This window comes from Synechococcus elongatus PCC 6301, assembly GCF_000010065.1.
Lineage (GTDB): Bacteria > Cyanobacteriota > Cyanobacteriia > Synechococcales > Synechococcaceae > Synechococcus > Synechococcus elongatus.
In genome coordinates, this window is record NC_006576.1 from 1,270,907 (window position 1) to 1,493,180 (window position 222,274).

Genomic DNA, 222,274 nt, shown 5'->3' on the forward strand with positions numbered 1-222,274 from the left:
CGCTCTGGTGGCTCTGTATTGGAGCGATCGCGAGTTTCTGGCAGCCCCAACCTTCCAAGCAACTCCCTCCAGAAGCCGAGCATTCAGACGAAAAAATGTAGCGGGCTCCCCAACAAATTCCTGTGCACCCGACTGGATCCACCACCTAACCTGGATCCCAAAGGTATCCGGTGGATCTAGGGTCATAACGAACTCCGACCGCGATCGCGTCCGCGAACTGAACCTCCATCGCACCGAAGCGATTCGTTATCGTGAAGAGCCAATGCTAGAGCGGGCTGCCGAAGCAGTTGGGCTGGAAGCAGGCTCAGAAGCCACCCGCATCCAAGGCAAAGTTCAGCCGACCTTCCGCAAAGACTACGATCGCCACGGCGGCTCTGCCAGCTAAGTCAGCGCTGGGTTAGTTGTCATAGCAGTCCGCAGACAAGTTAGGACAACTTCATAGAGGGACTCGCTCAGAGTCAACAGCCGCTGTCCGTGGGGGTGCGCAATCACCCCCACACCCACGCACTGGGGGACTCGACTCCCCCAGGCCCCCCGCAACAAGATTTCGGATAAGGGGCATCGGCTGAATCGCGATCGCTGCGGGTAAAACTAGCCGGTGTTAGCCATGGGTTTGAGACTAATCGGCACGGGGCAAAACGTCCTGATTTATTTGCTCAATGTGATAGGTTACATCGTCAAAAACAAGGCCCAAGAGGTAGGAAAAATCACGACCGCCCAAGTCCGAGGGCTTTGCTGTTGGGAGCGACCTAGGGCAGACTAGACAGAGCATTGCTGTGAGCCAAAGCGCTTCAATTGCTGCGGCTGTGGGTTTTTCGGAGGTTGCCAAATGAAAGACTTTTTCGTCAATGTCCTCCGCTATCCCCGCTACTTCATCACCTTCCTGCTGGGTATTTTTTACTCGATCTACCAGTGGGTGCGGCCGATGGTTCGCAACCCAGTCGCGGCTTGGGCGCTGCTAGGCTTTGGAGTTTCGACATTGGCGTTCTTGAGTTTGACGCTGCGGGCCATGTTGGGACAGGCAATCGGCGAGCCTGGCAGTCTGGGCGGTTAGGCTGGGACAGAGAAGCAATAACTGCAAAGCAGGCAAAGAGGGCGAAGGACGATGGCAACCAATCGTCGGGTAGAACGAGTCGCGTCACTGATTAAGCGCGAAGTCAGTCAGATGTTGATGAGCGGTATTAAGGACGATCGCGTTGGGGCAGGCATGGTCAGCGTCACCGATGTGGTGGTATCGGGCGACCTGCAACACACCAAGATTTTCGTCAGCATCTACGGCACGCCCGAAGCCAAAGCCGAAACGATGGAAGGGCTGAAATCAGCTGCTTCCTATGTGCGCAGTGAGCTAGGGCAACGGGTTCGTCTGCGGCGCACGCCCGAAGTGATCTTTGTGGAAGACAAAGGGTTGGAGCGCGGTACGCAAGTGATTTCGCTACTGGAACAATTGACGCGGGAGCGCGAAGCTCGCGAAGCGGCTCAGGCTGCGGCTGGTGTTGTGGACTCGACTGAAGACGCTTGAGCGATCGCTTCCTACCGGATTGGCAGACACTGAGCCTAGAGCAGCAGATTGCCCAGTTGCTGGTGGTGCGTACTTCTGGCGCGTACTTCGATAGTCAAATCGCCTATCCGCAGTACGAAGCGCTCCGCGATCGCCTCCAGCATTGGATTGGTGAGTTGGGAGTTGGTGGGGTCATTCTGCTGGGTGGCAATGCTGCCGAAGTGGCGCTGCGCTGTCAGCAGTTGCAGGAGTGGTCACGCGTACCGCTGTTGATAGCAGCAGATATTGAGGAAGGAGTTGGTCAGCGCTTTGCTGGTGCAGTCCAGTTTCCGCCACCACTAGCGCTGTCTGCGATCGCTGCACAAGATCCGGAGCGTGCTCAACAACTGGCTCGATCATTTGGTGAAATTACCGCGACAGAAGCGATCGCGATCAGGCTGAACTGGGTTCTCGCCCCGATCGTGGATATCAACAACAATCCCGCGAACCCCGTCATTAACGTCCGCGCCTTTGGGGAAGATCCAGAAACCGTTAGCCAACTAACGACGGCGTTCATCGCTGGTGCGCAGCAATTTCCTGTGTTGACCACCGCCAAGCATTTTCCGGGCCATGGCGACACGGCGACAGATTCGCATCTGGAATTGCCGCAAATTCCCCACGATCGATCGCGGTTAGAGGCGGTAGAGTTGGAACCCTTCCGCCGCGCGATCGCCGCTGGCGTAGATGCGGTGATGACGGCACATCTCTCGATTCCTGCACTCGATCCTGACTATCCGGCGACACTTTCACCTGCTGTTTTACAAGGTTTACTGCGGCGTGAGCTGGGTTTTGAAGGGCTGATTGTCACCGATGCCTTGGTGATGCAAGCGATCGCCGCACATTACGGCCCCGGAGAAGCAGCACGACTGGCCTTTGAAGCGGGCGCGGATATTCTGCTGATGCCGGTTGACCCAGAAGCGGCGATTCAAGAAATTGCCAAAGCTATTCGAGAAGGACAGATTACTTACGATCGCCTGGAACAATCACTCGCACGGATTTGGCGAGCCAAACAGAAGGTCTGCGGAGCACGGCCTGCTTCATTCTTGCCTCATGCCTGGGAACAGGAACCGGCGATCGCAATTGATTTAGAAGCGGTTTCTCAACCCAAACATTGGGCGATCGCGGCAGAAATCCTAACTGCTTCACAAGAGCAACAAGGTCAACCCTTAGCTCCGACAGCAGGAGTCAATCTGATCGTCGGCGATCGCCTTCTACAAGCCCCTTACTTGAGTGGTACAGCAGCAGCGCGACAACTTCCCAGCCAACATGGGTTGCGCTTACAAATTTGGGATACCGAAACCGGCACAACACCAACCCTGACAGAACCAACGTTGGTGCAGTGGTTTATTCGCGGTAATCCATTTCGGGGCAGTGCCGGCGCGGATCAAGTCGTGGAACGATTGTTGCGGCAACTGCTCACACAGGATCAGCTACTGGGCTTAGTGATTTACGGTAGTCCTTACATTTGGCAGCAATGGCGATCGCAACTTCCACACGATCTACCCGCCATCTTTTCCTACGGACAGACTGCTCAGGCGCAAGCGATCGCCCTACAATCAATTGTTCAATCTATAGATTGCTCGCAAGCCAAGGAATTCACAACCTAAACAATCAACGCAATCCCACGCAGAGCTTCCTTCTCTAATACTTCCAATCATTAATAGCCTTAATAATTAACAGATCGACGTGGAAGTTTATTTGCAATTTCATATAGATATTCTTGTGAAAGAGTATCAGAAAGGCCAGCTACTGCAATAAGCGCTATAAAGTTAAAGAAAAAGCCTGCAAGAAACCACGAAGTGGTGTTGTGTCCTTTAGAGCCTGCAACAGTTGAGCAGAACAATCCAAAGATACAGCCAGCGGTTGCCCATGAAATAAAGAAGGTAATCAGTAGTTCTTGCATGGTCTATTTTAATTGCAAATTGATCAATATTTAATGTATCTCAGAAGAACAGAAAATTAAACTCTATAAACGATTATTTAAAGTCTAAAAACAAAACACTACATTACATTGTCAAGCTATTGTGCGGCTGCACTGCTTCCGATTGGCGCTGAGCTTGCGATCGCCAGATCACGGCTAGGAAGCTGCCAACCAGCGAATGCATGACCCCAGAGATCGCACCAATTGCGGCGGCGAGTGGTAACAGCGGAAAGGCTTGCCGAGCCAAGATAATTGCCAAACCGGAGTTTTGCATCCCGACTTCAATCGCGATCGTGCGAGCGATCGCTTGGGAATAGCCAAAGAGTTTGGCAAAACCAAAACCGAGGGCAAACCCGAGGCTATGCAGCAAAAAGACCCCCAGCAGCATCTGCCGTCCCTGCTGCACAATCGCCTCGGCATTGGCCGAGAAAGTGGCAGCACAGATCAGGCAAATTCCCACCACGGATAGCAACGGTGCGATCGGGAGAACCTGCCGTACGAGTCGCGGTGTCCAACGGTTCAAAGCAACCCCGATCGCCACCGGCAGAATCACCACTTGCAAGGTTTGGGCAAACAGGAGCCAGCCATTGACCGGCACATAGGCACCCGCCAGGAACTGAGTCAGCAAGGGCGTCATCACCACGGCAGCTAGGGTTGAAGCCAGCGTCATCACCACCGACAGTGCCACATCAGCCCGCGCGATGTAGGTAATCAAATTCGAGGCCGTGCCACCAGGACAGGTGCCGACCAAAATCAGGCCCACAGCTAGCGCGGTCGGAAGTTGCAATGCAGCCCCGATCGCCCACCCTAGGAACGGCATAATCAAGTACTGGGCGCAAAAGCCCGTCAAGACGGCTCTTGGCAGGCGACTCACTCGTTGAAAGTCGTCGAGGCTGAGGGTCAAACCCATCCCCAGCATCACCAGAGTCAAGATCAAGACCGGCAGATTTCCCTGATTCAGCCCAATGAAAATCTGCGGCCAGCGCAGCGCGATCGCGCCAATCAACAGCAGCCAAAACGGGAACAGATTGGTGAGGCGATCGGCCATAGTTCTCTGCACACTCTGGCTAGAGACTGAGTGAACAGATGGCGATCGTCAAGCATCAGTCCAGGTTTCTCTGCAAAATCGCCACAATAGAGAGCGATCGCTCTTGTTTAATCGCTGCCATGACTGCTGCTGCCCCAACTCTCTCGCGTCGTCGTCTCCTGCTCGGTTTGGTCAGTGCTGGCGCTGGGGCGGGGGGATTTCTGTTCTGGCGTCAGTCGCGATCGCCGCTTTCCAGCACGGATGCTGTCTATCCCATGCAGCTAAGTGAGGCTGAATGGCAGCAACGCTTGTCTCCCGAGGCCTATGCAGTCCTGCGGGAAGCCGCGACAGAACGGCCTTTTACAAGCGATCTTTTGGCAGAAAAACGAGTCGGTCAATACTGCTGCGCTGGCTGCGAGCAGCCTTTGTTTGAGTCCGCCGCCAAGTATGAGAGTGGAACGGGCTGGCCCAGTTTTCGCGAAGCGATCGCGGGCAGTCTCGGTTTCCAAACCGACTACAAACTAGTGGTTCCGCGCACGGAATACCACTGCAGCCGCTGCGGTGGACACCAAGGCCATGTTTTCAACGATGGACCCGCCCCCACCGGCAAACGCTTCTGCAACAACGGCGTGGCGATCGCCTTCGTACCCGCTGCTGATCAGGGCTGATTAGGGCGCCGCACCACGGCTTCACCTGCGGGCGACTCACTGACGGGCAACAGTGGCAAAGATTTGAGATCCGTGACTTGCTCTTGCAGAGCACCAGTCGAAGACAGCAGCCGGCCCAGACTGTTGATCAAGCGCCGAATGTTTTCAATCACCGCAGGGTCGCCGGTCAGACGGTTGAGGTCTGTGGTGATTTTCTGTGCATTTTGAAAGGTAATCCGAGCCGAATCCAAGGTCTGTTGCAAGGTCAACAGATTCTCAGGCGAGTTCAAGGCCGTTGAGACATCGCGGATATTGCGCGAAGCCACCGCTAGGTTGGCGGACAGTTCATTTAAGTTGTCGACCAGCTTGCCGCTATTCGCCTTGTCAATTGCTGGTTCCAGGCTGTTCAGAATGTCTTGCAGTTCCTGACTGGAACTTTCGAGATTAGTCAGAGTCGTGCGCACAGACTGTCGGTTTTCAGCGATTGCGGCTTCCACTTGACTCGCCGCCCCTTGGGCAGCATTTAAGGTCTCACGCAGGGGCGGGATCTGTTGCTGCAGTGAGCTACTGAGTTGGCGAATACTGCGAGCGGCTTCGCTGGCATCGCGACTGGTTTGACTGAGGGTATTGACTAGCTTGGCCTGCTCAATCTCCGAGACCAGCGTGGCGATCGAGGTCAGGATGCTGGCAAAACTAGCGGACTGCGCTCCCTCGACAACGCTGCCATTGCAAAGAATCACGGCGCGATCGCAGTTAGGCGATCGCGGCTGGGTTTTAGCCAGAACCTCAGCAGGAATGTTGCGCTTGGGCTCAATCGTCAGGTTGGGACTACCCAGCAATGACGAGATCTGCGCGGAAATGACAGAATCGCGGGGAATTGCCAGACTGGCTGGCTGAATCTGGATGCGGACCAGAACACTGTTGCTCTGGGCAGTGATGTCTATGACTTGGCCGACCTGAACGCCGCGGTAGATCACTGGCGTCCCAACGGTCAGTCCGGCCGTATCGTTAAATTCCACAATGACGTCATAGCGGTCTTGGCCTAAGCTGACGCCTCGCAGCCAAAAGATGAGACCCGCCAAAGCACCGACTCCGGCCACGAGCATGAGGCCCACACTGCCTTCTCGGACCACCCGCGATCGCATCGTTACTGTTCCTCCGGTTGATCGAGGCTAGGTCGCGACTTGAATGGGCCCGTCGATGCGACCACTCAGGAATTGACGCACGTAGATGTTATCAGTCTCGTCCAGCGCTGCGGCAGTTCCCTGCCAACAGACTTGGCCGCGATAGAGCAGAATCAGGCGATCGGCGGTGCGACGAGTCGTGCTTTCTTGGTGCGTGACCACCACGTAGGAGGCCTGGGGTTGCTGCTGCTTGAGACTGCGCATCAGGTCTTCGACCACAGTGGAGGCGATCGGGTCGAGGCCTGCCGTCGGTTCATCGTAGAGAATCAGCGATCGCCCACCGGACTCTTCCAGCAGGGTACTGATGATCGCTCGGGCAAAACTAACGCGTTTGCGCATGCCTCCCGACAGTTCAGATGGCATCAGATGAGCAATGTTGGGCAGCCCTACACTGTCGAGGCTGCAAGCAACGTAGTGCTCAATTTCAGCAGGGCTGAGGCGGGTGTGCTGGTAAAGATAAAAGCCCACATTTTCACCCACGGTCAACGAATCAAACAGCGCCGCTTGCTGAAAGACCAAGTTGATCGGGAAGGGATTGGGCTGTTCGGTAATCGGAGCGGTACGCTGCTGACCTGCTACCCAGACTTCTCCCGAGTCCGGCAAGATCAAGCCGCTAATAATGCGCAGAATGGTTGACTTACCCGTCCCCGAGGGGCCAAGAATGCCGATCGCCTCTCCGGGATAGATGCTGAGGTCTACCCCGTCTAGCACCATTTGCTTGCCAAAGGCCTTACGGACATTGCGCAGTTCGACTAGCGGCTCAGCATCACGGCTCGACATCAGCGTAGGGGCAAAGATTGCCCATATTTTAGGGAAGGTCGCAGCGATGCGCGGCCACCTGGCTGACTCCCCTGTGCACCAGCCCATTTTTAGTGGAGCGATTAGGAGAATTCGCAACGGGGCAATTTCAATCAATTCCTGTTATCAACAGAGGGGCACTGCCAAGCGCAGGGCGATTACCTGCTCCACAGTGCTGGCAGTGATGTTTCAAAAGTGATCCGTCGCTTCGACAGGTCACGATGCTGCACGTACGATCAAGAGCGTGGGCGGCTGTCTGCCATCCTGCTTTGAGGTGCAGCTGGGGCTATCGGTGCTGGACTGCAGTGCACCCCTCTCTTCTGAGGGCAGGGAGAATCAAACGGCGGCGATCGCTCCGAGTTTCTCTCCCAACGTGCAAGGAGAGACTGTCAATACAAACAAAGGCTAGGCATTGTCTGTGGATAAAGTTGTTCTCCAGCAAATTGCGACCCAGTTTCGGCTCTTGGGCTGGGGGGCTTTTTGGGTCCAGGTCACCCTAGCAGTCGTCACCTTCGGGGTGTTGATGTTCAACAACTTGGGGCGGGCACTCACCCGCGATCGCATCATTGGTCTGGGTCCTGGCCTATCGCTGACATCACTGGCCTTGGTTGTTTTGGCTTACACCACTTACCACGCCTTTCGCTACGTCAAGCTGGGTCAGCGCCTCAATGGGGACCCGTTGCGCCGTCCTGGCCGGGTTGAAACCCGAAATTTTGTAGTGCGGGGCATTTGGGCCAACGTTGCCGGTCTGTTGTTATCCGTGATGGGCTATCAAGCCTTGGCGGGCAGTCTGACGTTCCAGGCATCGATGCAGCAGCCGGGCTTTACAGGCCTGAACAACACCATGGGGAACAACGCGATTACATCGCTGGAAATGTTCTCCATGCTCTCTAACACCCAAGTCCTGACAGGACATGTGGTCTCCCTCCTTGTCAGTCTTTGGCTGCTGCGGATTCTCTCGCCCAGTACCAGTAGCTAAGTCAGCGCGAGCCTTTGAGGACACCCTTCGCTAGTCCTCGAATGGTTGGGCTGCGATCGCCCGTAGTGATCGAAGAGCCGTGTAATAACATAGAGGCCACTCCCCGAGACCCCTATGGCTAGCAAATCTGACGCGATCGCTCCAGAGAAGGAAAAAGCCCTAAATCTCGTGCTCAGTCAGATTGAGCGCAATTTCGGCAAGGGGGCAATCATGCGCCTTGGCGATGCGGCTCGACTGCGGGTCGAAACGATTTCCACGGGTGCGCTGACGCTTGATTTAGCCCTGGGCGGCGGTCTACCCAAGGGGCGGATTATCGAGGTCTACGGCCCTGAAAGCTCGGGTAAAACTACGCTCACGCTCCACGCGATCGCAGAAGTCCAAAAGCAGGGTGGGATCGCCGCTTTTGTAGACGCGGAGCATGCTCTCGACCCGGTTTACGCCACCTCCGTAGGGGTGGACATTGACAATCTGCTGATCTCGCAGCCTGACACCGGCGAGATGGCCCTCGAGATTGTCGACCAGCTCGTGCGATCGGCCGCCGTCGATATCGTCGTGATCGACTCGGTGGCAGCCCTCGTTCCCCGTGCCGAAATTGAAGGGGAAATGGGCGACGCCCAAGTGGGTCTGCAGGCTCGCCTGATGAGCCAAGCGATGCGGAAAATTACAGGCAACATCGGCAAATCGGGTTGCACGGTTATCTTCCTCAACCAATTGCGCCAAAAAATCGGTGTCACCTACGGCAGCCCCGAGACCACCACAGGCGGTCAGGCCCTGAAGTTCTATGCGTCCGTCCGCTTAGATATTCGCCGCATTCAAACCCTGAAGAAGGGCACAGAAGAGTACGGCACCCGTGCCAAGGTCAAGGTCGTCAAGAACAAAGTGGCACCGCCCTTCCGCATTGCTGAGTTCGACATTCTCTTCGGCAAGGGCATTTCTACCCTCGGTTGCCTGGTGGACTTGGCGGAAGAAACCGGCGTCATCCTGCGCAAAGGCGCCTGGTACAGCTACAACGGCGACAACATCGGCCAAGGGCGCGACAACACAATCACCCACTTGGAAGAGCATCCTGACTTCCGGGCAACGGTCGAACAGCAGGTGCGCGAAAAATTGGCCCTCGGGGCTCAAGTTTCGGCCAACACAGTCGGGGCAGCGCCTGCCAAAACCGCTGAAGACACCGACAGCTAAGTTGCTGCAGTCATCGTAACGATTTTTCTCAGCCTCCGGCAGGATTCGTCCGCCTGGGAGTTGAGGAAACTCACGGCAGCTCTAGCAGTCAGCACTGACTCTAGGGCTGCTCAGTAATTCCCATCAGAGAAGCCACAGCTACCTCTCCGTTCCCTGCACAGCAAAAGTCCCCGATCGCTGACCGAGGACTCGACTTTTTGGCAGTAATTAGAGTTCAGGCGTCGGCACTGCGATCGCGGCTGAATCTAGGCTGCTTCGCTGGTTTCGTTGCCTTTTTCTTCGTTGTTTTGGCTGTTGGCGAACGGAGACGGGCGGCGGCCACGGCTGCGCAGGTTCCGCTTACGGAACTTACGGGCGTAGGCTTCGTTACGTAGAGCTTTTTCTTTTTTCAGGTTGCGGCGCTTCGCCATGGTGACCTCTCGCGAAAGAACGGTGCGGACTGTCAAACAAAACCGACAGGGGCAAGGGGCTTAGACAGTGGCGATCGCCCAGCCATGCCCACACGAACGCAGAATGACAATCTTACCACCGTTGTCGACTGACTGCACGGCCTCGAATCGTTCCCGCTAGCGGCGATCGCCCGCTTGGCTGACAATGCCGGACCATTGCACTTGACGTTGATTGCTGCGGCGATAGGAGAAGAAATGGGCTTCGTCCTGGAAGGTGCAGTGCGGCGCGATCGAGATTTGGGCATCGCTGAGCCCTAGTTGCAACAGCTGGTGTCGATTGACTTGGCGCACATCCAAGCGCAGGCGATCGGCTGCGGAATCAGGCAAGACTGCCGGAGTTGATCCTGTCAGAAAGGCTTGGGGATCGGTCAGCTCCGGCGCTAACGACTGCAGGGTCTGGAGAGCGACTTGCGGCTCGACTTGGTAGACCTCACCCGCGATCGCAGGGCCAAGGGCGACACGCAGATCTTCGGGTTGGCTGCCTTGGGCTAGCAACTGCTGAACCGCAATGCGCAGGACGCCCGCCGCCGTGCCTCGCCAGCCCGCATGCACTGCTGCAACACTGCCCTGTTTGAGATCAGCGACGAGTGCTGGTGTGCAATCAGCCGAACAGACCCAGAGAGATTGACCAGCCGCCTCACTGTAGAGGCCATCCGCTTCGGACAGGGGTGAAGCAGAGTGCGGCGCGATCGTTGCCGGCAAAACTTTATTGCCATGGACTTGCTTGACCCGATGCACCGAGGCTTGGGGATTGAGCAACGGTTGCAACTGATGCGGTTCAGCTGGCGCAAAAGTACGAGTAAAAAAACCATGCTCAAAGTCAGCTAGCAGTTGGCAACGGAGATAGGTGCCAGTGGCTGTTGCCTGCCAGAACCAAGGGTTAGCATCTGCGATCATGGCAATTGACTTGAGCCGTCAGAGTCCTGTCGTCCAGCCTAGCGAATGGTTTGTTTGAATCTACAGCAGCAGGCCCAGCAAGCTGGGATTCGCTATCGGCTGCGGACAATCGCGGTCACCGATTCCACCAACGCCCAGCTTTGGCAGCAGGCCGATCGCCACGAGCAGGTTCTGATCGCCGCTCAACAGCGGGCTGGGCGCGGTCAGCAGGGCCGCAGTTGGTTATCCCCTTTGGGTGGGCTTTATCTCTCTTTGGGCCTGGATTTAGATCTGCCCCTCAGCGAGTCGGCTCGCCTGATATTTGGTGCCGCTTGGGGCGTTGCACAGTCGCTGCGATCGCAGGTTCCAGTTCAGTTGAAATGGCCCAATGATCTCGTGCTCGACGATCGCAAGCTGGGCGGCATACTGGTTGAGACTCGGAGTCAGGGCGATCGCCTGCGCGAGGCGGTGATTGGCCTCGGGCTGAATGGATCCAATCCTGTGCCTGAGACTGGCATTGCCCTCCAGTCTGTTTCGACCGCTTGGGCAGACCTACCTGATTTAGCGATCGCGGTACTCCAAGGCCTCCAGACCGGCTTGGATCAATGGTTGGCAGATGATTGGGAAACCTTGATTCCTCTCTACGATCAATGGCTCTACCGCCGTAGCGATCGCTTAACTTGGCAGGGCCAGATTGTGACCTTGCTGGGGATTGATCCCAGTGGCGGGCTTCGACTGCAGGGGCGCGATCGCCCTTGGGTCATCGTTCAGCCCGGAGACCTCAGCCTGTGGCCGTGGCAACATGATCCAAAAACTGATCCAGTGACACACCAATAACGGGATCGAGTTTTTAGACTGGGAAAGCTTGCGAACTTTGGGACTGAGCTCTCAGAAGCAAGTGCTGATTTTGTTGAGGCTCCTGTGAATCGCCCGCTTTCCTTGACACTGGCTGCTTTGCTCAGCACCACCACCGTGCTGATCGGAGTTTCAGCTCCCTCGGGCCAAGCGCAGTCAGTTTCGAACCCAACAGCCACTGAAGCGCTTCCCAGCCTGCCGGAGGATCTGCGGCTCCGTCCCTCGCAGCCATCGAACAACGACCTCGGCGAAGTGCGGTTGCGGCGCGACAACCCGGAGGCTTTTCCCCAAGTAGACCTGCGCGCCCGACTGCGATCGGCCTGTGGCAACCCCGAATTTGCAGGAGCGCTCTCACCTCGCGAATGTCAGCAAGCGGAACGGAACAGTGAAACCGCAATCGCAACCGGTGGGGAATTACAGATCGACCCCATCACCGGCGAAGCCGTACCCAATCTGGGTCGACTCCAGCCACCTTCCACCAATCCGCTCTCTGTGGCGGTGTCTTATTTAGGACAACAACTCGGCAATACCTTGAATGTGGCGCAGTACCTCAATCGCACAGCGCGCCCCAACGGGATTCAAAACAATGGCGATCGCCAATTACTCTTCCCCCTGACAGTTCGGGCAGCAATTAGCTCCACCTTTGGCTGGCGACTCCATCCGGTGTATGGCGAATATCGCATGCACACCGGCACAGATATTGCCGCACCCATGGGCACGCCTGTCGTCGCCGCCTTTTCTGGCACTGTTGCGATCGCAGACTTTTTGGGGGGCTACGGCCTGACGGTGGTGCTCAATCACCAAGATCCCCTCCGCGAAACCCTCTACGGTCACCTCTCAGAGATTTTTGTTCGTCCGGGCGATCGCGTGAAACAGGGCGAAGTCATTGGCCGCGTCGGTATGACTGGCACAGCTACAGGCCCCCACCTGCACTTTGAATTGAGGGAGCCCCAAGGCGGCGGCTGGGTCGCCGTCAATAGCGACAATCAACTCCAGCAGGCCTTGGGGGGAATTTTTGCAACGCTGCAGGGCTCAGAAAACCAAACGGATAATCAACTGGCGCTACTGCTTAGCAAACTCCTACAAGTGCTCGAACAGCCCCAAGGCTAGAGCACCCTGAAATTTGGTGAGGACAATTTAATGCAATCGGATGTGCCTCAAGCCCGTAGACGGCACCGACTAGTTTTACCCGCAGCGATCGCAATTCAGTCGATCAGTCTCACCCGAAATCTCGTAGTGGGAGTCTGGGGGAGTCAAGCCCTCTAGGACGTGGGTGTGGGGTTCGCGATCACCCTCCACGGACAGTCGCTGTTAACCCTAACCAACTACCCCAAATCAAGTTGTCCTAACTAAATTGCAGGATTTTGTAGAACTGGCGCGATCGCCTGCAAAAAAGCGGACGGCTAGATCCCTGGGGTCAGCGTCCGCTCGCAATCTCAATTCAAAGCCAGCGAAAAGAGTCTTAGGCTTCGCGGTTGAGGGCCAACTCCACCATGCGGAACTCTTTCTCCAAGCGTTTTTTCAACTTCTCTGGCACAGGGCGATTGGGATAAGAGCTGTAGTGGCCGGCCAAGCTATTCAAGGCTGTTTGCATCGTCGTGAAGGATGACAGACCCGAAACGCGACTATCACGACGGTAACGCGCAGCAAAGTCATTGATCAGCTGACGCGCCTCAGCTTGAGCGGCGCTTTTTTCTGGGGCATCGTCGGGTAGCGTGATTGCATTGCGCAGGCTGGTCACGACGGCGAGGGTGTCCTGACGATAGTTGCCGCTGATTGCTGAATCACCACCACCAGTACAAGCCGTTAAGCCAATCACGGCAACGAGCACGATCGCAAACAGGCGTGCGAGAGGGCGGGCCATAGGCACTCCAGGAAGAGTCAGGAATTTTTCTTATCCTATCCCGCAGCGGCAAAGGGTCTGGTACTAAGAAGCGGGGGAGTCAGGCGACTGGAGCAAGTGTTCGTGACTGACTTTGAGCTTGTCCCAAAGTCCTCTGATGCGGGCGTAGGCTTGCTCCTGGCTCAGTTTGCCGTTGGACTGTAGGCCCACAATGATTCCGACCTGTTCAGCAAACTCTTCGAGGTTGTTGTGAAAGGCAGCGGCTTGAGGCGTCCAGGGCTCACCGCGATAGCGTTGACGGGGATAGAGCATACGGGCACAACCTTGGCCAGTAAGCTGGCAGTTCGAAGGCTTTTGCCACAGTCTTAGCAAGAGATGCAGCACTTCATTTGTCGCATACACCACTTTTAGCGTGACCATCTGGCACAATCGCCAACTCCAGAAACGCTTCAATGTCTCGAGGTTTTGCTCAAAGTAGACTGGAGTCGGTACGGCAAGCTGGTGAAGCCTTTACTTTTTGCCACAGCGCAACTCCACCGCCACGACCGCGAGCTGCGATTACCGTTGGTGTGACAGAAAAATAGTGAAAAAACGGCAGTTTCGGACGGGGACGCTGCTGTAAGCGATCGCTCAGCCTTGAGATAGCAGCAGCACCTCCCAAGCGACCTTGAACCAGCAGGCGATCGCCCCAAGCCAGTTGCCACTGTTCAAAGTCAAACCAGAGCAAATTCCGGCCAACTTCAAACTGACAAGGCCCCCGAAAACGAAAGCGCATCGCGCCAAGGCAAATCTGATTGGTGATTTGACCGCTTTCGGCCTCGATCCAGCGATATTCCAACGTCGCCGGCAAGAAGGCAGGCCAGCGCCACAGGCGACCCGTTTTGTTGAGTCCGGCTTGCAGTTGCCATAGGCCTTCCAGATCCGCCGAGGTAATCGCGGGGCGTTGCGATCGCGCTTGCCGTTCGCTCGCCAACAGTTGCTCAGCCAAGGCGGCTGCATCGGATTGAAGAAGGGCTTCCCAGTCAGGCGCGATCGCGGTCATGCTCAACTTTCCACCAGAGGGCTGAGCCCCAGTTAATACAGATGTGGGCAGTAATCGGCAGCAGCAGATTGCCGGTTTCGACGGCGGTCCAGCCGAGGATCAGGCCGACCCCTGTGGCCATCAGGGCATAGGGCCATTGGTTGCGGCCGCCCAGATGCAGACTGCCAAACAGCAAACTACTGATCAAAATGCCTTGCCAGTTCAGACCGATCGCCGGTAGAGCAACACCCCGGAACAACAGCTCTTCGCTGAGCCCGGGCAACAAGCCAATCCAGAGCAGATCGGCCCAAGTCAGCGGCTGCAGCACGATCGCCAAGTAAAAATCGCTGCTGTGGCGATAGCCCGGCCAAAGTTGATAGCAGAGCCGACTGAGCAGCACAACGCCCAGTGCAATTCCTAGACCGGCGATCGCCAGCTCCGGTTGCCAACGCCAGGGTAACTGGGGAATGGCACCGACTCGCTGCCAGAGCTTGGCGCCAATCAGCAAAGCGATCGCTGTACAGGCCACTGCCAGCAAAATCTGTTGACGACTCAAAGCATCTTCGGGAGCAGGACTCGTCATCCGCTGGTTGCCTGCTGGACGGAATGGTTTAAGTATGACAAGCGGCGATCGCCCGGCGAAAGGGCTGCTGGATCCAGGCCGGCTTTGTAAGCCGCTAGCCAGCCCACTGCTTCTAAGTGCGTTTGCAGGTGCTGGACGGGCACGCCCAGATCCACCGGTCGCAAATCCAAGGTCGAGCGATTCTCTGCCACGGCCAGAATCGGAATCCCCCGTGCTGCCCAGTGGAGAATGCCGGGGCCGCCGATCGCAGTCTCAGGGGCAATCACGACATCGACGGATTCTGGTCGGATGCTTTCAGCAATCGACTCAGTTGCTGAGCGATAGCGGGGCGCACGACTCAGCCCTGCCAAGACACAGGGTAGAAAGGTATGCCCCAGTTCTTCCGCAGCCGATCGCGGTGAAATGCTGGCATCCAGCGGTAAGGGCTGCAATGCCGGGGCATGAGCGCAGGGTACCTGGAACTCCCGCACGATCAGATGACTAATCACGGCTTCGGCTCCGGCTAGGGGGTCAACCCCTTGACCTTGACGGTAATCCTGCAGGGCAATGGCACCCGGATCATCCGGAAACCGAGCGATGACTGCGATCGCCTCACATCCGGCTTTTAAGAGCTGATCTGCGGCTCGTAGCAAACTATCGGGGCGGTCAATCGTGCCCCAGGTCGAGCCTGAGTCTGCCTGTCGCAGGGTCACGCCCAAGGGGGCATCCGTGATCACCGCTGCCGTCACAGAGAGTCCCAGCGTAGCCTGAGCCGCTTCTGCAACCTGCTGGTGGCGAATTCGTAACTCCGGCTCGATTGCCGCGTCTAGAAGTAGACCAATGCGGTTGCAATGCACCGGCTGTAATTGCCAATCACCCGCCGCAAAGCGATCGAGGGCGTAGCCTTCGACGTAGGCGACGTTCGGCAGTGGCCAGTAGAGACTCGCCCCATTCATCACGTTGGGATGGGTGATCAAGCGATCGCTGACTGAGGCGATCGCCCGCGCCAAAGGCAGGGCGTCCCCAGCATAACCACCCACGGCACAGCCAATCCCCGTCGGCACAATCAGGACAGAGGTTAGCGATCGCCCGAGCATGGGGTCACCACCGCTTCGATACGCACCATTGATCCTTCCCGAGCCGCGATCGCCCAGCGCAACGGTTCACCCTGCTGGCGTAAGGCTGATTCGATCGATCGAATGAGGCAATCAAGCTCGGGTTGCCAGGGCAAAGTCAGACTGACAAATTGGGTCTGCATCAGCCGGGCTGACCAAATTGCAGGGCGTAGAGTTCGTCTTCCTTATGAGTCTCGATCTTCAGGTCCGATCGCGGATAGGCCACACAGAGTAAGGTGTAGCCCTGCTTAGCAGGCTCGGGCCCTACCCCCATGGCATCTGGCTGATCCACTTCACCGCTGAGAATCCGCGCGGCACAGGTTGTACAGACTCCAGTTAAGCAAGAGGCCGGCAGATCAACGCCCGCAGCTTGCGCTGAGTCCAAAACACTTTGATCTGAGTCAGCCGTGAAGGTTTGGGACTGACCCTGATAGATGACTTCGACTTGATAGGTAGCCATGGCGCTTCAGAAGAAAGGATGCGATCGCAACAAGATCTAGTCTGCCGGTTCAGCACCAAGAAACCGCGCCCGAATTCACTCAAGCGCGGCCTCTGTTTCGGGAAGAACCTAGCCGTTCAGCGCTTCGGCGCCAGCCACAACTTCCAGCAGTTCTTGGGTAATGGCAGCCTGACGAGCTTTGTTGTAAACCAGCGTCAGCTGACCCACCAAGGCATTGGCGTTGTCACTCGCGCTGTTCATTGCCGTCATCCGCGCAGCCAATTCACTGGCAGCGGCTTCCTGCAAGGCCCGCAACAACTGGTTGCTGAGGTAGAGCGGCAGCAAAGCGCTGAGGATTTGAGCCGGATCTTGCTCAAAGATCATGTCGCGGGGCAGTGGGGCCACTTCCGAGGTCAGCTTTTCGCGTTCCACCGTAAAGCTACCGCCACGAGTTGTTAGGCGGAAGATTTCGTCATCGCTGCTGGCCAAGCCTTGCGGATCCAAAGGCAAGAGCGTTTGCACCACGGGGTTAGAAGCGACCAAGGAGAGGAACTTGGTGTAGACCAGTTCCACCCGATCGACGGTACCCGACAGGAACAGCGACAACAGCTGGTCGGCGATGTCATTCGCTTCCTGAGCCGTCGGGATTTGCTCCAAACCACTGTAGGTGGCTTCGATTGGCTGTTCGCGGCGCTGGAAGTACTGACCTGCCTTACGGCCAACAATCACGAACTTGTAGTCCAGACCCTGAGCGCTCAGTTCGCGCGCCCGTTGTTCAGCCCGACGAATGACGTTGGAGTTGTAGCCACCGCAAAGACCGCGATCGCCGGAAACAACCAGCAGGGCAACCGTCTTAACCTCCCGACGCTGCAACAAGGGCAGGTCGACATTTTCAAATTGCAGCCGCTGTTGCAAACCGGCTAGCACCTGGGCCAAGCGATCGGCAAAGGGACGAGTACTGAGAACTTGTTCTTGAGCCCGACGCACCTTGGCGGCTGCCACCAGACGCATGGCTTCGGTAATTTTTCGGGTGTTGCGAACCGACTTAATGCGATCGCGAATCGCCTTGAGGTTTGCCATGAGCTTCTCCAAAAAGCGGCGCCGCCCAGTCAATTAGGCAGCGCCAACCAGTGTGTGAACGACTAGACAGCAGCCAAGATGTTTTTCTTCACTTCCGCGATCGCTTCTTTCAGCAATGCTTCAGCGGCGTCATCGAGTTGTTTCGAGCTTTGAACTTTCTCGATGAACTCAGGCTTGCTGGTCTTCAGGTAGGAGCGCAGCTCAGAAACGAAGGCCGTGACTTGGTTGACCGGAATCTCGTCGATCAGACCTTTAACACCGGCGTAGACCACTGCTACTTGTTCCGCCAGAATCAACGGCGAGAACTGAGGCTGTTTCAGCAGCTCACGCAGACGCTGACCGCGAGCCAACTGGTTTTGAGTGGCTTTGTCCAAGTCAGATGCAAACTGAGCAAAGGCCGCCAGCTCATCAAACTGAGCCAATTCCAGCTTCAATGTGCCAGCAATTTTCTTGATCGCCTTGGTTTGAGCAGCGGAACCGACCCGGCTAACCGAGATACCGACGTTAATAGCCGGACGCAGACCCGAGTTGAACAGGTCAGAGGACAGGAAGATTTGACCGTCCGTAATCGAGATCACGTTGGTCGGAATGTAGGCCGAGACGTCACCGGCTTGGGTTTCGATCACCGGCAGGGCAGTCATGCTGCCACCACCAAGAGCGTCCGACAGTTTAGCGGCGCGTTCCAGCAGACGGCTGTGGAGGTAGAAAACATCGCCGGGGTAAGCTTCCCGACCGGGCGGACGACGCAGCAGCAGCGACATCTGGCGGTAAGCCTGCGCTTGCTTGGTCAAGTCATCGTAGATGACCAAGGTGGCTTTGCCTTTGTACATAAAGTACTCGGCGATCGCAGCACCGGCGTAGGGAGCCAGGTATTGCAGCGTTGCCGGTTCTGAAGCGTTGGCCGCAACGACCACGGTGTAATCGAGGGCACCGCGTTCCCGCAGGACTTCAATGATGTTGGCAACCGAAGAGGCTTTCTGACCGATCGCGACGTAGACGCAAATTACGTCTTCGCCTTTCTGGTTCAGAATCGTGTCGATCGCGATTGCGGTTTTGCCGGTCTGACGGTCACCGATGATCAGCTCGCGCTGGCCCCGGCCGATCGGAATCATCGCGTCGATCGCGGTAATACCGGTCTGCATGGGCTCATGCACCGAGCGACGCGCAATGATGCCAGGAGCCGGCGATTCGATCAGGCGATTTTCGGTTGCCGCAATTTCACCTTTGCCGTCCAACGGCGCACCCAAGGGGCTGACCACACGGCCAACCAGTGCATCACCGACCGGAATCTGAGCGATTTTGCCGGTCGCTTTAACCGTGCTGCCCTCTTGGATGTTGCGGCCTTCGCCCATCAACACCGCACCGACGTTGTCTTCTTCCAAGTTGAGCGCGATGCCGGTGGTGCCATCTTCGAACTCCACCAACTCGCCAGACATCACCTGCTGCAGACCATAGATGCGGGCAATGCCGTCACCCACCTGCAGAACGGTACCGACGTTTTCAACTTTGACGTCTTGGCTGTACTGCTCAATCTGCTGACGAATGATGCTGCTAATTTCGTCGGGTCTGATGCTAACCATGGCTGGGTAATTCCGGTGGGGGAAGACTGCGAGAGAACGAAAAAGCCTAGGCGGCCAAACTGATCGAAATCCGTTTCAGCTGGCCCCGCAGACTTGCGTCGAGGACTTGAGAGCCAACTTTGATAATGACGCCGCCCAAAAGATCGGCATCGACTTGGCTCTCAATTTCCACACCCGCTGCGCCGGTGAGTTGTTTCACCTTTTCGGTGATCACTTGCACTTGGGCTTCAGTCAGCGGCACGGCTGAAGAGACGTCTGCTCGTACCACGTTGCGAAGCTTACGCAGCAGAGCCTGGTAGCGATCGGCAATGCCGTCCAAAAAGGCGATGCGATTGCGATCAACTAACAAATTGAGGAAGTTCAAGACCAAGGGATGAACTGAACTTCCAAACACTTGGTTGAGAACCGCTTTTTTCTGGCTGGAAAACAAGGTTGGATTTTCCAACAGGTGGCGCAGATCAGCAGAAGCAGCCAAAGTGCTTCGGAATAGGGCTGCATCCTCGCCAAAGCGATCCTCTAGCCCTTGTTCGCGAGCGATCGCCATCAAGGCTTCCGCGTAGGGATCAAACAGTTGAGAAGTGCTCGTCATGGCAAAGTCCTAGAGCGTAGCCAAGCTGCGATCGATCAAGCGCTGTTGGGCGGCCTCATCCAACTGCTGAGACAGTTGCGTCTCAACCCGGCTCAAGGCTTGGGCAACTGCATAGCGGCGCAGTTCGTCCAGCACACGCTGTTGCTCAGTGCTGACATCTTGAGCAGCAGTGGCTTTCAAGCGTTCAACATCCGCAGCTGCTTTGTCCAAAATTTCTTGGCGTACCGCTGCTGCACGGGCTTTGGCTTCAACCAACAGGCGAGCCGCTTCAGCTTCTGCCTCTTTCAGTTGGGTCTGAGCCTGGCTCAGGGCTTGGGCAGACGATGCCAGCTTCTCTTCAACCTCACGGATTTCTGCTTCGATCGCAGCGCGACGGTTGCTGAGCAAATTGCCGAGGAAACCTCGACCTGCATAGACCAAGAGACCAATGATGATCGCCAGGTTGATCAGGTTCGTTTCAAAGAGATCAAGATTGAGACCGAACCCAGAGGTCTCAGCATGCGCGAGCAAAATCCAAGAGGACATACTATCCACTACCCAAAACAATGCCGAACTCGGACTCAAAAGCCTAAGCTCGGGCCAAGAGCTTATCGAGAATTTGATGGCTCAGGGCATCGACTTGCTGATCGAGCGCTTGCAAAGCAACCGCTTTCTGCTGGTCAATTTCCTGTTGCGCTTGCTCACGCTGGGCTTGAGCTTCACGCTGAGCTTCGGCCAGTTGCTGAGCAGCAATCCGACCAGCCTCAGTCTGGGCTTCAGCAATCAAAGCCTGAGACTGCTTGCGTGTAGCAGCAAGCTCCTGCTCGTATTGTGCCGTCAAAGCCTTGACTTCTGCCAAACGAGCCTTGGCATCCTGCCGCCCGCCGCGAACAAATTGGTCGCGATCGTCGAGGACCTTGCCAAATGGTTTGTAGAAAACAGCGTTGAGTAGGAAGACCAAGACTAAGATTTGCACCGCCATCAAGGGCAGTGTGGCATCGAGGTCAAACAGGCCTCCTTCGGCTTCTTGAACGGCTTCTGCCGCAAGAATCATCCAAGCATTCATGAGTACAGGCTCCGCCGGAAGGTCGGAGAACAGCGGTTAAAACCGCCCAATAACCCGCAGGTCCACAGCAAGGAGCTGTCAGGCAATTGAGCACAGAAGAGGGGGCGGCTCAACCCATGAGACCGCCCCGAAGGATAGCTAAGCTTACGCGAAGGGGTTCGCGAACAGCAGCACCAGCGCCACGACCAAGCCGTAGATGGTCAGCGCTTCCATGAAAGCGAGGGAAAGCAGGAGGGTGCCGCGGATTTTGCCTTCAGCTTCCGGCTGACGAGCAATCCCTTCGACAGCTTGACCAGCTGCGCTACCTTGACCGATACCGGGGCCAATCGCCGCGAGACCCACTGCCAGAGCAGCAGCCAAAACGGAAGCAGCAGAGGTAAGAGAATCCATGACGTGAAAATCCTTGACCGTTAAGACGTTGGGGGACAGGGAGATCCGGGCGATCAGTCCCTCAAAGACTGAACAACGACCGGGAGCAAAGAGTCAAGCAGACTCGGGGGTCAACCGCAAAATAGGCAGCGATCGCACTGCACTACTCGGCGTGTTCCTCACCATGCTCTTCGACGGCTTCGCCGATGTATGACGCAGCCAAGGTTGCAAAGATCAACGCTTGAATCGCACTGGTAAACAAGCCCAGAATCATTGCTGGCAGCGGCACGAAGAGAGGCACCAACAGCACGAGAACCGCCACCACAAGTTCGTCTGCCAAGATGTTTCCAAACAGACGGAAGCTCAGGGATAAGGGTTTGGTGAAGTCCTCCAAAATTTTGAAGGGCAGCATCACCGGCGTGGGATGGACGTAGTTGCCAAAATATCCCAGCCCTTTGCGGCTGAAACCGGCGTAAAAGTACGCCAGCGAGGTCAATAGCGCGAGCGCTACGGTGGTGTTGATGTCACTGGTCGGGGCAGCCAATTCGCCCGAAGGGAGCTTGATCAGCTTCCAAGGGATGAGAGCGCCGGACCAGTTGGACAGGAAAATAAACAGAAACAGGGTACCAATAAACGGAACCCAAGGACGATATTCCTTTTCGCCGATCTGGGTGCGGGCTAGGTTACGGATGAAGTCCAGAACGTACTCCATGAAATTCTGGAGGCCGCTGGGAATGCGCTGAAGATTGCGATTCGCCAGGAGAGACAGCACCACCAAGGCCGCGATCACGAACCAAGAAGTCAAAAAGACCTGGCCGTGAAGCCGATAGTTGCCGATCTGCCAGTAAAAATGCTGGCCGACCTCGAGCTCGGCGAGAGGCAAAACTGACGAGAGTTCGAGTAGAGTCGGCATGGACATGAGGTCGGAAGGAAGGGTTGCGGAGCCCATTTACATCCGCGATCGCGACTGCGTTTCAACTGTTTTCAGCAGTTGGGATCACAGCTCGCAGGGTGTACCAGATCAGGGCTGCTTTGTAGGTCAAAAAACCTAAAAAGACCGGCATCAGTTCCAGATATTGCCATCGTGCTGCTAAAACAATGAGCACCACGAAGAGCGCTAGACGTGATTTCCCAAACTGGCGACGGCGCTCACCAATCCGCTCAACCGCTTTCCCAAGCATCCGGAGGTAGAGAAGCCCACCCATTGCCCCCAGCAAATAGCTAGCAGCAGTGTTAAGGCTATAGGCCCACCAGACCGCTCCGAAAATAACGACTGTGCAAATTAACGTGACCTGCAACAGTTGACGCTGCAGCGCGTAGTACTCTGCCATCGAATCCGATTGAGGTTCAGTGACCGTTTCTGTTTCGGGTTCGGTTGCGGCTGAAGCAATCGCCTCGATCGCAGGATCCTGGACAGAACTTTCAGAGGAACTCACAGGTCGGACAGAACCGAGCGGTTCTGCTGGCAAAATATGGCGCAAGCCAGGGGTAATCCTATCACGCAGCGTTGCACTGTCCTACGTTTGCGCGGGCACGAGCAAAATCAGCTGCTGATCGATCAATTGGCGCACCGCCGCCAAGTCCAAAGAACTGGTTTGTAAGAGTTCGGCAACGGTCAGGGCTGAATCCAGCGGGCGATCGCATTGTTCTAGGAAGGCGTATTCCGCTTCGCTGAGGGTACGGGGCCGGTAGTCCGGGTCGAAGATGTCGCGACTGGGCCAGCCGTAGAGGCATTCGTTGCGCACCGGCTTGGCATGCAGCAGTTGATCGTTGTCCGACCAGTCGTACTGGGGCAGAGGCGATCGCCCCAGGAAAAACTCAAAGTGGGTGATTTCGGGGTCGAGTAATTCGATCAGCCGGTAGCGCTGCCATTTCGAGAGCGACTGAAAGCGATCGCGCAGGGTATCTGAGCTGCCAAATAAGCGATCGGGCTGCCAGCGATCGCGATCGGAAAAGCCAAGGAAGGTGAGACCACTGCCTTCAATCCAGCGCCGCAGGGTTTCGGTGTTGTAGTCAATCTCTTGGGGATGGACATACATGTCGGCGAAGCATTCGTCACGCTGGTTTTCCAGTGCCCAGCGTTCTTCCTCCCGACGCCGTAGTCGATTGTTGGCTGGCAGTTGACTGAAAATTTCCCGCCCGATCGCCACACCATCGCGATAGTCGCCGCGCCGCTCTCCCTGTAATAGGGCGATCGCTTCTTGCATCTGCCGAATTTCAGCCCGACCAATCTCGGCATAGACAAAGATATGGAGGATGCCGCCCGGCGCGAGTTTGCTCGCCAAAGCAGCTAAGCCGCGATCGGGATCTTCGAGATGGTGCAACACCCCGACGCAGTTGATCTGATCAAACTCTCCCGGCAGTTGGGCGACGTCGTAAAGACTGAGCTGCTGGAAGTGGATGCGATCGGCAACGCCCGATCGCTGACAGCGTTCTTGGGCGACAGCGAGAGTACCGGCGCTGATATCGATCGCTGTAATCTCTGCGCTGGGATTGAGGTGTGCGAGGTAGTCAGTACTCACACCGGTGCCACAACCCGCATCTAAAATGCGAGGCCGCCCCAACTGCGGTGCCCGTCCCGTGCAAAAGGCATAGGCCGAGGGGTAATGCCAGCGCCAGTTGTAGCCCGGTGGTGGCCCATCCTGCATTGGTTCCGGTGGAAACGGATAGGCGTCGTAGAGCGCGGAAACAGCTTGGGTGACGGAGTCGGGCATGGCAGCAAAAAATGAGAAACGCGATCGCCCCAGCAGGGTCGAATCCATCAGCTTCATCGCCTGTCAGCTCGCGTCTCGACAAGGCTGGCGACACATTTGTTAACAAAAAAGGGGTGCCGCCACGGCACGCTCTAATCTAAAACAAACCCTTCTCAATCCCGGTTTAATCTCGTCGGGTCGGGGCGTTTTGGGAATCTTCCATCGCTCTTCTCATTGCTCGACGGGTTCATCCTTCATAAGAACCTAGGGAGCTTTAAGGCAAATGACAGTTACGGCCAGTGGCGGCAGCTCACTTGCACGCCCGCAACTCTACCAAACGGTTCCTGGCTCGACGATTGTTCAGGCAGAACAACAAGACCGCTTCCCGCAACAGGGTGAGCTGCGCGAGCTTTCGAGCTACTTCCAGTCCGGCCTCAAACGGCTGGCGATCGCAGAAATCATCACTCGGAATTCCGACACGATTGTCTCGCGAGCAGCCAACCGGATTTTTGTCGGTGGCTCACCCCTTGCTTATATTGAGCGCCCCAAAGTTGACCCTCGCAATCTCCGCAGTGCGGAAGAACAGCGCGCCCGCGAAGCGAAGCTCGGCACCGTCACCTTCGTCGAAAGTAGTGGTGGCGGTGGCTTCTTCAGCGGTTTGACCGCTGCCCTGGGTGGTGCAGGTGCCGTGCGGATTCCTTCGGGGTTCCGACCAATTAACGTGGCGCGCTATGGCCCGCGCAACATGCAGAAATCATTGCGCGACATGAGCTGGTTTCTGCGCTACATCACCTACGCGATCGTGGCGGGCGACCCCAATATCTTGGTTGTCAACGTCCGCGGTCTGCGCGAAATCATTGAGAAAGCTTGCTCCACGCCTGCGACGCTGGTGGCTCTACAGGATATGCGGGCGACCAGTGCCGGCTACTTCCGCAACGATCCTGAAGCCCAGCAACTGGTCAAAGACTACTTTGACGTGCTGATTCGGGAGTTCGAAGCCCCGACTCCATCGCTGAAGCAGCGCCAGCGTTTTGCTGAGGATCAACAGGGACTGGCACTGCCCCAAAGCTATGCCAACGCAGCTGAACGGCGTCCTAAATTTGTGATCAAGTCGACCCTGTCGACCGTTGAGAAGAATGAAGCGATCAAAGCGGCCTATCGCCAAGTCTTTGAACGGGACATCACCCGCGCTTACAGCCAGAAGGTTTCTGACCTAGAATCCAAGGTTAAAAACGGCGAGATCTCAACCAAAGAATTTATCCGCCGCTTGGGTAAATCACCGCTCTACCGTCAGCAATTCCACGATCGCTTCGTCAATAGCCGCGTGATCGAGCTGGCCTTCCGCCACTTCTTGGGTCGCGGCATCAGCTCTGCTGAGGAGTTCACCCGCTACTTCGATCTGCTCAGTGCCAAGGGCTTTGCAGCATTGATCGATGCCTTGGTGGATTCGCAGGAATACGCAGACTACTTCGGCGAAGAAACCGTGCCTTACCTGCGCGGTCTGGGTCAAGAAGCACAAGAGTGCCGCAACTGGGGCGTTCAGCAAGAGCTGTTCAAATACAGCGCACCCTTTGTCAAAGTGCCGCAGTTTGTCACTCTGTTTGGGGAATACAAGCAGCCTCTGCTCGATCAACACCCCTACGGTGCTGGCAACGACCCGCTGGAAATTCAGTTCGGGGCCATCTTCCCCTCACGCACGGTCAACAACCGCACCAATCCAGCCCCCTTCGGCAAAGATACTCGTCGCTTGCTGGTCTCCAAGGGCGGCGTCAACAACCAAGTGGGCAGCGCCGCTTTCCAACAAAGTGGCACCACGCCAACCAAGATTTTCAAACTCACCCAAGTCGCTGCTGGTAGCAGCTCGATACGCAGCAAATCGGTCGGCAATCCCAGTATTCGCCAAACCGAAAGCACCACTCAAGCCGTGATTCGGGCCGCCTATCGGCAAGTCTTTGGCCGCGACCTCTACGAAGGTCAGCGTCTGACGGTACCGGAAATCAAGCTCGAAAACGGTGAAATCACCGTGCGGGAGTTTGTGCGTCAGATCGCCAAGTCTGAAACCTTCCGGAAGCTCTACTGGAACAACCTCTACGTCGTCAAAGCCGTGGAGTACATCCATCGCCGCTTGCTGGGCCGTCCCACGACGGGTCGTGCCGAGATTAACGCCTACTTCGACATCTCAGCGAAGAAAGGCTTCTATGCCCTTGTGGATGCGATTCTCGACAGTCCCGAGTACATTGCTGCCTTCGGGGAAGATACGGTGCCCTACGAGCGCTATATCACCCCCAAAGGCTTGGCTCTGCGTTCTGTGCGTGGCCTAGAGGCCTCTGAGAAGGTCAAAGCGTCGCTCCGACCCGCTGCTGGGGCCCAGGAACGCCGTCCAGAGGTTGGCCGTCGCTAGGCAATCGCCTCTCCTCAGATTCTGGCTGTGAGCGTTTGGGCAAAACCTAGACGCTCACAGCTTTTTGGGCATTTAAAGAAAACTGAATTCCTTTATTACAAACTGTTACGTCAATTTCTGTAGGGTTTCGACGATAGCGCAAAATGATTCCGAAAGGTAATTCGGACGCTGTTGCCGGCTACCTGCGCTCGCCCCCGAGAGGTGTCTCTCCTCCCGGTCAGGCTTCGGGAATTCTGACCGCCTCGGGTTCACGATCGCCTTGACGGTCCGAACGTGAACGGTTTGCCTGACTTCACGGTTTCCTCACTGAGGGCCAGGGTCGGTGGAGGCCAGTCTGGTTTCAAAATGCTTGGAGGAATCCATTAATGAGTATCGTCTCGAAGTCCATCGTCAACGCTGACGCCGAGGCGCGTTACCTAAGCCCTGGCGAACTGGAACGCATCAAAACCTTCGTTGTCGGTGGCGATCGTCGTCTGCGGATTGCGCAGACCATTGCTGAGTCCCGCGAGCGGATCGTCAAGCAAGCTGGCAACCAACTTTTCCAAAAGCGTCCTGACGTGGTTTCGCCCGGTGGCAATGCCTACGGTGAAGACATGACGGCCACCTGCCTGCGTGACCTCGACTACTACCTGCGTCTTGTGACCTACGGTGTAGTTTCGGGCGACATCACCCCGATTGAAGAAATCGGCATTGTCGGTGTCCGCGAAATGTACAAATCGCTAGGAACCCCCATCGAAGCTGTCGCTGAAGGCGTCCGTGAGCTGAAATCGGCTGCAACCGCCCTACTGACTGGTGAAGACGCTGACGAAGCAGGCGCTTACTTTGACTACGTAATTGGCGCTCTCAGCTAATTCAGTCTTTTAAGTCCCTTTGATTCGAACGCGACTTTTTCAAGGATTTTAGAAAGATGCAAGACGCAATTACCGCTGTCATCAATGCTTCTGACGTCCAAGGTAAGTACCTGGACAGCTCAGCCCTCGATCGTCTCAAGAGCTACTTCCAAAGTGGCGAACTGCGCGTCCGTGCTGCAGCCACCATCAGTGCCAACTCGGCTCTGATCGTCAAAGAAGCAGTGGCTAAATCGCTGCTCTACTCAGACATCACCCGTCCCGGCGGCAACATGTACACCACCCGTCGCTATGCTGCTTGCATCCGCGACTTGGAGTACTACCTGCGCTACGCCACCTATGCCATGTTGGCTGGCGATACCTCGATCTTGGATGAGCGCGTGCTCAACGGTCTGAAAGAGACCTACAACAGTCTGGGCGTGCCGATCGGTGCAACCGTCCAAGCGATCCAAGCAATCAAAGAAGTCACTGCTAGCTTGGTCGGCCCCGACGCTGGTCGCGAAATGGGTGTCTACCTCGACTACATCAGCTCCGGCTTGAGCTAAGCATCCAGCTACTGAGTCTAGGGAATGGTGTTGAGCTCTCAGCCTCAGCCCTTTCCCTAGAACGATTAAGGGAACCCGGGAGAAACAAACAATGCGGATGTTCCGAATCACCGCTTGCTTGCCCAGCCCCAGCAAAATCCGGACTCAGCGCGAACTGCAAAACACCTTCTTTACGAAGCTCGTTCCATACGATGCTTGGTTTAGAGAGCAGCAGCGCATCCAAAAGCTGGGTGGCAAGATCATCAAGGTTGAATTGGCGACTGGCCGTCCGAATACCAATACCGGACTGCTCTAGGTCTCAAAATTATTGCAATCGAACCGACTCTCGGTCTGACTCTTATAGTGAGTGTGCCGAGAGTTTTTTTATGGCGATCGCCCTATGAGTCTTGCCCTCCCCCAGTGGCTTACCTTGGTGCCAACGGCAACTTGGAATCGGCCCGCACGACTCTTGCACTGGCTGACTTTTTTTTGGCTCGTCTGCGGGCTCTTGATTTTGTTGTCAGCCTCCTACGACCTGGCGCTGAATGAATCGGGCAATGGCTTTGCCTATTTGATTCGCCAAGGGGTGTGGCTGATTTTGGGCTTGCTGGGGTTTAGCTGGGCGATCGCGACCCCCATTCAGCGTTTTGCCCGCTGGGCACCCTGGGGGATGGGCCTCTGCTTGGTGGGCTTAGCGCTCACTCTCGTTGCCGGTGCGACGATCAACGGGGCTAGCCGGTGGCTCGTGATCGGGCCACTCCAAATCCAGCCTTCAGAACTGATGAAACCCTGCCTAATTTTGCAGGGCGCCGTTGTTTTCGGTAGTTGGTTTCGCCTCAGCTGGGCCCAGCGGGGATTTTGGCTGGCGATGTTCTTGCTGACCCTCGGCATCATTCTCAAGCAACCGAACCTGAGTACAGCAACTCTTTGCGGCAGCCTGCTGTGGATCATTGCGCTTGCTGCCGGTTTACCCCTCGCTCAGCTCCTGTTGACAGTGATTGGCGGCGGCGCAATCGGGGTGGTCAGCGTCTTCCGCAATAGCTACCAAATGGAACGGATTCTCTCCTTCCTCAACCCCTGGCGGGACCCCCTCGACAAGAGCTATCAGCTGGTTCAAAGTCTGCTGGCGATCGGCTCGGGGGGAACTTGGGGTACAGGCTACGGGCTCTCGGTGCAGAAGCTGTCCTACCTGCCAATTCAGAACACCGACTTCATCTTTGCGGTCTATGCCGAAGAGTTTGGCTTGGTTGGCAGCCTGCTGTTCCTGCTCTTTCTTTGCTGCTTCGGAACGGTTGGCTTTTGGGTGGCCCTGCGATCGCGGCGGGTCTTAAATCAGCTTGTGGCCACGGGCTGTACCACGCTGCTAGTCCTGCAATCCTTGCTCAATATCGGGGTAGCTTCGGGTGCTCTGCCAACCACAGGCTTGCCCTTGCCTTTCATCAGCTACGGCGGCAATGCCCTGCTCTCGAGCCTGTTCGTAGCGGGCCTGTTGATCCGTGTGGCACTAGAAATGGATGAGGAAATCGCTAACAGCCCTGGGCCAACCACTCCTCTCAAAACAATACGGCGGCGATCGCCGGCCTAGACCTCGATAAAATCGAGGCATGTTCGACACTTTTGCCAGATGGTTTGAGGGGCTGGAAACCCTGCTCTTCCAGCTCAGCCTTTGGGCCGAAACCCTTGTCAATAGTCAGCTCCAGCATCCGGGACTGCCAACTTTTGCAATCGTCTGGGTGGCAGGTTTGGCGACGAGTTTGACACCCTGCACCCTCTCGATGCTGCCAGTCACCTTTGCCTATTTGGGGGGCTACAGTGAGGGCGATCGCGCCCAGAGTCTGCGCCAATCCGGTCTGTTCTGTCTGGGCTTGGCCACGACGCTGATGGGGCTGGGTCTGAGTGCAGCCGTGCTTGGGCGGATCTATGGCCAGATTGGCTGGGGTCTGACCTTGGCCTCTAGCCTGATTGCGATCGTGATGGGCTTGAATCTGCTGGAGCTGCTGCCCCTAAGGCTACCGGGCCTGAACACCACAAGCTGGCTCCAGGAGGAATGGCCGATTGACCTGCGCGCCTATCTTTTGGGTCTGACCTTTGGCTTGGTAGCGTCTCCCTGCAGTACACCAGTCCTAGCTACTCTACTTGCTTGGGTGGCGGCCAGTGGCCAAGTACAACTCGGGGCTGCTCTTTTGGGTACCTATGCGCTGGGTTCCGTCCTACCGCTCCTCCTAGCCGGTCTCCTCGCCGCTTCCCTGCGTCAGTTGTTGGCCCTGCGACAATGGTCGGCTTGGCTGACGCCCACCAGTGGCGTTGTCCTCATCGGTTTTGGTGTTCTGACGCTGCTCCTTCGTCTGCCAATTAACGCATGACCTCTGATCCTCTGGCCTCACCCTCCTTTGCCGATCGCTGGCGGCGGGGTCAACAGTTGTTTTGGACCTGGCTGGCCGATCTGCGTCTCGCGATCCTGCTGCTGCTAGCGATCGCGATCGCCAGTGCCACAGGTACCGTGATTGAGCAGGGGCAGAGTCTTGCCTTCTATCAAGAGAACTACCCCACCGATCCTGCCCTGTTTGGCTTTCTGTCGTGGCGCTGGATTCTGAGCCTTGGCCTTGACCATGTCTACCGAGCGGGCTGGTTCCTAGGGTTGCTCATTCTCTTTGGTGCCAGCCTCACGGCCTGTACTTTTCGTCGCCAATGGCCCGCCCTGCGGGCTGCCCAGCGTTGGCAGTTCTATCAAGAGCCTCGGCAATTTACCAAGCTTGCACTCAGTGCCAGCCTGCCTCAGGGCAAACTCGACAGTTTGGAACCGCTACTGCTGCAACGCCGCTACCGTCTCTTTCGGGCAGATGATGTCCTCTATGCTCGCCGAGGTCTGGCCGGACGAGTCGGTCCGATCTTGGTGCATGCCGGCATGCTGGTGGTGCTAGGGGGCGCCATCTGGGGCTCCTTGGGGGGATTTTATGCCCAGGAGATGATTCCAAGCGGCGAGACGTTTCAGGTTCGGAATATTGTCGATGCCGGCCCTTGGAGTGGCAGTCGTATTCCTCAGGATTGGGCAGTTAAGGTCAATCGCTTTTGGATTGACTATGCTCCCGACGGTCGCATCGATCAGTTCTACTCGGATCTGTCCGTAGTCGATCGCGAGGGACAAGAGCAAGATCGCCAGACAATTCACGTCAATCAACCCTTGCGCTACGGTGGTCTGACCTTTTATCAGGCCGACTGGGCAATCGCGGCAGCCCAAGTGCGCCTTAACAATAGCCCTGTCCTACAACTACCCATGGCGCAGCTCCCTGCGGCGGGTCGCATCTGGGGGACTTTTGTCCCCACAAAACCTGATCTCAGCAGTGGGGTCTCACTGATCGCCAAGGATCTACAGGGGACAGCGGTTATCTACGGCAGCAATGGCGAACCCCTAGGCACCCTGCGCAAAGGCATGGCGATCGAAGTCGAGGGCATCCGTCTCAGCTTGGTCGACCTAGTCGGCAGTACCGGCCTGCAGATCAAGTCTGATCCGGGGATTCCCTGGGTCTATGCCGGCTTCCTGTTTGTGATGGTGGGCGTGGTTTGCAGCTACGTCTCCCACGCGCAGGTCTGGGCTCTAGAGCAGGACGGTCAGCTGTATATTGGTGGCCGGAGCAATCGCGCCTTGGTGGCGTTCGAGCAGGAAATGCTAGCCGTTCTCGCTCAGCTGGATGCACAAAGTAATCACTCAGCAGAAACTGCGATCGCCTGACGTTTCGTAACAGGTTGCCTGTCTAGCCTAGCTTTTGCCTGATCTTTCAGCAGTGGCTGATTAAAATGTAGACAGCGAATTTTCGATTGCTGTAGCAGTAACTACAACTGTGGTCTAGTCAGCGGTGTTACCAAAGAGTCGCTGACCGGGGCCGTTTGCCCCTCTTAATTGCCCTGGCTTAAGGAGAGTTCCCTTGAAGAAGATTGAGGCGATTATTCGTCCGTTCAAACTGGACGAAGTCAAGATTGCGCTCGTCAATGCTGGCATTGTCGGGATGACGGTTTCAGAAGTGCGCGGTTTTGGTCGCCAAAAAGGCCAAACGGAGCGCTATCGCGGCTCGGAATACACGGTTGAGTTTTTGCAAAAGCTGAAGCTCGAGATCGTGGTGGAAGATGCCCAAGTCGACACCGTCATCGACAAAATCGTTGCAGCAGCCCGCACTGGCGAAATTGGTGACGGCAAGATCTTCGTCTCGCCCGTCGACCAAACCATCCGGATTCGCACCGGCGAGAAAAACGCCGACGCAATCTAAGTCAGCGTCGACAACAGCAGGTGTATTGCTGGAGCAGTTAGAGGCCAGCGATCACAAAACGTTAGCAAGAGAGTTCAGTTGTTTTGAGGTCAGTTAATGCTGACAGGAAACCACTGGGCTCTTTTGTTGTTCTGGGCATCACGAGGGGCGATCGCAGCGTTGCTGCCACTGCCATGCATGCTGAATCATCGTCTCTAAGCTGGGAAATTGCGGCTCCCAACCGAGGATCTGGCGAGCTTTATCGCTGCTACCGACAAGGGCGATCGCATCACCAGGGCGGCGATCGCTCAATTGCACCGGAATCGATCGCTGGGTGACCCGCTCTGCGGTGGCAATCACTTCCTTGACTGAGAAGCCATTGCCGTTGCCCAAGTTAAAGGCGGTGGTAGCTCCCCCGTCCGCTAAGTAAGTCAGGCCCCGTACGTGGGCATCGGCCAAATCACAGACATGGATGTAGTCGCGGATGCAGGTGCCGTCCGATGTCGGGTAGTCCGTGCCATAGACCTGAATGCTGGGACGCTGACCGGCGGCGGCTTGGAGCACCAAGGGAATCAAATGGGTTTCTGGATCGTGGGCCTCGCCCAAATCCCCCTTGGGATCAGCCCCAGCGGCATTGAAGTAGCGGAAGATCACCGATCGCAAGCCGTAGGCAGCCTGAAAATCCTGCAGAAACTGCTCCACCATCCACTTGCTGCGACCGTAGGGATTGATCGGGGCTTGGGGATGATCTTCGGGAATCGGAATCACCTGCGGCAATCCGTAGGTCGCACAGGTCGAAGAAAACACGAGCTGCTGACAGCCTGCTGCCACCATTGCCTGCAGCAAGGTCAAGCTACCGCTGACGTTGTTGGCGTAGAAGTTGCCGGGATCGCGCACCGACTCTCCAACTTCGATCGAGGCAGCAAAGTGAATCACTGCCTGAATCGGATGCTCTGCAAAGAGGCGGTCGAGCAAGAGGCGATCGCGGGTGTCTCCCACAATCAACGGCACCTGTAGGACCTCTGCTGCGATCGCCCGTTGGCCATTGCTGAGGTTGTCGAGCACGATCGGCTGGTAACCCTGGGCTTGCAGTGCCCGCACCGTATGGGAGCCGATATAGCCCGCGCCGCCCGTCACCAGAATGGTTGCCCCTGCCACAGTTTGCCCTAATGACCTTCACTGGAGGATTATCCGGCACGCAGGGTCGCGATCGCCTCAGTTGTGAGGGCCTCGATCGCCGCACGATCGCCAGCCCAAGTCGTTTCTGCTTCACTCAACCAGAGCAGATACTCAACATTGCCCGCCGGCCCCAGTAGCGGCGACCAAGTCAATCCTTGGCCGTGCCAGCCCAACCCCTGAGCCGACTCAAGAACTTGAGCGATCGCCGTCACATGATCCTTGCGATCGCGGACAACCCCGCCTTTACCGACTTTTTCGCGCCCAACCTCGAACTGGGGCTTGACCAGCAAAATCAGCTCGCGGGGCGATCGCAACAACTGCCCCAAGGTCAGCAACACCTTCGTCAGAGAGATGAACGAGAGATCGGCGACGGCTAGATCGGGCCAAACATCATCGGATCCGTAGAGGTCAGTCGGCTGCAGGTTGCGGATGTTGGTTCGCTCCCGCAGAAGGACTCGCGGGTCAGTACGGATCTTCCAGTCAACCTGACCGTAGCCCACATCAATGCCATAGACTTTGCTCGCCCCTGCCTGCAACAAGCAGTCGGTGAAACCGCCGGTGGAGATACCCGCATCCAAACAGATGCGATCGCTGAGCGCGATCGGAAACGTTGCTAAGGCTTTTGCCAGCTTTTCGCCACCTCGCGAAACGTAGGGCGGCTTGGCCGCAACTTCAATCACGGCATCTTCAGCCACCAGGCTCCCCGGTTTATCGACAATCGCTTGGGCGACCCGCACTTCACCAGCACGAATCAGCCGTTGGGCCTGCTGCCGCGAGGGGCAGAGTCCACGTTCCACCAACAGAGCATCTAAACGGTGCTTAGCCACAGGCGCAGGAGAGAGTACATGCCCCAATTATCGGAGCTGACTCCCTCCCAGCTCAGCACTGACCTTAATAGCAGCCTAAAACCGTGAGGATGTAGCTAGAACCAACCGCATCAATGCCCCCCAAGTTGACATTGACCTGGTAGGGCTGGCTGTTGCGGCGAGGTAAGCCAGTCAGCTCTTTCGAGAGATTGCTAGGCAAATAGACACTGCCGCTGAAACTTTCATCGACGGTGCCGTTGCTGTACTTCAAGTTGAGGCCCGCTTGATAGGTGGTGTTGGCACTGGTCGATTGAATCTTGGCAATGTAGCGGCGAAACGTAGCATCAGCGGGCACGGCAAAGTCCGTATTCCAGTTGTCGCGGAAGAACGGACCTGCGCCGCCGGGTGTGACCGTTTTCGTGACTGAGGTGCCGCTCCCTCCCACCACAGGCAGCGGTGTGCAGTTGGCTTGTGCTAGGAGAGTAGACGGACTGGCAAGGCTGCTGGGGAACAACAAAGCAAGAAGCAGAGCGGTCGACATTGGGCCATTCCTCACACAGGAAACCTTGCTCCTTAATTTAAGAGGCTGGTCTATCCAGCGGGGCAGGCAAGGGATCAGTCTGAGAACTGCTACCGCGATCGCCAATCCTGGTGCAGATAACACCGTTCATCAGCGATCCACTCAAGACCTCTGAATCTGCGATCGGGACGGGTCGATGGGGCTGGCAAACGCAGCTAATCAAGGTGTAGCCATCAATCGTTCAGGCCAGACTGAGGGGAAAGCGGTTGCCTCAGGGACTAGGGTTCCTTTCCCAACGTTTCAGCGCTCAATAACAACCAACGACGGTCAAGGTATAGGTGGAACCGACGGCCTTCAGTCCACCGAGATTAACGTTCACCTGAAACGGCTGACTATCCCGACGGGGCTGCCCAACGAGCTCCTGAGAACCATTTCGGGGTAGCGCGAAGCTGCCCTTAAAGGTCTGGTCAGCGGTGCCGTTGCTGTACTTGAGATTGAGACTGGCCTGATAGGTCGTACTGGCACTGAGGGATCGAATGGTTGCGACGTAGCGCCGAAAGGTTGCATCCGTGGGCACAGCAAAGTCGGTATCCCAGTTGTCGCGGAAGAACGGACCTGCACCGCCGGGTGTGACCGTTTTTGTGACTGAGGTACCGGCGCCCCCCACCACTGCCAGCGGCGTGCAATTGGCCCGACTGAGCAGAAGCGGTTGAGTAGTAGACAGCGGACCAGAGACCAGTAAGGCGATCGCCAACAGCGCTGACATGAGACCGTTCCTCAAGTTCGACAAGCTAACTGCTCTCACTGTAGAGGCCGATCGCCGGCGCGGCAGCGGGTAGGGAAATCCACCCTAGTTGCTGTTGAGAACAGCCCTCGACGAAATGAGAAGATTACGAAATGCAAGGAACAAGCTTAGAAAATTCTGGGAGAGATCAGGCCGTAATGCTCTCGCTGGCAAAATACGAAGCAAGTTTCTTGTGGCCAGAGAAAATTTCAGTTCTGGCTCTGTCCCGGTCCTAGCTTCAGTGAGGAGGATCCCATGGAGCAAGCGTTCGGTAACCTCTACGAAATCTTTGGGCGCCAGTTGGTGCGCCTCAAGGATCAGCCCGAAGACATGCCCGACTTTGTCTTGGAATATTGCCACGGCGATCGCTGCTGGGTGCGACAGCAGGCCTGGGGTAGAACCATCAATCTCGGGATTCAGCGATCGCAGATCATCGGTTTGGATTAGATCTCGGCGCTCGGCCAAAGCCGTAAGATAGGAAGGCTGTATCCGTCGACACCGGCTTTGATCGAGCGTTATACGCTGCCTGCCATGGGCGGCCTTTGGACTGACACCTACAAACTCAAAACCTGGCTGCAGGTTGAAATTGCCGTTTGCGAGGCTCAGGCAGAGCTCGGCTATATCCCCGCCGATGCCGTGGAAACGATCAAGGCGAAGGCCAATTTCGATCCGGCGCGGGTGCTGGAGATTGAGCAAGAAGTTCGCCACGACGTCATCGCCTTTTTGACCAACGTCAACGAATATGTTGGCGATGCCGGTCGCTACATTCACCTTGGCATGACCAGCTCGGATGTGCTGGACACTGGTCTGGCGCTGCAGATGGTGGCCAGTGTCGATCTGCTCTTGGCTGAAACCGAGAATTTAATTCAGGCGATTCGCTGGCAGGCGCAGCAACACCGCGAAACGGTGATGATTGGCCGCTCCCACGGCATTCATGCTGAGCCGATCACCTTTGGCTTCAAGCTCGCCGGTTGGCTGGCAGAGATGCTGCGCAACCGCGATCGCTTGGTGCAGGTCCGTCAGTCAGTGGCAGTCGGCAAGATTTCCGGTGCGGTCGGTACCTACGCCAACATCGAGCCGCGCGTCGAAGCTCTGACCTGTCAAAAACTAGGTCTGGAGCCGGATACGGCTTCGACCCAAGTGGTCAGCCGCGATCGCTATGCGGAGTATGTCCAGGTCCTTGCCTTAGTCGCCGCTTCTTTAGAGCGCTTCTCCGTCGAGATCCGCAACCTGCAGCGATCGGATGTGCTGGGGGTTGAAGAATTTTTTGCCAAGGGTCAAAAAGGCTCCTCAGCCATGCCCCACAAGCGCAACCCGATTCGCTCCGAGCGAATCAGCGGTCTAGCGCGGGTGATTCGGGGCTATGCCGTGGCAGCGCTGGAAAACGTGGCACTCTGGCACGAGCGGGATATCTCCCACAGCTCCGTGGAGCGGATGATGCTACCCGACTGCTCAGCGACGCTGCACTTCATGCTGGTGGAAATGACCGAGCTGGTGAAAACCCTGCAGGTCTATCCCGAGAACATGACCCGCAACCTCAACCGCTACGGCGGCGTGGTTTTCAGTCAGCGCGTACTGTTGGCCTTGGTTGACAAGGGACTCAGCCGCGAGGAAGCCTACCGAATTGTCCAAAGCAATGCCCACAGCGCTTGGAATCATGAAGGCGGCAACTTCCGCGCCCTGATTGAAGCCGATCCGACTGTTCAGGCTCACCTCAGCGCCGCCGAGATTGAAGACTGCTTTGCTGCTCAACATCATCTGCGTCATTTGGATGATGTCTATCAGCGCCTCAACATCTAACGCGAGTTAAGGCTGCAATTTCCACAAGGCACAGGGCCACCGTCAGATGTTCTCCAACATGGTTTTAAAGTTGGCAGCAGCACTGAGTGGTCTTGTGCTGATTTTATTTGTGGGCTTTCATCTCACCACAAATCTGTTGCTATGGCGGGGAGCAGAGGCTCTCGATCGCGCGGCGATCGCACTCCATAATCAGGTCTGGCTCCCCGCTGCTGAAGCGATCGTTCTGACAGCGATCGCGGTTCATTTTCTGACCGTCTTGATCCTGGCTTGGCGTAACCGTCAGGCTCGCGGGCCTCAAGCCTACGCCCAATGGCAAAGCAAGCAAACCAGTTGGTTGCGCTGGGCAGCGAATTCCACCGTCATCAGTGGCAGTGGTTTGGCCGTCTTCCTGCTCGTTCATCTGCAGGGGATGCGTTGGCGCGAGCATGATCCGAGCCAGACATCTAGCCTGATTCTTCAAACACTCCAGCAGCCAGCGATCGCCCTGCTGTATGGACTGGGAGCAGCAGTTTTAGCACTGCATCTCAGCCACGGCCTCCGCAGCATGGCGCGTAGCCTAGGCCTGTTCTATCCCCAATGGGCGATCGCGGGGCAACGAGTAGCAATTGCGATCGCGATCGGTTTAGGAATTGGATTTATTAGCATCATTGCTTTAGCAAATCGCACTTTGATCTGAAATCAGAGCAATGATTTCGATTCGTTTAGGCTGTAATCGCCTGCTGATTTTAACTAAAAAAAGCCTTTCATTCGAAAGGCTTGAGAGTTATGAGTTAGGGAGTGATATGGCGCGATCGCCGCTGAAATCTAAGGGCAATCCAAGGTGTCGCGGGTGGCTCGTCCGGTTTTAGAATTGACGCCTTCTGCCACACTGCACAGTAAATCTTGGGCATCTTGGCGCATCAACACATCGGTGAAATCCGCGCCCGTAATCTTGGCACCTTGGAAGAGTGCGTTAAAGGCATAGGCACCTTCCAGAATGGCGTCGGTGAGATCAGTGTTAGTCATCCGCGCCTGATCGAGAATGGTGTTACTGAGGTCAGCTCCGTGAAGATCGACGCTCTCCAAGTTCGCCCCGTAGAATCGAACCCCCACTAGCACCGAGTTACTGAAGTCGCTGCTGCGTAGATTGGCCTTCGTAAAGTTGGCATCGCTGAGATCGCGGTTGGAGAAATTGGACTCAATGAGGATTTCCTTGGTGAAATCGAGAGCGATCGCCGCTGGCGCAATCCAACTCCAAGCTAGACCTGCGATCGCGATGAGAATCAGGCTGCGGCAACAGTGCCGCCAAAGCGTGTGCAAGGACAAAATCACGGGCATTCTGAGCAGAACGCTGCAATCATTCCAGCCTAGCGGTACGGAGGGCAGACCCGACGCAGGTTATCGATCTTCCGCTCGATCGCGCCGGTGAGGCCCTCGTGGCTGCTTGGTGCCGCGATCGCCGGCTGGAAGTTCTGGCAGAGCGCTGGCATTGCCGCTGGGGCGAACTCGACTTGGTGACTCAAGAGGACTCAGCGCTTCGCTTCATCGAGGTCAAAACTCGACGTCAGACCGGTTGGGATCAGTCGGGGTTACTGGCCATCGGCCCAGCCAAGCAACGCTGTCTTAGTCGTGCTGCAGCTTGCTATCTCGCCAGTTTAGGAAACCAGGCAGCTGTTGCCTGTCGCTTTGATGTTGCCTTGGTTCGCTATCGTTCAGAGCCCTCTGCAGCAGCAGTCAAGGTCGCGGCTTGGGGCCAAGGCTATCTAGAACTCTGGTGCTATCTGCCTGATGCCTTTAGCGCCGTCGAGTCAGGCTGGTGGGATTGCGGCTGATTCACTCCTGATCCATGCCTGCTCGCAAACGCTTTGGTCAACATTGGCTCCGTAGCGAAGCCATCCTCGATCGCATTGTGGCGGCCGCTGAGCTGCGGCCCAGCGATCGCGTTTTAGAGATTGGTCCGGGGCGGGGGGCGCTGACTCAACGACTGCTGGCGGCAGTGGACGGGCTGGTTGCCGTTGAACTCGATCGCGACCTAATCGGTCAGCTCCAGCAACGGTTTGGACAAGCCGAGAACTTTTGCCTGCTGGAAGGCGACATCCTCCAGCTTGATTGGACTGCTGCGATCGCCGATCGACCCCGCTTCGCCAACCCCAGCAAAGTCGTCGCCAACATTCCCTACAACATCACTGGCCCGATCCTACAATCGCTATTGGGCACGATCGCCCAGCCACGGCGACCCGCTTTTGAACGCCTCGTCCTGCTCGTGCAGCAAGAAGTCGCCGATCGTCTCTGTGCCACACCGGGACAACGTGCCTACGGCGCTTTGTCGGTGCGAGTGCAGTATCTAGCCAGCTGCGAGCGAGTTTGTGCCGTACCCCCCAAGAGTTTTTCACCACCACCCAAGGTTCAGTCCACGGTCATTTGCCTGAAGCCACGCCCTTGGCCCCAGGTCTGCAACAATCCAGGGCGACTAGAAAAACTGCTGAACCAAGGCTTTAGCGCCAAGCGCAAAATGCTGCGCAATAATCTCAAGTCACTCTATAGCAGCGAGCAAATTGAAGCAGCGTTTGCTGCTCATCAGATTGCGCCCGAAGCCCGCGCCGAAACCCTGAGCATTGATCAGTGGATTGGCCTCTGTACCGATCTGGGCGATCCTACAGACAGCGCCATTAACCCGACTGCATGAAGACGCTGACGCTCGTTGCTCCAGCCAAAATCAATTTCTATCTGGAAATTCTGGGCGATCGCCCCGACGGTTTCCACGAGCTGGCTATGGTGATGCAGAGCATTGCCTTGGGGGATCGTCTTCACCTACGGCAGCGGCAGGGACAGGGGTTTCAGTTGGGCTGCGATCGCGCTGATTTGGAAGTTGATGAGCGCAACTTGATTCTGAAAGCAGCACAGCGGTTGCAGCGATCGTTCCCCCAAATTGGCGGCGTTGACTTTTTTCTCGAGAAGCGGATTCCCATTGGTGCAGGGCTAGCGGGCGGTTCAACCGACGGAGCTGCCGCTCTCGTGGGGCTGGATATTTTCAGTGGGCTGGGTCTGACACAACCAGAACTGGAAGCGATCGCCGCAGAATTAGGGTCCGATATGCCCTTCTGTGTTGCCGGTGGTACCCAGCTTTGCACCAGTCGCGGTGAACAACTGACGCCGTTACCCCCCCTACCCTCTTTATCCTTAGTCCTTGCTAAGTTCGAAAGCTTGTCGGTCTCGACGCCGTGGGCTTACGGTCGCTACCGCGAGCAGTTTGGCGATCGCTATCTACAAACCGAACCAGCGCGGCGCGATCGCCTGCAAGCGCTGCATGCCGGGCCACTTCTGCAAGCGATGAGCGCTGGTGATCCCGTTGCGATCGCGCAACATCTTCGCAACGATCTCGAAGCGGTGGTCTTACCCGAGTACCCCCAGGTGGCGGAACTGAGATCTGTGCTCGGGAACTGCTCTGGCATTCTTGCCGCCCAAATGTCCGGTTCCGGGCCAAGCGTCTTTGGTATTGCTGAGAATCCTACTGCTGCCCAAGCGGCCGTTGAACAAGTCCGGCAAGCGATCGCTGATCCCGACCTGAAGCTCTGGGTGACCCAAACCATCAGCCATGGGATCCAGACGGAAACTCTACTGCGGTAGCAGGGGGATGGATATCAGCGGGACTGGATCAACGTCAGGACAAACAACTCACGATCCTGCAATTCCCTTTTTTCTCGGCTCAGCCGAAGAGGAAAAATGTCTTGATCAACCCTTCAATTGTCTTAATTCACTTGCGATCAGGATTAGAACAATTCGAAGGGATCCCATCCAGCACTAGCTCCGAGGGCTCCGATCGAGCGGTGATTGTAAAGCCCTCTTTGGCTACAGTGCCGGAATTGTAACCATCTTGATCCCAAGAGATCAGGCCTTCGGATGCCTCTGCTAAGGTAGGGGAAATTTCTGGGCTGCCTTAGGGGTAGTTCAGCTTAGGCACGTCTATTCGACTCTTTGACTGCGGCTACTCCTCTGCGATCGCCGCCTAAATGGAAGACGGTATCGTGTCGCCCCTTTCCTCCTAACCGCTGCAGCATGACGGACTTCCTACTCCAAACGAGTTGGTTTATTCCCTTTTATGGGCTGATCGGGGCTCTCCTCACCCTGCCTTGGTCGCTCGGTATCGTCCGTCGGACGGGTCCCCGCCCCGCTGCCTACTTCAACTTTTTACTGACGATCGCCGCCCTCATTCACGGCGGCATTGCTTTTCGTGCCTGCTGGAATCGCGAGCCCCTGGAGCTAGCTTGGCATTGGCTGCAAGCTGCTGATCTCGATCTCACCTTCACCCTCGAGATCTCCTCTCTCAGCCTAGGAGCCATGGAACTGGTAACCGGGTTGAGCTGTCTGGCGCAACTCTTTGCCCTCGGCTACCTCGAACGCGACTGGTCCCTCGCCCGCTTCTTTGCCCTGATGGGCTTTTTTGAAGCAGCGATCAGTGGCATTGCTATTAGCGACTCCCTGTTTTTGAGCTATGGCCTCCTAGAGCTGTTGACGCTCTCCATTTATCTATTAGTTGGGTTCTGGTACGCCCAACCCCTCGTCGTCACTGCCGCCCGCGATGCCTTTCTGACCAAGCGGGTCGGGGATGTGTTTCTGCTAATGGGCGTTGTTGCCCTATCCAGCTACGGTACTGGTCTGACTTTTTCCGAACTGGAGCGCTGGTCGGAAACGGCTTCTTTGCCTCCTCTGCAAGCCACGTTATTAGGATTGGCACTAATTGCCGGCCCGATTGGTAAATGTGCGCAGTTCCCCCTCCACCTCTGGCTGGATGAAGCCATGGAGGGGCCAAACCCAGCCTCGATCATGCGGAACTCGGTCGTGGTCGCAGCGGGCGCTTACATTCTGATCAAGCTGCAGCCCGTCGTCACGCTGTCGCCCATCGTCTCTAATGTGCTAATTGCGATCGGGGTACTGACTGCGATCGGTGGCTCCTTGGTGGCGATCGCCCAGATCGACTTTAAACGTGCCCTCTCCCACTCCACTAGTGCTTTCCTTGGTCTGGTGTTTATCGCCGTCGGCCAGCAAGCAGTCGATATTGCGCTGCTGTTGCTCTTCTGCCATGCGGTCGCCAAGGCACTGCAATTTATGAGCGTCGGCTCAATCATCGCCACCACCAGCAACCAAGATATGCGGGAAATGGGCGGCCTCTGGTCGCGGATGCCGGCCACCACGATCGCCTTTGTGGTCGGATCACTGGGACTAGTTGCCTGCCTACCCCTCGGAAACTTTTGGACCTTCCGACGCTGGGTCAATGGCTTCTGGGAAGCCCCTGTCTGGCTGCCGCTGCTGCTGATCTTCGTCAACCTGCTCAGCGCCATCAACTTTGCCCGAATTTTTAACTGGGTTTTCCTTGGTCAACCCCACGCCAAAACCCGGCGGGCTCCCGAAGTGCCCTGGCCGATGGCAGTGCCGATCGTCTCCTTGGTGATTGTGGTACTCAGTCTGCCGCTGTTCCTCCAGCAATGGCAGCTGTTAGTCACTTGGGCTGCACCGCTCCTCGCTGATGGCAGCTGGCTCAATCACTACGCCATGCCTTTAATTGCAGCCAGCGGTGGGATTGGCTTCTGGCTTGGCTTTCAAATTCCCTGTCCCCCTGTGGGCGACATTCGCGGCAAACTCAATCCGGTGCAAGACCTTCTGGCCTACGACTTCTACATCGATCGCATCTATCGCCTGACGGTTGTCGCCCTCGTCAGTCTGGGTTCCCGCACAGTCTCTTGGATCGATCGCTACATCGTCGATGGTCTGGTTAACGCCGTCGGCTTTGTCGCCCTGATCAGCGGCCAGAGCCTACGCTACAGTGCCTCGGGCCAATCTCAGTTCTACGTAATCACCATCCTGATTGGCGTTGCAACCTTGCTAGCCCTGACCTTCGGACTGGGGGATCTCTGGCAGGAAATCCTCACGCTGCTCCATTCCAGCCCTACCCCTGCGCTCTAGTTCACCCCTGACCCGCGAGGAGACATTGGCATGTCTGCAACCACTGCTCGGCCTTTACCACCCAACCCCGCCAATGCCGTTTTGGAGCGTTTAGAGGCCGGCGGAGCGCTACTGCTCGATACGCCCGACAACCTGCTGGAGGTGGTGCACATCCTCGACAGTTACGGGGTGGTGCTGGATGCCTACTCTCGTAATCTCTGCTACATCGCCGAGAACGAATTTTTAGTGCTGTTCCCGTTCTTCAAGTACTTCAACGGGCAGGTGACTCCGGCTAAACTCTGGCAGCACTGGGTCCACGATCGCATCAATTTTGAGTACGCCGAATACTGCATGAAAGCCATGTTCTGGCACGGCGGTGGCGGATTAGATACCTTTCTCGATGGTCCAGAATTTCGGGAACTGGCCGATCGCGCCATTCGGGCACGCTGGCGATCGAATCCTGTGATGCTGGGACTGCATCAACTCTTTCCAGACTTTTGGCCGGAATTAATTCGCCAATCGGCCTACTACAGCGCCTTGGGTCAGTTCTGGCGGGTGATGAGCGATATGTTCGCCAGCCTTGCCGCTCGCTACGCAGCTGGTGAAATCCGCAAAGTTCCCGATGTGGCAACCCATGTTCGCGACGGGTTGGTGGCAGCGGCGGCGATCCCGATTACTTATAGCGTCGAGATTGACGGCGATCGCTACGACATTCTGCCAGCCTCTGCAGGTTTGACCTTCTTGGCAGACACTGCCATTCCCTACGTCGAAGCCGTCTTCTTCCGGGGAACACCCTTCCCTGGCACAGTGTCCTATAACGCCCAAGCTCATCAAATCCCTGACGAGCAAAATCAATTTGCCTACGGCGCGCTGTTTGCCGATCCTTTGCCAATCGGTGGGGCGGGGATTCCTCCAACGCAGTTGATGCAGGACATGGTGCATTATTTGCCGCCAGAACTGCAGGAGTTTTATGCCCATCGCACACGAGGTAGTCGCGATGTGCGCGTCAAGATTTGCGAGAGCTTCCAAAAGTCGATGTTCTGTGTGACGACGGGTGCCCTGATGGGGCTAGCTCCCCATCCATTGACCACCCAAGTGCCGGAGCAACAGCTTGCCAATCGTCAGTTCCTCCAGCCTTGGCTCGATCGCATTAGTACTACCCGGCTCAGTCGCGTCAACGCCCTTTGCTAACGCTCAATTCGCCCTTTGGCGAGGAGGCGCCCATGCTGTTTGCAGCGATCGCGGTTCCGATTCAAGCTCCCCTGCCTGCCATGGCGCTGTTGTTGATGACAGCGCTCTTTTTGCCACCCTTGTTTCGCGCCCTGAAGCTGCCCGAACTACTGGGGCTGATTTTGGCTGGTGTCTTACTGGGACCCAGCCTGTTCAACATTCTGGAGCCCAAGGCGGATACAGTCGTACTGCTCGCCGGCATTGGCAAGCTCTATCTGATGTTTCTGGCCGGGCTGGAGATCGATCTCAGCCAGTTCCAAGCGGCTCGCGATCGCTCGCTGCGCTTTGGCTTCGCCACCTTCGCCATTCCGCTGTTAGTGGGCCTGCTGATCGGGTTGGGCTTTGGCTTTGGCTGGAATAGTGCCTTTTTGATTGGCTCGCTGCTGGCCTCCCATACCCTGTTGACGTTACCGATCGTGGAGCACTACGGACTGCTGCGCCAGCGAGCTGTAGCGGCAACCCTCGGGGCCACCATCTTCACGGATATTGGGGCGCTGCTGGTGCTGGCAGTTTGCTTAGCAGTGCAATCGGGGGATGGCGGTCTGATCGCGATCGTGCGAGACCTACTGATTTTTTCCGTATTCATCACCTTGGTACTCTACGGCGTGAAGCCGCTGAGTCGCTGGTTTTTCCGCCTGGCTCACAACAACGAGCGCAACCAGTTTCTGTTCATCTTCCTGGTGTTGCTCTTGGTTTCCTTGGGTGCTCAAGCCATTCAGCTCGACATGATCATTGGGGCTTTCTTGGCAGGGCTGGCCGTGAACGAAACCCTGCAGGATGAACCCGTGCGAGAGAAAGTCGACTTCTTTGGCAAGGTGATGTTCCTGCCCTGCTTCTTCATTGACATTGGATTGCTGCTTAACCCCGCAGCCTTCTGGGAAACCCTGACCACTGCGGGCAGCCTCACCTTTGCGATCGTGGGTGGCCTGTTTGGCAGCAAGTTCCTCGCTGCAATCGCAGTCAAACAATGGGAGGGCTACAGCTGGCCCGAAGTACGCCTGATGTGGTCACTGTCTCTCCCTCAAGTGGCAGCAACCTTAGCGGCAGCTCAGGCCGGCTTGCAAGCACAACTCCTTTCACCCGCTGTCTTCGATAGCATCATTGCCTTGGTACTCATTACGGTACTGGTAGGACCATTACTCACTGATCGCTTTGCCCAGCAGATCTGCAGTGTGCCCAAACGAGAAGGCCGGTCAGCACCCGTACCTTCCCTCGATTAAGTGTGAACTTGTGCTGTCTTAGCCCTCTCAAGGCGTGCCACTGATGCACAAGAGGGCAAGCAAGTCAGGCTGGAGTGGGCCAACAGCCTCAAACTTAATGACCTGACAACCATCTCCTGTAAGCAAAGGCAAAACTATGACAAAACGCTGTCACTTCACTGCAGCGCTCGACCCTTACCCGAGGCAGACGGGGATTGAATCAGGAGGTATGGCTCACCCTGCTTTGGGTGGAGGTCTCGCATGGGTTGAACCACTGGGACAATCTGAAGGCACAGCCTAACTGTCTTTAGGAATCATTCTGAGACTGCAAACGCTATTTCCCCTACTGAATAGGGATTGGGAGCAATTGGGCACGAACAACGGTGCGTCATGCGAGGTTATGGACTGAGCCGACCTTTCCAAGCCTCTGGATCGCGACGACAGCTTATGACTGCTGCGATGATGATGCGATCGGAATCTACGCGGTAGAAGATCGCGTAGGAGAACTTGGAAGTCAGGTAGCGTCGAATCTGCCCCTCAACGACTGGCCAACGCTGCGGCGCTGCAAGAATTTGGAAGATAGCTTTCTCGATTGTGTCAATAAAGCTTTGGTGCTGATTGCTCTGACTAAAAAACTGCACCGCTTCCGCATACTCTTGCAGAGCTGTTGGATGAAACTCGTACCTCACTGACCAAACATTTGCCGAATTTGCGCTAGGGCTGCATCACCAGGAATAGTTTGCACAGTCCCATTATCGATTTCAGTAAGACGAGTCTGAGCTTGCTTCACACCCTGGCGCAGAGCGTCATAGTCCATTGCTCCTGTGATGCTTTCGAGAAGCTTATCTAGCAGGACTGCTTTATCGGCCTCGGGGAGCGCTGTCGCCTCCGAAATTAGCTGCTCTAGGGTCAACATATCGCTACCCGCGCTAGGGGAGATTATTCATTGTACTCTGACTCCTAAATAGTGGACGTTTTATTCTTGCTCCTAGACGAGATTTGATTTCACAGACCATCTTGGTGTACATCCCAAACAGTTTTTAGAAATCGCCAATAAATCTCATTTTCTCCTTTTACTTAACTTCTAAATCTCTATAAATTTTATCGATTTCACTGCTTATTTTGACAACTTAAAGCAAGCAGAATTCTGACAAGTAAATACCAGCATTATTTGTATTCCCAAACGGGAAGGCTGGTCAGCACCCGTACCTTCCCTGGATTCAGCGCCAAACGAACTGGTCGCGATCGCCCTAAACCGGCAAATTCAGTACCTGCCGCCATTGCTCCAGGGGCCAATCCCAGTGATCTTCCCAGCGCTGCGCTACCAACAACTCCGCTTTGTCTGCTAGCTCAATTCCCCGCGCCACTTGTCGCAGGATCGGTGCTGGATCTCGCCCTTCCTTGATGGTTTTGAGCAGACCACCGGCGATCAGCAGCACGGCCAAGGGAGTTCGATTTTGCCGGAGGTTGAATGCTTGCAAACCGAGTTCACTGGCGGGATCAGTGCCAAAGCCGGTGATCACGTGGGCGATATCATGGGTGACTCGCAGCCGCTCCACAATGTACTCATCAGCATTGGTTGCCGGTTTCGCGGGCTGAAGGTCATCAGGCGAGAGGTTTTGGCCCAGTAGCAGCGAAGCATAGGCTTGGCCGAGAGTGCCCGTGGGCAGTTGGTTGAGTGCTTCAAGAGCAGGGCGCGCAGGAGCATAATTCTCCGCAGCGAGCTGGGCAACTGCCGGATGCGACAGCATCCAACGCCGGCTCTGAGCAGCAATTTCAGTTTTGTTGAGGGAATCGGCGATCGCAATCACGCGATCGAGGCTTTCGGCACGGGCAGCTTTCAAAAAGCCCACCAGCGTCCGCAAGTTTTCTAGTCGTTGGCCTAAATTGATCAACATGGTAAATCCTCTCAGCCGCCCCCACTCTAAGAGCAGAGGTCTGCACCCCCCAGAGAGTTCCTGCTTGTTTTAAGACAGGCGACTCCAGATCTACTTCTGGTTGATGAGCAACCGTGATTGGAGACGACGGGTGATTCAAGATCGCTGACGCACGCCTCGATATTGAACTTGCCGCTGCAGTGCATAGTGCTTAGCAAACCGAGGCAAATCGCCACTGTGGCCGATCACAATCAGGGTGTCACCTGCATGCAAGAAGAGATCGGAGCCCGGCCGAAGGATCATTTCGCCAGTGGCTCGCCGCAGCGCCACGATAATAAATGCGCCTTTGCCGCTGACTTCGATCGCCCCGAGACGATGGCCGATCAAGGGCGATTGGGGAGCGATCGCCAGCTCATCCATTTGGATATCCAGTTCACCGAGCAGTTCGTTCAGAGTTTGGTGACTATCGCTGCTTTCTAAGAGGTTGAGCGCCGCCGGATGGGTAATTAAGTGCGCCATGCGCAGTGCGCCGATCGTGGCGGGCAGCACCACGCGATCGGCCCCCGCTTGTAGGAGTTTTTTTTCGGTGGCGGGCAGTTCTCCCCGAGCAATGATCGTCAAATTGGGATTCAAGCCGCGAGCCGTCAGGGTGATGAAGACATTGGCTGCATCATCGGGCAGGGCTGTTGCGATCGTTGCCGCTCGTTCTACGCCTGCATCGATCAGGATGGCTTCGTCTGTAGCACTGCCGCGCAAGGCTAAAAATCCTTGTTCTTCCGCTTGGCGAATTCTTGTTTCATCGGTGTCGATCACAATGACTGGCAGACTGGCCTCAGTCACCTTTCGCGCCAAGGTCTGCCCAATGCGACCAAAGCCACAAACAATGACATGCCGCTGCAGGGTGCGAATCTCTCGAGTCATCCGTCGTACGCCCAAGGCGCGTCGAATTTCACCTTCGGTTACCAGCTGCGCCAGTCCACCAATCAGGTACACGGCGGAGGAAGTGCCCGCCAGAATGACAAAGATTGTGAAGATGCGCAGGGCGGGGGTATTGATAGGGCGAACTTCGCCGTAGCCGACCCCAAAGATCGTGATCACGACCATGTAGATCGCGTCGAGTAAACTCCAGCCCGACAGCCAGTAACCCAAGATGGCGATCGCTTGGGTGGCAAGGAAAAACAGTCCCCCAATCACCACCTTGCGGAGAGCAGGCGGTAGCGATCGCCGAGGTGAGCCAGCCGTCATGGCATCGGGACGCGATGGATGTTTGTGTTCTAGTCGGAGTCGGTCAATCGGAACTGTATCCAGCACAGCGATCGTCCCAGGCTGAGCTAAAGCTGGGCTTAAATCTCCTCTCAGGTGCCATTCATCACTGGCCTACTAGAGAGAGTCCTGAACTGTTCAGCATGAAGTCTGGAGTACTCGCCCTTTTGCTGGGGCTACTGACTGCCTGCCAAGCTCCACTGGCACAAATTCAGTCTTCGGGGCAGGGCGCAGCCGATCGCTGGGATGCCAACGCTCCCGTGCAAGTCGCGTTCAATCACAACCCAGATCAGCGATTTACCGATAGCTTGGGCCGCGATCGCGAAGGTGATGATTTGGAAGGACAACTCCTCGCCAGCCTAGAGCAGGCTCAAACATCGATCGATGTCGCGGTTCAGGAAATTCAGGTGCCCCGCTTAGCGACTGCTTTGATCCAAAAACACCAAGCGGGCATTCCCGTTCGCGTCATTGTGGAAAACCAGTATCGCCAACCTTGGAGTCAACGACTGTCAGGCAACCTGAGTGATCGCGAGCGGCAGCGACTAGAGAACTACCGACAGATAGCCGATCGCAATGGTGATGGCCAACTCAGTCCCGCCGAAATTGCTGGCGGGGATGCTGTGTTAATGCTGGAGCGCGCTGGTGTACCGATTCTGGACGACACCGACGACGGCAGCCAAGGCAGCGGGTTGATGCACCATAAGTTCGCGATCATCGATCGCCGCTGGGTTGTCACCGGCTCTGCCAACTGGACAGCCAGCGATTTCTTTGGCGATCCGGGCCGACCTGCCAGTCGTGGCAATGCCAATCATCTGCTCTGGTTCCGCAGCCCAGCGCTCGCAGCGATTTTCCAAGAAGAATTCAACCTGATGTGGGGCGATGGCCCCAGTAAATTGCCGGATAGCCGCTTTGGCCTTGGTAAGCCCTTGCGATCGCCTAAATCGGTCCGTATTGGCAACACGCGCCTGCTGGTTCAGTTTTCGCCCACTAGTCCCCGGCTACCGTGGCAGGAAAGCACCAACGGCACAATCGCCCGTTACCTCACCCAAGCCCAGAAGCAGATCGATCTAGCACTGTTTGTCTTTTCGGAACAAGCGATCGCCGATGTTTTAGAAGCGCGATCGCAGCAAGGTACTCAAGTGCGACTGTTAATTGACCCTGGCTTTGCCTATCGTCCCTACAGCGAACTGCTAGATATGGTCGGCCTAGCGCTTCCCGATCGCGACTGCCGGGTTGAGTCAAACAATCGCCCTTGGAGTAGTCCCCTCACAACAGCAGGAGCGCCACGACTGACGCCCGGCGACACGCTCCACCACAAATTTGCCGTGATTGATCGCCAGCGCGTCCTGACCGGATCTCACAACTGGAGTGCCGCAGCCAACCTCAGAAATGACGAAACATTTTTAGTGATCGAGGACTCTAGTTTGGCCGATCGCTTTCGGGCAGAATTTGAGCGACTCTACGCTGATGCCTTCTTAGGTATTCCGCCAGCCCTGCAGCGCCGCGTCAATGAGGCGAAGCGACGCTGCGGTAGCCGAATCACTCCGAACAGCAATCAGGACTTAACCGAAACTGAGGATTGAGCCTTGGAGTCGAGGGATTAGAACAGATCGCTGTCTGGATCGCGGGGAGCCATGCCGCCCTCTTGATCTCGGCGCGAGCCCAGCAGCTCAAGACGATTGGCCCGGACGACGGGTGTGGTGCGCTGATTGTTGTTGCGATCAGTCCAGCTCTCAATCTTGAGAGCACCACTGATGCCGATCAGACTGCCTTTCTTGACATAGTCGATCGCAACCTGGGCTTCGCGGCCCCACATCTCAACGTTGAACCAATCAGGCTCATCATTGCGGCTGCGGCGATTGACCGCCAGGGAAAACTTACAAACGACCGAACCCGACTCAAAGTAACGAGCTTCGGGGTCACGACCGACGCGCCCCACCAAGTTGACAACATTTAAGCTCATCGTGCAGTCAAACCCCTGCGCATTGCTCAGTCCCATTTTGGCAGTTGTCGGCCAACCCGCCGAGCGAATCGCTGCCTAGACTGAGTTAGCAGGAGGCGCTAGAATCCTCTGGCGTTGCAGGCCACTCCACTGCGTTTCTGGCTTGCTACTCAGCTTAATTACCGCAGCCACGTCATCAAGGCGGATTTATCAGTGAGTATTCTTCGGCGCTTCTCCCTCTCCCGCGACATGGGTATTGACCTAGGGACGGCCAACACACTGGTCTATGTCTCCGGTAAAGGCATTGTTTTACAAGAGCCGTCGGTTGTCGCGATCGACCAAAACCTCAAAAAACCCCTAGCGGTCGGCTCTGAGGCCAAGTTGATGCTAGGTCGCACCCCCGGTAGTGTCGCAGCTCTGCGCCCACTGCGGGATGGTGTCATCGCTGACTTTGATGCCGCTGAGTTGATGCTCAAGCATTTCATCCGCCAAGTCCAAGAAGGGCGATCGGGCGTAGCTCGGGTCGTAATCGGCATTCCCAGCGGTGTCACGGGTGTGGAACGTCGCGCAGTGATGGAAGCGGCTACCCAAGCAGGCGCCCGAGAGGTCTATCTAATCGATGAACCGGTGGCTGCTGCGATCGGGGCAGGATTGCCGGTAGCTGAGCCGACAGGGACGATGATCGTCGATATCGGCGGCGGCACCACGGAAGTTGCCGTGATGAGCTTGCAAGGCATTGTCCTCAGCGACTCGGTGCGCGTGGCGGGCGATGAGCTGAGTGAGGCGATCGCGCAGTACCTCAAGAAAGTCCACAACCTCGTGATTGGGGAGCGGACCTCTGAGGAAATTAAAATCATGGTCGGGTCGGCCTTCCCCGACAACGAATTTGATGAGACAACCATGGAAGTCCGAGGCTTGCACTTGCTGTCTGGCCTACCTCGGACCGTCACGATCAAAGCAGCGGAAGTGCGCGAAAGCATGGCGGAGCCACTGAATGTGATTGTGGAAGCCGTCAAACGCACCCTCGAAAAAACACCGCCGGAGCTGGCTGCTGATATCGTCGATCGCGGCATTGTCCTCGCCGGTGGGGGTGCTTTGGTGCGGGGGCTCGATGAACTGATCAGCCATGAAACCGGCATCATCACCCACATTGCCCCCGACCCCCTGAGCTGTGTAGTGCTGGGCACGGGTCGCGTGCTCGAGAACTTCAAGAGTCTTGAGCGGGTGTTTAGTGCCAGCTCCCGCGCCTAGAGCGGTGCGGAGCAGCAGAACACGATGGCGGATGTGCTGCGTTGGTTCAATCGTTTCGGGCTCCGAGTTGCGATCGCTGGTGGGTTGATCGGGGCTGCATGGATTTTGCGGCAAACCCAAGGGTCACTCTTGGTCGAAGTCTACGCCTTGCTCACCCATCCCTTTTATCCTGGCCCCACTCAGCAAGAGTGGGTCAAGACGGCTACCGTTGCGGGTCTTGAGCAAGCGCTCTTGGAGGCAGAAGCGGAGAACCGTGTGCTCCGCCAGCAGCTAGCCCTGAAGCCGAAGCAACCAGCCGGCGCGATTTTGGCACCAATCATCGGTCGCAGCGTCGATAGCTGGTGGCAGCAGGTCACGCTCGGGCGCGGTAGTCGGGATGGCGTCCAAGTAGGCGACAGCGTCAGCGGTCCTGGCGGTCTGGTGGGGCGCATTGTCAGCGTCTCCCTCAACACCAGCCGCGTATTGTTAATCACAGACCCCAGCAGCGGTGTGGGCGTGATGATTAGCCGATCGCGCAGTCAGGGCTATATTCGCGGCCAAGGGACCAATCAGGTCACCGTGCGTTTCTTCGATCGCGATCCGGTGGTTCGCCCCGGCGATGTCGCTGTCACTTCTAGCGCTAGTACACTCTTTCCTGCTGGCTTACCTGTGGGTGTCGTTCAAAAAATCGATCTACAGGCCACTCCTGCCCCAGAAGCAATCCTGCAGCTGTCAGCGCCGATTGGGCAGCTGGAATGGCTGACAATTCAGCGATCGGTGCCCAGCAGACCATGAGTTTCAGTGCCGAGGAGCTGCGATCGCCCTGGTTAGCCACAGGTTTATCAGCTCTTGGGCTAACCCTCTTAATGTTGTTCCGCTTGCCAGGCTTAGAGCTAGCTGGAGTCGCGCCCCACTGGGTTCTGCTCTGGTTAATCACCTGGGCGCCAGGCCATGCAGTTTGGCAGGGTATTATCGCTGGCATCACCTTGGGGTTCCTGCTCGATGCCCTAAGCACCCCCTACCCTACCCATGCGCTGGGGCTCGCGATCGCAGGTTGGATTCTCACCGCTGGCTATCGCCGCCGTTGGTTTAGCTTGGAACCAATTGCGCTGATCAGCCTCTGCTTTGGGCTAGCGATTCTGCTTGAAGCCACCACCGCGCTCCAGTTTTTGATCCATTTCCGCGATGGCAATAATTGGGCACCAGAAGCGGGTAACACCGCTCAGCGGATCATCGCCGACCTCAATCGTCCTCTGCTGCCCGATCAAGCCGCAGGCATCAACCCTCGTTTTGTGGCACAACCGCTCTACTTCCTGCGGGGAATCGTCTGGGATTTTGCCCACATTGGCCTGGCCTCAGCAGTCATCACTAGCTTGTGCTTGCCACTCGTTTTCATTCCTCTGCGATCGTTCTGGCAACCGAAATGCGATCGTCTGTAAGGTACGACAGCTAGCTAACCACTGCCCATGTTGCTGAGGCATGCAGGATGGATAGACCTCATTCCGTCAGCACCTTTGTCTGTGGGGTGATGGTCTGTTTTTCTAGCCAGGAAGTTGACGAGCCTGACACAATTTCCCTGAGTCGGTGCGGTGACGCCAACAGATTAGTTTGAGTGGGTACTTGCTTGAGCGCTGGAGCCACAGGACAAGCAACAAAAAACGGGAGCCAGTGCGACTCCCGTTAGTGCTGTCAATCAAGCTGAGGTTTAGGCGATCGCGGCCATCCGCACTTCATTGTTGTTGAGCAGATCTTGCAGTTCTTCCGCATCAACGGTTTCTTTCTCAACCAGCATTTTGGCAAGTTGATCAAGAATCGAGCGGTTTTCAATCAACACTTTCTTGGCGCGATCATAGGCAACATCCACCAGCTGACGCACTTCGTCGTCAATCGTGGCGGCAGTCTCTTCCGAGAAGTCACGCTCGGCAGCAATGTCGCGACCGAGGAACATGTTGCCTTGCTGGCGACCGAGGGCCACAGGGCCAAGGCGATCGCTCATCCCGAAGCGGGTCACCATCTGACGAGCCACGCGGGCGACTTGCTGCAAGTCGTTAGAAGCGCCAGTCGTCACTTCTTCCTCACCGAAGACAATTTCTTCCGCCAGACGACCGCCAAGGGCAACCGCCATTTGGTTTTGCAGGTAGGTACGGGAGTAGAGGCCCGACTCCATCCGCTCTTCGCTGGGGGTGAACCAGGTCAGGCCACCCGCACGGCCGCGGGGAATAATGCTGATTTTTTGGACGGGGTCGTAGTCAGGCATCAAGGCACCGACCAAGGCGTGACCAGCTTCGTGGTAAGCCACCAAGACTTTGCGTTTTTCGCTCATGACGCGGTCTTTCTTCTCAGGACCCGCCAAGACGCGATCGATCGCATCGTTGACTTCATCCATCGAGATTTCTGCCAAGCTGCGGCGAGCAGCCAGAATCGCGGCTTCGTTCAGCAGGTTGGACAGATCCGCACCGGTAAAGCCAGGCGTCCGGCGGGCGATTTTGTCGAGGTCGATATCTTTGCTGAGGCTCTTGCCACGAGCGTGAACGCGCAGGATTTCCAGACGACCGTTGTAGTCGGGGCGATCGACCACCACTTGGCGATCGAAACGACCGGGACGCATCAAGGCCGCATCCAAGACATCAGGACGGTTGGTCGCCGCAACGATGATGATGCCGCTGTTGCCCTCAAAGCCATCCATTTCGGTCAGCAACTGGTTGAGGGTTTGCTCACGCTCGTCGTTACCACCGCCGAGGCCAGCACCGCGCTGACGACCAACGGCGTCGATCTCATCGATGAAGACGATGCAAGGCGCACTGGCTTTGGCTTGCTCGAACAGGTCGCGGACGCGGCTAGCGCCGACCCCGACGAACATTTCCACAAACTCGGAGCCAGAGATGCTGAAGAAGGGAACGCCTGCTTCGCCAGCCACGGCTTTCGCCAACAGGGTTTTACCGGTACCGGGAGGACCCACTAGCAGCACGCCTTTGGGAATTTGTGCACCGACGGCGGTGAAGCGATCGGCGTTTTTGAGGAAGTCGACGACTTCGGTCAGTTCCAGTTTGGCCTGATCAATCCCCGCCACATCGTTAAAGGTGACTTGGGTTTGCGGCTCCATTTGGACGCGAGCTTTGCTCTTGCCGAAGTTCATTGCCTGGTTGCCAGGGCCACCTTGGGCACGGCGCAGGATGAAGAACAGACCCACGAGCAAGAGGATCGGGAAGAAGAGGCTGCTCAGAGCCCGCAGCCAAACGCTGTCTTGGTTCTGAGGACGGACGGAGATATCGACGTTGTTATCGGTCAGGATTTTCAGCAGTTGCGGGTCGTTGGGCAGATTGACCTGCACTTTGTCGCCGTCTTCGGCTTGAACCAGTGCCGAGCTGCGATCGGGACTGAGGATAACCTTAGCGACTTGCTTGTTTTCCACGCGCTGGACAAACTCGCTATAGCGCCAGGTCGCCACGGTTTCCGTGCCGCGCTGATCCAGTAAAGCGGTCCCCAAAGCGATCACCACGATCGCGAGTAGTGCGTAGAGGCCGGCGTTTTTCCATCGTTTCTTCACAGGGGCCAATCCTCCTTGGATCGTCTCGGCGGATGTAAAGGGACTAACTCGTCAGTGTAACGAGGGGAAGTGTTAATTAATATTAACCACTTTCAGAAAAGTCGGATCAGCTTTGTTGCCATGCGATCGCCAAAGTGGCCCAAAGCGATAGGGGTAGCAGCGGATCGCCACTGGTCGTCAGGCCCTCATCTGCGCTTGCAGCCTGCAGATCTGCGACCAATGCTTCCAGCACCTGACTGGGATTCGCCAAGGGTTGGAGGAGTCCCCCAGTTGGGGACTGTTGAGCCGCGATCGCCTGACGACACTGCTGGAGTGGCGCAGCGCTGGCGATCGCCCAGACAACACCACTGGTAAGCCCCGGAAGCGGCAGTTCGCTCGTCAGGGTTCGCTCTTGACCAGCTCCCAGTTCGATCGCGGGCAGGAGCGGCAGAGGTTCCGCTTCTGCTTCGCCCTCGTCTGAGACCAGCGGAGTGCCTGTCCAGCCCCAGACCCACCAGCGGCCTTGGCGATCCTCCAGCAGCAGCAGTAATTCGGCGGCCCGATCGCTGTAGCTGCGGAGAGCCCAAGTTTGGGTGGTAGTTACGACCGGAGCGATCGCAACTTCTGAGCCCGGATCAGGGAGCGGCACAGCTGCAGTCTGACGCTGTGCCAGTTGTTTCTTGCGATCGCCCGATCGCCAAGTCCAGCTCACAGGGAAACTTTCGGGACCGTCATTGAGCAGCTGGCTGAGTCGCTGCCGCGCCTGCCACAGGGGTAATTGCTGTTTGAGGGCATGACCGAGATCTTTGAGGGTCTTGCCCATGCACTGCAGACGATCGCGCCGTTGCGCATCCACCAAACGATAGCCATCGCGATCGCTGTGAAGAAGGAGTCCCTGACAAGTCGTTTCGAGAGCAGAAGCTGTTGTCACCGTCGGCAAGGTCGATAGAGCACTGGCCAAATCGACCCGTTCAATTCGCTCAATTTCTGGGGAACAGCCAAGGACGAGCGCAGGCGCTGCGGGCAAATGACGCACCGCCTCCTGCAAAACCATTCCCGACTCCAACCTCAGCCCCGATCGCAGCGATCGCAAACTAATCTGGCGACCACGCTGATCCGTCACCGCTAGCAAGGCTCCTTGAGGACTGCGGAGCTGGCTGCCAAGGGCCTCGGAGGCTTGCAAGCGTCGAGCCAGACTGATGGCTTGCAGCGGTTCACCACTACCGCGTAGTTCTGCCACACCCGCTGCCGCTCGACTCAGTTCGCTATGGCCTTTCCAGACCCCGAGCCGCGCGATCGCCTGACCTCGGTCTACGGCGATCGCATTAGCGAGTCGCTGACTGAGCTGTTGCTGGTCAGTCGTGGGTCGGCTCCAAGCCTGCTCCAACAACTGCTGGGTCAACAGCCCTCTCGGTCCAGTACGACTGGGAATTTCTGGACTGGCGGCCTGTCCGTTGGCCAACAGCACAGGTAAGGGCCAACCCGTTGGCGCTGAACGACTCCACTGATTGACGCGCCGCCGCAGTTGCTCTTGCACCAGCTTTGCTTCCGGTGATAACTGCTCGGCAGTCGCAGTCGGCAAGCCTCGCATGAAAAAGCGATCGCTAGGGCGATCGGGTGGGCCAAAGCCAGCATCAAGACTGACCCAACCGCGTGTTGTCGTCAAACTTTGCAGCAGTAATTGCAGGGTCTGCAAACTCAAATCATTCAGCTCAGGCGCGCTCTCAGACCGACTGTCATGGACCACCAGACTCAACTCGGCGCGATCGCGACCTACTGGCTGCCAGTGCCGACCATGACTGCTGATGTGCAGGAAGACAATATCTTCAGCACCAGCCTGCCCTAAGTGATCCAAAATGGCAGACTCAATACCGTGGCGCGTTGCTTGCTCTTGGGTCAGGATCAGAATGTCATTAGGTGCAAATTGAAAGCCCTCAACGAGGAGTGCCGCTAGCTGCTGGACATCCTGCACTGCACCGTACAGCGGCGGAATGCTATCCGATTGAAATTGATTGATGCCAACCAATAACGCCAAACGACGTTGAGCGGGCGCTGCTAGCAGCGGGAGTGGCTGCCCCAGAATCTGACCGCCCAGCCACAACAGACCACCCGCTTTTAATAGCTGTCGCCGCGTCCATGCCATTCTCTGCCCCCAGCCCTCAACCATCCTAGACCGGCAAGTTGAGTGTTTTCGCGGATTAGATTGTGTCGGTTTCCTCGCCTGAGGGTTGCGATCGGGGCATTTCGACTTCCAACCGAACCCTCAGAGAAGGGGACTGAACCCTGAGGGCTAGACAGCCGCCACTTCGCTGTCGCTACGCATCGCCCGAATCAACTCGGCAGCCACCTCGGGCCGCGAGAATTCTGGCGGCGGTAACTCACCCTTGCGTAGCAGTTCACGGACTTTAGTCCCCGAGAGGTGAATACGCTCCTCAGGGCTGCTGGGGCTGGTTTTCGTCGAGGCCATCGCCTGCGTGCGGGTGCAGTAGAAGGCATGCTCAAACTTCATCGGCAGGATGCCGAGTTCTTCTGGTTTGAACTCATCGAAGAGGTGCTGAGCATCATAGGTACCGTAGTAGTTGCCGACACCCGCATGGTCACGACCCACAATGAAGTGGGTACAGCCATAATTTTTGCGAATCAGGGCATGGAAGATCGCTTCTCGCGGCCCGGCATAGCGCATGGCGGAGGGGTTGATCGCCAGAATGACGCGGTCCTGCGGGAAGTAGTGCTCCAGCATGATTTCGTAGCAGCGCATCCGCACATCTGCCGGAATGTCGTCCGACTTGGTGGCACCGACCAAGGGATGCAGGAACAGGCCATCCACGGTTTCCAACGCACATTTGATGATGTACTCGTGGGCACGGTGAATGGGGTTGCGGGTTTGGAAACCCACCACTGTTTTCCAGCCGCGATCGGCAAACTGCTGGCGTGAGGCGATCGGGTCAATTTGGTAGCTGGGGAAAAGCGGATGAGCGTCCCGCTGCAGCAGCCAAATCGGGCCAGCAAGGTTGATCGGGCCTTGGGCGTAGACCACCGCCACCCCAGGATGCTGCTCTTCGTCAGTGCGGTAGACGTTGGTCGCTTCGTGGACTTTGTTGTAGCGATACTTTTGGGTCAGCTCTAGCACGCCCACAAAGCGGCCCTGGGCATCATCCAAGCGAACCCAGCCGCCCTCTTTAAGCGGCTCCGCTACTTCCTCAGTGACAGAGAGCGTGATCGGCACCGACCAAGGCAGACCATTCGCCAAGCGCATGTCGTCCACCACCGACTCGTAGTCGGTCTGGCCCATGAAGCCGTTGAGGGGGCTGAAGCCACCGATCGCAATCATCACGAGATCGGAGAGCGCCCGCTCATCCAACTGAACCCGTGGCAGGTGATCCGCCTGGGCTAAAAATTCTTGGCGCTCAGCGGCGGTGGCAATCCGCTGAATCAACTGCCCACCGTGGGGGGCAATTCCTGGCACGACTTGCGTCACAACATCTCTCCCAACTATCCATGCACCCAGACATATCCGAGTTGAATGCCTGCAGTACAAGCTTTTGATCCTAGTCCGAAGCGGTCGCTAGACAAAAGGGCATCGAGCGATCGCCCAATGCCCCCAGTCGAGATTTCAGTCTGAATTGACTTGTAACCGCTGGTGTAAACCAGCGACTACACTTGCGCCCTAGGCGTCAGCCGGTTCAATCCGGCCGTAGAACTGACCGACGAGTTTGACGTCGACGGCTTCTTTACCACCCATGTCCGTGTCGGATGGCTGGATCGCGGTGAACACGCCCGCCACTTCACCCGTAGCGCCATCAACTTTCGAGACAGCCAAGGAAATTTCCCCTTGACCAGTCACGAAACGCTTGACGTTTTCTTTCGTCAGGTCTTCTGCATCACCAGCCGAAGGAATTGCTACTGCGCTTTCGTAGCCCGTGGTCAGACCGCGCGCTTTGGGATCGAGGAAGTTCGAGGTGCGATAAGAAGGCACGCGATAGCCACCCCGCAGATCCGTCGAGGTGTTAATGCTGGTTGCCGGCTCACTGGTGCTCGCCACCAAGCCCTTGACCGTGAACAGGAAGGGAACCTCTTCACCACCGGGGAGCAGAACCGTGATGGCTTGGAAATCAATGCCACCTTTTTCGGTAAAGCTGACGGTGCCGTCTGCTTTCAGGGCCAAGTCACCGTAGACCTGATCCAAGCTCGAGGTGTAGCGGGTCAAGACTTTGCCCGGCACGAATTCTGCTTTCTGGCGCTTGTTGCCCGGCTCTTCTTTCACGAAGAACTCTTGCGGCTCTAGGCACAGATCAGTCAGAGCATATTTTTTACCCGCTTCCAAGGGGATGGTGCCCCGAGCGGATTCTTTCAGGGAGAGACACTTGTTGGCCAAGCCAGTGTCTTTGATTTGGTCGTAGGTGAGTGTGCCCAAATCTGCTGCCGTCGGGCCGCTGCTGCAGGCGGTCAGAACTCCGAGGCAGACTGCCAAAAACGCAGCCAGAAACGCGCGATACCGCATATCAGTCCTCAACTGTCCGTATCAAACAACCCCGCCCTGCGCTCAGTTGCACCGACGGTTCGACCGTAGCAGCGGAGCCTCGGGGAATTTTCGCTTGCCATTGTCCACCAGCCTCAGCGATCGCCAAAACGACTCACTGATGCTCCAGAAACAGCTAGAGCGAATGGTATTGATATCCATCAATCAGCATCCAAGGATGCCTCTCAGAATTCTACACGTCAGGGTCGCGACGCTTAAGGTTCTATCTAGACTTAGCGGCAGGGTCCGCTAAAATCGACCCAATTTGGAAGGTCTAGGCATGAATTCGGGTCGTCGCTCCAATGCGCCAGAGACTGTCAGGATTGATCTCCTGCCGCTCAAACAACAGGTGCAGGAACTTACACAACAACTGGAAGGCGACGCCGAAGGGCTGCTGGGCTTACTGCGGCTACTTGAGTATCTCCACCGTGAGATCCAAGATGGCTCCTTTCGCAAGGCTTTACCGACCGATCGCCAAGCTCTCTATGGCCTGTTGCGCGACATGGAAACTGCGGGTGGTTGGCCCTATATTCCCCGTCTCCAAATCCGAACTTTTTTGGAGTTGCTAGAAGCCGATCAGCCTTCTCTGAAATCTGAAAACTCAGACACAAAAGCTTAAAGATTTTTAACAAAATCTAAGATGGCATGAGCCAAGCTAAGTTTGCTGCGGAACCCCAAGGGCTGGGATGAGCCATCAGGACGCAGCGCGATCGCGGCATTAGTGGCACTGCCAAAGCCTTGACCGGGCTGATCGATCGCGTTGGCGATGATGGCGTCGAGTCCCTTGCGCTGCAATTTCGCGATCGCGGGTTCCAAAATCTCGCCAGTTTGGGCAGCAAACCCGATCAACTTCTGGTTTGGATACCGCTGCTGACTGAGCTGCGCCGCAATGTCGGGTAACAGTTGTAGTGGCAGTGAGGCTGGTAGTTCAGCCTTACTCAGCTTCTGGTGGGATCGCAGTTCCGGCCGGACATCGCCCACGGCTGCTGCGAGTAAAACCCAATCTGCAATCGGGGTTGCGGCAATCATCGCTTCAGCCAGTTCTTCGGTACTGACTACCGCTTGGCGATCGAGGCTCGTCAACAGCCCCGGCTCGATGTTGGTCAAAGGCGCGTGAATCAGCTGGACTTGAGCACCGCGATGTTGGGCCGCGATCGCTAGCATCACGCCCATCCGCCCGCTACTGGGATTGCCGATAAAGCGCACCGGATCGAGAAACTCGCGGGTGCCACCCGCATTGACCAGAATCTTCAGCCCTTGCAGATCGGCTTGTCCCTGGGTCCAGAGCAACGATTCCAACCCTGCCAGAATCGCGATCGGTTCTGGCAAGCGACCACTGCCGACGCGATCGCAAGCTAAACGACCGCTCCCCGGTTCTAGGCCCAAGGTCTGAGGGCGCGATCGCAGAACCTGCCAGTTTTCTTGGACGATGGGCTGCAGCCACATATCCGTATTCATGGCGGGGGCGAGCAAGAGTGGGGCAGTCGTCGCGAGGACTGTATTGGTCAGTAGATTATCGGCCTGCCCATAGCGCAACTTCGCGAGGGTATTGGCAGTCAGCGGGGCGATCAGCATCACTTCCGCCCATTCCCCCAACTCGATATGGAGCGGACGACCATGACGAGCTGACCAAAAATCAGCGTCCGTATAGGCGGGATGGCGACAGAGAGTACTGAAACTGAAGGGAGCAATAAACCGCTCCGCCCCCGCTGTCAGAATGACGCGCACCTCTGCACCGGCCTGCACCAACTGGGAGACCACTTCGCAGAGTTTATAGACCGCAATGCCGCCGCAGACACCAATCAGAATCCGACGACCGGCAAAAGAGGCGATCGCAGTCACCGCTTAGGCCTCGTCAAATGCCTCAAGGTCGAGCAAATGGATGTAGTCATCGACTAATTCGGGGCGTTGAAAGGCGATCGCCCGCAGTAAATGCCAGTCTTGGAGTCCTTCGAACGGTGAGCGGTAATCATCCGCTTCAAGCCGTGCTGCTAGGGCCGCTACCTCCGTCGGGGTCAGTTGCTCAATCTGTTCAGGCGAGAAGGATTGCACAGAACCTGTCATGGCACCGCTCCGCAAGGGCTATCTCCAGTGTCCCACAGGGCGATCGAGCCGGGACCAGTGTTATGATTCATTCCGAATCGGGGCTATAGCTCAGTTGGTAGAGCGTACGGATCGCACCCGTAAGGCCAGGGGTTCGAATCCCCTTAGCTCCATAAAATGATCTCTTAAGTTTTCAAGAATCGATCGCTGCTGAGCCAACTGCTGCCGCCAAATTTGGAAGTCCAGCAGAGTCTAATCGCTCCAGCAACCCTTGCTGAATCGTCTTAACGAGCAGCGGCCCTTCATAGACCCAGCCCGTGTAAACCTGCACGAGACTTGCCCCAGCTACAATCTTCTGCCACGCGTCTTCTGCACTGAAAATGCCGCCGACACCAATGATCGGCAACTGTCCTTGGGTGGTGCGATGGAGCAGACGAATCACCTCGGTCGAACGCGATCGCAGGGGAGCACCGCTAATGCCGCCCGCTTCTGTTGCCAGCGGTTCTCGCCGTCCGGGTAGATGCTCGACAGACAACAGGCTCTTATCGATCGTGGTGTTGGTCGCAATAATGCCCGCCAACTGCTGTCGCTGAGCGAGATGAGCGATCGCGACAACCTCTTCGTCTACCAAGTCCGGTGCAATTTTGAGCAGCAGCGGTCGCTGTTCCGTATTCTCCGCCTGAAGTGCCGCCAGAATCGGCTCTAATTCTGTCACCGCTTGCAGCGATCGCAGTCCTGGTGTGTTCGGCGAGGAAACATTGACCACAAAGTAATCCCCAAGCGATCGCAGCGATCGAAAGCTACTGACGTAGTCCGAAACTGCTCCACTCAATGGCGTTAGCTTCGACTTGCCAAGGTTGATCCCGATCGGGATCGATCGCTGCCCCTCGGGGAAGTAGCCACGCAGGGTGTCTGCCAAGGCTTCTGCACTGGCATTGTTGAAACCCATGCGGTTGAAAGCCGCCAAATCCTGGGGAATGCGGAACAGGCGAGGCCGCGGATTTCCCGGTTGTGCCAAGGCCGTGACTGTCCCCAGTTCGGCAAAGCCAAACCCCAGATCCGACCAAAGCGGTGCAGCAATACCATCCTTATCAAAGCCTGCCGCCAAGCCGACGGGCGTCGCGAACGTGAGCCCCCAGAGGGACATGGCTAGACGCGGATCCTGGAAGCCATAGGTTTGGCGGAGATAGCTGCGCAGGTTAGCAGCCAAAGGCGATCGCGATCGCGCCAATGTCGCCAGAAACCCCAGCGCATTGCGCGTCAGCCACTCAGGGTCAACATTCAGTTGCGACAGCAAGAGCGGCCGCAGCAGCGGGCGATAGAAATCCACCGGCGGACCTAAACCACCTCAGCTTGTGGACGGGCTTGAGGCTGCGGATCGAACATGAACATCGAGTAGATCACGTTGCGGCGAATCGCCGTCATCATCTCGAGGAACAGCTCGTAGCCCTCACTCTTATACTCCAGCAGTGGATCTTTTTGCCCATAGCCCCGCAGACCGACGGATTCGCGCAAGGCTTCCATCGCCTGCAAATGCTCACGCCAGAGCGTGTCGATCTGCTGAAGGATGAAGTAGCGTTCGGCCTGCCGCATCAAGCCTGGCTGGATTTGATCGATCTGGGCTTCTTTGAGGTCGTAGGCAATCCGCAATTGCTCGTGCAGGAAGATCTTGATCGCCTCAGGAGACAGGTCTTCCAGTTGCTTGGCCTCTAGGTCTTCAAGCAGATAGACGAACTGCTTGACCTTATTGACCAGCTTTTCCAGATCCCACTCTTCCGACGGCAAATCCACATTGATGTGGGCATCGACGATTTCATCCATCGTCCGTTCGCCGTACTGAATCACTTGTTCTTTTAGCTCTCGTCCTTCGAGAACACGGCGGCGTTCTGCATAGATGGCACGACGCTGGTTGTTCATCACCTCGTCGTACTCAAACACCTGCTTGCGGATGTCGTAGTAGTAGGTCTCGACCTTCTTCTGAGCACCCTCGAGCGATCGCGTCAGCATGCCCGACTCGATCGGCATATCTTCTTCGACGCGGAAGGCATTCATCAGTTTGGCCACGCGATCGCCACCAAAAATCCGCAGCAGGTTATCTTCCAAGCTCAGGAAGAAACGCGTGGATCCTGGGTCCCCTTGCCGACCGGCACGACCGCGCAACTGGTTATCCACTCGGCGTGACTCGTGGCGTTCCGTACCAATCACATGCAGGCCGCCCAGTTCAACGACCTCGGCTTGCTCCTGCTTCGTGACTGCTTCGTATTCTTTGCGGACTTGCTGGTAGGCTTCCCGCAGTTTTTGAATCACCGGATCATCCGTCGGCGCCTTCTCAGCCGCCGTAGCGATCTTGTCTTCCGCTACCAGCTCCGAGAGGCTGTTACCGCCGTAGGTTTTCACCCCGAGGTCTACCGCTGCTTTCAGCAGCTTTTCGGCCTCAGTACTCAGTTCTGCTGGGAAAATATCCGACGACGCTTTCCAAGTCTTGCGTGGCTTCTGGCCGTTGGGCGACCCAAAACCTTGCGCTGCCGGGCGACCGCCCTCTAAACCAGCAACCCCAGCAATGCCAAAGCCATCCTCTTCGAAGCTGACCAGTTGCGGCATCCAATACTCGCGCAGCTTCAGCCGCGCCATGTAGTCCGCATTACCGCCCAAGATGATGTCGGTCCCGCGACCTGCCATGTTGGTCGAAATCGTGACGGCACCCCGACGGCCTGCCTGTGCAACGATTTCCGCCTCGCGTTCTACGTTTTCGGGTTTGGCGTTGAGCAGGTTGTGGGGGATGCCCTGCTCATTCAGCAGTTGTGACAGGAACTCCGACTTCTCAACACTGGTAGTACCGACCAGAACAGGACGACCTTCCGCGTGCAGTTCAGCACAGTCCGCTGCGATCGCACGCCACTTGCCGATCTCAGTTTTGTAGACGACATCAGGCTGATCCCGACGACGGCTGACTCGGTTGGTCGGAACAACGGTTACTTCTAGCTTGTAAGTCTTCTCAAACTCCAACTCTTCTGTCTTCGCCGTACCGGTCATGCCCGACAGTTTGGGGTAGAGCAGGAAGAAGTTTTGGTAAGTAATCGAAGCAAGGGTTTGGGTTTCGGGTTGAATCTCGACGCCTTCCTTCGACTCCACGGCCTGATGCAGACCATCACTCCAGCGACGCCCAGGCATCACGCGCCCTGTGAACTCATCGACGATGACAATCTCGCCACCGCGCACGATGTAGTTCACATCTTTAATGAACAGCTCCTTGGCCTTAATCGCATTAAAGATGTAGTGAGCCCAAGGGTCATTGGAGTCAAACAGATCGCTGACACCTAACAATTGCTCAGCGTTGATAAAGCCTTGATCCGTCAGCAGGACATTACGGCCTTTTTCGTCAACTTCGTAATCGCCATCCGGCTCTTCTTCACTGTCCGTATTCGTCGATCGCTGCAAGAGCGCCGCGACTTCCGATGCCCGCATGTATTTTTCGCTCGGGCGATCGACCTGACCGGAAATGATCAAGGGTGTCCGGGCTTCGTCGATCAGAATCGAGTCCACCTCGTCGATCACGGCGTAGTTGAAGGGACGCTGGACTACCTCTTCAATCACTGCGGCCATGTTGTCGCGCAGGTAATCAAAGCCCAGTTCGCTGTTGGTAGCGTAGGTAATGTCGCAGTTGTAGTTGCGGCGACGCTCTTCCGGCGACATTCCCTGCTGGATTAGGCCAACACTCAAGCCTAGGAAGCGGTGGACTTGTCCCATCCATTCCGCGTCGCGGCGAGCCAAGTAGTCGTTGACGGTGACGACGTGCGCACCTTTACCCGACAGTGCATTGAGATAGGACGGCAGCGTAGCGACGAGGGTTTTCCCTTCACCCGTCTTCATCTCGGCAATCTGACCGTCGTGCAGAATCATGCCGCCGATCATCTGCACATCAAAGTGGCGCAGCCCCAGCACTCGTTTACTGGCTTCGCGCATGACCGCAAAGGCTTCGGGCAGCAACTCCGCCAGCAATTCCTTCTCTGCAGCTGGCGAGTGGGAAACCTTGTCGAGCTTCTGGCGAAACTCAGCCGTTTTGGCAATTAAATCCTTGTCGGACAGTGGCTCAATGTCCTCTTCCAACAGATTGATTTCAGTGACGAGGGGTTTGTACTTTTTGACTTTGCGGACGTTGGGATCGCCCAGCAGCAAATTCAGCATAGTGGCAGCGGTTAGGCGAAAAACAGGCGAGAACCCGCGCCGGAGCAAGTCTCTCGCTTATCCTATCATCGCGATTGAAGTGCTTGGAGACTCGTCAGACGACCGCTCGGCATTCCAGCCGGAGTGATATTCTGCCTCTGGATTCGTCCTGTCCGCAGTGTTTTGTTCGGAGGCTTTGCTGTCGCATGGTTGCTGTTGCCATTTTGGCTGCGGGCAAAGGAACCCGGATGAAATCGCAGCTACCGAAGGTATTGCACCGGCTCGGTAGTCAAACCTTGCTCGATCGCGTACTGGCAAGCCTCACCCCTCTCAACGTCGATCGCTGCTTCGTGATCGTCGGCTATCAGGGCGATCGCGTGCGGGAATCATGGGCGCACCGGACTGACATTGAATTTGTCGAACAGACCCAGCAACTGGGAACCGGTCATGCGGTCCAGCAACTCTTGCCGCACCTCAAGGGTTACCAAGGCGATCTGCTGGTGCTGAATGGTGATGTGCCGCTGCTGCGGGGCGAAACCCTCGAGGCCTTAGTCTCAGGGCATCAACGCAGTGGGGCTGCAGCAACTCTTCTAACAGCGCAACTCAATCAACCTAAAGGCTATGGCCGTGTCTTTTGCGATGCCACCAGCCGGGTTTGCGAAATTATTGAAGATCGCGACTGCACTCCAGCTCAGCGCCAAAATCCCCGCGTCAATGCCGGCGTCTACTGCTTCCGCTGGCCAGATCTGGAAGCTGTGCTGCCAAATCTGAGCACCGCTAACGACCAGCAAGAGTATTACCTAACGGAAGCAATCACCTATCTTGATCCGGTTTCTGCTGTTGAAGTCGCGGATAGTCAGGAGATTTTAGGCATCAACGATCGCCTACAGCTAGCCGACTCCTTCCGTATCTTGCAGGAGCGAATTCGCCAGCAATGGATGTTGGCGGGCGTAACGCTCGTCGATCCAACCAGCATCACGATCGACGAAACCGTCCAACTTGGCACGGATGTAGTGATTGAGCCCCAGACCCATCTGCGTGGCAACACAGTGATTGGCAACAATTGCTCGATCGGCCCCAATAGTCTGATTACGAATAGTCAGATTGGCGACGGTGTCACGGTTCAGATGTCGGTGATTAGCGACAGCACGATCGCAGCCAACAGCAAAATTGGCCCCTTCGCTCACCTGCGCGGAGCCGCCGCGATCGGGGAAGCCTGCCGGATTGGCAACTTTGTCGAAGTCAAGAAATCCACGGTTGGCGATCGCACCAATGTTGCGCACCTGTCCTACTTAGGGGATGCCACCTTAGGACAACGAGTCAACGTCGGTGCGGGCACAATTACAGCCAACTATGACGGCGTTAGCAAGCATCCAACGGTGATCGGCGATCGCAGTAAAACAGGGGCGAATAGCGTCTTGGTTGCCCCCGTCACGATCGGCCAAGATGTCACGATTGCTGCTGGTTCAACCATCAATAAAGATGTGCCCGATGGCGCGTTAGCGATCGCCCGTAGTCGTCAAACCATTCATGAGAATTGGTCGACTCCTACAACAGAGCAGTGATCGATTCACAACTATTCCGACGTTGCTTTGTTCTTATTTTTGCTGATCGTGTAGGCCGCGATCGCAGCAGTGATCGAACTGAAGGTTCCGATCCCGCCCAGCATTAAAGCGATCGCGAGAATCCGCCCCGCTGTCGTCACTGGATAGATGTCACCATAACCAACCGTTGTAATCGTCACAACCGTCCACCAAAAAGCATCCCAAAGGCTACTAACGTTTTCGTTGACATTCACTTCCATGTAGTAGAAGCCAAGGGCTGCTGACATCACGACCACGCCGCCTAGCGTTGCAATGTAGAGAAGGTAAGTTTTCTCAGCAAAACGGGCAGAAGCCTCGAGAATAATGCGGAAGCGGACTAGAAATCGGACAAAGCGCAGTAGCCGTATCAGGCGAAAGAGTCGAACAATCCGGAGCCCGCGCAAGGCTTGAAATACAAAGTCATGATAGGAATTGAAGCGAGTAGCTCCCACCAATATTTACGGAAGAAAAGAACCTTATTCTCTGCGAGGAAGAAGCGGACAAAAAACTCGATGAGAAAAATGCAGGCAATTACCGTATCGGCGACTTGAAGCGCGTAGGTTTGCTCTGGAGTATGAGCACTCAGCACTTCAAAAAAGAGCAGAAAGACATCAACCAACGCCAAAGCCACCATGAGCAAGTCATCGAGGATGCTCTTTTCAAGGGCGGTTTTGAGGTCTGAGGTCATGCCATATCGCGGCTAGGCCGAGGAGTCGCTTGTAGTCGCAGATGTCACTGAAGCCTAGTCTTGTTGCGATCGCCGATAGGCCAAAAGCCAATTGGTCATCGTGGCGCGGCGGGTTTTGCGAGGCACCAATTCATTGATCGAGTAACCCGCAAATCCTAGCTCCTCTTTGAGCAGTTGTTTATAAGGTGCTGGAATCGATCGCGTTAATTTGACCGTGGCAGGCCGACTAGCAATAAAGTCGGGCGGCTCTGGATAATCCTGTCGCCACTCAGGGGCGACTAGGTCCGTTTTCCAACAGGATTGGGCTTCATCCCAGACATAGCCCAAAGCCTGCCAAACCAAAGCATTGGCTTCGGCATCCGACAGCTCATCTTTGAGGATGGCCCAAAGCAACTCATCAGTAATTGTGATGCCCATCCTGATTGAGGTCCTTCCCTATCAAAAAGGCTAAGGAGCGATCGCCCCTCAGCCCAAATCAACCCTTTTAATCAGTCGCTACCCTTAACGGCGGCCACTACCAGTTCCTTCGGCAGAGAGTCGATATTGTTCCACTTCTGGGCCAAAGCCGATCGGGAAGACCGCTTCCACGTTTTCATGCGGGCGAGGGATGATCACCCACGTTTCGAGGGTGCCACCAGGCGTATTTTTCGCGGCTTCAATGCCCGCATCCATCGCCGTTTTGACTTCTGAGACATCCCCCCGAATGTTGACTGCAAAGCGAGCGCTACCGGCCCGCATGTAGCTCACAATCGTGATTCGGCCAGCTTTGACCATGGCATCAGCTGCCGCCAAGATTGGGGGAAAGCCCTTCGTTTCCAGCGAGCCAATTGCCTGCTGAGACATCTCAAACTCCTTCGCGTCGCAGTGTCGATTGTAAAGTCCGTGGCTTAAGACCGAAAGGGCTCGGATTCAGCCGTGAAGTCGATCGGCATCACCGTTTCCACGTTTTCTTGTGGATTCGGGATGACGATGTAATTGATCAGCTCTGCCCCTTCGGTTTCAGCAACTGCTTTCAACCCTGCTTCAACAGCCGTTTCGACTTCCGAAACAGGTCCCCGCACCGAGACAAAGAATTGGGCACTTTCCGCCAATCCATACTGGGTGATGGTGACCCGAGCCGCTTTGACCATCGCATCTGCCGCAGCAATAATCGGCGGAAATCCGAGGGTTTGAATCGTTCCGACAGCAATTGGCATCAGCAAAAACCCCGATCGCAGCGGGATGGAAGAGCCATCAACATATTCTATGGGTAGAGTGTCCTTTCCTCGATGCTGTGGCTGAATTTGCCGTCGTTGACCGAGCGATTCCTGCTCATTTACAAACGCCACTGCAGGTAGGTTCTCTGATTCTGCACAGTCGTGTCTTGCAATCACCGCTGGCGGGCGTCAGCGATCGCAGCTTTCGACAGCTCGTCCGGCGATCGGCTCCGCAGTCGCTGATTTTTGCCGAAATGGCGCATGCAGGCTTGCAATTAGCAGGGCGCGATCGTTGGGAATTTTTGCCCCATGAGCAACCGATTGGCGCGCAGTTATTTGGTGATCAGCCAGCGACTTTAGCAGCAGCAGCGCAACAAGCCGAAGCAGCTGGAGCGGTTTGTATCGACCTGAACATGGGTTGTCCCGTCAGTAAAGTGACGCGCAAACGCGGTGGATCCGCGCTCCTCCGCGAGCCAGAACTGGCGATCGCGATCGTCCAAGCGGTGGCAGCAGCGGTCAGCATTCCCGTCACCGTCAAAACCCGCTTGGGCTGGGAGCAGGTGACCATTCTCGACTTCGCCCAACAGCTTGAAGCAGCAGGGGCACAACTGCTGACACTTCATGGCCGCAGTCGCAGTCAGGGCTATAGCGGTCAGGCAGATTGGAACTGGATTACACGGGTCAAATCACGGCTGTCGATTCCCGTAATCGCCAATGGTGATATCAACTCGCCAGCAGATGCGATCGCCTGTCTCCAGCAAACGGGTGCGGATGGTGTGATGTGTGGGCGCGGTAGCCTCGGTAATCCTGGCTTAGTGGGCGCGATCGATCGCTCTCTCAAAACTGGAGAGCAAACACCGGAATTAGAGCTGCGCGATCGCCTGCAACTGGCGCGGGAACATCTGCTGCTGCTCTGGGAGGACAAAGGAGCAGCGGGACTCTTGCAAGCTCGCAAGCATTTGGGCTGGTATCTCGCGGATCAACCTGACTATCAAGACCTGCGTCAGCACCTCCTCCGCAGTGAGGATCTCAGCCAAAGTCTGGATTTATTGGATGCAGCAATCGCCTCTGTAGTCTGCTGATCACTTGGTAATTTCGACGGGTTTAGACTGCAATTTCCACTGGTTCTGTCAGTCCGGCTAGGGAGTTGCTCCCGTACTTCAAGGAAGCCGATCAACCAAGTTAGGATAGAGATTCCGGCAACATATCGGGGCTGAGGATGGTTTTGTTGCGGCCGCTCCCTCTGACCCGCCCACAAGCTTTCCAAGGAATCTGTCCGTGACTGAGACGAACTTCGACTTCCTCGCCCAAGGTGATCCGGCGATCGCGGCCATCATTGGTCGGGAACTGCAGCGCCAGCAAGAACACCTTGAACTGATCGCCAGCGAAAACTTTGCCTCACCAGCGGTGATGGCAGCTCAAGGCTCGGTGCTGACCAACAAGTATGCAGAAGGTCTGCCCAGCAAACGCTACTACGGCGGCTGTGAGTTCGTTGACCAAGCGGAAGAATTGGCGATCGAGCGGGCTAAAGAACTGTTCGGCGCAGCCCACGCCAACGTTCAGCCCCACAGCGGTGCTCAGGCCAACTTTGCGGTCTTCCTGACCCTGCTGCAACCGGGCGATACTTTCCTAGGCATGGACCTGTCCCACGGCGGGCACCTAACCCACGGCTCACCGGTTAACGTCTCGGGCAAATGGTTCAATGCTGGTCACTACGGCGTCAACCGTGAAACCGAGCGTCTGGATTACGATGCCATCCGCGAGCTCGCTCTGCAGCACCGTCCTAAACTGATCATCTGCGGCTACTCGGCTTATCCCCGCACCATCGACTTTGCCAAATTCCGCGAAATTGCTGATGAAGTCGGCGCATACTTGCTGGCGGACATGGCGCACATCGCCGGTTTAGTCGCTGCGGGCCTGCATCCTAGCCCAATTCCTCACTGCGATGTCGTCACGACAACCACCCACAAAACCCTGCGCGGCCCTCGTGGCGGCTTGATCCTGACGCGCGATGCGGAACTCGGCAAGAAACTCGACAAATCCGTCTTCCCCGGCACCCAAGGGGGCCCGCTGGAGCACGTAATTGCTGCGAAAGCCGTCGCCTTCGGCGAAGCCCTACGCCCTGAGTTCAAGACCTATTCAGCGCAAGTGATTGCCAACGCTCAAGCTTTGGCTCGTCAACTGCAAGCTCGCGGCCTCAAGATCGTCTCGGATGGCACCGACAACCACCTCTTGCTCGTCGACCTGCGATCGATCGGCATGACCGGTAAAGTAGCTGATCTGTTGGTCAGCGATGTGAACATCACCGCCAACAAGAACACGGTGCCCTTCGATCCCGAATCGCCGTTTGTCACCAGTGGCATTCGCCTGGGTACGGCAGCGATGACAACGCGGGGCTTCAAGGAAGCAGAATTTGCGATCGTGGCAGACATTATTGCCGATCGCCTACTCAACCCCGAAGACAGCAGCATGGAAGACAGCTGCCGTCGCCGCGTCCTCGAATTATGCCAGCGCTTCCCGCTGTACCCGCACCTGTCACCCGCAACGCCGGTCGCGGTTTAGGCCCTCCTATCGTCTTGCCATCATGACAGCCCCGGCTGCGCCTACTTCGCTGTATCCGTTGTTGGCCTTTTGTGTCTCGGCCTTGGTGGTCGTCCTGACGACACCAGTGGTGCGTAGTCTTGGCCTGCAGCGGGGGCTAGTCGATCAGCCCGGTGAGCGCAAGGTTCACCATCGACCAATGGTGCGGCTGGGAGGCATTTCGATCTTTCTGGGCTCTTTAGCCGCCCTACTACTGACTTGGTGGCTAGGCGGTTTTGGCGTCCTGCCCTCCGATCGCGAATACGAAATCTGGGGCGTGACGATCGGTGGGCTGGTCTTCTTTTTGATTGGCCTCGCTGATGACTTTTTCTCGCTCTCACCGATCACGCGACTGCTGGCCCAGATGACGGTGGCTGCGGGTGTTTGGTTGGTGGGGGTCCGCATTGATCTCCTGACAATTCCCTTCGTCGGGGGCGTCTATGTACTGCCAGAGTGGCTGAGCCTGCCGGTCACGGTTCTCTGGCTAGTGGGCATGACCAATGCGATCAACTGGATTGATGGGCTCGATGGATTAGCCGCTGGAGTGTCGGGCATTTCCGCCGTTATTTTGCTGATCGTGGCGCTAGCCGTGCAGCAACCGGCTGCTGCGCTAGTTGCTGCTGCCTTAGCTGGGGGGTGCCTTGGCTTTCTGCGCTACAACTTCAACCCCGCGAAGATTTTCATGGGCGATGGCGGCTCCTACTTTATTGGCTTCACCTTGGCTGGGGTCGGGGTGATTGGTCTGGTCAAAAGTCTGACAACGTTTGCGGTGCTACTGCCCTACTTGATTTTGGCAGTGCCGATGTTGGACATGGTGACGGTCATCCTCGATCGCTTGCGCAGCGGTCAATCGCCCTTCAAAGCCGATAAACGCCACCTCCACCATCGCCTGTTGGATGCGGGCTTTTCTCATCGCCGCACGGTCGTCCTAATCTATGGGCTGACCCTCTGTGCCGGGAGCTGGGCCCTCGCCTTCGCCAATATTCCTAGCGGCTACGCCTACGCGATCGCCTCAACCCTATTGGTGATTGTGCTGTTCTGGCGATCGCGGCAGCGATCGCGCCGTTCTCTTCCCTGAGCTTGATCAATGTCTGATCCCCGTTATTGCGCCGAGATTATCAGTGTCGGCACAGAGCTGCTGCTCGGGAACATCCTCAACAGCAATGCTCAGTTTTTGGCCGAAGAACTGGCACAACTGGGAATTCCTCACTACTTCCAAACCGTGGTGGGCGACAACCGCGATCGCCTCCAGTCAGCGGTCAAAATCGCGGCGGAGCGATCGGGGCTGCTGATCTTCACAGGGGGGCTAGGGCCAACCCCCGATGACCTGACGACGGAAACCCTAGCAGCTTGCTTCGAGACGCACTTGGCTGAACGCCCCGAAGTCATCACTGACATTGAGGCAAAATTTACGCGGCGCGGACGGGTCTTGACCGACAACAACCGCAAGCAGGCACTCTTACCGGTTGGAGCCGAATTGCTGCCCAATCCCAGCGGTACCGCCCCCGGCATGATCCGGTCGCCGCGATCGGGCCTAACGCTGATGACCTTCCCCGGCGTACCCGCTGAAATGCGCCGGATGTGGACAGAAACAGCGGTGCCTTGGCTGCACCAAAACGACTGGTGTCGATCGATTCTGGTCAGTCGTTTGCTGCGTTTTTGGGGCATTTCCGAGTCAGCACTGGCTGAAAAAGTGGCGCCCTTCTTCGACCTGCAAAATCCAACGGTTGCACCCTACGCTAACAACGGCGAGGTGAAGTTACGGATCACGGCAGCCGCAGCCTCTGAAGCAGAAGGGGTAGCCCTGATTGCGCCGATCGAGCAAGAACTGCGGGCGATCGCAGGACGAGATTGCTACGGTGCTGACAACGACAGCTTGGCTTCGGTGGTCGGTGCGCTCCTGCACGATCGCGGTCAGACTTTGGCCGTCGCAGAATCCTGTACCGGCGGTGGTTTGGGTCAGTTGATCACGACAATTCCCGGCAGCTCCCAATGGTTTTGGGGCGGTGTGATCGCCTACGACAACCGTGTGAAACAATCGCTCCTCAATGTCTCAGCGGAAACTTTGGCTGAAGCAGGGGCGGTCAGCGCAGTCGTCGCAGAACAGATGGCGATCGGCATCCAGCAGCGCCTAGGGACGACCTGGGGCGTTTCCATCACCGGCATTGCGGGGCCGGATGGTGGCACGGAAACGAAGCCGGTGGGATTGGTCTACATCGGTATTGCAGGCCCAACAGGTTGCTTCGGCGTTGAACGGCGCTGGGGCGCTGAGCGCGGGCGTGACTGGGTCCGGCGCCTGAGTGCGGGTGAAGCACTCGATCAACTGCGGCGATCGCTGCTGAATTTGACCTAAATCGATCGCCTAATGAGTCAGTGCGATCGCCCGTTCTGGAATCAGGCGTGACTCGTACTCCTGACGGAACCAGCGCAGCGTACTAAGAATTGGGTTGGGAGCAGACATTCCCAAGCCACAGAGACTGGTGTCTTTGACCAAATAGCAAAGGTCTTCGAGCTGTTGGAGATCGATCGCGGTGCCTTGACCGCTAGATAACTTCCCGAGGAGCTCATGCAGTTGCACTGTGCCTGCCCGACAGGGAATGCATTTGCCACAGCTTTCGGAGCGGCAAAATTCCATGTAGAAGCGGGCGATCGCCACCATATCGGTGTTCTCGTCCATGACTACCATGCCGCCGGAACCCATCATTGATCCCAGTTGTATGAGTGAGTCGTAGTCGACCGGTGTATCCAATTGCGCTAAAGGAATGCAGCCGCCGGAAGGCCCGCCGGTTTGCACCGCTTTCACAGGGCTTTCGGGAATACCCATGCCATCGACGATCGATCGCAGCGGAATGCCCATCGGCACTTCAATCAGGCCGTTGTTGCGCAGCTTACCAGTCAATGCAAAAACTTTCGTCCCCTTGCTGGTCGGCGTGCCGATCGCCGCAAACCAGTCAGCGCTTTGCTCCACAATCGGGGCAATATTGGCAAAGGTTTCGACGTTATTGATCAGCGTTGGATGACCCCAGAGGCCCGACTCTGCCGGATAAGGCGGACGCACCCGAGGCACACCGCGCTCCCCTTGAATTGAGTGAATCAGCGCCGTTTCTTCGCCGCAGACAAAGGCACCCGCACCGATCCGCACCTCGAGATCAAAGCTGAAGCGGCTATCCAAGACACTGTTGCCCAGCAGCCCACGGCGGCGGGCTTGGCGAATGGCTTGATTGAGTCGTGCGATCGCTAGTGGATATTCCGCCCGCACGTAAAGGTAGCCAAAGTTCGCACCCACCGCATAGGCCGCGATCGCCATGCCCTCGATGACTTGATGGGGGTCGCTCTCTAGGACGCTGCGATCCATAAAAGCGCCGGGGTCGCCCTCATCGCCGTTGCAAACCACAAACTTGCGATCGCTGGGCATTTTGGCGACGGTCGCCCATTTCAAGCCGGTGGGATAGCCGCCACCGCCGCGCCCGCGCAGCCCACTAAGGCGAATAATCTCGGCGACTTCTGTTGGTGTTAAGTCAAAGATGGTGTGCATCAAAGCCCGATAGCCGCCCGCTGCCAGATAGCTTTCGAGGCGATCGGGATTGATCAAGCCGCTGTGGCGATTGACGATTTTCAGTTGTTGGCTAAAGAAGGGCTGAGCCTGATCAACTTCGGGTAGATCCATCGCTGCACCTTGAGCCGCCGCAACGAGATCCGCTGCCTGATCAGGACGGATGTCACTGTAGAGGCGATCGCTGGGATCACACTGCACCAGTGGCCCCGCACCACAGAGTCCCAAGCAACCGACGCTGACAGCCTCGCAGCGATCGCCCAAATTTTGATCGGCGATCGTCTGCTGTACTGCTTTAAAAACGGCCTCAGCACCGTTGGCACGACAACCCGTGGCTGTACAACAGCGCAGACGAATCGGCTTCTGGCAAGTCAGTTCCTCGTTAGCCAAACGCCCCAAATCTTCCCAATCCATCAGTGCGCCTCCTGCTGCCAAGCTTGGACTTGTTGCCAGACCGCTTCAGATTCTTGGCGGCCTTGAATATCACCGTCATAGACCACGACGGGGGCAATTCCGCAGGCACCCACACAGCGCACGGTTCCGAGGGAAACCGATCCATCATTGGTGGTTTCGCCTTCGCGAATGCCTAGCTCCGCTATTAGGCAGTCGAGAATGGCTTGCGACCCTTTGACATAGCAGGCCGTGCCTAGGCAGACATGGCAGCGGTGGCGACCGGAAGGATTGAGCTGGAACAGGTGATAGAAGCTAGCCACGCCGTAGACCTTGCTGCGGGGTAAGGCGAGTTGCTCAGCTACCCATTGCAGGAGCTCGCGATCGAGATAACCGTAGAGCGACTGGGCTTCATGCAGAATTTCAATCAGGGCATCTGCTTGGGCCGCTTGCCGCTTGATAGCTAGCTCTAGGCGACGACGACGAGGATCGACACTGGGTGTCGTTTCAGAAGTAGCCATAGTCTGAACTCAGCGCCCTTCTCTCTGTGCTTAGCCTTGCGATCGCGGATTTGAGCCAGCCTTTAGAGATTTCCCCGTTTTCAAGGGGGACGAGATACTGAACGAGGGACAACGACAGCACGCCATGACCGCTTCTCAGACGGGCCCGACCACCACCGCGATCGCCCAGCGCGCCAGCGAATTGCGACAGCTGTTGCAGCAGGCCAGCTATGCCTACTACGTCCTCGATCAGCCGGTGATGGAAGATGCGGTCTACGATCGCCTCTATCGGGAGTTGCAAGATCTAGAGCAGCAACACCCCAGCCTGATTACGCCCGACAGCCCCACGCAGCGCGTGGGTGAGCAACCGGCAACTGGTTTCGAGAGTGTCCAGCATCGGATTCCGCTCTACAGTCTCGAAAATGCTTTTGATGCTGAAGAGTTACGGTCTTGGGATCAGCGCTGGCGTAAACTCGCGCCCGATGTTCCGGCTGATGCAGGCTACGTCTGTGAACTGAAAATTGATGGAGCCGCGATCGCTCTCAGCTACGAAAACGGTCTGCTGGTGCGGGGTGCAACTCGGGGCGACGGCACCCGTGGCGAAGAAATCACAGCGAATCTACGCACGATTAAAAGCATTCCACTGCGGCTCCAAACCGACCAACCGCCCGAGTGGTTAGAAGTGCGGGGCGAAGCTTTTCTGTCTCTGACTCGCTTTAAGCAACTCAACACCGAACGGGAGAAGCATGGTGAGGCTCTTTTTGCCAACCCGCGTAACGCCGCCGCCGGAACCTTACGCCAACTGGATCCTCGCATTGTCGCCGAACGTCAGCTCGACTTTTTTGCCTACTCGATTCAAGGGCCTAATGACTGGGCAAACCTTGACCAAGCCGCCAGCCTCGATTGTCTTCAGAGTCTGGGCTTTCGAGTCGAACCGCACCGCCAAACCTGCCCAACGCTAGCAGAAGTGGAGCAGTACTTCAGCGATTGGGATGCCCGCCGCCGCGACCTGCCCTATCTCACCGATGGCGTGGTTGTGAAACTGCAATCACGCCGCCTGCAAGACGAGCTGGGCTTCACCCAGAAATTTCCACGCTGGGCGATCGCCCTCAAATATCCAGCCGACGAAGCGCCGACCCAACTGCAGCACGTCACTGTCCAAGTTGGGCGAACGGGAGCACTGACGCCTGTGGCTGAATTTTCTCCCGTTGCATTGGCGGGAACCACCGTCAGCCGCGCCACCCTCCACAACGCCGATCGCTTGCGGGAACTCGACTTACACATTGGCGACACGATCGTGGTGCGCAAGGCGGGCGAAATCATTCCCGAAGTCGTGCGCGTCCTCACTGACCTGCGGCCGGCCGATGCTAAACCTGTCGTGCTGCCGGAGAAGTGTCCTGAATGTGGCCAGCCGGTGCAACGGCCTGAAGAAGAAGCCGTCACCCGCTGCGTTAACTCAACCTGTCCTGCGATCGTGCGGGGGGCACTGACCCATTGGGCCAGCCGGGATGCCCTCGACATCGAAGGTCTAGGCGAAAAGCTCGTCGATCAACTGGTCAGCAAAGGACTCGTCAACGCGATCGCCGACCTCTATCGACTGGATGCTCCGCTCCTCGCCAGTCTGGAGCGCTTTGGTGAAAAGTCGGCACAGAATTTGGTTCAGGCGATCGCAAAGTCACGCCAGCAACCTTGGTCGCGAGTGCTCTACGGTCTCGGGATTCGTCATGTGGGATCCGTCAACGCCAAAAATCTGGCAGCCACTTTCACCTCAGCTGAGGCTCTCGCGCAAGCAACACCGGACGAACTGGCCGCTGTCTATGGCATTGGCAGCGAAATCGCCGACGCGGTTCACCAGTGGTTCACCGTTGCCACGAATCAAAATCTGATTGCAGCGCTAGAGCAAGCTGGGCTGCAACTACATGGGGAAGCAGCGAGCCCGCGATCGCAAGCTTTGGCCGGTCAAACCTTTGTCCTGACTGGCACGCTGCCGACCCTGAGCCGAAACGAAGCCAAAGCCTTGATTGAAGCGGCGGGCGGCAAAGTCTCGGGCTCCGTCAGCAAGAAAACCAGCTATGTTGTCGCCGGCGAAGAAGCGGGAAGCAAGCTGGAAAAAGCGATCGCCCTCAACATTCCCCAACTCAACGAAACACAACTGCTGGACTTGCTTGCCCAAGCAGAGGGGTAGCATAGGCAACAGTTCGTCTGTGTCCCAGCCCATGACCGCCGTTGCTGCCCCCAATTGGACTGCGATCGCCCAAGCTTTTCGGGAAGTCCTGGGTCGAGAGCAAGTCGTTGAGCGGCGCGAAGAATTACTGGTTTATGAATGTGATGGACTGACCAATCATCGCCAAATTCCACCGCTTGTTGTTCTGCCACGTAGCACCGAAGAAGTTGCCGCTGCTGTCCGTCTTTGCAATCAGTTTGATCTCTCATTCGTGGCGCGGGGCGCAGGGACTGGCCTCTCAGGTGGTGCACTACCGGTTGAAGATTCGGTGCTGATTGTCACTGCACGGATGCGTCAGATTTTAGAGATTGACTACGACAACCTGCGCGTTCGCGTTCAACCCGGTGTGATCAATAGCTGGGTGACGCAGGCAACGACGGGGGCTGGTTTTTTCTATGCACCTGATCCCTCCAGCCAAAGCGTTTGCTCCATTGGCGGCAATGTCGCTGAAAATTCTGGCGGAGTACATTGCCTCAAGCACGGTGTCACCAATAACCACGTCCTAGGGCTGACACTGGTGCTGCCGGATGCCTCCGTGATTCAAGTCGGCGGCGCGATCGCAGATCTACCCGGCTACGACCTCTGCGGCATTTTTGTCGGTTCAGAGGGCACGCTCGGAATCGCCACCGAAGTGACGCTACGACTACAACCACTCCCGCAATCCGTTCAGGTACTGCTTGCCGATTTCAGCAGCATTGAAGCAGCCGGGGCTGCTGTCTCGGGCATCATCGCAGCGGGAATTTTGCCGGCGGGTTTAGAGCTGATGGATAACTTCAGCATCAATGCCGTTGAAGATGTGGTGAAAAGTGATTGTTATCCCCGCGATGCGGCTGCCATTCTGCTAGCAGAGTTAGATGGTCGCGCTTCGGAAGTTGCGCAGCAAATTCGCGATGTGGAAGCAGTTTGCCGACAACATGGAGCCCGATCGATCGCGATCGCAACGGATGCTGAAGATCGGCTACGACTTTGGAAAGGACGTAAGGCTGCATTCGCTGCTGTCGGACGGATTAGCCCGAGTTACTACGTGCAAGACGGTGTAATTCCGCGATCGACACTGCCCTTTGTTCTGCATGAAATTGAGCAGTTAGGCCAAAAACATGGCTACCGTGTCGCCAACGTTTTCCATGCAGGTGATGGTAATTTACATCCGCTAATTCTCTACGATCGCAATGATCCAGGTGCTTTAGAGCGTGTTGAAGCCCTTGGGGGTGAAATCCTCAAGCTCTGTGTCAACGTTGGCGGCAGTATCTCGGGTGAGCATGGCATTGGTGCCGATAAGCGCTGCTATATGCCCGCCATGTTCAGCTCCGAAGATCTTGAAACGATGCAATGGCTACGTCATGCCTTCGATCCGCTGGAACGCGCCAATCCCACTAAGGTTTTCCCAACTCCCCGCACTTGTGGTGAACGAGGATCAGTTAATAGTATTCCAGTCGGAGTTGAGCTTTATTAAGAGCTGGAATTTCAGTCACGGTAGTCCATCACAATCAATGCCAAAAGCTGGGGAATATTAGACTTCACAACCTCCCAGATCAAAGCAAGATCAACTTGATTATAGTCATGAATTAGCTTGTCGCGCATCCCAGCTATCTGTTTCCAAGGAGTTTCAGGATTACTCTCCCGAAACTCGCGGGAGAGCCGCTTCACGACTTCTCCGATCACAGTGAGTTCATATAAAGTAGCGAGATGAGTACGCTTATCTGCTAAAAATTCAGCTTGATCCATATCTTGAGTTAATTCAAGAATGGTTTGACAGGCATTAGCAATATCTAACAAGTAAGCTTGATCACGACTCATAAATAACTTGAGCTGTGCTCAAGATAGCTTCTCGACGAATCCAGTTCAAACTATTCTCAATCGCTTTCTTAGTGGTCAAGTCAACTTTGCGATGACATAAGTCTTCCAACTCATTTTCCATGCCAATAAGATCAAGCAGACTAACTCTAGCATCAGGCTGAAAAGCAACTAAGAGATCAATGTCACTGCCAGCATGAAAGTCATCACGCAATATAGAACCAAAAAGCGCGAGTTCACGGATAGCATAACGCTGACAAAACTCCGAGAGCTGATCAAAAGTAATTGCCAAGCGTTCTTGATGCTGAGGACTGAATGTCGTCGTTGTCATTGATAATTCACTTGATGCTTAGATAGAAACTTTTGCTTCAGTTTTCTGCAACAACCACCTTCTCTATTGCCTGATCTACTTGCTGAAAAGTGAAGGTGCGATCGCGGCTGTTATCAATCACGATATCGGCATGCTCACACTTTTGGGCAATCGGCCATTGTGCTGCAAGGCGTTGTTCCGCGGCTGCAGGGGTGAGGCGATCGCGATGGATCAAGCGATCGCGTTGTTGCTCCAGCGGGCAAGCGACTACCCAAATTTGCTCGACCCAGTCCTGTAGACCGGCTTCAAACAGCAGTGGAATGACGAGGACAACGATCGGATCTGATTCAAGCTGTGCCAGGTCCCGCTCAAAGCAAGCGCGGATCGCCGGATGGGTTTGCTGTTCTAACCACTGCCGTTCAGCTGGATCCGCAAAGATGATTGACCCGAGTTTTTGGCGATCGAGCTGACCATCTGCCAGCAGGATAGATGCCCCATAGCGATCGCGAATCACTTGTAGAACCGGTGAACCGACAGCTACAACCTCACGGGCATAGCGATCGGCATCCAGAATCGGTAACTGGTAGCGATCGCGCAGATAGTCCGCCACAGTCGATTTGCCAGTGGCAATTCCGCCCGTCAGGCCAATCCGTCGCCGGACAAAATTTACGTGGTTTGGCGCGCCCATTGTTCGATCGCCAACAATAGGCCGTCCAAAGTGTACTCCTGTGCCTCAACTTCGACGCGACCCAAGAGTTCCTGACAGGTGATCGAAGTCTGGGGACCGATGGAAGCGATCGCCACACCCGAGATGCGGGCTGACCAGTCCACGCCGAGATTCGACGCCATCAACTGACAGAAGTTGCGCACCGTTTTGGAACTGGTGAAGCTAATCAAGTTCAAATGCGCCTGCCGCAAGGCAATCAAGGCATCATCGGGAATCTGACTGGGACATCGCGACTCGTAGGCGGGCACTTCCACCACGATCGCACCTTGCGACTGCAGGGCTTGAGTAATCTGCTCACGGCCGCCGGTTTCAACGCGTGGGAAAAGCAATCGTTGACCGGCAACAGGCTGAGGAAAATGTTCAACCAACGACTCAGCAATAAATTCCGGCGGGATGTAATCTGCCTTACCACCTTGAGCAGCGAGAACTTGAGCGGTTTTCTGACCGACAACCGCGATCGCGCAGGGAACATCGCTCCAGCTTTTTTGCTGTGCAGCTAACCGCTGTTGCACGGCTTCAACGGCATTGGCGGAGGCCAAAATCAGCCAATCAAAGTCTGCGATCGCCGCGATCGCCTCATCTAGAGGCAGCCAAGAGCTAGGCGGCCCGATTTCTAGGGTCGGCATCTCGATCACGGCTGCGCCAGCGGCCCGCAGTTGTGCGGCAAAGGGCGAAGATTGCCCCGCGGCTCGCGTCGTCAAAATGGTTTTACCGATCAGCGGCTGCTCAGCCATCGTAACGGTAGTGCGCCCAGTACTTTCGCAACCGTACCACCTCGCCAATCACAATTACGCAGGGCGATAACGGCTGATCGCCCCACTGCTGCGCCATGCGGCTGAGGCTACTTTCCAAAACGGTCTGCTGTGGATGTCCGGCCCACTGAATCAGCGCCACAGGACTATCCGGCGATCGCCCATGCCGAATCAGCTCGTGGCCAATCGTCAGCAAGTGGCGACTACCCATCAGCAGAATCAGCGTTTCCAGTTGCGCCAGCGCTTCCCAATTCAACGCGTCTGGCTCATGGACGGTGTAAACCGCAAAGCCACGGCTCAGCACCGGATCGGTAATCGGAATGCCCGCCAACAGTGGAGCCGCTAAAGCGGTCGAAAGCCCGGGCAGGACAGCATAATCACAGCCCGATCGCTCCAGCGCATCCAATTCACTGGCAGCGCGACCAAAGACAAAGGGATCGCCACTTTTGAGGCGGATGACTTTGCGCCCTTGCTGGCAGTGCTCGACCAGTAGTTGATTGATAGTGGCTTGCGGCGTACTCTCCGCGCCACCGCGTTTACCCACGGCAATGCGATCGCAATTAGCTGGCACTAAGTCGAGAATTCGGGGGTCGATCAGCGCGTCGTAGATCAACACCTCTGCTGACTGCAAACATTGCTGTGCCTGCAGCGTCAGATATTCAGGGTCGCCCGGCCCAGCGCCGACGAGATAGACTTTGCCCGTCATAGCCGAATTCCCATGGCTTGCAGCCGCAGTTCTAGCCGTTGCGCCTCTGGTGAGCCCTGCTGCTCATAGCCCGCGATCGCCTGTCGAAAGGCTGCGTAACTGGCTTCCAGTTGTCCGACCTGGAAGAGGACAGCACCCAAATTTTGGTAGAGGCTGGGATCGTTGGGATCGAGCTGGAGTGCCTGCTGATAGGCAGCGATCGCCTCCGGATAGTTACCGATTGCGCGAGCTGCGAGTCCCAAAGCGGTTAAGGCAACCGTGGCTTGCGGAGCAGCGGCCACAGCCTGACGTGCTGCATCATAGGCCAGCCCCAGCTGCCCACGATCGCGGTAGAGATGCGAAAGGTTAACCCAAGCGCCAAGCTTGTGAATTGCGTCCACTGGCTCTTGCAGAGCCGCTTGATAGCGATCGATCGCCGCATCCAAATCACCCTGCCGCCGTTCCAACAGCGCCAAGTGATAGAGCAACTCATAGCGAACGGCCGGTTCTGGACGCCCCTGCTTCAGTCCTTGTTTAAGCCAGCGTTGTGCTGCTTTCAAATCTCCTTCTTGAACAAGCAACCCGCCCAGCTTGCTGCAGAGGTAGGCATCTTCGGGATGATCGGCCAGCCATGTTTCGAGACTTTGCCGCATCCGTTCTGCCGTACCCCGCTGTTGCAGGCGATCGCGGCCATAGCCGTAGTGCCGAATCACCGGTGTCGGCCAAGCCGTAATCCGCCAGTTGGGTTCCTGTTGTTGCAGGGCAAGGAGGCTGTCATCGACCAACTCGTGATAAGGCCGCTGGAAACGAATGTCGGGTCGATTGCGAAACAATCGCGACAGCCGCGAGTAGGGCACTTGTCCTGCTTGGGTTTCTTCGCGCAGAACCGTAAAGGCGAGGGCTTCGGGTTGATCCAGTTGCGATCGCAATTCTGTCCAAGCTTCTAGGATCAGTTCCTCATCAGCATCCAGCACTAAAATCCAGTCGCCCGTTGCTGCAGCAATCGCCTGATTCCGCGCTGCGGAGAAGTCGTCAGCCCAATCGGTGTGGAGCAACTTGGCACCGGCTTCCGTGGCAATTGCTGGCGTGCGATCGCGGGAACCCGTATCCAGCACAATCAGCTCATCGACCTGGTCTTTCACCGAAGCCAGACAGCGGGGCAGCAATTCCGCCTCATCGCGAACGATCATGCAAAGGCTGACTTGGGCCATTGCCGCTCCGAGGAACATCTAGGATTACCTTACGGTGAGATGCTCAGTGACTCCAGCCCTAGACAGGTTGCGATCGCGAACTCACAGGAATCTCGTAGTGAAGGAGTCCCCAAGCGAATGGCAGTCTGGCAGTGGCGAGGACAGGCGATTCGCTATCAGCAATTTGGCAGCGCAGGAGCGCCAGTTCTGCTGATTCATGGCTTTGGTGCCAGCAGTGACCATTGGCGGCAGAACAGTCCGGTTTTGGCGGAGCAACAGCGGGTCTTTGCAATTGACCTACTCGGTTTTGGAGGTTCCGCCAAGCCCCAGCCCAGTCAGGACTTGCCCTATCGGTTTGAAACTTGGTCGGCCCAGGTTCGCGACTTTATCCGCGAGGTAATTGGGGAACCAGCCGATTTGGTAGGCAATTCGATCGGCTGTGTGGTGGCGCTGCAAGCCGCTGTCGATGAACCTGCGCTCGTGCGATCGCTCGCGCTCTTGGATTGCTCCCTGCGTCTCCTACACGAGCGTTATCTGGCGCAGTCCGCCTGGCCGCGCCGTTTTGGGGTGCCAATTTTCCAGCAACTCCTCGCTTGGAAGCCGTTCGGAGGCTTCTTCTTCCAACGCTTGGCTCAACCGCGATCGCTGCGTCGGATTTTGCAGCAGGCCTACGCCGACAAAACCGCCGTCACTGATGAGTTGATTGAGCTGTTACTCGCTCCCGCCCGTGATCCGGGTGCGGTGGATGTTTTCCTAGCGTTTGTCACCTATTCCCAAGGGCCGCTACCGCAGGATTTGCTGCCGTTGGTCACTTGCCCAACGTTGATTCTCTGGGGAGAAGCGGACCCGTGGGAGCCGATCGCCCAAGGACGGGAGCTGGCAAACTATCCTGCCGTGCGTGAATTTATTGCGCTACCGGGCGTTGGGCATTGCCCGATGGATGAAGCCCCCGATCAGGTCAATCCGATCCTGCAACGCTGGTTGCAAACCGCAGCCAACCCGGCCCCTGCAATTCCCTAACTCAACTCCCAATGGATGCTGCAATGAGTCTTCAGCCTTGGCAAATGCCTGAGATTCAAGACTGGACCCAGATTCTGCTGGATAGCTATGAGCAGGGTCTAGGGCGATCGCTGATTCCTCGCAATACTGATCGCCTAGAAGAGGCAGAAGCCCTGTTCAAGGTGCCTTTCGTGGTGGTATCGCACAACGGCGCGGCCGATCCGCTGCTCAACTATGGCAACCAGACCGCGTTGGATCTCTGGGAGCTGGAATGGTCACAATTTTGTGGGCTGCCCTCGCGCTTGACAGCCGAACCCGATCAACGAGAAACGCGATCGCAAATGCTGAGTGACGCGCTAGCTAAGGGCTATATCGACAACTACAGTGGCATCCGCATCAGTAGCCAAGGCCGCCGCTTCCGTATCGATCGCGCCACTATCTGGACGCTCCGTCAGCCCGATGGACAACCCTGCGGTCAAGCTGCAACGTTTACGGAGTGGTATTTCCTCGACTAGCCGAGAGGCTTCTGGCTGGGCAACCCCACCATGCGCGGATAGGCTGCCGGCGTCTGCGCCGTTTTCTGGAGGGTGATGCAGTGTCGCTCGGCACCGCTCTCCGGCAGGAAGGTAGCCGACACATCCACTACTTCACCACCAAGGATGGTAACCGCCCGATCGAGGGCGATCGCTTCTTCCTCCGTCCATTGCCCACGATAGAGCACGGCTTTGCCGCCGATCTTGAGCAAGGGAAGACAGTATTCAGCGCAAACCGTCGCAGGGCCCACAGCTCGAATCGTGGCCCAGTCGTAGCGCGCCCGTTGCCGACGATCGCGCCCCCACTCTTCTGCTCGTCCTACCGCTACTGTCACATTCGACAACCCCAGCTCTTGCGCCAAGGTTTGCAAAAACTGAATCTTTTTACGGGTGGAATCGAGCAGCATCACCCGACTCTTGGTCAAAGCGATCGCAGCAGGCAGTCCTGGGAAACCTCCACCGGTACCGATGTCGATGATCTCGCCGCTCCAATCATCGGTGAGCAAAGGACGCAGGCCATACAGCGAGTCCCAGAGATGCTTTTCAGTAAACTCAGCCGGATCAGTGATGCGCGTTAAATTCAGCCGCTGATTGCCTGCAATGATGCCGTGGTAGAGCGCTTCAAACTGCTGCTGTTGCTGTGGTGAGGGCTGCCACCCCAAGGTCTCAGTCCAATTTCGAACATCCAGGGCAAATCCAGAGGTCACAAGCAGGAGCCACGCAATGCCTTCACTCTACGGCGATCGCTCATTCCCTTCCAAGCCAGCGATCGTTCGCATGAGTGATGGATCGCCGGCTGGAGGGGGGTTCTGGTCCCAGTCTTAAGATTAGGCAGAGTGGGTTGGAGGCTCACTGTAGGGCTGTACGCCAATCTCTGGAATTTCTTCAGCTGGAGTAAAAAATCTGCCTGCAGCTTCCGACAGGAAGTGAATGACAGACTTGAGGGCCGCTTTGACTTTACGCATAACCGCTCACCTCCGAGAGTGAGAGTGATTTGAGCCAGAACTAACAGGTTTACCCCAAGATCCCCGCTCACTTTACAAATCGGAGATGATCCGTGATCAGAGGGGGATAGAGGCTCACTTCCAGATTAGATTCTGTCTCTCAATCTCGTGGGGATCGCCTATCTTTCTTCATAGAAATCTTTATCGACAGCCCTGACTGCAAGGCGCGATCGCCCGACATTTAGGGCAGAAGCCGTTAAAATACAGGCTGTTTCATTGCAGCACTACCCCTGCGTGTCTGCCTCTCCTTCTGCTGACTCTGCAATGGTAACCAGTCCAGACTATTACGCACGTCTTCGCATTCCTTCCAGTGCCAGCGATCGCGATATTCGGCAGGCCTATCGTGAGCTGAGTAAGCAGTACCATCCCGACACGACCACACTGCCTTTGCCAGCAGCACTGCAAGAATTCCAAAAGCTGCAAGAGGCCTACGCCGTCCTTAGTGATCCCGAGCGCCGCCGACTCTACGACTTTCAGCTCGAGCAACACCGCTGGACGACATCCCGTGCTGCTGCCCTGCCCAACCCCAGTCCTCGCCAGCCACGGGTGGCCACAGTCACTAGTGATCGTGAGCGCACCCTCTCAGCAGGAGAAATTTTCGCTCTGTTTTTGCTGTCGCTGACCGTTGTCGGCTGTCTCGTGCTCACCATTGGCTTAGGACTCCTGCGGGGTGAGCAGCTACTGCAAACGCCCAGTTGGTTCCAAGTCACCACTCCCGCAGCCGATGTTCAGGCGATCGCCCTGCCCGACTCCGAGCCTGCCGCGATCGAAACGCCCGCTCTTCTCGCCCCCACTAGCAATGACAACCCTGCCGCTTCCTGAAACACCGCTCTACAATCACAGCCTGCCTGCGATCGAAACTTGGTTGCGGGATTTGGGCAGCATTCAGGATTTGGAAGCTCTCAACTGCTGGAGTCTTCGGCACACTGACTGGTCTGCCGAGATTGAGCTGGGGACGGATCAAATCGTGGTGTGTTACCGATCGGCGGGCGAAGCAGGGCAGGATCTCACTCGCGCCTACAAATATTCCCTCAGCCGCGCTGATCTCGAAGCTGTGATCCTCGGTGGCCCCTAGTCAGGTCTGGCACTAGGTCAAGCGACCAAAGCGGCGTTGGCGACTTTGGAAATCGCGCAGGGCTAGGTAAAACTCGTAGCGATCGAAATCAGGCCAGAGTGTATCGGTCACGTAGATTTCGGCATAGGCCAGTTGCCAGAGCAAGAAATTGCTCAGCCGTTTTTCGCCACTGGTTCGAATCAGGAGATCGGGATCGGTGACGCCGGCAGTGTAGAGATGACTGGAGAGGAGCGACTCGTCAATGGCATCGATCGCCAACTGGCCTTGCTGCACTTGGGCCGCAATCTCACGACAGGCTTTGAGGAGTTCTTGACGGCCGCCGTAGTTTGTCGCGACCGTGAAGCGAATTCCGTCATTTTGGGCTGTCGCTGAGGTCGCGCGATCGATTTCTCGTTGCAGCGATGTCGGTAGATTCTCGAGGTCACCGACAAACCGAATGCGAACGTTTTCAGCCATTAACTCTTGAAGTTCGCGGCGCAAGACCCGCTCAAACAGAGTCATGAGAAAGTCAACCTCTTCGTGAGGTCTACCCCAGTTTTCTGTTGAGAATGCGTAGGCAGTCAGGGCGCCAATACCCCAGTCATCGCAACAGCGCAACAGCTGCTTGAGGGAGTCAACCCCGCGCCGGTGACCCATAATTCGTGGCAAGCCACGCTGCTTGGCCCAACGACCATTGCCGTCCATAATCACCGCGACGTGGCTAGGCAGGCGATCGGGGAGTAGGTCGGGCGGGCGCTGACGTAAATCGCAATTAGAGACAGAGGTCATGGACGACCTCGGCGGGAACCCAAGAGATTGAGGTGTCGTAGAACCGAACGACTAGAGCTGTAAAGGTAGCGAGAGAGCGATCGCAAATCAGGAGCAATGACCTCCCGCTGGGCAGCAAGCGACATGCGCTCTTCCAACAATGCCTTGAGTTTACTACTAGTCAGCGGGCGATTCAGGATTCCTTGTTCTGCCAGCGAAATTGAACCCGTTTCTTCAGAAACCACGATGCAAATACATTGATTCAGCCGCTCGGTAATTCCTAAAGCTGCACGGTGTCGCGTGCCCAGTCGTCGTGAAATAACCTGTTCTGACAAGGGCAGAATCACTCCTGCTGCAACCACCCGATTCTCGGAAATCAAGACTGCACCGTCATGGAGCTGTGTGCTGGTTTGAAAAATGGACTGGAGCAGCTCACTTGACACTTCGGCGTTGAGGCGCACCCCCAGAGAATTCACATCGCGATCATCGATGCTGGAGCCAGTCTCAATGACGATCAGGGCGCCAGTACGATTCTGGGAGAGTTCTTTGACAGCTTCAATAATCTCCTCAGCTACACCGCCAGCCCGAGGTTGCGATCGCGCATTCGGGCGGAATAACGCCGCAACTTCCCCCCGTCCTAACTGCTCCAAAAAGCGCCGGAATTCTGACTGCAGCAAGACTGCCATGGCTACAGCCGAGCCAATGACTAAGTTGTTGAGAACAAAGTTGAGCAGGGTGAGGTTGAGTCGACTGCTGATAGCCGCTGCCAACATTAGTACGATGAAGCCCCGCACCATCCAAAGGGTACGCCGCTCTCCGATCAACACCAAGATGACGTAGAAGAGGATGAGGACGAGGCTGATATCCAAGGCATTGCGCAGCAGCAGGCCGGAGCCGCTGCTAAGCCATGTTCCTGTCTGCGTCAGCCAGTCTCCCATGCCCTTGCACCGTGAATCTGCCCACCTGGGAGCTTGGCCCAGGGGTGATCGAAGTCAGCTGCGGCGCCAAATCTGTCGCCTAGGCTTGCAGCCCTACTGGTAACCGATCCTGTCGCAACAAGTCTTGCAGAGACTCCCGCGCCAGAATGATTTGGGCTTCGCCATTGTTCACCAAAACTGCAGCGGGTCGCGCAATGCGGTTGTAATTCGAAGCCATGCTGTAGTTGTAAGCCCCCGTCGCCAGCACGACGAGAATATCGCCGGGTTGACTGGGAGCCAACTCTGCGTCCTTGAGCAGGACATCACCAGACTCACAATGCTTGCCAGCCACCGTCACGGTTTCGCGATCGCTCACGTTGAGGCGGTTGGCGATCACCGCTCGGTAAGTCGACTGGTAGGTGATTGGTCGAGGGTTGTCGGACATGCCGCCATCGACAGCCAGGTAAGTGCGGATTCCTGGTACTTCTTTGCGGCTGCCAATTTGGTAGGCCGTAACGCAGGCGGTACCAATTAGCGATCGCCCTGGCTCACAGATCAACTTGGGCAACGGCAGGTCTGCGGCTTGGCAAGCTGCGACCAGACTTTCGCTCACCTGCCGCACCCATTCATCAATGCTTGGGGGATCATCCGACTCGGTGTAGCGAATTCCCAGACCCCCGCCCACGTTTAACTCAGCGATCGGCAAGCCCAAAGCCAGCGCTTTGGCATAGGCCCCGACCAACACACCCGCCAAATCGGCATGGGGCTGGAGTTCAAAAATTTGCGAGCCGATGTGGGCATGCAGGCCAATGCAGCGGAGATAGGGCTGATCGACCAAGGCGGCTAGCAGCGCATCCAGCTGATCGGGATCGAAGCCAAACTTACTGTCAAGGTGCCCCGTCCGAATGTATTCGTGGGTGTGGCACTCAATGCCCGGCGTGAAGCGGATCATCACCCGCACTTCCCGCTGCTGCTCAGCGGCGATCGCCTCAAGGTTGCGCAGTTCTTGCCAGTTATCAACGACGATCGTGCAACCCGCTTCTACACCCATCGCCAATTCGCTCAGGGATTTGTTGTTGCCGTGGAAGTAGAGGCGATCGCTCGGGACACCTGCTTGCAGGGCCGTGTAGAGTTCACCTGCCGACACTACATCAATGCCCAGACCTTCCTGAGCAACCAAAGCGCAAACCGCTAGGCAATTCCAGGCCTTCGAGGCGTAGATCGGCAGGGCAGCACCGGGATAATGGTGCGCCAGCGCAGAACGATAGGATTGACAAGCGGCACGCAGCGTTTGCTCATCGAGGATATAGAGCGGAGAGCCATAGCGTTCCACCAAATCTGAGACGCGGCAGCCACCCACTTCGAGCTGACCGTCTGCCGTCACACTCGCTGTCAACGGAAACAGATTTTGGTTGGGGGAGTTGGAGGGGCGATCGGTCCCAAACAAAGCCGGATACTGAGGATTTAACGAGGGCGCAGCTGGAGTGGAAACCATCGGACGCGTCCAAGACCTATATATATGTAAGTTGCCTGTCTTTATCAGTGTACGATCCTGCGCCGCTCTGCCTCAGCCCGCTGGCCCTCGATCAGGTCGAGGCGGCCCGTCACTTGGATGAGCAGACCCTTGGCGGCTTTTGGGCGATCGAAGCTGACCGGCGGGAGGTTGAGAGCGACCCCAGTGATCTCTTGGGGCTCTGGCAGGGAGCCCACTTGATCGGCTTGGGTTGTAGCTGGACGATCGTCGATGAAGCTCACATCACCTTGCTGGCGATCGCCCCCTCCCACCAGCAGCAAGGGCTGGGCGGTTTCTTATTGTTGGCGTTACTGCAAGCGGCGATTCGTCGAGATATGGCTTGGGCGACATTGGAAGTGCGAGTCTCTAATCAAGTCGCGATCGCGCTTTACCAAAGCTTGGGTTTTCAAGAGGTCGGTCAGCGCCCCAGCTATTACGCCGATACTGGCGAAGCTGCTCGGATTCTCTGGTTGAAAGGCCTGAGAGAAAACTCCGTGCAAGAGGCGATCGCCCAGCAGTGGAAAGCACGGCAACAGCGTCTGAATCGGCAGGGTTGGCAGCTACAACTACCGATGCAGTTGGCTACAGCTTGCACCGAAGATCCCGACCCTTTAGCCACCACTGGCTAACCCTAGAAACAAGAGGTGTGGATCACCGACCCAAACCGAAGAGCGATCGCGCCAAACCCCTATGCTGGAGCGGGTTTTGAGCATTCCGGCCCAATCAAATGCCTGTGCTAGAATCGGCCTACCGGCACGCAGGCAGGGAAGCTATGTTTGAACGCTTTACCGAGAAAGCCATTAAGGTCATCATGCTGGCTCAGGAGGAAGCGCGTCGCCTGGGTCATAACTTCGTCGGCACCGAGCAAATTTTGCTAGGCCTCATCGGTGAAGGCACCGGCGTTGCCGCCAAAGTTTTGAAATCGATGGGTGTCAACCTTAAGGATGCTCGCATCGAGGTTGAAAAAATCATTGGCCGTGGCTCGGGTTTTGTCGCCGCTGAGATTCCGTTTACTCCTCGCGCCAAGCGAGTCCTGGAACTCTCACTGGAAGAAGCGCGGCAACTGGGCCACAACTACATCGGCACTGAGCACCTCTTGCTTGGACTGATTCGGGAAGGTGAAGGCGTTGCGGCCCGTGTTCTCGAAAACTTGGGCGTTGATCTTTCAAAAGTACGGACCCAAGTCATCCGCATGCTCGGCGAGACGGCTGAAGTCTCAACGGGTGGCGGTCAAGGTCGCACCAAAACGCCAACCTTGGATGAATTTGGCTCCAATCTGACCCAGCAGGCTGCCGACGGCAAGCTGGATCCGGTGGTGGGTCGCCAAAAAGAAATTGAGCGGGTGATCCAAATTCTCGGCCGCCGCACCAAGAATAACCCTGTGCTGATTGGGGAACCGGGCGTCGGTAAAACTGCGATCGCGGAAGGCTTGGCCCAGCGCATTGCCACCGGCGATATTCCCGACATTCTGGAAGACAAGCGCGTTGTCACCCTTGATATTGGTCTGCTGGTTGCGGGCACCAAGTATCGCGGTGAGTTCGAAGAACGCCTCAAGAAAATCATGGACGAGATCCGCTCGGCGGGGGACGTCATCTTGGTGATTGACGAGGTTCACACCCTGATTGGTGCCGGCGCCGCTGAAGGTGCGATTGATGCGGCCAACATCCTCAAGCCAGCTTTGGCACGGGGTGAGCTGCAGTGCATCGGTGCAACCACACTGGATGAATACCGCAAGCACATCGAGCGCGATGCCGCCCTAGAACGCCGCTTCCAGCCGGTGATGGTCGGTGAGCCCAGCGTCGATGACACGATCGAAATCCTGCGCGGTCTGCGTGAGCGCTACGAGCAGCACCACAAGCTAAAAATTGCCGATGAAGCGTTGGAAGCAGCTGCCAAGCTGGCCGATCGCTACATCAGCGATCGCTTCCTACCCGACAAGGCGATCGACTTAATCGACGAAGCGGGTTCGCGGGTTCGCCTGATGAACTCGCAACTGCCTCCGGCTGCTAAAGAGTTGGATAAAGAGCTGCGTCAAGTCCTTAAGGACAAAGATGACGCCGTTCGCTCCCAGGACTTTGATAAGGCTGGGGAACTGCGCGATCGCGAAATGGAAATCAAAACCCAAATTCGCTCGATCGCTCAAAGCAAGAAGGCCGACGGTACCAGCAGCACGGATGATTCACCGATCGTCACCGAAGAGGACATCGCTCACATCGTTGCCTCTTGGACGGGCGTGCCGGTCAACAAGCTGACCGAGTCGGAATCGACCAAGCTGCTGAACATGGAGGAAACCCTCCACAGCCGCTTGATTGGTCAGGACGAAGCCGTGAAAGCGGTGTCGCGGGCCATCCGTCGTGCACGTGTCGGCCTGAAAAATCCCAACCGTCCGATCGCCAGCTTCATCTTTAGTGGTCCCACCGGCGTCGGTAAGACTGAGCTGACCAAAGCCTTGGCGGCCTACTTCTTCGGCAGCGAAGAAGCCATGATCCGGCTTGATATGTCGGAGTACATGGAGCGCCACACGGTCAGCAAGCTGATCGGTTCGCCTCCAGGCTACGTTGGCTACAACGAAGGCGGCCAACTAACCGAGGCCGTGCGTCGTCGTCCCTATACTGTCGTCTTGCTGGACGAGATCGAGAAAGCCCATCCCGATGTCCTCAACCTGCTCTTGCAGTTGCTCGAGGACGGTCGTCTGACTGATGCCAAAGGTCGGACCGTGGACTTCAAAAACACCCTGATCATTCTGACTTCGAACATTGGCTCGAAGGTGATTGAGAAAGGCGGCGGCGGTCTCGGGTTTGAATTCTCTGGTGTCGATGAGGCTGAAAACCAGTACAACCGCATTCGCTCCCTAGTGAATGAGGAACTGAAGCAATACTTCCGTCCTGAGTTTCTGAACCGTCTCGACGAAATCATCGTCTTCTGTCAGCTCAACAAGGAAGAAGTCAAAGAAATCGCCGACATCATGTTGCGCGAAGTCTTCGGTCGGATGCTCGAGAAAGGCATCAGCCTCTCAGTTACCGAGAAGTTCAAAGACCGCTTGGTGGAAGAGGGCTACAACCCCAGCTACGGGGCTCGTCCCCTCCGTCGGGCAATCATGCGCCTGCTCGAAGATTCCTTGGCGGAGGAGTTCCTCTCCGGCAAACTGCGGGAAGGTGACACCGCCGTCGTTGACATTGGTGAAGAGGGCAAGGTTCAAGTTCTTGCGCAAGAGAAGCGTGAGCTACTGCCTCAAGCCGTTGACTAAGTCTGTGAAGTTGATCAGTTGTTGATTCACTAAGGTCTATCCAAAGTTCTGGATAGACCTTTTTTCTGTGCGCAATCAGCGATCGCAAAAAACAACCTCTCCAAGCCGAGAGGTTGTTTGAGCTTCAATTGTTAGCAACACTCAGAGAATTGCTTTAGCGACGAACAACTTCACTGGCGATTTGGACAAAGGGATCAAGGCTTGGCCCCGGCAGACGACGACCCGTATTGATCGTTGGCACGCTGAGGTCAGCAGCAAAGGTGACGTTAGGAATTTCTTTGGCTGGCGTCTCCTCTGCCACAGGTTCGGGGGCAGGAGTAGCAGCGGGTTCAGGCGTCGCTACTCCTGCTGCTGCAGTCGGTGTTTCTACAGCTGCTGCAACCGGAGTAACGGCGGTTTCCACAGCAGCAGTTTCGGTGCTGGCAGCACTTGAATCAATTTCAAGAAAGAATTTTTCTTTTTTGCCGAATAGTTTGTCGAGGACCATAGAACTTTCTGCTCCTGTCAATTGATCACTGCCACGCAGCCTGATTATCGAACCCGCGATCGCGTCGCTTCAAGACTCTTATCAGTTTCGTTACATCTGTTTACATCTAGACTAAAGAGCTATCAAGGGAGTTAAACACCTAAGCGCCAGTGGAATCCCCAACTAGGGCAAAGTCTTGAGCGCCAAAAATTGCCTCCGGGTGCCGATAGAACTTAAATTCCAGCAAGTTGTGGAAGGGATCTTCAAGGAAAAAAGTCCGGTGTTCTAACAAGCTGTCAGGGAAGCGCAACCGTGCCGGTTGATAAAAGCTGAGATTCTGCTGCTGGGCGCGATCGAGCAAGGCATCCCAATCCACTTCATCAGTAAAAACCAGCCCAAAGTGACGCGGATAAATGCCATTCTGTGGCGTCAGGGGCGATCGGCTCAGGTGAGCGACAATTTGGTGGCCTGCTAGATCCAAAATGAGCGAGGTCGGCGACCCTCGTCCGGCACGACAGCCCAAACCCTGCACATAAAATTGCTTAGTCAGGGCAAGATCACTGACCGGAAATGCCAAGTGAAAAAGAGCGGCAGCCATCATCGGTTGCTGTCAAAGTTTTGCCCTTCATCCTAGCGATCGCCCCTAACCATGACACTGCTTGAGACGGAACTCGACTGGCTGACTGCGATCGCAATCAACGGAGTATTACTGGCCTTCGGGCTGCGATCGCGGGCAAAATTACTGACCCGTGAAGGTTACCTCCATGCGGCATTTCTGGGCGTATTGATTTGGGGCAGCTTGCAGGCAGCGGGCTACATTTTGGTCCTGCTCTACCTAGGGATTGGCTCACTCTTGACCCGCTGGGGCAAAGCTCGCAAAGAGGCGGCCGGCATTGCGGAAGCAAGGGAAGGTAAGCGTGGCCCTGAAAATGTCTGGGGCTCTGCGTTGATCGGCACAGCAGCCGCACTTGCAGCTTGGTACTGGCAGGATTGGCCAGCGATCGCCGACTTAGCAAAACTCGCTTTCGTCGCTAGCTTCGCCACCAAGTTGGCGGATACAGCAGGGAGTGAAGTCGGCAAAGCCTTCGGCAAACGCACATTTTTGATCACAACCCTACGACCAGTGCCAGCTGGAACCGAAGGCGCAGTCAGCTTAGAAGGAACTGTTGCAGGTTTGGTTGCAGCCCTAGTGATGGCTAGTTTTGGCTGGCTGTTTGGCCTGATCTCTACCACTGCGATTGCAATTTGTGTCCTCGCCGCCTTGATTGGCACCACGGCTGAAAGCTGGATTGGTGCGACCTTCCAAACCCGTTGGCAGTGGCTTAGTAATGAACTGGTCAACGTCATCAATACGCTGATTGGTGCGATCGCAGCCATGCTGCTGGACCTGCTGATTTAGCGACAGAAACGCTCAACGCAACGGAGAAACAGCTCAACGCCCAGTGCTAGTGCCGTCTCGTCGAAGTTAAAGCGGGGATGGTGATGCGGAAAATTCAAGCCGCGATCGAGGTTGGCGCTGCCCAAAAAGAAGTAGCAACCGGGCCACCTTTTGCAGGAAGTAGGACATGTCCTCTGCGCCCATCGTTTGGCAGTCGGGCACCACACCAAGAGGCGGTTCTAGGACTTCTTCCGCCACGCTACGAACTAGAACGGCGATCGCTGAATCATTGATCACTGCTGGATAGAGCTTGCGATAGTTCAGCTCGTAGGTGGCACCGTGACTATTGTAAACACCCGCCACGATCTGCTCAATTCGCTCCTGCAAAAAGCCCTGATAGCGATCGTCGAAGTAGCGAACAGTGCCTTTCAGTTGGGCGCGATCGGCGATGACGTTATAGGTCGTGCCTGCATGGAGTGAGCCGATCGTCACCACCGCTGAGTGGAGTGGGTCAACATTACGAGACACAATGCTCTGCAACAGCGTCACGATCTGCGAAGCCACCAACACGGCATCAATACAATTTTGGGGAATGGCGGCATGGCCACCGCGCCCTTGAATCGTCAGATCAAACAACTCCACTGCTGCCATCAGTGGGCCACTGCGTACGCCGACTTTCCCGAGTGGCAAGTAATTCCAGAGATGGAGACCAATGATCGCATCTACAGCCGGATTCTCCAGAACCCCTTCGGCAATCATTGGCGCGGCACCGCCGGGACCTTCTTCTGCTGGCTGAAAAATGATTTTGACGCGACCAGCAAAGTCGGAATTGGCCTGCAGACAAGCTGCTGTTCCTAGCGCGATCGCCACGTGGCCGTCGTGACCACAGGCATGCATCCGCCCATCAATTTCCGAGCGATAGGGAATCTCATTTGCTTCCAGAATTGGCAGCGCATCCATATCGGCTCGAATCGCCAGCGTCGGTCCCGATCGCTGCCCTGCAATTTCTGCAACGATGCCCGTGCCAGCAACTCCAGCTTGAAAGGAAACGCCCAGTTCCGTCAGTCGAGCAGCAATAAATGCTGCGGTCTCTTGCTCTTGAAACCCCAGCTCTGGCCGGCGATGCAATTGCTGTCGCCAGGCCACAATTTGCGCATGGCGATCGCGCACTGCGGGGCGAACCGTTTCCGGTAACTCCTGACTAAGCAGCAGCATGATGGTGAGCAGGCAAGGGCTTTGCCCCACGCTAGCACGGCAATCCCAAGGCTTTTCGAGTGTCTGACAGTGCGATCGGGGTTGGGTATGCTGCAGATAATCCCGGATGGCTAATTGGCATGAGCGAGACTCAGGAGCGCTTACAACGATTGCGAGCTCAAGCGGCAAGTCTCGTTTTTTATGCCGGGATTTTAGAGTCTGCGACTGGACGTGCTTTTTTAGAACTGCTTGACGCACTGAGTCACCAACAACCACTCGCTGCAGTCACGGCCTACAGCACTTGGCTAGGTCACCTCTTGGCTAGCCGACAAAGTTGGCCACAGTGGCTAATGCACCACATTCGCAGCGATGACAATCCGTTTAGCCGACAGGCGCAATTTGCGATCGCCAGCAGCTTACCTGAGGTCTGGCAGCAAAGTGCCTGCCAAGATCTGCAAACGTTGCAGCAACTAGCCAGTGCTCCCCCCAGACTGTTAGCTCCGATGGTGCAGGCACTCGCAGATCTGCCCACCCCCCCGCCACATTGGCTAGAAGAAACCCGCGATCGCGAAGCGCAATGGGCGGAAACTGAAGACTGGGCCATGCTGTTGCCAGACTTGATCCAGCATTATCAGCAGCGGGGGGTCGGGTTCTTCAATCGCTATTGGGCCTTGCGCTGGCAGCAAGGACAACTGCACGGCATTGAGCATCCCGATCCAATCCCCTTATCCGATTTAGCGGGCTACGAGCTCCAAAAAGAGACGCTCAAACGTAATACGGAATTTTTGCTGGCAGGGCTGCCCGCCCAAAATGTCTTGCTTTACGGCAGCTGTGGTGCTGGGAAATCCTCAATGGTCAAAGCTCTGATTAATGCCTATGGCGATCGTGGCCTCCGACTGATTGAAGTGGGTAAAGCCGATCTCAGGGAGCTGCCTCAAATTTTGGATCAGCTGCGGGAATCTGCTCTCAGTTTTATTGTTTTTGTCGATGACCTGTCCTTTGAAGAAGATGACGAAACCTTCAAAGCACTCAAGGTTGTCCTAGAAGGCGGCTTAACAGCACGGCCACCTAATGTCGTAGTTTATGCCACCTCCAACCGTCGCCATCTGGTACGGGAATATTTTGATGAGCGCCCCAACCCAACAGAAGCCAATGAGGTTCACGCCTGGGATTCGGTACAAGAGAAACTCTCCTTCAGCGATCGCTTTGGCTTGACGCTCACGTTTGAGCCCGCTGATCAAGACACTTACTTGGCGATTGTTCGCCATTTAGCTAGCGAAGTCGGCTTGACAATGCCGCTCGAAACGCTGGAATTTCGCGCCCGTCAATGGGCAACTCGCCACAATGGGCGATCGGGCCGTACCGCTCGGCAGTTCATGGACTGGCTGATTGCCGAACAGAGCCTGCCCAACCCTCTCTGAGGGGCTGGCAATACTCTGCTCTGATGTACAAAAAAGGGGCCGTAAAGCCCCTGAATCCATCGAAATCAGTAGATTAGTTAGGTTCGTCGCTCGCGATCGCATCCTCACTAGTCTCATCCAGCTCTTCCTCGCCGGGTGGCACGAGGGCAACTGCTGCGAGTACGTCATCGGCATCCAAGCGTTGAACACGAACGCCTGTGGCAGCGCGGGATTGCTGCGGAATCGCATCGCTGGCTTGGCGAATGATCACGCTGCGTTGACTGATCATCACCAGTTCGTCACCACTTTCGACAATCCGTAATGAAACCAGCTCATCTTGCTTGCTGCGGAATTTAATCGCCCGCAAACCCAGACCTGCTCGTTTCTGCAGGCGGAACTGATGCACAGGCACCCGTTTCCCTAACCCTTGCGCTGTCACCACCAGCACCCAAGGTCCGGGACTTGCAACAACTTCTACGGCATCATCCGCTTCATCCTCATCGCCTGTTTCGGTCATGTTGGCCGTCAGAGAAGCAGGCAACACATCCATCGAGATCAAGGTGTCGCCCGACCGCAAGGACATTGCCCGTACACCGCGCGTGGCCCGCCCCAAGGGTCGCAGATCATCATGGCTGGCGCGGAAGTGGATGGTCATCCCCTTGCGGGAACCAATCAGAATGCTGTCTTCCGGTTTCGCCAGTCGCACCCAGCGCAGTTGGTCACCTTCGGACAGGGCGATCGCAATCAGACCGTTGGAACGAATGTTGGCAAAAGCGGAGAGCGCCGTTTTCTTGATGTAGCCGCCCTGAGTCAGCATCACCAGATATTCATCGTCACTGAAGGCGCTGACCGGCACGATCGAAGTGATTCGTTCTTCGCGGGGAATCGGCAGCAATTGCACGATCGGCACACCCCGCGCATTGCGAGAGGCCGCCGGAATCCGGTAGGCCGGCAGATTGTAGACCACCCCGCGATCGCTGAAGAAGAGGATGTTGTCGTGGTCACAGCAAGTCAAGAAATGCTCGACACTATCGTCATCCTTCGTCTTCGCCCCTGCTTTACCCCGTGTTCCGCGACTTTGCGCCGTGAACTCGTTGACCGGCATCCGCTTGATATAGCCCTGCTGAGTCAACAGCAGGATCGACTTCTCGTTGGCAATCAGGTCGATCGTTTCTAGTTCACCGTCTGCTTCCAGCAAGGTGGTGCGGCGCGGCTCTTGGAAGCGCTGCTGCAACTGCTCCAGCTCGGTTTCGATGATTTCCAGCACCCGCTCGCGGCGGGCCAAGATATCGCGATAGTCTTCGATGCGGCGCTGCAGATCCTGGTGTTCCTGCTCGATCTTCTCGGCTTCCAGCGCCGTTAGTCGCCGCAACTGCATCTGCAGAATGGCGTCGGACTGGACTTCCGATAGACCGTAAACGTCGATCAGTTCCTGTTTGGCTCGTGGGGCATCCGCCGATCGCCGAATCAGTTCGATGATCGCATCGAGATTCCCCAGCGCAATCAGCAACCCTTGCAGCAGGTGGTCGCGCTCTTCAGCCTTACGAAGTTCGTAGCGCGTCCGTCGTTCGATCGTCTCGATCCGGAAATCAAGGAAGACTTCTAGCGATCGCTTCAGGGTCAGTAGGACCGGCTCGCCATCCACCAACGCCAGCATGTTGGCGCTGAAGTTACTTTGCAGTGGTGTCTGTTTGTAGAGGTTGTTGAGCACCACCTGCGGGTAGGCGTCGCGCTTCAGTTCAATGACAATGCGCATGCCATCGCGATCGCTTTCGTCGCGAATGTCGGAAATACCCTCCAAGCGCTTCTCGTTGACCATCTCAGCAATGCGCTCAATCAGCGCTGCCTTGTTGGTCTGGTAAGGCAACTCCGTAATGATGATCGCGTCGCGCACCGGACGTCCTGGGGCTTCGATCGTGTCGATCGTCGCCACACCCCGCATCGTGATCGAGCCTTTGCCAGTCAGGTAGGCATCACGAATGCCCGCCGAACCCAAGACTTGGCCGCCAGTAGGGAAGTCTGGCCCCGGGATGTGGCGCATCAGCTCGCGATCGCTGATCTCGGGGTTGTGGATCAGCGCAATCACGCCGGCGATCAGTTCCGTTGGATTATGGGGCGGAATGTTGGTCGCCATGCCGACCGCAATGCCGGAGGAACCGTTCAGCAGCAGTTGCGGCAGCCGCGCCGGCAGAACTGTTGGTTCCTGTTGCGAGCCGTCAAAGTTATCGCTGAAATCGACAGTTTCGGCTTCGATATCCTGAAGCAAACCATCAGTTGTCAGCGGCTTCAGGCGCGACTCGGTGTACCGCATCGCCGCCGGCGGATCGTTGTCGATCGATCCGAAGTTGCCGTGGCCATCGATCAAGGGCGATCGCATCGAGAAGTCTTGGGCCATGCGAACCAAGGCGTCATAGACCGCCGTGTCGCCGTGGGGGTGATACTTACCGAGCACTTCCCCGACCACCCGTGCACATTTTCGGAAGGGGCGATCGGGCGTCAGGCCCAGCTCATACATCGCGTAAAGAATGCGCCGGTGCACCGGCTTGAGGCCATCCCGAGCATCGGGCAGCGCGCGCCCGACAATCACGCTCATCGCGTACTCGAGATAGGAGCGCGACATTTCGTTGCGCAGGTCAGTCTGGATGATGCGCTCCTGGGCACTCATGGGCGGATAGTCTCCAGTACTGAAGTCGGGAAAAGCGGCGAAAAAAGCGGCCTAAACTGCCGCAAAATCAAGCTATTGCAAGGCTTCTTCGCAATCTCATTCTATCATGCGACCCCTCTTTTCTAAGGCGATCGCTGAGCGGTAACCCCCTCCGGGTGCGCTTCGGTTTCCCGCCCCCCCATTGCCGATCTGCCAGGGAATGATCGAAGTGTTCTCCAGTGGAGACCTCATGATGTTGCGATTGCTGCACTGGCGATCTGCCGTCCCCGATCCAGCCCTTGCTTGGACTCCGATTGTGATGGGCACAGCGCTGCAGATGGAGGAAACCCCGACCACCCTGCGGCTCAGCTTGCCGCTCAATCAGTGGGATCCCAAAACTATTCGGGTTCAAATTGAGGACAACTGCCTGCGCCTGCAAGGCTACAACCAGCTCTGCAGCCCCTACGGCTCGCGCTGGCAAGTGGCACAACAATTGTTGACTTTGCCCTGTCCAGTGCGCGCAGACCAGTACCTGACTGCAGTGGAGAGCGATCGCTTGGTGCTGACCTTGATCAAAGTGCAGCCGCAAGCCTCCCTAGCCGCACAACCCTTCCAGATCTGGGAACTCTGGAAACAGGCCTGGCAACGAGGCCGGCACCGTTTGGGTCAGCAACTCAGACAGTGGAGCGATCGCCTACTCACGCCCTGAATCAATGACTTTCAGCCCTTGAGGACTTTGAATCATGACTCTCACCCTTCAAGACCGCATCACCGAAGCTCGCAGCGAAGCGCACCAAACCTGCGCCACCTTCGGCAAAGATGATCCGCAATGCCGCGTCGCTTGGGACATCCTCGAAGAACTGCAAGCTGAAGCAGCCCACCACCCCGAAAAAACGCTGCGGGAGAAAGCCTATCGCAACTACTGCGATGAATTCCCCAATGCCGACGAATGCCGGATGTACGACGTTTAGGCTCGCACTGAAACCGCAATGATCGCGGCTAAGTGTTGGGCAGTAGCGCCTCCACCCAAACCCGCCGATACAGAGGCGTACTATTGCGGCTAGAGTACCGCGGCTCAACCGATGCCAAGGTCTCTAGCTGTTTTTGTGCTTGGCTTCGGGAGCAATCCAGCAGTTGTGCAGCCAGCGGCAGCGGTAGCCATTCCTGCCCGAGTCGCTCCAGGATTACCTGATCCTCACTGTCTTGGATTTGCTGCAAGAGCAGAGCCAAGAGTTGCCAGCAGGCTTCAACATCAGCGGCCGCCCGATGGCTTTGCCCCACCGGAAAACCAAAGTGCTGAACCAATTGGGGCAGACTCCGCGACGGTAGGTCAGCTAAGAGTTGGCGTGACATTTGCACGGTGCAAAGTTGTTCTGTAGGCGATCGCTCGAAGTCCAAGCCCAGCTGCTGATATTCCGCTGTCAGGAAGCGGTAGTCAAAGGGCAGATTGTGCGCCACCAAGATTCCGGTCTGAAGCCGTGGTAGCAAGGGGGGCAGCACAGATTCTGGCGGATCAGCGGTCGCAATCAAATCCGTTGTGATGCCGGTGAACTGGGCGATCGCCTCGGGGATCGGGATGCCCGGATTGAGTAGTTCCGCCTGTTGAAACTGGATGCCTTCAGCAAGGGTCGCTTGCAGAATCCCCAGCTCAATTACCCGCGCCTGCGGCGGCTTAAACCCCGTCGTCTCGACATCCACGACCGTGAAAGTCGCCGCAGCAAGGCTGCGGTAGTAAGTCAGCCAATCGTGACTTCGCCAATGACTGCGCATCGGCTAGCGTCCACTGGGCGGTGGTAGTTGGCAGAACGGTCCAAATTGACCGTTGGGCAGGGTGGCTTCGCAGAGTTGCGCCTGTCGCAGATCGGGGCCGATCGCATCCAACAGATAGGCTTCGCGGAAATTTGCGCCCGCCAGTTGAGCGCCCGTCAGCTGAGCCCGCGTCAGAATCGCTCGGCTGAGATTCGCACCCCGCAGATCAGCACCATTCAGATTGGCGCCTGTGAGATCCGCGCCAGCGAGACTACTGCCCTGCAGATTGGCATTGCTCAAGTCGGTGAATGAGAGGTCGGCCTGCGCCAGCATAGCCCCAGCTAACTGGGCATTGGGCAGGCGACGAAACCGCAGATCGACAGCGTAAAAATTACAGCCCGAACACTGGTTGGTTGCAATCAAGGCCTGAATCGCCTCTGGCCCGCGTAGGGGTGAGGCGATCGCCATTGCCAAAAACCACAGTCCAGTCATGGTTAGAGGATCTGCGCCAGAAACTGCTTGGCCCGATCGCTCTGGGGTGCTGTGAAGAAGCGATCGGGCGGGGCTTCCTCGACAATTTGCCCATCGGCCATTAGGACGACGCGATCAGCAACTTCGCGGGCAAAGCCGACTTCATGGGTCGCCACCAGCATCGTCATGCCTTCGCTGGCGAGATCCCGCATCACGTCCAGGACTTCGCGCACCATCTCTGGATCGAGGGCAGACGTGGGTTCGTCAAATAGGAGGATGCGCGGCTGCATTGCCAAGGCCCGTGCGATCGCGACCCGCTGTTGTTGGCCGCCGGATAGCTGCCCCGGATATTTATCGGCCTGCTCAGCAATGCGCACCCGTTCCAAGAGTTGGCGGGCAGTCGCTTCCGCTTGAGCGACGGGCCAACGGCGCACTTGCACCGGCGCCAGCATCAAGTTCTGGAGCACCGTCAAATGGGGGAAGAGGTTGAACTGCTGAAACACCATGCCGACCTCTTGGCGGATGGTGGCAATGTCACGGCGATCGTGGCTGAGACGATGTCCCTCAATCCAAATCTCGCCACGCTGGTGCGACTCAAGGGCATTGAGGGTGCGCAAAAAGGTCGATTTACCAGACCCTGATGGCCCCATCATCACAACCACCTCGCCCCGCTGAACCGTGAGGCTAACGCCGCACAGAGCTTGAAATTGGTTGCCGTACCATTTTTCGACCCCCTCGGCATAAATCATGGTCTCTGGGGCTGAAGCGATCGCAGTCACAGGTTCGGGTTGCCGTCCTAAGGGAGTCATTCGATCGAATTACCGGGGCTAGCGCTGGGGGGTTAGCCGTTGTTCCAAGCGGCGGCTGAGTTGGGCGAGGCCATAGCAGCACAGCCAGTAAAGCACACCCAAGAACAGATAGACCTCGGCATAGCGACCGAGATAGGCCGGATTGGCCAAAATTGAGCGACTGATGCCCAGCAATTCCAGGAGGCCGACAATCGACAGCAAGGTGGTGTCTTGCAACAGGTTGAGGAAGAGGCCCACGATCGCGGGAATCGAGATCCGCAGGGCTTGGGGCAGAACGATAAATCGATAGGTCTGAAACAGATCTAGACCCAAGGCCGCAGCCGCTTCAAACTGACCTTGGGGAATCGCTTGCAAGCCTCCCCGCACGGTTTCAGCTAAGTAGGCAGACAGGAAAATCGTCAGCCCCACGATCGCCCGCAGAATGCGATCGATCCGCCATTCAGAATCCAACATCAGTGGCACCATTACCTGCCCGAAGAAAAGGATGGTGACTAGCGGCAGGCCTCGGAACAGCTCAATATAAGTGACTGAGAGCCAGCGAATGGCGGGTAGCGAACTCTGACGCCCCAAGGCCAGCAAGATGCCCAGCGGCAATGAGCAGACCATGCTGATCAAAGCGGTCGCTAAGGTCAGCAGCAAACCGCTCCAGTCATTACTTGAGACTGGTCGCAGACCGAGTCCCCCTTGGAGCAGCCAAAGTCCTACCAGGAAGAGAACTCCCCAGAGCGTCGGCAGAAAGCGCAACCAAGCTTGTCCCCGACAGCGTTGAGCCAGCCAACTGGCCGCTGGCACAGTGGCTGCGATCGCAGCTAATCCCAGCTTGTGCGGGAACCAAGGCAAAGGAATCCCGGCGATCGCGGCAGCCAGACCGGCCCAGCCCCAGAGCGATCGCCGTTGCCAACGATGAGAGCCCGTCGCCAGACAGCCCCAGGTCAATCCTAAGGTCGGACTGAGTAGCCCCAGCCAAAGCCAAAGGCGCCACTGTTCTGCGGCGGGATAGCGACCTACAAAAAAGAGCGTCCAGTTATCGACCAGTACCGTCCATCGGGCTTCTGTCGTGATCCAAAGCCCTAGCCGCCCCACAACCGTGACAATAATCACCACCAAGAGGAGCGTGATGGCACTGTTCAGCCAGGAGCTAAACAGGTTTTGTCGGAGCCAGGCGATCGGGGTTTGTTGAGGCGTGATCCCCTGGGGCGATCGCATCATCTCAGCGCACTCCCCAGCGTTGGAGACGCTGTTGCAGCCCATTCATGCCTGCCGAGATCACAGCGTTGATCGCGAGATAGGTCAGCATCAGAATCAAGAACACTTCCACCGGTCGCCCAGTTTGATTGAGGGTGGTCTGCGCCGTGGCATAGAGATCGGGATAGCCGACTGCGATCGCCAAGCTCGAGTTTTTAGCAAAACCTACGTACTGACTATTGAGCGAGGGCACAATCACCCGCAGGGCCTGGGGCACCACGATCTGCCAAAGCGTTTGGCTACGGGTCAAGCCCAGAGCGGCGGCCGCTTCCCATTGACCAGCCGGCACCGAGAGAATACCGCCACGAATGATTTCCGTAATAAAAGCGCCGGTATAGGCGACCAGCCCTAGCAGCAGCGCGGTGAACTCCAGCGAGAGCCGTAGACCCCCGCGAATTTGGCCTGGTTGCAGTTGCTGCGGCCAGCTTAGTTGGGTCAGCAGCATCAGCACGGTAACCACCGCGATCGCGCCGTAAAGCCAGCGCCAATCCCGAGGCGATCGCTGCCGTTGGGCGAGCCAGCTGACGAACAAGACCAGGGCGATCGCCAGAATCACAACCAGCCAGCCCGGCGTCTGCGGCCAAGGAAGATAGATGCCCTGTTTGCTGAGATAGAGACTGCCCAGCCAATGCCAAGGCTGCTGGGCGGCCGGCAAACTGAGCAGAATCGGGAAGTACCAGACAATCAACTGCAGCAGCAAAGGCGTGTTGCGCACCACCGCCACATAACCCCGGCTGAGTTGGCGCAGCAACCAGTTTTCGGAAAAGGCCGCAACTCCAGCGAGCGTCCCTATCACGGTTGTCAGGATCAGCCCGATCGCAATCACACGCAGACTATTGACTAAGCCAACGACCAGAGCACGGGCGTAACTATCTGCTGTTCGATAGGCGATCGCCGATTCCCCGATATTGAAGCCTGCCGACTGATCGAGCCAGTCAAAGCTAAGGCTCAAGCCCCGCTGCGATAAGTTGTAGACCAGGTTATCAACCAGCCAGATTGCACCTAGGCCCACAACCAGCAGCACGAGTAACTGCCAGACCCAGCGCCAGAGACGTTCATCTCGCCAGAACGGTCCTTGTAATTTCAGACGAAAGGGCATAGCCAATTAGCGGAACGGCGGCGAGTAGAGCAAACCACCATTCTTATAGAGCTGGTTGAGGCCCCGATTCAATTTCAGCGGCGACTGCTGCCCAACGTTACGCTCATAAATTTCGCCGTAGTTCCCCACCGCTTTGATGGCGCGATAGGCAAAGTCATTGCTCAGCCCCAGCTGTTGCCCGAGTTCACCCTCGAGCCCAAGGAAGCGGCGAATCTCAGGGTTCTTCGAGGTTTTGAACTGATCGATGTTGGCTTGGGTGATACCAAACTCCTCCGCCTGAATCGTGGCATTGACCACCCATTTGACAACGTCAAACCAAGGCGAGTCATTGTTGAGGGTGGCTGGGCTCAGCGGCTCTTTGGAGATCACTGCATCCAGCAATTGGTGCTGATCGGCATCGGACAAGGTCGTCCGACGGGCGGCCAGCTGAGAGCGATCGGAGGTTACCCCCTCACAACGGCCTTGGGCATAGGCAGCGTAGTTGGCATCGGAGTTCGGAAATTTAATCTCCTGATATTGGACACCCAGCTCGCGCATCGTGTCCGCCAGATTGAGTTCCGATGTGGTGCCCGTCTCCACGCAGATTGACTTGCCCTGAAAATCCTGCAGCGATTGGATGCCACTATTGCGCCGCACCATCAACCCTTGGCCGTCATAGAAAGTGGTTGGCGCAAACTCAAGGTTGTTGCCGCCCTTGGCATCGCGACTCAGGGTCCAAGTGGTGTTGCGCGAGAGCAAATCGACTTCACCACTTGCTAAGGCTGGAAACCGTTCAACAGAATCGAGACTGCGGTATTCGATCGCCTTGGGATCATTGAACAGTGCTGCGGCGATCGCCTTACAAATGTCGACATCCAAGCCACTGTAATTGCCCTGGGAATCAAGGAAGCTAAAGCCAGGCAGTCGGCCTTCAACTCCGCAGAGCAACTTACCGCGCGCCTGCACTTGGTTGAGGCGACTATTGCTCTCAGTCTCATTGCCACCCAAGCTACGACAGGCTGCTAGCGGTAAAAAGCAAAGCAGTACCAAAAGAAAGCGCGAGGCGATCGCAGGCATGGGTCCGCCGGATAAAAGGATCGCCTTCATTCAATCACGTCTTGCCGGTTCTACCAGCCTGCCCAGCCAACGGCTGAGCCGAATTTGATCTGCATGGGATCCCAAACCTGATCTGAGAAGAGCATTGCAAAGCACTACGGCTTTCTTTCATTCCTCTTAAGGCCGATCGACCGCCGTGATCCCCTGTCTATAGTCAGGGCAATTCCCCTCTCCCGGCTACCATGTCCAAAATTCGTGTTGGAATTAACGGCTTTGGCCGTATTGGTCGTCTCTGCTTACGGGCTGGATTTGATGATCCGCAACTCGATTTTGTTGCGATTAACGACCTCGTTCCGGCCAAAAATCTTGCCTATCTTCTTCACTACGACTCCACCCACGGCCGCCTACAACAAACAGTGCGGGCAGAAGAAGATCGCATTTGTGCCGGCGATCGCTGCATTCAATGTTTCTCCGAAACTGATCCGGCAGCTATTCCTTGGGGGGAGTTAGGGGTTGATGTGGTGATTGAGGCTACGGGGCGCTTCACCGATTACGCTGCCGCCAGTCGCCACCTGGAAGCAGGCGCTCAACGGGTAGTGATTTCGGCCCCGACCTCGGAGAAAGATCCCGATCGCGTTCCCACCTTCGTCTACGGCGTCAATCATCAGAACTACGACCCGCAACAGCATCGCATTCTCTCCAACGCCAGCTGCACCACCAACTGCCTGGCTCCGATCGCCAAGGTGCTTCAAGAGCACTGCGGGATTGAAGACGGTCTGATGACTACCATCCATGCGGTCACCGCCACCCAACCAACTGTCGATGGACCCAGCCGTAAAGATATGCGCGGCGGGCGCAGTGCGGCTCAAAACATCATTCCGGCCAGTACGGGCGCTGCCAAAGCCGTGGGCTTGGTGCTGCCCGAACTCCAGGGTCACCTGACCGGTATGGCGTTGCGGGTTCCGACGGCGGATGTCTCGGTGGTGGATCTGACCTTCCGTAGCCGCCAATCCACCACCTATGCCGCCATCTGTGAGGTGATGCAAAAGGCGGCCAACACCCAACTCCAAGGCATCCTGGGCTATACCGAGGATGACCTCGTTTCGAGTGACTTTATTGGCGATGCTCGGTCCAGCATTTTTGATGCCACGGCAGGCATGGCTCTCAACGATCGCTTCTTCAAAGTGATCGCTTGGTACGACAACGAATGGGGATACAGCAACCGCATGTTGGATCTGATTCGTTATATGCGGAGCGTTGAGCAGCAGCCAGCCTGGGCTCCGCGTTCTTTGACCCCTGCGTAGGTAGTGCCCCGATGAGTGATTCCACCGCCCAACTCAGCTACGACCCCACCACGAGCTACCTCGAGCCCAGTGGCTTGGTCTGTGAGGATGAACGGACTTCTGTGACTCCCGAGACCTTGAAACGGGCTTACGAGGCCCATCTCTACTACAGCCAGGGCAAAACCTCAGCGATCGCCACCCTGCGTGATCACTACATGGCACTGGCCTACATGGTCCGCGATCGCCTCCTGCAACGGTGGCTAGCTTCACTGTCGACCTATCAACAACAGCACGTCAAAGTGGTCTGTTACCTGTCCGCTGAGTTTTTGATGGGTCGGCACCTCGAAAACTGCCTGATCAACCTGCATCTTCACGACCGCGTTCAGCAAGTTTTGGATGAACTGGGTCTCGATTTTGAGCAACTGCTAGAGAAAGAGGAAGAACCCGGGCTAGGCAACGGTGGCCTCGGTCGCCTCGCAGCTTGTTTCCTCGACTCCATGGCTACCCTCGACATTCCTGCCGTCGGCTATGGCATTCGCTATGAGTTCGGTATCTTCCACCAAGAACTCCACAACGGCTGGCAGATCGAAATCCCCGATAACTGGCTGCGCTTTGGCAACCCTTGGGAGCTAGAGCGGCGCGAACAGGCCGTGGAAATTAAGTTGGGCGGCCACACGGAGGCCTACCACGATGCGCGAGGCCGCTACTGCGTCTCTTGGATCCCCGATCGCGTCATTCGCGCCATCCCCTACGACACCCCCGTACCGGGCTACGACACCAATAACGTCAGCATGTTGCGGCTCTGGAAGGCTGAGGGCACCACGGAACTCAACCTTGAGGCTTTCAACTCAGGCAACTACGACGATGCGGTTGCCGACAAAATGTCGTCGGAAACGATCTCGAAGGTGCTCTATCCCAACGACAACACCCCCCAAGGGCGGGAACTGCGGCTGGAGCAGCAGTATTTCTTCGTCTCGGCTTCGCTCCAAGACATCATCCGTCGCCACTTGATGAACCACGGTCATCTTGAGCGGCTGCATGAGGCGATCGCAGTCCAGCTTAACGACACCCATCCCAGCGTGGCGGTGCCGGAGTTGATGCGCCTCCTGATCGATGAGCATCACCTGACTTGGGACAATGCTTGGACGATTACACAGCGCACCTTCGCCTACACCAACCACACGCTGCTACCTGAAGCCTTGGAACGCTGGCCCGTGGGCATGTTCCAGCGCACTTTACCGCGCTTGATGGAGATTATCTACGAAATCAACTGGCGCTTCTTGGCCAATGTGCGGGCCTGGTATCCCGGTGACGACACGAGAGCTCGCCGCCTCTCCCTGATTGAGGAAGGAGCTGAGCCCCAGGTGCGCATGGCTCACCTCGCCTGCGTGGGCAGTCATGCCATCAACGGTGTGGCAGCCCTGCATACGCAACTGCTCAAGCAAGAAACCCTGCGAGATTTCTACGAGCTTTGGCCCGAGAAATTCTTCAACATGACCAACGGTGTGACGCCCCGCCGCTGGCTGCTGCAAAGTAATCCTCGCCTAGCCAACCTGATCAGCGATCGCATTGGCAATGACTGGATTCATGATCTCAGGCAACTGCGACGGCTGGAAGACAGCGTGAACGATCGCGAGTTTTTACAGCGCTGGGCAGAGGTCAAGCACCAAAATAAGGTCGATCTGAGCCGCTACATCTACCAGCAGACTCGCATAGAAGTCGATCCGCACTCTCTCTTTGATGTGCAAGTCAAACGGATTCACGAATACAAACGCCAGCTCCTCGCTGTCATGCATATCGTGACGCTCTACAACTGGCTGAAGCACAATCCCCAGCTCAACCTGGTGCCGCGCACTTTTATCTTTGCGGGCAAAGCGGCCCCGGGTTACTACCGTGCCAAGCAAATCGTCAAACTGATCAATGCGGTCGGGAGCATCATCAACCATGATCCCGATGTCCAAGGGCGACTGAAGGTCGTCTTCCTACCTAACTTCAACGTTTCCTTGGGGCAGCGCATTTATCCAGCTGCCGATTTGTCGGAGCAAATCTCAACTGCAGGGAAAGAAGCGTCCGGCACCGGCAACATGAAGTTCACCATGAATGGCGCGCTGACAATCGGAACCTACGATGGTGCCAACATCGAGATCCGCGAGGAAGTCGGCCCCGAAAACTTCTTCCTGTTTGGCCTGCGAGCCGAAGATATCGCCCGACGCCAAAGTCGGGGCTATCGACCTGTGGAGTTCTGGAGCAGCAATGCGGAACTGCGGGCAGTCCTCGATCGCTTTAGCAGTGGTCACTTCACACCGGATCAGCCCAACCTCTTCCAAGACTTGGTCAGCGATCTGCTGCAGCGGGATGAGTACATGTTGATGGCGGACTATCAGTCCTACATCGACTGCCAGCGCGAAGCTGCTGCTGCCTACCGCGATTCCGATCGCTGGTGGCGGATGTCGCTACTCAACACCGCGAGATCGGGCAAGTTCTCCTCCGATCGCACGATCGCTGACTACAGCGAACAGATCTGGGAGGTCAAACCAGTCCCCGTCAGCCTAAGCACTAGCTTTTAGGAACTGAACCAAGATTTTTTGAAGAAATGTTGCGGATTTTGAGTTTTTGCGTTACATTGCTTAACAGCTACCAAACCACCCCGTAGGGAGGTCCCTGTCATGTCTGAGCAAAATACCAAGTTTGGTTTCACCGCATTCGCAGAAACCTGGAATGGCCGTCTGGCTATGATCGGGTTCGTGGTTGGTTTGGCCACCGAATTGCTGACCGGCCAAGGCATCCTGTCTCAAATTGGCCTGCTGTAGATTTCCATTCCCAGTCAGTAGTCAGAGAGCAATACCGTTAAACCCTGCCCACGCGGGGTTTTTTTTATGGGCGATCGCAGACGCGTCCGTAAGATGAAGGGGTGATGTTGGCCATCGCCTCAATGCTGATCAATTTACTGTTCTTGCTGCTCGGTTTAGTTATCCTCGTTGCCGGAGCTGAGTTTTTAGTCCGCGGAGCCTCAAAACTGGCGGCACTCGTGGGGTTATCACCACTCATCATTGGCCTCACTGTGGTGGCCTACGGGACGAGCGCTCCAGAGCTCGCAGTCAGTATTCAGGCGGTTCTGGAGGGCTCCAACGATATTTCGCTCGGGAATGTGGTGGGCAGCAACATCTTCAATGTGTTGTTTATTCTCGGGATCTCGGCCTTAATCACACCCCTACAGGTGGCGCAACAGTTGGTTCGGCTCGATGTGCCGATCATGATTGCCACGGCAGGATTGGTCTATGGGATGGCCCTAGATGGTCGGATCAGCCGCCTCGATGGCATTGTCTTGGTGGTGTTGGGCGTTCTCTACACCGTTTTCCAAGTTCGCCAGGGGGGAGAAGAACCTGACCCAGAGGTTCAGGCGGAATATGCCGAGGAATATGGATTGGGCGATCGCCCACCCCTATGGCAGCAACTCTTGCTAATCGCAGCTGGTCTGGGGCTCCTGATCCTCGGGGCAAAGCTCCTGATTGATAATTCTGTCGCGGTTGCTCGCACCTTGGGCATCAGCGAACTGCTGATTGGTTTGACCATCGTTGCAGCCGGTACTTCGCTCCCTGAGCTGGCAACTTCCGTTGTAGCGAGCTTGAAAGGCGAACGGGATATCGCTGTTGGCAACGTCGTCGGCAGCAACATTTTCAACATCCTGATCGTGTTAGGTGTGGCCGCGATCATCGCCAGCAATGGCGTCTTAGTGGATGCTCAGGCCGCCAAAGTCGACCTACCAGTGATGGTGGGCATCTCGCTGTTATGTCTGCCTATCTTCTTTAGCGGCTTCATCATCAGCCGCTGGGAAGGCATTCTCTTGCTGGGAGCTTACAGCGCCTATTTTGCAGAACTGGTCCTTCAAGAGCTCCAGAATCCTTTGCTGCTCAGCCTGCGCTGGGTGCTGGTCCTCATCATCGTGCCCATGGCCACAATCACCACGGTTAGTGCCGCCTATCAGGCCTGGCGGAAACTCCCCTCCAGTCGCTCTCAGTCCTAGCAGATTTGGCCGCTTGGCTCACGTGGATCAACCGCTCGCTCAAGCATGAGCTGCCAGAGGCGAGCGGAGCCGTCAACTCTAGCAACCTGCAAGTCGGTTAGGACGCTTGAGTAGAGGAATTTGCTGAGGGTCAACAGCCTCCGTCCTTGGGGCTGATTCGTTCGAGCGCCAACGATCTCATCGCTCTGCTGAGTGCAATAGCCACAAGAAGAGAACAAGCGCAAGCCCAAGCACTAGCAGTCCTCACTCGATTGGAGAATGCAATCAGTGGACAATCGCTGCTATTCCTGTTGCTACCGCTGCGAACCGTTCTAATCTTGCAATTCGAGGAGTGCGACTGTCTCAACATGGGCGGTCTGCGGGAAGAAATCTAGGGGTTGCACGAGCAATAGACGATAGCGATCGCCCGCACAGAGGGCTTGGAGATCGCGGGCCAGGGTTGCAGGGTTGCAGCTCACGTAGGCAATGCGTTGCGGTTGGCGATCGCGCAGCACTTCAATCACCGCTGGTTCGCAGCCTTTGCGCGGCGGATCTAGAAGAACAGCATCGGGAGACTCGGGAATTTGCGCGAGTAAGATCTCGACCGCACCCGCCCGAAATTCAACATTGCTGATGCCATTGCGATCAGCATTTTGTTGCGCTTGCACCACCGATTCCGGCAGGATTTCTAGCCCCAGCACTGACCCTACCTCACTGGCCAAAGGCAGGGTTAATGTCCCGACGCCGCAGTAGAGATCGAAGAGGCGATCGCTGCCCCGCAAAAAGTCTTTGAGGATTGGCAGCAGGCGCTCTGCTTGCTCTGTATTGACTTGGAAAAAGGTCTCCGGTCCGATTGCAAATTCCAAATCGTCCAAACACTCAATCAGATAAGGACGACCCGCTAAACAATGGGTCTCGTCACCCAGAATGCGATTGCCGTGGCTGGGATTGAGGTTGAGGCAAACCCCGACCACATTGGGATAGTCGGTCAGCCACTGTTCTGCTTGAGCTTCCACCTCTGGCAACTGATCGTCGGTAGCAATCAAAGTGATCAGGATCTCACCGGTACGCTGACCGATGCGCAGTCCCAAATGCCGGAGGCCACGCGATCGGGTCTGCTCGTCATAGATCGGCCAATCCCGAGCTGCAATATCAGCCTTGATGCCTGCGAGCAGCGGATTCAAGCGGTCATCTTGTACCGGACACTGATTGAGGTTGATCAGGCGGTGGCTGCCTTTACGGAAGTAGCCCGCTTGCACCTCCCCGCGATCGCTGCGCCGGAGCGGATAGCTGACCTTGTTGCGATAGCCCAGCGGATAGGGAGCTGCAATCGTCGGTTGAACTTCCGTCTCGAGTTGCCCCAACCGTTGCATGGCGTCTTGGACAATCACCGTTTTTGCCTCAACTTGGGCAGGGTAGTCCACGGTTTGCCACTGACAGCCACCGCACTTATCCGCAACGATGCAGGCCGGTCGAATCCGATCCGGTGATGCCTCCAGCACTCCTTCTAGCTCGGCACGGGCATAACGCGATCGCACCTGCAGCAGCTTGGCTTGAATGCGATCGCCCGGCACCGTATCGGGCACAAAAACCACGCGTCCCTCTACGCGCCCGAGGCCGTCGCCGCTGTCACAGAGCGACTCGATCGTCAGGCTGAGGCGATCGCCCTGACGCCAAGTAAGCACGGCAGAAGAAGACATAAGCTGGCCCGAGGAAGAGTCCTGACTTCTATTGTCAGTCGCCAGAGGTTTGTTGTTAAACGTTACAAGCCTCTCAGGACTTGTTCGGGAGCGCCCCTCCAGTCGCTACACTACTCAACATCGCTAACAAACACACCGCCGATCATGACCATCGTTAGCCAGGTAATCCTCAAAGCGGACGACGAGCTGCGCTATCCCAGTGGCGGCGAACTCAAAAACATCACTGATTTCTTCAAAACCGGTGAGCAGCGCCTCCGTATCGCTCAGGTCCTGAGCGACAGCGAGAAAAAAATTGTGGACCAAGCCAGCCGCAAACTGTGGCAGCGTCGGCCCGACTTCATTGCCCCCGGGGGTAACGCCTACGGTCAACGTCAACGGGCCCAGTGCCTGCGCGACTACGGCTGGTACCTTCGCCTGATCACCTACGGTGTGCTGGCTGGCGACAAAGAGCCGATCGAAAGCATTGGTCTGCTCGGTGCCCGCGAAATGTACAACTCTTTGGGTGTCCCCCTGCCCGGGATGGCAGAAGCCATTCGCACCCTCAAGGAAGCGTCTCTGGCCCTGCTCAGTAGTGCAGATGCCACGGTTGCGGCTCCCTACTTCGACTTCTTGATTCAAGGCATGGAGACGATCTAGGCCCCTTGGCGATCGCCTCAATCCATTGGCTGAACTGAAAGCGATCGGCTGCAGGGCTCTGGCTTCTGGGTCGATCGCTTTTCCCGTCAATTCCTTCGTGCAGCGGGCAATTGGTCCCCAGCCGTAGGTCAGTTAGGCTCTTGCGGTAAGAATTGTGCGAATGACAGTGGGGATTTTGGGCGTGGGAAGATGGCTTGTCCTAGGCTTGCTGGTGATTGGCCTCAGTGTAGTGAATCCGGCGCGGGCGATCGCGGCAGATCTGCAAGTTGGGGCTAGGCTGTTCCAAAGCAACTGCACCACCTGCCATTTGAATGGTGGCAACGTTATCAATGGTCAGAAAACCCTGCGGCAAGAAGCCCTACGCCGCTATGGTATGGATTCTGTCGCTGCGATTCAGAAGCAAGTGACCTATGGCAAAAATGCCATGCCAGCCTTTGGGCAACGCCTCAGCCCTGAGCAAATTGAGGCTGTGGCCACCTACGTCTTCGATCGTGCGGAGCGGGGCTGGACCGCACTCTAGATTGTGATGACCAACGCAGCACTGCTCTGGTTATTGGGCTTCTTTGGCAGCTTTGGCCACTGTGCCGGTATGTGTGGTCCTCTGTCGCTCGCCATGCAGCTCTCTCAGTCCCAGCGCGATCGCTGGCGCTTCCCACTGCTGCTCAACCTAGGGCGGATTGCCAGCTATGCCCTCGTTGGGGCTGTGCTGGGCAGCCTGGGATCGATTCTTTCCTTGGGCGGTGAATTGGCCGGTCTGGGTAGCGGTCTCCGCGATGGCCTGACGGTGCTCACAGGTTTAGCTCTGATCTGCTTTGGCCTCAGTCATCTCCTCCCTCAGACTTTGCCGCGCTATCTACCGGGCTATGGGCGTGGTCGTCGCTGGTTAGAAGCCCATCTGCCTGCTTTGTGGCAGCGTTTAAATCAACGATTACATTGGACGACGCCGCTGGCCTTGGGGAGCCTCTGGGGTCTGATGCCCTGTGGGTTTCTCTATGCCGCGCAGTTGCAGGCTGCTGCTGCTGCATCTTGGCAGGGTGGCGCCCTCGGCATGATCTGGTTTGGACTGGGCACCCTGCCGGTGATGTTGGGTTTTGGACTACTGGTAGAACAGTGGTCCCACGATCGCCGCAGTCAGTTGCAGCGAATGGCAGCGGTGATCAGCATCGCCGTCGGCGCAATGACGCTTTGGCGCAGTGGCGACCCGATGGGCGACTGGAGTGGTTACGCGGCGCTGATCTGTTTGGCCATAGCCCTACTGGCGCGATCGCTGGCACCCTTGTGGTCGGCTCCTCTGCGCTATCGCCGCTTTTGGGGTGTCAGTGGCCTGACTTTGGCGGTGCTACACAGCGCTCAGCAGCTCGAACATCGCTTTGGCTGGCGTCCCGAAGCCTGGCAATTTCTCTCGCCCTTGGCTCGCTGGGGCCTTGGAGCTGGCGTCGTTGCTGTCCTGTTGCTGTTGCCGCTGGGCTTCACGAGTAGCGATCGCTGGCAACGTCGCTTGGGGGCAGGCTGGCCGCGGTTGCATCAATTGGCGATTCCCGCCTTTGGCCTCGCAACGGTCCATGCCAGCCTGCTGTTGTGGGGCGGGGGCGTGGCGGGCGATGCTGCTGCCCAACCCTTCCTGGCGATCGCGATCGCGATCTCAGCTGTCAGTGTCTTGATCTTCCGTCATCAGCCTTGTTGGCAGGTGCATTCCAAGGAGTCTTAATGCTGGATTTCGTTTTACTGCCGCCGGTTCTGGCCCACCAGATCCAAATCGATCAGGCGGTAGCCGGTACCCTGCACCTCGAACCCAATGACCAGCCGCAGGCCGGCGCGGTGACGCCAACCTGGATTGCCCTGCGGCGACCCGGAGGCATGGAAATTGCGGCGAAGGACTGTAATTGTCAGCTCCAGTTGTTCAACGCCCAGACAGGCACGCAGACCCAGCTAGCGATCGTGCCATTGTCGGTGGCCCCCGGTACAGTTGCTGCTGAAATTACCTTTCCGACTGTTGGACAATATGAGCTGCGGCTCCGGGGCGAGCCCTCAGCAACAGCTGAGACGCGCTTCAGCCCCTTTCAGATTCGCTTTCCCGTAACCGTGGCGATCGCGGCAACTCCTACACCAGAATCCTCTGAGCCAGCCCCTTCATCCGAAGCGCCACCCGAAGCAGCACCGTCAGCCAGCCTCTCCCCTCGCCCTTGGAGCCGGATTTTGATCTCGGTCGGTCTAGGCTTGGGTCTGTTAGCAGCCCTCGCTGCCGGAGTCTGGCTGATTTTGAAACGCGATCGCGAGGCAAACTAAAGGTTGCTTAAAAGCCTGCTATCGCGTAGGCACTCCCCATCGGAACCGTCCAGCTCCAGCACAGCCACCCCGCCACCACAATCAAGGGAATCGCGATCGCCAGCATGCCGTGATGACTTTGAACCACCCGTTGTTCGTGCTGCAGAATCGCCTCACGAATTCTGAGTTGCATTTCCAATTGCAGCCGAGCGAGCTCAGCCTCAAACGAGGATTCATAGAGCAACTTACTGAGGCGATCGCAATGCGCCGCCCCTAAAATCGCTGTCGCATGCAAAGAGTCTTGCAGCAGGCTTAGTAACTCAGTGCGCTGAATCTCCAGCAGGAGACATTCACTCCGGGCCTGGGCAGTTGCCGTGCGAGGACGACCATCGACTAACTCCATCTCTCCTAGGAGCTGTCCAGGCTTGAACGTTTGCTCAACCACCTGTCCAGTCTCTGGATAGAAACTAGTGACTTCAATCTCACCAGCCCGGACTAAAAAAATGGAGTTGCTGTTGTCACCCTCACGATAAATACAGGCACCAGCAGAAATCCGATGCTTTTCCACAATACCTAGAACTCAGGGAGCCGAAACAAGGAAGTAAATGGAAACTAGCACAGCCTTTTTTCAGCGAAAAGAAATCAGCAAAAAAGTAAGTGTCTTTGTAAAGTTCTCGCAATAGAACCTGAGCCGTTTATTTCAACTGCGTAAAAGCTTAGACAATAGCCTTTGAAATTGTGCCTTTCAATACTGCGATCGCCATCACAAGCGGCAGCCTTACGGAGTAACTGCGGTCATCACTCCAGTTCGTTTTTTGATGTGAAATATTTAATTTTAGTAAACTGCCATCCTTGTGAGACTTTAGCTGATGCCAAGCCGCAGGGGCTGTTAGCTAAACTTCTGTCCCTCAGATTTTGACAAAGAAGTAGGCACCGATCGCTAGCACAATCAGCACCACAATCGGAACTGCGATCGCGGCCATGCCATTGTGACTGCGAACGACTCGCGACTCATGTTGGATGACGGCTTCCCGAATGCGGGTATTCATCTCCTCGCGAAGGCGAGCGAGATCGGACTCCAAACTATCGTTGCTATAGATCCGCTTGAGGTGATCAAAGACGGATTTTCCGAGAACCAAACTATCCTCGGGACGGTTGAACAAAATATCGAGAATTTCATCGCGTTCAAAGCTGATCAACAGACAGTCACTGGCTGCTTTAGCAGAGAGACTGCGAGGCCGACCATCGATCAATTCCACTTCCCCAAAGACCCGACCTGGGCCCAGGATTTCCTCGGTGGCTTCACCTGTTTCCGGGTAGAGGCTTGTCAGGGTCACTTGGCCCGACTTAACCAGATAGAGCTGATCGCTCACATCCCCAGAGTTATAAACGGCTTCTCCTGCTGCAAACTGACGCTTTTCCATCGTTCAGAAAAATGAATCGTGAAGGCTTACTGAGTACCGAGGACCAGCAACCGGCAGTTGCAGGAACGCGACACTATAATGCGGCATTCCCCTTGGAGATGGTAGTCGTGGTTCTGGCAGCACACGATCCAATCGATCGCTTCTGGGATTGGCAAGGGCAGTCCATTCGCTATTGGCAGCTTGGCGATCGCGGAGCCCCAGTCTTGCTCGTTCATGGCTTCGGAGCCTGTTGCGAACATTGGCGCCAGAATGTCGAGGCGATCGCGCAGCACTCTACGGTCTATGTAATTGACCTGTTGGGGTTTGGGCAATCAGCCAAACCAGACCCGATCGCGGTGAACTATGGCATTGAGCTGTGGGCACAGCAGATTGAAGCGTTTCGGCAAGCAGTGATTGGGCAGCCGACTCGTTTGATCGCCAACTCGATCGGCTGTGTGGTTGCCTTGCAAGCGGCCGTTGACCAGCCAGAGGGGTATGCGGCCCTGCTGTTGATTGACTGTGCCCTGCGGCAGATTGACGACAAGAAATTGGCTCAGCAGCCCTTGGGTCGTCGCCTCGGTCGGCCCTTACTCAAGGCTGCAGTACGGCAGCGCGGTCTTTCCAATTGGCTCTATCGCCAGCTCGCCAAACCCTCGATCATTGAGCGCATCCTTAAACTGGCCTACCCCAGCAGTGAACGCATTGATCCAGCGCTGGTGGAAGCCCTCTATGCGGCGACCCAATCACCTGGCGCAGCGGGCGTGTTTTGGGCTTTCATCAATTTGTTTGATGCGCCCTTAGCTGAGCAGTTGCTGCCCCAAGTGCAAGCACCAGTGACGTTCTTCTGGGGCGATCGCGATCCTTGGGAGCCGATCGCGCTTGGACGTCAGCTCGCAGATTTTCCTAGTGTGAAAGCCTTCGTGCCGCTGGCAGGTTTGGGGCATTGTCCCCACGATGAAGCACCCAAGCAGGTCAATCCCCAGATCGTGGCGTGGTTGCAGGAGGGAGTAGCTGCAGCAGGCTAACTCACGCACGGCTTTGCAGCCGGGTCGGTGGACAGGGCACCAACAGTCCAAAATTGGGCCTGTGAGAGAATGAAGTCTAGATGTCCCAGGAAGACTGGCAGCAATGGGCAAAGCGAAACAGCTAATTTTGCTAGCAGAAGATCAGTTGACGGAATACAGCACTGAAGCTCGCAAAATTGAAAAGTTGCGCCGCAAGCTCGGGTTTATTGTTCCCTATCCGCAACAAGCTGCGATGCGGGAAGAGATTCTGGCAGAATTGCCCAAAAACTTCTTGGCGAGAGCAGTCGAAGAAAATCGCCAGAACTTTGCTTTGCCTCTATGGGGAATTGGCGGACTCGGCTTGCTGTTTGGGATTTCTAGCCAGCAGCCCCTCGACTTTATTGCAACCGTTGTCGGTTTTTATGGAGCCTATCGCATTCAGAAATGGGGTTGGGAAATGCAGGCGAAACGACTAGTGATCAAAACGATTGACAGTATTGAAGTAGAAGTTCAAGCCAGCCGTTCTGAAGCTGCAACTAAAAATCAGTAAGCGATCGCTGTTTTCTCATTCCAGCGAATGAACTGGAATAGCATCTCAAGCAACTATTGATGAGGATCCCTCGTTCATCGATAAGCTGCATCATTCAAGTCTCTTTTACTCCAGATCACTAGTGAAAGAGAGCAAGCTTGATCGCGACTTGAATAAGATTGCGCTCTCTAACAGTTCGCATCAATTCCCAGAATTTCCTCGAATTTGTGGATTCAGTAAGGGTTGATTGTTTGCTTTTGTGCAAATGCAAGGAAGGAATGAGTATTTTCTGCTGCGCAAATGAAAATTTTCGCTTGCGCAAGCGAAAGGCGATAATCGCCTAGGCACTCGTCTTGGAATTGGCATGGCTCAGCCGTTCGTCTTGCTCCCTACTGAGGATTCTCATCAGACCTTGCGGATCCAGCCCCCCAGCACTGGGATCGGCTTACGGGGTCGAATTCGGGTGCCAGGCGACAAGTCCATTTCCCACCGAGCCTTGATGTTGGGGGCGATCGCCTCAGGTGAAACCACGATCGAAGGCTTGCTGCTGGGGGAAGACCCACTCAGCACGGCGGCTTGCTTTCGGGCGATGGGCGCTGAAATTTCGGAGCTGAACTCCGAGTTGGTGCGGGTTAAAGGCATTGGTCTCCAAAATCTGCAGGAGCCCCTCGACGTTCTCAATGCGGGCAATAGCGGCACCACAATTCGCCTGATGATGGGCTTACTCGCCGGTCAGCGCGATCGCTTTTTCTGCGTGACAGGCGATGAGTCGCTGCGCAGTCGACCAATGGCTCGGGTCATTCAGCCGCTCAGCCAAATGGGAGCCGAAATTCGTGGGCGGCAGGGCAATACGCGTGCACCGCTGGCGATTTCGGGGCGATCGCTGCAACCGATTCGCTACGTTTCCCCGATCGCCTCTGCCCAAGTGAAGTCGAGCATTTTGCTGGCGGGGTTGACCTGTGAAGGCCAAACCACCGTAGTGGAACCGGCACTCTCGCGAGATCACAGCGAGCGGATGTTCCGCGCCTTTGGAGCAAAGCTGACAGTCAACCCCGAGGAGATTAGCGTCACGGTGGAAGGCCCAGCGGAACTGACAGGTCAGCCGGTAGTCGTGCCCGGAGATATCAGCTCCGCTGCTTTTTGGTTGGTCGCAGCCGCGATCGTGCCGGACTCGGATTTGCTGATTGAGAATGTCGGCGTCAATCCCACCCGCACGGGCATCCTTGAAGCCCTGCAACAGATGGAAGCCCAGATCACGCTGGAAAATGAGCGAATTGTGGCAGGCGAACCCGTCGCCGATTTACGCGTGCGCAGCAGCAATCTACAGGCAATCGAAATCGGCGGATCGCTGATCCCCCGCTTGATTGATGAGGTACCGATTCTGGCGGTAGCGGCAGCCTTTGCCAAGGGCACCACGATTATTCGAGATGCCGAAGAACTGCGGGTAAAAGAGAGCGATCGCATTGCGGTGATGGCCAGTGAGCTGGGCCGCATGGGCGCAACGATCTCGGAGCGACCGGATGGCCTAGAAATTACTGGCGGTGCTGCTCTCACTGGGGCCACAGTCGATAGCTATACCGATCACCGGATTGCTATGAGCTTGGCGATCGCGGCCTTGCAAGCAAAGGGTCAAACTCAGATCCAGCAAGCTGAAGCAGCAGCAGTTTCCTATCCAGATTTTGTGCCGACCTTGCAACAGCTTTTGGGATAGACAGCCTGTGTTCGAAGGAATCATCCGTCCGGCGATCGCAGCGGATTGGCCTGCCATTTGGGCAATTCTGGAGCCGATTTTTCGGGCGGGGGAAACCTATCCCTACCCCCCCGACATTTCGGAAACCGAAGCTCAAACAGTCTGGATGACGGTGCCGACCCAGACCTTTGTCTTTGAGTCAGGCGATCGCCAAATTCTAGGAACCTACTACCTCAAACCCAATCAACCCGGACTGGGTTCTCACGTTTGCAACTGCGGCTTTGCTGTGGCTGCCGCTGCACGCGGGCAAGGGGTTGGCAAAACCCTGGGACTGCACGCGCTGCAAGTGGCGTCCTCTTTCGGCTTTCGAGCGATGCAATTCAATCTCGTGGTTGCGACGAATACCCCCTCGATTCAGCTCTGGCAACAGTTGGGGTTCACTACGATCGGTCGACTACCGCAAGCGTTTCGTCACCCCCAACAAGGCTGGGTCGATGCGCTGATTTTCTACAAGTTGCTTGAGGAGCCAGTCGAAGCGGCAATCCCCGATTGAGCGATCGCCTCACATTTGATTGCAGATGGTTTGTTCTGAAGTTGGTCACTGCTAGAAGCAAAAGAGAAGGTGACCCAGCGAACTTGAGGCACGACCCATGATTCAGGTGCGATCGTCTTGGTGGGTGACGACGCGCTGGGGCTGTGCCCAAGCCTCCACGAGCCTGACTGCAGCGGCAGCGGGTTGGCTGCTGAGTGGTTTGACCGCTTCGCCCTTGATCAACGCGACGCTACCAGTCTTGCTGTTACTGCCCGTGCTGCTGCCATTACCTTTGGCCGTCAGTGCTGGCTATGGCCTGCAATGGCTCTCCCTGCTGTTGCTGCTAGCAACTGCACTCAAGCTAGTGGCCGGTGTGTTCTGGGTATTGGTCGCTATGCTGCTCCTCAGTATGGGACGTCAGCTGAGCCGTCTCCCCCTCGAAGAACACTTTCTGCAGCAGTATCCAATTCCCCGCAAAACCCTCAACATTGGGACGGAACTGGGGCAGATTGCCGGTAACTTCTTAGCGGGTTTTTTGTTTCCGCTGGGGCAGGCAACACTGCAATTTCTGCAAGCGCTCATCTTACTCCTACCGATCGCGCCAACTATCCGCAAGGCCCAGCACCAGACTCGTTCAGCACCTCGGCCTCAGGTGTCCTTCTCTGGGCGATCGCTCCTGCAAGGTCTATTGTTTGGTGCTTTGTTTGCTCTGCTCCCCCTCTGGGTTCGGCAAGTGGCGGCAGGTCAGTGCCTCGACTTTGGGTTAGCTTTGACGGTCTACGGCCTTGGCCGAATCCTGATGACTTGGCTACCCAGCGTACCGATCTGGATGCCGTATATCGGCCTCGCCAGCATTCTTGGACTGTTGCCAAGCCTGCCCGGTTGGCTAGCGATCGCTGGTTTTCTGCCGCTGGGTATTCTCGCGGCACGGGCCGACTTTAGCTTGGTCGATCGTCTCACGGGAGCTTCGGAAAGCGATCGCTGGCAACAATTCCTGCGATTTGGAGCACTGGGTGGTGTGTTGGGAAGCCTCAGCATCGGTGGTCTGGCACAGGTGCTGGGTCTAACGCGATCGCTGCCGCTCTTGGCGATCGCTTTTGTCCTCACCGGTCTCTATTTCAGCCACAGCCTGCCGCGATCGCCCCATCCAACCAATCCGGAATAATTGCGATCGCAGCCGATGGCTGGACCTGATCACTCACAGTTCTAGAGGCGAGCGCATTGATCCTCTTTATCGCCGCGCACAACATTGCCGCTACCCGTAGGGCTGGGCGTGTTGCTCTTGCATTGCAAGTTGCCATCGATCGTATTGCGCTGAGTGACCAAGCCACCACGGTTCTGAAAGGCTTGTAAATTGCCACCAATCCGATTCTGATCAGCAACTAAACGACCCGAATTAGATTCCAACTGCAGATCGCCTTCGATCCGAGTATTCACCACTCGAGCGTTTGAGCCTTGTTTGATTTGAATATTGCCACCAATAACTGAGCCTTGTGAGACTTCAATATTTCTCGCCCGATCCGCTTGAATATCACCTTCAACTTGGACTCGATTGGCTTTCAGATTCGCTTGGGATTCAACTTTAATATTGCCTTGAACACGAGTACCATTGAGGGTACAGGTTTTCCCTGTCGGCACCTTCAGATTATCCACAGTGACTGCGCCGAGCGATCCTTGGCAAACGCGCTCACCCGCCCAAGAGAAGGGTGCTGAAAGGGCAACGAAACTGATCGCAGCCGTTGCGGCTAAACTAACGCGAGCTATCTGCATGTCTAGCATCCTGGTATCTCTTTTGTAGAGACTGCGATCGCCCTAGGGAAGTTCCAAAGGCATCTGTCATCAATGAAGGTGAAGAGAGCAGTAGAGGGTGCTAAGCAATCGCGTTAGAAATGCGCCCGCACCGTGAAGCTATAATCGCCCCCTGGCTCTAGTCGATAGTCTTGTTGGCAGAGAAACCGTAGCAAGGCATCCCGAATCAGCGATCGCCCCAAGGACGGCTCAACCGTGAGTTCACCTTCGCGAAAGCGCCAGATAAATGACCATTCAAAAGTGGCCGCCCGAACTTCACCATCCAAACAACCTTCTTCCCACGACTGACGCGTAATGCGGACATGGGCAGTGGTGGCAGGCAGACGCTTCGCCATGGTTGGACAGATGCAATCAGAACAATCCCTAGGCCACGGGAGCTGGCGCTTCTAGGCTGCGGGCATTGTAGCGATTCATCGCCGTCTCCACACCCGATCGCAGCGCCGTTTCTGTAGCTTCCTGCGCCAGATCTAGCACCTGCTTCAGCAGAGATTGTTCACTGACAGCAAACTTGCCAAGCACATGGGAAACCGTGGCATCGTGGCGATCGTTTGACTGCGATCGCGGCAGGCTGATCCCGAGTCGAAGGCGCGGAAAGTCTTTGCTGCTGAGGTGCGAAATAATCGACTTCATACCGTTGTGGGTCCCAGCAGAACCCGACTGCCGCAGCCGCAGGCGTCCCAGTGGCAGATCCATGTCGTCGTAGATCACCAGAATCTGCTGAGGTGTCAGCTTGTACCAATCCAGCACCGCCCGCAGCGATCGCCCCGACTGGTTCATAAACGTCGTGGGCTTGAGCAGACGAATTTTGCCAAGGCCGGGCACGGCCGTTTCGCCGTACTCACCCTGAAACTTCCGGTCTTCGCTGAGCTTGACACCCCAATCCTGCGCGAGGCGATCGATCAGCATGAAGCCAATATTGTGTCGGGTCTCTGCGTACTTCTGACCCGGATTGCCCAAGCCCACAAGCAGCGTTGGACGGTCTTCACTCACACCTGCGTCTCCGTTTGTTTCTCGACAGTGACCGCTTCGGTAGGAGCCGAATCTAAGACTGGGGGTTCTACCGTTGCTTCTGCTGGCGTGGCAGGGGTGCGATCGATCTCGCGCTTGATCTCCGACTCAAATTCCCGTGATGCATCTTGGAAGCCCCGCAACGCCTTTCCTAGACTGCGACCAATTTCGGGCAGCTTTTTGGGGCCAAACACCAACAGGGCGATCGCTAGGATCACCAGCATTTCAGGCAGACCAATACCGAAAAAGTTCATGGCAGCACACCGGGGAAAAGAGCGAACTGGGCTTCAGACACAAACGCCCCCGACAGAGCGGGGGCGCAGCAGATCAAGGCGATCGTGCCGGCCTTAGAGACCGAGACTCCGCCAGTCGACCTTGAAGGTATCGAGCACGAGTGACGAGTTGTAGATCTGCAGAATGATCAGCAGAAACACAAAGAACAGCAGCATGAACACGCCCATCACTGGGGTCGTTCCCCAGCCGGGTGCCACTTTGCCATATTCCGAGTTGAGCGGGCGGAGGATATCTCCAAGTCGGGTCCGCTGTGCCATGACTTACCTATCTCCAGGGCAATATTCTGGACGGCTTTTGCGATAGTGATATCATACCGCTCCCGGTTCCCCACCTCGAGCTCTCCCCCCAAGACAAAATGATGGAAGCTTCTCCTGGTCTTTCGATCGCCATCACCTTCGCGGTGATTTTGCTGGCGCTGACTGGTTTTTCGATTTACACCTCTTTCGGACCTCCCTCCAAACAGCTAGAGGATCCGTTTGAAGATCACGAAGACTAGAAGAGGCGGCCAAGGTTGGTACAGATTGCACTCAATGCCGCCTTGCAGTCCCTCGTCGAACAGCATCTGCCTCGCTGGCGCTACCTAGCCAACGAGGCTTGGCCGGCCGACGCAGAAAGTTGCTGCTTTTGGGCCGTTCAAGGCCACAGCAGTAGCTGGGGGATGGCAACCACACCGCTCTGGGCGACTCAAGCAGTCAGTTTTGGTCAAGAACAGGGCATATTCCTCGCCTGTGGGTGCTGGGGAGAATCGATCTGGGAATGTCGCTACGATCCCCAGCAGCAAACGCTGTACTGGCGTCGCGATGACGGTTTTGAACCCGCAGCCCACGAGCTAAACTGGCCCGATCGCGAACGGATTGAAGCCATCCTGCGGCAACTTCCGGCGGTGCTAGCAGCCCATCCGATCGCCCCTGCCACGCCCTAGCGAGGGATCGGCTCCTCGTGATTTTCTGCCGCCCATATTGCGGCGAGTCCTTCGCGGTAGCTGGGGTAGCGCAGCTGCACACCCAGTTCTTGCTTGAGGCGATCGTTGCGGACGCGCCGACATTCACTCCAAAAAGAGGCCGCCATTGGGCTGAGCTCCACGGCATCCACAGGCAGCGGCGGCGGCAACTCAACTCCCATTAGCTGGGCGGCTGCTTCGATCAGGAGGGCTGGCTCACAAGGGAAATCATCGCTGACGTTATAAATCCTGCCTGGATTGGGCTGCTGCAGAGAGGCCCAGAGCGCCGCCGCAATGTCATCGACATGGATGCGGCAGAAGACGTGCCCAGGTTTAAGCAGGCGCTGATTATCGCCACGGCGCAAACGATCGAAACTACTGCGTCCGGGGCCATAGATGCCAGGCAGCCGAAAAATATGAGCAGGTAGGCCACTGGCTAGCCACTGGGCTTCGATCGCAATCCGTTGCTGCGAGCGCCGGTTGGTCGATTGCAAGGGCGAGTCTTCATCGACCCAAGCACCTTGGGTATCGCCGTAGACGCCGGTCGTTGACAGGTAGCCGCACCACTGCAGCGATAGGTACTGAAGCGTGGGCAGAAGCGTTGACAGAACTGGATCGCCGCCGTCACCGAGGGGCGGGATCGTGCTCAGCACATGGGTGACGCCTGCCAATGCTGCTGGATCGGGCAACAGCAGTGGTGTGGAACCAGCGTCGAAGGTCACACAGGGCTCATCGAGCGGCCACTGACCCGATCGCGTGGTGGCGAGGACTGGAATGGATTGTGCAGCGAGGAGTTGGGCGAGGCGCTGACCAGTGTAGCCGCCGCCGAGAATCAGAACTTTCATGGTTGAGTAGCGATCGCAGCCGCCCGCAGTCCAGCCCCGATCAGCCCGACTTCGTGGTTCGTGACGATCGTGATAGGCATCCGCGTCAGCAGCCCCTTCACCCGTCCCTTGGCTTGGAAGGCTTGCAGAAAAGTGCCATCAGTCAAGAGCGGCAGGATTTTGCCCGCAATCCCGCCGGCGACGTAGACCCCGCCGTAGGAGAGCAATTTCAACGCGAGGTTGCCGGCTTCCGCCCCGTAAGCACTGACAAATATCTGCATGGCTTGTAGGGCCAGCGGATCGCGATCGCTCAAGGCTGCTTGGGATACGGCTGCTGCCAGATCAGGGGCTTGGTCGCCGCCCGTTTGCCAAGCCGAGGCAATCGCCCCAAGGGCTGGATTTTCTTGGTCGGGATGGCGATCGCGCAGGAAGGCGTAGATGGCTGCAATCCCTTGGCCGGAGACCACTCGCTCGACCGAGATATGCTCGATTGCGTAAAAATTGCGTAGAAAATGCAGTAACTCGGACTCCAGTTCGGTTTGCGGCGCAAAGTCAGCGTGAGAACCTTCGCTGCCAAACACTTGGCGGCCTTGGGCTGTGGGAATGATGAAGCCTTCGCCCAAGCCAGTTCCTGCCCCCAGAATGGCGATCGGAGCCGCCGGATCGGCTTCACCGACTTGCACAACGACTTGATCTTCGGCGGTCAAGCCGGGTAGGCCGTAGGCGATCGCAGCAAAATCATTGATCAACGCCACCTGCGCAATGCCCAATTCCTTCGCCAGCCGCGCTTCAGAGAGCTGCCAAGGCAGGTTCGTCAGCTTCGCGGTTCCATGGACAACGGGGCCGGCAATGCCAAAACAAGCCACAACTGGCGATCGCACCTCGGCGGAGGGTGCGGCAGCCAAAAACTCCTGCACCATCGGCACTAAATCAGGGTAGGCCGCACTGGCAAAACTGGCCTGATGGAGCGGTTCTAAACGATCGCAATCAGAGGCGATCGCCAACATTAAATTCGTTTTGGTTCCGCCGATATCCCCGGCCAATAGCAAGGTCATAATCTCTGCAGCAGCTTCCCCTTCGTTACCCTATAACAGTTTCGCGAGGGCGATCGCTGACAATAGTGTCGTCCTGCTGACCCTGAACTTGAGATCCACCATGACTCAAATTGTTTCCGTACATTCGTTTCGGGGTGGCACGGGCAAATCCAACATGACCGCCAACCTCGCCACCACCCTGGCACTCCAAGGGCATCGCGTCGGTGTGGTCGATACGGATATTCAATCTCCAGGCATTCACATCATCTTGGGCCTTCGAGATGAAGACATTGATCAGTCACTCAATGACTTTCTCTGGGGACAATGCACGATCGAGCAAGCTGTTTACGATGTCACACCGGCAGCGGTTGAACAAGCAGGTGGACGCATTCTGCTCTCTCCTTCCAGCCTCAATGCCTCCAAGATTGCCAAGATTTTGCGCGAGGGCTACGACGTCGGTAACCTCAACGATGGCTTCCTAGCCTTTGGGGAAACCCTCAATCTCGACTTTCTGCTAATCGATACCCACCCCGGCATCAACGAGGAAACTCTGCTGTCGATCGCGATTTCCGATGGGTTGGTGATGCTCATGCGTCCCGATCGCCAGGATTATCTCGGCACTGCAGTGGCGGTTCAGGTTGCTAAAAAGCTGGATGTACCGAAGATGCTGATTGCCGTCAACAAAGTGCCCAGCTTTTTTGACTTTGCTGAAGTCCGCGCCAAAGTTGAGAGCAACTACGGCGTCCCAGTGGGAGCCCTTTTCCCGTTAGCTGATGAGGTTCTGAACCTAGCGAGTCAAGGCTTACTTTGTATTGACCAACCCCAGCATCCAATCAGCGTTGAACTTCGTCAGTTAGCGCATGCTTTGATCAGTGACTAGCCATGACCCGCAAATCTGGCGGACTCTCGATGACCCAATTGCTGCAGTTACCCGATGAGGAGCGACTGTTGGTTAATCGGGCATTGCGCCATCGTGACCTCACCCTCGAGCGAGCAATCGCCCTCGGACGCGATCGCGGACAGGAGCAACCGGAAGCTTGGGCTAAAGCCCTGCTCCAACGCCTGACAGAAGCCGGCCTGCTGGAACTCCAATCTGCTGAAGCGAATCATTTGCCCCGCTACTGCGCCAAACTGGCCTGGCGTCGCCCTAGTCAGGATGAGCAAAGCTGGCTGGACTGGACTGACTCTTCAGCTCAGGACTGACCCTGTACGAGTCAGGATCGCAAAATGAGGCTGCTGCGAGTCGGAGTGCCTCAGGTTCTCTACCCAGTTCAGCTCAGAAAGTTCGGTCTTTGGGTCACAATCAAAGGCGATCGCTGCACCCTGAATGCCCATGAACTGGACCCCTGCTGCCGAACAATGCCTCAAGGAAATTCCCTTTTTCGTGCGCCCAGCGGCCCGCAAAAAGATTGAAAAGTTCGCCAGCGATCGCGGCATTACCGAGATTGACGAAGAGGTTTACAAGCAAGCCAAAGCTCAGTTCGGCAGCCAGTAAGTCAGTGTATTGAATGGCATCAATCGGGATGACAGGATTCGAACCTGCGACCCCTTCGTCCCGAACGAAGTGCGCTACCAAGCCGCGCTACATCCCGATGCACAGATTTTTACTGTAGCAGAAAAGCGAAGGCTGATCCAACGTGATGGCATCTAGGATGGTTGCAGAACCCGCAGTTGCTGGTGGCAAAAAATCAGCAAGTTGGGGTAAATCGCGTCAGGTTCCAAGCCTTCCAAGTATCGGCGACTACGAATGCCACAGGTCAGGGCAACTGCCGGCACAGCATGAGCTTGAGCGGCCAGTACATCCGCTTCGGTATCACCGACCATCGCTAGCCCTGGACGACCGGCTGCGTTGGCAGCAGCGATCGCCTGACCTAGGATCTGGCGTTTGATCGAGACAGGGTTTTCGTAGGCAGTCAGATCCGAGTCTCCTCCAAAGATTTCGGTGACGCAGTGGTCGAGATGTTCCCGCTGCAGAATTTCTCGGACTTCTGCCTCCGGGCGGAGAGTGACAATGCTCAGATCGAGTCCGGCTTGCTGAATCAGAGAAAATGCCCAGCGAACACCCAGTTGTAGGCGATCGAGCTTGAGTAATCCCGGTTGGTTAACCCGCGATCGCACATGCTTGAGGAAGCGCTCAAAGTGCTCAGGGGCTAGACCCGATCGCTGTGCGATCGCGGGGTCTGGCAGGTGCGCCTGTTTCATGGACCAAAACTGACGGAAGCTCAGCCGCCGAGGACGCCAAACTTCACCGAGTGCAGCCAGTTCCTTTTGGGTTTCCCGTAGGGCCAAGCTATAGGTACAGTAGTAGCGGCGCGAAACGTCGAGTAAGGGCCCATCGAAATCGCAAAATAGGGTATGGCGATCGCGATGGCTACTGGGCTGAATCTCACTGATTAACGTGAGCATGGGCACGGTTCCAAGAACCGCTGAACTGTTTAACCTTTCTTTACATTAACAAGTTTTCGATAAGGATGGCTACGGTTGAGCCCCTACGATTGATTTATCCTGCTTATCGCATTAATCCCTGCCAAGTTCACGATTACGCACGTTAACCATGATGTCTAACACCATGCGAGCTGTTGTTCTGGAAATGCCGGGCGGTCCCGAGCAATTGCAGCTCCAATCCCTGCCTTGGCCCGCGATCGCGCATCCCAGCGAGGTGTTGGTGCAGTTGCAGGCGGCAGGACTGAATCCAATCGACACAAAACTCCGGCAGCGCGGCAGTTTTGACCCCGATCGCCGACCCGCCATTCTCGGCTGTGATGGGGCAGGCTGGGTGGCAGCCGTTGGCAGTGCCGTCGATCGTTTTGCGGTGGGGGATGCAGTCTACTTTTGCCATGGCGGCTTAGGGCTCGAACCCGGAACCTATGCTGATTACGCCGTTGTCGATCAGGCCTGGCTAGCACCCAAGCCCGAGCGGTTGAGTTTTGTCGAAGCAGCAGGCGTGCCACTGGCCCTAATCACAGCTTGGGAAGCCCCCTACGATCGCGGTCGCCTACAAGCGGCGCAAACGGTGTTAATCCATGCTGGTGCCGGCGGGGTGGGGCACTTGGCAATCCAGTTAGCCAAATTGCGCGGGGCACGGGTGGCAACCACGGTCAGTACTCCAGAAAAAGCGGCGATCGCGGGACACTACGGCGCGGATTTTGTGATTCCCTACCGCGATCGCGATTGGGTCGCCGCTGTGCTCGACTGGACCGATGGCAAAGGCGTGGATTTGGCCTTCGATACCGTGGGTGGAGCGGTGCTAGAGCAAACCTTTCCTGCCGTCCGTCTCTATGGCGATCTGGTCACAATTCTGGCTCCAGATGCCGCCACAAACTGGAAAGTCGCCCGCGATCGCAATCTCCGCATCAGTCTGGAGCTGATGTTGACGCCCCAACTCCAGCGCGTGACAGAAGCCCGTCAGCATCAAACCCAAATTTTGACAACGGCAAGTCGCTGGTTTGATCAAGAGCAGCTGCATATTCACATTGGTCAAGTTTTACCAATCTCCGAGATCAGCCAGGCTCATCAGTTCCTAGAAAGACAGCAGGGAGCGGGCAAGATTGTGATTGATCTAACCGCGTAAATCTACCTAAATTTCAACCGCACAGCTTCAGAATTTCTCTGGGTTTGCTTTGGCTTGCGCTAAATTTTGTACCGACTTGTCATCAGCTTCAAGCAGCGTTGTTAAGGTCAGGGAAGTTACTGCTGAGCCGGTCGATGTCCCTGTCCTTGCGTTATCACCCCCAATGGATCGCGGATTGGTGCCAAGAGCATGGCTGGACCGACGTCTTTATCGAATGTCGCCAGTTTTGGGCTTTTCCGCCAGGTGCCGTTCTTCCGCAGCCGATCCCAGCAGAGGTACTGATTGCGATCAAGAAAACTCAGGGTCTTAGTCCCTTTGAGCAGCAGTGGTTTTCGATCTGGCTAGGGTTGCTCTGTGGGGCAATCGCGATCGCTTGGTTTTGGACAACCCCCATTCCGCTCCTGTCCCTCTTTGCCGGGAGTGCAGGACTCGTTGCATGGCTGGATGACAGCGATGGCCCCGCCACACCAAGTTCCTCTCCTGTAGAACGGCCGGAATCCATCCGTGCACTTTACCTAGACTGACGAGCCAAACAGCCAGACCCAGAGCGGCAAAGTCAGAAACAGCATCAGAGTCGAGAGCAGAATACTGCTGGCCAGGAGTTCGCGATCGAGGTTGTACTCTTCCGCCAAGATCAGCCCGGCAAAGCCCGTAGGCATGCCTGCTTGCAGCACCATCGCCAAGCGACTATCCCCTTGCAGGCCGACAAGCGTTAGCACCAGGCCAGCGAGCAGCGGTATCGCGAGCATCCGCACGCAGACCGGCGGCAACGCCAGTCGTAAACTGCGCCAACCCTGCAGTTGCCGGAGGCGCAAGCCACCGAGGACAAGAGCAGCAGGCACGACGGCATGAGCTGCTGTTTGAACGGTCGTTTCCAGTCCGCTCGGCAGGGTTTGACCCTGCATCAGGGCTCCCAACGCGATCGCCCAAATCGAAGGGAGGCGGAGCAAAGAGATCAAGCGCGATCGCCAGTTGTGGGTGATTTCATTGGGGCTGAAATGGCTGGCGACCAAAACCCCTGCCCCGTAGGTACCGGCAATGTTGTGGGCGACGCTATAGAGCACCAGCCAGCCCAAATAGGGCGCACTGACCAGTGAAGGAGCGACAGCGAGGCCGATAAACCCGACATTGCCCAGCATCACGGCGAGGGTAAAACTCCCTTGCCGAGCCGCTTCGGTGACTGCATCAACCTCTGAAGCCAGACCAACCCACTGGGGCTGCCAACGCCGCAGGAGAGGGAAGATCAGCAGTGCTAGGCTCAGGCCAGTGCACAGGACGGCCAACGTCACTAAGGACGAGACAGACAGCGCCTGCGAAAAGTCTGTATGACGACAGAGTGCAAAAACTTGGAGGGGAATCCCGACCCAAAACAAAAAGCGGCCCAGCAAATGGGGCAGCAGCTTCGGTAACCATCGACAGAGTGCCAGGCCAGCGCCCATCCAAACGACAAGAGGGCTGTAGGCATGGAGCAAAATGTCAGATGACAAGGTCGGCGCAAGTGTTGCAGATCACAGTTTCTGTATTCTGCCGCACAGGGCTGTCTTGCTGTCCCCACAAAGCGCTGGATGTGAAATTGCAACGAGGACCCGAGCCCTGAAAGCCAAACATTCTGGTCAAGATGACCGTCCATCCTGTCGCTAGAGAGGAACGCGATCGCGGGCAACCTAGCCAGTTGGTGCAGACGTTCTCGCGATTTTGACCTGCATCCAGAAAGCGCCAGAGTGGGACAGAGCTCGAGGACGGGCAACCTGAGGCTTGATGACGATTGACTCTGCTCACCCAATGCAAACGATCTTTGATGGTGTCCTGTATGCGCACTACAGACAGGCTTACATCCACATCAAAGGCACCTATGACTTCGCTGAAAATGTCCGCAAAGGACAGGTCAATGGGTTGCTGGGTGCGGCCTATCCCACCACGCTGTTTTTAACCTTTGGCCTCCACAGTGGGGCTGTGCGGCTCAGCGTGAAGCTTGCCAGCCTTCCTCCTGACCTTGATGAATCGTGGGAAGAAATCGTGGAGGCGCCATTCACCATGCCCGAGACTGGAACGCTGGGGCTCTCTGATTGGGAGGGTCAGCTTTGGTATCCCATTCCGATCGCACCTGGTTCTTACCGAGTTCGTTTCTCCGCACAGCAGTTTGGCGAGGCAGAAGAAGTTCCTGAATCAGAAAATGACCTGAATCCGATTGAGCGGTACGAGGTGATCTTCTGGCCAGCCGCGCGCCAACCCGACCAAATTCTCAAGGTCACCAGACCTGCAGCGCAGTACTGGCACGACTTTGCTCAAGGCAACATACGGTGAGGGTTACCGCCACCACAAGGCCAGCAGGGCCTACAAACCGCATTCGGCAGAGGTGCTGGCTTCCGCTATCAAAGGCGCTGAACTTACCACCAGCTGCATTGGGCTTGTTGGCGCAGCAGGTGATCGCAAAGGACAAGGGCAACCATCGCTTCCACCATCGGCACTGCCCGCGGTAAGACACAGGGATCGTGGCGGCCCCGCGCAGCCAGAGTGGTGGCTTCGCCGCTGTTGGTGACGGTTTCTTGCTCTTTGCGAATCGTCGCAGTCGGTTTGAAAGCCACGCGAATCACGATGTTTTCGCCGTTGCTGATGCCGCCTTGGGTGCCGCCGCTACGGTTGGTGCGAGTGCGAATTTGACCCTGCTCATCGGTGTAAAAGGCGTCATTATGTTCGCTGCCAGTCATTTCCGTTCCAGCAAAGCCCGAGCCGATCTCAAAGCCTTTAGTGGCGGGCAAGGACATACAAGCTTTGGCCAAATCCGCTTCCAGCTTGTCGAAGACGGGTTCGCCTAAACCGCGAGGAACGCGACGGGCCACGCATTCGACCACACCACCGAGAGAATCCCCTTCCCGCCCGATCGCTTCAATCAGGTCAATCATCTGCGGTGCGATCGCCTCATCGGGGCAGCGGACGATGGTGCTTTCGACTTGCTCCAGCGTCACGGTTTCGGGATCAATCTGCCCCTCCAGATCCTTGATCCGTTTAACGTAGCCGACGATCTCAACACCGGCAATTTCCCGCAGCAGTTTCTTGGCGATCGCGCCAGCTGCTACGCGACCGATCGTTTCCCGCGCTGAGGAGCGCCCCCCGCCTGCAACCGCCCGAATACCGTACTTAGCGTCGTAGGTGGCGTCCGCATGGGAAGGCCGATAAGCAACCTGCATTTCGCTATAGTCCTGCGATCGCTGGTCTTTATTGCGTACCACGATCGCGATCGGCGTATCGAGGGTTTTGCCATCGACGACTCCCGAGAGAATTTCGCACTGATCCGCTTCTTTGCGCGGCGTCGTAATTTTGCTTTGACCCGGACGGCGGCGATCGAGCTCAAATTGAATTTCGGCTTCGGAAATTTCCAGCCGAGGCGGACAGCCATCGATAACTACACCGACGCCTCCCCCGTGGGATTCACCGAAGGTGCTGATGCGAAAAAGATGGCCGAAGCTGCTGCCCATACTGCCGTGCTGGTTCCAGCCTTCGATCTTATCGGGATCTGGAGCGGGAACACCTCAACCCGCTGGAACCAGTGCGCGATCGCGGGCTAGAGTGCCGTCAACAACGGAGAGAGGTTGAGGTAGGGCTCCACCGCATCCGATAGGGCATCGATCAGGTCATCCCGTTGGGCTTGGTAGTGGCCGATGCTGGTCGGCAGAGCTTTGAGACCGCGTCGATGACGCAGACTATTCAGCCAAGCCCGTCGCCAAGCACCGTTGTCGAAGATGCCATGCAGGTAGGTGCCCCAGAGATTGCCATTGCGATCGCAGAGCCCCAGTTTGGGATCGTCAAAAATGGGCAGGAACTCTTCGCTGTCGCTGTCGAGGCGGGTCTGACCTTGGTGAATTTCGTAGCCGGTGATCGGCAGCCCTGCTTGGGGCGATCGCGCCGTGGTTTGCCGCTGCCGCAAGGTTTTTTCGGCGGTGAACCAAGTCTGGGTGGGGAATAGATGCAGTCCCTCAAACTGTCCTTCGATCCCTTCTGTCCCCTCTAGATCAAGGATGTGCTGGCCCATCATCTGGAAGCCGCCACAGATGCCCAGCACAGTGCCGCCAGCCGCTGCATAGTCTCGAATCGCTTGAGCCAGGCCCGATCGCTGCAGATCCAGTAGGTCACTGATCGTCGTCTTTGAACCGGGCAGAATCACCGCATCGGGGTAGCCGAGCTCATCCTGCAGCCCGACGTAGCGCACCTGCACCGATGGCTCGCTCTCCAGCGGATCAAAGTCGGTAAAATTGGCGATCCGAGGCAGTCGAATCACTGCGATCGTCACTTCCGCTTGGGTTTTGCGGCGTCGCCGTTCCATCAGATCCAGCGAATCTTCAGATGGAAAAGCACGATCGATCCAGGGGATGACTCCGAGCACAGGAATTCCCGTCCGTTCCTCCAGCCAATCCAGCCCCGATTGCAAGAGTTCGCGCCGCCCCCGGAACTTATTGAAGACAAAGCCCCGAATCAGCGATCGCTCATCGGGGTCAAGGAGTTCTAAGGTGCCGATTAGGTGCGCGAAGGAGCCGCCGCGATCGATATCGACCAGCAGCAGGGTCGGCGCTTGCAAGTGTTTGGCCACTCGGAGATTAGTCAGGTCGCGATGCTTGAGGTTAATCTCGGCCGGACTGCCAGCTCCCTCGCAGACAATCCAGTCGTAGTCAGCCTGCAGCTGTTCGAGAGCCTCGCAAATCGCCTCCCAGCCCACCTCAAAGTAGTCCTGGTAGTAGCGCTCGGCCAAAGTCCGCCCAACAGCCCGTCCCTTGAGGACAACCTGTGAGGTCATATCTCCCTGAGGCTTGAGCAAAATCGGATTCATCTCGATCGTCGGCTCGACTCCCGCTGCCCAGGCTTGAAAGGCTTGAGCGTAGCCAATTTCCCCGCCACTAGCAGTTACGTAGGCATTGAGCGCCATGTTTTGCCCCTTGAAGGGCGCAACCCGCCAACCCTGCCGCCGCAGTAAACGGCAGATCGCCGCAGTGATCAAGGATTTACCTGCGTGGGAGGTGCAACCCACGACCATCAGCGCCGGCATGAGTCTTCCCCTTAGAACGGCAACCGCAACCAGCGGCACACCGCATTGTAAAAGCGATCGCGCAGACCCGCAGGCGGGAGGCGATCGCCCTGCTGTTGCCAGATCAGCACCAACTGCTGTCCGAGGGGCGTGAGACGAAAGCGATTGGTCAGCCCTTGTCCATCCACCTCACGCCGGAGCAGTCCCACCTGCATCAGCCACATCAGTTCGTTTTCAGCAATCAGCTCATTCAGGTTGCGCCGACTGTAGCCCTGGGCAATGCCTGCAGTTCCCGCAATATCCTGCAGCGGCACGGCTGTTTGCCGCAGTGCCAAAAACAGTCCGAGGCGAAAGGGGGAGCAAGCCGCAGCTCGGGTCGCTCGACGCAGGGTTTTGGCAGGGAAATTCAATCCCCCCGACAGGACAGCAGACATGGCCACAGCACTAGAAGGTCACTCTTGGATCATAGGATTGGGGCAATGACCTGCTTGGCCCGTGCTCCTGTGATGACGACTCCACGCCTGATTTTGGCTTCGGCTTCGCCTGCTCGTCGTCGACTGTTGGCGACGGTGGGGCTGACGGTGGAGGTACAGCCCAGTCACTTTGATGAAAGCTTGGTACAACTGAACGATCCGCCTGCTTTGGTGCAGGAGCTAGCCTTTCGCAAGGCCGCCAGTGTGGCGCGATCGCAAACAGAACCGGCGCTGGTCTTAGGCTGCGATTCGGTCTTGGCGATCAACGGTGAAATTTGCGGTAAACCAGCGAGCCCAGCTGAGGCGATCGCTCGCTGGCAACAGATGCGCGGTCAGTGGGGCGAACTCCATACCGGACATGCGCTGATTGATTCAGCCAGTCAACGTCGCTGGTTGGCCTGTGGGACAACGCGAGTCCGTTTTGCCGAAGTAGAAGATGCCGAGATCAAAGCCTATGTAGCGACGGGCGAACCACTGGCTTGTGCGGGTGCTTTTGCCTTGGAAGGGAAAGGCGGGCTGTTCATTGCTGAAATTCAGGGCTGCCACACCAATGTGATTGGCCTGAGCTTGCCATTACTGCGGGAGTTGTTGCTCGCGGCAGACTATCCTTTGCTGCAGGCATGGCAGACCTAAGTCACGAGACAGTCGCGATCGCGGCTGAGCTGCTGTAAATCCTGTTGAATTTGGGCGATCGCGCCACTCCAATTACCGCGTTGGGTCTGGCGATAGAGGCGCATGCTCGGATACCAAGGCGTCGTATGACCCGTGAGGCCCCAGCGCCAATTGGCGGGTTCGGGTAGGAGTGTCCAGACGGGCAGCGCCATCATCCCCGCTAGATTCGCCACTGCGGTATCAACAGAAATCAGCACATCCATTTCCGCCAGCCAGTCGGCCGTGTCTTGAAAATCCTGTAGTTGCTCACTCAGGTCAAATAGGCGATCGCTCTGCTCTAACCAAGGTTGCAGTTCAGCCACGTCAGCGCCCACTTGGAAGCTGTAATAATCAACCGCTGGGACAGCTAGCAGCGCCGGTAGCAGTTCGTTGAGCGGACAGCTTTTTTCGCGGTAAAGGCGAGCGGTTTCTGGGGATGATCGCTTGCCGGAAGCCCAAACAAAGCCGACTTGGAGCGTCTCGGCACAGCGCAGGGGCGGCATACTGCTTTGGAAATAGGCTCCGCGCCAAGGCACCGTTGCGGGTGTGGTTTGCGCGATCGCGGGCAACGACATCAGCGCCACTTGGCGATCGCAGGCTGGGACAGGTTCATCCAAGCAGCAAATTTGAAGGCGATCGTCCGCCAGTTGCTGCATCAGCCGCTCCAGCAGCGGATCGGTGACGAAAATGAGCTGGGCTTGGGGATGCTGCAGGCGTAGTTCTGGGAGCCATCGACAGAAGAGCAGATGATCACCCAGTCCTTGTTCACCCCAAATCAAGAGTGTTTGCTGACCAAGCGGTTCACCCTGCCAAGCCGGAGCCAGTTGGCGGTACTGAAATGGATCAAGATCGGACTGGAAGTCGAAGCGCACTTCTAAATCAGGCCAGCCCTGCAGCCAGTTGCCCCAGTGCAGTTGTAAGAAACCGCGATTGCAGCGCAGCAGTGGGCTCTCAGGAGCGATCGCAGCGGCAGCGTCGTAGTCGGCGCAGGATTCGGGGAATTGACCCAGACGATAGTGAAGCACACCTCGGCTAATCAAGTGATCGGCAGTCGCTCCTTGCAACGCGATCGCCTGATTCAGACTGTTCAGCGCAGCGGTCAACTGATTGTCGTAGTACTCCAAACTCGATCGCTCGTGCCAGAACTCCGCTTGCGTGGGGGCTAACTCACAGGCGATCGCGAGGGCTTGGGCCGCACCGGCGTAGTCGCCCTGCTGCTTGAGACTGCGACCTAAAGCGCGATGAAAGGACGGCTCCTCGGGGGCGATCGCCACAGCCTGTCGAATCAACCATTCAGCTCTTGGCCAGTTCTGAGCGGTGAAAGCGCGATCGGCGGCTTGAATCCAATCCGCTATGGATAACTCGCCTCGATAGTCCCAGTGCTGGGGAGCCGGTTGAAACTCAGCCAGCGCCGTTTGGAGTTCCGCAATCGCCCCTGACCAATCACCGGGGCTGGGTTGTCGGAACAGTCGCAGGCTGGGATACCACGGCGTAGTGGCACCAGAAAGTTCCCAGCGCCAATCGGGAACTGCGGGCAGCAGCACCCAAGTCGGTAGCCCAATCATGCCGCCGAGATGAGCGATCGCCGTATCAACCGTGATCAGTAAGTCCAGATGGGCTAAGCGATCGACGGTGTCCTGAAAATCGCCAATCTCACTGCCGAGATCGAGCAGCGGATCCGAAAGCGTCTGTAAATCCTGCCGTGCCTCATCAACTTGGAGCGAGACAACGTCCCAGCCGGACACCGATAGCACCGACCAGAGCAATGCCAGCGGACAGCTTTTATTAGCGGCAAATTCCGCCGATTGCGCCGGATTGCGACCCGCGCTCCAAACAAGTCCCAGTCGGGGGCGATCGCTTGCTGGTAGGAAATCACCCTTATGTGGGAAGAAGTAAGGGCCATGCCAAGGCAAGCGGTTGCGATCGCTTTGAAAAATCAACATCAGCGACAGCAAAGGCACTTGCCAATCGCAGACAGGTAACTCAGCCCCTTCGGCCAGTACCATGAGTCGATCGTCCGCCAGCGTTTGAAAGAGCCGGACTAAAGACGGGCTAGTCTGCCAAACGATGCGGGCTTGGGGATAGCGCTGGCGCAGCAGAGGTATCCATCGCGCCCCCATCAGGCGATCGCCAAAGCCCTGTTCTCCCCAGACCAAGAGCGTTTGTTGATCTAAGTCTTGCCCCTGCCAACGCGGTAGTTTCAGCGAGGCTTCAATTTCGGGAAAGTGTTGAAGTTGTTGGCAGCGAGCTTCGTAGGCGGGTAGACCAAAGTCCCAGTCCCCGATCGCGAGGGCGGCATGGGCGCTGTTATAGCGAATTTCAGGGTTGTCGGGATCTGCCTCCAAAAGTTGTTGATAGTCCTGCAGAGCCGTCGCTGGATCGCCGAGTTTTTGCAGGGTAATGGCGCGATTGAAACGAGCTGCCACATGGGTTGGATCGATCGCCAGCGCTTGAGTAAGCCGCTCTAGGGCTTCAGTGAGGTGGCCCTGCCGTTGCAGGAGATTACCGAGATTGTTGAAGTGAGTTGGATCCGTGGGATCGAGCGCGATCGCTCGGCGCAGCAGCGTAATTCCAGTCTCTCTCTGGTCGCAGCAGTAATAACACAAACCTTGCAAGCCAAGCGCAGCCGCCCAATCGGGAACGTCACCGAGCAGCCGATCCAGTTGAGCGATCGCCGCCTCAAACTCTCCCGCTTGATAAGCCGCGATCGCCTGTTGGTAGTCGTGCTGTGCTGCTGCCGTGATCTGCACGATCTGAGATTCCGATGCTTCGGGGCTATCATCCCCGATCTCTAGCGGCTCTGCTCATGACCTACTTGAGGTTCAGCGATCGCGCAATTGTGGGTCTGATTCAGAGGGATGAGGGCGAAAATCCAAACAGCGATCGCCGACAGGAGCTGTTCGTCGCGCCAAGCAAGGCTGCATTGGATGGTCGCTGGCAAACAGACAGCGATCGCAATCTTCAATCCGACGAAAGGCACGGGGTTTAATCATGGCCCTACTGTAGCGAGTCTGTTACTCCAGATCAGGCGATCGCGTTTGATTCACGTCAGTGTCTAGCGTGTCTCAGAACGAGCGCGATCGCGGATTTCCTGCAAGCTTTGTCGCCGCACGATCGCACCATTTTCAAACACCGTTTGCAGGCAGGATTGCGGGTCAGGCTCTGACGTCAGTAACGAGACTGTTCGGTATTGCCCCTCGCGATCGCGAATTAAATCCAAGCGTCCTGCTTTGCTAGCCTTGCGCAGATCCGTGGCTGGTCGCTTGCAAATGGGAATCACTTGTCCCGATCGCTCGATCCAGCTGCACTTGTAGGCAAAGCGTTGGGTATCGCGATTGACCTGCTGCAACAGCCCGCCACCCATGCCAAAAGCGACATTACTGGCACTAAAGCCAGCGGCCATAACCGCTTGCAGAACTTTGGGCAGACTGTCCACTGTGATCCCATCGCCCTGAATCACCCGCACCGATCGCAAAACTTGATAACCCTTCTGATTGCGATCGCAGCCGAACTTAGCGGCCAAACGACGCAGTAATTCCGGCACAATCTGCTCAGGATTGCCTGAGTCAGGCCGAATGACAACGGTTGCTCCCGATTGCAAAATGCGATCGCGGAGATCCTCACCCCAAAGCTGATCGACGGCATGCCAGAGATCATAGGAGTCCGATACAACAGCCACCACAGATCCCGGATTTGCAAAGCGATCGAGCATATTGCGGTAAGCATCTAACTCACCCGATGGGCCCCAAGCCGTAATCGTTGAATGCTCCGCCGCCGGAATCGAAAAGCCAGCGATCGCGCAATCGTAATAGCGCTGTCCTGCCAGTAACGCAGCGATCGTATCAGTGCCTTGAAAGTTGACCAAATGAGCCAGCCCGCCGATTGCAGCACTTTCTTGGCTCGATACCCCGCGTGATCCAAAGTCATGCAGTTTGAAGTCAATTTCAGCTGCTGGATTTTCGGCTGATTGCTCCAGCGCTTGCTGAATGATTTGCCGAAGCTGCCAACTGCGTGTAGCCACAGTTATCGGATACCAAACCCGCAGCAGTAGTGTCTCAACCCAAGTGGCCAGCCAAGCCAATTCAGGATCGGTCGATTCCACTGTCAGCAAGATATTGCCGGTGGGGACAAGGCTACCTTCCGGGACAGCCCGAATTCGTAAAGGTAAATACCCGCCATAGCGATCGCAAACTCGTTGCCAGCCCGCTTGATTGAAAGGCAGCCCATGCGCTTGAAACAGCGCGGCGGCTTCTTGAATGTCAGCGCTAGTGATTGGCTGGAAGAAATAACGCAGTAGTAGATATTGCAAGCCAAAAAAGAGCGTGTGCGAGCAATCTCCACCCCGGCTTTCTAAATAAGCTCCGATCGCAGTCGTATCGGCAGGATATTGCAGCCAGTGGCTGACTTTGTATGAGTCGGTATCGAACAGAAGATTGAGGTCCATAATCAGTTGCGCTCCGCAACGATGAGGTCAAGGACAACTCACCCGGTCTCTCCAGACTGAGCTGTCAGGACAAAATGACTACCAAAACAAGAGGCTAAAGCTCTTGAAGTCCAGCTATACAGCGACCTAACACTGATCTCAGCAGCACTAAGTTCGACTCACAAAATGCTGAATGATTTGGAAGTGATCCTCGAAAAATTGATCTTCGTGAGCATAGAGATCAGCGAGTGACATCCACCAAGCTTTTTCGGCATCATCGCCACCACGCACAGATGGTAAAGGTCCCGGTTTGAGGTGAATGCAAAAGGCATGGGTAATGATCCGTCCCCGTTGCGATCGCTGCGGTGCATCAAAGACGCGAATTTCAACAATCGATCCTTGCAAAACAGGCTTCGGAACTTTTAATCCTGTCTCTTCGCGTAGTTCCCGCAGCATTCCTTCCAGAACGGTTTCATCTAGCTGGATGTAGCCTCCTGGCAATGCAATCAGGCCCTTGCCTGGACGTGCCTTGCGACGAACGACCAGCACATGCCCCGACTGAATCACGATCGCATCAGTCGTCACAAAAGTGGGCGCGTAGGGTGCGACAGCCCAAGCTTGCCGATAGCCTTTGATGTAATCAGCCTCATCGCGTAGCCATTGATAGCGACCTGTTTGCTGATACGCCGTCAGATAGTCTGCAACACCTGCAGGTAAAGCAGCGGCATAGTTTGACTCTTCAGAACCGCTGAAATAAGCATCACGAATCGCAGTGGAGTGAACTGCTTCTAGTCGCGGCACTTCCAAAAAATCCCACTGGGGAAAGAGATCAAGGTAATAGCTACTGCGATCTTTACGGTGACCGACTAAAACAATGCGGGCTTCTTCGCCAGCTTCTTCGAGAACTTTTTGCTGAATTTCAGTCAGCCAAAGATTGTCACTGTAGAGATGGTCACGAATGGGGATAAAGCTGACTCGTTTTTGCCAATTGGCAGGCAATGCTGCCCTAATCATCTCTTCGCGTTCCTCGGAACTCCAAGGATTACGAGTATCGGGGGATGCTAAATGACTACCCGTCAGGATCAGTAGGTGCTGCGCGACCTCAAGCGATCGCTGAACCACTGATAAATGACCATTATGAAAAGGCTGAAAACGGCCGATGTAGACCGCAACGTCGTATTTCATTAATTGACCTCAGAACCCCTGAAGTGAAAGCCTGCTTCGATTAGCGTGGCTTGCTTTGAAGGTAACACTGAATTTCGAAAGCTGACAAGGCGATCGCGGCGTCAGCCTATGCACACAATGAAATAGTGAACGGCACAGCTGGATTAAAGCGATGCATTGGCTGATATGGGGATGGTGCTTGCTTCTCCTGTTGGGGAGTCCGAGCTTGCCCGCGATCGCGGCGATCCATCACTATCCCGAAGCGGGCGATCGCGAAATGATTCGCTCCTTGCAAAGTCTGCGCGATGCAAGGGATCAATCTTGGCAGGTGATTTTCTATGAACGTCGCCAAGGCAGCGATCGCCTAGCATCACGGCTGCGCTTAGTGGGGTTTCCAGCGGTGCGGCTCTCGCGACAGACGCCCTTGATCGTGGAGCAAACCGGACAGCAACTGGCATTGCCCAATGTGACCGATCTGGATGCTCAGCTCAGCGCCAATGTGGCGGAGTTCGATAGCGAAGCGCTATTGCCGCTTCTCGATCGCGTGACTCCACTGCGGCTGCAGCTCGACCAGGAAGTGGCACTGACGGTGCCGCCGTTTATGGTCAAAGAATGGGCTGCGATCGGGCATGAGTGATCGCGATCGCCAGTACATGCAGCGCTGTTTGGAACTAGCAGCCCAAGCAGCTGGACAAACCGCCCCCAACCCGATGGTCGGCTGCATCATCGTCCAAGGCGAGGAAATCGTGGGTGAAGGCTTCCATCCGGCCGCCGGTCAGCCCCATGCCGAAGTGTTTGCCCTGCGACAAGCGGGCGATCGCGCTCGGGGAGCAACGCTCTACGTCAATCTTGAACCCTGTAATCACTATGGCCGGACGCCGCCTTGTAGCGAAGCAGTCGTCGCCGCTGGTCTAAAGCGGGTTGTAGTCGGCATGGTTGACCCTGATCCCCGAGTGACCGGTGGTGGCATTGCGCGACTTCAGCAAGCAGGCATCGAAGTCACGGTCGGCGTCGAGCAAGCCGCCTGTGAGCAAATGAATGAAGCGTTTGTTTGGCGGGTGACTCAGCGTCGTCCCTTTGGCATTCTCAAGTACGCCATGACCTTGGATGGCCGGATCGCCGCCAGTACAGGGCATAGCGCCTGGGTCAGCAGTCCTGAATCACGTCGCCAAGTTCACTCACTGCGATCGCAAGTGGATGCAGTGATTGTGGGCGGCAATACAGTGCGGCTGGACAACCCCCGTCTGACTTGTCATGACATCAGCGATCGCCATCCCCTGCGGGTCGTGATGAGTCGCCGTTTGGATTTGCCGTTAGAGGCTAACCTCTGGCAGACCGACATTGCGCCAACACTCGTTTTTACTGAAGAGACTGCCGATCGCGATCGCTGGCGGAAACTCGAAGACCAAGGCGTAGAAGTGGTTGTGCGATCGCCCCTCACGCCGAGTGAAGTCAGTGCTGAGTTATTCAATCGCGGTCTTTCGACCCTGCTCTGGGAATGTGGCGGTACTTTGGCGGCAGCGGCTTTGCGAGAAGGTCTGATCCAGAAGCTGCTGGCTTTCATTGCCCCCAAACTCATTGGTGGCCCGCCTGGCTATAGCCCTGTCGGTGATTTGGGTTTACTGCGAATGGATCAAGCCCTCAAAGTCGAGCGATCGCAGTGGCAAGCGATCGGGCCAGATCTCTGCTGGACCGCCTATCTTGATCTCGTCAGCGGGCAAGAAGGAGTGTCTTAGGCTCCATCGAAAGCATTCCCGTCCAGCCAGCGGAAGGTAGGCAGCTTGGGTTGATTTTTAACCCCTCACTCAACCAAGCGATCGCCTCAGATCTGTCCCAGCTTCTATTGCGATTTCACAGCATCAATGGGTTAGGCCACTAACAGGATCAAGGGAAACTACCCGTTCTCTCAACTGGGATCGACAGGCGTAGGCCAAAATGCCATGGCAGCAGCAATCGCCCTCACCAAATTGATAGTTACTCAGCCGCAGCGATCGCATTGAGATCAACAGCAACGGAACTATTCCTAATGACGAGTGAACGAACGGAGCAGACCTTAAGCTTTCCGCAGAGAAAATTGCCGAATCAGGATTGCCTGTGGATACTGGGGGCAGTTTTTTGAACTATCGGTATGACTATCGCGAGCCCAGCCGGGTTTCGTCGTTTGCCTCCTTGGCTAGCACGACTGGCGGGCAGTTCAACGCTGAGTGAATCTCAACCTGATCATGCAGCTTGGGTCTGGCTGGGGGGCGCACTTGTCTGGATGATTCTGGGCATGTGCCTTGGCATGATCGCAGCGATCAAGCTGGCCTACCCCGATTTCTTGGGGGGTGCAGCTCCCCTCGGCTTTGGTCGAGTGCGCCCCGAACATGTCAACACCATTCTGTTTGGCTGGATTGTTGGTGGCGAAATTGGCGCAGCGCTCTACATCGTGCCGCGCGTCTGCCAGCGATCGCTCATCTTGGGTGAACTGGGTGCCCTGAGTGGCTGGGCCTATCACATCGCCGTTTTGCTGGGGCTCGTCAGCGTTAGCCTAGGCTGGACCAAAGGCGCAAAGTACGAGGAATGGGTGCGTGGCATCAACCTAGCGGTGGTGATCACGGTGAATCTCACAGCGCTCTGTTTGGTGCTCACGGCTTTCGAGCGGCGGGTTAGCGGCCTGTTTGTCAGCGTCTGGTACTTCTTTCTATTCGCGATCGCCTTTGACTTCATCTATATTCCCGCCAACCTCAGTCGTAATGCCGGGGCCGAAGGCGCGGTCATCAACTGGTACTACGGCCACAATGCAGTCGGCTCCGTTATGACCGGAGCGGGCTTGGCGATCGCCTATTACGTTGTGCCACGGCTGCTGAATCGCCAACTGTTTGCCCACGGCATCGCTACCTTGAGCTTCTGGACCTTTGCCGGCTTCTACATCTGGAACGGCGGCCACCACTTACTTTATGGTCCGGTACCGCGCTTCATCACGATGATGGGCTATTTCGCAGCCTTTGGTATGACACTGCCCTTTGTCCTGTCGACGGTGTCGCTCTGGGGCACTATTTGGGGCCAGTGGCGCGCCATTTTGGACAGCATTGCCGTGCGCTTCGCGGTTCTTGCTGGCTCTGTCTACTTCTGGGCTTCAGCCTCGGGAGCCATGCTGGCTTGGCACGAACTCACCGTGATTCAGCATTTCTCTGACAACACGATCGCCCACGTTCACCTCGCCTTCCTCGGCTTCACGACACCAGCCCTGAATGCCCTGCTCTATCTGATGGTGGAACGGGGGATGCGCCGGCCACTGATCGCCGTCCTGCAGAAATTGCACTGGTGGATGTTTGTGATTGGCTGCGCGCTCTACATCCTGCCGATCTACGGGGCCGCCTTTTTTGAAGGGGTGGGCTGGTTCCAGCAAGTGCCCTTTAGTGAAACCGTTGCCCTGCGCTACCCCTACTACTACCTGCGGATGTACAGCGGTCTTTTCCTAATTGGCGGGCAGTTGGCGATGGTTTGGAACCTGATCTATGCCTGGCGATCGCCTGCATTAGAGGCAGTACCGGCAATCGACTCCCCAGTCTGGCTGGTTCCAGGAGAAGAAGCATGAGACGCCTCTACTTCCTGATCTTCGGCCTCCTCGTCCTCTGTGTGGGTGTGTTCACTATCAGCGAGCTCTCGATTCGAATTGCCGGCGACACGGTGCCCTCTCCGGGCTTGCAACCCTATAGCGAAGTTGCCCTGCGGGGCCGCCAAGTCTACATCGAAAATGGTTGCCTCTACTGCCACACCCAGCAGGTGCGGCCCTTGGGGATCGATTCTCCCTATCTGCACGGCACCCGTCCCTCGCTGCCCAATGACTACGTCTACGATCGCCCCCATTTGATGGGCACAGAACGGCAAGGGCCGGATCTGACCAACATTGGTCGCAAGTATCTGGGAGCCGAGGGCGCTGTCCAGTTGTCGATGCTGCTGCGCAATCCGCGTTTGCAATTTGCCAATGCGACGATGCCCAGCTTTGATTTCCTCAGCGATCGCGATCGCTCTGATCTGGTCGTCTACCTACAAACGCTCGGGGCCTGGAAGGAACCCTACGACGGCCCTATCGAGCGCTGGACCTACGACTATTTGCGGGATGTCCCCAACCTGACCCAGGAAACGATCGATCAGATTGATGGCCTGACGGAAGCGCGGCAGGTCACCACCGTCAACGTGCTGATGTTGGTTTGGTTTGGGCTAGCAGTGGTGTTGCCGTTCTTCTTGGCTTGGCGCAGTGGTCAATTCCGCGATCTGGAAGCGCCAGCCTTGCAGCTCAGCCAGCAAGCTGAAAACCCGACTGATCCTCGCGCTGGAGAGTGATTGATTTTGGACTTTCTCCTCAATCGGACCAATTTGCCCTACCCCGATCCACTCCATGCGATCGTGGTGCACTTTGTGATCGCGATGGTGATTATCTCGTTTCTGTTCGAGGTCATTGGGCTGATCAGCAAACGCCAAAGCCTGCTGAATGCAGGCTGGTGGAACCTGGTGGTGGCGGCGATCGCGATTTTCTTTGCCATTCTTTTTGGCCAATTTGAAATTGGTTTGGCCCAGCCTTCCCAAGCGGCTCAACCCACCATCAATCGCCATCTCGCTGTGGGCTGGTTGCTGCTGTTGCTGCTGCCCAACCTAGCCCTCTGGCAGGGCATTGAGCGATCGCGCGATCGCACCCGTATTTCCAAGGGTGTGCTGGCCTTCAAAGCGATCGTGGTCGTGCTGGTCTGCTACCAGTTTTTACTGGGCACCACGATGTATTGGGTCTACGGAATCCACGTTGAGCCGGTGGCGACCGCCAGCCGTGCTGAACTGCCTGACGCCGGTGCTGGGCGTCCTAATCTGACTGGAGAGGTGCGCTGATGATCCGGCCATTACTGGCGACGCAACCCGACTGGAGCAGCGGACTGGATCTGGGGCTAAATGGTCTACCCTACGCGCTGCCGGTGCATCCCAATCTGGTGCACTTCACGATTGGACTGTTTGCGATCGCCCTGATCTTTGACCTGATTGCCACCAGTCACGGGCTCTTGCAGCCGATTTACAACCTGCTGCAGATTAAACCCGATCGCGCTGCCTACTACGACCTAGGCTGGTGGAACTTGCTGGCTGCTGCTCTGATCACCTTCGTGGCCGTGGCCTTCGGCTTCTTCGAAATGCTGCTGGCTGAACCGCCTGCCGGTGCCGTCAGTCCCTGGGGTTTACCGGCGCTGGAGACCATGTATCTGCACGGCGTCGGCGGTGTTTTTTCCCTGTTCATGATCGTGCTGCTGACCATCTGGCGAGGGCTAGAACGCTATCGTTGGCGAGCGAGGCTCCGCGCTCAAGTCAGTTTGCGCTACGGTGCTGTGGCCCTGCTGGTTTTAGGCTTCATCAGCATTCAGGCCGAAATGGGGGCACAGCTGGGCGGCACCTTCGGCCTGCACAATACAGCAGCGCTGCATATCAGCCAAAAACAGTCAGTAGCGACGCTGCAAACCCTGACAATTCCGCCCCGAACGGTTGGCCAAGCGCTCTCCAATCCACCGGCTAACTACCCCTTGCCGCGCTGGGAATTCCAAGGCGATCGCCTTTACTACGGCATTCAATCAGTGCTGACCCTGCCAGCGGAGCTTGCCCAGCCTGAGCTGCTAACGCGGCTGAATGACCATGCGTGGTCGGCGGATGACTTCTCCCTCGTCGGAGATCAAATCTACCTGGGCGATCGCCCGCTCCTACCAGCGGGAACTACCGGCCAAGCTCAGCTCTATCGCCTCCAAGCCGCTCTCCTCTCGTCGAGTGACCCATGATTGCCTCTACGTCGATCGCTAAACCAACGGTCATTGTGGGGGGTGGCTTTGTCGGCCTGTTCTGCGCCCTGCACCTACGCCATCGCCATTACCCAGCGCCGATCATTTTGATTGATCCCAAGGATCGCTTCATCTTTCGGCCACTCCTATTCGACTTCCTCAGTGGTGAACTGAGCGACGAGCAAGTCTGGCCGCGCTACGAAGAATTGCTGCAGGGCAGTGAGGTGGAGTTTATCCAGGATGCGGTCAGCGCCATCGATTTGGTCGAGCGATCGCTGACGACAGCCCAAGGTTTGACGTTTGATTACGGGCACTTGGTACTGGGTTTGGGAGCAACCCAAGGCTACTTTGGCACACCGGGGGCGGCCGACTATGCCTTTGCCTTTCGCGATCGCGATCATGTCGTGAAGCTGGAGCAGCACCTGCGGCAGCGGCTGCAAAAAGCCAGCCAAATCCACGATCGCCAGCAGCGCCGAGACCTGTTGACCATCGCAGTGGTGGGGGCAGGCCCCTCCGGGATTGAGATGGTGGCCCTCTTGGCCGATTGGCTGCCGCTGCACTATGGCCGACTGGGCGGCGATCCCCAAGACCTACGCCTGATCTTGGTCAATCGCAGTCCAGAAATTCTCAAGGGCGACGCCAATGCCAGCCTGCACGACCTGGTCTTGGAAGAGCTGCAGCAGCGCCAAATGCCCGTTGAATTGCTGTTGGGGGTTGCAGTCGAAGCAGTAACGCCAGAGGGATTACAGTACCGCCGGTCGGGAACGGACGCCTTGGAACAGGTGCGGGGCACCGTGATTTGGACAGCAGGGGTCAGCAATAATCCACTTTTATCGCAGTTGGAGATTCCCGCCAGCGATCGCGATCGCCATGGCATGCCCTACGTTTTGCCGACCCTGCAACTCCTGGGCTATCCCGAGGTCTTTGCGGCGGGTGACTGCGCCGTGGTCAAGGAGCAGCCGCAACCCGGACTGGCGCAAGTGGCCTATCAACAGGGTGCTGCGATCGCCCATAACCTCTTGGCACTCAGCCATAATCAGCCCCTCAGTCCTGCCAAAGTCAGCCTGCGTGGCACCTTGATGGGACTGGGGATCGACAATGCGGTGGCCAATCTGCTGAATCGCTACCGTGTCACGGGCAAGCCCGGATCATTGCTCCGCAAGGCAACCTACTTGGAGCTGTTGCCGACTCCACTCCACAACTTCAAAGCAACCATGGACTGGCTCTCGGATGAGCTCTTTCAGGGCCACAGCGATCGACCCCAGACGCTAGAGCAACGGGAAGCTGGCATCAGCCGCGCGATCGCGATCACGATCGTTAGTTTGGTGGCAATCCTCGGCGGCTTCTTTGCCACTCGACTGCTGAACGAACCGCGATCGCCACAACCGCCGCAGTCCATTCCCACACAACCTGCGGCACCGCCCACGCCCTAACCCAGCTCAATAATCGCGATCGCTATACTGAGGATTGACATTTCTTTACAGTCGAGCCGATGCCCGATTCGACCCTCAGTACCGTCGCCAAGCCCACGTGGCAGCAGCGGTTGCTGTTTGGTCAAGAACCCAGTCCTGAACTGGCCGCCATCCTGCTGGTCTACTTCGTGCAGGGTATCCTCGGACTCTCTCGGCTGGCTGTCAGCTTTTTTCTCAAAGACGATCTCGGCCTTAGTCCCGCTCAGGTTTCTGCCCTGACGGGAATCGCAGCGCTGCCTTGGATGATCAAGCCGGCTTTTGGCTTGCTCTCCGATGGCTTTCCGTTGGGCGGCTATCGGCGGCGACCCTACCTGATTGCCGCAGGTCTGTTGGGAAGCACTGCCTGGCTCGGCTTGGGCACTGTTGTTCATTCCCCTGCAATGGCAACGCTGGCGATCGCGCTCAGCTCGTTGTCAGTCGCGCTCAGCGATGTGATTGTCGATTCCCTCGTTGTCGAACGAGCCCGCCAAGAATCACGATCGGAATCCGGCTCGCTCCAGTCCCTGACTTGGGCCGTATCGGCACTGGGTGGCTTGGTGACAGCCTATCTCAGCGGCTTTTTGCTGCAACTGTTCGAGACGCGCACCCTATTTCTGATCACGGCGACCTTTCCTCTGATTGTCTGTCTGGTCGCAGGCTGGATTGCCGAAGTGCCCCAAACGATTCAGCCGGGACTGGCACTGATTCGCGAACAGGTGGGTCAAATTGGCCAAGCCCTGCGTCAGCGCCAAATTTGGATGCCGACGCTGTTTCTCTTTCTCTGGCAAGTTACCCCTAGCGCTGACTCGGCGTTCTTCTTCTTCTCGACCAACGAGCTGCACTTTGAGCCAGAGTTTCTGGGGCGTGTGCGACTGGTCACTAACTTGGCCTCGTTGCTCGGCGTTTGGATTTTCCAGCGCTTCCTGCGGGGGGTACCGATTCGCCGCATCTTCGGCTGGATGATCGTGGTGACCACGCTACTGGGCTTGACCTCGCTGATTCTGGTCACTCACCTCAACCGCAGTTGGGGCATCAGCGATCAGTGGTTTAGCCTCGGCGACAGCTTGATCCTGACGGTGGCGGGTCAACTCTCCTTTATGCCAGTGCTGATTTTGGCAGCACGGCTGTGCCCGAGCGGCATTGAAGCAACACTGTTTGCCCTGCTGATGTCGGTGCTGAATCTGGCGCACTTTGGCTCCGTGGAGCTGGGAGCGCTGCTCACCCATTGGCTGGGCGTCACCGAAAGCCAATTCGATCGCCTCTGGTTGCTAGTCCTGCTGACCAACCTCAGTAGTTTGCTGCCCTTGCCCTTGCTGGGGCTCTTGCCCGCTGAGGAAGCCGAAACAGTGCCTTCAGACGCGATCGCCTCCGCTGCTCCTGAACCTTTGGTTGTAACCCAATGACTGCCACTGCTTCTTCTGCCTCGACTGAGACCTTCAGCCGCGCTGATTGGCTGCGGGGTTACGAATCCCAGACCGAAGAACGGGATTACTGGATCGACGACATCGAAGGCGAAATTCCAGCTGAGCTAGAGGGCACGGTCTTCCGCAACGGCCCCGGTCTGCTGGAAATTGGCGGCCAAAGCCTGCACCATCCCTTTGATGGCGACGGCATGATCAGCGCGATCGCGATTCGCCAAGGTCGCGCCTATTTCCGCAATCGCTACGTTCGTACCGAAGGGTTTCTGGCAGAGCAAAAGGCGGGCAAGATTCTCTATCGCGGCGTCTTTGGCACCCAAAAACCAGGGGGTTGGCTGGCCAATATTTTTGATCTCGGCCTCAAGAACATTGCCAACACCAACATCCTCTACTGGGGCGATCGCCTGCTGGCGCTCTGGGAAGCGGCGGAACCGCACCGCCTCGATCCACAGACGCTGGAAACTTTTGGCCTCGATCGCTTGGATGGTTTGTTGGCCGATGGTGATCCTTTCTCGGCGCATCCCCGCATCGATCCCGGCTCGGAGCGTACAGGCGGTCAACGGCGGCTGGTCAACTTTGCTGTCAAGACCGGCCCTTCCAGCCGCATTCGGCTCTACGAATTTGATGAGTCAGGCCGCTGCGTCGAGCAACAAGAGCGGGTGATTCCGGGCTTTGCTTTCCTCCACGATTTTGCGCTGACGCCCAACTACGCCATCTTTTTCCAAAACCCGATTCGCTTTAACCCGCTGCCAGCCTTGCTGGGACAGCGGACGGCGGGGCAATGCTTGGCGAGCGATCGCAACAAATCTACCCAGATTTTGGTGATCCCCCGCGATCCGAAAGCACCGCTGCAGACCTTTGAAACCGAGTCCTGCTTTGTCTTCCACCATGCCAATGCCTTTGAAACGGCGGATGGCGCGATCGTGGTTGATTCGGTTTGCTACGACGAGTTCCCAATGCTGGAGCCCGATCGCAACTTTAAGGAAGTCGATTTCGACAGCTACCCACGCGGCGAGTTGTTCCGCTTTACGCTGCACCCTGGCCAACCTCGCGCAGAACGGAAACTACTGGAAAGTCGCACCTGCGAATTTCCGACCCAGCATCCCCGCACTGTTGGTCAGGACGCCCGCTACTACTACATCGGTGCTGCCGCTGCTCCAACTGGTAATGCGCCGCTGCAAAGCCTGCTGAAGATCGATCTGGAAACAGGCGATCGCAAGCTCTGGACCGTTGCCCCGCGAGGCTTTATTGGCGAGCCGCTGTTTGTACCGCGTCCCGGTGGAATTGCGGAAGATGATGGCTGGGTTCTCAGCCTGATCTACGATGCAGCACGCCACAGTTCAGCACTGGTGATCCTGTCCGCCCAGACCTTAGAGCCCTTAGCTCGCCTGAATCTCAAGCAACACATTCCCTACGGTTTGCACGGTTGCTTCACGCCACAGTATTTCGGCCCCGAAGACTAGCTGCAGGTATCTAGGCCGCTGGAGGTGAGCGATCGTTACTGGCCGCCGATATTGATGGCAGTCCCGCCAAGTGTGGCACCAGCAAGGTTGATGCCCGACAGTTGTGCCCCGCTCACATCGGCGTGATACATCGTGACGCCGCTGAGGTTTGCATTCCGGAGATCGGCATCCGCGAAGACAGCATTGGTCAGGTAGGCCCGACTGAGGTTGGCTCCTGTTAAATCAGCACCGGTGAGATCAGCGCCTTCGAGATTCACGCCAGTCAAATTGGCACCGGCTAAATCGGCATTGCGCAGGTCAGCTCCAATCAAGTGAGCACCTGTCAAATCTGCATCCTGAAGATCACAGCCAGCACAGGCTCCGGTTTCCAGAAGCTGGCGAACCTGAACTGGATTCTCGGCTCGCAGGGGGGGTGCAATCAAGAGAAGGGCAAGGGCAGATCCCAAAAGGATTGAGGCTTTCATGGTGACTCTCCGAACTGGAGCGGCGGGTGAGGAACGACGCTGAGGCCTTAGTTTTAGTGTTCCCTTGGCGATTGCTTCCAATGCGGTTGAACGCAGGTGGGAGAATACGAATCATGTCTGTAGACTCTCCCCTCTTGCTTCTCGTGGATGGCCACTCCTTGGCCTTCCGCAGTTACTACGCTTTTGCCAAAGGTCGCGATGGTGGGTTACGCACCCGCACCGGTATTCCCACCAGTGTCTGTTTTGGCTTCCTCAAAGCGCTGCTGGAGGTGATGGAGCAACAGCAACCCAAAGCGTTGGCGATCGCCTTCGATTTGGGTGGGCCAACCTTCCGCCACGAAGCAGACGAGAACTACAAGGCCAACCGCGACGAAGCCCCCGAAGACTTCAAGATCGATACGGATAACCTCGTCGCGCTGCTGCAAACCCTCAATCTGCCAATTCTGGTGGAGCCAGGCTATGAGGCAGATGACCTACTCGGCACAGTCGCCCAACGCGGAGCCGAAGCGGGCTATCGAGTACGGATTCTCAGCGGCGATCGCGATCTCTTCCAGCTCGTTGACCCCGAGGGTGCGATTCGCGTGCTCTACCTCGGCAATACCTTTGGCCGCAGCGCTAATCGAGAAGCCGCCCGTGAGATTGATCCGGCCGCGGTGATCGATAAGCTGGGTGTACCGCCTGAGCAAGTAATTGATTTCAAAGCGCTTTGCGGTGATAGCTCTGATAACATCCCTGGCGTCAAAGGCATTGGTCCCAAAACAGCCGTGGATCTGCTGCAGGCTTGGGGTGATCTCGATCGCATTTACGACAATCTGGAAGCGATCAAACCCGCCGTTCGCAAGAAATTAGAGAGCGATCGCGAGGCAGCCTATCACTCCCGCAAACTGGCGCAAATCGTCACGGATATTCCCCTAGCGATCGACTGGGATCACTATGCTCTGACCGGCTTTGATGAACAGGAAGTCTTGCCTTGGCTGGAAAAACTGGAACTGCAAGCCTTCCGGCGACAGGTCGATCGCCTGCAACAGCTCTTCGGGGGCCAGCCACCAACTGTCGAAGCACTCAGTGATGAATCCCTCGACTTTTGGACCGCCGAAGAAACTGCTGCGCAGCAACCGCGCTGGCCACAACTGCAGCCTCAGATCATCACCACGGCCGCAGCGCTGACTGACCTCGTGACTTTGCTGGAACAGCGCGATAGTCCTGAAGCGATCGTGGCTTGGGACACGGAAACAACCGACCTCGATCCGCGCTTGGCGCAACTGGTGGGTATTGGCTGCGCTTGGGGAGAAGAGCCAGATCAGCTTGCCTACATTCCCCTCGGGCATGAGGAAGGCGAGCAATTGCCGCTCCAGACAGTCCTCACCGCGCTACGACCGATTTTGGAAAGCGATCGCCATCCCAAGGCGCTGCAAAATGCCAAGTTCGATCGCCTGATTCTGCGTCACCAAGGCATTGAGCTGGCGGGTGTGGTCTTTGACACAATGCTGGCTAGCTACCTACTCAACCCCAGTCTTGGCCACAGCTTAGATGCTTTAGCCGATCGCTGGTTAAAGCTGCAAACGCGCAGCTACAGCGACCTCGTCCCCAAGGGCAAAACCATCGCCCAAGTCGCGATCGCGGCAGTTGCACAATACTGCGGCAGCGATGTCCATGTGGTGCAGCGGCTGATTCCGTTGCTGAAAGCTGGGATCGCCGAATCTCCGGCGCTTCAATTCCTGCTGGAAACCGTCGAGCTGCCGCTCGAAGCCGTGCTTGCCGAGATGGAAGATCGCGGCATTCGCATTGATGAAGGATATCTAGCAGAACTGTCGGAGCATCTCAAGGGCGAGCTCGATCGCTTGGAAGGAGCAGCGCATACCCTAGCGGGCGATCGCTTTAATCTCGGGTCGCCCAAGCAGCTGAGCGAACTGCTGTTCGAGAAGCTAGGGCTGAATGTCAAAAAGTCCCGCAAGACCAAAACGGGCTACTCCACCGATGCAGCCGTGCTCGAAAAACTCCAGGGTGATCACCCGATCATCGACCTGATTCTGGAGCACTGCACCCTCGCCAAACTGAAGTCGACCTATGTGGATGCGCTGCCGAGTCTGGTTGCTGCCGATGGACGCATTCATACTGATTTCAACCAAGCGGTGACGGCGACGGGACGGCTGTCCTCTTCTAATCCCAACCTGCAGAACATTCCGATTCGCACCGAATTCAGCCGTCAAATTCGCAAGGCTTTTCTGCCCCGTGAAGGCTGGCTACTAGCCGCAGCAGATTACTCGCAAATTGAGCTGCGCATCCTCGCTCACCTCAGCCAAGAGCCAGTGCTGCTGGAAGCCTACCGGCAGGGCGATGATGTACACCGACTTACGGCCAGTCTGCTCTTCGATCGCGAGGAGATCACGTCCGAGGAACGACGCATTGGCAAAATCATCAACTTTGGTGTGATTTACGGCATGGGTGCCCAGCGCTTTGCCCGCGAAACTGGCAGCAGCACCAAGGAAGCCCAAGGCTTTATCGATCGCTTCTACGATCGCTATCCTCGGGTGTTTACCTACCTGCAAAGCCTGGAACGCCAAGCGATCGCCCGCGGTTATGTGGAAACAGTCTTGGGGCGGCGGCGTTACTTTGACTTTGAGGACACTGGCCTCCAGAAGCTACGCGGGAGCGATCCCGAGAGCATCGATCTCGACAAGATTCGTCCCAGCCGCTTCGAGGCGCAATTGCTGCGAGCCGCCGCCAATGCGCCCATTCAGGGGTCAAGTGCCGACATCATCAAAGTGGCGATGGTGCAGTTGCAGGCGCTGTTGCAGTCCTATCAAGCGCGGATGCTGTTGCAAGTCCATGACGAACTCGTCCTAGAACTGCCGCCGGAGGAATGGGACAGCCTCGCACCCCAAATCCAGCAGACGATGGAGCAGGCAGTTCAGCTGACCGTGCCGCTGGCTGTGGAACTGCATGCAGGCCACAACTGGATGGAGGCAAAGTAATCACTCGCTTCATCCACTTGCGATCGCTCTTGACTATCGCTGATGCCCATTCAACGACTTACATGCACACAGCCTGGCGATCGCCATCAAACCGGTCACTTTTAGGTATGTGAATAAGTACCGCAATTCGTTGCCCGTCGAACATTCTGCACCGGTTTCCGTGTCTAGACTGAGGGCAAACAAATGACCGAGCAGGAGGTCCGTATGCTTGTTGTCTTAACCGACCGGCATGTGTTGGCCACAGATTGTGTCTGCCAAAACTGTCCGCTAGCGGATGGCAGTGGACATCCCCGTTGGCAAGCGGGGCGTTTACGCTGTGGTCATGGCCTCGCCAAACAAAATGCCCAACAAGCTGACCAATTCCGCTGCACGATGGGCTTCCGGCTGGCGAGCATCCACTTTGATTAGGTCGTTAGTGCCAGAAACTGCCGCTAGACTGGGCAAGACGACTCAGCCCCCAGAACTCACATGACTTGGCGCGGTTCTGCCTCACCTGCCGATCGCTTTTTTGCCTGCCTGCCCTACCTGTTGCCGTTAGCAGAGGGCGTGAGCTTCGGCTTTGCGCTATTCAATCAATTCCCCGTGCTGCAGTATTTAATTTTGCCATTGGTGCCTGTGCTGCAGCTCTTTCAAATTCCCTTCGCTGGGCTGATTATTTTCTTCCTGCTCTTTTTCCTCGTTGTTCGCAATGAAAATATCAGTCATTTCATTCGCTTTAATGCGATGCAAGCGATTCTGATTGATATTCTGCTGATTCTGGCAAATATCATTTTCCAAATGGTGCTGCGTCCTACCTTGGGTGGAGGCTTTATCCTCGAGACGCTGAATAACACCATCTTCTTGGCAATGTTAGTGGGTTGCCTCTATTCGATCATCCAATCAATTTTGGGTCGCTACGCAGAAATCCCGACGATTTCAGATGCGGTTTATATGCAAGTTCGCTAGACCATCACAACTCATCAAGCAAAAGGGCCTCATGCACATCATGAAGCCCTTTTTGATAGCTGTGCGATCGCAGAAGGATTAACGATTGACTACTTCGCGAGTTCAGCTGCCGCTGCGGCAACCCCTGCACCCGAGGTGAAGTTGCTGTAGCCCAAGCCAGTCAGAGCCGCTTCGATCGCGGCGATCGCGGTCAACACATCGCGACCCGAGACAAAGCCCAAGTGGCCAATCCGGAAGATTTTGCCCTTCAGGTCGTCTTGACCGCCCGCCAGCAGAATATCGAAGTGCTTTTTGGTGAAGCTGCGGATGTCTTCAGCGGCAACTTCCACCGGCGCGACTGCTGTAATTGCCGGGCTACCCACTTCATCAGCGGCGTAGAGCGGCAGGTTGAGCGCCTTGATCGCAGCGCGGGTGGCGCGGGTCAGTTTCGCATGGCGCGCAAAGATATTTTCCAGACCTTCGCGCTGCATGATTTTCAGGGCAGCATCGAGGGCGTAGTAGAGGTTGACTGGCGGTGTGAAGGGATTGGAATCCTTCTGGGCCGCTTTGCGGTACTTGCCAAGGTCGAGGTAGAACTTGGGCAACGTCGCCGTTTCGTAGGCTTTCCAAGCGCGATCGCTGACCGCTACAAAACCCAGTCCGGGCGGAATCATGTAGCCTTTTTGCGAACCCGAGGCGACAACATCCAAGCCCCAAGCATCGATCGGCACATTGGCCGCACCCAAGCTGGTGACTGCATCAACAATGCTCAGCGCACCATGGGCGCGAATGTAACCGCTGATCGTTTCGAGGTCGTTGATCACCCCCGTCGAGGTTTCACTGTGGGTGAGGATGACCGCTTTGATTTGCTTATCGGTGTCCGCTTCCAACTTGGCGCGAATCGCTTCCGGATCGAGCGGTTTGCCCCAAGGCGCTTGCACGAGGTCAACATCCAGCCCAAAAGCTTGCGCCAGCTTGACCCAACGCTCGCCGAACTTACCGTTTTCGCAGCAGAGAACGCGATCGCCTGCACTGAGGAAGTTGATGATGCCCGCTTCCATGGCACCCGTACCGCTGCTGCAAAGCACCAAGACATTACCCGTCGTTTGGTGCAACCACTTCAGACCGGCGGTGGTGTCAGCGACCAAGCGGCTAAAGTCAGCGCTGCGGTGCCCAATCGGATGCTTGGCCATCGCTAGCAAGACCTGCTCCGGCACCGGCGTCGGGCCGGGGATCATCAGCATCAATTTGTCTTCCATGGGGCCAGCTTCGCTTGAATCGTGCAGAAACTACTAGCCTACGATCTGCGCTCTCTAATCGGAAAGATTCTGGGATGGCTCGTTCGGGGTATACCTTGCCAGTGTTTGCTTGTGCAGCTGCGATCGCGGCGTTGCAACGGCTGCGCCAACCAGCAGCCAGTATTCAAAGTGTCGATTGTCACTTGATTGATCCGGATCAAACAGTGGCGATCGCGATTGAACAGGTGGCGCCTTTGAGTCCCGATCGCGCCTTGGCGATTTGCCGCAGTGATCCAGGCGATAACCTCGACCTGACGCGGGGGACTCCGATTTGGGCTGAAGTGCAGCTCAGTCCGCGATCGCCCGACCAAGATTCGCTGGCGATCGAAGCGGGTGAAGGGATTGGTCACAGCGAAACCGGCCCTGCCATTTATGACTACGCCCAGCGCTTATTGCGAGCAAATCTATTGCCGCTGCTCCAGACTAATGAGCAGTTAACCGTTCGACTGATTCTGCCAGAGGGTCGGCGACTGGCGGAACGCACCGCGAATGCTGCCTTTGGCGTAGTTGAAGGACTGTCGCTACTGGGAACTCACGGCGTCGCCGAAGCCTTGAGTGCGCCCGAGCAGCTGCAAGTTTTCCGCGATCGCCTGCGTCAGCTTTCCGCTGATCCCGATCTGGTGATCTTTTGCATTGGTGAAAACGGACTGGATCTCTCGCAAAAAATCGGATTGCCCCGCGATCGCCAATTGAAAACGGCGAACTGGCTAGGGCCGTTGCTCGTCGAAGCGGGTTTGCTGGGCATCCCGCGGATTCTTCTGTTTGGCTATCACGGCAAACTCCTGAAACTGGCGGGCAGTATTTTCCATACCCATCACCATGTTGCGGATGCCCGCCGCGAAATTCTGGCGGCCTACGCGATCGCGGCTGGAGCTTCCCTAGAGCAAGTACGATCGCTGCTGGACTTCCCAACAGTTGATGCTGCCACTCAGTATCTGGATCAGACCGATCCAGCCTTAGCCAGTCGTTTGTGGCCGCAAATTGCCGAAGCGATCGTCGATCGCAGTCAGGCTTACATCCGTCGCTACAGTGAGCAAATTCCAGAAATTGGTGTGGTGCTGTTTGGACGCGATCGCCAGTTGCTCACGGCCTCATCTCAGGCCCAGACTTGGCTGACGAACCGAGCGATCGCCCAGCCGCTACGCTACCCCAGCGCATAAATCCCCGTGATAAATTGGGGGAATCTTCAGCCCGGAAACCGAATATCAGCGTCAGCGGACGATGGCTTGTTCACCCCGCGATCGCGGCCTTCAGTTCTGCGTTTCCCGGTTGTTTTTGCCCCTTGCCGAGCCCTGCCGTGACGCTCCAGACTGAAATGGAGGCTGCACTTGAAGTTGCAGCCTTGAACCGTGAAATGTTGATCATTCTGGACTTCGGGTCGCAGTACTCGGAGCTGATTGCTCGCCGCATTCGCGAAACGCAAGTTTATTCAGAAGTGCTGTCCTACCGCACCACGGCGGATCAAATTCGGCAGCTGTCTCCCAAGGGCATCATCCTTTCAGGCGGCCCTAATTCGGTCTACGACGACTACGCGCCAGTTTGCGATCCAGAAATCTGGAATCTGGGAATTCCGGTGCTGGGCGTCTGCTACGGCATGCAGCTGATGGTGCAACAGCTAGGGGGCCAAGTCGATCGCGCCGAGCGTGGCGAATATGGCAAGGCAGCGTTGGTCATCGACGATCCGACCGATTTGCTGACCAACGTCGAACCGGGCTCGACCATGTGGATGAGCCATGGCGACTCTGTCAAAACCATGCCCGAGGGCTTTGAGCTGCTCGCCCACACCGATAACACCCCCTGCGCTGCGATCGCGGATCACCAGCGCAAGTTCTACGGCGTGCAGTTCCACCCGGAAGTCGTGCATTCCGTGCATGGCATGGCGCTGATTCGCAACTTTGTCTATCACATTTGCGATTGCGAACCGACTTGGACAACGGAAACCTTTGTCGAAGAAGCGATTCGCGAAATTCGGGCACGAGTCGGTGATAAGCGCGTTCTCCTAGCGCTATCCGGCGGTGTAGATTCTTCGACGCTGGCCTTCCTGTTACATCGGGCAATCGGCGATCAGCTGACCTGTATGTTCATTGATCAGGGCTTCATGCGCAAAGGCGAACCGGAGCGCTTGATGGAGGTATTCAACGAGAAATTCAAGATTCATGTTGAATATATTCAAGCTCGCGATCGCTTCTTACAGCGACTGGAAGGCATCACCGATCCCGAAGAAAAACGCAAACGGATTGGCCACGAATTCATTCGCGTTTTTGAAGAAGAATCGCGTCGGCTCGGCCCCTTCGACTATCTGGCCCAAGGCACGCTCTATCCCGATGTGATTGAGTCGGCAGACACTAACGTCGATCCCAAAACGGGCGAGCGAGTGGCGGTCAAGATCAAGAGCCACCACAACGTCGGTGGTCTGCCCAAAGACCTCCAGTTCAAGCTAGTTGAACCGCTGCGGCGTCTGTTCAAAGATGAAGTGCGTCAGGTTGGGCGATCGCTGGGTCTACCAGAAGAAATCGTCAAGCGCCATCCGTTCCCAGGCCCGGGCCTCGCGATTCGGATTCTGGGTGAAGTCACAGCTGAAAAGCTCAACATCCTGCGCGATGCAGACTTGATTGTTCGCCAGGAAGTCAACCGTCAGGGCTATTACGACGAGTTCTGGCAAGCCTTCGCTGTGCTGCTGCCGGTCAAGAGTGTCGGTGTGATGGGCGACAAGCGCACCTACGCCTACCCTGTTGTGCTGCGTTTTGTCAGCAGTGAAGACGGCATGACCGCTGACTGGTCGCGGGCTCCCTACGACCTACTGGAGACGATTTCGAATCGGATTGTCAACGAAGTGAAAGGCGTCAACCGCGTCGTCTACGACATCACCTCGAAACCCCCTGGCACGATCGAGTGGGAATGATCACCGCTCTATAAGTTGTTGTTGAATGAACGCTCTCTAGTCAGTCCTAGGGAGCGTTGTTTTTAGGGATAACGGCAGAGCAGTCAGCAATGAAGAGGCGATCGCAGTAGGACTACCAAGCGGGAGCTTGGGGCGATCGCGCCACTTGCAGCGCTTCTTCAATGGTCAACGGTGCGGAGTAGGCCAACCCTTGCATGGCGTCACATTCGGCCCGTGCCAAGAACTTGGCTTGGTCAACCGTATCAACGCCCCGCGCCACAATCCGCACCTTGAGGGCTTGCGACATAGCTACGACCCCCCGCACGATCGCGCGATCGTTGGCATCATCAGGGAGCCCGCGCACAAACCGGCGTTCCAGTTTGAGGGTCGTTAGAGGCAAGTTACGCAGGTCATACAGACCAATCGAGCGGCTACCGAAATCAGCGAGGCCAATGCCAATGCCTAAATCGCGCACCGCATAGACCCAATCCCAAGACTCGGCGGCAGACTCCGCTAAGCTCTGAGCAGGCAGATCGAGCTCTAGCTGCTCGGGCGGGATCTGGTAGGTTTCCAGCAAGCTGCGCAAGTCATGGATAAAGCTGGGTGACTTCCACTGTTGCGGCAACAGCGATAGAGCAAACAGACCACTAAATTGGGCACTGTTTCGCCATTGGCTAAGCAATTGACCCGCTTGATCGAGGAACCAGCGCCCCACCGTTTCTCGGTGCTGGGACTGTTCTAAATGCTCCATCAGTTGCGAGGCCAGCAAGGTGCCTTGTTGGGGATGCTGCCAGCGTAGCTGAACTTCAAATCCCCGCAATTGGCGGTTGCGCAGGCCCATTTGAGGTTGCAGAGCGAGTGTCAGTTCACCTGCTGCGATCGCCTGTTGCCAATCGCGATCGCGGGAATACTGCTCTGGAGCTGCCACAATGGCACTCGCTTCGAGACTGAGGTGACCTTGTTGCTGCGATCGCGCTGTCATGGCAGCGGCTTCCGCCGCTTGGAGCAAGACCGTAGCAGGAGTCTCTGGGGTCAGGGGGACGATGCCGATATGAGCACCGCCCTCAAACCCAGCCAAACGATCGCGAATCAAGGTTTGAATGCCGTGAGCTCGCTCTTCTGCTCGGAGTTGCACATCGGGATCGAGCAGCAGCAACCCAAATTGATGGTGGTTGAGGTGCGCTAGGGTTTCGTGGGGACGAACGTAGGCCTGAAGCCGATTGGCAATGATTTCAAGGTTTTCCTCAGCATCAGGGCTGAGGCTCGGGCTGCCATCGAGGTGTGCTGGCAGACCTAAATCAATCAACAGCAAGGCACCCGGTACGCCGCTAAATTGACTCCAAGCCAGCGCTTGATTCAAGCGATCGAGGAAAAGCTGACGTTTGGGTAGACCCGAATGCTCGTCGTAAATGCCCTGGCGCTGCAGCGCCTGTTCCTGCTCTTTAAAGGCCGTGATATCGCGTTGCAACGCGACGTAGTGCGAGACCTTGCCTTGACCGTCCGTAATCGGTGCGATCGTCAGCTGATTCCAAAACAACGAGCCATCTTTGCGGTAGTTACGCAGAACAACTTCGCAGGCTTGACCGTTGCGAATGGCTTGCCGGAGCGTGGTAATACCAGGCTGGGCGCGATCGCTTCCCTGCAGAAAACGACAACTTTTACCGAGCGCTTCGGCGGCGTTGTAGCCAGTTAGCTTTTTAAAGGCCGAATTGACGTAGGTCAGGATCAAATCAGGATGCGTAGCATCTGCGATCGCCACACCCTGTCCCGATGCTTCAAGAGCCGCCAGCCAAAATCGCGATCGATCCGACAGACTCAAGTCATCTGTGGCAAGTTGATCCGCGGTTGGCACCATAGGACGGGCAATCATAGCAATTGCGGCTCTAATGTCCCGTTTAGATTAAGAGACTGAGGTTAAGTTTCTTTTAAGGCCGTTTCTTAATCCGCCAGACTCAGTTCCAGAGCGATCGCTCGTTAAAGCCTCCTCTTCAGCTGCCGATCAGACGCAGTGAGTTGCCATCGGCGATCGCAGACTGCCGTTACCTCGCCGGATTCCCGCTTAAATAAGACAATCCTTGCCTGTCTCCGACATGCTGTCCCTTGCGATCGCTACGCTTGTTGTCCTGTTGGGCTCTGCTATCTGTTCGGCCAGTGAAGCCGCCCTACTCTCGCTCCCGCTGATTCGAGTCCGTCAACTGGCAGAGTCCCGCCGCCCAGCGGCCCTTGCCTTGCTGGCGATCAAAGAGCAGATTAGCCGTCCCTTGGCAGCCTTAGTTGTCCTCAACAACCTCTTCAACATCCTCGGCAGCATCATCATCGGGAGTCTGGCTGCGCAGGTCTTGCAATCCGCTTGGATCGGCATTTTTTCGGCGGTACTGACCCTGCTGATCATTCTGTTTGGCGAAATTGTTCCCAAAACCCTAGGGACTCGTTTTGCCCAAACCCTCGCTTTGGTTTCCGCCCAACCCCTGCGCTGGCTGACACGCTTACTGTTGCCAATCATCTGGCTGCTGGAGCATTTCACAGCACCCTTCAATGAGGGCAGTCCGCAACTGACGACGGACGAGCAAGAGATTCAACTGCTCGCCAGCATTGGCCATCAGGAAGGTGCGATCGAGCAGGATGAGCTAGAGATGATTCAGCGCGTGTTTCAGCTCAATGATCTGAATGCGTCGGATGTGATGACGCCCCGAGTGGCGATCACCTATCTCTGGGGCGAAGATCAGCTCGAGACTGTTAAGGCAGAAATCCTGGCCTCCCAACACAGCCGCATTGTCATTGTTGATGACAGTATTGATGCTGTTTGTGGCATTGCGCTGAAGACTGAACTGCTGGCTGCTCTTTTAGCAGGCCAAGGGGATTTACTGTTGTCGGCTTTGGCAAGACCCGCTCATTTTGTGCCAGAAACAGTGCGAGCCGACAAGTTGCTCAAGACCTTCCAAAAGGTACGCGAACATTTGTTCATCGTGCTGGATGAATATGGTGGCGTCGCTGGCGTGGTCACGCTAGAAGATGTGCTGGAAGTGCTGACGGGCGAGATTGTTGATGAAACCGATCGCAATGTCGATCTACGGGCGATCGCTCGTTTCCGGCGGCGGCAGATTCTGCATCAACGTGGCCTCGATGAAGCTTGATTCCCCTTAATTGACGTAGAGCATCCGTGCCTGCTCAAACACCTGAGTCAGTTCAGCATCCGATAGCTGTAAGGCAGTCGGAGCAGCGGTTCGCAAATACTGGCGCAAGCGGGCAGCATCGAGAGGCGATCGCGTTCCGGTTTGGAGTGCAGCTTGGCTCAGAAAGGGATCAAAAAATTCTTCCTGAGCAGCGAGGACGCGAAACTTGAGGAATTCCAACAGTTTGGCTTTGAGGATTGGTGCTGTGGTGCTCGACATCGACTGACCTCCATCAACAGCAACCATAGACGCCCGATCGCCGTGGATCGCCCGCTCCACAAAATTCACCAGTCGCTGTCAGTCCCACGGCATGCACGCCGCCAAAGAACATGTTGGGAGTAGTCCAAGCGATCGCAGTTTCAGAGGGTTGACTTGCTGCTTCAATCCCCGCAGGGTCCCAGCCTGGCTCCCAGTTCAACACTCCAGCCTCCCAATGCAGCCGAGGAGCCGCGATCGCCTCAGCAAGTGCGTAGCCTTCGACCGCCCAGCGATGAATCACCTGCAGAATGGCCGTGCGAATCCGGTTGGAGCCGCCGGAGCCAAGCACCAAATGCGGGCGATCGTCTTCGCCCCAAAGCAGGCTGGGCGACATCATCGAGCCGAGGCGTTGCCCCAGCGGCCAGCGATGAAAACCCAAAGGGTGCAGATCGGCTTCGCCCAGCATGTTGTTGAGCATGATGCCGGTGTCCGGCAGGACATGACCGCAACCTTCGCCATTGGAACTGGTGAGGCTGGCAGCGTTGCCTTCGGCATCAATGACACTGATATGCGTGGTGCTGCCCAGCCGATTCAGCCAGCCGGCAGCGGCTTGCTCAAAAGCGGCACCTGTCAGAAATTGGCGATCGATGCCAGCTTGTTGCAGTGCGCCATCCAAAAAGTCGCGGCGAGCCCTATTGGTCAACCGCATCAGCTGTACAAGATCCTGCGGATGCTGCTGAGGATTGAGGTTGATTACAGACTGATTGAGGAGCGACAAGGCAAAGGCAATCAGCAGACCACCACTGCTGGGTGGCGGATTGGTTAGCAGACGATAGTTGCCGAAGGGAATCGCGAGGGGCGATCGCACGGCGACGGGATACTGCTGCAAATCCGTCAGTTGCAAGTTGCCGCCGGCCGCGCAGTAATTGGCGATCGCAGGCAACAGTTCGTGTTCGTAGAAGGCCTGACCCTTGGGCGCAGCCAACTCTTCTAAAACGGCAGCTAAGTCAGTGTTTCTAAAGCGATCGCCCGATCGCAGCGGTTGACCCTGCGGCTGGTAGAGCGATCGCGCTTCTGGCGTTGCAGTCACGATCGGATCCAGTAGCCGAAAGCAGTATTCACCAAAGGCATTGATTTCTACTCCTTCGCGGCCCAGAGCGATCGCCGGTTCCAAGACGACTGAGCGCGGCAGCCGTCCCAGTTCGGCCTGCACTCGCAGCAGCCCAGCCAAGAGTCCGGGTACGGCCACAGAGCCTAAACCGATATGAAACTCCTGAATCGCATCGCCAAAATCAACCCCAACGGGATAGAAATCCTGTGGTTCTGGCGATCGCTGACTGGGCGTCTGGCAAAAGAAGTCATAGAGGCGGGGGCTTTGGTGGGGCTGGGCTGCGAGCAGAAAGCCACCTCCAGCCGGGGAGGTCAGTAGAGGCTCGGTGATCCACGAAGCCGCCAGAGCTGCGATCGCGGCATCAAAAGCATTGCCTCCCGCTTCCAAGGCCACTAGCCCAGCCGCAACGGTCTGTGGATGTCCGGCGGCGATCGCCCCCCGCTTAGCCATGCTGGTCCTCAGTGACTGCCGCGATCGTCGCAGCTTGCCGAGAGCCTGACAACAACGGTGAGCATCAGGCCCAAATCGCACGCCCGAGACTGTAGAGCAACAGTGCCGAGCCAATCGCGATCGGCAGGGTAATCAGCCAAGTCCAGAGCAAGCGTCGGATTGTCTGGCGGTTGAGGGCTGTCTGGGTGGCGAGTGTGCTGCCAGCAATGCCCGCCGTCAGGACTTGCGTGGTGCTGATCGGCAACCCCCAACGACTGGCCGTCAGGATTGTGGCAGTGGTTACCGCAGCAGAAGAGAGGGATTGGGCGGTGGTTAAGGGGCGATCGCCCATGGCTTCGCCGAGGGTGTGGGTGATCCGTTGCCAGCCAATCAGGGTACCGATCGCCAGACTGAGGGCAACGGTTACTTTGATACCGAGGGGTAAGTGGTGCTGCTCCAACGCAGTCGCAAAGCGATCGGGCAAGGCTGTCGCCAGAATCAAGAGCAGCAGTCCCATGCCCTTTTGCCCATCGTTGGTGCCGTGGCTGAAGCTCATGCCCGCGGTAGCCAGCAAGAGACTACTACGGGTTGGCCAAGTCAGGGTTGGCTCTGCCAAGGATTCCAGTTGGTCTAGGCTAGTTGGCAAGCGCGATCGCACCAGACTCAGCAATCCGTAGGCCAGAGCAAAGCCCAGCAACGGCGAGAGTAGCAGCGCTTCTAGCGTGGCGGGGAGCGGTGGCACCGTCAAAGCCTGCCAAGTCCAGGACTGCTCACTCCACAGTTGCCCCCAGTGAACACCAATCAACGCCCCGATCAGGGTTTGTGAACTGGAGAGGGGAATGCCCCGCCACCACGTCAGCCAGTTCCAGGCGATCGCCACCAATAACAGCGCTGCCACGGCCCACCAGTCTGGGGTCTGCCCTGCCGTGGTTGGCGGTAAGAGCGCCACAATCCCAAAGGCGACTGCACCGGACGAGGCGATCGCCCCCACGAGATTCCAAAGGCTACTCCAAATCACGGCGGTAAAAGGCGTCAGTACGCGACTGTAGACCAGCGGCGCGATCGTGTTGGCGCTGTCGTGGAAGCCGTTGATCAGTTCAAACAGGAGGCAGAGCAACACCCCTAAGATCAGCCAACTGCGATCGCTACTGCCCAGTTCCAGTAAGGCCGCGATCATGAGCGAGGCGGCAAGGACTCGGAGACAGCGATCGGGTCACTAGGATGTGCAAGCCGTCGCCGCAACCGCTGCACCGTCACACCTGCTTCGATCGCAGAGCCAAGACCTACGGCGATCCAACCTAAACTGGCAGTTTTGAGGGCAGCCCAGGCAAAATTGGTAGCGCGATCTTCAAAGCTCACGGAAGGCGTTCTGGCCCATGCGATCGCCCCGGAGAGGCTGCCGCTCCCCAGTGCTGCCAAAAAAGCAATCAACGCACCCAGCCAGTAGGCTTTCCAGCGTCTTTGATAGACATAACCGCCGCCATTACAGGTCAGGTTAAATAAAACTGCAATCCAAATCGCAGTTTCAGCCAGCGATCGCTGGCGTTCTTGAGGAGTCAGCATTGACCCAACCCATCGCTTTCTGGACCATACGCTGCTGCCGGTTCGCCCTGCTTCAACTCGCGTTAATCAGCATCTAGATCGGATTGCTAATTGATGATTTCAGGTTGACCAGTGATAGGAATTCTTGAACGGATAAACAAACTTAGTCAGCCTCGCGATCGCTCAGCAATCAGCCAATCTTTAAGTCAATAATTCGATGGCCTCCACAGATCAGCATTATGAACAACTGCTCGCGCCGATTTACGAATGGATGGCTGGTGGCGCTGAGGCAGCACTCACTGCTGGTGCTGCTGACTTAGAGGGACTTTTGCACTCGCCGGGGCTCTGTTTGGATTTGGGTGCGGGCTTTGGCATGCATGCGATTCCACTCGCACAAGCAGGCTTTGAGGTGATCGCGATCGATTCTTCGGCGCAGCTCTTGGCGCGGTTACAGGAGTTAGCGGGTTCTCTGCCGATTCAGTCGGTTTGTGCTGATTTGCTGGACTTTCCTGAGCATCTGCCGGCAGGCCGCAAGCCAAGCCTGATCGTCTGCATGGGCGACACCTTAACTCACCTCGATAGTCTTGAGGCAGTCGATCGCTTAGCGAGTCTGGCCGCTGAACATCTCGCACCGGGTGGGCGTTTTCTGGCGACATTCCGCGATTATTCGCAGCCACTTCAGGGCGATCGCCGCTTTATTCCGGTGCGATCGGATCAGTCTCGAATCCTCACCTGCTTTCTGGAAGAACAAGGCGATCGCATCTGTGTGCATGACATCCTCCATGAACGGCAGGGCGATCAATGGACGATGCAAGTCAATCACTATCTGCAGCTGCGGCTAGCACCCGAAACAGTTCGCCAGATTTTTGTAGATAAGGGCTTCATGACGCAGATAGAGGCAGCACCGAGAGGTATGCTGCGCCTAATTAGCGATCGCCATTGAAGTGATGACAGTATAATCGTATATTTATTAAATTAAGTAAGGAGTTTTCAGCGCTTCATTTACATGGATTTCACTACACCCTCCAAGAAATTGGAAGACATCTTCTGAAAGATTGCACCCAATCAATATCTCTTGCCTAAATGTTAACAAATAGTTTGGTGGTCTAATGACCTTCATCAGCAACAGCTAACTTAATGTAAGAATTTTGTAATCACGCAATACATTAAGATAATTCTGAGACAAGCTTCATCACAGCATTTTGCCCTTATACTGGAGAAGTATAATATGTAGATTCTTGATTTACGGCAATAGACTGCCAACTCATGATCAAGAAGTTAAACTAAGGCTTTAGGAGTCGAGAAAATGAAAATTAAGCGAATTTCTGTATATGGTTTATTTGGAGTTTTTGATCACACAATTTCCTTAAACACTAATCAAAGAATTACTATTATTCATGGTCCTAATGGCTTTGGAAAAACAGCAGTATTAAGACTATTAAACAGCTTTTTTAATTCTCGATATTCCGAGTTAAGATCAATTTCATTTAATAAATTCAAGGTAGAGTTAAATGATGATACAGTTATTGAAGTTGCAAGAGAAATAAAAGACTTTCACGAGTCAGGAAGAGTTGATATAACTTTTTATTTATACAAACCTAACATCGAGAGAAAATCCTTCTCTTTAGGTCAGGTTAAATATTCTCCCGATATAGGTTTTCCTATTGGTATCCTAGATGAAGTAGTGCCAGGTCTGGAAAGAATAGATACCAGAAAGTGGATGTATCTTCCCACCGATGAGGTTTTATCTTTAGAAGAAGTTGTTGAGCGTTTTGGAGACTCATTACCTGACTCTTTATCTGCAAATTTAAGGGGATCTTATTCAAAAGAAGAACCTGTGTGGTTGAAGGACATAAAAAATGCTATTCACATTCGCCTCATTGAATCGCAGCGACTACTTAATCTCGTTCCTAGTCGTTCTTCCAGAACATATCGTGGAACACCTTTAATGCTATCTACTGTCTCCGCTTATTCGGATGAACTTGCAAAGCTCATGCAAGATAAATTCAAGGAATATGGCACAACATCGCAATCTCTTGACAGAACATTTCCATTGAGAGTGGTAAAGCAACAGCCATCTTCGGACGTATCAGATGAGCAGCTTCGCAACCAGTTGGATGAGCTTGAGTCAACTCGTTCTCGTCTCATAGAGGTAGGACTACTAGATAAAGAAGAAGATTCAGAATTTCAAATTCAACCTCAAGATATTGATGAGAGCACCAAAAATGCGTTATCAGTTTATGTCGAAGATGTAGAAAAGAAATTGAATGTATTTTCTGAAATCGCAAGAAAGATCGATCTTTTGAGAAGAATTATTAACAATAAATTTGCTTATTCCTATAAGGAAATAAATTTTAGCAAGGAAAAAGGATTTGTTTTTTCAACACGCTATAAATCCTTTACTGATTCAAATAAACTGTCACCGACAGATTTATCATCTGGCGAACAGCATGAATTAGTTCTTTTGTACGAGTTATTGTTTAAGGTCAAACCTAACTCACTGGTTCTCATCGATGAACCTGAACTTTCTCTACATGTAGGCTGGCAAATTCAATTCCTAAAGGATTTACAAGAGATCATAGAGCTCGCAGACCTAGATATCCTAATGGCTACTCACTCACCAGATCTTATTCAAGATAGATGGGATTTGACAGTTGAGCTGAAAGGGCCAGAAAAGTGAAAGATTTACTTTCAAACGACCGTCATGCAAACCAGATTCGGTTGCGAAGAAGCACATTTCAAGGAACATTTTTACTTGTAGAGGGGTCCTCAGATAAAATTTTTTATGAAAATTTAATTGATCAATTAGAGTGTGAAGTAGTAAATATTTCAGGCAAGCCATCTAGTAAATTACTAGTTATTTCTGTGCTAAAAATATTGGAGAAAAGACCAAGATTCAATGGGATTCTAGCAATTGTTGATGCAGATTTTGATCGACTTGCAAATCTGCAACCTCACAGTTCTAATCTCCTCTACACGGATACTCATGATCTTGAATCCATGATCATCAATTCCCCAGCTTTTTACAAGGTAATTGCCGAGTATGGATCTAAAAATAAAATTCATCAATTTAATCGAGATATAAGGGTAGCAATACTTGAAAGTGGTACTTCAATTGGCTATTTGCTTTGGATTTCTCAATGTAATGAGTTGAATCTAACTTTTAAAGGCATTAGGTTTAGTAGGTTTATTGACGAAAACAGTTTGCAAATAGATGAAATCGAACTAATTCGTGAGATTAAGAATAAATCACAGGCCTTCTCATTAGACGATGAGGATCTGCGACTTCAACTGAATGATAAAAAAGATAATGGTTATGATCCCTGGCAGGTTTGCTGTGGTCATCATTTAGTCGAAATTCTGTCACTTGGCTTACGAAGAACTCTTGGTTCTAATCAGGCGTCTGATATTGAGCCTGATAAGCTTGAGCGTTATCTAAGACTTGCCTACGAGGAAAAGTATTTCCTTAATACAGATTTATACGCAAGTATTCGCAACTGGGAAGACAACAACATGCCATTTAAAGTGCTAAAAAATGATAGATCTTAATCAATGGTAACTTTGCGGTTAATACTAATTAATTTGAAATATTTATAAATACCTAAGTGGCTGACAATTAGCGGATAAAGGTATTTTTATCTCAACAATTCTATTATTTTAACTGAATAGTTAGAGTGTCGCAAGACAATCGTCTATAAAAATTATCTAGCCTGCTAAAAAACTAAGCTCTGAAGGCACTTTGTATACAAAATGCCGATTGCACTGATCTGACGACTTGTAACTTTTGCCAGATATTAGTGCCATGATTAACTATTAGATGTTGAATATGATTAATGGCAGCTAGGGTTGCTTCTCAAAATTCTAGGATTAAAGCAAATAACTGTCCTGAGGCCTAGAAAGCGGTCAGTTTTTAGTCTACCAGTCGTAAAGATGTTTATAGTTGTAGGGCTCTTTTTAGAGAAGAGAAACTGTTTTTTATAAAGCATTAGTGATGGTAACTGAATTAAAGCAATTTTGAGCCCAGCAGAACGGACTTGTCAAGGATGCAGAGCGCTACTTCTCTGTTCTCGCTCTGGAATCCCGTGACAAGGCAATCAGACATAAGCAGACCGATTTGCTTACATGGAAAGTTGACCACTGCTACGACAAGCCCACCGATCAGTTCTTCCGGCTTGTAGAGTGCGGTGATCTGCGCACTTGATTTCTTGACACCAATCTCTTCACCGAAGTCGATATGCAGGATGTAGGCTGGCCTCCGCGCACCCACAAACTCAGTTGCATCAACAATCTTGCCGACACGAAGCTCAACCTTCAGAAACTTGTCGAAGGTAATAGTTTCTATGGGATGCACCTCCAATACGCCTAAAAACCCCGTTTAACCACCGCTAACACCCTCAAGGAAATAGCAGACTCTTAGCGTTTCACTTGAGAAGTCAGAAATAGATAACACATTACATCTACGCAGCTACTACTTAACTGTGCAGTGTTAGCAGCAAGAGTACGGAGACAAACCGTTATCAGCCGGATTGTCATTGACATTACACCCATCAGCTGTGACAACCCAGAACCGTCTAGGATCAGGGACACTGCTAAGCTGCCGCGATCGCGGCAAACCGTGGGGTTGAGCGTGATTGAAGCTGAACAACTGTGCAAGGTCTATCCCGTTGCGCTCAAAGATCCGGGCTTGATGGGCAGCGTCCGCCATTTCTTCAAGCGGCGTTTCCGCGACATCGAAGCCGTCAAAGGCGTTAGCTTTCGGATCGAACCCGGCGAAGTCGTCGGCTTCTTGGGGCCAAATGGCGCAGGCAAAACCACCACGCTGAAAATGCTGACCGGCTTGATTCGGCCTTCTAGCGGTTCTTGTCGGGTCGCAGGAGCTGTCCCGTTTCGGCGAGAGCCTGCCTTCCTCAACCAAATCAGTTTGGTGATGGGGCAAAAGCAGCAACTGATCTGGGATTTGCCAGCCCTAGACTCGCTGCGGATCAATGGCGCAGTCTACGGGATCAGCGATCGCGATTTGGATCGCCGCATTGGCGAGCTGGCTGAAATGCTGTCGCTGCAGCAGCAACTGCGGCAACCCGTGCGTAAGCTCTCGCTCGGCGAACGGATGAAAGCCGAACTCTTGGCGGCATTGCTGCATGGCCCCAAAGTTCTCTTTCTGGATGAGCCAACGCTGGGGCTGGATGTCAACGCGCAGACAGCGGTACGGGAATTTCTGGCGACCTACAACGAACGCTATCGCGCCACGATTCTGCTGACCTCGCACTACATGGCTGACATCACGCGCCTCTGCGATCGCGTCATCGTCATTCACTACGGCAGCCTGATCTACGACGGCGAACTGGATGGATTGCTCGATCGCTTTGCACCCTACCGCCAAATCCAACTGGATTTAGAAAGTCCGCGATCGCCCGAGGATCTGAGTCGCTATGGCGAAGTCGAAAGTTGCGATGGGCTTTCCGTTCGGTTGCTCGTGAAGCGATCGCAACTGACTGAAACCGTGACGCGGCTATTGGCCGATCTGCCCGTCAATGATTTGCGCGTCGAAGATCCGCCGGTAGAAGAAGTGATCGGTCGCGTCTTTAGTGCAGGAGCCGTGGCATGAACCGAGGCTGGCGCGTCCCCGCAACGCTGTTCAAAACCTACTACGACTACATGGTCGAGTATCGCGCCGAGCTGATTCTCTGGGTGCTCTCCGGCTCCCTACCGCTGATCATGATGGGCGTCTGGGATGAGGCGGTACGCAGCGGCGACTTTGGCCTCTCCACCCAAGCCGTTGTTCAGTACTTTTTGGCCGTTTTTCTCACCCGCCAACTTACCGTCGTCTGGGTGATTTGGGAATTTGAGAAAGAAGTCGTCAAAGGCCAGCTCTCCTTCCGACTCTTGCAACCCCTCGATCCGGGCTGGCACCACTTTTACTCGCATTTGGCCGAGCGCTCAGCTCGGTTGCCGTTTATCGTGCTGCTGTTAGGACTGGCAATTTGGCTCTATCCCGCTGCTTGGGTGATGCCGTCGCTCTGGCGGTTGTTGCTCTTTCTAGTGGCGATCGCAGCTGCGTTTTGCCTGCGCTTTTTAATCCAGTACACCTTTGCCATGCTCAGCTTTTGGATTGAGCGAGCCAGCGCTCTTGAGCAGTTTTGGTTTCTGGCTTACCTCTTTCTGTCGGGGATGGTCGCGCCACTCTCCGTTTTTCCAGAGTCGATGCAGGCGATCCTGCTTTGGACACCTTTTCCCTACCTGATCTATTTCCCCGTGGCGATCCTGCTGGATTTGCCCGTGGCGATCGCCCCTGGATTCGCCATCCTAGCCAGTTGGATGGGGCTCTTTTGGGTTCTCAATCGCTGGCTCTGGCGTCGCGGCCTCCGCCACTACTCCGCCATGGGTGCTTAGCGCTCTTCTTCCAAAATCGCCAAGAAATCCCTTAGGACTGCTCGGTTTTCGGGGCTGGGGTCGAGTTGATGCTGTATTTGGAGAATATCGCGTCGATTTTGGCATTTTGCTGCTTCAATCGCTCGGTTTCGCTCTTCAACTGCTCGGTCTCTAGCTTCCTCTGCGAGAGCATCTCGTCGAGCTTCGCGTTCTGCTGCCTTAATTGCTCGGTCTCTTGCTTCAGCCTCTTGATTTCTTCTTCGGTTTCCACCGTGCCACTCAATGCCGATAGCCACCAGTAGCAGGACTGTCGCAGCGACGAAAACCACGAGGCTCCAGTCGAGGACGGTGTATTCGAATCCGTATTGTTCAAAGGGGATGGTTTCAGCATCGCCATAAAACCTCAACAGTGCCGCCAACGCCTAGAAAAAGGTCACTAGCGATCGCGGCAGAATCGCTAAAAAACTCAGCATGGCCCCAGTTTAACGATCCCTTTTACCTGTGACTGATCTGAACCAACTGCCCTTGCGGCTAGGGACGACGCACAAAAAGTTGAAGCAGCGCGCCTGCCATTAGCCCTACTCCCACACCTCCAGCGATCGCCAGTCCTAACGGGATCCGCACACTTTCCAACACCAGCAAGCGCACACTGACCAAGCTGGGATTTTGTGCTGTCAAAGCCGCGATCGCCCCCAACCAGAGGGTGCAGATCAGGCAGATCAGAAATGTGACGAGTCCTTTCATGGCTCTGGAGAGGCAGCGCCTTCATCTTCCGGCAGTGGCACTTCGAGGGCAAGTTGATAGAGCCGCCGCTTAGGAGTACCGGTTTGAGCCGCGAGCGTCCGACTGGCTTCAGAGCGGGAGACGCCCGCCGCCAACAGTGTTGCTAACTCTTGCCGGAGTGTGTCTTCGCTGAGCGCTTGGGTTTGCACCACTGCACCAGCCACGACCAACGTAAATTCTCCTTGGGGTTCCCGCCGCGTAAATTCCGCGATCGCTTCGGTCACACTGCCGCGCCAAAACTCCTCGTGTAGCTTGGTGAGTTCGCGGGCTAAGACGATCGCGCGATCGCCCCCAAAAACCGCTGCGAGGTCTTCCAGTGTGTCGCGTAGGCGATGGGGCGACTCATAGAAGATCAGCGTTCGGGCTTCCTGATGGAGCGATTGCAAAACATCGCGTCGTGCCTTGCGTTTAGCCGGCAAAAAGCCTTCAAAGGCAAAGCGATCACTCGACAGTCCCGAAGCACAGAGGGCTGCGATCACCGCACTGGGGCCAGCGATCGGCACCACCGTTAAGCCTGCGGCGATCGCGGCTTGCACCAATTCCTGCCCCGGATCGGCGATCGCGGGCATGCCGGCATCACTGACCAAGGCGATGCTCTGACCCGCTTGCAGACGGGCAATCAGCTCTGGTCCGCGCTGCTGACGATTGTGCTCGTGGTAGCTCACCTGGGGGCGATCGATACCCAAAGCTTGTAACAATCGCCCCGTACGCCGCGTATCTTCAGCTGCGATCGCATCTACCCCGCGCAAAATTTTGACGGCGCGATAGCTGATGTCCTCGAGGTTGCCGAGCGGCGTGCCGACGAGGTAGAGCGTACTAGGACAAGGCTCGGTCACAGTGCAGGGGTAGAATCTCCATGCCGAGTCTAGAGTGCTATGTCCCCTCTCCAGTCGATCGCCGGTCAACCCGTCGAGTCAGTTCTCGCGATCGCCCGTCAAGTCGGCTGGGAAGCGGCAGACATTGCACTGCAGTTCTACACCGCTCAGTCTGAAGCAGCACCGAAGCTGTGGCAGGAGGGGGATGACCCCGTCACGGCAGCGGATTTGGCAATTCATCGCCACGTTCTGGAACGGCTACAAACCGCTTTTGCCGATCAGCCCTTCGGCTACCTCAGCGAAGAGAGCGATCGCACCGCGCTGACTTTGCCACTGCCGGAAGAGTGGGTTTGGATCATCGACCCCTTGGATGGCACCCGCGATTTCATCGATCACACCGGCGAATTTGCGGTGCAGATTGCCCTGACCTACCAACAGCGCCCGGTCTTGGCGGTCGTCGCAATACCCGCTCAGCAGTTGCTTTATTGGGCGGTACAAGGCCAGGGCTGCTACCGCGAAACGCAAGACGGCACTCAGACGAAATTGACGGTTTCCGATCGCCAAGAGGATCTGATTCTGGTTGCCAGCCGAACCCATCGGGGCGATCGCTTCCAGCAATTGCTCGATCGCCTTTCTTTGCCGCAGCAGATTTATGTGGGCAGTGTCGGCGTCAAAATTGTCGCGATCGCAGAACAACGCGCCGATGTTTACCTCTCTCTCTCGGGTAAATCAGCCCCGAAAGATTGGGACATGGCCGCCCCCGAGCTACTCCTGCTCGAAGCCGGTGGGCGCTTCAGCCATGCCGATGGTTCTGCTCTTCGCTACAACACCGGCGATATCAGCCAGTGGGGTTGCTTGATTGCCAGCAACGGTCCCGCCCACGATCGCCTCTGTCAAGAAGCCACCGCACTCCTTGCCAGCTTGGACTAGGCCAAATCAGGAGCTTGAGTCGCCAGGTTTTCAGAACGCCGCTTCTCAATAATCTGGAAGAAGATTTGCCGAGCGGCTGCCATCTCCTCATCAGCCAGTTCCGCGAGGAAATTATTGATAGCTCGGCGATCGCTCGGATCCTCCTGCTCGCTGCGCGTCAACAAAAAGAGCCAAATAATGTGCCGACCCCAGAGTTCTTCTGTTGGCGTGGCCAGAAGACGCGCATCCAGCTCTTCCGCATACTTAGCGGCAATCCAAGCCAGTAGTGCGGGAATGCGATCGCGCTTCATGTTGTCACCTGCGGCATTTGCAGCCCTTTTGAGGCCAGCCACTCGGCGTTGAAGAGTCGCGATTGATAGCGGGCACCGCCATCACAAAGTACCGTCACGATCGTGTGGCCCGGCCCCATTTCCTTGGCGAGGCGATAGGCCGCCGCGACATTGATCCCCACGGAGCCGCCCATGAAGAGGCCATCGCGGTGCAGCAGTTGATAGATGATCTCCAGGGCTTCAGGGTCAGCAATCTGAATCGCATCGTCGATCGGTACATCTTGCATGTTGGCCGTAATCCGGCTGTTGCCGATGCCTTCGGTGACTGAGCTACCTTCGAGATGAATTTCGCCGGTTTTGACCCAGCTGTAGAGGCCGCTGCCCATCGGGTCAGCCACAACGCAGCGCACCTTAGAACTTTGCTCTTTCAGGTAGAGTGCAACACCCGCATAGGTTCCACCGGTACCCGTTGCCGCCACCCACGCATCAACAGTTCCTTCGGTCTGCTGCCAAATTTCGGGGCCAGTTGTCGCGTAGTGGGCTTGGCGGTTGGCTAAATTGTCGAATTGGTTCGCCCAAATAGCATTGTCCAGTTCTTCTGCGAGGCGCCCCGAGACTTTGACGTAGTTGTTGGGATCGCGATAGGGCACTGCAGGGACAGTTCGCACTTCCGCGCCCAGTGTTCGTAGTAGGTCAATCTTTTCCTGCGATTGCGTCTCAGGAATCACAATCAGGCAGCGGTAGCCCTTGGCATTGCAGATATGTGCTAGACCGATGCCCGTATTGCCCGCCGTTCCTTCAACAACCGTCCCGCCCGGCCGTAATTTACCCTGCCGCTCGGCGTCTTCAATGATGAACAGCGCCGCCCGATCCTTGACCGATCCACCCGGGTTGAGGAACTCGGCTTTGCCGAGAATGTTACAGCCAGTCGCCTCGCTCAGGCTGTTGAGGCGAATCAGCGGCGTATTCCCGATGGTGTCGATAAAGCCGTTGCGGATATCCATGCGTTTTTCGGTTGGGCAGCCGGGTTTGATCCTACCAACTTGCTTTGGTTCTCTCACCCTCAATAAAAAAGCCCCAACGAGGGGGCTTGGTCTCCTGTCACGATTAGCGAAGTGGATATCTCGCGCCGCCATTGTCTGGAGTTTTGGGGGATCGATCAGCAAATTTAAGGAACTCTTCAATCTTGTCGAGGGCGATCGCCCGAATCTTCCAGCAAAAGTTTTCGAAACTCAACATAGTCGTTGGCCGGCAGAGCTTCTGTCTGGGTCTTGCTCTTCCCTGTTGTCTGCGGCTTGATCCGCTTCCGACCTTGGAGCAGGTCATCAAACTCCTGCCGTAGTGAAACTTCAGCTTCTTTGGGGGGCTCTGGTGCAGGAGCCTGCATCTGCTGCTTCAGTTTCTGCAGTTTGGCGCGATCGCGATCGTTCAGCATCTGAGTCTTCCAGAGCGGTTCTGTTTTGAGTGTAGAGAAGGGACAGCAGCCCGCGATCGCCACGCTCTACAAACAAGAAAGTGTTGGAGGCCAATCAACCCCCAACACTGAATTCGGCTCACAGACTGAGTCCTTAGCCCGTCGCCACCCCTATTTGATGAACAGCATCTCTTGGTAGGTCGGCAGCGGCCAGAAGCTATCCGCCACTTCAGCCTCAAGGGCATCTGCGTAGGTGCGAACGTTATCCATCAACGGACGGAGCGTTTTAGCGCAGTACTGCAGATGCTCAACCGTGTCAGAGGATTCATGCTCCAAGGCTTCACTGAGCTGGGTCGCCGCACCCACCAACGAACTCGTCAGTTCAGCAATTTTTCTGGCGCTTTCCTTCTCGAAATCGATGCCCAAGCCACTGAGGCTGGCGATGGTTCCCGACAGCTTCGCTAGGTATTCCACTGCCGCTGGATAGATAATCGTTTTGGCAATACTGACGGCGAGCTTCGCTTCCACCTCAATCGAGAGGATGTATTGCTCGGCGTAGACCTCGAAGCGGCTTTCCAGTTCAACGGGCGTAAGCACACCGGTTTTCTTGAACAGATCCTCGATGTACTCCTCTTTGAGCACCGGCAGAGCATCAGCCGTTGTCGGCAAGTTAGCCAAGCCCCGTTTCTCGACTGCTTCGCGGTGCCATTCCTCGGAATAACCATTGCCACCGAAGATCACGTTGCCGTGTTCTTCCATCACCTCTTTGAGGACAGTGAGGATGGCCGTGTTCAGATCCAAACCTTTGGCGAGTTCGCTCTCGAGCCGATTGCCTATCCAGTCGAGCGAGTCCGCCAAGATCGTATTCAAGACGATCAACGGCCCTGAAACCGATTGGCTAGCACCGACAGCACGGAACTCAAAGCGATTGCCCGTAAAGGCGAAGGGTGAGGTCCGGTTGCGATCGCCTGCATCTTTGGTCAGGTAGGGCAGAACATCTACGCCCAAATCCATGATCCCTTTCTGCTTAGATTCGGTGACGGTGCCAGTTTTGATCTGCTCAAACACCTCTTCCAGCTGCGTGCCCAAGTAGACCGACATGATCGCCGGCGGAGCTTCGTTCGCACCCAAGCGGTGATCGTTGCTGGCCGTTGCGATCGCGGCTCGCATCAGCGGCCCATATTTGTGGACACCGCGAATCACAGCGCCACAGAAGACCAAGAACTGAGCATTATCGTGGGGCGAGTCACCCGGATCGAGTAGGTTGCCTTGGGTTGCGTTGCCAACTGACCAGTTGACGTGTTTGCCCGAGCCATTGATGCCTGCGAAAGGTTTTTCGTGCAGCAGGCACATAAAACCATGTTTCTTGGCTGTCTGTTTGAGCACCGTCATGATCAGCTGCTGGTGATCGCTAGCCACGTTGGCGGCTTCAAAGAACGGCGCAATTTCAAACTGACCTGGAGCCACCTCGTTGTGGCGGGTTTTCGCAGGGATGCCAAGTTTATACAGGGTCTCCTCCACGTCTTGCATGAAGACCTGCACCCGCTCGGGGATAGCCCCAAAGTAGTGGTCATCAAATTCCTGGCCTTTGGCCGAGGGACGGCCAAACAGGGTGCGACCGGCAAGGAGCAAATCAGGACGCTGGGCGGCAAAGTTGGCATCGACCAAGAAATACTCTTGTTCAGCACCACAGCTGGAGTTGACCTGAGAGACTTCAGTGTTGCCCAGTAGGGTCAAAACCTTACGCGCAGCTTTGTCCATGGCTGCGATCGATCGCAGCAGCGGCACTTTCTTATCAAGGGCTTCACCAGTCCAGGAGACAAAAACGGTCGGGATGCAGAGCGTGGAACCATTGTCGGTTTCCATGATGTAGGCCGGGCTGGTCACGTCCCAGCCGGTGTAGCCCCGCGCTTCAAAGGTGTCGCGAATACCACCATTGGGGAAGGAGGAGCCGTCCGGTTCCCCTTGTACCAGCACCTTGCCCGAGAACTCAGAAATGACCTTGCCATCGCCCTGAACCGAGATAAAGCCATCGTGCTTCTCGGCGGTAACGTTGGTCATGGGATAGAAGACGTGGGCGTAGTAGAGCGCCCCTTTCGACATCGCCCAGTCTTTCATGGCTGTGGCAACTGCATCAGCCACCGATGGATCGAGCTTTTGCCCCGTAACAATGGTGTTCTTGATCGACTTGAAGACAGCTTTAGGGAGCCTTGCCTGCATCTTGCTGAGGTCAAAGACGTTCTCTGCCCAGATCGCTTCAAGGGACATCGGAGGCTTAGAAGGTAGCGGCTCCCGATTGGTGATCTGGTGGACAGCGTTAACCCGGGCTGCGTTGCCGCTCATGGACTTTCCCAAAAAAGCTAGTCAATTGATCGTACTCAATGGTGACCAGCTCGATCGCTAGAAAAGATACAGAACCAAGGGCCAGATTTTGATGAAAAGCCTAAGTTATCGCCTCCTTGCGATCGCACCAAGAATCCTTTGAACCCTAGATTTGAAGCCGACAGTGACAAGGATGGGTTGCAATCAGTCGCAAGAATTTAAATTCCTTTTGAAGAGAAAATTAGAGGTCATCATCAGCCTTGATTTATAGGGTTTTTAATTACTTATTTTCAGTTCTCAAAAGACTGGAAAATGCCAGCACCCTATGAAGGATGCAGAGTCTGCGATCGCAATTGTAATCAGCCAAGCTGGTCAAAGGGCAGATTCAGTCCCTCCCCCAACCAGCAATGGGCTGTAACTGGGAGACTCTGCTCTGAACTGTCATTGTCTAGATGCCACTGGGCGGGGGCGGAGCCTGCAAAATCTGGTCGGTGACAATATTGACAGCTGCATTACCAGCTACAGCAGGCTGGCCAACCCGCCGCGAAATTAGCTGGCGAACGCCGCGTTCGCGGAAGTAGACCACTGGATCAGAGCCAAAGGCATCAATTTGGGCAACCACAAGACGCCCACCCGCCAAGGTTGAGCCAACGCGGACTTGCTGGGAGCCGCCGATGCTGCCAGGGACTTCGACAATTGCAAAGGGCTGACCTGCCGCAACGAGAACACCAGTAACAGCAATTTGTTCAGCAAACGGGACAGGAGGCAGGGGAATGCCGGCCGGTCCGGTCGAACCACCGCCAGCGCTACCACCGGGGCCTGAGGTACCGCCGCCTGCGGGCGTGGCGGGTTTGGGAGGCGGCGGTAACTGAACAACTGCAGCAGTTTGCAAGTTTCCAAACGGATCAGTTCGACCCGTCACCACTGTTTGCAGACGCTGTTGCGGGGTAATGGCCGGTTGCAATCCGGGGGGTGGCGCTGCAGGCGTGGTGGACACTGGCGGTAAGGCCGGTGGAGGGACTGGGGGCGCTGGGGGTGTCACAGCGGTGTCGTTGTTTTGACTGCCGCCACAAGCGACCAACAGCAGGGGCAAACTGGCGATCGCCCAACCCTGTACGCTTCGAAAGTTCATCGTGCTCACTCCCTGTTGGAACGGTCTGCGATCGCCCCAGACTCTCTTACTGCTTTATACAAGCTGAAATGCACACTGGCGACAAGTTCCAGCCCAAGGAAAGCGTAGGATAACTGCAAACGTTTTGCCCCTCAAGCCTGTGCCCAAGGACACCCACGAGCTGCGATTTGAGCTGCACCATCAGTTGGTGACCCTCTATCGCGACTTTTTCGATCGTCTGGTTGAGGCCGATCTCCGCGATGGCGATGCTGCTCGACTCGCACAGCGAATCCTACTCTCACGGCAGGAAGCGCTGAAACAACTCGTTGACCCGGAAGAACTGCCTGCCTACGCGCAGCTTTATCCCGATGATCTAGAAGAAGAGGCCTAGAGGCCAGCTTCAGCAGGATATTGATGCTCGCAACGCTCAGCAGTTAAGGCAACAAAAAAGAGCCGCTCTCTGAGCGACTCTTTAGTTGGTGGCGGGGAGAGGATTTGAACCTCTGACCTTCGGGTTATGAGCCCGACGAGCTACCAGGCTGCTCTACCCCGCGCCAGCCAGATTTCTACTATGTCAGAGTTTTCAACCGCTGTCAATCCCTAAAACCCTACCGATTATTCCAAGTGGGTATCGAACCTTAGCGCTGGCTCACAGTAAGGTCAGTTCCCCGTCGACTTCAAGGCGTTTACAAGGGGCAATGACCATGAACTGCTCTGCTAAAAGATCCGCGATTGCTGGGCTAATCCAACCGATCTGCCGCAGCGCTTGAATGGCGACTGCAATTTTGGCTCGCTTGGCACCATCCTGAACCTTGATCGCCAAGCCCAAGCCTTCACCAACCTGCCCGATGCACTGCACGCCTTCGGCGCCGGTTTTGCTCACCAGGCGGCCCTCCGTCAGGCGCATCAGTTCCGTATCAAATTCACCCTCTCCGGCAATCAAATCGGGGTGATAGGTCATGGCCCGCTGAATTCGCTCCAGCTCAGGGCTATCACCAGAACTGAGATGGGCGTAGAGGGTCGCCATCTGCTGCAGCTCCATGGAGACCGTAGGAACCCCGCAGTCATCTCGAGCCACGATGAACTCAGCGGCTGGAATGCCCAGCAAATCACCCACAATCGAGAGGATGGCTTGCTGCACCGGGTGCGATCGCCGCATGTAGCCTTCTAGCGGCCAGTTCTGCTGCTTAGAAGCTGCCAGCATGCCCGCATGCTTGCCTGAGCAGTTGTACTCCAGGGGGCTGCGGCGCCCCACAGGCGTTGGACATTGCAGCGCCGTTTGATCAATATCTGCTTTCCAGAGGATGTTGAAAGCCTGCCGTGCTTGCTCCACCGAGCCTTTATGCGAGCTGCAAATAATTGCTAGGTCGCGATCGCTCAGCCCAAAGCGCTCCATCGTGCCGGTCTTGAGCACAACCAAGGCCTGCAGGGGTTTGAGCGCCGAGCGGATGAAGCTGCTGTGTTCGGGATTGCCGGCAATAAACAGGGTGCGGCCCCGGCGATCGCAGACGACGGCCTCAACCAAATGGGAGGATTCCAAAATGCCTTCGCGTAGCAGCCGCACCGCGATCGGGGCGGTTTGTACCCGTTTGGTTAAACTCACAATCCTGCCCTCAACAGCACAATTAGCAAGGCACTGGCCCCAATAAACGCCACACAACTGCCAATCGACTGTCTGAGTCGATCGAGCAGCGGCTGAACCTCATAGCTGGCCAGCAGGCGATCGCGAGCCAACACTTCCGTGGGTTTCTGCCAAAACTGGCCGTCGTACCAGCCCGACTCTTCGTAGGGCACACTCTCCGCCGCGAGGCGATCGCGCACATGCCGCCATCCACTGTAGAGCTGAATTTGGGCAAACAGAACCGGCAGTGCCGCGCCGGCGGCCGCGCTCACAATAAACTCCACACCAGCCCGCGATGGCCGAAAGCTCGCAGCCGCCACAGGGGCAGCAATCAGCCAGCTCAAGCCCCAGATCCAAAGCAGGGGACGATAGTAGCCCAAACCCGGCCGACAGACCCAGCTAAAAAACCAGGAGTCCTGCAGAGTTTGATATTCATTCAAGGGCTGCTGTTCTTCGGGAACAGGACAAACGGATCGCATCGTTATGCCCAAGTTTGCTTACAGATTCGACGATGACAGGTCGGGAGGGGCCGGTGGCTCGAAGGGCAGCCGCTCCGCATGTCCCCAAAAAGCTTCGAGATCGTAGAATTCGCGTTCTTGGGGCAGGAAGATATGGACGATCAGATCACCGTAGTCCAGCAGTACCCAACGACCTTCAGCCATCCCTTCGCTACGCAGCGGCAAACGCTGAAAGTCTTCGCTGAGTTTTTCTTCAATCGATCGCGCGATCGCACGAACTTGCGTGATTGAAAAGCCGCTGCAAATCAGGAAATAATCCGCGAGATAGGCCACCTCAGAGACCCGCAGAATCGCGATATCTCCTGCCTTGCGATCGTCTGCTGCCGTTGCTGCTGCCAAGGTCAAAGCCAAGGCCGAATCATCAATGAGCGTAGGCAAAGACGGAGAAGCCAAGGTCATGCGATCGCGGTGAAACCGCTGAGGATAGAATTTAGGCCTATTCTAGCCCAGCCCTTTTGTTGCCCTCAGGGCGGCTGCAGCGCCAAATCTTTTGGGTATCGGCATTGCCGAAATAGAGACAGTCAATCGCCGTAAACCCAGCGGCCCGCGCCCAAGCCTGCATCTCAGCGTCAGTCTCAGGAAAATCACTCTGGCGAATGTGGGTGTTGATAAACTCCTGCTCAGTCGCCGTCATGGCAGACCATTGGCCTTGCATGAGTTGCTGGTAGCGATCAAGGTACTGGCCTCGACTTTCATTGGGAAGCCGAAAGACATCTGCAAGCAATAGTTGGCCGCCAGGCTGCAGACATTGCCCAGCGGCTTGCCAAAAGGCTTGTTTCTGTTTCGCGCTGAGGTGGTGAACCGCGAAGGCGACCAAGATTTGGTCGAAGCGATCACGACAGGATTGCAGATAGTCCAGCAATTCACTCACCTGCAGCAACACCGGCACCTGGAGCCGGCTGACCTGGGCTTCAGCCAGTTGGAGCGCGACTGCGGAAAGATCGACCCCGCGATAGCTACGAATCAAACTGCCTTGCAGCGCAGGCACCGATTGACTGGCATCGCCACAACCCAGTTCCAATAGATCAAAGGGTTCTGTCAGGCTTTGATAGTGCGATCGCAGGATGCCGTAAACCTGCTGGTGATCCATGTAGTCGTACTGCAAGATCTTGTCGTAAACCTGCCAGCCCTGACTAAACGTTATTTGGACCGCCGCAAACGAGGGTTCTGGTTGCATCTCGCTCATCCGCTTCAGTACTCCCGACAGACAAACTTGAGAGCAGCACTTTTGGTGCGGGCGTTCACTGCCTGCCAACGATCGCTCAGCCCAGTACCACCGTTGAGGGCATAGCTCAGACCTTGATTGGGATCTTGGCAGTCCACCTTCAACTGCACAGTCGCGGGCGGTTGCCCCACTTCAGCCCAGCGCACAGTCACTTGACGATAGCGACCATTGCCATCGCGTTGGACAGCAGCTTCTACAAAAATCGTTAGATCAGGATTGGTGACAGCAGCAACCCGAATCCAGTTCTCAGCCTGAACGGGAGGGATCAGCAGTCCCAGCGAGAGACAACCCAGTAGCCAAGCGACATTGCAGCGCATGATTGCGAATCCTTAGCCTTATTCCTGAGATGTTTCTATTCTCGACAGGAAACTTGAAGGATGTCTACCTAGCTGGCCGCTTTGTGAAGTGTCGGGGCTTAGACCTCTGCCGGCGGTTCAGGCGGTTTGACGCCGAGCCGAATCTCAGAATAGAAAGAGCTGCGGCTGAGGCCCGTGCGATCGCGAATCAAGCTAGTCCGCAAGCGCAGGTTGGGATGGGCAAACCAAAACCGTTCTTCTACCTGCCCATCGGGCTGCTCAGTGGTCAGCGTCAGGCCCCGATGGTCGCCTTCAAACTGGTAGCGCCCCTGCCAGCAGCGATCGCCCCGCTGATGTACGAGCCGATCGCCCTCGGCTAGGAACACCAACAGACTCGTGCTGGCTGGCTGTTGGGGGGTTGCCTCCCAACGACTCTGGAGAGCAGCGATGGCGAGGCCTTGCTCAGCTATCAGAGCTTGGAGTTCTGGTGCATCCGCTGCGAGGAAATCAACGAACAGGGTAGTTTGGTCAGACTGATGCCAGTCTTGGGTAGCCCCGAGACGATAGCTCGTGCGCTGGGAAAACCACTTGCCCGCACAAGATTCCAAAAATTCAGCCAGGCTCACGGCAGCGCTTGCGACTCGACCCTTCGAGTCTCCCATCCCAGTTGAGCTTAGGGCAAATGGCAGTCGCTCAAGATGGCTCGTTCCAGTCGTCCGTGTTCTGGACAAGGAGCGATCGCATTCTGAAGACCCTGGACAAAATTACTCACTCTCAGGTCGGTAGCCCAGCTCTTCCAATTGGCTGCGCGATTGTCGCCACTTGGGCTGGACTTTGACGAATAGTTCTAGGTAAATTTTGCCGTCGATCAGCTTCTGCATTTGCTGGCGAGCTTCGCTGCCGATCGCCTTCATCATCGAGCCACCCTTGCCAATCAAGATCGCTTTCTGAGAGGGGCGTTCCACGCAAATCATGGCAAGGATGCGGGTGATCTTTTCATCCTCTTCAACCCGTTCAATCACCACCGCGACGGAGTGCGGCACTTCCTCGCGGGTTTGCAGCAAAATTTGCTCACGAATCAGCTCTGCCATGATGAAGCGCTCGGGCTGATCGGTGATGAGGTCGGGCGGGTAGTAATAGGGCCCAGGTTCTAGAGCGTGGGTCAGCTGTTCCAGCAAAGCACCTGTTCCTGCACCGGTTGTGGCTGAGAAGGTCTGCAACGGCCAATCGCGATCGCCCGCGAGTTGCGCATAGCTGGCCGCGATCGCTTCTGCATCTTCTGGTAACTGGCGATCGACCTTGTTTAGGCCAAGAACCGTCGGCACGCCAGCCCGTTGAATCAAATCCGCGATAAAAGCATCACCCCGTCCTGCCGGCACACTGCCATCAACAACAAACAGCACGAGGTCCACAATCCGAATCGCACTGCTGGCGTTTTGCACTAAGACGCTGCCGAGCTGGTGCTGGGGCTTGTGAATGCCGGGGGTATCGACAAAGACAATCTGAACTTGATCCGTCGTCAGCACACCCCGTAGCCGATTGCGGGTGGTTTGCGCCACTGGCGAGGTAATCGCAATTTTTTGCCCGACCAAGTGGTTCATCAAGGTTGACTTGCCCACATTGGGCCGCCCGATCAGCGCCACAAAGCCCGAACGAAAGCCCTCTGGGGCAACCGGAATCGTGGTGAAAAGGTCGGACATGAAGCTCTCAAGGGCAGATCGTAGACCTCAACCCTAGCCGCGATCGCCCCACCCTGCCTAGCATGATCGGCAGCGCTGTCCTCATCTACTGCCATGCTGACGCTGCTCCTGCCCGCGACCTGTCGTCACACGATCGCCGTTCATTTACAGCAGTGCTATCCCCAAGAAGGTTGCGGTTTGCTGTTGGGAGTGGACAGACGAGTTGAACAGGTTTGGCCCGCCACCAATGTCTGGCAGCCTGAGGACACCGATGAGGATCACGATCGCTGCGATCGCTATCAAGTTGATCCCCAAGCACTCCTGCAAGCCCAGCGCTACTGCCGCGACCGCCAATGGCAAATTCTCGGCATTTATCATTCGCATCCCGACCATCCGGCGGTTCCCTCAGAATGCGATCGCCAGCAGGCTTGGCCTGAGTATGTTTACCTCATCGCCTCAGTCACGCAAGGTAAGATTGAAGACTGTCGTTGTTGGCACCTGAACGACCAACGACAGTTTGAGGCGATCGCGATCGCCGAGCCGACCTGAGCAGGCTAAGGGCCCTAATTCAATCCATGCTCAACCTCGACACGGACTCTATTCAACTCACCCAAGACGACTACGCCCGCTACTCTCGGCATTTAATCCTGCCGGAAGTGGGTCTGGAAGGTCAAAAGCGTCTCAAGGCTGCCAAGGTGCTCTGCATCGGTACCGGTGGTCTGGGTTCACCACTGCTGCTCTATCTGGCGGCGGCAGGAATCGGACGGATTGGGATTGCCGATTTTGATATCGTCGACCACTCCAACCTGCAACGGCAAGTCATTCACGGCACCTCGTGGGTGGGCAAGCCCAAAATTGAATCGGCGAAAAACCGGATCCACGAGATCAACCCCTACTGTCAAGTCGATCTCTACGAAACGGCACTGAGTTCCGAAAATGCGCTGTCGATCCTCGAACCTTACGACGTGATTGTCGACGGCACCGACAACTTCCCGACGCGCTACCTCGTCAATGACGCCTGCGTGCTACTCGGGAAGCCCAACGTCTATGGCTCAATCTTCCGCTTTGAAGGCCAAGCGACGGTTTTCAACTACGAGGATGGCCCCAACTACCGCGACCTCTATCCAGAACCGCCGCCACCGGGCATGGTGCCCTCCTGCGCTGAGGGCGGTGTGCTCGGCATTTTACCGGGGATCATCGGTGTGATTCAGGCAACCGAGACGGTCAAAATTATTCTGGGTCAAGGCCAAACTCTGAGCGGTCGCCTACTGCTCTACAACGCACTGGATATGAAATTCCGCGAGCTAAAACTGCGGCCCAATCCAGAGCGTCCGGTGATCGATCGCCTGATCGATTACCAAGAGTTTTGTGGGATCCCCCAAGCGCAAGCAGCCGAAGCAGCTGCCACGGACTCGATCCCCGAGATCAGCGTCACGGAACTCAAGGCCATCCTCGATCGCCAAGATCCGGAAGTCTTGCTAATTGACGTGCGTAACCCCCACGAAGCAGAGATTGCCACGATTCCAGGAGCCATCTTGGTGCCACTGCCCGACATCGAAGCCGGTGCAGGTGTTGAGACAGTGCGTGAACTCCTCAACGGCAAGCGCGAGCTGATCGTTCATTGCAAGATGGGAGGGCGATCGGCCAAAGCCCTCGGCATTCTCAAAGAGGCGGGGATCACCGGCACGAACGTGGCTGGCGGGATCAACGCTTGGAGTCAAGACGTCGACCCCAGCGTGCCGCAGTACTAACTACTAGGGGCGATCGCCTGTAGTCATCCCAGCCCGATCGCAGTCCCTCCCAGCGAGGTAGAGGCGAGCGGGCTTTTTGCTGCCCACGCGACCGTGAGCATCGCATCACAATTCCCGAAAAATGCAGGAATTGAATCCTGAATCTTAGTGGTTTTGGATAACTAGTGGTTAGGTCCACCCGCTGTAGCAACGGCGCGATCGCCATCACACAAACTGTTACGTTCGACGCCGCGACTCCTAGGGAGCTAAGCACAGGAAGACAAGTGCTGTAGCTCAGACCCAGTCAGGCTTTTCGCAATTTGGTGGACTGCGATACAGACAGCTGCAGGATGAGCCATCACAGTTTGAAATTGAACAGTAAGTTTTTCTTAAGACCCAAATCCAAATAGGCGTAATACCCTAAATCTTGAATCTCGGTGGTGTGAGAGTGCGGTTATGACAAAACGCAAATCTCCTAGGCTCCATCGGCCTCGGCGCAGCCGTGTTGAGCCCTGTGAACCTGTCATTGACAGTATTCCTTGGGAACTTTACGAGGCGCTGCGTCAGCAGCATGAGGCATTACTCGATTGGGTTGCCCAGTTAGAGGCTACGGTGGCTGATCCACTCTTGCAGCCGCCATCTGTGCCTGCAGCCGCAACCGATGCGCAAGTGCAGCGTCTGCGCACAGAAAACCAAGAACTTCGCGATCGCTTAGATCGCCAGCAACGCTATATCTGCCAGTTAAAGCGGGCTTTGGAATCGAGCTTGGAAGGGCAAGTACCCATGGAGCTCTTGGCCAGCTTGCAACCCACGGTCGAAGCAGCTCCAAGCCCAGCCACGATCCCCCCAGTCCCCGCTGAACTCCTCTCTTCACCGCTGGAACCCGCAATCGCCAGTACCACCGTTGCGCCCAGCCCTCGTAAGAGTTTTGCGGCTGTGCAATTGCCACGCTTCCGCGAGGTACATCGCAGTTGAGGCTAGGGGACTAAGGTTGGCGGCTGAGGGCTAGTGACGGAAGCGATCGCCCCTCGACCGAAAACTTTCTCAGCAGAGAAAATTAAGGTGCGGTTACCCTTGAAACCGCCAGTCGGGGCGCATTTCTGCGAAGATGGCCACAACTTCTGCACCGATCTCTAGGGGATCCTGCCCAGAAGTCTGCCGCGAAACCCGAGCCTATGAATATCCACACTGTCGCGACGCAAGCCTTTAGCGACCAAAAGCCCGGTACCTCCGGCCTGCGCAAGCAAGTTCCTGTCTTCCAAAAACGGCACTATCTCGAAAACTTTGTCCAGTCGATCTTCGATAGCCTTGAGGGTTATCAGGGCCAGACGTTAGTGCTGGGGGGTGATGGCCGCTACTACAATCGCACAGCCATCCAAACCATTCTGAAAATGGCGGCGGCCAATGGTTGGGGCCGCGTTTTAGTTGGACAAGGCGGTATTCTCTCCACGCCAGCAGTCTCCAACCTAATCCGCCAGAACGGAGCCTTCGGCGGCATCATCCTCTCGGCTAGCCACAACCCAGGGGGCCCTGAGGGCGATTTCGGCATCAAGTACAACATCAGCAACGGTGGCCCTGCACCCGAAAAAGTCACCGATGCCATCTATGCCTGCAGCCTCAAAATTGAGGCCTACCGCATTCTCGAAGCCGGTGACGTTGACCTCGATCGACTCGGTAGTCAACAACTGGGCGAGATGACCGTTGAGGTGATCGACTCGGTCGCCGACTACAGCCGCTTGATGCAATCCCTGTTTGACTTCGATCGCATTCGCGATCGCCTGAGGGGGGGGCTACGGATTGCGATCGACTCGATGCATGCCGTCACCGGTCCCTACGCCACCACGATTTTTGAGAAGGAGCTAGGCGCGGCGGCAGGCACTGTTTTTAATGGCAAGCCGCTGGAAGACTTTGGCGGGGGTCACCCAGACCCGAATTTGGTCTACGCCCACGACTTGGTTGAACTGTTGTTTGGCGATCGCGCCCCAGATTTTGGCGCGGCCTCCGATGGCGATGGCGATCGCAACATGATCTTGGGCAATCACTTTTTTGTGACCCCTAGCGACAGCTTGGCGATTCTCGCAGCCAATGCCAGCCTAGTGCCGGCCTACCGCAATGGACTGTCTGGGATTGCGCGATCCATGCCCACCAGTGCGGCGGCCGATCGCGTCGCCCAAGCCCTCAACCTGCCCTGCTACGAAACCCCAACGGGTTGGAAGTTTTTCGGCAATCTGCTCGATGCCGATCGCGTCACCCTCTGCGGCGAAGAAAGCTTTGGCACAGGCTCCAACCATGTGCGCGAGAAGGATGGCCTGTGGGCCGTGCTGTTCTGGCTGAATATTCTGGCGGTGCGCGAGCAATCCGTGGCCGAAATTGTCCAAGAACACTGGCGCACCTACGGCCGCAACTACTACTCTCGCCACGACTACGAAGGGGTGGAGAGCGATCGAGCCAGTACGCTGGTGGACAAACTGCGATCGCAGCTACCCAGCCTGACCGGACAGAAACTGGGAGCCTACACCGTTGCCTACGCCGACGACTTCCGCTACGAAGATCCGGTCGATGGCAGCATCAGCGAACAGCAGGGCATTCGTATTGGCTTTGAAGACGGCTCACGTATGGTCTTCCGCTTGTCTGGTACTGGTACGGCAGGAGCCACCCTGCGCCTCTACCTCGAGCGCTTCGAAGGGGACACCACCAAACAGGGTCTCGATCCCCAAGTTGCCCTGGCAGATTTGATTGCAATCGCCGATGAAGTCGCCCAGATCACAACCTTGACGGGCTTCGATCAACCGACAGTGATCACCTGATCCCGCTGTTCTGATCGCTCGAACCCTAGGGCGATTTGCCCTCAACCTCAGTCTGGGGTTGGGGGCTTGCTGCGATCGCGAGTGATCGCCAGCGCCAGACCAGCGCGACTCCCAGCAGCAGGGGTGGCAGCAAAACCAAAGTCAACGCCACGGTATCGGTTGCCGGGAGGGGGAAGCGGGGACCCAGTTCTCGAATTGTCCAAGAAATAGCGATCGACAGACCGAGGAGTTGCAGTAAAAACAGTCCTGATTTCATGCGGATTGACCAGTGCCAGGCCGTTGCAAGACAAAGACGCTGCCTTCATTGCCGCGATTGATCCGCAGGTCTTGGTCGAGATACGTCAGCTCAATCCAGCCACGCCGATTGCCGGGCTGAACCGGGAAATCAATGCCCGTCCAAATGCGCTGATCCTGCCCCAGTCGCTCGACCCAAGTCGCCACATTGCGGTAGCCCAAGAAGCGCTCCAGTCCCAAAACAAGGCGCTGAAAGCTGACTTCCAGCCGGCGATCGGAAACTACTTCAAACTGGGCGGCAACGCTGACCAAGCCTGTCCCCAGAAGACTTTGCACCTCAGCTAAGTTGACGACGCGGCGATCGCTCAGGCGCAGACATTGCCAAATTTCACCCAGAGCGAGCAGGGGTAAGCGATCGATGCCCAGCAGTTCCAAACTGGTGGTGAACAACAGCTTCCAGTCGCCCTCCAGCAGGGCCGTTGCCGTCGTGGGCTCAGGCGTAGGATTGATTGCCTCCAGCTCTGCAATCGCCCGCAGGATACGGTCTGCCTCCGCCGGTTGAGGCTGCCACGGTTGTGAACAAGCAGCGATCGCTGCCAACAGGTCGTGCTTTTGGGCTGAGCAGTGAGCCGTCATGGCTGCGGTCCCTACGTTAGGATAAAAGATCGGTGCGAGTCATTGATCGTGCCCTAGCTTGCGTTGCCGCCACTATGCTCAAAAATCCTTCTCTCAAACAGTATCCCCGTCAGCAGCCAGCGCCGTTGCTGCCGGCATCGGATGAGCCCGATCTGTTGACTTGGCTCGAAAGCAGTGGCCGTTTAATCGCCCGCGATAATGTCGCAGAACCCGACTTCCCGACCGCTGAGGAAGAGGAAATTTCAGCCTTGATGGGCGTTGAGGATTCGTCCTACGACGATTACGACGAAGACGATTCCTACGACGAAGACTAGGCGGAGTGGCTCCTGTGTCTTGGGGACAGGCGCTCCGCAACTACAAGCCCACCGGCCAGCAGCTGTTTTTCAGCCTAACCGCTCTCTTGGCGGCTGCGGTTTGGGGTCGCGATCGTCAGTTAGACATTGGGCTGTTCAGCCCCCAAAGTCAATTGCTGGCTTTGGGGTTGGGTTTTAGCCTCGCGGCGATCGCCGGCTACTGGGTCGTGCCGCTGCTTCGTCGCATCAAGGCAGGGCAATTTATTCGCGAAGATGGGCCGCAGTCCCATTTGCAAAAAGCCGGAACCCCGACCATGGGAGGCATTTTTGCGATTCCTGCTGGCCTCTTGCCTGCCCTGATTCTGGCGGGGCGATCGCCCCTAGTGTGGGCGCTGGCGTTCGTGACGCTGGCCTATGCCACGATCGGTTGGCTGGATGACTGGCAAATTCTGCGGCATCGCAACAACAAAGGAATTTCTCCCAAGCTCAAGCTCTGCCTGCAGTTTGGGGCTGCCTTCCTCTTCTGCCTATGGCTGATCAGCCAGCAGGGTTGGCAAGGCACAATCACGACGATCACTCTGCCCTTTGGCTGGAGTTTAGCCCTCAGTCTGCTGTTCTGGCCCTTGGCCGTCTTCACCTTGGTGTCCGAGAGCAATGCGACCAACCTGACCGATGGGTTGGATGGGCTAGCAGGGGGAACAGGTGCCGCTGTCCTTGCTGGCTTGGGTCTCTGGCTGGCACCTCAAGACCCGGCGATCGCGACCTTCTGCTGCAGTTTGGCTGGGGGCTTCCTCGGCTTTCTCCTCCACAATCGCAACCCAGCCCGTGTCTTCATGGGTGATACCGGATCTCTCGCTTTGGGCGGGGCGATCGCCGCGATCGCGATCGTGGCTAACTGCCTCTGGGTGCTGTTGGTGATGGGCGGCTTATTTGTCTTGGAATCGATCTCCGTCATACTCCAAGTCAGCTACTACAAAGCCACCAAAGGGCCTGATGGCAAAGGTAAGCGCTTATTGCGCATGGCTCCTTGGCACCATCATCTCGAACTGGGGGGCTGGAGCGAGACACAGGTGGTCGCCAGTTTTTATGGCTTGACGCTGCTGTTGATTGCCAGTTGTTGGCTCTTAAACTAGCTGAGCAAGTCCTCATTGACGGTGCTAAAGCTGCGGCCTTCAGCCACCACAATGCGATCGCCGCCCTTCTCTAGAGCTCGGCTGAGCACATCAATCGCTGCTGTAGTCAAGCTCGACAGGTCGGTTCCATGGATCGGAAATTCGGCAATGCCAGCACTGATCCGAATCGGAGCCTGACCCACCAACTCCGCTGAAGCCTCTCTGGACTGCTGGAGTAGTAATTTCACCTGTTCGATCCGCTGGATCGCGATCGACCAACCGACGCCGTAAAAGCCCAAGACAAATTGCTCATCGGTCCAACGGGCAACAACATCCTCGCGGCGGCAAGAGCGCTGGAGTCGGGCAGCCAGCTGGATCAGCTGCTGTCGATGAACTCCCGGAGCGATCGCCTCTCCTTCTGGCGGGGGCGACAGTTGAATCACCGCTAGGGTCAAGGGCTGACGATAGCGCTGGGCCAGGCCTAGTAGCAGCGACAACACCTCTCGGGCACGCCGTTGATTCACCAAACCAGTCAGGTTATCGGCGGCAGCCAGCCGCTGGAGCTGGCGGTACTTTTCCAAGCGGTTGTAAATCCGAGCCACTAGCTCGGAACTGGCGATCGGCTTCGTGATTACATCATCAGCGCCGTAGCGCAGGGCTTGCTGAACCAATTCAGAATCGTAGCGCTCCGCCAAAATCAGGATGGGCTGATTGATCCAGTAGCGATCGCTGCGCAGGGCTCGACAGAGCTCAAAGCCGTTGTAGCCCGGTAAATCGGCATCCAAGATGATCAGATCAGGCTGACTGCTCTCGAGTATTTCCCAGAATTGTTCGCCGCGCTTGCAGACCGTTAATTGCCAGCCCCAGGGTTGCAAGAGCTGTTGCAGGTAGGTCAGCAAAGCCGGGTCATCATCAGCAATGAGGACAGTGTCTGGGGTAACCTGCGGCTCCAGAAAGGTAAAGGCCTGATCAAGGATGACTTCCGCACTGACGAACTTGTGAAAAAAGCGCTGGCTACCCAGTCTGGCTGCCTGAATCCGCGAGGGCAAACTACTATCGGAGACCAGCAGAATGGGCAAGTGCGGTTGACTCTGGACTAAATCCACCAGCAACGGATCCTCGAGTTGCTCGGGTGCAACCTCGAGAATCAGCAGATCGATCGCTTGGGAATCGAGACTATCGGCCGCACTGTCGAGATCCAGCCGGATCGTTGCCCCAAGGCCGCGCAGATTCGCTTTAGTGGCAACTTCTTCCGCCCATTGGCGATCGCGGCTCCAGACTTCGATCTGATTGCGGAGTCGTCGGCCATTGATCGCCGAAGCTGGGGCTAAGGGCGTGAGCGATCGCACCGGCGGTAGGGCATCCGAGGCTCCGAGCAGCACCCGCAGCTGTTGCACCTGAGCCAGCAGCGATTCTAGGGTAGTGGGGTTGGCCTCAGTTTCTAACTCCAAGGAGTGTAATCCAGCCGCCAGAATTCGGGCATTCTGCGACTCCTTCTCAAAGCCGAAGCTGCCGAGCGCACCCGCTAACGTCTGAGCATGACGGTAGGCCTCAGTCCGTTCAATGGCAGGAATCTGCTCCCAACCTGACAGGGTAATCGCGATCGCATCCAGCCGTTGCCAGTACTCATGGCGATAGCGTTGCCAAATCGCTTGCCGATTGGGAATTTGTGGAGCGTCATCTATGGACTGTGCAGCGTGGTTATCGAGGGTCTTGGGTTGCGATCGCCAATGCCAACCGAGGCCGTAGAGGAGTTCTAAACTTTCTGGAGAGCCGGCCACTGCCAGTTTGTAGTTGAGCTCTGTCACAATTTCCGAGAGCTGCAGGGGATTCGGCGCAACAGATTGAGGCCAAATCATACGCAGCAAAATCGACTCACTAAAGACGCGATCGGGAGAACTGAGCAACAGTTCTAGTAGGTCGTACTCCTCGGGTCGTAAATTGAGGTTGATGCCGTCGAAGGAGGCTTGGCGCGATCGCGGCTGGAGGATGAAGTTGCCCCGACGGAACTGATCTGATTGCAAGGTCCGCAAGCGCCGCACCACTGCTCGCAGACGCGTGACAAATTCTGTCACGGGCATCGATTGCAGCCAGACTTCATCGGCCCCAGAGTCTAACAAGGCAATCGCCGGATCGTAGTCACCAGGGGCCGTGATCAGGACAATTGGCAGATCGTTGCGAGCCTTTAGTCCCGGCTCAGATTGACGCAACTGCTGACAGAATTGCGTCGTGTCGCTAGCTGACTGTAAACCATTAATAAAAATCAGGTCAGCATTGGCTGATTGGAGACTTTTAATCCCGATGGGTAGGGAGGGAACAACCTTAAGCGCAATTCCTTCAGTTGTTAAAGCCTTACGCCAGCCTGCGGGGAGTTGCTCATTATTTACTACTAATAAAGCGCAAACCATATCGAGGGACTCCGTTAAAATTGCTCATCTCTAGAGACTTGGTCTAGAGGAGATTCATAGAATTGCTGAGGGAAATTTTGTTGACCAATGGACTTTTACACTCTGCTGATGGCTTCCACAGGCTGACTCATTGTCATTGTCAGTCCCAAAACAGGGAGGGATAAATGTGTTAAAAAAGTAAATTTTTTGGAAGGAATAGACTGTATTAATGCTAGGGCTGCTCCAGAATTTTAGCTGTTTGCTTACTCTGGACATTCATGAATATTAATACCAGATTGTTTGACGTCAGGGCGGTTATCTTGACAAGGTTTATCAGCTTCAATCAGATGGAGCAGCCGCACCTCAGGGTGGCCGTCTAGACTCAGTCGATCGATTGAGGATCACGGCATTTTGGATCCATGCCTTGATAAAGGTTGTTGGAGTCTAACGCGATTGTGGTCTGCGGATCAGTTGTGCCGAGCAGACAACACCTGAATTGTTCAGGCCGTGGAGATGGGGGCAGCACAAGACCGAGGCTGGATGCGGGCTCAGTGCAGTGCCCTTGCGATCGCGTCTTGGACATCATTGAGGTGGAATAGCGAAACTGTCCTAGCGGCTCTCTGAGCAATTTGTCGAGAGGGGCGATCGCCTCGTATGCTGGGCAGCAGTTTGCGTCGGAGCCCCAGTGGTTGGCGTTGCCCTTTCTATCCTTGGTCATTCCGACCTTTAACGAAGCGGAAAATATTCAGCCCCTGTTGCTGCAGCTGAATGAGCTACTCGATCGCGCCTTAGCCGATCGCTATGAACTGATTGTGGTGGATGATGACAGCCCCGATCGCACCTGGGCTTTAGCTGAACAGCTTCAGCCAAAGCTACCGATGCTGACCGTGTTGCGTCGCCAAGGTGATCGCGGTTTGGCGACAGCCGTAGTCTACGGTTGGCAGCGGGCACAGGGAGAAATTCTCGGGGTGATCGACGGTGATCTCCAACACCCGCCGGAAACGCTGCTGGCCTTGATCCAGACTATGCAAGCTGGGGCTGACTTAGCTGTGGCGAGTCGGAATGTCTCTGGCGGCGGCGTCAGTGATTGGAGCGTCTGGCGGCGGTTGGGTTCACGGGGGGCACAGCTGCTGGGCCTGCTGATTTTGCCTGAGGTGCTGGGACGGGTCAGCGACCCTATGAGTGGCTACTTTATGGTGCGGCGATCGCGGCTGGATCTGCCCAGTTTGCAACCCCGCGGCTACAAAATTCTGCTGGAAGTCATTGCCAAGGGACAGATTCGACAGATTCGAGAGGTAGGGTTTATCTTCCGCGAGCGCAGCCAAGGCGAGAGCAAGGTCACGGCGCGGGAATATTGGCACTACCTCCAGCACCTCTGCAGCCTGCGACTCCAGCGCTGGGAAAGTGCTCGTTTCCTCAAATTTGTTGGGGCGGGGGCCACGGGCGTCATCGTCGACAGTGTTGTCCTCTATCTCTTGCACGATCCCAGTCGCTTGGGCTGGCCCTTGCTCCTCAGTAAGTTCATAGCGGCTGAGGTCGCAATTCTCAATAACTTTGTCTTCAATGAATTCTGGACATTTGGGGATTTGGCCCGGGGTAGCCAGCGCCGCTATTGGCCTCGTCGCTTCCTCAAGTTCAATCTGATTTGCTCGTTGGGTATTTTCTTAAATCTGCTCATTCTTAGCCTTTTGGTGGAAGGACTGAAGCTGCACTATCTGCCATCGAATTGGGTAGCGATCGCGGTTGTGACGCTCTGGAACTTCTGGCTGAATCGCAAACTGACGTGGGTCGGTTGATGCACGGATGGAATCCACAGGGTTAAGAATTCATTGGCAGCCCCCTTCGGAATCGGCGCAGAGCGAGCAACTGATCTACGGAATACACCGCACTCTCTTCGGGGACTGTTTGATTGCCAAGACTGCAATCGGTATTTGTCAGCTGGAGCTGTTTGACAGGCTGAGTCCTACTGAAGCGCGGCAATATGTCCAAGCAACTTGGCCAAAGGCAGATATCGAGGATCAGCCGACTGCAACGATCGCGATCGCCCAGCAACTCTTTTGCCATGCAGCCAAGGATCCAGACCCACTCTGTCTGCATGTACGTAGCACAGTCTTACAACAGCAAGTCTGGCAATCGCTGCTGCAGATTCCTCGGGGAGCCACCACGACCTATCAAGCCTTAGCAGTCGCGATCGGACGACCCAAGGCTGCCCGTGCAGTTGGCAATGCAGTTGGTAAAAATCCGATCGCCTACCTCATTCCCTGCCATCGCGTCGTTCGACAGTCGGGGGAATTAGGGGGCTGTCGCTGGGGGCGCGATCGCAAACAACAGCTCTTAGCTTGGGAAGCAGAATGCTTCTAAAAACCCAAAGCGTCCAGTTGCTGAGTCAGAGGCTTTTCCGTCGCGATCGCTCGCACGAATCCTTGCTCATCTTCACTAAAGTCTTGCCAAGCAGTAAGTTGCTGAGCGAGTAAATCAGCAGTTGCATCTGCGATATCCCCTTGGCGGGCTTGCAGTCGTTGCCGCAACGTTTCTTCCGAAGCTTGGCAATGCAGAATCTGAATCGGAATTTGTTGAGCCTGAGCTGCTGTTAGGGCAGCCCCTCGATAGGCTTGTCGGTCGTATTTCGCATCGAGTATGACGCGATAGCCCGCTTGAGCGAGGCCCAGTCCTAGGTACAGGAGGCGACCATAAGTGCGATCGCTCATTTCAGGGCTGTAGATCTCAGGCCCGCCCCGTTCCAAGAGCGAGATACCCGCCAAATGCTTGCGGACAGCGTCCGATCGCAAAATGATGGCTCTCTGCCGTTCCGCGATCGTGCGTCCTAGGGTGGACTTACCCGAGCCCGAAAGACCACTGAGGAGCAGCAATTCTCCCTGCTGAGCCGGCTGGGCATAGGCATGAGCTAACTGATAGTAAGCAGCCGCTTGATCAAACGCCTGTTGCCGGCGATCGCTGTCAATTGCTGGATCATCTAACAGAAACGAAGTGACTTTTGCGCGGACATAGGCTTGACGACTCAAATACAGGGGCAAAACCTGTAGCCCTTCCCAATCGCCACTCATTTCAGCATAGGCATTGAGAAAAGCTGTGCCTAAATCTTGGCGTCCCCGCGCATCCAAGTCCATGACCAAGAAGGCGATGTCGTACATGGTGTCGACAAAGCGAAATGGCTCATTGAACTCAATGCAGTCAAAGAGGAAGAGTTGATTGTCCCAACGGCAGAGATTGCCTAAATGCAGATCGCCATGGCATTCCCGGATTTTGTCAGCAGCCAGCCGCGCTGCAAATAGGTCAGCTTTCGTATCAAAGAAGCGATCGCTAAAGGCTTTGGTTGTGTCAAATTGAGCCTGAGTCTGTGGACCGCCGATATAGTGCAGAGTCTGCTGATAGTTCTCATCAAATGCTTTGCGGATCTGGGCAACTTGACCGTAGCTGCGGACATGGTCATCAACCCAGGTTTTAGTATGAAACTCAGCAACGACCGCTGCCAATTGCCGCATCACGCTAGCATCGAGCTGACCAGACTCAAATTGTTCCGAAAATAAGCAGCCCTTGGGAAACTGCTTCATCTGCAACACATATTCAGCGGCTGGCTCTGTTTCAGCAAACTGATAGCGATCGCCGGCTTGTGAAATTGCCAAGACTTGCTGATAAAGCGGGGCAGCAGTCCGTTGATTGAGCCGCAGTTCTTCCTGGAGAAAATGCTGGCGCTTTTCGAGTGTTGAATAATCTAAAAAGCCAAAATAAACCGGTTTTTTCAGCTTGTAAGCATAGGGACCAGTCAGCAGAACGTAGGAGCAGTGCGTTTGATAAAGCTGGACTGGGGCTTCGACCACATGCGGATAAAACTCAGGCTGCAACATCTGCTGAATTAAAGGAGGCAGAGCAGCATCCGTCATGGTTTTGGCCTAGAGCAACAGTTCTACCGTGGCACGATCGTCAAAGCTTGAGCAAGCGCGATCGCCGGAATCCCAGCGCTAGGATGCAACTATCGGGATTCAGTTGCGGGAACCCTCAGCACTGTCTCACCCCCTGCTTGGGGAGAGGTCGATCATGAAACACGCAACAGCGCCTAACAGTGACCAACAAATTTATCAGTTGTCATTTCTCTGGAACGGGGCCTATTGGACCGATAGCGACGGCATCTCTCACTTTGACCTCCTGCTCAAGGCAGTGATGCCCACTGATCGCCAGCCCCAAGCTGCCACGATTTGCTTCTCCTCAGAACCGCAGCCCCACAGTGAGCACTCTCTCGATCTGATTCGAGTCGATACCTACATCGACACCTATACAGTGCCGGCTTTGCCGGACTTGCCCCTGATCCCCATCACTAGCGATCATCTCCCTAAGCTGCCCGTCTGGTGGCTAGATTTCCTCTTCGATTGAGCCTTAGTAGACGCGGATTGAGCGATCGCGAGTCCTTCAGGCGATCGGCATTGAGCAGAGAGGTTAGAACGTTTTTGCCTTAGCTGATGAGGCGCTAACCGGTGGTCAATACCAGCTAGTTTTACCCGTAGCGATCGCTGCTTCACCGATCAGTCTCATCCGAACTCTTGTTGCGGGGGTTGGGGGAAGGCAAGTTCTCCATAGTGCGCGCGGTGGGGGTGCGCAATCACCCTTGCGGACAGAGTCCATCCAAAACCCAGTCGTCCTAACCTGCTTACAGACCGCTACAGGCAACCCTGCCAACTACGCTGAGGCCGAAGGAGGGGCCGTGGGCAATGCTGTTGGCTGAAAGCAGTAGTACAAGGCATTGTTATCCACCACTTCAGGACTTGCTTCAAGGAGGCTAGCTTCCGCTTCCAGAAAAGCTCGGAGATCCGCCGTCGGCCAAGTCACCAAAGCACTGGCTTGGGTCACCCAATCCACCAAACTGACGCGACCCTGATTCTGTTGAATGAGGTCATGCAGCAGGCGGCGCAGTTGCTGTTGCTGTTCTTGCCGCTGCGGATCAAAAGGAAAGCGATAGCGGATGTTGCCCAGCTCATCCGAGCTGACTTCCGCATTGAGCAGCAGAGCTTCGGTCTTCAAGAAGGATTTCAACTCCTCCGTGGGCCAAGGCACGCGGGCACTGGCACAAGTCACCCACTCAATCACCCCCAAACTTCCCTGGGACTCGCGAATTAAACCATGCAGAAACCGCTGCAAACGTTGCCGTTGGCGCAGCTGCCGCTGTTTGCGAAAGTTTAGTTCTAGTAAGCTTCCCGCGCTTGTCGCGACCAAACCGCCGCCGCCAAACAGAATGATGCTAGCCTCCTGTTGTTCGCGGCTATAACCCCATGCTGCGGGATTGGTACTGGCGATCCCGATTCCCAAGACTAAGCTAGGCACTCCACCCAAAAGGAGGTGACAGCTAGGAGCCGCTGTAAGTACAGATCCACCATGCGCCGATCCCCGTCTCTTAACGTTGAGTATGGCGCGATGACCCCACTCCTGAGAGCCGCGTTACTGCCTCGGTTTTCAGCGAGACTAGAGCTAGTTTTGTTTGGCGATCGCCCGATTCATGAGTGAAGAGCAGCAGACCCGACCGGCTGAAACGCCCGCTGGCAATCCACCACCAACGCCACTGAGCTGTTGGAGTGGTTCGGCAGTATCAGGGGCGATCGCGGTAGGCGCCTACTTCCTGACGGTGTCGATCGCCAGTAGTTTTGCCGCCAAGCCTCTGCCGACCGGCAACGCCTTTGCCCAAAACATTGCGGTCGCGGTACGAACGCTCATCGTCGGCATGGGTGCACTGGCGACTGGCATTTTTGGAATTGTGGCGTTGGGCTTGCTCCTACTTGGTATTCAAGTCGGGCTGCAAGGTTTACGCAAAGCCCAAAGCTAGGCCGTTGTGGTTGAGGCAGCTTGCCGCTGTTGCCACCACTGCCAAATCGCTTGGGTGATCAGGTGGCTGAGTAGTCCGAGTGGGCCGGCAAATAAGCAGAGAACCAAGGAGTGACGCACGGGAAGGCCCGGTTTCTCGGCTGCGGTTTGGGCCACCCATCGCCCCACAAACAGATCCAGCACGACAAAGTGAATCCAACCCGCTGCGGTCACGCCCGGGTCGGCGAAGGCCTGAGCAATATCAGCTAGCTTGGGGCTGGCTAGGGCAGCGGCAGATTCTGGCGAAACAGCGGTCACCAGCAAGAAGAGATAGGCGATCGCGAGGACTGCGAATGGGTAGGGCGAGTTGATAATCCGCTGGGTCCAAGTCCAGCGAGGTCGCCCAATCAACAAGAGCCAAAAGGGCAAGACAGCCAAATTGGCACCGTTAAAAAAGAGTTCAGCCAGCATCGGAGCAGCCCAGGAACGCCACAACGTCTCAAATGTAACGATTGGCAGCCAGTCGGCGAGGGGATCGCTAGGCTGAAAGCAAACGATGGAAGCGCTTGCACTATGACTGCTTTGACCTACAGCGACCTCGGCCTGCTCATTCTCTTTCTGTCGCCGGGGCTGCTGCTATCAGTGTTAATTCTGGGGACTTTTGCCAAGGGCGGCTAGGACGATCGCTATCCGAGCCTGAAGGCAACCGGCTATCATTCTAAGATTGCGCAGACTTTGCCGCCTTCGAGGAACCCATGGCCGAAACCTTCATGTTCAACGCCCTACGGGCTGCAATCGATGAAGAAATGGCTCGTGACCCCAATGTTCTTGTCCTCGGAGAGGACGTGGGTCATTACGGCGGTTCTTATAAAGTCACCAAAGACCTCTACCAAAAGTACGGCGACTTTCGGTTGCTCGACACGCCGATCGCCGAGAATGGCTTCACAGGGATGGCTGTCGGTGCAGCCATGACCGGCCTGCGGCCGATTGTGGAAGGCATGAACATGGGCTTCTTGCTCTTGGCCTTCAACCAAGTCGCCAACAACGCGATGCTCCGCTACACCTCCGGCGGTAACTTCACGATTCCGATCGTCTTCCGCGGTCCTGGTGGCGTCGGTCGCCAACTTGGGGCAGAACACTCGCAACGGTCGGAAGCCTACTTCCACGCAGTGCCCGGCCTAAAGATTGTGGCCTGTTCGACGCCCTGCAATGCCAAAGGTCTTCTGAAAGCGGCCATCCGCGACAACAACCCCGTGCTGTTCTTCGAGCACGTGCTGCTTTACAACCTCAAAGAAGACCTGCCCGACGAAGAGTACATCTGCCCGCTCGATAAGGCGGAAATCGTCCGTCCCGGCAAGGATGTCACAGTCCTCACCTACTCCCGCATGCGCTACCACTGTCTGCAGGCGGTGAAGACACTGGAAAAAGAGGGCTTTGATCCGGAAGTGATCGACTTGATTTCGCTCAAGCCCTTCGACTTTGAAGCGATCGAAGCATCGGTGCGCAAAACCCACCGCGTCGTCATCGTTGAAGAATGCATGAAGACAGGCGGTATTGCAGCGGAGCTGTCGGCAGCCATCATGGAGCGCTGCTTTGATGAACTGGATGCGCCGGTAGTGCGTCTGTCATCACAGGACATCCCCACGCCCTACAACGGCAAGCTAGAAAACCTGACGATCGTGCAGCCCGAGCAAATTGTGGCTGCTGTCAAAGATCTCTTGTCTGCTAAGGTCTAGGCTAGCGATCGCCGATCTGCCGTATTCAGAAACATCATGGGAAAACAGCAGAGTCCGCTGATCTTAATTCTGGCCTTGGTAGCCGCTGCCATCTTTGTCTTGGTGCAGCTCCCGATTCGCCTCGGTCTCGATCTCCAAGGGGGCTCGCAGTTAACCATTCTGGTTAAGCCCACAGCCGAAATCCCCTCAGTGGGCGATCGCGAGCTTGAAGCCGTTCAGCGCGTGATCGAAAATCGGGTCAACGGGCTGGGTGTGTCGGAAGCGGTGATCCAAACCGCTGGCAGCGACAAGATCTTGGTTCAACTGCCGGGCGTCAGCAATCCCGAACAAGCAGAACGGGTGCTTGGCGGAACGGCTCAGCTGGAATTCCGGGAGCAAAATCCGGGAACCGAAGCGCAGGTGACACCGCTGCAGCAGCTCGTCTCCCAAGCGCGAGGCGCCCTAGAGATCGAGCGACGCAATGGCGATCCGACCAAGGTTGCGGAGCTGGAGCAAACCCTTGAGCGATCGCAGGTAGAACTTGCCAAGTTTTTTGGCCCTGCCCAAATCACTGGCAAATCCCTGAAGGATGCCCTCGCTCAGCCCACTCAGACGGGGAATACCTGGGAAGTGGCCCTACGCTTCGATACCGAGGGCGGTGACCAGTTTGCAGCGCTGACCAAAAATTTGGCGGGCACCGGTCGCAGCATCGGCATTTTCTTGGATGGTGTCTTGATCAGTGCGCCAGTGGTTGGGCCAGAGTTTGCCCAAACTGGGATCACCGGAGGCAGCGCCGTCATTACTGGCCGCTTTACGACCGAGCAGGCAGAGGATCTGGCAATTCAGTTACGGGGCGGCGCACTGCCCCTGCCGGTTGAAATCGTCGAAAACCGCACCGTCGGTGCCACCCTCGGTCGAGACAGCATCCAACGCAGCATCTACGCCGGCATTGGCGGCTTGCTCCTCGTCCTCATTTTCATGGTGGCCTACTACCAGCTACCGGGCTTGATTGCCGATATCTCTTTGGCGATCTACGCTCTGCTATCGCTGGCGGCCTTTGATCTGCTGGGCGTGACCTTAACCCTACCGGGCATTGCGGGTTTCCTGCTAAGCATCGGCATGGCCGTGGACGCCAACGTCTTAATCTTTGAGCGGACTCGCGAGGAGTTGCGGGCCGGTAAGTCGCTCTATCGCTCTGTGGAATCCGGCTTCTATCGAGCCTTTAGCAGCATCTTGGACAGTAATGTCACGACGCTGATCGCCTGTGGTGCACTGTTTTGGCTGAGCAGCGGCTTGGTCAAGGGCTTTGCACTGACACTAGCGATCGGGGTGATGGTCAGCATGTTCACGGCGATTACCTGTAGCCGGACGCTGATGTTCCTAGCGATCGCCTATCCAGCCCTGCGCAAGCCGCAACTGTTCGACCGCCGTCTGTCTGCAACCAAATCCTGAGGGTGAACCATGACGTTACAACTCACGGCTCAGCGTCGGCGTTGGTGGTGGATTTCCGCCATTCTGGTCATCGTCAGCATTGCGGGCATGGCAACCTCGTGGCTGCAGTTTGGCGGTCCCGTGCGCCCCGGCTTGGATTTTGTCGGGGGTACTCGTCTGCAGCTCGAGCGCGACTGTACAAAAGCGCAATGCGATCGCCGGCTCGAAGCAGGAGCGATTCGGGAGGTTCTGACGTCGGCAGGACTGGAGCGCAGCAACGTGCAAGTCATCGGCCAAGAACAACAGGGCTTTGTGATCAGCACGGGGGACTTGAGCCCTGAGGCGCGGACTCAGCTCCAGAACAAACTAAGTGAGCAGTTTGGCCCCTTTGACCCCCAGCAGACCCAAATCGACACAGTTGGCCCAGTCCTGGGTCAGCAGCTCCTCAGCTCAGGCCTTTTAGCACTGCTGGTATCCTTCGCCGGCATCTTGGTCTACCTGAACTTCCGGTTTCAGCGCGACTATGCTCTGCTAGCCATTCTGGCGCTCTTCCACGACGTGTTTATCACGGCTGGGGTATTCGCTTGGTTGGGTATCCTCGCTGGCTATGAAGCGGACAGTTTGTTCATTGTTGCTTTGCTGACAATTACCGGCTTCTCGGTCAACGACACGGTGGTCATCTACGATCGCATCCGCGAAACGAATAGCCTTTTCCCAGAAGACGACATCGACGAAATCGTCGATCTCTCGGTCAACCAAACCCTAGGGCGATCAATCAATACAACCCTAACTACCCTGTTACCCCTCATCTCGATCTATATCTTTGGCGGAGCGACACTCCAGAACTTTGCCCTTGCCTTGATCGTCGGGTTTGTTTTAGGAGCCTATTCGAGCATTTTCATCGCCAGTACCCTGCTAGGTTGGTGGCGTAAACGCACGCCCCAATCGCCGCAACCCATCAATGCTGAAACCTAAGACAGACACTTCGTCTTCAGCACTTCGCAATCGCCAGATCCAGTTTCTGAGGGTTTGGCGGCGGCGTCGCCAACAGCCCAGAATTTGGCTAGCTAGCCTAGGATTGCTTTGGAGCCTCTGGGATCTAAGGGCTGAATGGCTGCTGATGGCGGAGCAATTTACCTGGGCAGCACTACGCTATGCCATGCTCTACCATCTGTTGACTTGGCTAGTGCTGATCGTCTGTCTGACCAGTTTGCTAGGCATTCTGGTCGATCGCTGTTGGCCCCAACGCCGCGATCGCCGTCTCCAGCGTCAGCTCGATCGCATTTTGGCGGTGGGTGCCCGCCATCCTCTCTGGCAGCGACTGCACAGCCTCGGTAGCGAGGGGAGTAGCGCTTCCTAAACTGACGGCCTTGCAGTCAGGCTGGGCCAGGATCGTGTTCGGGCGCATCATTGCATGACATCCCCAAGCAAAAGACCCACCAAAACTGGTTCGGTGGGTCTCCTGAAGACTGCCTAAAAAGCAGCTCTAGAGCTTAGCGCCGCAGTCCGGACAGAACTTGTGGCTGGGCAGGGTTTTCGCGCCGCAGCTCGAACAGGTCGCGATCGCCAAATCCAAATCCAGCGTCGGGTCCTTGGGCAAGCCCAGCATCTGCGCATTGCTGTGACCAGAGGGCACCATCGGATAACAGTTTTCATCCCTCTTGACGATCGCATCCAAGAACACCGGCCCATCAAAGGCCAACATTTCAGCGATCGCTGCTTGCAGCTCGTCTGGATGACTAACGCGCATCCCTTTGATACCAAAGGCTTCTGCCAGTTTCACAAAGTCGGGCATGCCCCGCTCCATGTTGGAGTTGGAATAGCGCTCGTCGTAGAACGCTTCTTGCCACTGGCGCACCATCCCCTGCCAGCCATTATTGACAACAACGACCTTGATCGGGATGTTGTACTGCGCTAGGGTCCCCAGCTCCTGAATATTCATCAGGATGCTGGCATCCCCAGCCACACAGATGACGGTGTCATCCGGCAGAGCCATTTGTGCTCCCATAGCGGCCGGCATACCAAAGCCCATCGTACCGAGACCTGCACTAGAGATCCAACGACGGGGACCATTCTTGATGAACTGAGCAGCCCACATTTGGTGCTGACCCACATCCGTGGTGAAGTAAGCATCCGGTGCTGCTTCTCCCAAACTGTGAATCACTTGTTGGGGTGAGAGCACATCAGCGTAGTAGGGAATCTGCAGAGGATATTCCCGCTTCCAGTAGGCAATGCGATCGAGCCAAGGCTGAGTTCGAGTCGCATCATCGGCGCTGATTTGCTCTTCGGCACGCGCCAGAAGCTCATTCAGCACCTGGCGGACATCGCCCACGATTGGCACTTCCGGCACGCGGTTTTTACCGACTTCGGCCGGATCGATATCAACGTGAATAACTTGCGCTTTGGAGGCGAACTCATCCAGTTTGCCCGTGACACGATCGTCAAAGCGGGCACCCACCGCAATCAGCAGATCACATTCGCTGACGGCGAAGTTGGCATAGGCCGTGCCGTGCATCCCCAGCATGCCAAGCGCCAAGGGGTGCCGCTCATCAAAGGCCCCTTTGCCCATCAGAGTCGTTGTTACCGGCAGTTGGAAGCGCTCTGCAAAGGCCCGCAGCTCCGCATGGGCGCCGGCCGTAATTGCGCCGCCACCAACGTAGAGCAAGGGCCGACGGGCTACTCTCACAAGAGCGATCGCCTGAGCAATCTGACGTGGGTTGCCCCGAGTTGTCGGACGATAGCCCGGCAGTCGAATATCCCCCGGAGCCACAGGCACATAATCAAATTCCTCAGTGCCGACATCCTTGGGCACATCGATCAAGACAGGGCCAGGACGACCCGATTGGGCAATGTGGAAGGCTTCCGCCACAATCCGCGCCATGTCCCGTGGATCGCGCACCACGTAGGAGTGTTTGACGATTGGTAGCGTGATGCCGTAGATGTCTGTCTCTTGGAAAGCGTCGGTTCCGATCGCCGTGCGAGGCACCTGCCCCGTCACCACCACCATCGGGATCGAGTCCATCTGGGCCGTAGCAATCCCGGTTACGAGATTGGTTGCACCAGGACCAGAAGTCGCAAAGCAAACCCCGACTTCACCCGTGGCTCGCGAGTAGGCATCTGCCGCATGGACTGCACCCTGCTCGTGGCGTACCAAAATATGTTGAACACGGCCAGCCGCCTCAGCCCGATGCAGCTCGTCGTAGATGGGCAGGATTGCCCCACCTGGATAGCCAAAGATGTGCTTAACTCCGTGCTGACAGAGACTATCAATCAGCGCATAAGCACCGGTCGCACGCTGTTGAATGGTGACCGTCTGCAGTTGCACAGCGAACCTCTCCCGATTGGCGGATCTAATGGACTGGTCGGTGGGAGTAGCCCAGAGCGCTTGGGTCTGTTGTCTGCAGAGCGTGACTTTCTAAAAACTGAAAGCGGCGATCGCGACGAGGAACGACCTGTAGTCTAGGCTGCAATTCTAGACCTTTATTTTGCCATCAAAATCCGAGGCTGCCATTCTCAATTTTGTGATAGAGGCAACAGGCTATTAAAAGTTTGCAATTACTCAGCAACTCGGCTCTTAACGCTGAGAAATCCGTTGAGCAGAGTACATCGCCTGCAGAATGGCACCCGGATCAATCCACTGCTCGTTGTAGCGCATGCCCCAGTGCAAATGCGGCCCAGTGGTACGGCCAGTCATCCCAATCCGACCTATCCGCTGTCCAGTCTGGATCGTGTAACCCTCAGGAATCACCAAACCACCAGCACGATCGACCATGGCTCGCTGACCATTGATTTGCTCGACGCGCCCCATCATGTGGCAATAGATGTGGATGTAGCTGCCGGAAGCGATCACGACCGAGGTACCGCAGGCGCTGTCATCGGAAACCTCAATGACACGCCCCCCCCACCAGTTGCGGATGTAGCTTCCTTCGGGAGCCGCAATATCGAGTCCCAAGTGCGGCCGCGTACCGCCATTACCGTTGGGTCGAGGCTCCCCAAACCGGCCGGTGTAGGCTTGAAAGTTCTCAACGGGGAAGGAAGCGCTCTGCCACAGACTGGCGTAGGCAAAATCAACCGACTGAGCTTCGACGATTTGGCGCGATAGCCCCAGGGCCAAGCCAACGCCGATCGCTAGGACTTTCCAATGGCCCAGCTTCAATCGCCGCAGCGATCGCTTCATGGTCTGCTCTCCTCAGCACTCACACCTGCGGCCGCCAGAAAACAGCCGCTAACACCTTCGTCAGGCTTCAAACCTTCCTCAGGTTAGCGGCTGGTGGTGGAACTGGCTAGCAATCACGCGGGATGGGTACGACGCCGCTAGAGCAACCCCAAGGCATGCAGCGGCCCGCGGCCCGTCAGGAGCTCCACAAGCAAAGCGAGGAAGCCAAGCATGGCAATCCGACCATTCCAGACCTCGGCATTGAGGGTAATCCCCCACTCCCACCGTTCTTGGGGGTAGAGCTTTACTTTTTTGGGCAGCAAGGTGACATCTTCAAGGCGGAAGCGCGGCTGCTCTAAGGTTTGCTCCACTAGATCGCTCAGATCTTGAATGAACAAGGGATGGGTATTGAGGGCCGGCACCCGCAGGAAGCGTTCAATGCCCGCTTCTTCAGCGATTTCTCGGTACTCGATGTCAATCTCTTCGAGGGTTTCGATGTGCTCCGACACGAAGCTGATCGGCACCACAACCAGATCCTTGACCCCTCTCTCTGCAAGCTCTTCGAGCGCGTCCTCGGTGTAGGGCTGCAGCCACTCGACGGGACCGACTCGACTTTGATAGGCCAAGGTCCAAGGGTTCGAACGCCCCAAGGTTTCCATGATCTTGCGGGTGCAATCTTCGATTTCCCGCTGGTAGGGATCGCCAGCTTCCTCGACGTAGCTGACTGGCACCCCGTGGGCACTGAAGAAGACGTGGCCCTGTTCCGGTTGCTCGAGTTTGTCGAGTTCCTGGGCAATCAGCTCGGCCATGGCCTGCAGATAGCCCGATCGCTCATACCAAGAGGGTACGACTGAGCAGTCAATCTTTTGGAATTCGGGATCTCGATCGCGCAGCCGCTGTAGCAGGCGGAAGCTGGAGCCGCTGGTACTGATCGAGAACTGCGGATAAAGCGGCAGGATCACCAAGCGGTCAATGCCGTCGGCCTTAATCTGGGCGATCGCCTCTTCAGTGAAGGGATGCCAGTAGCGCATACCGATGTAGACCTGAGCGGCTTGACCGCGATCGCTCAGGGATTGACGCAGGGCTGTGGCCTGCTCTTCGGTAATGCGGCGCAGAGGTGACCCCCCGCCAATTTGCTTGTAATTCTCTTGCGATTTGCGGGTTCGCAAACTCGAGATTAGCCAAGCCAGCGGCTTTTGCAGCCAAGGAAATGGCAGGCGAATGATCTCGGGATCGGCAAAGAGGTTGTACAGAAAGGGGCCAACATCCTCTAGGCGTTCGGGACCGCCGAGGTTGAGTAGCAAGACGCCGACGCGCCCCATAGTGCTTTCCTGCCGTCGCTGCAATGCCCCTGATCCTAACAGGCTCTTTCGCTTTGCTCGAAACTGCCTGCTAGAGTGCGGCAAGACTTCTGCTACGCCGCATGCCGCGTTCCCGTCGTTCTGCCTTTGAGATTGCGACTGCAATCGCCCAAGCCAACGAGCGATTTCGCTTAGCGGGGCTGCGGTTGCGCATTGAACAGCGGGGCGATTGTTTGGGACTGCGCGGTCAGTTTCCCCCCAAACCGGGCAGCGATCGCGATCGCCCCCATCAACAGCGGCTCAGTCTGGGATTGCCGCCCACAGCAGCCGGTTTGCGCGAAGCAGAACGACAGCTCAAGATTGTGGCGGGGCTGCTGCTGCAGGATCGTTTTGACTGGACGCCCTATCTAGTCTGGTCGCGGGAACCTCGCCTCAAGTCCGAGGACTTAGCAGCAGCGATCTGGCAGTTTGAGCAGCAGTTTTTTCAAGACCCCCAGCGATCGCAACGCCCTGCCTCAACTGAAACCACTTGGCGATCGGCCTATCAGCCCTACCTCCGGCGTCTGCAGGCGATCGCCCAGCAACAGCCCCGCGAGGCTCTCAGCGATCAACTCCTCGCAACTTTGGCGAGCTACCCTGCCAACAGCCGCAGTGCGCAGCTCTGCATAACGGCACTGAAAGCCTTTGCGGCTTGGCTGGATCTCGATTTGCCAGAACTCCCGCGATCGCGCCTCAGCTACGGTGCGCAAACCCTGCAACCTCGCCAGCTCCCTAGTGATGCAGAGATTCTGCAAGCCTTCGATCGCATTCCCAACCCCGCTTGGCGCTTTGTCTTCGGGGTAATGGCGACCTACGGCTTACGCAACCATGAGGTTTTCTTTGCGGATTACTCTGCCCTGACTCAAGGCGATCCCGAAGCCGTCCTCCGAGTGCTGAGCACGACTAAAACGGGCGAGCATGATGTTTGGCCATTTTTGCCGGATTGGGTGGAGCAGTTTGACCTGCGTCGAATTCAACTACCTGCGATCGCAACGGATCTCAACCAGACGACCCTGCAACGGATTGGCCAGCGCGTCACTCAGCAATTCCGCCGCTATAACTTGCCCTTTTCACCCTACGACCTGCGCCATGCTTGGGCAGTTCGCACTATTCACCTGGGGCTACCAGACGCAGTGGCCGCCAAAATGATGGGGCACTCGATCGCAATTCATACCCGCACCTATCAGCGCTGGATTGGTCGCCGCGACCAGCAACGTGCCGTGGCTGATACCTTGGCTCGTTGGCGCGATCGCGATGCCAAATCTGGGATATCGCTCCAAGGCGTCGGCGGGCAGTCAGCCACTCCCAGCAAGCGTGGTAAGAAGCAGCCCAAGGGTTCACCCGAAGCATCACCGCAACCAGCCAACCAACAGCTTGGCTTCTTCGCCTAGCAGGAATCTCTGCTTCTGAGAGCAAAGACAATATCCAAGCCTGAAGAGAACCGAATGACCAGCATTCTTCGTCCGCTCAGCTACCGCTACGCTTGGCTCTACGACACCGTGACCGCAATCTCGTCGGTGCCGGTGGGAGGGCCTCAACGACTCCGTCAAATCTTGATTGAGCCTCTGACGCTACCGCGATCGGCGCAGGTCCTCGACCTTTGCTGTGGGGGTGGGGTGACCACGGCAGCGCTCTGTCAGCGTTTTGATAACGTGGTTGGGCTGGATGCAGCGGCAACCGCGATCGCACGCGCCCAAGCCCTGACACCGCAGGCGAGTTACGTAGTGGCTCAGGCAGAGGCGATGCCCTTTGCAGCCAATCGTTTTGACCTGATTCAGATCAGTGTGGCGCTGCATGAGATGACGCCCGAGCAGCGGCAGCAAATTTTGCAGGAAGCATGGCGGGTCCTCAAGCCAGCCGGAACCCTAGCAATTCTCGATTTGCACCGCCCTCACAACCCGCTGTTTTGGCCGGCGATCGTCCTCTTCATTGAGCTGTTTGAAACCGAGACAGCTTGGCAACTCGTCCAGTCGGACTTGATCGCGCAACTCCAGGCGATCGGCTTTGGGCCAATCGAAGAAAAACTCTACAGCGGCGGCAGCCTTCAGGCGCTTTGGGCCCGTAAACCCGGCGATCGCTGAGTCGCAAAGGTAGTCGTTGCCGCTTGCAGAGCCGCCAGCACAATCCAACTGAGCAGGTTGTTGCGGACATCAAAGACCGTGACATCCGCCGTGTTGAAAATGGCGCACCCAAGGCAGGCCAGCAGCAGCGTGAGCAGCAGGCGTTGATCCTGGCGATCGCTCGGAGCTTGGACAGACCAGCGCAGAAAAATCCATAGTGCGCGACCCAGGATGCTGCCCAGAATGCCGAGGAAGAGAAGGGTAGCCGGCAGACCAAATTCTGCGCTAAACATCAGGACCAAGTTGTGGGGATGCCCCAGCCAGACTTGAGTCGCCGTTTCATACTGCTGAGTAAAACTATGGGAGCCCCAGCCCAGCCAAGGGCGAGCCTCAGTCATTTGCCAAGCAAACTGCCACTGGTGCAAGCGAGACTCCGCTGGCGATCGCGGAATATCGGCAAACTTATCACCACTGAAGCGCGCCCAGAAAAAGGCTGGAATCCATTGGCGAAGGCGAACGCGTCCAGTCGGCCCAAAGGCTGCCCAGAGAATAGCGATCGCGTAGCCGATGCCGCCCCAAACCAGCCATTTCAGACCTTCATAGAGAGCCAGAACTAAGGCGATCGCCCCAGCCACAATCCAGGCGTTTCGCGAATCAGTCAGTAGCAGACATCCCCCCAGCAGACTGAGAAGGAGAGATAGGCCTAGCCAGCGCCGCCAGCGGCGTTGCGACAAACTTTCGCCCCAAAAACCAAGGGCTGCAGTCCAAGGCATGAGCAAATAGGCCGCCAGCCAGTTGGGATAGCCAAAGAAGGCATCCATCCGCCCTGAAGCGCGTCCCCCTGCATCGACAACCCAGTGAATGATGCCGAGCTTGAGACTAAAGCCCAAATTGGCATAGAGCTGCAGATAGCCAATGCAGCAGACTGGAATCGATCCGATCGCGAGAATCCACAACAGCGATCGCAAAACCGACGGCTTGAGCAAGAGAGCCGGAGCCACCGCCAACAGCCAAAAGAAGGGTAGGAAGTTGGCGAGTCCTAGCCAGCGTAGGGAACCGGAAGTCCCCACTAGGGCACTGAGCAGCAGCAGTCCACTTAACGCTAACAGCGCTTGATTGAGGGGCGACTTTAAGAGCTGCGATCGCTGCTGCCAACTACTCCAACCCAAGGCAGGCACAACGGCTAGGCCCGCCAAGATGGGGCTATACGGCGCGAGGGTAACACCCGCTAAGATGCCTGTCGTTGCCAGAGCTTCTGCCGATGCCTGGCGCAGGATCGACCCTATACGCAAGCGAGTACCTCACTCCGAATCAAGCGAATTTGGGCCAGGGTAAAGACCACCGGGATGACTCGTCCATAGTTGGTAGCGATCGCCCGCCAACCGAGATCCGCGAGGAACCAGCCCCAGAGAGCCGGTCCTAAAATCGCGAGGGTTGAACGCATAGCCCCATAGCGCATCGTATGGCCCAGCACTGCCCGTCTTGCACCCTGGAGTGCCAGTTGTCCGGGCCAATGTAAACCCAAGGCGCCGAGTTGTTGGCAGGTGGTTCGCGCTAGTTGATAGCGGGCGATTTCGAGGGCGAGTTGGCGACTCAATTGTTGGAGTAGCCAGGGCCGCAGCACACTATTGATGGCGATCGCACTACTGCCTTCCAGCCAGAGTCGTACCGTCTCATGATTAAGAAGCTCTGGCCAGCGGGTTGCGGCGGGTGATTGAGCTAAGGCCCGCTGGAGGCGATCGCAGAGGGCTTGTCCGCGTTCGGCAGGCAACTGACGCCGGAGCCGTTCTGCCAAGCGGAGAAAGATTTCAGACTCTAACTCTAAGCTGCTCCAAGCCTGCTGATAGGGCAACTTCTGGTGTTTGCAAATCTGGATCAGAACTTGGTGATAGCTCAGCTGCTGCCAGCCGCCCTTCAGCACAGTGATCCCATCCGCCGCCAGGAAGCGAAAGCGTTGTTCAATACTCTGGCGCCAAACGGCTGGTTCCTGAGCCGCCACCTCAAGCGGACGCGGCGTTCGCCAGTAATCCCAAGGGTTGAATTTCGGTTGAAAGAGGACCGCCGTAATTTCGTGCAGTTCTTCCTCGGTGGCCAAGCTGAGCGCCATTTGCAGTTCCTGCACAGGGCTTGTCTCCGCAAGGGATGAGCTGCCCAACCATCTTAGCGATCGGGGCCATCCGTTCCAAGGGGCAGGCCGGTTTCTGCCTAGGCTGGGCAAGGGCTTAGTCGATAATTCTGCCAGAGACAAGACTGCAAGGAGATCGCTGTGAGTGAGTCGCTGGAAACCCTAAACGCGATCGTGGTGGGGGCTGGCTGGGCTGGGCTCACCTGTGCGCGATCGCTACAGGCTGCAGGTTGGTCGGTGCAAGTCTTGGAAAAGTCGCGGGGCTGGGGCGGTCGGGCAGCACGACGACGATTGGAGTTGGGTGGGTTTGCAGAACATGGCTTGCCAGCGCTGGCTGAGGGGTGGTCGTCTGTCGACTCGCTGATTGCACTCGGCCGCGATCGCGGGTTGCTGGAACTCTGGCAGGCAGACCATTGGCACTATAGTCACGGTCAACTAGAGCCGCGATCGCTACCGACCCAGTGGATGGCTCCGGCTGGATTGAGCGGCTTGGCTCGCGCTTATGGCGAAGGCCTCAGCATTGAGATCCAGCGACAGGTCAACCAAGTGACTTGGCAGGGCGATCGCTGGTGCGTTCAGACTGAGCAGGGCGATCGTTACACGGCCCGTTACCTTGGCCTCTTTGTGCCAGCGCCTCAGGCAGAGGTGTTAGTTCCATCTGAATGGCAACCTCCGACTCTTGCCAGCGTAAGTTACGACCCTTGCATCACAGTGATTGCAACCTACGGCGATCACATTTTGACGGGCCCCGCAGCGGCCACAACAGGCCGGGCGATCGCGGCTTCAGGACGGAACTGGCGCTGGCTAGGGCTCGACAGCAGTAAGCGGCAGCAGCCTTCTGAAAGTGTTTGTGTCCTGCACAGCAGCGCAGCCTGGGCTGAGGCTCATTTTGACGATGTTGACTTGGGCAAAGCCGGTCAAGCGCTTCTCCAAGAAGCGGCTACAGATTTGGCAATGCCACTCCTGTCGGCGCGATCGCTACAGGTGCATCGCTGGCGCTATGCCTTGCCCCAGACTTCTGTGGCTGACCTAGTGCTACGGCTGGGCGATCGTGGCGTTTGTGGCGGGGACTGGTGCTCTGGCGGTGAGCCCGCGACGATTCCTGAGCAATCGATCGGTGGTAGTACCTTCGTCGCCGGCGCGATCGCCTCAGGGCAAGCAGGGGCTCAGCATCTGCTTCAGGCTGACTGAAGCCCGTAAGGACTGAAACAGAGACAGAAGGGCCGCAGCTGGCCTTGAGCCAAAGCTGCATATCAAAAGTTTTCAGCAGGGGATGATCTTGGCCAGCACTACTGCGGTTGCAGGCGCGATCGCCCTAGGTTTTGCTATTGACTCAGCCTAGAGAAAACCAATGGCAGACTGAGATCGTCTTCCGCTCACAATTGCTGAAGACCAGAGAAGCGCAAGGGTCTGTTTATGTTGTCACAACTGCCAGAGCGGCGAATGCATTGGATCCGCTGGATATTAACAGTGGGTTGGCTCCTCATTATTGCCTCTCTCTTTTATGACCCTTGGACGGCAAAACTCACGACTCCTGATCATCCTTGGAGTCCACTCCGGCTCTCTGAGAGCTGTATCCAAGTCCAAGGAAATTGCTTATCAGAGCAACCCTATCCTTTAGGAACAACACTCTTTTGGGGTGCGATCGTTCCTGCTAGTATCTTTATTTTACTCGTGTTTGGTCATGAGCTTTGGCGACGGATTTGTCCTCTTTCATTCTTATCTCAAATTCCTCGGTCTCTCGGATGGCAGCGACAATTTAGAAGGGAGAATAAAAAGACTGGTATGGTTCGCTATGAGCTCGCCAAGGTTCGCTCGGATTCTTGGTTAGGCCGCAATTATCCCTACGTTCAATTCAGCTGGTTATTTATCGGCTTATGTGGCCGAATTTTGTTTTTCAATGCCGATCGCCTCGTCCTAGCAGGCTGGTTGTTATCGACCGTGGCAGCCGCGATCGCAGTGGGCTACTGGTACGGCGGCAAGTCTTGGTGCCAATATTTCTGCCCGATGGCACCTGTTCAGTCTATTTACAGTGAGCCAGGGGGATTATTAGGCAGCAAAGCTCACACCAGTGAGCAGCTGATTACACAGTCAATGTGCCGCACTTTCTTGCCAGATGGTCAGGAACAGAGTGCCTGCGTTGCCTGTCAAAATCCCTGCATTGATATTGATGCTGAACGCAACTACTGGAATAGTTTAAGCAAACCTGAAACTGGCTTCATTCGCTATGGCTATGTAGGCTTAGTGATTGGCTATTTCGGCTATTACTATCTCTATGCTGGCAACTGGAACTATTACTTCTCTGGAGCGTGGCTACGACAGACAGACCAGCTGACCTCACTCTTTGACCCAGGAATTTACCTATTCGGTCAAGCCATCAATGTTCCCAAAATCATCGCTGTTCCTCTTATCCTGGGGATCTGTACAGCGATCGCTTATGGAGGGGGGCGGTGGCTAGAGAAGCGTGCAAAGTCTTACTATCGACGACATCCAAAAGAATTATCACTGGAGACGATTCGCCATCGTATTTTTACTCTCTGCACCTTTGGTATCTTCAATTTCTTTTTTATCTTTGGCGGACGTCCTCTTATTCAGCTCTTTCCCTGGGCTGTGCAATATCTCTACGATCTGGGATTAGTGACACTGAGTACACTTTGGCTCTACAAAACTTGGCGGCGCAGTCCTGATCTTTATTCCCGTGAAAATTTAGCCAATCGATTCCGCAAGCAACTAGAAAAGCTACAGCTCAATGTATCGCAGTTCCTCGAGGGTCGAACCCTCAACGATCTCAACACTCACGAAGTCTATATCTTGGCTAAGGTACTGCCTGGATTTACTCGTGAGAAGCGACATCAAGCTTACAAAGGCGTAGTCCGAGAGGCCTTAGAAGAAGGCTACATCAACTATTCCAGCAGCCTAGAAGTTTTGCAGCAAATGCGTCAGGAGCTAGGCATTACGGATGATGAGCACCGCATCGTCCTCGAGGAAGTTGGAATTGAGGATCCTAGCCTACTCAATCCTGATCGCCAACGCAGCCTTGAGAATCAGATTCGCCTTAGTGGTTATCGCAAATCACTGGAACGGTTACTGCTCCTGCAAAGCAAACAAGTAGCTCAGGGCTCATTGGATCCCGGATCCTTACAGGATTCAGCAACAATTCGATCGCTGCGCCGTCAGTACTCAATTACATCTCAAGATGAAGAGTGGATTTTGAGTGGGCTTGCAGGCAATGCCAGCAGTGTTAAAAGAGCAGAGTTTCTGCTCGCACAGTTATCTCAATTAATCGATTGCTATCGTGTCCTCAATCAGCCAGTTCTCTATGATCACAAGGCTGTCCTGACCCTATTACGGGAGAACATCAGCCATAAAAAGGAATTGATCGTGCGATCGATTTTAGAAACCCTAGGACTGCTGCAATCCGATCCGGCTGCGTTGGGCTTAGCTCAACGTTTACAACAGGCGTCACCAGCAATTTTAGGGGAGGTTTTAGACCAAGGGCACTGGAGCGATCGCTTACCCGCAGCAATTTTGCAATGCCTGACCCAGCCCGGTGAAATGCCTGTTTTCTGTTCCCTAGAATTTTCGGCTCAGGCAACGCTCGGGCACCTAGAAACTTTGCTTCTGGATCAGAATCCCATGATTCAGGCGGCGGCGCTCTACGTCATCGCCCAATTGGATCCAGAGCGGAGTCAAGCGATCGCGCGTGATCAGCGTCACCCGTTCAACTCCCCACTGGTGAAAGCCACCCTTGAGCAGCTATTAGCATTGCCATCAAATGCCTCTGCTCATCCATCCCTGACCGACTTCCCAATGCTGGAGCGAGTGGTTTACCTCTTCAATAGCGATTTCTTCCACCGCATGCAAAGTGAGACGCTCATTGCTCTTGCCGATCGCGCGGAAGTGAGAACTTATAGCAAGGGAGATCTCATCACCGAAGCAGGAGACACCTGTCGAGAGTTACTACTGTTAATTGAAGGGCATGCCAACGTTCATTATCAAACTGGAGCTGAGGTTCGAATTGAACAGCTGCATCCAGGTCAAACTCTAGATGAGTTGGAAGTTTTAGCCCATAGCAAGTCAGAGAATACGATCGTGGCTGACAGTGAGAGGACTCGAATTCTTGCCATTTCTGTCGATGCCTTTGATGACTTTCTTGATCATGATCCAGATTTTGCTCGACGGGTTTTGGAATTAGAAAGTCGGCAACTCCAGCGATTTGTGCGGTCGATGCAGTCGATCTAAGAAGCAGTTGAAGCAGGTATTGTAACTATTGTTTCAGTTGAGACATTTACAAGATAGAAAATAAGGGGCTTAAGCTCCTTGTTCCAGAAGATTATCATCTTCGGCGAACTGTCCTATATAGATTAAAGAATGCAATAGTACTGGCTACAAAGCTCGCTGGCTGTTCAGCAATCGTGAAGTTGATCCCAACTTTTACCCCAATTCTGGCGTCCACTAGTGAGAATGGCAGACTGAAGCCAACCACAGCCAAGGGAGGATCTATGGGCTGGTTGAAAGGCACGATCGCGGTGATTGCGATCGCCATTGGGGGGACAGCAGCAGCAGGCTGGGTTTACTACCGGCCAGTGCTAGCACCTTTCCAGTTACAGGCCAATTCCTCTGGCACTGAAGCGAGTCAAGAACGGCGTCTCCTCTATGCCTGCAATCCCGATCGCGCTGGCTTAATTCTTTTGCCGGGCGCTTTGCCTGAAGCCAAAGCGGCGATCGCCCGCGAAATTACCGATCCGCAGCAGCAACAGTTGGCAAGTCAACTACTTGAAAACCTAGAGCGCGAGACTAAGCTCGGAGTTGGCACCAGTATCGGTCCTGTCTGGCTGAAGCAGCAGGAATCGACGATCAGTCGCGTCGTGGGTGAAACCGTGCGCCAGCAACTCACCACTGAACTCCAGAAGGAGTCCGATCCACTGGCGGCAGCATTGGGCAATCAATTTACAGACGCTTTGCTGCAGCCACTGGTCAATCAAGTCACCACCCAGGTGATTGGCGTCGCGAACGTTGTTCTAGAACAGAACATTAACCGCGCTTGCGGCACGACTGCTGCCTTCGGTAGCGCTCCAGCAGCAGAATAGCGACCAGATCATCCACGGGGCGGGGCGGCTGCCGTAAGCCCTGGGGTAGTAAGCGTCGCCAGCCCCGCACGGGATACATCTGCCAGTAGCGATCGCGGGCTTCGAGGGTGCTATTGCGCTCATCTACTAAGGCAATCGGCGGAGCACTCGGCAGGGCACTGAGTTGAGCTTGCCACTGCTGGGATGTGGTTTGGTTGCCGAGGACTAACAGTTGGGGCGATCGCGCTTGGAAAAGCTGGGCAAGCACTGCGATCGCCTCAGCGGAGGCCAAGATCCGGTGCTCCAGTATCTGCCCAGTCTGCGCTTCCATCAAGGCCAGACCACATTTATCACGGCCCGGATCAAAGCCAATCCACAATCCTGCAGCACTGGTCATGGCTCAGTCGAGAACTTGACTTGACCATTCTGGATGGCGCGGAGATCCAACTGCAGGGCATCAGCCGTGGAAATCGCCTCACTGGTCACCACCTCAATCGTCACCTCACCAGGCGTCTGGCGCAGTTGAGATAAGAAGCGCAGCAGGGTTTCAATCCGACCATCGCCAATCTCTAGAACCTCCGACAACACCCCCTGTTGGCGCGCCCGCAGCTGAGCCGCCGTCAGTAGGAGGTTAATCCGCTGGCGCAGTTCATCCGCATCGAGACTGCTGGGGACCAAGGAGGTACTGCCAATGCTACGCCCAGCCGGCAGCAGCAGCTGATTGGGGGTGGCATCCGAAAAGACAAATACGCGGGGTTCACCAACCACCACGTTGGCAGCTGAGAGAATCCGCACCACAAACGGACGGCCCGTCCGCAGTTGTTCCCGCAAGCGATCAACTTCCGCTTGGGGGATCTGAATGATCTGTTCCCGCACTTCTTGAATGCCAGGACGCGTCGCCTGAGCCGCCACCACATTGGCTTCGCGCAGGATCATGTCGATCGCCTCTTGAGTGCCCTGGGGTGCCAGAATTTGCACCAGTTTGCTGACCAAGACTTGCCCCCGCGTAAGGGCAACATTGCCCCGCCGGAAAGCAATTAGCGTTTGCTCCAGTTGCTGAATTTCCCGAGTCAAGCTGGTCTGTTTGGACTCCAGCTCGCGCAGTTGCGCTTCACGGCTCGCGACTTCGCGATCGCGGCTT

234 protein-coding genes, 3 tRNA genes and 1 pseudogene (2 of these 238 cut by a window edge) are annotated in these 222,274 nt (G+C 56.2%); 113 read left to right on the top strand and 125 right to left on the bottom strand.

All coding sequences use genetic code 11. The annotated features are described in order from the left end of the window. The 5 genes from SYC_RS06130 to SYC_RS06150 form a co-directional block, all read left to right on the top strand. A protein-coding gene (locus SYC_RS06130) for an IctB family putative bicarbonate transporter (RefSeq protein ID WP_011243468.1) crosses the window boundary here: on the top strand, nt 1–101 show its 3' end. Its footprint begins 1,303 nt before the window's first position; only the last 101 of its 1,404 coding nucleotides appear in the window; its start codon lies beyond the left edge, outside the window; the stop codon is at nt 99–101. 161 nt (nt 102–262) lie between these two features. Continuing rightward, nucleotides 263–385: a hypothetical protein gene (locus SYC_RS14150; RefSeq protein ID WP_265575058.1), complete on the top strand. Its 123-nt coding sequence runs from the start codon at nt 263–265 to the stop codon at nt 383–385. Between the two features lie 444 nt (nt 386–829). Further along, entirely contained in the window at nt 830–1,054 is a 225-nt protein-coding gene (locus SYC_RS06140; RefSeq protein WP_011243469.1) for a DUF751 family protein, read from the top strand. Between the two features lie 51 nt (nt 1,055–1,105). Beyond that, nucleotides 1,106–1,519 (top strand): 30S ribosome-binding factor RbfA, encoded by a 414-nt coding sequence (gene rbfA, locus SYC_RS06145; protein ID WP_011243470.1) that lies wholly within the window; start codon nt 1,106–1,108, stop codon nt 1,517–1,519. Then, on the top strand, nt 1,516–3,144 hold the full coding sequence (locus SYC_RS06150) for a glycoside hydrolase family 3 protein (protein WP_011377544.1): 1,629 nt from the start codon (nt 1,516–1,518) through the stop codon (nt 3,142–3,144). Before rbfA ends, SYC_RS06150 begins: the two co-directional genes overlap by 4 nt. Before the next feature lie 59 nt (nt 3,145–3,203). Here the strand turns inward: SYC_RS06150 and SYC_RS13820 are convergent, their stop codons facing one another. Next, entirely contained in the window at nt 3,204–3,440 is a 237-nt protein-coding gene (locus SYC_RS13820; protein ID WP_155813902.1) for a hypothetical protein, read from the bottom strand. Nucleotides 3,441–3,543: 103 nt separating this feature from the next. After that, nucleotides 3,544–4,506, bottom strand: a complete 963-nt coding sequence (locus SYC_RS06155; protein WP_011377543.1) for a bile acid:sodium symporter family protein — start codon at nt 4,504–4,506, stop codon at nt 3,544–3,546. A gap of 119 nt (nt 4,507–4,625) precedes the next feature. On the opposite strand from SYC_RS06155, the gene msrB reads away from it, so the two are divergent. Next, complete coding sequence (gene msrB, locus SYC_RS06160) at nt 4,626–5,153, top strand: peptide-methionine (R)-S-oxide reductase MsrB (protein ID WP_407830096.1); 528 nt, start codon at nt 4,626–4,628, stop codon at nt 5,151–5,153. Here the strand turns inward: msrB and SYC_RS06165 are convergent. Both SYC_RS06165 and SYC_RS06170 read right to left on the bottom strand, forming a co-directional pair. Continuing rightward, nucleotides 5,144–6,277, bottom strand: coding sequence for an MlaD family protein (locus tag SYC_RS06165; RefSeq protein ID WP_011243474.1), 1,134 nt, complete (start codon nt 6,275–6,277; stop codon nt 5,144–5,146). The genes msrB and SYC_RS06165 overlap by 10 nt on opposite strands. A 27-nt stretch (nt 6,278–6,304) precedes the next feature. Beyond that, nucleotides 6,305–7,096 (bottom strand): ABC transporter ATP-binding protein, encoded by a 792-nt coding sequence (locus SYC_RS06170; protein WP_231621357.1) that lies wholly within the window; start codon nt 7,094–7,096, stop codon nt 6,305–6,307. 436 nt (nt 7,097–7,532) lie between these two features. Between SYC_RS06170 and SYC_RS06175 the strand changes: the two genes are divergently transcribed. After that, nucleotides 7,533–8,093: a DUF3611 family protein gene (locus tag SYC_RS06175; RefSeq protein ID WP_011243476.1), complete on the top strand. Its 561-nt coding sequence runs from the start codon at nt 7,533–7,535 to the stop codon at nt 8,091–8,093. Between the two features lie 114 nt (nt 8,094–8,207). Then, the gene (recA, locus tag SYC_RS06180) at nt 8,208–9,278 is read left to right on the top strand and encodes a recombinase RecA (protein ID WP_011243477.1); all 1,071 of its coding nucleotides are present in this window, start codon (nt 8,208–8,210) and stop codon (nt 9,276–9,278) included. 245 nt (nt 9,279–9,523) lie between these two features. Here recA and SYC_RS13990 read toward each other — a convergent pair whose 3' ends face one another. Then, entirely contained in the window at nt 9,524–9,688 is a 165-nt protein-coding gene (locus SYC_RS13990) for a hypothetical protein (RefSeq protein ID WP_011243478.1), read from the bottom strand. A gap of 156 nt (nt 9,689–9,844) precedes the next feature. After that, the gene (gene pgeF / locus SYC_RS06185) at nt 9,845–10,624 is read right to left on the bottom strand and encodes a peptidoglycan editing factor PgeF (protein ID WP_011243479.1); all 780 of its coding nucleotides are present in this window, start codon (nt 10,622–10,624) and stop codon (nt 9,845–9,847) included. Between the two features lie 45 nt (nt 10,625–10,669). Between pgeF and SYC_RS06190 the strand changes: the two genes are divergently transcribed. Both SYC_RS06190 and SYC_RS06195 read left to right on the top strand, forming a co-directional pair. Next, entirely contained in the window at nt 10,670–11,440 is a 771-nt protein-coding gene (locus tag SYC_RS06190; RefSeq protein ID WP_011243480.1) for a biotin--[acetyl-CoA-carboxylase] ligase, read from the top strand. 84 nt (nt 11,441–11,524) lie between these two features. After that, nucleotides 11,525–12,568: a M23 family metallopeptidase gene (locus tag SYC_RS06195; protein WP_011243481.1), complete on the top strand. Its 1,044-nt coding sequence runs from the start codon at nt 11,525–11,527 to the stop codon at nt 12,566–12,568. A gap of 352 nt (nt 12,569–12,920) precedes the next feature. Here the strand turns inward: SYC_RS06195 and psb27 are convergent, their stop codons facing one another. The 16 genes from psb27 to SYC_RS06275 form a co-directional block, all read right to left on the bottom strand. Further along, a complete protein-coding gene (psb27, locus tag SYC_RS06200) occupies nt 12,921–13,322 on the bottom strand; it encodes a photosystem II protein Psb27 (RefSeq protein WP_011377542.1) in 402 nt (133 codons plus the stop codon). A 63-nt stretch (nt 13,323–13,385) separates the two neighbouring features. Further along, nucleotides 13,386–13,613, bottom strand: coding sequence for a DUF7219 family protein (locus SYC_RS06205; protein WP_011377541.1), 228 nt, complete (start codon nt 13,611–13,613; stop codon nt 13,386–13,388). A gap of 157 nt (nt 13,614–13,770) precedes the next feature. Beyond that, the gene (locus SYC_RS06210) at nt 13,771–14,343 is read right to left on the bottom strand and encodes a hypothetical protein (RefSeq protein ID WP_011243484.1); all 573 of its coding nucleotides are present in this window, start codon (nt 14,341–14,343) and stop codon (nt 13,771–13,773) included. Beyond that, nucleotides 14,324–14,905: a CPBP family intramembrane glutamic endopeptidase gene (locus tag SYC_RS06215; protein ID WP_011243485.1), complete on the bottom strand. Its 582-nt coding sequence runs from the start codon at nt 14,903–14,905 to the stop codon at nt 14,324–14,326. The genes SYC_RS06210 and SYC_RS06215 overlap by 20 nt, the downstream gene beginning before the upstream one ends. After that, nucleotides 14,902–15,981 carry a DUF3326 domain-containing protein gene (locus SYC_RS06220; RefSeq protein WP_011243486.1) on the bottom strand — a complete coding sequence of 360 codons (1,080 nt, stop codon included), beginning with the start codon at nt 15,979–15,981 and terminating at the stop codon, nt 14,902–14,904. Before SYC_RS06220 ends, SYC_RS06215 begins: the two co-directional genes overlap by 4 nt. Further along, nucleotides 15,963–16,142: a hypothetical protein gene (locus SYC_RS06225; protein ID WP_039755467.1), complete on the bottom strand. Its 180-nt coding sequence runs from the start codon at nt 16,140–16,142 to the stop codon at nt 15,963–15,965. The genes SYC_RS06220 and SYC_RS06225 overlap by 19 nt, the downstream gene beginning before the upstream one ends. Continuing rightward, nucleotides 16,142–16,459: a ferredoxin PetF2 gene (gene petF2 / locus SYC_RS06230; protein ID WP_011243487.1), complete on the bottom strand. Its 318-nt coding sequence runs from the start codon at nt 16,457–16,459 to the stop codon at nt 16,142–16,144. The genes SYC_RS06225 and petF2 overlap by 1 nt, the downstream gene beginning before the upstream one ends. A gap of 108 nt (nt 16,460–16,567) precedes the next feature. After that, a complete protein-coding gene (locus SYC_RS06235; protein ID WP_011243488.1) occupies nt 16,568–17,518 on the bottom strand; it encodes a F0F1 ATP synthase subunit gamma in 951 nt (316 codons plus the stop codon). A 62-nt stretch (nt 17,519–17,580) separates the two neighbouring features. Further along, nucleotides 17,581–19,098 (bottom strand): F0F1 ATP synthase subunit alpha, encoded by a 1,518-nt coding sequence (gene atpA / locus SYC_RS06240; RefSeq protein ID WP_011243489.1) that lies wholly within the window; start codon nt 19,096–19,098, stop codon nt 17,581–17,583. Between the two features lie 46 nt (nt 19,099–19,144). Beyond that, nucleotides 19,145–19,687, bottom strand: coding sequence for an ATP synthase F1 subunit delta (gene atpH / locus SYC_RS06245; RefSeq protein WP_011243490.1), 543 nt, complete (start codon nt 19,685–19,687; stop codon nt 19,145–19,147). Between the two features lie 9 nt (nt 19,688–19,696). Further along, nucleotides 19,697–20,212, bottom strand: a complete 516-nt coding sequence (locus tag SYC_RS06250; protein WP_011377538.1) for a F0F1 ATP synthase subunit B — start codon at nt 20,210–20,212, stop codon at nt 19,697–19,699. Between the two features lie 43 nt (nt 20,213–20,255). Further along, entirely contained in the window at nt 20,256–20,732 is a 477-nt protein-coding gene (locus SYC_RS06255) for a F0F1 ATP synthase subunit B' (protein ID WP_011243492.1), read from the bottom strand. Nucleotides 20,733–20,876: 144 nt separating this feature from the next. Beyond that, nucleotides 20,877–21,122, bottom strand: a complete 246-nt coding sequence (gene atpE / locus SYC_RS06260; protein ID WP_011243493.1) for an ATP synthase F0 subunit C — start codon at nt 21,120–21,122, stop codon at nt 20,877–20,879. 142 nt (nt 21,123–21,264) lie between these two features. Next, nucleotides 21,265–22,014, bottom strand: a complete 750-nt coding sequence (gene atpB, locus SYC_RS06265) for a F0F1 ATP synthase subunit A (protein WP_196794062.1) — start codon at nt 22,012–22,014, stop codon at nt 21,265–21,267. Between the two features lie 61 nt (nt 22,015–22,075). Then, a complete protein-coding gene (locus SYC_RS06270; protein ID WP_231621358.1) occupies nt 22,076–22,537 on the bottom strand; it encodes an ATP synthase subunit I in 462 nt (153 codons plus the stop codon). Nucleotides 22,538–22,618: 81 nt separating this feature from the next. Further along, nucleotides 22,619–23,872 carry a class I SAM-dependent methyltransferase gene (locus tag SYC_RS06275; protein WP_011243496.1) on the bottom strand — a complete coding sequence of 418 codons (1,254 nt, stop codon included), beginning with the start codon at nt 23,870–23,872 and terminating at the stop codon, nt 22,619–22,621. Nucleotides 23,873–24,077: 205 nt separating this feature from the next. Here SYC_RS06275 and SYC_RS06280 point away from each other — a divergent pair, with 205 nt between their 5' ends. The 8 genes from SYC_RS06280 to SYC_RS06315 all read left to right on the top strand — a co-directional run bounded on the left by SYC_RS06280 (nt 24,078) and on the right by SYC_RS06315 (nt 31,829). Further along, complete coding sequence (locus SYC_RS06280; RefSeq protein WP_011243497.1) at nt 24,078–26,195, top strand: phycobilisome rod-core linker polypeptide; 2,118 nt, start codon at nt 24,078–24,080, stop codon at nt 26,193–26,195. Between the two features lie 365 nt (nt 26,196–26,560). Next, nucleotides 26,561–27,046, top strand: a complete 486-nt coding sequence (gene apcA, locus SYC_RS06285; RefSeq protein ID WP_011243498.1) for an allophycocyanin subunit alpha — start codon at nt 26,561–26,563, stop codon at nt 27,044–27,046. A gap of 56 nt (nt 27,047–27,102) precedes the next feature. Beyond that, nucleotides 27,103–27,588: an allophycocyanin subunit beta gene (apcB, locus tag SYC_RS06290; protein WP_011243499.1), complete on the top strand. Its 486-nt coding sequence runs from the start codon at nt 27,103–27,105 to the stop codon at nt 27,586–27,588. Nucleotides 27,589–27,679: 91 nt separating this feature from the next. Then, on the top strand, nt 27,680–27,883 hold the full coding sequence (locus tag SYC_RS06295) for a phycobilisome linker polypeptide (protein WP_011243500.1): 204 nt from the start codon (nt 27,680–27,682) through the stop codon (nt 27,881–27,883). Nucleotides 27,884–27,967: 84 nt separating this feature from the next. Next, nucleotides 27,968–29,152: an FtsW/RodA/SpoVE family cell cycle protein gene (locus SYC_RS06300; RefSeq protein ID WP_011377535.1), complete on the top strand. Its 1,185-nt coding sequence runs from the start codon at nt 27,968–27,970 to the stop codon at nt 29,150–29,152. 19 nt (nt 29,153–29,171) lie between these two features. Next, nucleotides 29,172–29,930: a cytochrome c biogenesis protein CcdA gene (locus SYC_RS06305; RefSeq protein ID WP_011243502.1), complete on the top strand. Its 759-nt coding sequence runs from the start codon at nt 29,172–29,174 to the stop codon at nt 29,928–29,930. Beyond that, complete coding sequence (locus SYC_RS06310; RefSeq protein ID WP_011243503.1) at nt 29,927–31,297, top strand: cytochrome c biogenesis protein; 1,371 nt, start codon at nt 29,927–29,929, stop codon at nt 31,295–31,297. Before SYC_RS06305 ends, SYC_RS06310 begins: the two co-directional genes overlap by 4 nt. A gap of 193 nt (nt 31,298–31,490) precedes the next feature. After that, nucleotides 31,491–31,829, top strand: coding sequence for a P-II family nitrogen regulator (locus tag SYC_RS06315; protein WP_011243504.1), 339 nt, complete (start codon nt 31,491–31,493; stop codon nt 31,827–31,829). Between the two features lie 138 nt (nt 31,830–31,967). On the opposite strand, the gene galE is transcribed toward SYC_RS06315, so the two are convergent. From galE to SYC_RS06335, 4 genes are all read right to left on the bottom strand, one after another. Further along, the gene (gene galE, locus SYC_RS06320; RefSeq protein WP_011243505.1) at nt 31,968–32,966 is read right to left on the bottom strand and encodes a UDP-glucose 4-epimerase GalE; all 999 of its coding nucleotides are present in this window, start codon (nt 32,964–32,966) and stop codon (nt 31,968–31,970) included. A 29-nt stretch (nt 32,967–32,995) separates the two neighbouring features. Then, complete coding sequence (locus SYC_RS06325; protein WP_011243506.1) at nt 32,996–33,814, bottom strand: TlyA family RNA methyltransferase; 819 nt, start codon at nt 33,812–33,814, stop codon at nt 32,996–32,998. A gap of 64 nt (nt 33,815–33,878) precedes the next feature. Then, complete coding sequence (locus SYC_RS06330) at nt 33,879–34,334, bottom strand: hypothetical protein (protein WP_011377534.1); 456 nt, start codon at nt 34,332–34,334, stop codon at nt 33,879–33,881. Between the two features lie 286 nt (nt 34,335–34,620). Next, complete coding sequence (locus SYC_RS06335; protein WP_011377533.1) at nt 34,621–35,079, bottom strand: hypothetical protein; 459 nt, start codon at nt 35,077–35,079, stop codon at nt 34,621–34,623. 273 nt (nt 35,080–35,352) lie between these two features. Between SYC_RS06335 and SYC_RS06340 the strand changes: the two genes are divergently transcribed. Genes SYC_RS06340 through SYC_RS06350 form a run of 3 tightly spaced genes read left to right on the top strand, consistent with a single transcriptional unit; the run spans nt 35,353 to nt 37,573 of the window. Next, entirely contained in the window at nt 35,353–35,544 is a 192-nt protein-coding gene (locus tag SYC_RS06340) for a hypothetical protein (RefSeq protein ID WP_011243509.1), read from the top strand. A gap of 57 nt (nt 35,545–35,601) precedes the next feature. Then, nucleotides 35,602–36,897, top strand: coding sequence for an adenylosuccinate lyase (gene purB, locus SYC_RS06345; RefSeq protein WP_041676984.1), 1,296 nt, complete (start codon nt 35,602–35,604; stop codon nt 36,895–36,897). A gap of 58 nt (nt 36,898–36,955) precedes the next feature. Next, nucleotides 36,956–37,573, top strand: a complete 618-nt coding sequence (locus SYC_RS06350; protein WP_231621359.1) for a succinate dehydrogenase cytochrome b subunit — start codon at nt 36,956–36,958, stop codon at nt 37,571–37,573. A 128-nt stretch (nt 37,574–37,701) separates the two neighbouring features. On the opposite strand, the gene SYC_RS06355 is transcribed toward SYC_RS06350, so the two are convergent. Continuing rightward, nucleotides 37,702–38,214, bottom strand: a complete 513-nt coding sequence (locus tag SYC_RS06355; protein WP_011243512.1) for a pentapeptide repeat-containing protein — start codon at nt 38,212–38,214, stop codon at nt 37,702–37,704. A gap of 98 nt (nt 38,215–38,312) precedes the next feature. Between SYC_RS06355 and SYC_RS06360 the strand changes: the two genes are divergently transcribed. The 6 genes from SYC_RS06360 to SYC_RS06385 all read left to right on the top strand — a co-directional run bounded on the left by SYC_RS06360 (nt 38,313) and on the right by SYC_RS06385 (nt 45,266). Continuing rightward, complete coding sequence (locus SYC_RS06360) at nt 38,313–38,708, top strand: YraN family protein (RefSeq protein WP_011243513.1); 396 nt, start codon at nt 38,313–38,315, stop codon at nt 38,706–38,708. A 14-nt stretch (nt 38,709–38,722) separates the two neighbouring features. Further along, a complete protein-coding gene (rsmA, locus tag SYC_RS06365) occupies nt 38,723–39,562 on the top strand; it encodes a 16S rRNA (adenine(1518)-N(6)/adenine(1519)-N(6))-dimethyltransferase RsmA (RefSeq protein WP_011243514.1) in 840 nt (279 codons plus the stop codon). Further along, on the top strand, nt 39,559–40,503 hold the full coding sequence (gene ispE / locus SYC_RS06370) for a 4-(cytidine 5'-diphospho)-2-C-methyl-D-erythritol kinase (RefSeq protein WP_011243515.1): 945 nt from the start codon (nt 39,559–39,561) through the stop codon (nt 40,501–40,503). Before rsmA ends, ispE begins: the two co-directional genes overlap by 4 nt. A 429-nt stretch (nt 40,504–40,932) precedes the next feature. Next, complete coding sequence (locus SYC_RS06375; protein WP_011243516.1) at nt 40,933–42,837, top strand: NAD(P)H-quinone oxidoreductase subunit F; 1,905 nt, start codon at nt 40,933–40,935, stop codon at nt 42,835–42,837. A 30-nt stretch (nt 42,838–42,867) separates the two neighbouring features. Next, nucleotides 42,868–44,007, top strand: a complete 1,140-nt coding sequence (locus SYC_RS06380; protein WP_011243517.1) for a CO2 hydration protein — start codon at nt 42,868–42,870, stop codon at nt 44,005–44,007. 32 nt (nt 44,008–44,039) lie between these two features. Continuing rightward, nucleotides 44,040–45,266, top strand: coding sequence for a cation:proton antiporter (locus SYC_RS06385; protein ID WP_011377529.1), 1,227 nt, complete (start codon nt 44,040–44,042; stop codon nt 45,264–45,266). A 377-nt stretch (nt 45,267–45,643) separates the two neighbouring features. Here SYC_RS06385 and SYC_RS06390 read toward each other — a convergent pair whose 3' ends face one another. The 4 genes from SYC_RS06390 to SYC_RS06405 form a co-directional block, all read right to left on the bottom strand. Beyond that, entirely contained in the window at nt 45,644–45,934 is a 291-nt protein-coding gene (locus tag SYC_RS06390) for a type II toxin-antitoxin system RelE/ParE family toxin (protein ID WP_039755475.1), read from the bottom strand. Next, nucleotides 45,931–46,161, bottom strand: a complete 231-nt coding sequence (locus SYC_RS06395) for an addiction module protein (RefSeq protein WP_011377528.1) — start codon at nt 46,159–46,161, stop codon at nt 45,931–45,933. The genes SYC_RS06390 and SYC_RS06395 overlap by 4 nt, the downstream gene beginning before the upstream one ends. A 334-nt stretch (nt 46,162–46,495) precedes the next feature. After that, nucleotides 46,496–47,143 (bottom strand): Coq4 family protein, encoded by a 648-nt coding sequence (locus SYC_RS06400; protein ID WP_011243520.1) that lies wholly within the window; start codon nt 47,141–47,143, stop codon nt 46,496–46,498. Nucleotides 47,144–47,278: 135 nt separating this feature from the next. Next, nucleotides 47,279–48,367, bottom strand: a complete 1,089-nt coding sequence (locus tag SYC_RS06405) for a potassium channel family protein (RefSeq protein WP_011243521.1) — start codon at nt 48,365–48,367, stop codon at nt 47,279–47,281. Between the two features lie 161 nt (nt 48,368–48,528). On the opposite strand from SYC_RS06405, the gene SYC_RS06410 reads away from it, so the two are divergent. Next, a complete protein-coding gene (locus SYC_RS06410; protein ID WP_011377526.1) occupies nt 48,529–49,968 on the top strand; it encodes a phospholipase D-like domain-containing protein in 1,440 nt (479 codons plus the stop codon). 17 nt (nt 49,969–49,985) lie between these two features. On the opposite strand, the gene SYC_RS06415 is transcribed toward SYC_RS06410, so the two are convergent. Continuing rightward, nucleotides 49,986–50,348, bottom strand: a complete 363-nt coding sequence (locus SYC_RS06415; protein ID WP_011377525.1) for a single-stranded DNA-binding protein — start codon at nt 50,346–50,348, stop codon at nt 49,986–49,988. 228 nt (nt 50,349–50,576) lie between these two features. Here SYC_RS06415 and SYC_RS06420 point away from each other — a divergent pair, with 228 nt between their 5' ends. Genes SYC_RS06420 through mreD form a run of 3 tightly spaced genes read left to right on the top strand, consistent with a single transcriptional unit; the run spans nt 50,577 to nt 52,996 of the window. Beyond that, nucleotides 50,577–51,578, top strand: coding sequence for a rod shape-determining protein (locus SYC_RS06420; RefSeq protein ID WP_039755477.1), 1,002 nt, complete (start codon nt 50,577–50,579; stop codon nt 51,576–51,578). A 24-nt stretch (nt 51,579–51,602) separates the two neighbouring features. Beyond that, a complete protein-coding gene (gene mreC / locus SYC_RS06425; RefSeq protein ID WP_011243525.1) occupies nt 51,603–52,352 on the top strand; it encodes a rod shape-determining protein MreC in 750 nt (249 codons plus the stop codon). Beyond that, nucleotides 52,313–52,996: a rod shape-determining protein MreD gene (mreD, locus tag SYC_RS06430; protein ID WP_011243526.1), complete on the top strand. Its 684-nt coding sequence runs from the start codon at nt 52,313–52,315 to the stop codon at nt 52,994–52,996. Before mreC ends, mreD begins: the two co-directional genes overlap by 40 nt. Before the next feature lie 266 nt (nt 52,997–53,262). Here mreD and ftsH3 read toward each other — a convergent pair whose 3' ends face one another. From ftsH3 to SYC_RS06450, 4 genes are all read right to left on the bottom strand, one after another. Next, complete coding sequence (gene ftsH3, locus SYC_RS06435) at nt 53,263–55,104, bottom strand: ATP-dependent zinc metalloprotease FtsH3 (protein WP_011243527.1); 1,842 nt, start codon at nt 55,102–55,104, stop codon at nt 53,263–53,265. Between the two features lie 106 nt (nt 55,105–55,210). Beyond that, on the bottom strand, nt 55,211–57,226 hold the full coding sequence (locus tag SYC_RS06440; RefSeq protein WP_155813906.1) for a caspase family protein: 2,016 nt from the start codon (nt 57,224–57,226) through the stop codon (nt 55,211–55,213). Between the two features lie 147 nt (nt 57,227–57,373). Further along, on the bottom strand, nt 57,374–58,561 hold the full coding sequence (gene sat / locus SYC_RS06445; protein WP_011243529.1) for a sulfate adenylyltransferase: 1,188 nt from the start codon (nt 58,559–58,561) through the stop codon (nt 57,374–57,376). Nucleotides 58,562–58,750: 189 nt separating this feature from the next. Further along, nucleotides 58,751–59,584: a photosystem II manganese-stabilizing polypeptide gene (locus SYC_RS06450; RefSeq protein WP_011243530.1), complete on the bottom strand. Its 834-nt coding sequence runs from the start codon at nt 59,582–59,584 to the stop codon at nt 58,751–58,753. A 298-nt stretch (nt 59,585–59,882) separates the two neighbouring features. On the opposite strand from SYC_RS06450, the gene SYC_RS06455 reads away from it, so the two are divergent. Continuing rightward, complete coding sequence (locus SYC_RS06455; protein WP_011243531.1) at nt 59,883–60,221, top strand: hypothetical protein; 339 nt, start codon at nt 59,883–59,885, stop codon at nt 60,219–60,221. On the opposite strand, the gene coaBC is transcribed toward SYC_RS06455, so the two are convergent. Both coaBC and SYC_RS06465 read right to left on the bottom strand, forming a co-directional pair. Then, the gene (gene coaBC, locus SYC_RS06460; RefSeq protein ID WP_011243532.1) at nt 60,218–61,444 is read right to left on the bottom strand and encodes a bifunctional phosphopantothenoylcysteine decarboxylase/phosphopantothenate--cysteine ligase CoaBC; all 1,227 of its coding nucleotides are present in this window, start codon (nt 61,442–61,444) and stop codon (nt 60,218–60,220) included. The genes SYC_RS06455 and coaBC overlap by 4 nt on opposite strands. Nucleotides 61,445–61,447: 3 nt before the next feature. After that, complete coding sequence (locus SYC_RS06465) at nt 61,448–61,666, bottom strand: protein IsiD (protein ID WP_011243533.1); 219 nt, start codon at nt 61,664–61,666, stop codon at nt 61,448–61,450. A 79-nt stretch (nt 61,667–61,745) separates the two neighbouring features. Between SYC_RS06465 and SYC_RS06470 the strand changes: the two genes are divergently transcribed. Beyond that, nucleotides 61,746–61,818, top strand: a tRNA-Ala gene (locus SYC_RS06470). Nucleotides 61,819–61,838: 20 nt separating this feature from the next. Here SYC_RS06470 and SYC_RS06475 read toward each other — a convergent pair. Then, entirely contained in the window at nt 61,839–62,975 is a 1,137-nt protein-coding gene (locus tag SYC_RS06475) for a quinone-dependent dihydroorotate dehydrogenase (RefSeq protein WP_011243534.1), read from the bottom strand. A gap of 8 nt (nt 62,976–62,983) precedes the next feature. Then, nucleotides 62,984–65,830, bottom strand: a complete 2,847-nt coding sequence (gene secA / locus SYC_RS06480; protein WP_011243535.1) for a preprotein translocase subunit SecA — start codon at nt 65,828–65,830, stop codon at nt 62,984–62,986. Between the two features lie 185 nt (nt 65,831–66,015). On the opposite strand from secA, the gene glmU reads away from it, so the two are divergent. Next, a complete protein-coding gene (gene glmU, locus SYC_RS06485; protein WP_011243536.1) occupies nt 66,016–67,374 on the top strand; it encodes a bifunctional UDP-N-acetylglucosamine diphosphorylase/glucosamine-1-phosphate N-acetyltransferase GlmU in 1,359 nt (452 codons plus the stop codon). An 11-nt stretch (nt 67,375–67,385) separates the two neighbouring features. Here the strand turns inward: glmU and SYC_RS13385 are convergent, their stop codons facing one another. The 5 genes from SYC_RS13385 to SYC_RS06510 form a co-directional block, all read right to left on the bottom strand. Then, nucleotides 67,386–67,796 (bottom strand): potassium channel family protein, encoded by a 411-nt coding sequence (locus SYC_RS13385; protein ID WP_050738285.1) that lies wholly within the window; start codon nt 67,794–67,796, stop codon nt 67,386–67,388. Beyond that, nucleotides 67,760–68,080, bottom strand: a complete 321-nt coding sequence (locus SYC_RS13825) for a hypothetical protein (RefSeq protein ID WP_041676988.1) — start codon at nt 68,078–68,080, stop codon at nt 67,760–67,762. The genes SYC_RS13385 and SYC_RS13825 overlap by 37 nt, the downstream gene beginning before the upstream one ends. Nucleotides 68,081–68,134: 54 nt before the next feature. Beyond that, the gene (locus SYC_RS06500) at nt 68,135–68,497 is read right to left on the bottom strand and encodes a DUF1823 family protein (protein ID WP_011243538.1); all 363 of its coding nucleotides are present in this window, start codon (nt 68,495–68,497) and stop codon (nt 68,135–68,137) included. 84 nt (nt 68,498–68,581) lie between these two features. Beyond that, nucleotides 68,582–68,923, bottom strand: coding sequence for a carbon dioxide-concentrating mechanism protein CcmK (locus tag SYC_RS06505; protein ID WP_011243539.1), 342 nt, complete (start codon nt 68,921–68,923; stop codon nt 68,582–68,584). A 44-nt stretch (nt 68,924–68,967) separates the two neighbouring features. Further along, nucleotides 68,968–69,276 carry a carbon dioxide-concentrating mechanism protein CcmK gene (locus tag SYC_RS06510; protein ID WP_011243540.1) on the bottom strand — a complete coding sequence of 103 codons (309 nt, stop codon included), beginning with the start codon at nt 69,274–69,276 and terminating at the stop codon, nt 68,968–68,970. Between the two features lie 77 nt (nt 69,277–69,353). Here SYC_RS06510 and dusB point away from each other — a divergent pair, with 77 nt between their 5' ends. The 4 genes from dusB to SYC_RS06530 all read left to right on the top strand — a co-directional run bounded on the left by dusB (nt 69,354) and on the right by SYC_RS06530 (nt 74,209). Further along, nucleotides 69,354–70,358 (top strand): tRNA dihydrouridine synthase DusB, encoded by a 1,005-nt coding sequence (gene dusB, locus SYC_RS06515; RefSeq protein WP_011243541.1) that lies wholly within the window; start codon nt 69,354–69,356, stop codon nt 70,356–70,358. Nucleotides 70,359–70,554: 196 nt separating this feature from the next. Beyond that, the gene (glyA, locus tag SYC_RS06520; RefSeq protein WP_011243543.1) at nt 70,555–71,838 is read left to right on the top strand and encodes a serine hydroxymethyltransferase; all 1,284 of its coding nucleotides are present in this window, start codon (nt 70,555–70,557) and stop codon (nt 71,836–71,838) included. 22 nt (nt 71,839–71,860) lie between these two features. Then, a complete protein-coding gene (locus SYC_RS06525; RefSeq protein WP_011243544.1) occupies nt 71,861–72,934 on the top strand; it encodes an MraY family glycosyltransferase in 1,074 nt (357 codons plus the stop codon). Between the two features lie 9 nt (nt 72,935–72,943). Then, nucleotides 72,944–74,209, top strand: coding sequence for a competence/damage-inducible protein A (locus SYC_RS06530; protein WP_011243545.1), 1,266 nt, complete (start codon nt 72,944–72,946; stop codon nt 74,207–74,209). A gap of 9 nt (nt 74,210–74,218) precedes the next feature. Here the strand turns inward: SYC_RS06530 and SYC_RS06535 are convergent, their stop codons facing one another. Together SYC_RS06535 and hoxE are read right to left on the bottom strand one after the other, a co-directional pair. After that, nucleotides 74,219–75,823, bottom strand: a complete 1,605-nt coding sequence (locus SYC_RS06535; protein WP_011243546.1) for a NuoF family protein — start codon at nt 75,821–75,823, stop codon at nt 74,219–74,221. Next, nucleotides 75,823–76,320 (bottom strand): bidirectional hydrogenase complex protein HoxE, encoded by a 498-nt coding sequence (hoxE, locus tag SYC_RS06540; protein ID WP_011243547.1) that lies wholly within the window; start codon nt 76,318–76,320, stop codon nt 75,823–75,825. Before hoxE ends, SYC_RS06535 begins: the two co-directional genes overlap by 1 nt. Before the next feature lie 124 nt (nt 76,321–76,444). On the opposite strand from hoxE, the gene ligA reads away from it, so the two are divergent. Together ligA and SYC_RS06550 are read left to right on the top strand one after the other, a co-directional pair. Continuing rightward, entirely contained in the window at nt 76,445–78,484 is a 2,040-nt protein-coding gene (ligA, locus tag SYC_RS06545; protein WP_011243548.1) for an NAD-dependent DNA ligase LigA, read from the top strand. 31 nt (nt 78,485–78,515) lie between these two features. Further along, nucleotides 78,516–79,976, top strand: a complete 1,461-nt coding sequence (locus tag SYC_RS06550; protein ID WP_011243549.1) for an FAD-linked oxidase C-terminal domain-containing protein — start codon at nt 78,516–78,518, stop codon at nt 79,974–79,976. 11 nt (nt 79,977–79,987) lie between these two features. Here SYC_RS06550 and SYC_RS06555 read toward each other — a convergent pair whose 3' ends face one another. From SYC_RS06555 to SYC_RS06580, 6 genes are read right to left on the bottom strand one after another with little or no spacing between them, the layout of a single operon-like run. After that, nucleotides 79,988–80,320 (bottom strand): HepT-like ribonuclease domain-containing protein, encoded by a 333-nt coding sequence (locus SYC_RS06555; RefSeq protein ID WP_011243550.1) that lies wholly within the window; start codon nt 80,318–80,320, stop codon nt 79,988–79,990. Next, nucleotides 80,310–80,648 carry a nucleotidyltransferase family protein gene (locus SYC_RS06560; protein ID WP_011243551.1) on the bottom strand — a complete coding sequence of 113 codons (339 nt, stop codon included), beginning with the start codon at nt 80,646–80,648 and terminating at the stop codon, nt 80,310–80,312. Before SYC_RS06560 ends, SYC_RS06555 begins: the two co-directional genes overlap by 11 nt. Before the next feature lie 37 nt (nt 80,649–80,685). Further along, the gene (coaE, locus tag SYC_RS06565) at nt 80,686–81,315 is read right to left on the bottom strand and encodes a dephospho-CoA kinase (RefSeq protein ID WP_011243552.1); all 630 of its coding nucleotides are present in this window, start codon (nt 81,313–81,315) and stop codon (nt 80,686–80,688) included. Next, nucleotides 81,294–82,088, bottom strand: a complete 795-nt coding sequence (locus tag SYC_RS06570) for a uroporphyrinogen-III synthase (RefSeq protein ID WP_011243553.1) — start codon at nt 82,086–82,088, stop codon at nt 81,294–81,296. Before SYC_RS06570 ends, coaE begins: the two co-directional genes overlap by 22 nt. Beyond that, nucleotides 82,081–82,812, bottom strand: coding sequence for a uroporphyrinogen-III C-methyltransferase (gene cobA, locus SYC_RS06575; RefSeq protein WP_011243554.1), 732 nt, complete (start codon nt 82,810–82,812; stop codon nt 82,081–82,083). The genes SYC_RS06570 and cobA overlap by 8 nt, the downstream gene beginning before the upstream one ends. Next, nucleotides 82,809–84,020: a glycosyltransferase gene (locus SYC_RS06580; protein ID WP_011243555.1), complete on the bottom strand. Its 1,212-nt coding sequence runs from the start codon at nt 84,018–84,020 to the stop codon at nt 82,809–82,811. Before SYC_RS06580 ends, cobA begins: the two co-directional genes overlap by 4 nt. Nucleotides 84,021–84,119: 99 nt before the next feature. Here SYC_RS06580 and SYC_RS06585 point away from each other — a divergent pair, with 99 nt between their 5' ends. Together SYC_RS06585 and SYC_RS06590 are read left to right on the top strand one after the other, a co-directional pair. Beyond that, on the top strand, nt 84,120–85,001 hold the full coding sequence (locus SYC_RS06585) for an alpha/beta fold hydrolase (RefSeq protein ID WP_011377515.1): 882 nt from the start codon (nt 84,120–84,122) through the stop codon (nt 84,999–85,001). Between the two features lie 23 nt (nt 85,002–85,024). Beyond that, entirely contained in the window at nt 85,025–85,495 is a 471-nt protein-coding gene (locus SYC_RS06590; RefSeq protein WP_234701753.1) for an MEKHLA domain-containing protein, read from the top strand. Here SYC_RS06590 and rsmG read toward each other — a convergent pair. Together rsmG and SYC_RS13830 are read right to left on the bottom strand one after the other, a co-directional pair. Continuing rightward, entirely contained in the window at nt 85,492–86,220 is a 729-nt protein-coding gene (gene rsmG / locus SYC_RS06595; RefSeq protein ID WP_011243558.1) for a 16S rRNA (guanine(527)-N(7))-methyltransferase RsmG, read from the bottom strand. The genes SYC_RS06590 and rsmG overlap by 4 nt on opposite strands. Nucleotides 86,221–86,340: 120 nt before the next feature. Then, nucleotides 86,341–86,478, bottom strand: coding sequence for a hypothetical protein (locus tag SYC_RS13830; protein ID WP_155813907.1), 138 nt, complete (start codon nt 86,476–86,478; stop codon nt 86,341–86,343). 303 nt (nt 86,479–86,781) lie between these two features. Here SYC_RS13830 and SYC_RS06600 point away from each other — a divergent pair, with 303 nt between their 5' ends. Both SYC_RS06600 and SYC_RS06605 read left to right on the top strand, forming a co-directional pair. Next, nucleotides 86,782–87,339 carry a J domain-containing protein gene (locus tag SYC_RS06600; protein ID WP_011377514.1) on the top strand — a complete coding sequence of 186 codons (558 nt, stop codon included), beginning with the start codon at nt 86,782–86,784 and terminating at the stop codon, nt 87,337–87,339. After that, nucleotides 87,317–87,592 carry a DUF3143 domain-containing protein gene (locus SYC_RS06605; RefSeq protein WP_011243560.1) on the top strand — a complete coding sequence of 92 codons (276 nt, stop codon included), beginning with the start codon at nt 87,317–87,319 and terminating at the stop codon, nt 87,590–87,592. Before SYC_RS06600 ends, SYC_RS06605 begins: the two co-directional genes overlap by 23 nt. 12 nt (nt 87,593–87,604) lie before the next feature. On the opposite strand, the gene uppS is transcribed toward SYC_RS06605, so the two are convergent. The 3 genes from uppS to lysA form a co-directional block, all read right to left on the bottom strand. Beyond that, nucleotides 87,605–88,360: a polyprenyl diphosphate synthase gene (gene uppS / locus SYC_RS06610; RefSeq protein WP_011243561.1), complete on the bottom strand. Its 756-nt coding sequence runs from the start codon at nt 88,358–88,360 to the stop codon at nt 87,605–87,607. Then, complete coding sequence (gene cdaA / locus SYC_RS06615) at nt 88,357–89,277, bottom strand: diadenylate cyclase CdaA (protein WP_011243562.1); 921 nt, start codon at nt 89,275–89,277, stop codon at nt 88,357–88,359. The genes uppS and cdaA overlap by 4 nt, the downstream gene beginning before the upstream one ends. Nucleotides 89,278–89,356: 79 nt before the next feature. Beyond that, the gene (gene lysA, locus SYC_RS06620) at nt 89,357–90,751 is read right to left on the bottom strand and encodes a diaminopimelate decarboxylase (protein WP_011243563.1); all 1,395 of its coding nucleotides are present in this window, start codon (nt 90,749–90,751) and stop codon (nt 89,357–89,359) included. A 47-nt stretch (nt 90,752–90,798) separates the two neighbouring features. Here lysA and rimI point away from each other — a divergent pair, with 47 nt between their 5' ends. Together rimI and SYC_RS06630 are read left to right on the top strand one after the other, a co-directional pair. Further along, nucleotides 90,799–91,398: a ribosomal protein S18-alanine N-acetyltransferase gene (gene rimI / locus SYC_RS06625; protein WP_011243564.1), complete on the top strand. Its 600-nt coding sequence runs from the start codon at nt 90,799–90,801 to the stop codon at nt 91,396–91,398. A gap of 143 nt (nt 91,399–91,541) precedes the next feature. Further along, on the top strand, nt 91,542–94,016 hold the full coding sequence (locus SYC_RS06630; protein WP_041677108.1) for an ATP-dependent Clp protease ATP-binding subunit: 2,475 nt from the start codon (nt 91,542–91,544) through the stop codon (nt 94,014–94,016). Between the two features lie 154 nt (nt 94,017–94,170). Here the strand turns inward: SYC_RS06630 and SYC_RS06635 are convergent, their stop codons facing one another. Beyond that, complete coding sequence (locus SYC_RS06635; protein ID WP_011243566.1) at nt 94,171–94,503, bottom strand: hypothetical protein; 333 nt, start codon at nt 94,501–94,503, stop codon at nt 94,171–94,173. Between the two features lie 139 nt (nt 94,504–94,642). Further along, entirely contained in the window at nt 94,643–95,083 is a 441-nt protein-coding gene (locus SYC_RS06640) for a VOC family protein (RefSeq protein WP_011243567.1), read from the bottom strand. Nucleotides 95,084–95,131: 48 nt separating this feature from the next. Between SYC_RS06640 and SYC_RS06645 the strand changes: the two genes are divergently transcribed. Next, a complete protein-coding gene (locus tag SYC_RS06645) occupies nt 95,132–95,881 on the top strand; it encodes a TIGR00297 family protein (protein ID WP_011243568.1) in 750 nt (249 codons plus the stop codon). Here SYC_RS06645 and SYC_RS06650 read toward each other — a convergent pair. Then, a pseudogene (locus SYC_RS06650) lies at nt 95,878–97,075 on the bottom strand (M20 metallopeptidase family protein). The gene SYC_RS06645 and the pseudogene SYC_RS06650 sit on opposite strands and share 4 nt — an antisense overlap. Nucleotides 97,076–97,194: 119 nt before the next feature. Between SYC_RS06650 and SYC_RS06655 the strand changes: the two are divergent. Continuing rightward, nucleotides 97,195–98,475 carry an ATP-binding protein gene (locus SYC_RS06655; protein WP_041677110.1) on the top strand — a complete coding sequence of 427 codons (1,281 nt, stop codon included), beginning with the start codon at nt 97,195–97,197 and terminating at the stop codon, nt 98,473–98,475. A 73-nt stretch (nt 98,476–98,548) separates the two neighbouring features. Here SYC_RS06655 and gyrA read toward each other — a convergent pair whose 3' ends face one another. Further along, nucleotides 98,549–101,119: a DNA gyrase subunit A gene (gene gyrA, locus SYC_RS06660; RefSeq protein WP_011243571.1), complete on the bottom strand. Its 2,571-nt coding sequence runs from the start codon at nt 101,117–101,119 to the stop codon at nt 98,549–98,551. A gap of 229 nt (nt 101,120–101,348) precedes the next feature. On the opposite strand from gyrA, the gene SYC_RS06665 reads away from it, so the two are divergent. Next, nucleotides 101,349–101,807, top strand: coding sequence for an Hsp20/alpha crystallin family protein (locus SYC_RS06665; protein WP_011377508.1), 459 nt, complete (start codon nt 101,349–101,351; stop codon nt 101,805–101,807). Nucleotides 101,808–101,841: 34 nt separating this feature from the next. Continuing rightward, the gene (locus tag SYC_RS06670; protein WP_011243573.1) at nt 101,842–102,069 is read left to right on the top strand and encodes a Calvin cycle protein CP12; all 228 of its coding nucleotides are present in this window, start codon (nt 101,842–101,844) and stop codon (nt 102,067–102,069) included. A 28-nt stretch (nt 102,070–102,097) separates the two neighbouring features. On the opposite strand, the gene SYC_RS06675 is transcribed toward SYC_RS06670, so the two are convergent. Genes SYC_RS06675 through SYC_RS06700 form a run of 6 tightly spaced genes read right to left on the bottom strand, consistent with a single transcriptional unit; the run spans nt 102,098 to nt 107,557 of the window. Beyond that, entirely contained in the window at nt 102,098–102,868 is a 771-nt protein-coding gene (locus SYC_RS06675) for a 3'-5' exonuclease (protein ID WP_011243574.1), read from the bottom strand. Between the two features lie 3 nt (nt 102,869–102,871). Continuing rightward, nucleotides 102,872–103,339 carry a pentapeptide repeat-containing protein gene (locus SYC_RS06680; RefSeq protein ID WP_011243575.1) on the bottom strand — a complete coding sequence of 156 codons (468 nt, stop codon included), beginning with the start codon at nt 103,337–103,339 and terminating at the stop codon, nt 102,872–102,874. A 2-nt stretch (nt 103,340–103,341) separates the two neighbouring features. After that, the gene (locus SYC_RS06685) at nt 103,342–104,127 is read right to left on the bottom strand and encodes an amino acid ABC transporter ATP-binding protein (protein WP_011243576.1); all 786 of its coding nucleotides are present in this window, start codon (nt 104,125–104,127) and stop codon (nt 103,342–103,344) included. An 18-nt stretch (nt 104,128–104,145) separates the two neighbouring features. Further along, on the bottom strand, nt 104,146–105,336 hold the full coding sequence (locus tag SYC_RS06690; RefSeq protein ID WP_011243577.1) for an amino acid ABC transporter permease: 1,191 nt from the start codon (nt 105,334–105,336) through the stop codon (nt 104,146–104,148). A 1-nt stretch (nt 105,337) separates the two neighbouring features. After that, on the bottom strand, nt 105,338–106,471 hold the full coding sequence (locus tag SYC_RS06695; protein WP_011377506.1) for an amino acid ABC transporter permease: 1,134 nt from the start codon (nt 106,469–106,471) through the stop codon (nt 105,338–105,340). Between the two features lie 6 nt (nt 106,472–106,477). Beyond that, on the bottom strand, nt 106,478–107,557 hold the full coding sequence (locus SYC_RS06700) for an amino acid ABC transporter substrate-binding protein (protein ID WP_011243579.1): 1,080 nt from the start codon (nt 107,555–107,557) through the stop codon (nt 106,478–106,480). Nucleotides 107,558–107,748: 191 nt separating this feature from the next. Between SYC_RS06700 and gap the strand changes: the two genes are divergently transcribed. The 4 genes from gap to SYC_RS06720 all read left to right on the top strand — a co-directional run bounded on the left by gap (nt 107,749) and on the right by SYC_RS06720 (nt 112,813). After that, nucleotides 107,749–108,810, top strand: coding sequence for a type I glyceraldehyde-3-phosphate dehydrogenase (gene gap, locus SYC_RS06705; RefSeq protein WP_011243580.1), 1,062 nt, complete (start codon nt 107,749–107,751; stop codon nt 108,808–108,810). An 11-nt stretch (nt 108,811–108,821) separates the two neighbouring features. After that, complete coding sequence (locus SYC_RS06710) at nt 108,822–111,356, top strand: glycogen/starch/alpha-glucan phosphorylase (RefSeq protein ID WP_011243581.1); 2,535 nt, start codon at nt 108,822–108,824, stop codon at nt 111,354–111,356. A gap of 99 nt (nt 111,357–111,455) precedes the next feature. Then, nucleotides 111,456–111,599, top strand: a complete 144-nt coding sequence (locus SYC_RS06715) for a chlorophyll a/b-binding protein (protein ID WP_011243582.1) — start codon at nt 111,456–111,458, stop codon at nt 111,597–111,599. 104 nt (nt 111,600–111,703) lie between these two features. Further along, complete coding sequence (locus tag SYC_RS06720; RefSeq protein ID WP_011377505.1) at nt 111,704–112,813, top strand: calcium/sodium antiporter; 1,110 nt, start codon at nt 111,704–111,706, stop codon at nt 112,811–112,813. 311 nt (nt 112,814–113,124) lie between these two features. Here the strand turns inward: SYC_RS06720 and rlmD are convergent, their stop codons facing one another. Further along, nucleotides 113,125–114,492, bottom strand: coding sequence for a 23S rRNA (uracil(1939)-C(5))-methyltransferase RlmD (gene rlmD / locus SYC_RS06730; RefSeq protein ID WP_011243584.1), 1,368 nt, complete (start codon nt 114,490–114,492; stop codon nt 113,125–113,127). A 144-nt stretch (nt 114,493–114,636) separates the two neighbouring features. Between rlmD and SYC_RS06735 the strand changes: the two genes are divergently transcribed. The 4 genes from SYC_RS06735 (at nt 114,637) to SYC_RS06750 (ending at nt 117,414) form a co-directional block, all read left to right on the top strand. Next, on the top strand, nt 114,637–115,128 hold the full coding sequence (locus SYC_RS06735) for an allophycocyanin alpha-B chain (protein WP_011243585.1): 492 nt from the start codon (nt 114,637–114,639) through the stop codon (nt 115,126–115,128). 160 nt (nt 115,129–115,288) lie between these two features. Continuing rightward, a complete protein-coding gene (gene petJ, locus SYC_RS06740; RefSeq protein WP_011243586.1) occupies nt 115,289–115,648 on the top strand; it encodes a cytochrome c6 PetJ in 360 nt (119 codons plus the stop codon). Between the two features lie 6 nt (nt 115,649–115,654). Next, nucleotides 115,655–116,836, top strand: coding sequence for a sulfite exporter TauE/SafE family protein (locus SYC_RS06745; protein ID WP_011243587.1), 1,182 nt, complete (start codon nt 115,655–115,657; stop codon nt 116,834–116,836). After that, nucleotides 116,836–117,414 carry a hypothetical protein gene (locus SYC_RS06750; RefSeq protein WP_011243588.1) on the top strand — a complete coding sequence of 193 codons (579 nt, stop codon included), beginning with the start codon at nt 116,836–116,838 and terminating at the stop codon, nt 117,412–117,414. Before SYC_RS06745 ends, SYC_RS06750 begins: the two co-directional genes overlap by 1 nt. Before the next feature lie 7 nt (nt 117,415–117,421). On the opposite strand, the gene SYC_RS06755 is transcribed toward SYC_RS06750, so the two are convergent. Together SYC_RS06755 and SYC_RS06760 are read right to left on the bottom strand one after the other, a co-directional pair. Next, nucleotides 117,422–117,961, bottom strand: a complete 540-nt coding sequence (locus SYC_RS06755) for a cyclic nucleotide-binding domain-containing protein (protein ID WP_011243589.1) — start codon at nt 117,959–117,961, stop codon at nt 117,422–117,424. Nucleotides 117,962–118,301: 340 nt separating this feature from the next. Next, nucleotides 118,302–118,817 (bottom strand): cyclic nucleotide-binding domain-containing protein, encoded by a 516-nt coding sequence (locus SYC_RS06760; RefSeq protein ID WP_011243590.1) that lies wholly within the window; start codon nt 118,815–118,817, stop codon nt 118,302–118,304. An 11-nt stretch (nt 118,818–118,828) separates the two neighbouring features. Here SYC_RS06760 and SYC_RS06765 point away from each other — a divergent pair, with 11 nt between their 5' ends. From SYC_RS06765 to SYC_RS06785, 5 genes are all read left to right on the top strand, one after another. Then, on the top strand, nt 118,829–119,821 hold the full coding sequence (locus SYC_RS06765) for an alpha/beta fold hydrolase (protein WP_011243591.1): 993 nt from the start codon (nt 118,829–118,831) through the stop codon (nt 119,819–119,821). 103 nt (nt 119,822–119,924) lie between these two features. Next, nucleotides 119,925–120,350, top strand: coding sequence for a hypothetical protein (locus tag SYC_RS06770; RefSeq protein WP_011243592.1), 426 nt, complete (start codon nt 119,925–119,927; stop codon nt 120,348–120,350). 343 nt (nt 120,351–120,693) lie between these two features. Further along, nucleotides 120,694–122,040 carry a 3-phosphoshikimate 1-carboxyvinyltransferase gene (gene aroA, locus SYC_RS06775; protein ID WP_011243593.1) on the top strand — a complete coding sequence of 449 codons (1,347 nt, stop codon included), beginning with the start codon at nt 120,694–120,696 and terminating at the stop codon, nt 122,038–122,040. 7 nt (nt 122,041–122,047) lie between these two features. After that, nucleotides 122,048–122,572, top strand: a complete 525-nt coding sequence (locus SYC_RS06780; RefSeq protein ID WP_011243594.1) for a GNAT family N-acetyltransferase — start codon at nt 122,048–122,050, stop codon at nt 122,570–122,572. Nucleotides 122,573–122,669: 97 nt separating this feature from the next. Next, a complete protein-coding gene (locus SYC_RS06785; protein WP_011243595.1) occupies nt 122,670–123,716 on the top strand; it encodes a hypothetical protein in 1,047 nt (348 codons plus the stop codon). A 41-nt stretch (nt 123,717–123,757) separates the two neighbouring features. Here SYC_RS06785 and SYC_RS06790 read toward each other — a convergent pair whose 3' ends face one another. The 5 genes from SYC_RS06790 to psbH form a co-directional block, all read right to left on the bottom strand. Continuing rightward, nucleotides 123,758–124,321: a hypothetical protein gene (locus SYC_RS06790; RefSeq protein WP_011377502.1), complete on the bottom strand. Its 564-nt coding sequence runs from the start codon at nt 124,319–124,321 to the stop codon at nt 123,758–123,760. Between the two features lie 113 nt (nt 124,322–124,434). Continuing rightward, nucleotides 124,435–124,695 carry a DUF3146 family protein gene (locus SYC_RS06795; protein WP_011243597.1) on the bottom strand — a complete coding sequence of 87 codons (261 nt, stop codon included), beginning with the start codon at nt 124,693–124,695 and terminating at the stop codon, nt 124,435–124,437. Between the two features lie 28 nt (nt 124,696–124,723). Then, on the bottom strand, nt 124,724–125,350 hold the full coding sequence (gene pth / locus SYC_RS06800) for an aminoacyl-tRNA hydrolase (RefSeq protein WP_011243598.1): 627 nt from the start codon (nt 125,348–125,350) through the stop codon (nt 124,724–124,726). Next, entirely contained in the window at nt 125,347–125,622 is a 276-nt protein-coding gene (locus tag SYC_RS06805) for a TatA/E family twin arginine-targeting protein translocase (protein ID WP_011243599.1), read from the bottom strand. Before SYC_RS06805 ends, pth begins: the two co-directional genes overlap by 4 nt. A gap of 93 nt (nt 125,623–125,715) precedes the next feature. After that, entirely contained in the window at nt 125,716–125,919 is a 204-nt protein-coding gene (psbH, locus tag SYC_RS06810) for a photosystem II reaction center phosphoprotein PsbH (protein ID WP_011243600.1), read from the bottom strand. A 98-nt stretch (nt 125,920–126,017) separates the two neighbouring features. Here psbH and psbN point away from each other — a divergent pair, with 98 nt between their 5' ends. Together psbN and SYC_RS06820 are read left to right on the top strand one after the other, a co-directional pair. Then, a complete protein-coding gene (psbN, locus tag SYC_RS06815) occupies nt 126,018–126,158 on the top strand; it encodes a photosystem II reaction center protein PsbN (protein ID WP_011243601.1) in 141 nt (46 codons plus the stop codon). Nucleotides 126,159–126,173: 15 nt separating this feature from the next. After that, nucleotides 126,174–126,584 (top strand): hypothetical protein, encoded by a 411-nt coding sequence (locus tag SYC_RS06820; protein WP_011377501.1) that lies wholly within the window; start codon nt 126,174–126,176, stop codon nt 126,582–126,584. Here SYC_RS06820 and SYC_RS06825 read toward each other — a convergent pair. Next, complete coding sequence (locus tag SYC_RS06825; protein WP_011243602.1) at nt 126,581–127,447, bottom strand: SDR family oxidoreductase; 867 nt, start codon at nt 127,445–127,447, stop codon at nt 126,581–126,583. The two genes, SYC_RS06820 and SYC_RS06825, sit on opposite strands and share 4 nt — an antisense overlap. Then, nucleotides 127,444–128,481, bottom strand: coding sequence for a glucokinase (locus SYC_RS06830; RefSeq protein ID WP_011243603.1), 1,038 nt, complete (start codon nt 128,479–128,481; stop codon nt 127,444–127,446). The genes SYC_RS06825 and SYC_RS06830 overlap by 4 nt, the downstream gene beginning before the upstream one ends. Nucleotides 128,482–128,581: 100 nt before the next feature. Here SYC_RS06830 and SYC_RS06835 point away from each other — a divergent pair, with 100 nt between their 5' ends. The 3 genes from SYC_RS06835 to SYC_RS06845 all read left to right on the top strand — a co-directional run bounded on the left by SYC_RS06835 (nt 128,582) and on the right by SYC_RS06845 (nt 129,955). Then, entirely contained in the window at nt 128,582–129,340 is a 759-nt protein-coding gene (locus SYC_RS06835) for a MinD/ParA family ATP-binding protein (RefSeq protein ID WP_011243604.1), read from the top strand. A gap of 2 nt (nt 129,341–129,342) precedes the next feature. After that, nucleotides 129,343–129,663, top strand: a complete 321-nt coding sequence (locus SYC_RS06840) for a hypothetical protein (RefSeq protein ID WP_011243605.1) — start codon at nt 129,343–129,345, stop codon at nt 129,661–129,663. 124 nt (nt 129,664–129,787) lie between these two features. Beyond that, nucleotides 129,788–129,955, top strand: coding sequence for a PCP reductase family protein (locus tag SYC_RS06845; protein ID WP_011243606.1), 168 nt, complete (start codon nt 129,788–129,790; stop codon nt 129,953–129,955). A gap of 23 nt (nt 129,956–129,978) precedes the next feature. On the opposite strand, the gene SYC_RS06850 is transcribed toward SYC_RS06845, so the two are convergent. Next, nucleotides 129,979–130,052 (bottom strand) — tRNA-Pro (locus SYC_RS06850). Nucleotides 130,053–130,107: 55 nt separating this feature from the next. Beyond that, nucleotides 130,108–130,866 (bottom strand): HAD family hydrolase, encoded by a 759-nt coding sequence (locus SYC_RS06855; protein ID WP_041676991.1) that lies wholly within the window; start codon nt 130,864–130,866, stop codon nt 130,108–130,110. Nucleotides 130,867–131,014: 148 nt separating this feature from the next. Between SYC_RS06855 and SYC_RS06860 the strand changes: the two genes are divergently transcribed. Next, nucleotides 131,015–132,031, top strand: a complete 1,017-nt coding sequence (locus SYC_RS06860) for a zinc-dependent alcohol dehydrogenase family protein (protein WP_011243608.1) — start codon at nt 131,015–131,017, stop codon at nt 132,029–132,031. Between the two features lie 134 nt (nt 132,032–132,165). Then, nucleotides 132,166–132,555: a hypothetical protein gene (locus tag SYC_RS06865; protein WP_011243609.1), complete on the top strand. Its 390-nt coding sequence runs from the start codon at nt 132,166–132,168 to the stop codon at nt 132,553–132,555. On the opposite strand, the gene SYC_RS06870 is transcribed toward SYC_RS06865, so the two are convergent. After that, complete coding sequence (locus tag SYC_RS06870) at nt 132,547–133,518, bottom strand: AEC family transporter (RefSeq protein WP_011243610.1); 972 nt, start codon at nt 133,516–133,518, stop codon at nt 132,547–132,549. The two genes, SYC_RS06865 and SYC_RS06870, sit on opposite strands and share 9 nt — an antisense overlap. A 271-nt stretch (nt 133,519–133,789) precedes the next feature. Here SYC_RS06870 and SYC_RS06875 point away from each other — a divergent pair, with 271 nt between their 5' ends. Next, complete coding sequence (locus tag SYC_RS06875; protein ID WP_011243611.1) at nt 133,790–134,335, top strand: hypothetical protein; 546 nt, start codon at nt 133,790–133,792, stop codon at nt 134,333–134,335. 83 nt (nt 134,336–134,418) lie between these two features. On the opposite strand, the gene aroC is transcribed toward SYC_RS06875, so the two are convergent. The 3 genes from aroC to SYC_RS06890 all read right to left on the bottom strand — a co-directional run bounded on the left by aroC (nt 134,419) and on the right by SYC_RS06890 (nt 137,482). Continuing rightward, on the bottom strand, nt 134,419–135,507 hold the full coding sequence (gene aroC / locus SYC_RS06880; protein ID WP_011243612.1) for a chorismate synthase: 1,089 nt from the start codon (nt 135,505–135,507) through the stop codon (nt 134,419–134,421). An 86-nt stretch (nt 135,508–135,593) separates the two neighbouring features. Next, nucleotides 135,594–137,069, bottom strand: a complete 1,476-nt coding sequence (cobQ, locus tag SYC_RS06885) for a cobyric acid synthase CobQ (protein WP_011243613.1) — start codon at nt 137,067–137,069, stop codon at nt 135,594–135,596. An 11-nt stretch (nt 137,070–137,080) separates the two neighbouring features. Next, on the bottom strand, nt 137,081–137,482 hold the full coding sequence (locus SYC_RS06890; protein ID WP_011377495.1) for an Npun_F0494 family protein: 402 nt from the start codon (nt 137,480–137,482) through the stop codon (nt 137,081–137,083). A gap of 72 nt (nt 137,483–137,554) precedes the next feature. Here SYC_RS06890 and SYC_RS06895 point away from each other — a divergent pair, with 72 nt between their 5' ends. Next, complete coding sequence (locus SYC_RS06895; RefSeq protein WP_173282566.1) at nt 137,555–138,154, top strand: nucleoside triphosphate pyrophosphatase; 600 nt, start codon at nt 137,555–137,557, stop codon at nt 138,152–138,154. Here the strand turns inward: SYC_RS06895 and SYC_RS06900 are convergent. From SYC_RS06900 to SYC_RS06915, 4 genes are all read right to left on the bottom strand, one after another. Continuing rightward, nucleotides 138,151–140,922 (bottom strand): tetratricopeptide repeat protein, encoded by a 2,772-nt coding sequence (locus tag SYC_RS06900; protein WP_011243616.1) that lies wholly within the window; start codon nt 140,920–140,922, stop codon nt 138,151–138,153. The genes SYC_RS06895 and SYC_RS06900 overlap by 4 nt on opposite strands. A gap of 72 nt (nt 140,923–140,994) precedes the next feature. After that, the gene (locus SYC_RS13995; RefSeq protein ID WP_011377493.1) at nt 140,995–141,165 is read right to left on the bottom strand and encodes a hypothetical protein; all 171 of its coding nucleotides are present in this window, start codon (nt 141,163–141,165) and stop codon (nt 140,995–140,997) included. A 62-nt stretch (nt 141,166–141,227) separates the two neighbouring features. Beyond that, nucleotides 141,228–142,616 carry a nicotinate phosphoribosyltransferase gene (locus tag SYC_RS06910; RefSeq protein WP_011243617.1) on the bottom strand — a complete coding sequence of 463 codons (1,389 nt, stop codon included), beginning with the start codon at nt 142,614–142,616 and terminating at the stop codon, nt 141,228–141,230. A 147-nt stretch (nt 142,617–142,763) separates the two neighbouring features. Beyond that, nucleotides 142,764–143,780: a bifunctional nicotinamide-nucleotide adenylyltransferase/Nudix hydroxylase gene (locus SYC_RS06915; protein ID WP_011243618.1), complete on the bottom strand. Its 1,017-nt coding sequence runs from the start codon at nt 143,778–143,780 to the stop codon at nt 142,764–142,766. Between the two features lie 151 nt (nt 143,781–143,931). Here SYC_RS06915 and SYC_RS06920 point away from each other — a divergent pair, with 151 nt between their 5' ends. The 9 genes from SYC_RS06920 to SYC_RS06960 all read left to right on the top strand — a co-directional run bounded on the left by SYC_RS06920 (nt 143,932) and on the right by SYC_RS06960 (nt 153,883). After that, the gene (locus tag SYC_RS06920; RefSeq protein WP_011243619.1) at nt 143,932–144,396 is read left to right on the top strand and encodes a DUF3122 domain-containing protein; all 465 of its coding nucleotides are present in this window, start codon (nt 143,932–143,934) and stop codon (nt 144,394–144,396) included. Continuing rightward, a complete protein-coding gene (gene ribD, locus SYC_RS06925; RefSeq protein ID WP_011243620.1) occupies nt 144,389–145,495 on the top strand; it encodes a bifunctional diaminohydroxyphosphoribosylaminopyrimidine deaminase/5-amino-6-(5-phosphoribosylamino)uracil reductase RibD in 1,107 nt (368 codons plus the stop codon). The genes SYC_RS06920 and ribD overlap by 8 nt, the downstream gene beginning before the upstream one ends. Before the next feature lie 392 nt (nt 145,496–145,887). After that, on the top strand, nt 145,888–147,339 hold the full coding sequence (locus SYC_RS06930) for a cbb3-type cytochrome c oxidase subunit I (protein WP_041676993.1): 1,452 nt from the start codon (nt 145,888–145,890) through the stop codon (nt 147,337–147,339). After that, the gene (locus SYC_RS06935; RefSeq protein WP_011243622.1) at nt 147,336–148,088 is read left to right on the top strand and encodes a cbb3-type cytochrome c oxidase subunit II; all 753 of its coding nucleotides are present in this window, start codon (nt 147,336–147,338) and stop codon (nt 148,086–148,088) included. Before SYC_RS06930 ends, SYC_RS06935 begins: the two co-directional genes overlap by 4 nt. Nucleotides 148,089–148,094: 6 nt before the next feature. Beyond that, entirely contained in the window at nt 148,095–148,625 is a 531-nt protein-coding gene (locus SYC_RS06940) for a DUF2231 domain-containing protein (protein ID WP_126147177.1), read from the top strand. Continuing rightward, nucleotides 148,625–149,551 (top strand): DUF2231 domain-containing protein, encoded by a 927-nt coding sequence (locus SYC_RS06945; protein ID WP_011243624.1) that lies wholly within the window; start codon nt 148,625–148,627, stop codon nt 149,549–149,551. The genes SYC_RS06940 and SYC_RS06945 overlap by 1 nt, the downstream gene beginning before the upstream one ends. Next, the gene (locus SYC_RS06950) at nt 149,548–150,984 is read left to right on the top strand and encodes an NAD(P)/FAD-dependent oxidoreductase (RefSeq protein WP_011243625.1); all 1,437 of its coding nucleotides are present in this window, start codon (nt 149,548–149,550) and stop codon (nt 150,982–150,984) included. Before SYC_RS06945 ends, SYC_RS06950 begins: the two co-directional genes overlap by 4 nt. Nucleotides 150,985–151,043: 59 nt before the next feature. After that, nucleotides 151,044–152,405, top strand: a complete 1,362-nt coding sequence (gene fbt, locus SYC_RS06955) for a folate/biopterin family MFS transporter (RefSeq protein WP_011377487.1) — start codon at nt 151,044–151,046, stop codon at nt 152,403–152,405. Continuing rightward, nucleotides 152,402–153,883, top strand: coding sequence for a carotenoid oxygenase family protein (locus SYC_RS06960; RefSeq protein WP_011243627.1), 1,482 nt, complete (start codon nt 152,402–152,404; stop codon nt 153,881–153,883). Before fbt ends, SYC_RS06960 begins: the two co-directional genes overlap by 4 nt. Before the next feature lie 35 nt (nt 153,884–153,918). Here SYC_RS06960 and SYC_RS06965 read toward each other — a convergent pair whose 3' ends face one another. After that, nucleotides 153,919–154,347, bottom strand: coding sequence for a pentapeptide repeat-containing protein (locus SYC_RS06965; RefSeq protein ID WP_011243628.1), 429 nt, complete (start codon nt 154,345–154,347; stop codon nt 153,919–153,921). Nucleotides 154,348–154,460: 113 nt separating this feature from the next. Here SYC_RS06965 and polA point away from each other — a divergent pair, with 113 nt between their 5' ends. From polA to SYC_RS06975, 3 genes are all read left to right on the top strand, one after another. Then, nucleotides 154,461–157,322: a DNA polymerase I gene (polA, locus tag SYC_RS06970; RefSeq protein ID WP_041676995.1), complete on the top strand. Its 2,862-nt coding sequence runs from the start codon at nt 154,461–154,463 to the stop codon at nt 157,320–157,322. Between the two features lie 204 nt (nt 157,323–157,526). Then, nucleotides 157,527–157,730: a hypothetical protein gene (locus SYC_RS13575; protein ID WP_039755490.1), complete on the top strand. Its 204-nt coding sequence runs from the start codon at nt 157,527–157,529 to the stop codon at nt 157,728–157,730. 60 nt (nt 157,731–157,790) lie between these two features. Continuing rightward, complete coding sequence (locus tag SYC_RS06975) at nt 157,791–158,267, top strand: Tic20 family protein (RefSeq protein ID WP_011243631.1); 477 nt, start codon at nt 157,791–157,793, stop codon at nt 158,265–158,267. 89 nt (nt 158,268–158,356) lie between these two features. On the opposite strand, the gene SYC_RS06980 is transcribed toward SYC_RS06975, so the two are convergent. After that, nucleotides 158,357–159,505 (bottom strand): pyridoxal-phosphate-dependent aminotransferase family protein, encoded by a 1,149-nt coding sequence (locus tag SYC_RS06980; RefSeq protein WP_011243632.1) that lies wholly within the window; start codon nt 159,503–159,505, stop codon nt 158,357–158,359. Between the two features lie 74 nt (nt 159,506–159,579). Here SYC_RS06980 and cbiD point away from each other — a divergent pair, with 74 nt between their 5' ends. Then, nucleotides 159,580–160,704 carry a cobalt-precorrin-5B (C(1))-methyltransferase CbiD gene (gene cbiD / locus SYC_RS06985; RefSeq protein WP_011243633.1) on the top strand — a complete coding sequence of 375 codons (1,125 nt, stop codon included), beginning with the start codon at nt 159,580–159,582 and terminating at the stop codon, nt 160,702–160,704. A gap of 155 nt (nt 160,705–160,859) precedes the next feature. Next, nucleotides 160,860–162,446, top strand: a complete 1,587-nt coding sequence (guaA, locus tag SYC_RS06990) for a glutamine-hydrolyzing GMP synthase (RefSeq protein ID WP_173282570.1) — start codon at nt 160,860–160,862, stop codon at nt 162,444–162,446. A 112-nt stretch (nt 162,447–162,558) separates the two neighbouring features. Here the strand turns inward: guaA and SYC_RS06995 are convergent, their stop codons facing one another. After that, nucleotides 162,559–164,295, bottom strand: a complete 1,737-nt coding sequence (locus SYC_RS06995; RefSeq protein ID WP_011243635.1) for a bifunctional diguanylate cyclase/phosphodiesterase — start codon at nt 164,293–164,295, stop codon at nt 162,559–162,561. Between the two features lie 220 nt (nt 164,296–164,515). Between SYC_RS06995 and SYC_RS07000 the strand changes: the two genes are divergently transcribed. Further along, nucleotides 164,516–165,559, top strand: a complete 1,044-nt coding sequence (locus tag SYC_RS07000) for a hemolysin family protein (protein ID WP_011243636.1) — start codon at nt 164,516–164,518, stop codon at nt 165,557–165,559. A 6-nt stretch (nt 165,560–165,565) separates the two neighbouring features. Here the strand turns inward: SYC_RS07000 and SYC_RS07005 are convergent, their stop codons facing one another. From SYC_RS07005 to SYC_RS07020, 4 genes are all read right to left on the bottom strand, one after another. Next, nucleotides 165,566–165,817, bottom strand: a complete 252-nt coding sequence (locus SYC_RS07005; protein ID WP_011377484.1) for a hypothetical protein — start codon at nt 165,815–165,817, stop codon at nt 165,566–165,568. Between the two features lie 13 nt (nt 165,818–165,830). Beyond that, nucleotides 165,831–167,357 (bottom strand): gamma-glutamyltransferase, encoded by a 1,527-nt coding sequence (locus SYC_RS07010; RefSeq protein WP_011377483.1) that lies wholly within the window; start codon nt 167,355–167,357, stop codon nt 165,831–165,833. 64 nt (nt 167,358–167,421) lie between these two features. Next, entirely contained in the window at nt 167,422–168,513 is a 1,092-nt protein-coding gene (locus SYC_RS07015) for an inorganic phosphate transporter (RefSeq protein ID WP_011243638.1), read from the bottom strand. Next, the gene (locus tag SYC_RS07020; RefSeq protein WP_011243639.1) at nt 168,510–168,899 is read right to left on the bottom strand and encodes a hypothetical protein; all 390 of its coding nucleotides are present in this window, start codon (nt 168,897–168,899) and stop codon (nt 168,510–168,512) included. The genes SYC_RS07015 and SYC_RS07020 overlap by 4 nt, the downstream gene beginning before the upstream one ends. A gap of 196 nt (nt 168,900–169,095) precedes the next feature. Between SYC_RS07020 and SYC_RS07025 the strand changes: the two genes are divergently transcribed. The 3 genes from SYC_RS07025 to SYC_RS07035 all read left to right on the top strand — a co-directional run bounded on the left by SYC_RS07025 (nt 169,096) and on the right by SYC_RS07035 (nt 172,427). Continuing rightward, nucleotides 169,096–169,821, top strand: coding sequence for a class I SAM-dependent methyltransferase (locus tag SYC_RS07025; RefSeq protein ID WP_011243640.1), 726 nt, complete (start codon nt 169,096–169,098; stop codon nt 169,819–169,821). 363 nt (nt 169,822–170,184) lie between these two features. Further along, nucleotides 170,185–171,558 carry an AAA family ATPase gene (locus tag SYC_RS07030; RefSeq protein ID WP_011243641.1) on the top strand — a complete coding sequence of 458 codons (1,374 nt, stop codon included), beginning with the start codon at nt 170,185–170,187 and terminating at the stop codon, nt 171,556–171,558. Then, a complete protein-coding gene (locus tag SYC_RS07035) occupies nt 171,555–172,427 on the top strand; it encodes a DUF4435 domain-containing protein (protein ID WP_011243642.1) in 873 nt (290 codons plus the stop codon). The genes SYC_RS07030 and SYC_RS07035 overlap by 4 nt, the downstream gene beginning before the upstream one ends. 454 nt (nt 172,428–172,881) lie before the next feature. Here SYC_RS07035 and SYC_RS07040 read toward each other — a convergent pair whose 3' ends face one another. Then, a complete protein-coding gene (locus tag SYC_RS07040; protein WP_011243643.1) occupies nt 172,882–173,229 on the bottom strand; it encodes a tRNA-binding protein in 348 nt (115 codons plus the stop codon). Nucleotides 173,230–173,499: 270 nt separating this feature from the next. Between SYC_RS07040 and SYC_RS07045 the strand changes: the two genes are divergently transcribed. After that, a complete protein-coding gene (locus SYC_RS07045) occupies nt 173,500–174,483 on the top strand; it encodes an ABC transporter ATP-binding protein (RefSeq protein WP_039755888.1) in 984 nt (327 codons plus the stop codon). Continuing rightward, nucleotides 174,480–175,268, top strand: coding sequence for an ABC transporter permease (locus SYC_RS07050; protein WP_011243645.1), 789 nt, complete (start codon nt 174,480–174,482; stop codon nt 175,266–175,268). Before SYC_RS07045 ends, SYC_RS07050 begins: the two co-directional genes overlap by 4 nt. A 31-nt stretch (nt 175,269–175,299) precedes the next feature. Here the strand turns inward: SYC_RS07050 and SYC_RS13580 are convergent, their stop codons facing one another. The 3 genes from SYC_RS13580 to rsmI form a co-directional block, all read right to left on the bottom strand. Further along, complete coding sequence (locus tag SYC_RS13580) at nt 175,300–175,644, bottom strand: hypothetical protein (protein ID WP_173282528.1); 345 nt, start codon at nt 175,642–175,644, stop codon at nt 175,300–175,302. 134 nt (nt 175,645–175,778) lie between these two features. Continuing rightward, nucleotides 175,779–175,991, bottom strand: a complete 213-nt coding sequence (locus SYC_RS07060; protein WP_011377477.1) for a lipopolysaccharide assembly protein LapA domain-containing protein — start codon at nt 175,989–175,991, stop codon at nt 175,779–175,781. Further along, entirely contained in the window at nt 175,988–176,866 is an 879-nt protein-coding gene (gene rsmI / locus SYC_RS07065; protein ID WP_011243647.1) for a 16S rRNA (cytidine(1402)-2'-O)-methyltransferase, read from the bottom strand. Before rsmI ends, SYC_RS07060 begins: the two co-directional genes overlap by 4 nt. Nucleotides 176,867–176,905: 39 nt before the next feature. Here rsmI and SYC_RS07070 point away from each other — a divergent pair, with 39 nt between their 5' ends. Then, complete coding sequence (locus SYC_RS07070) at nt 176,906–177,775, top strand: 3'(2'),5'-bisphosphate nucleotidase CysQ family protein (protein WP_011243648.1); 870 nt, start codon at nt 176,906–176,908, stop codon at nt 177,773–177,775. Here the strand turns inward: SYC_RS07070 and SYC_RS07075 are convergent. The 5 genes from SYC_RS07075 to SYC_RS07095 form a co-directional block, all read right to left on the bottom strand. Beyond that, the gene (locus tag SYC_RS07075) at nt 177,772–178,065 is read right to left on the bottom strand and encodes a hypothetical protein (protein WP_011377476.1); all 294 of its coding nucleotides are present in this window, start codon (nt 178,063–178,065) and stop codon (nt 177,772–177,774) included. The two genes, SYC_RS07070 and SYC_RS07075, sit on opposite strands and share 4 nt — an antisense overlap. Then, the gene (locus tag SYC_RS07080) at nt 178,062–179,048 is read right to left on the bottom strand and encodes a cysteine synthase A (protein ID WP_039755494.1); all 987 of its coding nucleotides are present in this window, start codon (nt 179,046–179,048) and stop codon (nt 178,062–178,064) included. The genes SYC_RS07075 and SYC_RS07080 overlap by 4 nt, the downstream gene beginning before the upstream one ends. Before the next feature lie 176 nt (nt 179,049–179,224). Then, a complete protein-coding gene (locus SYC_RS07085; RefSeq protein WP_039755496.1) occupies nt 179,225–179,542 on the bottom strand; it encodes a hypothetical protein in 318 nt (105 codons plus the stop codon). A gap of 87 nt (nt 179,543–179,629) precedes the next feature. After that, nucleotides 179,630–181,801, bottom strand: coding sequence for a glutamine synthetase III (locus SYC_RS07090; protein ID WP_011243650.1), 2,172 nt, complete (start codon nt 181,799–181,801; stop codon nt 179,630–179,632). Nucleotides 181,802–182,228: 427 nt separating this feature from the next. Further along, nucleotides 182,229–182,912, bottom strand: coding sequence for a hypothetical protein (locus SYC_RS07095; RefSeq protein WP_011377474.1), 684 nt, complete (start codon nt 182,910–182,912; stop codon nt 182,229–182,231). Between the two features lie 139 nt (nt 182,913–183,051). On the opposite strand from SYC_RS07095, the gene SYC_RS07100 reads away from it, so the two are divergent. Then, nucleotides 183,052–183,282, top strand: coding sequence for a hypothetical protein (locus tag SYC_RS07100; protein ID WP_011377473.1), 231 nt, complete (start codon nt 183,052–183,054; stop codon nt 183,280–183,282). Between the two features lie 86 nt (nt 183,283–183,368). On the opposite strand, the gene SYC_RS07105 is transcribed toward SYC_RS07100, so the two are convergent. From SYC_RS07105 to era, 8 genes are all read right to left on the bottom strand, one after another. Next, nucleotides 183,369–183,445: transfer RNA gene (locus tag SYC_RS07105), tRNA-Met, on the bottom strand. A 95-nt stretch (nt 183,446–183,540) separates the two neighbouring features. Beyond that, entirely contained in the window at nt 183,541–184,494 is a 954-nt protein-coding gene (locus SYC_RS07110; protein ID WP_011243652.1) for an asparaginase, read from the bottom strand. Next, entirely contained in the window at nt 184,491–184,991 is a 501-nt protein-coding gene (locus SYC_RS07115; protein ID WP_011243653.1) for a CGLD27 family protein, read from the bottom strand. Before SYC_RS07115 ends, SYC_RS07110 begins: the two co-directional genes overlap by 4 nt. 18 nt (nt 184,992–185,009) lie before the next feature. Then, nucleotides 185,010–185,429: a ribosome silencing factor gene (gene rsfS, locus SYC_RS07120; protein ID WP_011243654.1), complete on the bottom strand. Its 420-nt coding sequence runs from the start codon at nt 185,427–185,429 to the stop codon at nt 185,010–185,012. 37 nt (nt 185,430–185,466) lie between these two features. Next, nucleotides 185,467–186,216 carry a class I SAM-dependent methyltransferase gene (locus SYC_RS07125; RefSeq protein WP_011243655.1) on the bottom strand — a complete coding sequence of 250 codons (750 nt, stop codon included), beginning with the start codon at nt 186,214–186,216 and terminating at the stop codon, nt 185,467–185,469. A gap of 5 nt (nt 186,217–186,221) precedes the next feature. Beyond that, entirely contained in the window at nt 186,222–186,572 is a 351-nt protein-coding gene (locus SYC_RS07130; RefSeq protein ID WP_011243656.1) for a hypothetical protein, read from the bottom strand. Between the two features lie 98 nt (nt 186,573–186,670). Beyond that, nucleotides 186,671–187,177 carry a phycobiliprotein lyase gene (locus SYC_RS07135; protein WP_231621364.1) on the bottom strand — a complete coding sequence of 169 codons (507 nt, stop codon included), beginning with the start codon at nt 187,175–187,177 and terminating at the stop codon, nt 186,671–186,673. A 138-nt stretch (nt 187,178–187,315) separates the two neighbouring features. Further along, nucleotides 187,316–188,251 carry a GTPase Era gene (gene era, locus SYC_RS07140; RefSeq protein ID WP_011243658.1) on the bottom strand — a complete coding sequence of 312 codons (936 nt, stop codon included), beginning with the start codon at nt 188,249–188,251 and terminating at the stop codon, nt 187,316–187,318. 93 nt (nt 188,252–188,344) lie between these two features. Between era and SYC_RS07145 the strand changes: the two genes are divergently transcribed. The 4 genes from SYC_RS07145 to SYC_RS07160 all read left to right on the top strand — a co-directional run bounded on the left by SYC_RS07145 (nt 188,345) and on the right by SYC_RS07160 (nt 192,767). Beyond that, nucleotides 188,345–188,779 carry a Mov34/MPN/PAD-1 family protein gene (locus tag SYC_RS07145; protein WP_011243659.1) on the top strand — a complete coding sequence of 145 codons (435 nt, stop codon included), beginning with the start codon at nt 188,345–188,347 and terminating at the stop codon, nt 188,777–188,779. A gap of 26 nt (nt 188,780–188,805) precedes the next feature. Continuing rightward, entirely contained in the window at nt 188,806–189,981 is a 1,176-nt protein-coding gene (moeB, locus tag SYC_RS07150) for a molybdopterin-synthase adenylyltransferase MoeB (RefSeq protein ID WP_011243660.1), read from the top strand. A 435-nt stretch (nt 189,982–190,416) separates the two neighbouring features. After that, a complete protein-coding gene (locus SYC_RS07155; RefSeq protein WP_011243661.1) occupies nt 190,417–190,935 on the top strand; it encodes a hypothetical protein in 519 nt (172 codons plus the stop codon). Nucleotides 190,936–191,135: 200 nt separating this feature from the next. Beyond that, a complete protein-coding gene (locus tag SYC_RS07160) occupies nt 191,136–192,767 on the top strand; it encodes an alpha-D-glucose phosphate-specific phosphoglucomutase (protein ID WP_011243662.1) in 1,632 nt (543 codons plus the stop codon). A 25-nt stretch (nt 192,768–192,792) separates the two neighbouring features. Here SYC_RS07160 and SYC_RS07165 read toward each other — a convergent pair whose 3' ends face one another. Continuing rightward, complete coding sequence (locus tag SYC_RS07165) at nt 192,793–193,023, bottom strand: hypothetical protein (RefSeq protein WP_011377471.1); 231 nt, start codon at nt 193,021–193,023, stop codon at nt 192,793–192,795. Continuing rightward, entirely contained in the window at nt 193,020–193,637 is a 618-nt protein-coding gene (locus SYC_RS07170) for a PAP/fibrillin family protein (RefSeq protein WP_011243663.1), read from the bottom strand. Before SYC_RS07170 ends, SYC_RS07165 begins: the two co-directional genes overlap by 4 nt. Before the next feature lie 74 nt (nt 193,638–193,711). On the opposite strand from SYC_RS07170, the gene SYC_RS07175 reads away from it, so the two are divergent. Both SYC_RS07175 and mraY read left to right on the top strand, forming a co-directional pair. After that, nucleotides 193,712–193,951 carry a DUF3134 domain-containing protein gene (locus SYC_RS07175; RefSeq protein WP_199290676.1) on the top strand — a complete coding sequence of 80 codons (240 nt, stop codon included), beginning with the start codon at nt 193,712–193,714 and terminating at the stop codon, nt 193,949–193,951. A 5-nt stretch (nt 193,952–193,956) separates the two neighbouring features. Further along, the gene (gene mraY / locus SYC_RS07180; RefSeq protein ID WP_011243665.1) at nt 193,957–195,063 is read left to right on the top strand and encodes a phospho-N-acetylmuramoyl-pentapeptide-transferase; all 1,107 of its coding nucleotides are present in this window, start codon (nt 193,957–193,959) and stop codon (nt 195,061–195,063) included. Here the strand turns inward: mraY and SYC_RS07185 are convergent. Next, nucleotides 195,060–197,450, bottom strand: a complete 2,391-nt coding sequence (locus SYC_RS07185; RefSeq protein WP_011243666.1) for a response regulator — start codon at nt 197,448–197,450, stop codon at nt 195,060–195,062. The two genes, mraY and SYC_RS07185, sit on opposite strands and share 4 nt — an antisense overlap. A gap of 674 nt (nt 197,451–198,124) precedes the next feature. Here SYC_RS07185 and SYC_RS07190 point away from each other — a divergent pair. Together SYC_RS07190 and SYC_RS07195 are read left to right on the top strand one after the other, a co-directional pair. Then, nucleotides 198,125–199,225 carry a glycosyltransferase gene (locus SYC_RS07190; RefSeq protein ID WP_234701754.1) on the top strand — a complete coding sequence of 367 codons (1,101 nt, stop codon included), beginning with the start codon at nt 198,125–198,127 and terminating at the stop codon, nt 199,223–199,225. A gap of 7 nt (nt 199,226–199,232) precedes the next feature. After that, nucleotides 199,233–199,790, top strand: coding sequence for a methylated-DNA--[protein]-cysteine S-methyltransferase (locus tag SYC_RS07195; RefSeq protein WP_011243668.1), 558 nt, complete (start codon nt 199,233–199,235; stop codon nt 199,788–199,790). Here the strand turns inward: SYC_RS07195 and SYC_RS07200 are convergent. Then, nucleotides 199,787–201,331: an AAA family ATPase gene (locus SYC_RS07200; RefSeq protein WP_011243669.1), complete on the bottom strand. Its 1,545-nt coding sequence runs from the start codon at nt 201,329–201,331 to the stop codon at nt 199,787–199,789. The two genes, SYC_RS07195 and SYC_RS07200, sit on opposite strands and share 4 nt — an antisense overlap. Before the next feature lie 154 nt (nt 201,332–201,485). Here SYC_RS07200 and SYC_RS07205 point away from each other — a divergent pair, with 154 nt between their 5' ends. After that, nucleotides 201,486–201,818, top strand: coding sequence for a hypothetical protein (locus tag SYC_RS07205; protein WP_011243670.1), 333 nt, complete (start codon nt 201,486–201,488; stop codon nt 201,816–201,818). A 303-nt stretch (nt 201,819–202,121) separates the two neighbouring features. Here the strand turns inward: SYC_RS07205 and SYC_RS07210 are convergent, their stop codons facing one another. After that, nucleotides 202,122–202,763, bottom strand: a complete 642-nt coding sequence (locus SYC_RS07210) for a hypothetical protein (RefSeq protein ID WP_011243671.1) — start codon at nt 202,761–202,763, stop codon at nt 202,122–202,124. A gap of 172 nt (nt 202,764–202,935) precedes the next feature. On the opposite strand from SYC_RS07210, the gene SYC_RS07215 reads away from it, so the two are divergent. Then, nucleotides 202,936–203,259, top strand: a complete 324-nt coding sequence (locus tag SYC_RS07215; protein ID WP_011243672.1) for a DUF3082 domain-containing protein — start codon at nt 202,936–202,938, stop codon at nt 203,257–203,259. Here the strand turns inward: SYC_RS07215 and SYC_RS07220 are convergent. After that, nucleotides 203,256–203,708, bottom strand: coding sequence for an ABA4-like family protein (locus SYC_RS07220; protein ID WP_011243673.1), 453 nt, complete (start codon nt 203,706–203,708; stop codon nt 203,256–203,258). The genes SYC_RS07215 and SYC_RS07220 overlap by 4 nt on opposite strands. A 284-nt stretch (nt 203,709–203,992) precedes the next feature. Here SYC_RS07220 and SYC_RS07225 point away from each other — a divergent pair, with 284 nt between their 5' ends. The 4 genes from SYC_RS07225 to SYC_RS14095 all read left to right on the top strand — a co-directional run bounded on the left by SYC_RS07225 (nt 203,993) and on the right by SYC_RS14095 (nt 207,743). After that, complete coding sequence (locus SYC_RS07225; protein ID WP_011243674.1) at nt 203,993–204,973, top strand: alpha-ketoacid dehydrogenase subunit beta; 981 nt, start codon at nt 203,993–203,995, stop codon at nt 204,971–204,973. 36 nt (nt 204,974–205,009) lie between these two features. Beyond that, nucleotides 205,010–206,404 (top strand): protein translocase subunit SecD, encoded by a 1,395-nt coding sequence (gene secD, locus SYC_RS07230; RefSeq protein WP_011243675.1) that lies wholly within the window; start codon nt 205,010–205,012, stop codon nt 206,402–206,404. Nucleotides 206,405–206,413: 9 nt separating this feature from the next. Beyond that, nucleotides 206,414–207,358 (top strand): protein translocase subunit SecF, encoded by a 945-nt coding sequence (gene secF, locus SYC_RS07235; protein WP_011243676.1) that lies wholly within the window; start codon nt 206,414–206,416, stop codon nt 207,356–207,358. A gap of 145 nt (nt 207,359–207,503) precedes the next feature. Next, the gene (locus tag SYC_RS14095) at nt 207,504–207,743 is read left to right on the top strand and encodes a hypothetical protein (protein ID WP_231621365.1); all 240 of its coding nucleotides are present in this window, start codon (nt 207,504–207,506) and stop codon (nt 207,741–207,743) included. 126 nt (nt 207,744–207,869) lie between these two features. Here SYC_RS14095 and ilvB read toward each other — a convergent pair whose 3' ends face one another. From ilvB to hemH, 3 genes are all read right to left on the bottom strand, one after another. Next, on the bottom strand, nt 207,870–209,708 hold the full coding sequence (gene ilvB / locus SYC_RS07245; protein WP_011243678.1) for a biosynthetic-type acetolactate synthase large subunit: 1,839 nt from the start codon (nt 209,706–209,708) through the stop codon (nt 207,870–207,872). 249 nt (nt 209,709–209,957) lie between these two features. Beyond that, nucleotides 209,958–210,560 (bottom strand): M23 family metallopeptidase, encoded by a 603-nt coding sequence (locus tag SYC_RS07250; protein WP_011243679.1) that lies wholly within the window; start codon nt 210,558–210,560, stop codon nt 209,958–209,960. Between the two features lie 137 nt (nt 210,561–210,697). Beyond that, nucleotides 210,698–211,861, bottom strand: a complete 1,164-nt coding sequence (hemH, locus tag SYC_RS07255; protein ID WP_011243680.1) for a ferrochelatase — start codon at nt 211,859–211,861, stop codon at nt 210,698–210,700. 101 nt (nt 211,862–211,962) lie between these two features. Between hemH and SYC_RS07260 the strand changes: the two genes are divergently transcribed. Together SYC_RS07260 and SYC_RS07265 are read left to right on the top strand one after the other, a co-directional pair. Then, on the top strand, nt 211,963–213,270 hold the full coding sequence (locus tag SYC_RS07260) for a site-specific integrase (RefSeq protein WP_011243681.1): 1,308 nt from the start codon (nt 211,963–211,965) through the stop codon (nt 213,268–213,270). Between the two features lie 54 nt (nt 213,271–213,324). Continuing rightward, nucleotides 213,325–213,960: a class I SAM-dependent methyltransferase gene (locus SYC_RS07265; protein WP_011243682.1), complete on the top strand. Its 636-nt coding sequence runs from the start codon at nt 213,325–213,327 to the stop codon at nt 213,958–213,960. Here the strand turns inward: SYC_RS07265 and SYC_RS07270 are convergent. Both SYC_RS07270 and SYC_RS07275 read right to left on the bottom strand, forming a co-directional pair. Further along, a complete protein-coding gene (locus tag SYC_RS07270) occupies nt 213,924–215,231 on the bottom strand; it encodes an O-antigen ligase family protein (protein WP_041676997.1) in 1,308 nt (435 codons plus the stop codon). The genes SYC_RS07265 and SYC_RS07270 overlap by 37 nt on opposite strands. Next, complete coding sequence (locus tag SYC_RS07275) at nt 215,222–216,061, bottom strand: YaaW family protein (protein WP_011243684.1); 840 nt, start codon at nt 216,059–216,061, stop codon at nt 215,222–215,224. Before SYC_RS07275 ends, SYC_RS07270 begins: the two co-directional genes overlap by 10 nt. Before the next feature lie 144 nt (nt 216,062–216,205). Here SYC_RS07275 and SYC_RS07280 point away from each other — a divergent pair, with 144 nt between their 5' ends. The 3 genes from SYC_RS07280 (at nt 216,206) to SYC_RS07290 (ending at nt 221,154) form a co-directional block, all read left to right on the top strand. After that, the gene (locus SYC_RS07280) at nt 216,206–217,255 is read left to right on the top strand and encodes an NAD(P)/FAD-dependent oxidoreductase (RefSeq protein WP_011243685.1); all 1,050 of its coding nucleotides are present in this window, start codon (nt 216,206–216,208) and stop codon (nt 217,253–217,255) included. A gap of 594 nt (nt 217,256–217,849) precedes the next feature. Beyond that, a complete protein-coding gene (locus SYC_RS07285) occupies nt 217,850–220,306 on the top strand; it encodes a cyclic nucleotide-binding domain-containing protein (RefSeq protein WP_234701755.1) in 2,457 nt (818 codons plus the stop codon). 260 nt (nt 220,307–220,566) lie between these two features. Then, nucleotides 220,567–221,154, top strand: a complete 588-nt coding sequence (locus SYC_RS07290; RefSeq protein ID WP_011377455.1) for a hypothetical protein — start codon at nt 220,567–220,569, stop codon at nt 221,152–221,154. On the opposite strand, the gene SYC_RS07295 is transcribed toward SYC_RS07290, so the two are convergent. Next, entirely contained in the window at nt 221,099–221,530 is a 432-nt protein-coding gene (locus tag SYC_RS07295) for a pre-16S rRNA-processing nuclease YqgF (RefSeq protein WP_011243687.1), read from the bottom strand. The two genes, SYC_RS07290 and SYC_RS07295, sit on opposite strands and share 56 nt — an antisense overlap. Then, a protein-coding gene (locus SYC_RS07300; protein WP_011243688.1) for a DUF3084 domain-containing protein crosses the window boundary here: on the bottom strand, nt 221,527–222,274 show its 3' portion. 551 nt of this gene lie beyond the right edge of the window; the window shows 748 of its 1,299 coding nt (coding positions 552–1,299); the start codon falls outside the window, past its right edge — the gene reads right to left on this strand; its stop codon occupies nt 221,527–221,529. Before SYC_RS07300 ends, SYC_RS07295 begins: the two co-directional genes overlap by 4 nt.

Coding starts and splice junctions, on each gene's coding strand:
- SYC_RS14150 (WP_265575058.1), top strand. CDS start 263: ATGCTAGAGCGGGCTGCCGAAGCAGTTGGGCTGGAAGCAGGCTCAGAA.
- SYC_RS06140 (WP_011243469.1), top strand. CDS start 830: ATGAAAGACTTTTTCGTCAATGTCCTCCGCTATCCCCGCTACTTCATC.
- rbfA (WP_011243470.1), top strand. CDS start 1,106: ATGGCAACCAATCGTCGGGTAGAACGAGTCGCGTCACTGATTAAGCGC.
- SYC_RS13820 (WP_155813902.1), bottom strand. CDS start 3,440: ATGCAAGAACTACTGATTACCTTCTTTATTTCATGGGCAACCGCTGGC.
- SYC_RS06155 (WP_011377543.1), bottom strand. CDS start 4,506: ATGGCCGATCGCCTCACCAATCTGTTCCCGTTTTGGCTGCTGTTGATT.
- msrB (WP_407830096.1), top strand. CDS start 4,626: ATGACTGCTGCTGCCCCAACTCTCTCGCGTCGTCGTCTCCTGCTCGGT.
- SYC_RS06165 (WP_011243474.1), bottom strand. CDS start 6,277: ATGCGATCGCGGGTGGTCCGAGAAGGCAGTGTGGGCCTCATGCTCGTG.
- SYC_RS06170 (WP_231621357.1), bottom strand. CDS start 7,096: ATGTCGAGCCGTGATGCTGAGCCGCTAGTCGAACTGCGCAATGTCCGT.
- recA (WP_011243477.1), top strand. CDS start 8,208: ATGGCTAGCAAATCTGACGCGATCGCTCCAGAGAAGGAAAAAGCCCTA.
- SYC_RS13990 (WP_011243478.1), bottom strand. CDS start 9,688: ATGGCGAAGCGCCGCAACCTGAAAAAAGAAAAAGCTCTACGTAACGAA.
- pgeF (WP_011243479.1), bottom strand. CDS start 10,624: ATGATCGCAGATGCTAACCCTTGGTTCTGGCAGGCAACAGCCACTGGC.
- SYC_RS06190 (WP_011243480.1), top strand. CDS start 10,670: ATGGTTTGTTTGAATCTACAGCAGCAGGCCCAGCAAGCTGGGATTCGC.
- psb27 (WP_011377542.1), bottom strand. CDS start 13,322: ATGGCCCGCCCTCTCGCACGCCTGTTTGCGATCGTGCTCGTTGCCGTG.
- SYC_RS06205 (WP_011377541.1), bottom strand. CDS start 13,613: ATGCTCTATCCCCGTCAACGCTATCGCGGTGAGCCCTGGACGCCTCAA.
- SYC_RS06210 (WP_011243484.1), bottom strand. CDS start 14,343: ATGACCGCGATCGCGCCTGACTGGGAAGCCCTTCTTCAATCCGATGCA.
- SYC_RS06215 (WP_011243485.1), bottom strand. CDS start 14,905: ATGACGAGTCCTGCTCCCGAAGATGCTTTGAGTCGTCAACAGATTTTG.
- SYC_RS06220 (WP_011243486.1), bottom strand. CDS start 15,981: ATGCTCGGGCGATCGCTAACCTCTGTCCTGATTGTGCCGACGGGGATT.
- SYC_RS06225 (WP_039755467.1), bottom strand. CDS start 16,142: ATGCAGACCCAATTTGTCAGTCTGACTTTGCCCTGGCAACCCGAGCTT.
- petF2 (WP_011243487.1), bottom strand. CDS start 16,459: ATGGCTACCTATCAAGTCGAAGTCATCTATCAGGGTCAGTCCCAAACC.
- SYC_RS06235 (WP_011243488.1), bottom strand. CDS start 17,518: ATGGCAAACCTCAAGGCGATTCGCGATCGCATTAAGTCGGTTCGCAAC.
- atpA (WP_011243489.1), bottom strand. CDS start 19,098: ATGGTTAGCATCAGACCCGACGAAATTAGCAGCATCATTCGTCAGCAG.
- atpH (WP_011243490.1), bottom strand. CDS start 19,687: ATGACGAGCACTTCTCAACTGTTTGATCCCTACGCGGAAGCCTTGATG.
- SYC_RS06250 (WP_011377538.1), bottom strand. CDS start 20,212: ATGTCCTCTTGGATTTTGCTCGCGCATGCTGAGACCTCTGGGTTCGGT.
- SYC_RS06255 (WP_011243492.1), bottom strand. CDS start 20,732: ATGAATGCTTGGATGATTCTTGCGGCAGAAGCCGTTCAAGAAGCCGAA.
- atpE (WP_011243493.1), bottom strand. CDS start 21,122: ATGGATTCTCTTACCTCTGCTGCTTCCGTTTTGGCTGCTGCTCTGGCA.
- atpB (WP_196794062.1), bottom strand. CDS start 22,014: ATGCCGACTCTACTCGAACTCTCGTCAGTTTTGCCTCTCGCCGAGCTC.
- SYC_RS06275 (WP_011243496.1), bottom strand. CDS start 23,872: ATGAAGCTGATGGATTCGACCCTGCTGGGGCGATCGCGTTTCTCATTT.
- SYC_RS06280 (WP_011243497.1), top strand. CDS start 24,078: ATGACAGTTACGGCCAGTGGCGGCAGCTCACTTGCACGCCCGCAACTC.
- apcA (WP_011243498.1), top strand. CDS start 26,561: ATGAGTATCGTCTCGAAGTCCATCGTCAACGCTGACGCCGAGGCGCGT.
- apcB (WP_011243499.1), top strand. CDS start 27,103: ATGCAAGACGCAATTACCGCTGTCATCAATGCTTCTGACGTCCAAGGT.
- SYC_RS06295 (WP_011243500.1), top strand. CDS start 27,680: ATGCGGATGTTCCGAATCACCGCTTGCTTGCCCAGCCCCAGCAAAATC.
- SYC_RS06300 (WP_011377535.1), top strand. CDS start 27,968: ATGAGTCTTGCCCTCCCCCAGTGGCTTACCTTGGTGCCAACGGCAACT.
- SYC_RS06305 (WP_011243502.1), top strand. CDS start 29,172: ATGTTCGACACTTTTGCCAGATGGTTTGAGGGGCTGGAAACCCTGCTC.
- SYC_RS06310 (WP_011243503.1), top strand. CDS start 29,927: ATGACCTCTGATCCTCTGGCCTCACCCTCCTTTGCCGATCGCTGGCGG.
- SYC_RS06330 (WP_011377534.1), bottom strand. CDS start 34,334: ATGTCGACCGCTCTGCTTCTTGCTTTGTTGTTCCCCAGCAGCCTTGCC.
- SYC_RS06335 (WP_011377533.1), bottom strand. CDS start 35,079: ATGTCAGCGCTGTTGGCGATCGCCTTACTGGTCTCTGGTCCGCTGTCT.
- SYC_RS06340 (WP_011243509.1), top strand. CDS start 35,353: ATGGAGCAAGCGTTCGGTAACCTCTACGAAATCTTTGGGCGCCAGTTG.
- SYC_RS06350 (WP_231621359.1), top strand. CDS start 36,956: ATGGTTTTAAAGTTGGCAGCAGCACTGAGTGGTCTTGTGCTGATTTTA.
- SYC_RS06355 (WP_011243512.1), bottom strand. CDS start 38,214: ATGCCCGTGATTTTGTCCTTGCACACGCTTTGGCGGCACTGTTGCCGC.
- rsmA (WP_011243514.1), top strand. CDS start 38,723: ATGCCTGCTCGCAAACGCTTTGGTCAACATTGGCTCCGTAGCGAAGCC.
- ispE (WP_011243515.1), top strand. CDS start 39,559: ATGAAGACGCTGACGCTCGTTGCTCCAGCCAAAATCAATTTCTATCTG.
- SYC_RS06375 (WP_011243516.1), top strand. CDS start 40,933: ATGACGGACTTCCTACTCCAAACGAGTTGGTTTATTCCCTTTTATGGG.
- SYC_RS06380 (WP_011243517.1), top strand. CDS start 42,868: ATGTCTGCAACCACTGCTCGGCCTTTACCACCCAACCCCGCCAATGCC.
- SYC_RS06385 (WP_011377529.1), top strand. CDS start 44,040: ATGCTGTTTGCAGCGATCGCGGTTCCGATTCAAGCTCCCCTGCCTGCC.
- SYC_RS06395 (WP_011377528.1), bottom strand. CDS start 46,161: ATGTTGACCCTAGAGCAGCTAATTTCGGAGGCGACAGCGCTCCCCGAG.
- SYC_RS06400 (WP_011243520.1), bottom strand. CDS start 47,143: ATGTTGATCAATTTAGGCCAACGACTAGAAAACTTGCGGACGCTGGTG.
- SYC_RS06405 (WP_011243521.1), bottom strand. CDS start 48,367: ATGACGGCTGGCTCACCTCGGCGATCGCTACCGCCTGCTCTCCGCAAG.
- SYC_RS06410 (WP_011377526.1), top strand. CDS start 48,529: ATGAAGTCTGGAGTACTCGCCCTTTTGCTGGGGCTACTGACTGCCTGC.
- SYC_RS06415 (WP_011377525.1), bottom strand. CDS start 50,348: ATGAGCTTAAATGTTGTCAACTTGGTGGGGCGCGTCGGTCGTGACCCC.
- SYC_RS06420 (WP_039755477.1), top strand. CDS start 50,577: ATGGGTATTGACCTAGGGACGGCCAACACACTGGTCTATGTCTCCGGT.
- mreC (WP_011243525.1), top strand. CDS start 51,603: ATGGCGGATGTGCTGCGTTGGTTCAATCGTTTCGGGCTCCGAGTTGCG.
- mreD (WP_011243526.1), top strand. CDS start 52,313: ATGGCTGACAATTCAGCGATCGGTGCCCAGCAGACCATGAGTTTCAGT.
- SYC_RS06440 (WP_155813906.1), bottom strand. CDS start 57,226: ATGGCATGGACGCGGCGACAGCTATTAAAAGCGGGTGGTCTGTTGTGG.
- SYC_RS06450 (WP_011243530.1), bottom strand. CDS start 59,584: ATGCGGTATCGCGCGTTTCTGGCTGCGTTTTTGGCAGTCTGCCTCGGA.
- SYC_RS06455 (WP_011243531.1), top strand. CDS start 59,883: ATGAATTCGGGTCGTCGCTCCAATGCGCCAGAGACTGTCAGGATTGAT.
- SYC_RS06465 (WP_011243533.1), bottom strand. CDS start 61,666: ATGACAGGTTCTGTGCAATCCTTCTCGCCTGAACAGATTGAGCAACTG.
- secA (WP_011243535.1), bottom strand. CDS start 65,830: ATGCTGAATTTGCTGCTGGGCGATCCCAACGTCCGCAAAGTCAAAAAG.
- glmU (WP_011243536.1), top strand. CDS start 66,016: ATGGTTGCTGTTGCCATTTTGGCTGCGGGCAAAGGAACCCGGATGAAA.
- SYC_RS13825 (WP_041676988.1), bottom strand. CDS start 68,080: ATGACCTCAGACCTCAAAACCGCCCTTGAAAAGAGCATCCTCGATGAC.
- SYC_RS06500 (WP_011243538.1), bottom strand. CDS start 68,497: ATGGGCATCACAATTACTGATGAGTTGCTTTGGGCCATCCTCAAAGAT.
- SYC_RS06505 (WP_011243539.1), bottom strand. CDS start 68,923: ATGTCTCAGCAGGCAATTGGCTCGCTGGAAACGAAGGGCTTTCCCCCA.
- SYC_RS06510 (WP_011243540.1), bottom strand. CDS start 69,276: ATGCCAATTGCTGTCGGAACGATTCAAACCCTCGGATTTCCGCCGATT.
- SYC_RS06525 (WP_011243544.1), top strand. CDS start 71,861: ATGACAGCCCCGGCTGCGCCTACTTCGCTGTATCCGTTGTTGGCCTTT.
- SYC_RS06530 (WP_011243545.1), top strand. CDS start 72,944: ATGTCTGATCCCCGTTATTGCGCCGAGATTATCAGTGTCGGCACAGAG.
- SYC_RS06535 (WP_011243546.1), bottom strand. CDS start 75,823: ATGGATTGGGAAGATTTGGGGCGTTTGGCTAACGAGGAACTGACTTGC.
- hoxE (WP_011243547.1), bottom strand. CDS start 76,320: ATGGCTACTTCTGAAACGACACCCAGTGTCGATCCTCGTCGTCGTCGC.
- ligA (WP_011243548.1), top strand. CDS start 76,445: ATGACCGCTTCTCAGACGGGCCCGACCACCACCGCGATCGCCCAGCGC.
- SYC_RS06550 (WP_011243549.1), top strand. CDS start 78,516: ATGACCGCCGTTGCTGCCCCCAATTGGACTGCGATCGCCCAAGCTTTT.
- SYC_RS06555 (WP_011243550.1), bottom strand. CDS start 80,320: ATGAGTCGTGATCAAGCTTACTTGTTAGATATTGCTAATGCCTGTCAA.
- SYC_RS06560 (WP_011243551.1), bottom strand. CDS start 80,648: ATGACAACGACGACATTCAGTCCTCAGCATCAAGAACGCTTGGCAATT.
- coaE (WP_011243552.1), bottom strand. CDS start 81,315: ATGGGCGCGCCAAACCACGTAAATTTTGTCCGGCGACGGATTGGCCTG.
- SYC_RS06570 (WP_011243553.1), bottom strand. CDS start 82,088: ATGGCTGAGCAGCCGCTGATCGGTAAAACCATTTTGACGACGCGAGCC.
- cobA (WP_011243554.1), bottom strand. CDS start 82,812: ATGACGGGCAAAGTCTATCTCGTCGGCGCTGGGCCGGGCGACCCTGAA.
- SYC_RS06580 (WP_011243555.1), bottom strand. CDS start 84,020: ATGTTCCTCGGAGCGGCAATGGCCCAAGTCAGCCTTTGCATGATCGTT.
- SYC_RS06585 (WP_011377515.1), top strand. CDS start 84,120: ATGGCAGTCTGGCAGTGGCGAGGACAGGCGATTCGCTATCAGCAATTT.
- SYC_RS06590 (WP_234701753.1), top strand. CDS start 85,025: ATGAGTCTTCAGCCTTGGCAAATGCCTGAGATTCAAGACTGGACCCAG.
- SYC_RS13830 (WP_155813907.1), bottom strand. CDS start 86,478: ATGCGTAAAGTCAAAGCGGCCCTCAAGTCTGTCATTCACTTCCTGTCG.
- SYC_RS06600 (WP_011377514.1), top strand. CDS start 86,782: ATGGTAACCAGTCCAGACTATTACGCACGTCTTCGCATTCCTTCCAGT.
- SYC_RS06605 (WP_011243560.1), top strand. CDS start 87,317: ATGACAACCCTGCCGCTTCCTGAAACACCGCTCTACAATCACAGCCTG.
- uppS (WP_011243561.1), bottom strand. CDS start 88,360: ATGACCTCTGTCTCTAATTGCGATTTACGTCAGCGCCCGCCCGACCTA.
- cdaA (WP_011243562.1), bottom strand. CDS start 89,277: ATGGGAGACTGGCTGACGCAGACAGGAACATGGCTTAGCAGCGGCTCC.
- lysA (WP_011243563.1), bottom strand. CDS start 90,751: ATGGTTTCCACTCCAGCTGCGCCCTCGTTAAATCCTCAGTATCCGGCT.
- SYC_RS06630 (WP_041677108.1), top strand. CDS start 91,542: ATGTTTGAACGCTTTACCGAGAAAGCCATTAAGGTCATCATGCTGGCT.
- SYC_RS06635 (WP_011243566.1), bottom strand. CDS start 94,503: ATGGTCCTCGACAAACTATTCGGCAAAAAAGAAAAATTCTTTCTTGAA.
- SYC_RS06640 (WP_011243567.1), bottom strand. CDS start 95,083: ATGATGGCTGCCGCTCTTTTTCACTTGGCATTTCCGGTCAGTGATCTT.
- SYC_RS06645 (WP_011243568.1), top strand. CDS start 95,132: ATGACACTGCTTGAGACGGAACTCGACTGGCTGACTGCGATCGCAATC.
- SYC_RS06655 (WP_041677110.1), top strand. CDS start 97,195: ATGAGCGAGACTCAGGAGCGCTTACAACGATTGCGAGCTCAAGCGGCA.
- gyrA (WP_011243571.1), bottom strand. CDS start 101,119: ATGAGTGCCCAGGAGCGCATCATCCAGACTGACCTGCGCAACGAAATG.
- SYC_RS06665 (WP_011377508.1), top strand. CDS start 101,349: ATGATGTTGCGATTGCTGCACTGGCGATCTGCCGTCCCCGATCCAGCC.
- SYC_RS06670 (WP_011243573.1), top strand. CDS start 101,842: ATGACTCTCACCCTTCAAGACCGCATCACCGAAGCTCGCAGCGAAGCG.
- SYC_RS06675 (WP_011243574.1), bottom strand. CDS start 102,868: ATGCGCAGTCATTGGCGAAGTCACGATTGGCTGACTTACTACCGCAGC.
- SYC_RS06680 (WP_011243575.1), bottom strand. CDS start 103,339: ATGACTGGACTGTGGTTTTTGGCAATGGCGATCGCCTCACCCCTACGC.
- SYC_RS06685 (WP_011243576.1), bottom strand. CDS start 104,127: ATGACTCCCTTAGGACGGCAACCCGAACCTGTGACTGCGATCGCTTCA.
- SYC_RS06690 (WP_011243577.1), bottom strand. CDS start 105,336: ATGATGCGATCGCCCCAGGGGATCACGCCTCAACAAACCCCGATCGCC.
- SYC_RS06695 (WP_011377506.1), bottom strand. CDS start 106,471: ATGCCCTTTCGTCTGAAATTACAAGGACCGTTCTGGCGAGATGAACGT.
- SYC_RS06700 (WP_011243579.1), bottom strand. CDS start 107,557: ATGAAGGCGATCCTTTTATCCGGCGGACCCATGCCTGCGATCGCCTCG.
- gap (WP_011243580.1), top strand. CDS start 107,749: ATGTCCAAAATTCGTGTTGGAATTAACGGCTTTGGCCGTATTGGTCGT.
- SYC_RS06710 (WP_011243581.1), top strand. CDS start 108,822: ATGAGTGATTCCACCGCCCAACTCAGCTACGACCCCACCACGAGCTAC.
- SYC_RS06715 (WP_011243582.1), top strand. CDS start 111,456: ATGTCTGAGCAAAATACCAAGTTTGGTTTCACCGCATTCGCAGAAACC.
- SYC_RS06720 (WP_011377505.1), top strand. CDS start 111,704: ATGTTGGCCATCGCCTCAATGCTGATCAATTTACTGTTCTTGCTGCTC.
- rlmD (WP_011243584.1), bottom strand. CDS start 114,492: ATGTCTTCTTCTGCCGTGCTTACTTGGCGTCAGGGCGATCGCCTCAGC.
- SYC_RS06735 (WP_011243585.1), top strand. CDS start 114,637: ATGACCATCGTTAGCCAGGTAATCCTCAAAGCGGACGACGAGCTGCGC.
- petJ (WP_011243586.1), top strand. CDS start 115,289: ATGACAGTGGGGATTTTGGGCGTGGGAAGATGGCTTGTCCTAGGCTTG.
- SYC_RS06745 (WP_011243587.1), top strand. CDS start 115,655: ATGACCAACGCAGCACTGCTCTGGTTATTGGGCTTCTTTGGCAGCTTT.
- SYC_RS06750 (WP_011243588.1), top strand. CDS start 116,836: ATGCTGGATTTCGTTTTACTGCCGCCGGTTCTGGCCCACCAGATCCAA.
- SYC_RS06760 (WP_011243590.1), bottom strand. CDS start 118,817: ATGGAAAAGCGTCAGTTTGCAGCAGGAGAAGCCGTTTATAACTCTGGG.
- SYC_RS06765 (WP_011243591.1), top strand. CDS start 118,829: ATGAATCGTGAAGGCTTACTGAGTACCGAGGACCAGCAACCGGCAGTT.
- SYC_RS06770 (WP_011243592.1), top strand. CDS start 119,925: ATGGGCAAAGCGAAACAGCTAATTTTGCTAGCAGAAGATCAGTTGACG.
- aroA (WP_011243593.1), top strand. CDS start 120,694: ATGGCTCAGCCGTTCGTCTTGCTCCCTACTGAGGATTCTCATCAGACC.
- SYC_RS06785 (WP_011243595.1), top strand. CDS start 122,670: ATGATTCAGGTGCGATCGTCTTGGTGGGTGACGACGCGCTGGGGCTGT.
- SYC_RS06790 (WP_011377502.1), bottom strand. CDS start 124,321: ATGCAGATAGCTCGCGTTAGTTTAGCCGCAACGGCTGCGATCAGTTTC.
- SYC_RS06795 (WP_011243597.1), bottom strand. CDS start 124,695: ATGGCGAAGCGTCTGCCTGCCACCACTGCCCATGTCCGCATTACGCGT.
- SYC_RS06805 (WP_011243599.1), bottom strand. CDS start 125,622: ATGAACTTTTTCGGTATTGGTCTGCCTGAAATGCTGGTGATCCTAGCG.
- psbH (WP_011243600.1), bottom strand. CDS start 125,919: ATGGCACAGCGGACCCGACTTGGAGATATCCTCCGCCCGCTCAACTCG.
- psbN (WP_011243601.1), top strand. CDS start 126,018: ATGATGGAAGCTTCTCCTGGTCTTTCGATCGCCATCACCTTCGCGGTG.
- SYC_RS06825 (WP_011243602.1), bottom strand. CDS start 127,447: ATGAAAGTTCTGATTCTCGGCGGCGGCTACACTGGTCAGCGCCTCGCC.
- SYC_RS06830 (WP_011243603.1), bottom strand. CDS start 128,481: ATGACCTTGCTATTGGCCGGGGATATCGGCGGAACCAAAACGAATTTA.
- SYC_RS06835 (WP_011243604.1), top strand. CDS start 128,582: ATGACTCAAATTGTTTCCGTACATTCGTTTCGGGGTGGCACGGGCAAA.
- SYC_RS06840 (WP_011243605.1), top strand. CDS start 129,343: ATGACCCGCAAATCTGGCGGACTCTCGATGACCCAATTGCTGCAGTTA.
- SYC_RS06845 (WP_011243606.1), top strand. CDS start 129,788: ATGCCCATGAACTGGACCCCTGCTGCCGAACAATGCCTCAAGGAAATT.
- SYC_RS06855 (WP_041676991.1), bottom strand. CDS start 130,866: ATGCTCACGTTAATCAGTGAGATTCAGCCCAGTAGCCATCGCGATCGC.
- SYC_RS06860 (WP_011243608.1), top strand. CDS start 131,015: ATGATGTCTAACACCATGCGAGCTGTTGTTCTGGAAATGCCGGGCGGT.
- SYC_RS06865 (WP_011243609.1), top strand. CDS start 132,166: ATGTCCCTGTCCTTGCGTTATCACCCCCAATGGATCGCGGATTGGTGC.
- SYC_RS06875 (WP_011243611.1), top strand. CDS start 133,790: ATGACGATTGACTCTGCTCACCCAATGCAAACGATCTTTGATGGTGTC.
- aroC (WP_011243612.1), bottom strand. CDS start 135,507: ATGGGCAGCAGCTTCGGCCATCTTTTTCGCATCAGCACCTTCGGTGAA.
- cobQ (WP_011243613.1), bottom strand. CDS start 137,069: ATGCCGGCGCTGATGGTCGTGGGTTGCACCTCCCACGCAGGTAAATCC.
- SYC_RS06890 (WP_011377495.1), bottom strand. CDS start 137,482: ATGTCTGCTGTCCTGTCGGGGGGATTGAATTTCCCTGCCAAAACCCTG.
- SYC_RS06895 (WP_173282566.1), top strand. CDS start 137,555: ATGACGACTCCACGCCTGATTTTGGCTTCGGCTTCGCCTGCTCGTCGT.
- SYC_RS13995 (WP_011377493.1), bottom strand. CDS start 141,165: ATGATTAAACCCCGTGCCTTTCGTCGGATTGAAGATTGCGATCGCTGT.
- SYC_RS06910 (WP_011243617.1), bottom strand. CDS start 142,616: ATGGACCTCAATCTTCTGTTCGATACCGACTCATACAAAGTCAGCCAC.
- SYC_RS06915 (WP_011243618.1), bottom strand. CDS start 143,780: ATGAAATACGACGTTGCGGTCTACATCGGCCGTTTTCAGCCTTTTCAT.
- SYC_RS06920 (WP_011243619.1), top strand. CDS start 143,932: ATGCATTGGCTGATATGGGGATGGTGCTTGCTTCTCCTGTTGGGGAGT.
- ribD (WP_011243620.1), top strand. CDS start 144,389: ATGAGTGATCGCGATCGCCAGTACATGCAGCGCTGTTTGGAACTAGCA.
- SYC_RS06930 (WP_041676993.1), top strand. CDS start 145,888: ATGACTATCGCGAGCCCAGCCGGGTTTCGTCGTTTGCCTCCTTGGCTA.
- SYC_RS06935 (WP_011243622.1), top strand. CDS start 147,336: ATGAGACGCCTCTACTTCCTGATCTTCGGCCTCCTCGTCCTCTGTGTG.
- SYC_RS06945 (WP_011243624.1), top strand. CDS start 148,625: ATGATCCGGCCATTACTGGCGACGCAACCCGACTGGAGCAGCGGACTG.
- SYC_RS06950 (WP_011243625.1), top strand. CDS start 149,548: ATGATTGCCTCTACGTCGATCGCTAAACCAACGGTCATTGTGGGGGGT.
- fbt (WP_011377487.1), top strand. CDS start 151,044: ATGCCCGATTCGACCCTCAGTACCGTCGCCAAGCCCACGTGGCAGCAG.
- SYC_RS06960 (WP_011243627.1), top strand. CDS start 152,402: ATGACTGCCACTGCTTCTTCTGCCTCGACTGAGACCTTCAGCCGCGCT.
- SYC_RS06965 (WP_011243628.1), bottom strand. CDS start 154,347: ATGAAAGCCTCAATCCTTTTGGGATCTGCCCTTGCCCTTCTCTTGATT.
- polA (WP_041676995.1), top strand. CDS start 154,461: ATGTCTGTAGACTCTCCCCTCTTGCTTCTCGTGGATGGCCACTCCTTG.
- SYC_RS13575 (WP_039755490.1), top strand. CDS start 157,527: ATGCTTGTTGTCTTAACCGACCGGCATGTGTTGGCCACAGATTGTGTC.
- SYC_RS06975 (WP_011243631.1), top strand. CDS start 157,791: ATGACTTGGCGCGGTTCTGCCTCACCTGCCGATCGCTTTTTTGCCTGC.
- SYC_RS06980 (WP_011243632.1), bottom strand. CDS start 159,505: ATGGAAGACAAATTGATGCTGATGATCCCCGGCCCGACGCCGGTGCCG.
- cbiD (WP_011243633.1), top strand. CDS start 159,580: ATGGCTCGTTCGGGGTATACCTTGCCAGTGTTTGCTTGTGCAGCTGCG.
- guaA (WP_173282570.1), top strand. CDS start 160,860: ATGGAGGCTGCACTTGAAGTTGCAGCCTTGAACCGTGAAATGTTGATC.
- SYC_RS06995 (WP_011243635.1), bottom strand. CDS start 164,295: ATGATTGCCCGTCCTATGGTGCCAACCGCGGATCAACTTGCCACAGAT.
- SYC_RS07000 (WP_011243636.1), top strand. CDS start 164,516: ATGCTGTCCCTTGCGATCGCTACGCTTGTTGTCCTGTTGGGCTCTGCT.
- SYC_RS07005 (WP_011377484.1), bottom strand. CDS start 165,817: ATGTCGAGCACCACAGCACCAATCCTCAAAGCCAAACTGTTGGAATTC.
- SYC_RS07010 (WP_011377483.1), bottom strand. CDS start 167,357: ATGGCTAAGCGGGGGGCGATCGCCGCCGGACATCCACAGACCGTTGCG.
- SYC_RS07015 (WP_011243638.1), bottom strand. CDS start 168,513: ATGATCGCGGCCTTACTGGAACTGGGCAGTAGCGATCGCAGTTGGCTG.
- SYC_RS07020 (WP_011243639.1), bottom strand. CDS start 168,899: ATGCTGACTCCTCAAGAACGCCAGCGATCGCTGGCTGAAACTGCGATT.
- SYC_RS07025 (WP_011243640.1), top strand. CDS start 169,096: ATGGCCTCCACAGATCAGCATTATGAACAACTGCTCGCGCCGATTTAC.
- SYC_RS07030 (WP_011243641.1), top strand. CDS start 170,185: ATGAAAATTAAGCGAATTTCTGTATATGGTTTATTTGGAGTTTTTGAT.
- SYC_RS07050 (WP_011243645.1), top strand. CDS start 174,480: ATGAACCGAGGCTGGCGCGTCCCCGCAACGCTGTTCAAAACCTACTAC.
- SYC_RS13580 (WP_173282528.1), bottom strand. CDS start 175,644: ATGGCGATGCTGAAACCATCCCCTTTGAACAATACGGATTCGAATACA.
- SYC_RS07060 (WP_011377477.1), bottom strand. CDS start 175,991: ATGAAAGGACTCGTCACATTTCTGATCTGCCTGATCTGCACCCTCTGG.
- SYC_RS07070 (WP_011243648.1), top strand. CDS start 176,906: ATGTCCCCTCTCCAGTCGATCGCCGGTCAACCCGTCGAGTCAGTTCTC.
- SYC_RS07075 (WP_011377476.1), bottom strand. CDS start 178,065: ATGAAGCGCGATCGCATTCCCGCACTACTGGCTTGGATTGCCGCTAAG.
- SYC_RS07080 (WP_039755494.1), bottom strand. CDS start 179,048: ATGGATATCCGCAACGGCTTTATCGACACCATCGGGAATACGCCGCTG.
- SYC_RS07090 (WP_011243650.1), bottom strand. CDS start 181,801: ATGAGCGGCAACGCAGCCCGGGTTAACGCTGTCCACCAGATCACCAAT.
- SYC_RS07095 (WP_011377474.1), bottom strand. CDS start 182,912: ATGAACTTTCGAAGCGTACAGGGTTGGGCGATCGCCAGTTTGCCCCTG.
- SYC_RS07115 (WP_011243653.1), bottom strand. CDS start 184,991: ATGCGATCCGTTTGTCCTGTTCCCGAAGAACAGCAGCCCTTGAATGAA.
- rsfS (WP_011243654.1), bottom strand. CDS start 185,429: ATGACCTTGGCTTCTCCGTCTTTGCCTACGCTCATTGATGATTCGGCC.
- SYC_RS07125 (WP_011243655.1), bottom strand. CDS start 186,216: ATGAGCGAGATGCAACCAGAACCCTCGTTTGCGGCGGTCCAAATAACG.
- SYC_RS07130 (WP_011243656.1), bottom strand. CDS start 186,572: ATGCGCTGCAATGTCGCTTGGCTACTGGGTTGTCTCTCGCTGGGACTG.
- era (WP_011243658.1), bottom strand. CDS start 188,251: ATGTCCGACCTTTTCACCACGATTCCGGTTGCCCCAGAGGGCTTTCGT.
- SYC_RS07145 (WP_011243659.1), top strand. CDS start 188,345: ATGCTGACGCTGCTCCTGCCCGCGACCTGTCGTCACACGATCGCCGTT.
- moeB (WP_011243660.1), top strand. CDS start 188,806: ATGCTCAACCTCGACACGGACTCTATTCAACTCACCCAAGACGACTAC.
- SYC_RS07155 (WP_011243661.1), top strand. CDS start 190,417: ATGACAAAACGCAAATCTCCTAGGCTCCATCGGCCTCGGCGCAGCCGT.
- SYC_RS07160 (WP_011243662.1), top strand. CDS start 191,136: ATGAATATCCACACTGTCGCGACGCAAGCCTTTAGCGACCAAAAGCCC.
- SYC_RS07165 (WP_011377471.1), bottom strand. CDS start 193,023: ATGAAATCAGGACTGTTTTTACTGCAACTCCTCGGTCTGTCGATCGCT.
- SYC_RS07170 (WP_011243663.1), bottom strand. CDS start 193,637: ATGACGGCTCACTGCTCAGCCCAAAAGCACGACCTGTTGGCAGCGATC.
- SYC_RS07175 (WP_199290676.1), top strand. CDS start 193,712: ATGCTCAAAAATCCTTCTCTCAAACAGTATCCCCGTCAGCAGCCAGCG.
- SYC_RS07185 (WP_011243666.1), bottom strand. CDS start 197,450: ATGGTTTGCGCTTTATTAGTAGTAAATAATGAGCAACTCCCCGCAGGC.
- SYC_RS07195 (WP_011243668.1), top strand. CDS start 199,233: ATGGAATCCACAGGGTTAAGAATTCATTGGCAGCCCCCTTCGGAATCG.
- SYC_RS07200 (WP_011243669.1), bottom strand. CDS start 201,331: ATGACGGATGCTGCTCTGCCTCCTTTAATTCAGCAGATGTTGCAGCCT.
- SYC_RS07205 (WP_011243670.1), top strand. CDS start 201,486: ATGAAACACGCAACAGCGCCTAACAGTGACCAACAAATTTATCAGTTG.
- SYC_RS07215 (WP_011243672.1), top strand. CDS start 202,936: ATGAGTGAAGAGCAGCAGACCCGACCGGCTGAAACGCCCGCTGGCAAT.
- SYC_RS07220 (WP_011243673.1), bottom strand. CDS start 203,708: ATGCTGGCTGAACTCTTTTTTAACGGTGCCAATTTGGCTGTCTTGCCC.
- SYC_RS07225 (WP_011243674.1), top strand. CDS start 203,993: ATGGCCGAAACCTTCATGTTCAACGCCCTACGGGCTGCAATCGATGAA.
- secD (WP_011243675.1), top strand. CDS start 205,010: ATGGGAAAACAGCAGAGTCCGCTGATCTTAATTCTGGCCTTGGTAGCC.
- secF (WP_011243676.1), top strand. CDS start 206,414: ATGACGTTACAACTCACGGCTCAGCGTCGGCGTTGGTGGTGGATTTCC.
- SYC_RS14095 (WP_231621365.1), top strand. CDS start 207,504: ATGGCGGAGCAATTTACCTGGGCAGCACTACGCTATGCCATGCTCTAC.
- SYC_RS07250 (WP_011243679.1), bottom strand. CDS start 210,560: ATGAAGCGATCGCTGCGGCGATTGAAGCTGGGCCATTGGAAAGTCCTA.
- hemH (WP_011243680.1), bottom strand. CDS start 211,861: ATGGGGCGCGTCGGCGTCTTGCTACTCAACCTCGGCGGTCCCGAACGC.
- SYC_RS07260 (WP_011243681.1), top strand. CDS start 211,963: ATGCCGCGTTCCCGTCGTTCTGCCTTTGAGATTGCGACTGCAATCGCC.
- SYC_RS07265 (WP_011243682.1), top strand. CDS start 213,325: ATGACCAGCATTCTTCGTCCGCTCAGCTACCGCTACGCTTGGCTCTAC.
- SYC_RS07285 (WP_234701755.1), top strand. CDS start 217,850: ATGGTTCGCTATGAGCTCGCCAAGGTTCGCTCGGATTCTTGGTTAGGC.
- SYC_RS07290 (WP_011377455.1), top strand. CDS start 220,567: ATGGGCTGGTTGAAAGGCACGATCGCGGTGATTGCGATCGCCATTGGG.
- SYC_RS07295 (WP_011243687.1), bottom strand. CDS start 221,530: ATGACCAGTGCTGCAGGATTGTGGATTGGCTTTGATCCGGGCCGTGAT.